230 protein-coding genes, 6 tRNA genes, 1 other RNA gene, 34 pseudogenes, 2 riboswitches and 4 other annotated features (1 of these 277 cut by a window edge) are annotated in these 230,686 nt (G+C 39.0%); of the genes and pseudogenes, 240 read left to right on the forward strand and 31 right to left on the reverse strand.

Translation table 11 applies throughout. From position 1 onward, the window contains the following. Positions 1 to 57: 57 nt before the first annotated feature. The 17 genes and pseudogenes from JCM19043_RS00005 (at position 58) to yihA (ending at position 21,573) form a co-directional block, all read left to right on the forward strand. A complete protein-coding gene (locus JCM19043_RS00005; protein ID WP_156321303.1) occupies positions 58 to 3,228 on the forward strand; it encodes a phage tail tape measure protein in 3,171 nt (1,056 codons plus the stop codon). After that, the gene (locus tag JCM19043_RS00010; RefSeq protein ID WP_062318892.1) at positions 3,218 to 4,669 is read left to right on the forward strand and encodes a distal tail protein Dit; all 1,452 of its coding nucleotides are present in this window, start codon (positions 3,218 to 3,220) and stop codon (positions 4,667 to 4,669) included. The genes JCM19043_RS00005 and JCM19043_RS00010 overlap by 11 nt, the downstream gene beginning before the upstream one ends. 16 nt (positions 4,670 to 4,685) lie before the next feature. After that, positions 4,686 to 7,997, forward strand: a complete 3,312-nt coding sequence (locus tag JCM19043_RS00015; RefSeq protein WP_062318895.1) for a phage tail spike protein — start codon at positions 4,686 to 4,688, stop codon at positions 7,995 to 7,997. A 1-nt stretch (position 7,998) separates the two neighbouring features. After that, positions 7,999 to 8,409, forward strand: coding sequence for a DUF1617 family protein (locus tag JCM19043_RS00020; RefSeq protein WP_062318896.1), 411 nt, complete (start codon positions 7,999 to 8,001; stop codon positions 8,407 to 8,409). Beyond that, complete coding sequence (locus JCM19043_RS00025) at positions 8,409 to 8,618, forward strand: hypothetical protein (protein WP_062318898.1); 210 nt, start codon at positions 8,409 to 8,411, stop codon at positions 8,616 to 8,618. Before JCM19043_RS00020 ends, JCM19043_RS00025 begins: the two co-directional genes overlap by 1 nt. A 45-nt stretch (positions 8,619 to 8,663) precedes the next feature. Further along, the gene (locus tag JCM19043_RS00030) at positions 8,664 to 8,966 is read left to right on the forward strand and encodes a hypothetical protein (protein ID WP_062318901.1); all 303 of its coding nucleotides are present in this window, start codon (positions 8,664 to 8,666) and stop codon (positions 8,964 to 8,966) included. Between the two features lie 2 nt (positions 8,967 to 8,968). Continuing rightward, a complete protein-coding gene (locus JCM19043_RS00035; protein ID WP_062318902.1) occupies positions 8,969 to 9,217 on the forward strand; it encodes a phage holin in 249 nt (82 codons plus the stop codon). Between the two features lie 70 nt (positions 9,218 to 9,287). Then, complete coding sequence (locus JCM19043_RS16685) at positions 9,288 to 10,319, forward strand: N-acetylmuramoyl-L-alanine amidase (protein WP_062318905.1); 1,032 nt, start codon at positions 9,288 to 9,290, stop codon at positions 10,317 to 10,319. Between the two features lie 166 nt (positions 10,320 to 10,485). Further along, positions 10,486 to 11,535, forward strand: a complete 1,050-nt coding sequence (locus JCM19043_RS00045; RefSeq protein WP_062318907.1) for a nucleoid-associated protein — start codon at positions 10,486 to 10,488, stop codon at positions 11,533 to 11,535. Positions 11,536 to 11,553: 18 nt separating this feature from the next. Then, positions 11,554 to 13,014 (forward strand): hypothetical protein, encoded by a 1,461-nt coding sequence (locus tag JCM19043_RS00050; protein ID WP_062318909.1) that lies wholly within the window; start codon positions 11,554 to 11,556, stop codon positions 13,012 to 13,014. A gap of 606 nt (positions 13,015 to 13,620) precedes the next feature. Beyond that, positions 13,621 to 13,854, forward strand: a complete 234-nt coding sequence (locus JCM19043_RS00055) for a hypothetical protein (RefSeq protein WP_062318911.1) — start codon at positions 13,621 to 13,623, stop codon at positions 13,852 to 13,854. 252 nt (positions 13,855 to 14,106) lie between these two features. Then, positions 14,107 to 14,343, forward strand: a complete 237-nt coding sequence (locus JCM19043_RS00060) for a DUF2164 family protein (RefSeq protein WP_062318913.1) — start codon at positions 14,107 to 14,109, stop codon at positions 14,341 to 14,343. A gap of 143 nt (positions 14,344 to 14,486) precedes the next feature. Next, positions 14,487 to 15,461 (forward strand): tetratricopeptide repeat protein, encoded by a 975-nt coding sequence (locus JCM19043_RS00065; RefSeq protein ID WP_062318916.1) that lies wholly within the window; start codon positions 14,487 to 14,489, stop codon positions 15,459 to 15,461. 175 nt (positions 15,462 to 15,636) lie between these two features. After that, positions 15,637 to 16,923 carry a trigger factor gene (tig, locus tag JCM19043_RS00070; protein WP_062318918.1) on the forward strand — a complete coding sequence of 429 codons (1,287 nt, stop codon included), beginning with the start codon at positions 15,637 to 15,639 and terminating at the stop codon, positions 16,921 to 16,923. 375 nt (positions 16,924 to 17,298) lie between these two features. Further along, positions 17,299 to 18,545 (forward strand): annotated as a pseudogene (clpX, locus tag JCM19043_RS00075) (ATP-dependent protease ATP-binding subunit ClpX). A gap of 127 nt (positions 18,546 to 18,672) precedes the next feature. Continuing rightward, positions 18,673 to 20,991 carry an endopeptidase La gene (gene lon / locus JCM19043_RS00080; RefSeq protein ID WP_062318920.1) on the forward strand — a complete coding sequence of 773 codons (2,319 nt, stop codon included), beginning with the start codon at positions 18,673 to 18,675 and terminating at the stop codon, positions 20,989 to 20,991. Then, the gene (yihA, locus tag JCM19043_RS00085) at positions 20,992 to 21,573 is read left to right on the forward strand and encodes a ribosome biogenesis GTP-binding protein YihA/YsxC (RefSeq protein ID WP_062318922.1); all 582 of its coding nucleotides are present in this window, start codon (positions 20,992 to 20,994) and stop codon (positions 21,571 to 21,573) included. A 90-nt stretch (positions 21,574 to 21,663) separates the two neighbouring features. Here yihA and JCM19043_RS00090 read toward each other — a convergent pair whose 3' ends face one another. Next, a complete protein-coding gene (locus JCM19043_RS00090; protein WP_062318924.1) occupies positions 21,664 to 22,146 on the reverse strand; it encodes a DUF5668 domain-containing protein in 483 nt (160 codons plus the stop codon). 188 nt (positions 22,147 to 22,334) lie between these two features. On the opposite strand from JCM19043_RS00090, the gene hemA reads away from it, so the two are divergent. From hemA to JCM19043_RS00105, 3 genes and pseudogenes are all read left to right on the forward strand, one after another. After that, the gene (hemA, locus tag JCM19043_RS00095; RefSeq protein WP_062318926.1) at positions 22,335 to 23,543 is read left to right on the forward strand and encodes a glutamyl-tRNA reductase; all 1,209 of its coding nucleotides are present in this window, start codon (positions 22,335 to 22,337) and stop codon (positions 23,541 to 23,543) included. Beyond that, positions 23,536 to 24,832 (forward strand): annotated as a pseudogene (hemL, locus tag JCM19043_RS00100) (glutamate-1-semialdehyde 2,1-aminomutase). The gene hemA and the pseudogene hemL overlap by 8 nt, the downstream one beginning before the upstream one ends. Positions 24,833 to 24,909: 77 nt before the next feature. Continuing rightward, a complete protein-coding gene (locus JCM19043_RS00105) occupies positions 24,910 to 25,959 on the forward strand; it encodes a hypothetical protein (RefSeq protein ID WP_062318928.1) in 1,050 nt (349 codons plus the stop codon). 17 nt (positions 25,960 to 25,976) lie between these two features. Here JCM19043_RS00105 and JCM19043_RS16205 read toward each other — a convergent pair whose 3' ends face one another. Beyond that, positions 25,977 to 26,165: a hypothetical protein gene (locus JCM19043_RS16205; protein WP_143103129.1), complete on the reverse strand. Its 189-nt coding sequence runs from the start codon at positions 26,163 to 26,165 to the stop codon at positions 25,977 to 25,979. Positions 26,166 to 26,279: 114 nt separating this feature from the next. Continuing rightward, positions 26,280 to 26,506: a binding site (T-box leader), on the forward strand. Between the two features lie 53 nt (positions 26,507 to 26,559). On the opposite strand from JCM19043_RS16205, the pseudogene JCM19043_RS00110 reads away from it, so the two are divergent. From JCM19043_RS00110 to pheA, 40 genes and pseudogenes are all read left to right on the forward strand, one after another. Then, a pseudogene (locus JCM19043_RS00110) lies at positions 26,560 to 29,200 on the forward strand (valine--tRNA ligase). A gap of 161 nt (positions 29,201 to 29,361) precedes the next feature. Beyond that, positions 29,362 to 30,639, forward strand: a complete 1,278-nt coding sequence (locus JCM19043_RS00115; protein WP_062318931.1) for a folylpolyglutamate synthase/dihydrofolate synthase family protein — start codon at positions 29,362 to 29,364, stop codon at positions 30,637 to 30,639. A gap of 194 nt (positions 30,640 to 30,833) precedes the next feature. Beyond that, entirely contained in the window at positions 30,834 to 31,286 is a 453-nt protein-coding gene (locus tag JCM19043_RS00120; protein ID WP_062318933.1) for a prepilin-type N-terminal cleavage/methylation domain-containing protein, read from the forward strand. After that, positions 31,279 to 31,734: a prepilin-type N-terminal cleavage/methylation domain-containing protein gene (locus JCM19043_RS00125; RefSeq protein ID WP_062318935.1), complete on the forward strand. Its 456-nt coding sequence runs from the start codon at positions 31,279 to 31,281 to the stop codon at positions 31,732 to 31,734. The genes JCM19043_RS00120 and JCM19043_RS00125 overlap by 8 nt, the downstream gene beginning before the upstream one ends. A 2-nt stretch (positions 31,735 to 31,736) precedes the next feature. Next, a complete protein-coding gene (locus JCM19043_RS00130) occupies positions 31,737 to 31,994 on the forward strand; it encodes a PilX N-terminal domain-containing pilus assembly protein (RefSeq protein WP_062318936.1) in 258 nt (85 codons plus the stop codon). A gap of 274 nt (positions 31,995 to 32,268) precedes the next feature. Then, the gene (locus JCM19043_RS00135; RefSeq protein WP_062318938.1) at positions 32,269 to 33,141 is read left to right on the forward strand and encodes a hypothetical protein; all 873 of its coding nucleotides are present in this window, start codon (positions 32,269 to 32,271) and stop codon (positions 33,139 to 33,141) included. A gap of 82 nt (positions 33,142 to 33,223) precedes the next feature. Beyond that, positions 33,224 to 33,487, forward strand: coding sequence for a pilus assembly PilX N-terminal domain-containing protein (locus JCM19043_RS00140; protein WP_062318940.1), 264 nt, complete (start codon positions 33,224 to 33,226; stop codon positions 33,485 to 33,487). Positions 33,488 to 33,922: 435 nt separating this feature from the next. Beyond that, entirely contained in the window at positions 33,923 to 34,051 is a 129-nt protein-coding gene (locus JCM19043_RS17945) for a hypothetical protein (protein ID WP_255349912.1), read from the forward strand. A gap of 40 nt (positions 34,052 to 34,091) precedes the next feature. Further along, positions 34,092 to 35,714 (forward strand): GspE/PulE family protein, encoded by a 1,623-nt coding sequence (locus JCM19043_RS00145; protein ID WP_062318942.1) that lies wholly within the window; start codon positions 34,092 to 34,094, stop codon positions 35,712 to 35,714. Positions 35,715 to 35,725: 11 nt separating this feature from the next. After that, positions 35,726 to 36,750, forward strand: a pseudogene (locus tag JCM19043_RS00150) (type IV pilus twitching motility protein PilT). Between the two features lie 18 nt (positions 36,751 to 36,768). Next, positions 36,769 to 37,971, forward strand: a complete 1,203-nt coding sequence (locus JCM19043_RS00155; RefSeq protein WP_062318944.1) for a type II secretion system F family protein — start codon at positions 36,769 to 36,771, stop codon at positions 37,969 to 37,971. A 109-nt stretch (positions 37,972 to 38,080) separates the two neighbouring features. Next, positions 38,081 to 38,164: riboswitch (cyclic di-GMP riboswitch) on the forward strand. A gap of 79 nt (positions 38,165 to 38,243) precedes the next feature. Then, positions 38,244 to 38,603, forward strand: a complete 360-nt coding sequence (locus JCM19043_RS00160; RefSeq protein WP_062318946.1) for a type II secretion system protein — start codon at positions 38,244 to 38,246, stop codon at positions 38,601 to 38,603. Positions 38,604 to 38,664: 61 nt separating this feature from the next. Beyond that, positions 38,665 to 39,417 (forward strand): A24 family peptidase, encoded by a 753-nt coding sequence (locus JCM19043_RS00165; RefSeq protein WP_062318948.1) that lies wholly within the window; start codon positions 38,665 to 38,667, stop codon positions 39,415 to 39,417. Between the two features lie 44 nt (positions 39,418 to 39,461). Then, positions 39,462 to 40,544: a type IV pilus biogenesis protein PilM gene (pilM, locus tag JCM19043_RS00170; RefSeq protein WP_062318950.1), complete on the forward strand. Its 1,083-nt coding sequence runs from the start codon at positions 39,462 to 39,464 to the stop codon at positions 40,542 to 40,544. A 12-nt stretch (positions 40,545 to 40,556) separates the two neighbouring features. After that, the gene (locus JCM19043_RS00175; RefSeq protein ID WP_062318953.1) at positions 40,557 to 41,099 is read left to right on the forward strand and encodes a hypothetical protein; all 543 of its coding nucleotides are present in this window, start codon (positions 40,557 to 40,559) and stop codon (positions 41,097 to 41,099) included. Continuing rightward, a complete protein-coding gene (locus JCM19043_RS00180) occupies positions 41,089 to 41,646 on the forward strand; it encodes a hypothetical protein (RefSeq protein WP_062318954.1) in 558 nt (185 codons plus the stop codon). The genes JCM19043_RS00175 and JCM19043_RS00180 overlap by 11 nt, the downstream gene beginning before the upstream one ends. Positions 41,647 to 41,870: 224 nt before the next feature. Further along, positions 41,871 to 42,440, forward strand: a complete 570-nt coding sequence (radC, locus tag JCM19043_RS00185) for a DNA repair protein RadC (RefSeq protein ID WP_231631329.1) — start codon at positions 41,871 to 41,873, stop codon at positions 42,438 to 42,440. 650 nt (positions 42,441 to 43,090) lie between these two features. Beyond that, positions 43,091 to 43,585, forward strand: a complete 495-nt coding sequence (locus tag JCM19043_RS17075; protein ID WP_231631342.1) for a group II intron reverse transcriptase/maturase — start codon at positions 43,091 to 43,093, stop codon at positions 43,583 to 43,585. Beyond that, positions 43,552 to 43,692, forward strand: a pseudogene (locus JCM19043_RS17080) (JAB domain-containing protein); the annotation flags it as partial. The gene JCM19043_RS17075 and the pseudogene JCM19043_RS17080, both read left to right, overlap by 34 nt. 165 nt (positions 43,693 to 43,857) lie before the next feature. Continuing rightward, a complete protein-coding gene (locus tag JCM19043_RS00195) occupies positions 43,858 to 44,892 on the forward strand; it encodes a rod shape-determining protein (protein WP_062318956.1) in 1,035 nt (344 codons plus the stop codon). A 20-nt stretch (positions 44,893 to 44,912) separates the two neighbouring features. Beyond that, complete coding sequence (locus JCM19043_RS18395) at positions 44,913 to 45,116, forward strand: hypothetical protein (RefSeq protein WP_369813691.1); 204 nt, start codon at positions 44,913 to 44,915, stop codon at positions 45,114 to 45,116. Further along, positions 45,113 to 45,430 carry a rod shape-determining protein MreC gene (mreC, locus tag JCM19043_RS18400; RefSeq protein WP_369813692.1) on the forward strand — a complete coding sequence of 106 codons (318 nt, stop codon included), beginning with the start codon at positions 45,113 to 45,115 and terminating at the stop codon, positions 45,428 to 45,430. Before JCM19043_RS18395 ends, mreC begins: the two co-directional genes overlap by 4 nt. Then, a complete protein-coding gene (locus JCM19043_RS18405; RefSeq protein WP_369813693.1) occupies positions 45,381 to 45,602 on the forward strand; it encodes a hypothetical protein in 222 nt (73 codons plus the stop codon). The genes mreC and JCM19043_RS18405 overlap by 50 nt, the downstream gene beginning before the upstream one ends. A 35-nt stretch (positions 45,603 to 45,637) precedes the next feature. Beyond that, the gene (locus tag JCM19043_RS18410) at positions 45,638 to 45,784 is read left to right on the forward strand and encodes a hypothetical protein (protein WP_369813709.1); all 147 of its coding nucleotides are present in this window, start codon (positions 45,638 to 45,640) and stop codon (positions 45,782 to 45,784) included. Continuing rightward, a complete protein-coding gene (gene mreD, locus JCM19043_RS00205; protein ID WP_062318958.1) occupies positions 45,784 to 46,314 on the forward strand; it encodes a rod shape-determining protein MreD in 531 nt (176 codons plus the stop codon). The genes JCM19043_RS18410 and mreD overlap by 1 nt, the downstream gene beginning before the upstream one ends. A 16-nt stretch (positions 46,315 to 46,330) precedes the next feature. Next, a complete protein-coding gene (minC, locus tag JCM19043_RS00210) occupies positions 46,331 to 46,954 on the forward strand; it encodes a septum site-determining protein MinC (RefSeq protein WP_369813694.1) in 624 nt (207 codons plus the stop codon). Positions 46,955 to 46,999: 45 nt separating this feature from the next. Next, on the forward strand, positions 47,000 to 47,800 hold the full coding sequence (gene minD, locus JCM19043_RS00215; protein WP_062318960.1) for a septum site-determining protein MinD: 801 nt from the start codon (positions 47,000 to 47,002) through the stop codon (positions 47,798 to 47,800). A 128-nt stretch (positions 47,801 to 47,928) separates the two neighbouring features. Continuing rightward, on the forward strand, positions 47,929 to 48,537 hold the full coding sequence (locus tag JCM19043_RS00220) for a M23 family metallopeptidase (protein ID WP_062318962.1): 609 nt from the start codon (positions 47,929 to 47,931) through the stop codon (positions 48,535 to 48,537). Further along, positions 48,534 to 49,130, forward strand: coding sequence for a site-2 protease family protein (locus JCM19043_RS00225; RefSeq protein WP_062318964.1), 597 nt, complete (start codon positions 48,534 to 48,536; stop codon positions 49,128 to 49,130). Before JCM19043_RS00220 ends, JCM19043_RS00225 begins: the two co-directional genes overlap by 4 nt. Before the next feature lie 43 nt (positions 49,131 to 49,173). Beyond that, positions 49,174 to 49,359: a hypothetical protein gene (locus JCM19043_RS00230; RefSeq protein ID WP_156321305.1), complete on the forward strand. Its 186-nt coding sequence runs from the start codon at positions 49,174 to 49,176 to the stop codon at positions 49,357 to 49,359. A gap of 1 nt (position 49,360) precedes the next feature. Continuing rightward, the gene (locus JCM19043_RS00235; protein WP_062318968.1) at positions 49,361 to 50,464 is read left to right on the forward strand and encodes a ribonuclease E/G; all 1,104 of its coding nucleotides are present in this window, start codon (positions 49,361 to 49,363) and stop codon (positions 50,462 to 50,464) included. 13 nt (positions 50,465 to 50,477) lie between these two features. Then, positions 50,478 to 50,783, forward strand: a complete 306-nt coding sequence (locus tag JCM19043_RS00240; protein ID WP_062318970.1) for a hypothetical protein — start codon at positions 50,478 to 50,480, stop codon at positions 50,781 to 50,783. A 43-nt stretch (positions 50,784 to 50,826) separates the two neighbouring features. After that, positions 50,827 to 50,898, forward strand: a sequence feature (ribosomal protein L21 leader region). Positions 50,899 to 50,912: 14 nt separating this feature from the next. Beyond that, complete coding sequence (rplU, locus tag JCM19043_RS00245) at positions 50,913 to 51,221, forward strand: 50S ribosomal protein L21 (RefSeq protein ID WP_062318973.1); 309 nt, start codon at positions 50,913 to 50,915, stop codon at positions 51,219 to 51,221. Positions 51,222 to 51,234: 13 nt separating this feature from the next. Continuing rightward, the gene (locus tag JCM19043_RS00250) at positions 51,235 to 51,576 is read left to right on the forward strand and encodes a ribosomal-processing cysteine protease Prp (RefSeq protein ID WP_062318974.1); all 342 of its coding nucleotides are present in this window, start codon (positions 51,235 to 51,237) and stop codon (positions 51,574 to 51,576) included. A gap of 8 nt (positions 51,577 to 51,584) precedes the next feature. After that, positions 51,585 to 51,875: a 50S ribosomal protein L27 gene (gene rpmA, locus JCM19043_RS00255; RefSeq protein ID WP_062319426.1), complete on the forward strand. Its 291-nt coding sequence runs from the start codon at positions 51,585 to 51,587 to the stop codon at positions 51,873 to 51,875. Between the two features lie 138 nt (positions 51,876 to 52,013). Then, the gene (locus JCM19043_RS00260) at positions 52,014 to 52,532 is read left to right on the forward strand and encodes a Spo0B domain-containing protein (protein WP_177220601.1); all 519 of its coding nucleotides are present in this window, start codon (positions 52,014 to 52,016) and stop codon (positions 52,530 to 52,532) included. Between the two features lie 25 nt (positions 52,533 to 52,557). After that, the gene (locus JCM19043_RS17085; protein WP_231631330.1) at positions 52,558 to 53,022 is read left to right on the forward strand and encodes a hypothetical protein; all 465 of its coding nucleotides are present in this window, start codon (positions 52,558 to 52,560) and stop codon (positions 53,020 to 53,022) included. Further along, positions 52,995 to 53,837, forward strand: a complete 843-nt coding sequence (cgtA, locus tag JCM19043_RS00265) for an Obg family GTPase CgtA (protein ID WP_231631343.1) — start codon at positions 52,995 to 52,997, stop codon at positions 53,835 to 53,837. Before JCM19043_RS17085 ends, cgtA begins: the two co-directional genes overlap by 28 nt. Before the next feature lie 25 nt (positions 53,838 to 53,862). Then, positions 53,863 to 54,313: pseudogene (locus JCM19043_RS00270) on the forward strand (ACT domain-containing protein). Positions 54,314 to 54,381: 68 nt separating this feature from the next. Next, the gene (pheA, locus tag JCM19043_RS00275; RefSeq protein WP_062318977.1) at positions 54,382 to 55,209 is read left to right on the forward strand and encodes a prephenate dehydratase; all 828 of its coding nucleotides are present in this window, start codon (positions 54,382 to 54,384) and stop codon (positions 55,207 to 55,209) included. Between the two features lie 98 nt (positions 55,210 to 55,307). Here the strand turns inward: pheA and JCM19043_RS00280 are convergent. Further along, a pseudogene (locus JCM19043_RS00280) lies at positions 55,308 to 55,849 on the reverse strand (transcription repressor NadR). Positions 55,850 to 56,038: 189 nt separating this feature from the next. On the opposite strand from JCM19043_RS00280, the gene JCM19043_RS00285 reads away from it, so the two are divergent. The 12 genes and pseudogenes from JCM19043_RS00285 (at position 56,039) to JCM19043_RS00340 (ending at position 67,185) form a co-directional block, all read left to right on the forward strand. Further along, positions 56,039 to 56,572: a LysM domain-containing protein gene (locus JCM19043_RS00285; RefSeq protein ID WP_062318979.1), complete on the forward strand. Its 534-nt coding sequence runs from the start codon at positions 56,039 to 56,041 to the stop codon at positions 56,570 to 56,572. A 108-nt stretch (positions 56,573 to 56,680) separates the two neighbouring features. Continuing rightward, positions 56,681 to 57,430, forward strand: coding sequence for an NAD(+) synthase (gene nadE / locus JCM19043_RS00290; protein ID WP_062318981.1), 750 nt, complete (start codon positions 56,681 to 56,683; stop codon positions 57,428 to 57,430). Between the two features lie 83 nt (positions 57,431 to 57,513). After that, positions 57,514 to 58,239: a YebC/PmpR family DNA-binding transcriptional regulator gene (locus JCM19043_RS00295; protein WP_062318983.1), complete on the forward strand. Its 726-nt coding sequence runs from the start codon at positions 57,514 to 57,516 to the stop codon at positions 58,237 to 58,239. Positions 58,240 to 58,476: 237 nt separating this feature from the next. Next, entirely contained in the window at positions 58,477 to 59,073 is a 597-nt protein-coding gene (gene ruvA / locus JCM19043_RS00300) for a Holliday junction branch migration protein RuvA (RefSeq protein ID WP_062318986.1), read from the forward strand. A 13-nt stretch (positions 59,074 to 59,086) separates the two neighbouring features. Further along, a complete protein-coding gene (gene ruvB / locus JCM19043_RS00305; protein WP_062318987.1) occupies positions 59,087 to 60,097 on the forward strand; it encodes a Holliday junction branch migration DNA helicase RuvB in 1,011 nt (336 codons plus the stop codon). Between the two features lie 52 nt (positions 60,098 to 60,149). Then, complete coding sequence (queA, locus tag JCM19043_RS00310; RefSeq protein WP_062318989.1) at positions 60,150 to 61,178, forward strand: tRNA preQ1(34) S-adenosylmethionine ribosyltransferase-isomerase QueA; 1,029 nt, start codon at positions 60,150 to 60,152, stop codon at positions 61,176 to 61,178. Between the two features lie 18 nt (positions 61,179 to 61,196). Further along, positions 61,197 to 62,333 (forward strand): annotated as a pseudogene (tgt, locus tag JCM19043_RS00315) (tRNA guanosine(34) transglycosylase Tgt). A 22-nt stretch (positions 62,334 to 62,355) separates the two neighbouring features. After that, on the forward strand, positions 62,356 to 62,637 hold the full coding sequence (gene yajC / locus JCM19043_RS00320; RefSeq protein ID WP_062318992.1) for a preprotein translocase subunit YajC: 282 nt from the start codon (positions 62,356 to 62,358) through the stop codon (positions 62,635 to 62,637). Positions 62,638 to 62,860: 223 nt separating this feature from the next. After that, on the forward strand, positions 62,861 to 64,399 hold the full coding sequence (locus JCM19043_RS00325; protein WP_062318994.1) for a hypothetical protein: 1,539 nt from the start codon (positions 62,861 to 62,863) through the stop codon (positions 64,397 to 64,399). A 186-nt stretch (positions 64,400 to 64,585) separates the two neighbouring features. Next, the gene (locus JCM19043_RS00330) at positions 64,586 to 65,086 is read left to right on the forward strand and encodes a sigma-70 family RNA polymerase sigma factor (protein ID WP_082394344.1); all 501 of its coding nucleotides are present in this window, start codon (positions 64,586 to 64,588) and stop codon (positions 65,084 to 65,086) included. 21 nt (positions 65,087 to 65,107) lie between these two features. Further along, positions 65,108 to 66,322, forward strand: coding sequence for an anti-sigma factor (locus JCM19043_RS00335; protein WP_062318996.1), 1,215 nt, complete (start codon positions 65,108 to 65,110; stop codon positions 66,320 to 66,322). A 215-nt stretch (positions 66,323 to 66,537) separates the two neighbouring features. Continuing rightward, a complete protein-coding gene (locus JCM19043_RS00340; RefSeq protein ID WP_062318997.1) occupies positions 66,538 to 67,185 on the forward strand; it encodes a DUF421 domain-containing protein in 648 nt (215 codons plus the stop codon). On the opposite strand, the gene JCM19043_RS00345 is transcribed toward JCM19043_RS00340, so the two are convergent. Both JCM19043_RS00345 and JCM19043_RS00350 read right to left on the reverse strand, forming a co-directional pair. Next, positions 67,157 to 67,624: a polysaccharide biosynthesis C-terminal domain-containing protein gene (locus tag JCM19043_RS00345; protein WP_082394347.1), complete on the reverse strand. Its 468-nt coding sequence runs from the start codon at positions 67,622 to 67,624 to the stop codon at positions 67,157 to 67,159. The two genes, JCM19043_RS00340 and JCM19043_RS00345, sit on opposite strands and share 29 nt — an antisense overlap. Further along, positions 67,557 to 68,696, reverse strand: a complete 1,140-nt coding sequence (locus JCM19043_RS00350; RefSeq protein WP_062319003.1) for an oligosaccharide flippase family protein — start codon at positions 68,694 to 68,696, stop codon at positions 67,557 to 67,559. Before JCM19043_RS00350 ends, JCM19043_RS00345 begins: the two co-directional genes overlap by 68 nt. 160 nt (positions 68,697 to 68,856) lie before the next feature. Here JCM19043_RS00350 and JCM19043_RS00355 point away from each other — a divergent pair, with 160 nt between their 5' ends. From JCM19043_RS00355 to phoU, 13 genes and pseudogenes are all read left to right on the forward strand, one after another. After that, entirely contained in the window at positions 68,857 to 69,126 is a 270-nt protein-coding gene (locus tag JCM19043_RS00355; protein WP_062319005.1) for a post-transcriptional regulator, read from the forward strand. Between the two features lie 61 nt (positions 69,127 to 69,187). Continuing rightward, positions 69,188 to 70,975: a protein translocase subunit SecD gene (secD, locus tag JCM19043_RS00360; protein WP_369813695.1), complete on the forward strand. Its 1,788-nt coding sequence runs from the start codon at positions 69,188 to 69,190 to the stop codon at positions 70,973 to 70,975. Between the two features lie 35 nt (positions 70,976 to 71,010). Next, positions 71,011 to 71,472, forward strand: coding sequence for a protein translocase subunit SecF (gene secF, locus JCM19043_RS18415; RefSeq protein ID WP_369813710.1), 462 nt, complete (start codon positions 71,011 to 71,013; stop codon positions 71,470 to 71,472). 74 nt (positions 71,473 to 71,546) lie between these two features. After that, the gene (locus JCM19043_RS00365; RefSeq protein ID WP_062319007.1) at positions 71,547 to 71,879 is read left to right on the forward strand and encodes a lipopolysaccharide assembly LapA domain-containing protein; all 333 of its coding nucleotides are present in this window, start codon (positions 71,547 to 71,549) and stop codon (positions 71,877 to 71,879) included. Between the two features lie 60 nt (positions 71,880 to 71,939). Then, positions 71,940 to 74,243 (forward strand): single-stranded-DNA-specific exonuclease RecJ, encoded by a 2,304-nt coding sequence (gene recJ / locus JCM19043_RS00370; protein WP_062319009.1) that lies wholly within the window; start codon positions 71,940 to 71,942, stop codon positions 74,241 to 74,243. After that, complete coding sequence (locus JCM19043_RS00375; protein WP_062319011.1) at positions 74,233 to 74,748, forward strand: adenine phosphoribosyltransferase; 516 nt, start codon at positions 74,233 to 74,235, stop codon at positions 74,746 to 74,748. Before recJ ends, JCM19043_RS00375 begins: the two co-directional genes overlap by 11 nt. 192 nt (positions 74,749 to 74,940) lie before the next feature. Further along, a pseudogene (locus tag JCM19043_RS00380) lies at positions 74,941 to 77,134 on the forward strand (bifunctional (p)ppGpp synthetase/guanosine-3',5'-bis(diphosphate) 3'-pyrophosphohydrolase). 12 nt (positions 77,135 to 77,146) lie between these two features. Next, entirely contained in the window at positions 77,147 to 77,596 is a 450-nt protein-coding gene (gene dtd / locus JCM19043_RS00385) for a D-aminoacyl-tRNA deacylase (RefSeq protein ID WP_062319013.1), read from the forward strand. A gap of 357 nt (positions 77,597 to 77,953) precedes the next feature. Next, positions 77,954 to 78,913 (forward strand): PstS family phosphate ABC transporter substrate-binding protein, encoded by a 960-nt coding sequence (locus JCM19043_RS00390; RefSeq protein ID WP_062319015.1) that lies wholly within the window; start codon positions 77,954 to 77,956, stop codon positions 78,911 to 78,913. Positions 78,914 to 79,034: 121 nt separating this feature from the next. Continuing rightward, complete coding sequence (gene pstC, locus JCM19043_RS00395) at positions 79,035 to 79,940, forward strand: phosphate ABC transporter permease subunit PstC (protein ID WP_062319429.1); 906 nt, start codon at positions 79,035 to 79,037, stop codon at positions 79,938 to 79,940. Beyond that, positions 79,940 to 80,827, forward strand: coding sequence for a phosphate ABC transporter permease PstA (gene pstA, locus JCM19043_RS00400; RefSeq protein ID WP_062319018.1), 888 nt, complete (start codon positions 79,940 to 79,942; stop codon positions 80,825 to 80,827). The genes pstC and pstA overlap by 1 nt, the downstream gene beginning before the upstream one ends. Before the next feature lie 14 nt (positions 80,828 to 80,841). After that, a pseudogene (gene pstB / locus JCM19043_RS00405) lies at positions 80,842 to 81,646 on the forward strand (phosphate ABC transporter ATP-binding protein PstB). A 19-nt stretch (positions 81,647 to 81,665) separates the two neighbouring features. Continuing rightward, on the forward strand, positions 81,666 to 82,325 hold the full coding sequence (gene phoU / locus JCM19043_RS00410; protein ID WP_062319020.1) for a phosphate signaling complex protein PhoU: 660 nt from the start codon (positions 81,666 to 81,668) through the stop codon (positions 82,323 to 82,325). 107 nt (positions 82,326 to 82,432) lie between these two features. Here phoU and JCM19043_RS00415 read toward each other — a convergent pair whose 3' ends face one another. After that, a complete protein-coding gene (locus tag JCM19043_RS00415) occupies positions 82,433 to 83,536 on the reverse strand; it encodes an N-acetylmuramoyl-L-alanine amidase (protein ID WP_062319022.1) in 1,104 nt (367 codons plus the stop codon). 227 nt (positions 83,537 to 83,763) lie between these two features. Further along, positions 83,764 to 83,985 (forward strand) — a binding site (T-box leader). A gap of 62 nt (positions 83,986 to 84,047) precedes the next feature. On the opposite strand from JCM19043_RS00415, the pseudogene hisS reads away from it, so the two are divergent. The 4 genes and pseudogenes from hisS (at position 84,048) to JCM19043_RS00435 (ending at position 88,147) form a co-directional block, all read left to right on the forward strand. Continuing rightward, positions 84,048 to 85,309: pseudogene (hisS, locus tag JCM19043_RS00420) on the forward strand (histidine--tRNA ligase). 14 nt (positions 85,310 to 85,323) lie between these two features. After that, positions 85,324 to 87,100 (forward strand): annotated as a pseudogene (aspS, locus tag JCM19043_RS00425) (aspartate--tRNA ligase). A 66-nt stretch (positions 87,101 to 87,166) separates the two neighbouring features. Continuing rightward, positions 87,167 to 87,350, forward strand: a non-coding RNA gene (gene ssrS / locus JCM19043_RS00430) — 6S RNA. 173 nt (positions 87,351 to 87,523) lie between these two features. Beyond that, positions 87,524 to 88,147: a hypothetical protein gene (locus tag JCM19043_RS00435; protein ID WP_062319024.1), complete on the forward strand. Its 624-nt coding sequence runs from the start codon at positions 87,524 to 87,526 to the stop codon at positions 88,145 to 88,147. Between the two features lie 69 nt (positions 88,148 to 88,216). On the opposite strand, the gene JCM19043_RS00440 is transcribed toward JCM19043_RS00435, so the two are convergent. Together JCM19043_RS00440 and JCM19043_RS00445 are read right to left on the reverse strand one after the other, a co-directional pair. Then, a complete protein-coding gene (locus tag JCM19043_RS00440) occupies positions 88,217 to 88,783 on the reverse strand; it encodes an RsfA family transcriptional regulator (protein WP_062319025.1) in 567 nt (188 codons plus the stop codon). An 81-nt stretch (positions 88,784 to 88,864) separates the two neighbouring features. Then, positions 88,865 to 90,142, reverse strand: a complete 1,278-nt coding sequence (locus JCM19043_RS00445; RefSeq protein ID WP_062319027.1) for a replication-associated recombination protein A — start codon at positions 90,140 to 90,142, stop codon at positions 88,865 to 88,867. A gap of 193 nt (positions 90,143 to 90,335) precedes the next feature. On the opposite strand from JCM19043_RS00445, the gene cymR reads away from it, so the two are divergent. From cymR to mtnN, 18 genes and pseudogenes are all read left to right on the forward strand, one after another. Next, positions 90,336 to 90,755 carry a cysteine metabolism transcriptional regulator CymR gene (gene cymR / locus JCM19043_RS00450; RefSeq protein ID WP_062319029.1) on the forward strand — a complete coding sequence of 140 codons (420 nt, stop codon included), beginning with the start codon at positions 90,336 to 90,338 and terminating at the stop codon, positions 90,753 to 90,755. Positions 90,756 to 90,772: 17 nt separating this feature from the next. Further along, positions 90,773 to 91,920 (forward strand): annotated as a pseudogene (locus JCM19043_RS00455) (cysteine desulfurase family protein). A 108-nt stretch (positions 91,921 to 92,028) separates the two neighbouring features. Next, on the forward strand, positions 92,029 to 93,144 hold the full coding sequence (locus JCM19043_RS00460; protein WP_062319031.1) for a hypothetical protein: 1,116 nt from the start codon (positions 92,029 to 92,031) through the stop codon (positions 93,142 to 93,144). Positions 93,145 to 93,212: 68 nt separating this feature from the next. Further along, the gene (gene mnmA, locus JCM19043_RS00465) at positions 93,213 to 94,322 is read left to right on the forward strand and encodes a tRNA 2-thiouridine(34) synthase MnmA (protein WP_062319033.1); all 1,110 of its coding nucleotides are present in this window, start codon (positions 93,213 to 93,215) and stop codon (positions 94,320 to 94,322) included. A 29-nt stretch (positions 94,323 to 94,351) separates the two neighbouring features. Then, positions 94,352 to 95,014, forward strand: coding sequence for a tetratricopeptide repeat protein (locus JCM19043_RS00470; RefSeq protein WP_062319036.1), 663 nt, complete (start codon positions 94,352 to 94,354; stop codon positions 95,012 to 95,014). Between the two features lie 398 nt (positions 95,015 to 95,412). Further along, positions 95,413 to 95,688: pseudogene (locus JCM19043_RS18420) on the forward strand (helix-hairpin-helix domain-containing protein); the annotation flags it as partial. A 353-nt stretch (positions 95,689 to 96,041) separates the two neighbouring features. Further along, positions 96,042 to 97,358: pseudogene (locus JCM19043_RS18425) on the forward strand (AAA family ATPase); the annotation flags it as partial. 80 nt (positions 97,359 to 97,438) lie between these two features. Continuing rightward, a complete protein-coding gene (locus JCM19043_RS00480; protein WP_062319038.1) occupies positions 97,439 to 97,642 on the forward strand; it encodes a hypothetical protein in 204 nt (67 codons plus the stop codon). Positions 97,643 to 97,684: 42 nt separating this feature from the next. After that, positions 97,685 to 97,892, forward strand: a binding site (T-box leader). A gap of 90 nt (positions 97,893 to 97,982) precedes the next feature. After that, positions 97,983 to 100,614 (forward strand): annotated as a pseudogene (gene alaS / locus JCM19043_RS00485) (alanine--tRNA ligase). An 88-nt stretch (positions 100,615 to 100,702) separates the two neighbouring features. Further along, entirely contained in the window at positions 100,703 to 100,969 is a 267-nt protein-coding gene (locus JCM19043_RS00490) for an IreB family regulatory phosphoprotein (protein WP_062319040.1), read from the forward strand. Between the two features lies 1 nt (position 100,970). Beyond that, positions 100,971 to 101,383: pseudogene (ruvX, locus tag JCM19043_RS00495) on the forward strand (Holliday junction resolvase RuvX). Between the two features lie 31 nt (positions 101,384 to 101,414). Next, complete coding sequence (locus JCM19043_RS00500) at positions 101,415 to 101,696, forward strand: DUF1292 domain-containing protein (protein WP_062319041.1); 282 nt, start codon at positions 101,415 to 101,417, stop codon at positions 101,694 to 101,696. Between the two features lie 209 nt (positions 101,697 to 101,905). Beyond that, positions 101,906 to 103,102, forward strand: coding sequence for an endolytic transglycosylase MltG (gene mltG, locus JCM19043_RS00505; RefSeq protein WP_231631331.1), 1,197 nt, complete (start codon positions 101,906 to 101,908; stop codon positions 103,100 to 103,102). 61 nt (positions 103,103 to 103,163) lie between these two features. After that, positions 103,164 to 103,808 (forward strand): O-methyltransferase, encoded by a 645-nt coding sequence (locus JCM19043_RS00510; protein WP_062319044.1) that lies wholly within the window; start codon positions 103,164 to 103,166, stop codon positions 103,806 to 103,808. 40 nt (positions 103,809 to 103,848) lie between these two features. Continuing rightward, on the forward strand, positions 103,849 to 104,490 hold the full coding sequence (udk, locus tag JCM19043_RS00515) for a uridine kinase (RefSeq protein WP_062319047.1): 642 nt from the start codon (positions 103,849 to 103,851) through the stop codon (positions 104,488 to 104,490). 164 nt (positions 104,491 to 104,654) lie between these two features. After that, positions 104,655 to 105,131, forward strand: a complete 477-nt coding sequence (gene greA / locus JCM19043_RS00520; protein WP_062319049.1) for a transcription elongation factor GreA — start codon at positions 104,655 to 104,657, stop codon at positions 105,129 to 105,131. 156 nt (positions 105,132 to 105,287) lie between these two features. Next, on the forward strand, positions 105,288 to 106,079 hold the full coding sequence (locus JCM19043_RS00525; protein ID WP_062319052.1) for a YrrS family protein: 792 nt from the start codon (positions 105,288 to 105,290) through the stop codon (positions 106,077 to 106,079). Between the two features lie 19 nt (positions 106,080 to 106,098). Then, entirely contained in the window at positions 106,099 to 106,791 is a 693-nt protein-coding gene (mtnN, locus tag JCM19043_RS00530) for a 5'-methylthioadenosine/S-adenosylhomocysteine nucleosidase (protein WP_062319054.1), read from the forward strand. 39 nt (positions 106,792 to 106,830) lie between these two features. Here the strand turns inward: mtnN and sigK are convergent, their stop codons facing one another. Together sigK and sda are read right to left on the reverse strand one after the other, a co-directional pair. Next, positions 106,831 to 107,544, reverse strand: a complete 714-nt coding sequence (gene sigK, locus JCM19043_RS00535) for an RNA polymerase sporulation sigma factor SigK (protein ID WP_231631332.1) — start codon at positions 107,542 to 107,544, stop codon at positions 106,831 to 106,833. A 51-nt stretch (positions 107,545 to 107,595) separates the two neighbouring features. Next, on the reverse strand, positions 107,596 to 107,748 hold the full coding sequence (sda, locus tag JCM19043_RS15875; protein ID WP_082394349.1) for a sporulation histidine kinase inhibitor Sda: 153 nt from the start codon (positions 107,746 to 107,748) through the stop codon (positions 107,596 to 107,598). A gap of 301 nt (positions 107,749 to 108,049) precedes the next feature. Here sda and JCM19043_RS00540 point away from each other — a divergent pair, with 301 nt between their 5' ends. From JCM19043_RS00540 to holA, 13 genes and pseudogenes are all read left to right on the forward strand, one after another. Further along, positions 108,050 to 108,574 (forward strand): YqeG family HAD IIIA-type phosphatase, encoded by a 525-nt coding sequence (locus JCM19043_RS00540; protein ID WP_062319058.1) that lies wholly within the window; start codon positions 108,050 to 108,052, stop codon positions 108,572 to 108,574. Beyond that, positions 108,553 to 109,662: a ribosome biogenesis GTPase YqeH gene (yqeH, locus tag JCM19043_RS00545; RefSeq protein WP_062319060.1), complete on the forward strand. Its 1,110-nt coding sequence runs from the start codon at positions 108,553 to 108,555 to the stop codon at positions 109,660 to 109,662. The genes JCM19043_RS00540 and yqeH overlap by 22 nt, the downstream gene beginning before the upstream one ends. A gap of 12 nt (positions 109,663 to 109,674) precedes the next feature. After that, on the forward strand, positions 109,675 to 110,508 hold the full coding sequence (aroE, locus tag JCM19043_RS00550) for a shikimate dehydrogenase (RefSeq protein ID WP_062319061.1): 834 nt from the start codon (positions 109,675 to 109,677) through the stop codon (positions 110,506 to 110,508). A gap of 17 nt (positions 110,509 to 110,525) precedes the next feature. After that, complete coding sequence (gene yhbY, locus JCM19043_RS00555; RefSeq protein ID WP_062319062.1) at positions 110,526 to 110,816, forward strand: ribosome assembly RNA-binding protein YhbY; 291 nt, start codon at positions 110,526 to 110,528, stop codon at positions 110,814 to 110,816. Positions 110,817 to 110,828: 12 nt separating this feature from the next. Then, entirely contained in the window at positions 110,829 to 111,392 is a 564-nt protein-coding gene (locus tag JCM19043_RS00560) for a nicotinate-nucleotide adenylyltransferase (RefSeq protein WP_062319063.1), read from the forward strand. Between the two features lie 78 nt (positions 111,393 to 111,470). Further along, positions 111,471 to 111,947, forward strand: a pseudogene (gene yqeK / locus JCM19043_RS00565) (bis(5'-nucleosyl)-tetraphosphatase (symmetrical) YqeK); the annotation flags it as partial. Positions 111,948 to 111,979: 32 nt separating this feature from the next. Continuing rightward, positions 111,980 to 112,336, forward strand: a complete 357-nt coding sequence (rsfS, locus tag JCM19043_RS00570) for a ribosome silencing factor (protein WP_062319064.1) — start codon at positions 111,980 to 111,982, stop codon at positions 112,334 to 112,336. Between the two features lie 2 nt (positions 112,337 to 112,338). Then, the gene (locus JCM19043_RS00575; protein WP_062319065.1) at positions 112,339 to 113,076 is read left to right on the forward strand and encodes a class I SAM-dependent methyltransferase; all 738 of its coding nucleotides are present in this window, start codon (positions 112,339 to 112,341) and stop codon (positions 113,074 to 113,076) included. A 171-nt stretch (positions 113,077 to 113,247) separates the two neighbouring features. Then, positions 113,248 to 113,388 carry a hypothetical protein gene (locus JCM19043_RS16210; protein ID WP_156321306.1) on the forward strand — a complete coding sequence of 47 codons (141 nt, stop codon included), beginning with the start codon at positions 113,248 to 113,250 and terminating at the stop codon, positions 113,386 to 113,388. 8 nt (positions 113,389 to 113,396) lie between these two features. Next, positions 113,397 to 113,882, forward strand: coding sequence for a helix-hairpin-helix domain-containing protein (locus JCM19043_RS00580; protein ID WP_062319066.1), 486 nt, complete (start codon positions 113,397 to 113,399; stop codon positions 113,880 to 113,882). Positions 113,883 to 113,909: 27 nt separating this feature from the next. Next, positions 113,910 to 114,370: pseudogene (locus JCM19043_RS00585) on the forward strand (ComE operon protein 2). A 123-nt stretch (positions 114,371 to 114,493) separates the two neighbouring features. Further along, positions 114,494 to 116,667, forward strand: a pseudogene (locus JCM19043_RS17090) (DNA internalization-related competence protein ComEC/Rec2). 132 nt (positions 116,668 to 116,799) lie between these two features. Beyond that, on the forward strand, positions 116,800 to 117,816 hold the full coding sequence (gene holA, locus JCM19043_RS00600; protein WP_062319071.1) for a DNA polymerase III subunit delta: 1,017 nt from the start codon (positions 116,800 to 116,802) through the stop codon (positions 117,814 to 117,816). A gap of 125 nt (positions 117,817 to 117,941) precedes the next feature. On the opposite strand, the gene rpsT is transcribed toward holA, so the two are convergent. Beyond that, the gene (gene rpsT / locus JCM19043_RS00605; RefSeq protein WP_062319073.1) at positions 117,942 to 118,208 is read right to left on the reverse strand and encodes a 30S ribosomal protein S20; all 267 of its coding nucleotides are present in this window, start codon (positions 118,206 to 118,208) and stop codon (positions 117,942 to 117,944) included. Between the two features lie 169 nt (positions 118,209 to 118,377). On the opposite strand from rpsT, the gene gpr reads away from it, so the two are divergent. The 38 genes and pseudogenes from gpr to JCM19043_RS00780 all read left to right on the forward strand — a co-directional run bounded on the left by gpr (position 118,378) and on the right by JCM19043_RS00780 (position 155,320). Further along, the gene (gpr, locus tag JCM19043_RS00610; protein WP_062319075.1) at positions 118,378 to 119,403 is read left to right on the forward strand and encodes a GPR endopeptidase; all 1,026 of its coding nucleotides are present in this window, start codon (positions 118,378 to 118,380) and stop codon (positions 119,401 to 119,403) included. Positions 119,404 to 119,457: 54 nt separating this feature from the next. Then, positions 119,458 to 120,399 (forward strand): stage II sporulation protein P, encoded by a 942-nt coding sequence (gene spoIIP, locus JCM19043_RS00615; protein WP_062319077.1) that lies wholly within the window; start codon positions 119,458 to 119,460, stop codon positions 120,397 to 120,399. Between the two features lie 50 nt (positions 120,400 to 120,449). Then, the gene (locus tag JCM19043_RS00620; protein ID WP_062319079.1) at positions 120,450 to 120,659 is read left to right on the forward strand and encodes a hypothetical protein; all 210 of its coding nucleotides are present in this window, start codon (positions 120,450 to 120,452) and stop codon (positions 120,657 to 120,659) included. Positions 120,660 to 120,745: 86 nt separating this feature from the next. Then, positions 120,746 to 122,560: a translation elongation factor 4 gene (lepA, locus tag JCM19043_RS00625; protein WP_062319081.1), complete on the forward strand. Its 1,815-nt coding sequence runs from the start codon at positions 120,746 to 120,748 to the stop codon at positions 122,558 to 122,560. A gap of 125 nt (positions 122,561 to 122,685) precedes the next feature. Next, positions 122,686 to 123,879 carry a radical SAM family heme chaperone HemW gene (hemW, locus tag JCM19043_RS00630; protein ID WP_231631333.1) on the forward strand — a complete coding sequence of 398 codons (1,194 nt, stop codon included), beginning with the start codon at positions 122,686 to 122,688 and terminating at the stop codon, positions 123,877 to 123,879. A 96-nt stretch (positions 123,880 to 123,975) separates the two neighbouring features. After that, positions 123,976 to 124,995, forward strand: a complete 1,020-nt coding sequence (gene hrcA, locus JCM19043_RS00635) for a heat-inducible transcriptional repressor HrcA (protein ID WP_062319086.1) — start codon at positions 123,976 to 123,978, stop codon at positions 124,993 to 124,995. Positions 124,996 to 125,062: 67 nt separating this feature from the next. Next, positions 125,063 to 125,650 (forward strand): nucleotide exchange factor GrpE, encoded by a 588-nt coding sequence (gene grpE, locus JCM19043_RS00640; RefSeq protein ID WP_062319088.1) that lies wholly within the window; start codon positions 125,063 to 125,065, stop codon positions 125,648 to 125,650. Positions 125,651 to 125,728: 78 nt separating this feature from the next. Next, positions 125,729 to 127,554, forward strand: a pseudogene (gene dnaK / locus JCM19043_RS00645) (molecular chaperone DnaK). A 143-nt stretch (positions 127,555 to 127,697) separates the two neighbouring features. After that, on the forward strand, positions 127,698 to 128,813 hold the full coding sequence (gene dnaJ / locus JCM19043_RS00650; RefSeq protein ID WP_062319090.1) for a molecular chaperone DnaJ: 1,116 nt from the start codon (positions 127,698 to 127,700) through the stop codon (positions 128,811 to 128,813). Positions 128,814 to 128,836: 23 nt separating this feature from the next. Then, entirely contained in the window at positions 128,837 to 129,784 is a 948-nt protein-coding gene (prmA, locus tag JCM19043_RS00655) for a 50S ribosomal protein L11 methyltransferase (RefSeq protein WP_062319093.1), read from the forward strand. A gap of 13 nt (positions 129,785 to 129,797) precedes the next feature. After that, positions 129,798 to 130,412 carry a 16S rRNA (uracil(1498)-N(3))-methyltransferase gene (locus tag JCM19043_RS00660; protein ID WP_369813697.1) on the forward strand — a complete coding sequence of 205 codons (615 nt, stop codon included), beginning with the start codon at positions 129,798 to 129,800 and terminating at the stop codon, positions 130,410 to 130,412. Between the two features lie 44 nt (positions 130,413 to 130,456). Next, positions 130,457 to 130,546 (forward strand): 16S rRNA (uracil(1498)-N(3))-methyltransferase, encoded by a 90-nt coding sequence (locus JCM19043_RS18430; protein WP_369813711.1) that lies wholly within the window; start codon positions 130,457 to 130,459, stop codon positions 130,544 to 130,546. 4 nt (positions 130,547 to 130,550) lie between these two features. Further along, positions 130,551 to 131,890, forward strand: a pseudogene (gene mtaB, locus JCM19043_RS00665) (tRNA (N(6)-L-threonylcarbamoyladenosine(37)-C(2))-methylthiotransferase MtaB). A 170-nt stretch (positions 131,891 to 132,060) separates the two neighbouring features. After that, positions 132,061 to 132,234 (forward strand): 30S ribosomal protein S21, encoded by a 174-nt coding sequence (rpsU, locus tag JCM19043_RS00670; RefSeq protein WP_062319095.1) that lies wholly within the window; start codon positions 132,061 to 132,063, stop codon positions 132,232 to 132,234. A gap of 46 nt (positions 132,235 to 132,280) precedes the next feature. Continuing rightward, positions 132,281 to 132,727, forward strand: a complete 447-nt coding sequence (locus JCM19043_RS00675; RefSeq protein ID WP_062319097.1) for a GatB/YqeY domain-containing protein — start codon at positions 132,281 to 132,283, stop codon at positions 132,725 to 132,727. 174 nt (positions 132,728 to 132,901) lie between these two features. After that, positions 132,902 to 133,240, forward strand: a complete 339-nt coding sequence (locus JCM19043_RS18435) for a hypothetical protein (protein WP_369813698.1) — start codon at positions 132,902 to 132,904, stop codon at positions 133,238 to 133,240. 10 nt (positions 133,241 to 133,250) lie between these two features. Next, positions 133,251 to 134,240 (forward strand): nodulation protein NfeD, encoded by a 990-nt coding sequence (locus JCM19043_RS00680; RefSeq protein ID WP_369813699.1) that lies wholly within the window; start codon positions 133,251 to 133,253, stop codon positions 134,238 to 134,240. Then, positions 134,233 to 135,231, forward strand: coding sequence for a flotillin-like protein FloA (gene floA / locus JCM19043_RS00685; RefSeq protein WP_062319099.1), 999 nt, complete (start codon positions 134,233 to 134,235; stop codon positions 135,229 to 135,231). Before JCM19043_RS00680 ends, floA begins: the two co-directional genes overlap by 8 nt. A gap of 35 nt (positions 135,232 to 135,266) precedes the next feature. Then, positions 135,267 to 135,773, forward strand: coding sequence for a hypothetical protein (locus JCM19043_RS00690; protein ID WP_062319101.1), 507 nt, complete (start codon positions 135,267 to 135,269; stop codon positions 135,771 to 135,773). 120 nt (positions 135,774 to 135,893) lie between these two features. Then, positions 135,894 to 136,148: a YabP/YqfC family sporulation protein gene (locus JCM19043_RS00695; RefSeq protein WP_062319103.1), complete on the forward strand. Its 255-nt coding sequence runs from the start codon at positions 135,894 to 135,896 to the stop codon at positions 136,146 to 136,148. A 7-nt stretch (positions 136,149 to 136,155) separates the two neighbouring features. Next, a complete protein-coding gene (locus JCM19043_RS00700) occupies positions 136,156 to 137,307 on the forward strand; it encodes a sporulation protein YqfD (RefSeq protein ID WP_062319105.1) in 1,152 nt (383 codons plus the stop codon). 25 nt (positions 137,308 to 137,332) lie between these two features. Next, complete coding sequence (locus JCM19043_RS00705) at positions 137,333 to 138,280, forward strand: PhoH family protein (RefSeq protein ID WP_062319106.1); 948 nt, start codon at positions 137,333 to 137,335, stop codon at positions 138,278 to 138,280. Between the two features lie 114 nt (positions 138,281 to 138,394). Continuing rightward, entirely contained in the window at positions 138,395 to 140,569 is a 2,175-nt protein-coding gene (locus tag JCM19043_RS00710) for an HD family phosphohydrolase (protein WP_062319108.1), read from the forward strand. 5 nt (positions 140,570 to 140,574) lie between these two features. Next, a complete protein-coding gene (gene ybeY / locus JCM19043_RS00715) occupies positions 140,575 to 141,045 on the forward strand; it encodes an rRNA maturation RNase YbeY (protein WP_062319110.1) in 471 nt (156 codons plus the stop codon). A gap of 66 nt (positions 141,046 to 141,111) precedes the next feature. Further along, positions 141,112 to 141,399, forward strand: coding sequence for a diacylglycerol kinase family protein (locus tag JCM19043_RS00720; RefSeq protein ID WP_231631334.1), 288 nt, complete (start codon positions 141,112 to 141,114; stop codon positions 141,397 to 141,399). A gap of 23 nt (positions 141,400 to 141,422) precedes the next feature. Then, positions 141,423 to 142,331, forward strand: a complete 909-nt coding sequence (gene era, locus JCM19043_RS00725) for a GTPase Era (protein WP_062319112.1) — start codon at positions 141,423 to 141,425, stop codon at positions 142,329 to 142,331. A gap of 29 nt (positions 142,332 to 142,360) precedes the next feature. After that, the gene (gene recO / locus JCM19043_RS00730) at positions 142,361 to 143,104 is read left to right on the forward strand and encodes a DNA repair protein RecO (protein ID WP_062319115.1); all 744 of its coding nucleotides are present in this window, start codon (positions 142,361 to 142,363) and stop codon (positions 143,102 to 143,104) included. 333 nt (positions 143,105 to 143,437) lie between these two features. Next, positions 143,438 to 144,328 carry a glycine--tRNA ligase subunit alpha gene (glyQ, locus tag JCM19043_RS00735; RefSeq protein WP_062319117.1) on the forward strand — a complete coding sequence of 297 codons (891 nt, stop codon included), beginning with the start codon at positions 143,438 to 143,440 and terminating at the stop codon, positions 144,326 to 144,328. Then, positions 144,315 to 146,402, forward strand: a complete 2,088-nt coding sequence (gene glyS, locus JCM19043_RS00740) for a glycine--tRNA ligase subunit beta (protein ID WP_062319119.1) — start codon at positions 144,315 to 144,317, stop codon at positions 146,400 to 146,402. The genes glyQ and glyS overlap by 14 nt, the downstream gene beginning before the upstream one ends. An 18-nt stretch (positions 146,403 to 146,420) precedes the next feature. Then, complete coding sequence (locus JCM19043_RS00745) at positions 146,421 to 147,227, forward strand: pyruvate, water dikinase regulatory protein (RefSeq protein WP_062319121.1); 807 nt, start codon at positions 146,421 to 146,423, stop codon at positions 147,225 to 147,227. 331 nt (positions 147,228 to 147,558) lie between these two features. Beyond that, entirely contained in the window at positions 147,559 to 148,551 is a 993-nt protein-coding gene (gene dnaG / locus JCM19043_RS18440) for a DNA primase (protein ID WP_369813700.1), read from the forward strand. Positions 148,552 to 148,673: 122 nt separating this feature from the next. Next, positions 148,674 to 149,381, forward strand: coding sequence for a hypothetical protein (locus JCM19043_RS18445; RefSeq protein WP_369813701.1), 708 nt, complete (start codon positions 148,674 to 148,676; stop codon positions 149,379 to 149,381). A 29-nt stretch (positions 149,382 to 149,410) separates the two neighbouring features. Further along, on the forward strand, positions 149,411 to 150,526 hold the full coding sequence (rpoD, locus tag JCM19043_RS00755; RefSeq protein ID WP_062319124.1) for an RNA polymerase sigma factor RpoD: 1,116 nt from the start codon (positions 149,411 to 149,413) through the stop codon (positions 150,524 to 150,526). Between the two features lie 102 nt (positions 150,527 to 150,628). Next, positions 150,629 to 151,195, forward strand: coding sequence for a hypothetical protein (locus JCM19043_RS00760; RefSeq protein WP_062319126.1), 567 nt, complete (start codon positions 150,629 to 150,631; stop codon positions 151,193 to 151,195). Positions 151,196 to 151,257: 62 nt separating this feature from the next. Next, positions 151,258 to 151,911, forward strand: a complete 654-nt coding sequence (locus JCM19043_RS00765; RefSeq protein ID WP_231631335.1) for a tRNA (adenine(22)-N(1))-methyltransferase TrmK — start codon at positions 151,258 to 151,260, stop codon at positions 151,909 to 151,911. Beyond that, the gene (locus JCM19043_RS00770; RefSeq protein ID WP_062319128.1) at positions 151,904 to 153,025 is read left to right on the forward strand and encodes a Nif3-like dinuclear metal center hexameric protein; all 1,122 of its coding nucleotides are present in this window, start codon (positions 151,904 to 151,906) and stop codon (positions 153,023 to 153,025) included. Before JCM19043_RS00765 ends, JCM19043_RS00770 begins: the two co-directional genes overlap by 8 nt. Before the next feature lie 83 nt (positions 153,026 to 153,108). Then, the gene (locus JCM19043_RS00775) at positions 153,109 to 154,422 is read left to right on the forward strand and encodes a DEAD/DEAH box helicase (protein ID WP_062319130.1); all 1,314 of its coding nucleotides are present in this window, start codon (positions 153,109 to 153,111) and stop codon (positions 154,420 to 154,422) included. 8 nt (positions 154,423 to 154,430) lie between these two features. Further along, positions 154,431 to 155,320, forward strand: a pseudogene (locus tag JCM19043_RS00780) (deoxyribonuclease IV). A gap of 90 nt (positions 155,321 to 155,410) precedes the next feature. Here JCM19043_RS00780 and JCM19043_RS00785 read toward each other — a convergent pair. Further along, positions 155,411 to 155,689: a DUF2624 family protein gene (locus JCM19043_RS00785; RefSeq protein WP_062319132.1), complete on the reverse strand. Its 279-nt coding sequence runs from the start codon at positions 155,687 to 155,689 to the stop codon at positions 155,411 to 155,413. A gap of 176 nt (positions 155,690 to 155,865) precedes the next feature. Between JCM19043_RS00785 and JCM19043_RS00790 the strand changes: the two genes are divergently transcribed. Beyond that, positions 155,866 to 156,429 carry a transglycosylase SLT domain-containing protein gene (locus JCM19043_RS00790; protein WP_062319134.1) on the forward strand — a complete coding sequence of 188 codons (564 nt, stop codon included), beginning with the start codon at positions 155,866 to 155,868 and terminating at the stop codon, positions 156,427 to 156,429. Between the two features lie 115 nt (positions 156,430 to 156,544). Here the strand turns inward: JCM19043_RS00790 and JCM19043_RS00795 are convergent, their stop codons facing one another. After that, a complete protein-coding gene (locus JCM19043_RS00795; protein ID WP_062319136.1) occupies positions 156,545 to 156,895 on the reverse strand; it encodes a hypothetical protein in 351 nt (116 codons plus the stop codon). 57 nt (positions 156,896 to 156,952) lie between these two features. Here JCM19043_RS00795 and JCM19043_RS00800 point away from each other — a divergent pair, with 57 nt between their 5' ends. The 12 genes and pseudogenes from JCM19043_RS00800 to JCM19043_RS18455 all read left to right on the forward strand — a co-directional run bounded on the left by JCM19043_RS00800 (position 156,953) and on the right by JCM19043_RS18455 (position 163,804). Continuing rightward, positions 156,953 to 157,594 carry an NfeD family protein gene (locus tag JCM19043_RS00800; protein ID WP_062319138.1) on the forward strand — a complete coding sequence of 214 codons (642 nt, stop codon included), beginning with the start codon at positions 156,953 to 156,955 and terminating at the stop codon, positions 157,592 to 157,594. 159 nt (positions 157,595 to 157,753) lie between these two features. Continuing rightward, positions 157,754 to 159,400 carry a Na/Pi cotransporter family protein gene (locus JCM19043_RS00805; protein WP_062319141.1) on the forward strand — a complete coding sequence of 549 codons (1,647 nt, stop codon included), beginning with the start codon at positions 157,754 to 157,756 and terminating at the stop codon, positions 159,398 to 159,400. 182 nt (positions 159,401 to 159,582) lie between these two features. Beyond that, positions 159,583 to 159,657: transfer RNA gene (locus JCM19043_RS00810), tRNA-Asn, on the forward strand. A gap of 4 nt (positions 159,658 to 159,661) precedes the next feature. Further along, a tRNA-Met gene (locus tag JCM19043_RS00815) sits at positions 159,662 to 159,738 on the forward strand. A 23-nt stretch (positions 159,739 to 159,761) separates the two neighbouring features. Further along, positions 159,762 to 159,837, forward strand: a tRNA-His gene (locus JCM19043_RS00820). Positions 159,838 to 159,841: 4 nt separating this feature from the next. Next, positions 159,842 to 159,918 (forward strand) — tRNA-Ile (locus JCM19043_RS00825). Between the two features lie 30 nt (positions 159,919 to 159,948). After that, a tRNA-Ser gene (locus JCM19043_RS00830) sits at positions 159,949 to 160,041 on the forward strand. 15 nt (positions 160,042 to 160,056) lie between these two features. Beyond that, a tRNA-Phe gene (locus JCM19043_RS00835) sits at positions 160,057 to 160,129 on the forward strand. A 157-nt stretch (positions 160,130 to 160,286) separates the two neighbouring features. Next, positions 160,287 to 160,793, forward strand: coding sequence for a TraR/DksA C4-type zinc finger protein (locus JCM19043_RS00840; RefSeq protein WP_062319142.1), 507 nt, complete (start codon positions 160,287 to 160,289; stop codon positions 160,791 to 160,793). 149 nt (positions 160,794 to 160,942) lie between these two features. After that, a pseudogene (locus JCM19043_RS00845) lies at positions 160,943 to 161,552 on the forward strand (superoxide dismutase). A gap of 108 nt (positions 161,553 to 161,660) precedes the next feature. Next, positions 161,661 to 162,446, forward strand: coding sequence for a hypothetical protein (locus tag JCM19043_RS18450; RefSeq protein ID WP_369813702.1), 786 nt, complete (start codon positions 161,661 to 161,663; stop codon positions 162,444 to 162,446). Then, on the forward strand, positions 162,416 to 163,804 hold the full coding sequence (locus tag JCM19043_RS18455; RefSeq protein WP_369813712.1) for a peptidoglycan D,D-transpeptidase FtsI family protein: 1,389 nt from the start codon (positions 162,416 to 162,418) through the stop codon (positions 163,802 to 163,804). Before JCM19043_RS18450 ends, JCM19043_RS18455 begins: the two co-directional genes overlap by 31 nt. Positions 163,805 to 163,853: 49 nt before the next feature. On the opposite strand, the gene JCM19043_RS00855 is transcribed toward JCM19043_RS18455, so the two are convergent. Together JCM19043_RS00855 and JCM19043_RS00860 are read right to left on the reverse strand one after the other, a co-directional pair. Continuing rightward, positions 163,854 to 164,396, reverse strand: a complete 543-nt coding sequence (locus tag JCM19043_RS00855) for a hypothetical protein (RefSeq protein ID WP_062319145.1) — start codon at positions 164,394 to 164,396, stop codon at positions 163,854 to 163,856. A gap of 18 nt (positions 164,397 to 164,414) precedes the next feature. After that, entirely contained in the window at positions 164,415 to 164,750 is a 336-nt protein-coding gene (locus JCM19043_RS00860) for a hypothetical protein (RefSeq protein WP_062319148.1), read from the reverse strand. Positions 164,751 to 164,965: 215 nt separating this feature from the next. Between JCM19043_RS00860 and rpmG the strand changes: the two genes are divergently transcribed. The 6 genes from rpmG to JCM19043_RS00890 all read left to right on the forward strand — a co-directional run bounded on the left by rpmG (position 164,966) and on the right by JCM19043_RS00890 (position 169,709). Next, on the forward strand, positions 164,966 to 165,115 hold the full coding sequence (gene rpmG / locus JCM19043_RS00865; protein ID WP_026801018.1) for a 50S ribosomal protein L33: 150 nt from the start codon (positions 164,966 to 164,968) through the stop codon (positions 165,113 to 165,115). Positions 165,116 to 165,235: 120 nt separating this feature from the next. After that, complete coding sequence (locus JCM19043_RS00870) at positions 165,236 to 165,787, forward strand: 5-formyltetrahydrofolate cyclo-ligase (protein ID WP_177220604.1); 552 nt, start codon at positions 165,236 to 165,238, stop codon at positions 165,785 to 165,787. Positions 165,788 to 165,842: 55 nt separating this feature from the next. Continuing rightward, positions 165,843 to 166,055, forward strand: a complete 213-nt coding sequence (locus tag JCM19043_RS00875; RefSeq protein ID WP_062319150.1) for a YqgQ family protein — start codon at positions 165,843 to 165,845, stop codon at positions 166,053 to 166,055. Then, positions 166,052 to 167,011 carry an ROK family glucokinase gene (locus JCM19043_RS00880; protein WP_062319152.1) on the forward strand — a complete coding sequence of 320 codons (960 nt, stop codon included), beginning with the start codon at positions 166,052 to 166,054 and terminating at the stop codon, positions 167,009 to 167,011. The genes JCM19043_RS00875 and JCM19043_RS00880 overlap by 4 nt, the downstream gene beginning before the upstream one ends. A 130-nt stretch (positions 167,012 to 167,141) precedes the next feature. After that, on the forward strand, positions 167,142 to 169,004 hold the full coding sequence (locus JCM19043_RS00885; protein WP_062319153.1) for an LTA synthase family protein: 1,863 nt from the start codon (positions 167,142 to 167,144) through the stop codon (positions 169,002 to 169,004). Between the two features lie 87 nt (positions 169,005 to 169,091). Continuing rightward, positions 169,092 to 169,709, forward strand: coding sequence for an MBL fold metallo-hydrolase (locus JCM19043_RS00890; protein WP_062319155.1), 618 nt, complete (start codon positions 169,092 to 169,094; stop codon positions 169,707 to 169,709). A gap of 118 nt (positions 169,710 to 169,827) precedes the next feature. Here the strand turns inward: JCM19043_RS00890 and JCM19043_RS00895 are convergent, their stop codons facing one another. The 8 genes from JCM19043_RS00895 to comGA are packed head-to-tail and all read right to left on the reverse strand — an operon-like array spanning position 169,828 to position 173,659. After that, positions 169,828 to 170,196: a hypothetical protein gene (locus tag JCM19043_RS00895; RefSeq protein ID WP_062319158.1), complete on the reverse strand. Its 369-nt coding sequence runs from the start codon at positions 170,194 to 170,196 to the stop codon at positions 169,828 to 169,830. Further along, on the reverse strand, positions 170,165 to 170,551 hold the full coding sequence (locus tag JCM19043_RS00900; protein WP_062319160.1) for a competence type IV pilus minor pilin ComGF: 387 nt from the start codon (positions 170,549 to 170,551) through the stop codon (positions 170,165 to 170,167). The genes JCM19043_RS00895 and JCM19043_RS00900 overlap by 32 nt, the downstream gene beginning before the upstream one ends. Then, positions 170,544 to 170,888 carry a hypothetical protein gene (locus JCM19043_RS00905; RefSeq protein WP_062319162.1) on the reverse strand — a complete coding sequence of 115 codons (345 nt, stop codon included), beginning with the start codon at positions 170,886 to 170,888 and terminating at the stop codon, positions 170,544 to 170,546. Before JCM19043_RS00905 ends, JCM19043_RS00900 begins: the two co-directional genes overlap by 8 nt. After that, positions 170,866 to 171,312 carry a competence type IV pilus minor pilin ComGD gene (gene comGD, locus JCM19043_RS00910; RefSeq protein WP_062319164.1) on the reverse strand — a complete coding sequence of 149 codons (447 nt, stop codon included), beginning with the start codon at positions 171,310 to 171,312 and terminating at the stop codon, positions 170,866 to 170,868. Before comGD ends, JCM19043_RS00905 begins: the two co-directional genes overlap by 23 nt. Continuing rightward, complete coding sequence (comGC, locus tag JCM19043_RS00915) at positions 171,305 to 171,640, reverse strand: competence type IV pilus major pilin ComGC (RefSeq protein ID WP_062319166.1); 336 nt, start codon at positions 171,638 to 171,640, stop codon at positions 171,305 to 171,307. Before comGC ends, comGD begins: the two co-directional genes overlap by 8 nt. 12 nt (positions 171,641 to 171,652) lie before the next feature. Then, complete coding sequence (locus JCM19043_RS00920; protein ID WP_062319168.1) at positions 171,653 to 172,492, reverse strand: type II secretion system F family protein; 840 nt, start codon at positions 172,490 to 172,492, stop codon at positions 171,653 to 171,655. Then, entirely contained in the window at positions 172,489 to 172,695 is a 207-nt protein-coding gene (locus tag JCM19043_RS00925; protein ID WP_062319170.1) for a hypothetical protein, read from the reverse strand. Before JCM19043_RS00925 ends, JCM19043_RS00920 begins: the two co-directional genes overlap by 4 nt. After that, positions 172,673 to 173,659 carry a competence type IV pilus ATPase ComGA gene (gene comGA / locus JCM19043_RS00930; RefSeq protein WP_062319172.1) on the reverse strand — a complete coding sequence of 329 codons (987 nt, stop codon included), beginning with the start codon at positions 173,657 to 173,659 and terminating at the stop codon, positions 172,673 to 172,675. Before comGA ends, JCM19043_RS00925 begins: the two co-directional genes overlap by 23 nt. Positions 173,660 to 173,850: 191 nt before the next feature. On the opposite strand from comGA, the gene JCM19043_RS00935 reads away from it, so the two are divergent. After that, positions 173,851 to 174,369 carry a shikimate kinase gene (locus tag JCM19043_RS00935; protein ID WP_082394355.1) on the forward strand — a complete coding sequence of 173 codons (519 nt, stop codon included), beginning with the start codon at positions 173,851 to 173,853 and terminating at the stop codon, positions 174,367 to 174,369. A gap of 16 nt (positions 174,370 to 174,385) precedes the next feature. Here the strand turns inward: JCM19043_RS00935 and JCM19043_RS00940 are convergent, their stop codons facing one another. Beyond that, entirely contained in the window at positions 174,386 to 174,793 is a 408-nt protein-coding gene (locus JCM19043_RS00940) for a rhodanese-like domain-containing protein (RefSeq protein ID WP_062319174.1), read from the reverse strand. Between the two features lie 248 nt (positions 174,794 to 175,041). On the opposite strand from JCM19043_RS00940, the gene mntR reads away from it, so the two are divergent. Beyond that, a complete protein-coding gene (gene mntR / locus JCM19043_RS00945) occupies positions 175,042 to 175,470 on the forward strand; it encodes a transcriptional regulator MntR (protein ID WP_062319176.1) in 429 nt (142 codons plus the stop codon). 70 nt (positions 175,471 to 175,540) lie between these two features. On the opposite strand, the gene JCM19043_RS00950 is transcribed toward mntR, so the two are convergent. Then, positions 175,541 to 175,927, reverse strand: a complete 387-nt coding sequence (locus JCM19043_RS00950; RefSeq protein ID WP_062319178.1) for an SA1362 family protein — start codon at positions 175,925 to 175,927, stop codon at positions 175,541 to 175,543. A 183-nt stretch (positions 175,928 to 176,110) separates the two neighbouring features. Here JCM19043_RS00950 and JCM19043_RS00955 point away from each other — a divergent pair, with 183 nt between their 5' ends. The 30 genes and pseudogenes from JCM19043_RS00955 to JCM19043_RS01095 all read left to right on the forward strand — a co-directional run bounded on the left by JCM19043_RS00955 (position 176,111) and on the right by JCM19043_RS01095 (position 202,123). Beyond that, positions 176,111 to 177,172 carry a Xaa-Pro peptidase family protein gene (locus JCM19043_RS00955; RefSeq protein WP_062319180.1) on the forward strand — a complete coding sequence of 354 codons (1,062 nt, stop codon included), beginning with the start codon at positions 176,111 to 176,113 and terminating at the stop codon, positions 177,170 to 177,172. Positions 177,173 to 177,205: 33 nt separating this feature from the next. Then, positions 177,206 to 177,763: an elongation factor P gene (gene efp / locus JCM19043_RS00960; protein ID WP_062319182.1), complete on the forward strand. Its 558-nt coding sequence runs from the start codon at positions 177,206 to 177,208 to the stop codon at positions 177,761 to 177,763. Between the two features lie 143 nt (positions 177,764 to 177,906). Beyond that, on the forward strand, positions 177,907 to 178,797 hold the full coding sequence (locus tag JCM19043_RS00965) for an ATPase, T2SS/T4P/T4SS family (RefSeq protein WP_062319184.1): 891 nt from the start codon (positions 177,907 to 177,909) through the stop codon (positions 178,795 to 178,797). After that, the gene (locus JCM19043_RS00970; protein WP_062319186.1) at positions 178,797 to 179,297 is read left to right on the forward strand and encodes a stage III sporulation protein AB; all 501 of its coding nucleotides are present in this window, start codon (positions 178,797 to 178,799) and stop codon (positions 179,295 to 179,297) included. Before JCM19043_RS00965 ends, JCM19043_RS00970 begins: the two co-directional genes overlap by 1 nt. A 51-nt stretch (positions 179,298 to 179,348) precedes the next feature. Further along, on the forward strand, positions 179,349 to 179,546 hold the full coding sequence (gene spoIIIAC / locus JCM19043_RS00975; protein WP_062319188.1) for a stage III sporulation protein AC: 198 nt from the start codon (positions 179,349 to 179,351) through the stop codon (positions 179,544 to 179,546). Between the two features lie 5 nt (positions 179,547 to 179,551). Further along, positions 179,552 to 179,938, forward strand: a complete 387-nt coding sequence (locus tag JCM19043_RS00980) for a SpoIIIAC/SpoIIIAD family protein (RefSeq protein WP_186808959.1) — start codon at positions 179,552 to 179,554, stop codon at positions 179,936 to 179,938. A gap of 11 nt (positions 179,939 to 179,949) precedes the next feature. Then, the gene (locus JCM19043_RS00985; protein WP_062319192.1) at positions 179,950 to 181,095 is read left to right on the forward strand and encodes a hypothetical protein; all 1,146 of its coding nucleotides are present in this window, start codon (positions 179,950 to 179,952) and stop codon (positions 181,093 to 181,095) included. A 25-nt stretch (positions 181,096 to 181,120) separates the two neighbouring features. After that, positions 181,121 to 181,600: a hypothetical protein gene (locus JCM19043_RS00990; RefSeq protein WP_062319194.1), complete on the forward strand. Its 480-nt coding sequence runs from the start codon at positions 181,121 to 181,123 to the stop codon at positions 181,598 to 181,600. 8 nt (positions 181,601 to 181,608) lie between these two features. Then, positions 181,609 to 182,193, forward strand: a complete 585-nt coding sequence (locus tag JCM19043_RS00995) for a hypothetical protein (RefSeq protein ID WP_143103131.1) — start codon at positions 181,609 to 181,611, stop codon at positions 182,191 to 182,193. A gap of 3 nt (positions 182,194 to 182,196) precedes the next feature. Continuing rightward, positions 182,197 to 182,757, forward strand: coding sequence for a SpoIIIAH-like family protein (locus JCM19043_RS01000; RefSeq protein ID WP_062319198.1), 561 nt, complete (start codon positions 182,197 to 182,199; stop codon positions 182,755 to 182,757). Positions 182,758 to 182,882: 125 nt separating this feature from the next. Next, positions 182,883 to 183,365: an acetyl-CoA carboxylase biotin carboxyl carrier protein gene (accB, locus tag JCM19043_RS01005; RefSeq protein ID WP_062319200.1), complete on the forward strand. Its 483-nt coding sequence runs from the start codon at positions 182,883 to 182,885 to the stop codon at positions 183,363 to 183,365. Between the two features lie 13 nt (positions 183,366 to 183,378). Further along, positions 183,379 to 184,731: an acetyl-CoA carboxylase biotin carboxylase subunit gene (gene accC, locus JCM19043_RS01010; RefSeq protein ID WP_062319202.1), complete on the forward strand. Its 1,353-nt coding sequence runs from the start codon at positions 183,379 to 183,381 to the stop codon at positions 184,729 to 184,731. Positions 184,732 to 184,782: 51 nt separating this feature from the next. Further along, a complete protein-coding gene (locus JCM19043_RS01015) occupies positions 184,783 to 185,172 on the forward strand; it encodes an Asp23/Gls24 family envelope stress response protein (RefSeq protein WP_062319204.1) in 390 nt (129 codons plus the stop codon). A gap of 159 nt (positions 185,173 to 185,331) precedes the next feature. Beyond that, positions 185,332 to 185,712 carry a transcription antitermination factor NusB gene (nusB, locus tag JCM19043_RS01020; RefSeq protein WP_062319206.1) on the forward strand — a complete coding sequence of 127 codons (381 nt, stop codon included), beginning with the start codon at positions 185,332 to 185,334 and terminating at the stop codon, positions 185,710 to 185,712. A gap of 17 nt (positions 185,713 to 185,729) precedes the next feature. Continuing rightward, the gene (gene folD / locus JCM19043_RS01025; protein ID WP_062319208.1) at positions 185,730 to 186,587 is read left to right on the forward strand and encodes a bifunctional methylenetetrahydrofolate dehydrogenase/methenyltetrahydrofolate cyclohydrolase FolD; all 858 of its coding nucleotides are present in this window, start codon (positions 185,730 to 185,732) and stop codon (positions 186,585 to 186,587) included. A gap of 9 nt (positions 186,588 to 186,596) precedes the next feature. Further along, positions 186,597 to 187,949 carry an exodeoxyribonuclease VII large subunit gene (gene xseA, locus JCM19043_RS01030; RefSeq protein ID WP_062319210.1) on the forward strand — a complete coding sequence of 451 codons (1,353 nt, stop codon included), beginning with the start codon at positions 186,597 to 186,599 and terminating at the stop codon, positions 187,947 to 187,949. 39 nt (positions 187,950 to 187,988) lie between these two features. Next, the gene (xseB, locus tag JCM19043_RS01035) at positions 187,989 to 188,219 is read left to right on the forward strand and encodes an exodeoxyribonuclease VII small subunit (RefSeq protein ID WP_062319212.1); all 231 of its coding nucleotides are present in this window, start codon (positions 187,989 to 187,991) and stop codon (positions 188,217 to 188,219) included. After that, on the forward strand, positions 188,216 to 188,590 hold the full coding sequence (locus JCM19043_RS17950) for a polyprenyl synthetase family protein (protein WP_255349913.1): 375 nt from the start codon (positions 188,216 to 188,218) through the stop codon (positions 188,588 to 188,590). The genes xseB and JCM19043_RS17950 overlap by 4 nt, the downstream gene beginning before the upstream one ends. 80 nt (positions 188,591 to 188,670) lie before the next feature. Next, positions 188,671 to 189,099: a polyprenyl synthetase family protein gene (locus JCM19043_RS17955; protein WP_255349914.1), complete on the forward strand. Its 429-nt coding sequence runs from the start codon at positions 188,671 to 188,673 to the stop codon at positions 189,097 to 189,099. A 692-nt stretch (positions 189,100 to 189,791) separates the two neighbouring features. After that, positions 189,792 to 190,374 (forward strand): annotated as a pseudogene (locus JCM19043_RS01045) (hypothetical protein). Positions 190,375 to 190,405: 31 nt separating this feature from the next. Then, entirely contained in the window at positions 190,406 to 191,227 is an 822-nt protein-coding gene (locus JCM19043_RS01050) for a TlyA family RNA methyltransferase (protein ID WP_062319215.1), read from the forward strand. Positions 191,228 to 191,246: 19 nt separating this feature from the next. Next, positions 191,247 to 191,695: pseudogene (gene ahrC / locus JCM19043_RS01055) on the forward strand (transcriptional regulator AhrC/ArgR). Positions 191,696 to 191,719: 24 nt separating this feature from the next. Further along, positions 191,720 to 193,450 carry a DNA repair protein RecN gene (gene recN / locus JCM19043_RS01060; RefSeq protein ID WP_062319217.1) on the forward strand — a complete coding sequence of 577 codons (1,731 nt, stop codon included), beginning with the start codon at positions 191,720 to 191,722 and terminating at the stop codon, positions 193,448 to 193,450. Between the two features lie 266 nt (positions 193,451 to 193,716). Further along, positions 193,717 to 194,829: a SpoIVB peptidase gene (gene spoIVB / locus JCM19043_RS01065; protein ID WP_082394356.1), complete on the forward strand. Its 1,113-nt coding sequence runs from the start codon at positions 193,717 to 193,719 to the stop codon at positions 194,827 to 194,829. Between the two features lie 150 nt (positions 194,830 to 194,979). Continuing rightward, positions 194,980 to 195,758: pseudogene (gene spo0A / locus JCM19043_RS01070) on the forward strand (sporulation transcription factor Spo0A). A gap of 109 nt (positions 195,759 to 195,867) precedes the next feature. Beyond that, positions 195,868 to 197,221 (forward strand): annotated as a pseudogene (locus tag JCM19043_RS01075) (aspartate kinase). Positions 197,222 to 197,422: 201 nt separating this feature from the next. Further along, a complete protein-coding gene (gene lpdA / locus JCM19043_RS01080) occupies positions 197,423 to 198,838 on the forward strand; it encodes a dihydrolipoyl dehydrogenase (protein ID WP_062319221.1) in 1,416 nt (471 codons plus the stop codon). Positions 198,839 to 198,860: 22 nt separating this feature from the next. Next, positions 198,861 to 199,844, forward strand: coding sequence for a thiamine pyrophosphate-dependent dehydrogenase E1 component subunit alpha (locus JCM19043_RS01085; protein ID WP_062319223.1), 984 nt, complete (start codon positions 198,861 to 198,863; stop codon positions 199,842 to 199,844). 11 nt (positions 199,845 to 199,855) lie between these two features. Next, positions 199,856 to 200,838: pseudogene (locus JCM19043_RS01090) on the forward strand (alpha-ketoacid dehydrogenase subunit beta). Positions 200,839 to 200,854: 16 nt separating this feature from the next. Beyond that, positions 200,855 to 202,123, forward strand: coding sequence for a dihydrolipoamide acetyltransferase family protein (locus JCM19043_RS01095; protein WP_062319225.1), 1,269 nt, complete (start codon positions 200,855 to 200,857; stop codon positions 202,121 to 202,123). A 41-nt stretch (positions 202,124 to 202,164) separates the two neighbouring features. Here the strand turns inward: JCM19043_RS01095 and JCM19043_RS01100 are convergent, their stop codons facing one another. After that, positions 202,165 to 202,386 carry a hypothetical protein gene (locus JCM19043_RS01100; RefSeq protein WP_062319227.1) on the reverse strand — a complete coding sequence of 74 codons (222 nt, stop codon included), beginning with the start codon at positions 202,384 to 202,386 and terminating at the stop codon, positions 202,165 to 202,167. A 328-nt stretch (positions 202,387 to 202,714) separates the two neighbouring features. Here JCM19043_RS01100 and JCM19043_RS01105 point away from each other — a divergent pair, with 328 nt between their 5' ends. Together JCM19043_RS01105 and JCM19043_RS01110 are read left to right on the forward strand one after the other, a co-directional pair. After that, positions 202,715 to 204,745 carry a methyl-accepting chemotaxis protein gene (locus JCM19043_RS01105; protein ID WP_082394357.1) on the forward strand — a complete coding sequence of 677 codons (2,031 nt, stop codon included), beginning with the start codon at positions 202,715 to 202,717 and terminating at the stop codon, positions 204,743 to 204,745. A gap of 122 nt (positions 204,746 to 204,867) precedes the next feature. Beyond that, complete coding sequence (locus JCM19043_RS01110; protein ID WP_062319231.1) at positions 204,868 to 205,821, forward strand: aromatic acid exporter family protein; 954 nt, start codon at positions 204,868 to 204,870, stop codon at positions 205,819 to 205,821. 75 nt (positions 205,822 to 205,896) lie between these two features. On the opposite strand, the gene prli42 is transcribed toward JCM19043_RS01110, so the two are convergent. Then, on the reverse strand, positions 205,897 to 206,040 hold the full coding sequence (gene prli42, locus JCM19043_RS16215) for a stressosome-associated protein Prli42 (RefSeq protein WP_089852845.1): 144 nt from the start codon (positions 206,038 to 206,040) through the stop codon (positions 205,897 to 205,899). Between the two features lie 227 nt (positions 206,041 to 206,267). Here prli42 and JCM19043_RS01115 point away from each other — a divergent pair. Continuing rightward, a pseudogene (locus JCM19043_RS01115) lies at positions 206,268 to 207,387 on the forward strand (M20/M25/M40 family metallo-hydrolase). Positions 207,388 to 207,613: 226 nt separating this feature from the next. Then, a pseudogene (locus JCM19043_RS01120) lies at positions 207,614 to 208,844 on the forward strand (DNA polymerase IV). A gap of 40 nt (positions 208,845 to 208,884) precedes the next feature. Here the strand turns inward: JCM19043_RS01120 and JCM19043_RS01125 are convergent. From JCM19043_RS01125 to JCM19043_RS01135, 4 genes and pseudogenes are all read right to left on the reverse strand, one after another. Beyond that, a complete protein-coding gene (locus tag JCM19043_RS01125; RefSeq protein ID WP_231631336.1) occupies positions 208,885 to 209,496 on the reverse strand; it encodes a hypothetical protein in 612 nt (203 codons plus the stop codon). Further along, positions 209,493 to 209,810, reverse strand: coding sequence for an MBL fold metallo-hydrolase (locus JCM19043_RS17095; RefSeq protein WP_231631337.1), 318 nt, complete (start codon positions 209,808 to 209,810; stop codon positions 209,493 to 209,495). The genes JCM19043_RS01125 and JCM19043_RS17095 overlap by 4 nt, the downstream gene beginning before the upstream one ends. Continuing rightward, positions 209,810 to 210,808: pseudogene (namA, locus tag JCM19043_RS01130) on the reverse strand (NADPH dehydrogenase NamA). The gene JCM19043_RS17095 and the pseudogene namA overlap by 1 nt, the downstream one beginning before the upstream one ends. A 98-nt stretch (positions 210,809 to 210,906) precedes the next feature. After that, entirely contained in the window at positions 210,907 to 211,626 is a 720-nt protein-coding gene (locus JCM19043_RS01135; RefSeq protein ID WP_062319233.1) for a glycerophosphodiester phosphodiesterase family protein, read from the reverse strand. Positions 211,627 to 211,711: 85 nt separating this feature from the next. Between JCM19043_RS01135 and JCM19043_RS01140 the strand changes: the two genes are divergently transcribed. The 27 genes and pseudogenes from JCM19043_RS01140 to JCM19043_RS01265 form a co-directional block, all read left to right on the forward strand. Continuing rightward, positions 211,712 to 212,494: an SDR family oxidoreductase gene (locus JCM19043_RS01140; protein WP_062319235.1), complete on the forward strand. Its 783-nt coding sequence runs from the start codon at positions 211,712 to 211,714 to the stop codon at positions 212,492 to 212,494. A 45-nt stretch (positions 212,495 to 212,539) separates the two neighbouring features. Then, a complete protein-coding gene (locus JCM19043_RS01145) occupies positions 212,540 to 212,767 on the forward strand; it encodes a YqkE family protein (protein WP_062319237.1) in 228 nt (75 codons plus the stop codon). A 45-nt stretch (positions 212,768 to 212,812) separates the two neighbouring features. Next, positions 212,813 to 213,355, forward strand: a complete 543-nt coding sequence (locus JCM19043_RS01150) for an NUDIX hydrolase (protein WP_062319239.1) — start codon at positions 212,813 to 212,815, stop codon at positions 213,353 to 213,355. Between the two features lie 94 nt (positions 213,356 to 213,449). Then, entirely contained in the window at positions 213,450 to 214,049 is a 600-nt protein-coding gene (locus JCM19043_RS01155; RefSeq protein WP_062319241.1) for a stage II sporulation protein M, read from the forward strand. Positions 214,050 to 214,157: 108 nt separating this feature from the next. After that, the gene (locus JCM19043_RS01160; RefSeq protein ID WP_062319243.1) at positions 214,158 to 214,613 is read left to right on the forward strand and encodes a Fur family transcriptional regulator; all 456 of its coding nucleotides are present in this window, start codon (positions 214,158 to 214,160) and stop codon (positions 214,611 to 214,613) included. Positions 214,614 to 214,689: 76 nt separating this feature from the next. Then, complete coding sequence (xerD, locus tag JCM19043_RS01165) at positions 214,690 to 215,574, forward strand: site-specific tyrosine recombinase XerD (RefSeq protein WP_062319245.1); 885 nt, start codon at positions 214,690 to 214,692, stop codon at positions 215,572 to 215,574. 207 nt (positions 215,575 to 215,781) lie between these two features. Next, positions 215,782 to 216,132 carry an anti-sigma F factor antagonist gene (spoIIAA, locus tag JCM19043_RS01170; protein WP_062319247.1) on the forward strand — a complete coding sequence of 117 codons (351 nt, stop codon included), beginning with the start codon at positions 215,782 to 215,784 and terminating at the stop codon, positions 216,130 to 216,132. After that, positions 216,132 to 216,566, forward strand: coding sequence for an anti-sigma F factor (spoIIAB, locus tag JCM19043_RS01175; RefSeq protein ID WP_062319249.1), 435 nt, complete (start codon positions 216,132 to 216,134; stop codon positions 216,564 to 216,566). The genes spoIIAA and spoIIAB overlap by 1 nt, the downstream gene beginning before the upstream one ends. Before the next feature lies 1 nt (position 216,567). Further along, positions 216,568 to 217,305, forward strand: coding sequence for a SigF/SigG family RNA polymerase sporulation sigma factor (locus JCM19043_RS01180; RefSeq protein ID WP_062319251.1), 738 nt, complete (start codon positions 216,568 to 216,570; stop codon positions 217,303 to 217,305). 99 nt (positions 217,306 to 217,404) lie between these two features. After that, positions 217,405 to 218,783, forward strand: a pseudogene (locus tag JCM19043_RS01185) (spore germination protein). Positions 218,784 to 218,892: 109 nt separating this feature from the next. After that, positions 218,893 to 220,188, forward strand: a complete 1,296-nt coding sequence (lysA, locus tag JCM19043_RS01190) for a diaminopimelate decarboxylase (protein ID WP_082394360.1) — start codon at positions 218,893 to 218,895, stop codon at positions 220,186 to 220,188. A 14-nt stretch (positions 220,189 to 220,202) separates the two neighbouring features. Beyond that, positions 220,203 to 220,640, forward strand: coding sequence for a peptidylprolyl isomerase (locus tag JCM19043_RS01195; protein WP_062319253.1), 438 nt, complete (start codon positions 220,203 to 220,205; stop codon positions 220,638 to 220,640). 56 nt (positions 220,641 to 220,696) lie between these two features. Then, the gene (locus JCM19043_RS01200; RefSeq protein WP_062319255.1) at positions 220,697 to 221,044 is read left to right on the forward strand and encodes a GNAT family N-acetyltransferase; all 348 of its coding nucleotides are present in this window, start codon (positions 220,697 to 220,699) and stop codon (positions 221,042 to 221,044) included. Between the two features lie 150 nt (positions 221,045 to 221,194). Beyond that, positions 221,195 to 221,641, forward strand: coding sequence for a ScpA family protein (locus JCM19043_RS18460; RefSeq protein ID WP_369813703.1), 447 nt, complete (start codon positions 221,195 to 221,197; stop codon positions 221,639 to 221,641). Positions 221,642 to 221,654: 13 nt separating this feature from the next. Further along, positions 221,655 to 221,939, forward strand: a complete 285-nt coding sequence (locus JCM19043_RS18465; protein WP_369813713.1) for a segregation/condensation protein A — start codon at positions 221,655 to 221,657, stop codon at positions 221,937 to 221,939. Further along, positions 221,932 to 222,516 (forward strand): SMC-Scp complex subunit ScpB, encoded by a 585-nt coding sequence (gene scpB, locus JCM19043_RS01210; RefSeq protein WP_062319257.1) that lies wholly within the window; start codon positions 221,932 to 221,934, stop codon positions 222,514 to 222,516. Before JCM19043_RS18465 ends, scpB begins: the two co-directional genes overlap by 8 nt. Positions 222,517 to 222,577: 61 nt before the next feature. Continuing rightward, entirely contained in the window at positions 222,578 to 223,414 is an 837-nt protein-coding gene (locus JCM19043_RS01215) for a D-alanyl-D-alanine carboxypeptidase family protein (protein ID WP_062319259.1), read from the forward strand. Next, on the forward strand, positions 223,405 to 223,974 hold the full coding sequence (locus tag JCM19043_RS01220; protein WP_062319261.1) for a hypothetical protein: 570 nt from the start codon (positions 223,405 to 223,407) through the stop codon (positions 223,972 to 223,974). The genes JCM19043_RS01215 and JCM19043_RS01220 overlap by 10 nt, the downstream gene beginning before the upstream one ends. A 114-nt stretch (positions 223,975 to 224,088) precedes the next feature. Beyond that, positions 224,089 to 224,487, forward strand: coding sequence for a hypothetical protein (locus tag JCM19043_RS01225; protein WP_062319263.1), 399 nt, complete (start codon positions 224,089 to 224,091; stop codon positions 224,485 to 224,487). Positions 224,488 to 224,644: 157 nt separating this feature from the next. Next, positions 224,645 to 225,385, forward strand: coding sequence for a pseudouridine synthase (locus JCM19043_RS01230; RefSeq protein WP_062319265.1), 741 nt, complete (start codon positions 224,645 to 224,647; stop codon positions 225,383 to 225,385). Between the two features lie 117 nt (positions 225,386 to 225,502). After that, positions 225,503 to 226,218 (forward strand): annotated as a pseudogene (locus JCM19043_RS01235) (response regulator transcription factor). Then, on the forward strand, positions 226,218 to 227,813 hold the full coding sequence (locus JCM19043_RS01240) for a cell wall metabolism sensor histidine kinase WalK (RefSeq protein WP_062319267.1): 1,596 nt from the start codon (positions 226,218 to 226,220) through the stop codon (positions 227,811 to 227,813). Before JCM19043_RS01235 ends, JCM19043_RS01240 begins: the two are co-directional and overlap by 1 nt. Beyond that, positions 227,810 to 227,977, forward strand: a riboswitch (cobalamin riboswitch). (Overlaps the previous gene by 4 nt.) A gap of 75 nt (positions 227,978 to 228,052) precedes the next feature. Beyond that, the gene (locus JCM19043_RS01245) at positions 228,053 to 228,433 is read left to right on the forward strand and encodes a DUF4430 domain-containing protein (protein ID WP_062319269.1); all 381 of its coding nucleotides are present in this window, start codon (positions 228,053 to 228,055) and stop codon (positions 228,431 to 228,433) included. After that, positions 228,433 to 228,948, forward strand: coding sequence for an ECF transporter S component (locus tag JCM19043_RS01250; protein WP_089852851.1), 516 nt, complete (start codon positions 228,433 to 228,435; stop codon positions 228,946 to 228,948). Before JCM19043_RS01245 ends, JCM19043_RS01250 begins: the two co-directional genes overlap by 1 nt. Positions 228,949 to 229,017: 69 nt before the next feature. Further along, the gene (locus JCM19043_RS01255) at positions 229,018 to 229,539 is read left to right on the forward strand and encodes a sigma-70 family RNA polymerase sigma factor (RefSeq protein WP_062319271.1); all 522 of its coding nucleotides are present in this window, start codon (positions 229,018 to 229,020) and stop codon (positions 229,537 to 229,539) included. 5 nt (positions 229,540 to 229,544) lie between these two features. Next, complete coding sequence (locus JCM19043_RS01260; protein WP_062319273.1) at positions 229,545 to 230,501, forward strand: hypothetical protein; 957 nt, start codon at positions 229,545 to 229,547, stop codon at positions 230,499 to 230,501. Then, on the forward strand, positions 230,485 to 230,686 hold the 5' portion of the coding sequence (locus JCM19043_RS01265) for a hypothetical protein (protein WP_156321307.1). 68 nt of this gene lie beyond the right edge of the window; the window shows 202 of its 270 coding nt (coding positions 1-202); its start codon is at positions 230,485 to 230,487; its stop codon lies beyond the right edge, outside the window. Before JCM19043_RS01260 ends, JCM19043_RS01265 begins: the two co-directional genes overlap by 17 nt.

The raw sequence follows: 230,686 nt of genomic DNA on the forward strand, positions 1-230,686 counted from the left end.
GGAGCGACGAGGTCCTTAAAAGGATTCGCTCAAGATTTAAAGGGTTTAAAATCCGAAATGAATTTAGCGCGGTCAAGTGGTAAAGATTATACAAACAGCCTAAAAGGATTGCGTGAGCAGTCAGATATTCTTACGAGACGATTTCAGACTCAACAAGAAAAAGTGAAAGAACTGAGACAACGTTACGAAGAATCGAAACGCATCAAAGGAGAAGATGCACAACAAACAAAGAATCTTTCTGCTGAATATAACAACGCTACTGCGCAAATGAATCGTACAGAATCTCAACTTAAAAATATTAATAAAGCAATAGACGATCAGATCAATCCTTTGAAGCGATTGGGAAATCAACTAGATTCAACAGGTGAAAGAATGCAGTCGATAGGCAGAAGTATGACGGATTTCGGAAAAAGTTATTCTATGCGAGTAACAGCCCCTATTGTTGCGGGTGGTGCTGCTGTATTTAAAGCGTCAGTAGATTTTGAATCTGCCTTTGCAGGTGTAGAAAAGACCGTTGACGGTTCAGCTAAACAAATCGAGAGTCTACGGCAAGGCATCAGAGACATGGCCAAAGACATTCCTGCTACCACAGAACAGATAGCTGCTGTCGCTGAATCGGCAGGGCAATTAGGTATTGAAACGGAAAAGGTAGAAGAATTTACCCGGACTATGATTGATTTAGGTGAAGCAACTAATTTAACGAGTGAACAAGCAGCTACTGAATTCGCTCGATTCGCTAACATCGTAGGCATGAGTCAAGATGACTTTGGTAAGTTAGGTTCCACAATCGTTGCGCTTGGTAACAACTTGGCCACAACTGAATCAGAAATTAGTAGTATGGCAATGAGATTAGCCGGTGCGGGCGCTCAAGTCGGTTTGACTGAATCGCAGATATTAGCATTCGCTGGCGCACTATCCTCTGTAGGTATTGAGGCAGAGGCTGGTGGTTCAGCGTTTAGTAAAGTCATGATTAATATGCAATTGGCAGCAGAACAAGGTGGAAAAGATTTAGAGAACTTCGCAAAAGTTGCGGGTGTTTCCGCAGAAGACTTCAAAAAGGCTTATGAGAAGGATGCGACAGGAGCAATTATTAGTTTCATTGATGGTTTATCCACAGCTGAAGAACGCGGATTATCCGCCATTGGCATTTTAGATGACATGGGTATTAAAGAAGTACGATTACGTGATACGTTACTTCGTGCTGCAGGAGCAACAGACGTATTCACAGAGGCGGTCCAGATTGGATCAGATGCGTGGGACGAAAATACAGCATTAACTGAAGAGGCTGAAAAAAGATACGGTACCACCGAATCACAACTAAAAATCATGTGGAACCGTATAAAAGATGTTGCGATTAGTTTAGGTGACGCACTGGCTCCCGCAATTATGGATGCCATTGATGCAGCAGAACCTCTGATTAAAAAGTTAGAGGATGGTGCACAAGCATTTGCTGATATGGATGAAGAACAACAACAGACTATTCTTAAATTAATTGGGTTAACGGCCGCAATCGGTCCAGCATCAATAGCATTTGGTGGATTTACAACAATGACTGGTTCAGCTCTTAGAGGCATTGGGAATTTAACAAAAGCCATTGGTAATAGAGGAGCAACAGGTAATACCTTAAATAGTAGCATTGCAGGATTGGCTGGCACAGGAGGAAGTTTACCTATTCTAGCCGGAGGATTAGCAGCCGCAGGGTTAGCATCATATGGTTTGTATAAACACTTTAGCCAAGAATTAATACCAGAGGTGGAGTTATTTGGTGAAGGTGTATCAAAAACTACAGAAGAGTCTCTGGGTAGTTTTTTAGAACTTAATTCAGAAGCTACAGTTTTACTTAATGAACTCTCCTGGACGGGTAAAACAGTATCAGAAGATATGAAAGATTCGATGGTAGAAACTTTCGGAGAAATGAAAGAACAAATTGTATCTAGTCTTCAAGAACAGAAAAGCGAAAGTCTTGAGGCCGTAAAGGAATTATTTAAAGAAACAAAGGATATAAGTGCAAAAGAGCAAGCGGAGATATTAGAAAGTGTCACAAAAAGTTATGATGAGAGAGTTAATCAAGCTGAAGAGAGTTATGCAAAAGCAATAGAGATTATGAACAAAGCTTATGAAGAAGGTAGAGGTATTACTGAGAAAGAACAAAATGAGATTAATCGCTTGTTAGAAGAAGGTCAAAATACGGCAATAGAAATTATGACTGAAAGTGAAAAAGAGCAAACGATTATTCTTGAAAGAATGAGAGAACAGGCTGATACAATAACTAAAAGACAGGCATCAGAAGTTATTTCAAACTCTTATGAACAAAAGAACGAAGTAATAAAAGAAGCTGAAGAACAATTCTATCAACAAAAACTTGCTTTTGAAAATGCACGAGATGTTACTGGTGAACTATCTAAAGAACAAGCTGACAAGCTTATTGAAGAAGCTAGAAGACAAAAAGATGAAACTATTGCCAGTGCAAAAGAAATGCATCAAGCAGTTATTGATGAAGCTATTGAGAAAAATCCAGAATTAATTAAGGAAATTAACTTAGCTACAGGCGAAATAAAAACCGCATGGGATAAATTAATTGATAGCAATCTTAAAAATTTCATGGGTTTAAGGAAAGATGCATCAAGTACATTTAAAGATATTAAGCATTCATTCACCGGAGATAGCATTACAATGAAAAAACCACTCATCAATAGGTGGTTTGAGTTACAAGAAGACGCTTCGAGGATATGGGGAAATATTAAAAGTATATTCCAACGGAAAATATCTGTTTCTGCACCAACTATAAGAGAGCCTAACTATCAGACCAAGTCATCAAATTTAGCTCGTTTTAGTTACGCAACAGGAACAGACTACCACCCTGGCGGTCAATTTTTAGCAGGTGAAGAAGGTTATGAGTTAGGTCGTCTCGGTAATCGGTGGGAGATGCTCGATTATGGTATGTACAATCGTCCGAGCGGCTATCAAGTCTTTACTCATGACGAGACTAAAAATATCTTAAAAGCTTTAAATCGTATACCTGGATATGCGACAGGCGCTAGGCCAAGTGGTGAAGCAAGTCGGATAATTGATAGTTTAAACAATACTAGTCAATTGACGGGAGAAGCTGTCATTTATACAACAGTAATCAATCAGATGGATGGAAGAGAGCTAAGTAGACACACATATAAACACGTTACTGAAATGCAGAATCGTGATAAGGAAGTGAGGGAGCGATTTGCAACATAATAAATTATTATTTAATGGCGAAACGAAAGAATGGCTATATCTACTTGAAGGACGTCAAAAGTCTCCTTTTGCTCCTATCACTAATAACTTATTACGTGTACCCGGCAAAGATGGAGCATATATTCAATCAAGTAAAACAGACGTATTATATATCAATCAACCTGTGGGATTTATAGTTGAAGATGATGTTGATGCGCTTGATAAACTAGATCAATTAAAATCTTGGTTATTGACAAACGAACCAGTCGAGTTACAATTTCCTGACGAACCAGATCGAGTTTACTACGCAAAAGTTGAAGGTGATATATCTGATTTTGCGCGTTTTGGAAACCAGCGAAGAGGAACAATCACTTTCATATGTCCTGACCCCTACGCATACGGTCCAGAAATACCTTACACCTTCCCATCTGATTATGTTTCAGTGACCAATGAAGGCACACATGAATCAAAACCAGTCTTTGAGTTAGAGGTATTAACGCCTGTCACGTTTGCAATGATACAGAATCAACACGACGAGTATATGATGATTGGCAGTCCTATTGATGTTGAAACGAAAACTTATCAAAAATATGAACGGATTTTTTATTCTGACTGTAATACTTTAACCGGATGGTCGACAGGAAATACGGGGGAAGTCGATGGGGTTATCTCTGGTCAGATGGCCGTTCGTGAAGGCACACGATTTCAGCCGTCCGATTATGGCGCGGGTACAAAGGTTTGGCATGGTCCCGCTGTAAAAACAAGCTTACCGGAAACAGTACAGGATTTTCGTATGCAAGCTTTTGTTAGTTTGTATAATGAGACTTCTGCTGATTTACTTGGAAGAGTGTATATATCTTTGCTTGATGTGAACGGAAATATGGTTGCAACAGTTGGTATGCATGACGCATCAGCTAGAACAGCCAATATGTATGGAGTTGCAAAAGCTGGTTCTCTAACTGATTTTCATTCGTTGATTTATGAGTATGGCGATAAAAGAGGCAACTGGAATGACTTTTCGGGCATTTTGAGAATACAACGTGAAGGAAATCACTGGTATGCGTACTTTGCAAAAGTGACAAATGGTCGGCATCACACGAGACGATGGGTGAACTGGACCGATTATGAAAATAAGTACAGCAACAAGGTAGCTCAAGTGGCGATTCATATTGCCAAATACGACAATTACCCCCATCCTCATACTTTGGGCGTATATTCTGTGAGTGTCGATAAAATAAATCAGCCTATTAACGCTAACGAAATTGATACACCTTTTATTGCAGGCGACATCATAACGTTTGATCACAAAGATAAAGTAATCTTAGTTAATGGAGAGGCGCGAAAAGATTTAAAACAATTTGGTGCGAGCTACTTTGGGTTAGAGCCAGGTGAGAATAAACTAACAGTTGCACCATTTGATTCATTTAATATCACGACTAAATATAGAGAGACTTTTAAGTAAGGGAGGTGAGTTATAAATGATACACATTACTCATCGTGAAACAGATGTTATTTTAGATGATATATCGGAAGATTCTTTCTGGCTAGACAAACATAAAAAGTCTTTAAAAGATACGTTAGAAACATTTGATTTTACAACATTTGCCGATAAGAAATTTTCTGAACACCTTACAAATAAAAACCGCATTGTTATAAATGATGACGATGGGGAATTGATAGAATTTATAATAACACATACTATAAAGTATCGTTCGGCAGGAGTTTTAAAATGTGAGGTCTTCACATCTGCTAGTTATTTAACACTGAAAAACGCTAAAATAATTAAACCTCATACGACAGATGTTTTAAGTGCTGAGTCTCATGCGAGGTTAGCGTTGTCAGGTACGGATGTTGAAGTTGGTGATATTGCTTTCAAGGGTGTAAAGACATTAATATTTGAGGACTACACGAATCCTTATAAGTATTTGAAAAAAATCGCAAGTGAGTTTGATTTGGAATTGCATTTTAGAGTTAAATCAGATGGTACAAAAATAATCAAGAGATACGTAGATTTAGTTGAGCGAGTCGGAATTTGGCAAGGTAGAGAAGTTGAAATCGGTAAAGATTTATCAAGTATAGAACGTAAAGAAGATTTCTCAAACGTTGTCACGTCGCTGTTTGGGTTAGGACCAATAAGAGAGGATGGCTCAAGGTTAGAAGTAACGGTTGAAAATGTTGAAGCGTTACAACGTTGGGGTAGAAATGGACAACACATCATTGAAACTTATGAAACGCAATCAACGGACATAGACATGACCGAATCAAGGTTAAGAGAGCTAACAGAAATAGAATTAAAAAAGCGAATAAATAGTGTCGTGCAATATAGAGCCGATATTATGGATTTGGAAAGTGTTATTGGTCTTGAACACGAAAAAATACGTTTTGGCGATACCATAAAAATAAAGGATACAAAATTCAAACCACCACTTTATTTAGAAGCTAGGGTACACACACAAGAACGCTCCATTAAGAAAAAAGGAGAAAAGTCAGTTGAACTAGGTGATTTTATCGAGTACTCAGAAGATCAGGTTAATGCAGCTTGGAAACAACTGCAAGCCCAAATTAAAGAAAAAATCAGTGCTGCTGAAATGCTCGAGTACACGTATAATAAACTGACGATAGATGATAAAGATGACATAGTTTTCACCGAGGGTAAAAACTTTGCTGAAGCAGTCGGTATTGATGCTAAATCACACGCTGATAATGTTTCGTTAGCTGCAGAAACTAACGCTAAAAACTACGCAGAAGATAAGTCAGCTGAAGCACTACAACAAGCGCAAGCTTACGCAGTTGCACAAACAGTGTACGATAATAAGATGTCTGAGATTGCAACTGATTTAGCGGATAAAGCGGATTTAATATATGTAGATGGCCAACTTGTTAGTAAAGCGAATAAAAACGACGTGTACACTATATCAGAGATAGACAATGCGTTATTAAATAAAGTATCTGTTACAGAGTACCAAACAGACATGGATGGTGTTGTACAGGATATTAGCGTAAACAGTACACTAATTGGTCAAAATCAAACAGCGATAGCTTTAAAAGCTAATCAAACCGATGTTGATGCTTTGAGTGGGACGGTATCAGATAATAGTGCACAATTGACTGTTCAGGCGAATCAGATTAGTAGCAAAGTGGATGCAAGTTATGTAAGTGGTGCGATTGGAGATATAGAGGTTGGTGGGAGAAATTTATTAAAAAACACTAACACGCTAATGAACATGAGAGTATCTCAAACAGGAACTACTATCGAGTATCTAGGTGAGTTTATGGGTGAACAAAATGTTATTAAGATTGCTAACCCGCAATCTTACCATGTGTTCGATCCTGCAGAAAAATATTCGCATCTACAAAAGGGTATTGACTATATATTTTCGTTAAAGGTTATGTGCGAAGGGACTAATGTAGGTAATCAAAGTTTGTATTTATCCTCTAATAGTGGAGGTTACACAGGTTTAAGCGGGAGTATCACAAATACAGAGTTCAACACTTTAACTAGAGGTGTCAAGTTTACAAGCAATTCAATAGCTCCAAGGCTACACTTTAACTTCCAAGGGTATGATGTAATCTATATATCCATGAAGATGAAACTTGAAAAAGGTAACAAAGCTACTGACTGGACACCCGCACCCGAAGATGTGCAATCAAATATTGATGTAGTTTTGAATTATGCTGAGACAGAGATTACTCAATTAGCTGACCAAATCGAATTACGTGTTGAAAAAAATGGTGTAATATCATCCATTAATCAAACAGCTGAAACAATTAAGATACAGGCTGCTAAGATTAACCTTGTTGGTGCCGTTACGGTGCTATCAGATATTACTGGTAATCTAGGCACAATCAATGCAGGAACAATAAATGGTGTGAACATTAATGGTTCAGCATTTAAACAAACTGGTACAAACGGAACTATCAGTATTGATGATAGAGGGCTTATTTTTAAAGGAACTAGTAACTCAATTGAAATGGATATAATTCAAACAAGTGGTTACCACGGGGATATCGCCTCTTTAGTTTTTAAAGACAATAGTGGCTTGCGAGCAATGGAAATCTATCAGTACTATACTGACTGTGTTATTGAGAGTGATAGAGGTCTTCTGCTTAAGGCTAGTGACCAAGGCTTATACCTTGACGGTACCGCTATGTACAATGCTTTTAACGTCCCTGGTGTTGGGATTGGCGGTGGTCTAAAAGTCGACGGTAACATTTATAGTGCTAACGGAGTTTTTGGAAATGTCCGCGGGGTCATGAGACACGATAGTGGTTACTTTACTATCTTTCCATATAATGCATCGTATGATGATGGTTCTTATGCAAGGTTTTTCTACGCAGGAAGTGGCAATTCAAGTTTCGCATCAAGAACAATACATTTCTCATCTAGCTCAGGCGGTTTAAAGTTATCGGCTGCAGGGTTTAACCAATCATCGTTGCTAGAAAAGAAAACTAATATTGTACCATTTGATAAATCAGTGCTAGATGATTATCGTCATAATTTAGATTTGTATACATTTGATTACGTCGATAATGGCATAGGATTACAAAATAATATAGGTTTTGTGATTGGCGATGGTTACAAAGCACCTAAAGAAATTATGGACGTGGAAGAAAAGTCAGCATCACTTTATAACTTTATATCCTATAACGCTAAAGCCATTAAGGAAGTCGTTAGTATTTATGACGATCATGAAATGCGTATAAATACTCTCGCGGATCGTATTAATTATTTAGAAATGGAAAACCAAGTATTAAAACAACGACTAAAACAATTAGAAGGAGTTGCTTAACATGCAAGTTAAAATTAAAAACGCACAACTAGGGCAGGCAATTGACCTGCTTTTTCATTTATCTTTAAAAGGGAAACAATCTAGACATCGTACCAAGTTTGTTAAGTTGTTGGCCGAACGATCAAAAGAAGTAGAAGAACAAAGAAAGCAATTAGCAGAAGAACATGCAAATAAAGACGATGAGGATAAACCAATCATTAAAGATGATAAATATGACATTGTTGATCAAGAATCATTTCAAACAGACATTCAAGAGTTGTACAATGAGGAAATCGTTATCGAAGGTGGAGATAATCAAGGAATGCTGAAAACAGTTAAAAAAATACTTGATGAGTGTGATAAAACATTCAGTGGCCAAGAAGCTGTTGTCTATGATTATATTTGTGAGCAGTTTGAGGGAGGTGACGAATAATGAATATCCAGATTACAAACGTCAGCATGCGTTATGTTGATGGTCAAATTGATTCTGTACAGGTACATTTCAACGGTCAAAACGATGAGCGCACAATTAATTTGAATGGCTATATACCTTTGACGTCAGCGCAATATGCAGGTAATGAGTCGTTGACTGCACTCGAAGGTATTGTTAGACAGGAAGTGGCTACGAAGATTACGAACTAAGCATCTCATAGCGAGGTGCTTTTTATTATGGATTGGAGGGATAGCATGACAATTGAGTTAGGTGTGATTATATCGATTACATCGGTAATGATAGCCGTGTTAGGTTATCAACTAAATAAACAAAAGCAAGCGACTGAATATCAAACAACAATAAAAAACGACGCGACTAGAGAAGCGGTAATAGAAACTAAACTCGACAGTATTAGTTTAGGTGTCGAAAATATACGGATTGATCTACGGGCGAACGAACGACAGTTAGGTGCTTTAAGTGAGCGAGTCACTCGCGTAGAAGAATCAAGTAAACAAGCACACAAAAGATTAGACAAAATTAAGAATGAAGGAGAATAAATATGAACATTAAAGTGAGATTAAAAAACAAAGCGTTTTGGTTGAGTATAATTCCTGCTATTTTATTAGTTGGTCAAATTGTCGGCTCTTGGTTTGGTTACGAGATTCCTGCCGACAAAATCAGCAATGAAGCAGTTAACTTTATAAATGCGGTATTTGTCGTGTTGACGTTGTTAGGTATCGTTAGTGATCCGACAACAAAAGGCATTAAGGACAGTAAGCGAGCAATGACTTACACAGAACCTAAATAAAATTAAAATCATAGATAGCATCGTCAATCTGGCGGTGTTTTTTCTATGCATTAAAAAAGGAGAGATTTAAATGGTATACGTAGCTTTAGATGATGGTCACGGTATTAATACAGCGGGTAAAAGAACGCCTTATATAGCGGAAATGAATCGTGAAATACGCGAAAACGAATTCAACAGCGCGGTTGTCGATATGTTAAAAGAGGAGTTAGACCGATGTGGAATCAAATCAATTTTAGTTGCACCTGGGGATAGAGATGTGTCACTTACGCAACGTACGAATTTAGCAAATTCTAAGAATGTGGATGCGTATATATCGGTACATTATAATGCGTTTGATGGATCATTCGGCGGTGCGAATCCGGAAGGTTTTTCAGTACATGTTTATCCCGGAGCAAAAGGTAGCCGTAAATTAGCTGAATCAATCATTAAGTATCTTAAGCAAGGTACAAAACAGAAGAATCGAGGTATTAAAGAAAACAACTTCCACGTACTCAGAGAAACGAAAATGATCGCTGTTTTAAGCGAAAATGGTTTTATGGATAATAAACGTGAAGCATTGTTAATGGTCAATGTGGATTTTCAAAAAGAAGTAGCCAGAGAACATGCGAAAGGTATCTGTGATTATTTCGGTGTTAAGTACGTTGCAGAAAAAGAACCAACTGGCGAATTAACGCGTGTACAAACTGGTGCATTTAAGAATAAATCAAATGCTATTGACTTATCACACGAACTTAAGAAAGACGGCTTTGATACGTACATCATTAAAGCGGATAATTTATACAAGGTACAAGTTGGTGCTTTTGTAAGTAAGGCTAATGCACGCAAGACTGCTGATAAACTCAAAAAAATAGATTACCCTGTTTATTTAACTAACAAGGGTGGCAATCCGATTAATGTCACACCGTCTAAACCTATACCTTTAAAAGTCGGCGATAAAGTTAAAATTAAGAAAGGCGCTAGAACGTTTGAAGGTAAATCGCTTGCTAATTTTGTCTATAACAAAACGTATGAAGTGATACAGATTAACAGTAATCGTATCGTTGTCGGAACTGGTCATACAGTGATTGCGGCTGTTCATAAAAATGATTTGATTATAAAATAGATAGAGTTAAAGCCCTTCACGATTTGTGAGGGGCTTAGTTTAATTAAGCCTTAATTAATAATCAATAAAAATACTGTAAATAGAAGTGAAAAATGAGAGAATTTAGTCCTTTTTGTAGTAATATATGATATGTTAAATATATATAAACAACAAGGAGGACTAAATAATGACTGTAGATGATAATTTACAAATCTTAAGAATGGCTATTAATGTTATTGATCTTGAGAAATCTGAAGCTAAAATCGCAAGTGGAATTTTTCCATTAAATGAAGAGAATAAAGTAATTAATCGTTTTTTTAAAGAGCACTATCGTGATACTAGATATGGGAAGTCAACAAAAAGTTGTGTCTTTATAGATAAGGACGCTTCCGTAAAGACTAAAATCAATCGTTTTTCTGAAGATATTAGTAACGATTCTTTTTTACAGTTGTCCGAGGAATTAACAAATAATTTATTTACGATAATGAAGAATTCGTCTTCTAAAAGTAGCGGTTCGTTTTTTGTTTGTCAAGTCTTAGTAGATGGACATGAGAATTGTATATTTTTAATCAAATTAGATCCTAAAGAAGGCGTGCAATTAGATTTAGAGGAAATGACATTAAAGGCACTGGAAAATATTTTACCAGACTCTAATGACCGTGTACATAAGTGTGCTATCATAAGATATAATAAAAGTACAGATCATAAAGCGGATCTTTTTGTTATGGATAAGCAACAAAGAGAAGGGGAAACGGCAAAGTTTTTCCTTGAAACATATTTGCAAGCCGCTGAAATATTAAATGACAACATAATGACCAGGCATGCGATTAAAGAAGTAAAAGATAAGATGGTAGCAATTTTGCCGGATGTTGATGCAAATAAAATTTTCCAATCTATAGACAGAGAATTTACAAATGGTTCTAGAATACAACTTGATAGATTAATCAATAACGTGTTAAGCGATCATGTTGATAATGACAAAAAAGATAGAGAATTATTTATAAAAGACAAAACGCAATCATTTGTTGAATCTTTTATAGAAAAGTTTCCTGATCATCAAACTTCTTTCACTGTGCAAAGAAAAGATTCTTTTATAATTTACAGAGGTAATAAAGATCAATTGTATTTTAGATACACTAAAGCGATACTGGATAAGGTCAAGATAGATAATGATCAAGATGGTAATACAATTATTAAAATTGATAAGGATATAGATGTTGATAGGGATTTAAAATAACTAAGGGGGTTGCTTGAAATGAGTACAAATAAATTACTAGAGGCTTATACTGAATTTCAAGCAATTGTTCAATTACTGCATTGCCCTATAATTATAGAATCATTTAAAAAAATAACTATAAAAACACATGAGGGAATTGATGTTGAACTTTTAAATGAACTAAATACTAAGTGTGAGATATTTGAGGCTTATTGTTATCCTTTTAATGAGGGTATTCAAGAAACTATCGACGATATTGAACTTGGGAGTTCAAATGTTAAAGGTATAGAGTATATTTCTATTATTTTAGAGAAGGATTTTTTTGTGAAAGACCTTGGGAATCTAGACTACTACTTCTTTGATTTGAAATCTATTTTCACTTCTTTTTATGATATTTCTAGAATAGGAGATGGCACAAAATTAAATATAGGTGCTTTTTGTATCACCAACAAAGTGTCTACTGAGACAATCAACTTTGTACCTATAAACCATAAAGTAGATATTAATAATTTACAAAAAGAAATTATTGATTCTAACATAGCAGATAATATCGAATATTATTTATCGCATAACAAATCATGTAATCACAGTTTTTATTTCAATCCCTATGCGTTCTTCAGTAAAATGAATTTAAATTCAAATTATCAATTAGAGAGTTATATAATGGTATCGTTTTATAAATTGATTATTGAGTGTTTCGCTGATAAAAGAGAAGGAAACCGTTATACAATTAGAGGCGATAAAAATATCTCAATTACTATAAGTGATGAATTTGAAACAAAAAACTACACCAAGCTCAAAGATATACTAGTTTTTCTTGTTTCTAATCAGAAGTATACAGAGAAATATATAATTGCGAAAAAAGTAATTTCCTTATATTTGTTAGACGGTGAGACTGTTTCTGAGTTTGACAATAAACTCCCAAACATAGAAAAAACTATTAAGCATTATTATACGCACTATATTGAGGAAAACATTAAAGATTTCTTTAAAACTAAAGATCAACTATTAAAAGAAGCAATGAATACTTCCAAAGTTATTTATGAGCAAACGGATAAAATCAATTCATCAATTTTAGCGTCTCTTTTATCTTTAATCCTTTTATTAGTTACTACATTATATGGATCGCTTAATAACTTAACTTTTAAATATACATTTTTAATAATCTTAGTGTTTGTTATTTTCTCCTTTGTCTATTATCTAATCCAAAAGAATGCTGCATACACCAGATACAATTTTGCTAAGGAACACTTCCTTCATTTTATTGGGGAAATTACAATATTACAGCCTGAAAAAGTTAAAGAAATAGAAGAAATTTATATTGACAAACCTTTGGCAGAACTTAAAAAAACCTTCAAACATCTTTTCTGGGCTTTGATAGCAGTAAATATTTCTATTATTTTATGGGTTGTATTATTCAGATTGATTAGCGTTAATTTTTTTGAAGGATTACCATCCTTGATAAAGCATACCCGTCTTATAATTAACCATTTAGTTTAAAAAATTACATTTATTTAAAATATTTTTAGAATTTTTAGGGCATATACTTAAATCATTTTTATGAACAAATTCTTTATGGTCTATACCTAATTTATAATTCTGCTACTTGTTAAAGCTGCTAAATGAACTTCTTATAAAGGAGATAGTCCTGAAACTATGAGTGATTTGTGTCAAAATAACTAACATCTAACTAGCAATAACGCATAGTTAAAATTCAAAGGGTTAACTCCCCTAACACCTAAGTTTAAAAGCTGATTTCTAGGGACCATCCGGGGACCATTTCTTAAAAAATCTAAAATATCAAAGAAAATCATAAGTTATTTTAAGGTAAAGAAAAGCTACAAAACCCTATTATATAGCGTTCTGTAGCTTTATAAGAAAAAGTAAAATACTAGAATTTACCGCCTTCTAAGCCGTGGGTCGGGAGTTCGAATCTCTCCTGGGATGCTAACGAAAACCTTACAGCCTCAACGGTTGTGAGGTTTTTTGTTTTTACTAGAAGCTATAGTTTCCGAATCTAGGGACTAATGGAGGACCATTATGTGTTGTTAAATAATTGTTTGTATGGATATAATAAAGTGCTTGGTAAAAGGGGAGGGGTCAAAAATGAAAGAGCTGCAATTTGAGCATTTGTCATTTTATTATCATGACGCTATGAATGTGTTAACTAACTCAGAAAATAAAACGGTTATTTTTGTAAATAAAGATTATGATGAAATTCATGGCGTTGTAGAAATAAAAGCAAACGAAACGTTTAAAATTTTTCCGAGATATAACGTTAATTTTCTAATAGATCAATATGAAATTACCGTTAGTGCCAATTATGTAGATTCAGAATAGTCATGTTGTCACCTATTTAAGAGTCTATCAAGGCTCTTTTTTATGTTATTGTATTTTTATAAGAAGGTTTAATAAACTAGAGTATATATCCGTCTAAGCCGTGGGTCGGGAGTTCGAACCTTTCATGGGATATTTTTGTGCCCAAATCGGTTGTGAGGTTTTTCGTTATGAGACTTATGCAGACTTTCATTTTTACGTTATAATGGGTGAGTAGTCTTTTTAACAATACTTAAATGTAACGAGGTGATAATTATGACTTTAAATAGAGATGAGTATGTAAAAGCGACAGATGCCATCAGAGGTTATTTAGAAACAGAATTTGACTTAGAAATCGGCAGTGTCGCGACGGATCAATTTGTGAAGTTCCTAGAAGAGCATGTGATTCATTTATATGAAGATCAAGCGATTGAAAAGGTAAGAAAGTTAGTGGAGGAAAAAGCTTGGTCAGTTGATGAAGATATACGTGCACAAAAAGGGGTGAAAAAATAAAAAGTTAAACGATGATAAAAGTCTGAAAGTCTTGTTTACTTTTTTCGATTTTAGGGTATCCTTGTAACTAGGACAAAATACATAGTTGAAATTTTTAAAAGTGATAGAAATCGACATATTAGTTAACACGAGGGGGTGAAGAGATGAAAAAAGAAGATCAAGGTTCAAATCGGCTCGTACTCTTTCCAAAAGAACAAGAGCGGCTAGAAAAAGAAGCGTTTGATTACTTTAGAGGACATCAGTATAAAAAGGCGTTACCCGTCTTTGATGAGTTAATAGCCTATGGTGTACATGATGTGGACATCATGGTCGCAAAAGTGACTTGTTTAGCTGAATTAGGTGAATTACGAGAAGCGGAATTATTTTTAGAAACAATGATTGACCAACATACGGATGATTATCTGATTTACATACATATTTATGCGACATTGTTATTTCAATTTCATAAACATAAAAAAGTGAAAGAGTTATTAGAAACAGTCCTTGTTAATGTAAAAGACGTTACGTATCGCCATCAATTTGAAAATTTATTAGAAATTAATGAACCGCTCGTTGATGAGGAGATTAGCTCAGAAATAACGGTAACAAAGCGTGAGCTAAACGATGCGATGAACAATCACAACACCCTGGCGCAGTGGCACTTAATTAATCATTTACAACAATCAGATATTACGCCTTATTTAGATATGTTTAAAACATTACTTACAGGTGATACCCATCCGGTTGTTCAATCCGTGATTATCAGTCTGATGCAGGCAAATCGCATCGATGAGGTCATATCGATACATAAATTCAATCAAGAGATGATGCTTAATCCAAAAACTTATCCGTACTTTACGGACCATCCGGTTTATAAAGACGTCCAAAAAATGTTGCGGGAAATAGAAGAAAGAAATCCATCTTTTTATCGGCTAGCGATGCAAATACTTGAACGCTTTATTTATGTGCGTTATCCTTTTGTTGAAGAGGAAGACGCAGGTGTGTTAAAAGAGGCGATTGTGACGATTGTCAATCAAGCGTTTAATGATCCTAAAAATGCTGTTTCAAAAGAAGTAGAAGATAAATTGATACAGTTAATGGAGGCAGAACAACTCTATTTTTCACTACTAGAAGAATAGAAGGTGTTAATTGTTTAAGAAATTTACAACCACTTGAACACTAAATCTTGAAACAGAAAAGGTTTATGTTATAATATAATGGTTGTAGTTTGCGTTCGGTTGTGAAACAGAGCTAACGTATCATAGATGAACGGCAAATAAAATTAATATATATGTAATAATGGAGGGAATTTTAATGACAGCTAAATGGGAAAAACAAGAAGGCAATGAAGGTCTTCTTACCGTAGAAGTATCAGCAGAACAATTTAACGAAGCGCTTGATCAAGCCTTCAAAAAAGTCGTAAAAGACGTACAATTACCAGGATTCCGTAAAGGACGTATTCCACGTGGCATGTTCGAACAACGTTTTGGTGTAGAATCACTCTACCAAGATGCTGTAGACATCGTACTTCCAGAAGCGTATTCAAACGCAGTTGATGAAGCAGGTATTGAACCAGTGGATCAACCAGAAATCGATATTACACAAATCGAAAAAGGTCAAGCACTACACTTTACAGCAAAAGTGACGGTTAAACCAGAAGTTAAACTTGGTGACTACAAAGGTTTAGAAGTTGAAGCAGTAGACGTTAACGTTACAGACGAAGACGTAGAAAAAGACTTAGATAACCAACGTCAATCACTTGCTGAGTTAGTTGTAAAAGAAGAAGGCGCGATTGAAAATGGCGACACAGTTGTGATCGACTTTGAAGGTTTCGTTAATGGCGAAGCATTTGAAGGTGGCGCGGCTGAAAACCATTCATTAGAAATCGGTTCAGGTTCATTTATTCCTGGATTTGAAGAACAATTAATCGGTAAAACAACTGGCGAAGAAACAGAAGTAGAAGTCACTTTCCCAGAAGAATACCACGCTGAAAACCTTGCAGGTCAACCAGCAACATTCAAAGTTAAAATCCATGAAGTTAAAGCGAAAGAATTACCAGAAATGGACGATGAGTTTGCTAAAGACGTGGATGATGAAGTGGAAACACTTGCTGAACTGAAAGAAAAAACAAAGAAACGTCTTGAAGAACAAAAACAAAATGAAGCTGACGCAGCGGTACGTGAATCACTTATTAACCAAGCGACTGAGAACGCAGAAATCGATATTCCAGAAGCAATGGTTGATACCGAATTAGATCGTATGGTACGTGAATTTGAACAACGCTTGCAACAACAAGGTATGACACTTGACATGTATTCTCAATTCTCAGGTCAAACAGAAGATCAATTAAAAGACCAAATGAAAGAAGATGCACAAAAACGTGTACAAACAAATCTTGCACTTGAAGCAATTGGTCAAGTAGAGAACCTTGAAGCAACAGATGAAGACGTACAAGAAGAACTTCAATCAATGGCAGATATGTACAACCTAGAAATGGATCAATTAACACAAATGCTAGGTGGTAACACAGACGCCATTAAAGAAGATCTTAAATTTAAAAAAGCGATTGATTTCTTAGTAGACAACAGCGTGACTAAGTAAGATTACTTTTATATTAGGGAGTAAAACAAGGCGATCATGTATCGCCTTGTTTTCTACCATTTTTAATGTGATACATACATACCTAAATGATGCCATGTTGACATAGAAAGATCCAACATATTTTTTTTGGTCTTTTTTAATGTCGCGCTAAAAATCAAAAGATTAGGCATTCGGTATCTTTTTAAAAGACATCGGCTATAACTTATGATAAAATACATATGCTTTTGCATCTGAAAAGCAAAATATTTGGCTATTAAAGAAGATTTGAAGCAGAATAAGGGCTATTATTTTAATTCTTTAAGATTCTTTGATATGATAATGAAAGCAAACAAAATCAATCAATATGATGGTGTTTATTATAGAGAGGTGAACTGAATGTATAAATTTAACGAAGAAAAAGGACAATTAAAATGTTCCTTTTGTGGTAAAAGTCAAGACCAAGTAAGGAAATTAGTCGCAGGACCTGGTGTGTATATTTGTGATGAATGTATTGATTTATGTGCCGAGATTGTGGAAGAAGAATTAGGAACAGATGAAGAAATGAGCTTCACTGAGGTACCAAAGCCTCAAGAAATCAATCAAATTTTAGATGATTATGTCATTGGTCAAACAAAAGCAAAACGTAATTTATCGGTTGCAGTGTATAATCACTATAAACGAATTAATGCACCAAAATCAGCGGGGGATGTAGAACTTCAAAAAAGTAATATCGCGATGATTGGACCAACGGGTAGCGGTAAAACATTACTTGCTCAAACACTAGCGCGTATTTTGAATGTGCCATTTGCGATCGCCGATGCGACGTCTTTAACGGAAGCAGGATATGTTGGAGAAGATGTTGAAAATATCTTACTTAAACTGATTCAAGCGGCGGATTATGATGTTGAAAAGGCTGAAAAAGGGATTATCTACATTGATGAGATCGACAAAGTCGCACGTAAATCAGAAAATCCATCGATTACACGTGATGTGAGTGGAGAAGGTGTGCAACAAGCCTTACTTAAAATCTTAGAAGGCACAGTTGCCAGTGTTCCGCCGCAAGGTGGACGTAAGCACCCGCATCAAGAGTTTATTCAAATCGATACGACAAATGTGTTATTCATCGTTGGTGGTGCTTTTGACGGGATTGATCAAATCATTAAAAGTCGTCTAGGTAAGCGTGTGATTGGCTTTGGTGCTGAAACCTCTATTAATGATATGGATAAAGCCCAACTCCTACAAAAAGTCTTACCTGAAGATTTACTTAAATTCGGTTTGATTCCAGAATTTATCGGTCGTTTACCAATTATCGGAGCACTTGAACCACTTGATCAAGATGCGCTCGTACAGATTTTAACGCAACCGAAGAATGCACTCGTGAAACAATATAAACGCTTATTCGAAATGGATAACGTAGAATTAGCATTTGAAGACGATGCACTTGTCGCGATTGCACATAAAGCAATGGAACGCAATACAGGGCCCGTGGTCTTCGTTCAATCCTTGAAGGGATTATGCTTGATGTGATGTATGAATTACCATCACGTGAAGATATTAAGACCTGTATCATCACAAAAGAAACAGTGGAAGATGAAGCCAATCGTCCGAAATTGTTACTAGAAGATGGTTCAGAGCTTGCGTAAAGAAAAGGATATGAAAAATGAATCCCTTGTGTCTCACAAGGGATTTTCTATTCTTTAATCACTAAATAAAAGAATGATAAAAATTAAGACAATTTAAAGTGTTGAATTTCAAGAGAAGAGGGATGGTATGGCGAAAAAACCACATATACCACTCGTACCACTGAGAGGCACCGTTGTGTTTCCAAATGTTGTCATGCATTTAGATATTGGTCGAAAAGTGTCGATTGATGCGGTTGAACAAGCAATGGCAGGAGACCGACGCGTCATTTTTGTAGCTCAACGTGATACAAGTGTGAAGTTACCAGAAACAGATGAATTATTTACGACAGGTGTCGTTGGTTATATCAAACAAATGTTGAAATTACCAAACGGCACATTTCGCGTCTTAGTCGAAGGGCTCTACCGAGCCGAAACATCTGCCGTCACGAAACATGAGACCTACTATACAACGGCTGTTGACAAGTTAATAGAAGTGAAGCCAGAGAGTGAATTGAAAGAGGATGCACTGATCCGCACTATTGCAGAGGGATTTAAACGTTATGTTGACCTGTCACCGAAGTTATCAAAAGAAACCTATCAGGATATAATGGACATTGATGACCTGTCACATATTAGTGATGTGGTGAGTTCTTATTTAAATATTAAAATTAGTCAAAAGCAATTATTGATTGATCTGATTGATTTAGAAGAGCGTGCCAAAGTACTTATTCAGATGTTATCAAATGAACAAGAATTACTGAAGCTGGAAAAGCAAATCAATCAAAAAGTGAAAAAGACGATTGAACAATCACAAAAGGAATTTTACCTTCGTGAACAGATGAAAGTGATTCAAAAAGAACTTGGCGATAAAGATGGTAAACAAAAAGATGTCAATGATTTACTAAAAAAAATTGAAGATAGTGATATGACGGACCGGATAAAACAACTCGCTAAAAGTGAGTTAGACCGGTTTGAACGGATTCCTCAAACATCAGCGGAATCTGGTATCATTAGAAATTATTTAGACTGGTTAATCCAGTTGCCATGGCAAGAGATGACCCCTGATGTTTTAGATATTCATAAAGCAGAAAAGATTCTTGACCAAGACCACTTCGGTCTAGAAAAGATTAAAGCGCGCATTTTAGAATTCATTGCCGTACAACAATTAACGCATGATTTAAGTGGACCGATTCTTTGTCTCGTTGGCCCACCAGGTGTTGGGAAAACCTCACTTGCTCAGTCTATTGCCCGGGCAATGGGACGAAGGTTTACCCGTGTCTCACTCGGAGGGGTGAAAGATGAATCAGAAATTAGAGGGCACCGCCGGACATATGTCGGGGCTATGCCTGGGCGGATGATTCAAGCGATGAAAAAAGTCGGCACAATTAATCCAGTAATTTTATTAGATGAAATTGATAAGATGGCGAATGATTTTAGAGGCGATCCCGCATCGGCGATGCTAGAAGTGCTTGACCCAGAACAAAATCACCAGTTTAGTGATCACTTTATCGAAGAACCGTATGATTTAAGTCAAGTCCTTTTCCTCGCTACGGCTAACCAACGTGATGGTATTCCGGCTCCACTCTTAGACCGAATGGAAGTGATTCAACTATCAGGTTACACAGAAATAGAAAAGCAATATATCGCTAAAAATTATCTCGTGCCAAAGCAAGTAAAAAAACACGGCTTAGATGGTAATCATCTGCAAATACGAAAAGAGGCTATTTTAGAACTTGTCCGCCGCTATACGAGAGAAGCGGGTGTCAGACAACTTGAACGTCAAATAGCGAGCTTAGTGAGAAAAGCCGCGAGACAGCATTTAGATGCTCCAGATACGCGCATCGTTATCACTAAAAACAAATTAGTCGACTTTCTCGGTCATCCACCTTACCGCTATGGTGAACGTGAAACTGAGGACTTAATTGGTACTGCGACGGGTCTTGCTTATACGGCCTTTGGCGGCGATATTTTAAGTATTGAAGTCAGTGTTGTGCCTGGAAAAGGCAAGTTACAGTTAACCGGTAAATTAGGTGACGTAATGCAGGAATCCGCTCAAGCTGCCATGAGTTACGTGCGCTCAAGACAAGAGCTATTAGGTCTTTCTCCTGACTTTTACGAGAAAAATGATTTGCACATTCATGTGCCTGAAGGTGCGACACCAAAAGACGGACCATCTGCTGGTATAACGATGGCGACTGCGCTAATATCAGCCCTTACGAAGCGCCCAATCAAAAAAGAGGTTGGGATGACCGGTGAGATTACTTTGCGAGGTCGAGTGTTACCGATTGGTGGATTAAAAGAAAAATCATTGAGTGCCCATAGAAGTGGTATTACGACGATTCTATTCCCAAAGGACAATGAAAAAGATCTTGAAGACATTCCTCAAAGTGTCAAGGATTATGTCAACTTTATTCCTGTTGAGCACATGGATGATGTTCTTAAATATGCATTAGTGGAGGTGGAGTAAATGAAAGTAACAAAGTCCGATATTACAATTAGTGCCGTTGCACCGAAGCAATACCCTGATGAAGGCTACCCTGAGATTGCCTTAGCTGGACGTTCGAATGTAGGGAAGTCATCATTTATCAATAAGATGATTAACCGTAAAGCACTCGCGAGAACGTCATCAAAGCCTGGGAAAACACAAACATTAAATTTTTATTTAATCAATGAAGTGTTTCACTTCGTAGATGTTCCTGGTTATGGGTATGCAAAAGTATCAAAGAAAGAACGTGAAGCTTGGGGTCGTATGCTGGAAACGTATTTCTCCGAGCGTGAAAATTTAAAAGCGACGATTTTAGTCGTTGACTTACGTCATGAACCGACAAAAGATGATATCTCTATGTATGAATTTCTCAAACATTATGAGTTACCTGTTATTGTTGTCGCAACTAAATTAGATAAATTAAAGAAATCACAAATTCATAAACATATTAAACGCGTCAAAGACACCCTTCAATTAGATGCTGGTGACGTTGTTGTGCCGTTTTCTAGTGAAACCGGGCAAGGAAAAGACGAAGCTTGGCGAGAGATTGAACGTTTTCTTTAATTAATAAACCACCTTTTTCGTCACAGACGAAAAAGGTGGTTCTTTCTATCACATGTAATTATTATGAGCGTATCTATTTTTTATAGACGATTACTTTCGTTTGACGAGTAAATAGATGCCGAAAATAATCAGTCCAACGGGCCAGTATACTTCTAACAGTTGCATAAATGATTCAATATAATATTGAAATGCCGTATCACTTTTAGATAATAACGTAAATAAACCAATCCCAATTAAAATAAAGCTAACTAAAAGGCCTTGTTTAGTTTGTTGGTAACGCAGTAAAAAGGCAAGACCGACAATAATAAAGTAGATACTGCGTTCATCTATCCAGTAAGGATAGAATGGTTCAAGATAAAAATGAAGGCCAAGTAGAAATAAAATACCACCAGGTAGTAATTTATCGTAATCACGATGGTTATAACCGGTAAAAAGAAAAATCCCTCCGACAATCATCAGTAACATCGGCCAAGTAGCTAAATCACTTATTATCGGTATGTAGATTTGTTGACTTAAAAAATATAGCCCTAAGCCAATCAGTAAATAGGCAGCTAAGTGGTGTTGCTTTTTCATTTATTCATTCACTCCTTTCTTTACCGCAACATGAGTTGATTTTTTGACATAAACTATGATACCGTGTAAAAGGTTAAACACTCATGAGACGTAACATTATTTTATCATTATACTACTTAGAACACTATTAATAATCTAATCTATTAAAGAAGCAGTCGCCATTTTGACCTTAGGAGGTGATACGCCACATGCTTCATGTCTTTTCTATTAATAATCAAGTCGTATCACTTAACGAACGTGAACAGTACGTTTTAAATAAAAAAGATAAAGCAAGATTGTATAAGCAACTATCAGAGCAAGCGGCGACACAAATTGTCATTTTATCGACGTGTCAGCGCTTTGAAGTCTATACAGAAATGAGAAGAGGGGTGCAAGAGAAAATCAAACAGGTGCTCATAGACTTTTTTGACTTAACACCTGTCATCTTTCACCGTCAGTTTATTGAACATTCAGGTGATCAAGCTTTAATACACTTACTCAAAGTATCAACTGGATTACTTGCGCATGTGTTAGGTGAAACGCAAGTGCTAGGCCAAGTAAAAATAGCGTATGAAGAAGCGGTTACTCATCAGACGGTAAGTAAATCATTCCATACGATTTTCCAATCCACGTTTCACTTTAGTAAACAGATGCATAAACAAACCGGTATCAACGATCATCCGGTCTCACTCAGTTATAGTGCCTATCAATTTATTGAAACAAAGGTGAGCGCGCCAAAAACAATTCTTATTCTCGGTGCGGGAAATATGGGCCAGTTGTTTATTGAGTATGCCTTACCTAGTCAGCATCGACTCATTGTTTTAAATCGAGATCAAACAAAGCTAATAGGCTTACCTGAGACAGTAACGATAGGAAAGTTATCCGATTGGCCACATTATATTGAATCAGCAGACGTTGTCGTGTCATCACTTGAGCTTGATTCACCACTGATGACAAGAACAAGTCTTCAGCTTTGTCAGGTTGAAAACTTATTGATGATTGACTTAGCCTTACCAAGAAGTATTGAACCATCGGTTCAAACGTTATCAGGGATAGAGCTGTTTGATTTAGATCAATTAGGTGAGACGATTGATGCACATTACTTTGTTCGAAAACAAAAAGCCCAAATCATCATTGATTGCATGACGCAAGAAGTTAGCCGTCTGAACAGCAAACTACATAGTCAACAATTTGACGAAGAAAGACGCACATTATTTCTTGAACGCGATCAGTTATTAACCGAGGCGATGGCAGGCATTGATCGTCAGTTGCCGGCGCTCTCAAAAAAAGAGCGTACCGTCATTCAACATCACTTAAAACAAGCAGTGACTAAAGCGACTTTACTAAAGATAGAAGATTTAAAAGGGAAACAATCGAATCATCATACTTTTAATACTAAGGAGAGAACTCATGACTGAAACAAGACATAAAGCCGATCAATTGTATCAAGAAGCGATAGAGCTCATGCCAGGGGGGTGAATTCACCGCGCGTGCCTTTCGTTCTGTCGATATGACACCCGTATTTGCCGCAGAAGGTGAGGGCGCGTATTTAACGGATGTTGATGGTAACCGCTACATTGACTATATTTTAAGCTGGGGACCGTTAATTTTAGGTCACCGTCATCCAGCTGTTGTAAAACAGCTTTCCGCTACGTTAATGAGCGGGACGAGCTTCGGCTTACCGACGGAAAAAGAAAATCAACTGGCTAAAGCTGTTATTGAACGTGTACCGTCGATGGAGATGGTCAGAATGGTCAACTCAGGAACTGAAGCGACGATGAGCGCCTTAAGACTGGCACGTGGGGTGACAAACCGTAATAAAATTTTAAAGTTTGAAGGTTGTTACCACGGTCACGGCGACTCATTATTGATTAAAGCAGGTTCAGGTGTGGCCACACTTGGTTTACCTGATTCACCAGGGGTAACAGATGCCTTAGCAAAGGATACCATCACTGTGCCATATAACGATGTAGACAGCGTGAAACTAGCATTTAAAACATACGGAGATGATCTAGCTTGTGTGATTGTTGAACCAGTCGCCGGTAACATGGGGGTCGTCCCGCCGGTTGAAGGTTTTTTAGAAACGTTACGTGAATTGACGACAGATTACGGTAGTTTACTCATTTTCGATGAAGTGATGACTGGTTTTAGAGTAGGTTACTACAGTGCTCAAGGACATTTCGGTGTGACACCTGACTTAACGTGTCTTGGCAAAGTGATTGGGGGCGGTTTACCGGTCGGTTGTTACGGCGGAAAGAAAAGATATATGTCACAGATTGCCCCAAGTGGTAACATTTATCAAGCAGGTACACTATCAGGTAATCCGCTCGCGATGACTGCTGGATTGTCGACCTTAGAAAATTTAACGGAAGCGAGCTATCAACAGTTAAATGAGCGTTTAAACCAATTAAAACAAGGCTTTTTAGTGAAGAAAGAACAGTATAATATTCCGCTCCAAGTAAATATCGCTGGGTCTATGATTGGCATTTATTTTAGTGACACACCTGTTTACAACTATGAGACAGCTAAAAATAGTCGCCATGATTTATTTAATCACTATTATCAGACGATGTTGAAAGAAGGGATTTTACTCCCGCCATCACCGTATGAAGGGGTCTTTTTATCAACGGCTCATACAAAAGCAGATATTGACCGTACCATCGAAGCCGTTGATGTGAGTTTTAAAGCGATCCAATCGCTCCTTTAAAAAAATGTCTTTAATCATCTCCTTATGCATAGACTAAACTGATGAAACCTACAGAGTCTACAAAGGGGATGATTTTTTTGTGTAAGGATGATGTGACAGCTCTGGTCATTGACCAAACGTTTCAGCTACCTCAGCCGATTGACACATTAGTTAGTGTCAATGTAGAACCAAGTCAATTAATTGAAACAAAGGAGGGGCTACGAGGCACGCTTGATTTAATGATTTACTATGAACCATGTGAAGAAAGAGAGAATGAAGCCGACATCACTCAAGACGCGTTATTAATCACAGATGTTAGAGCGTCCGAGATGAATGAAGTTTGTGCTTATTTTAGCTTTCCCATCGAATTATACGGCGTGAGTGAGGAAACGCATCTTGCTGTAAGTGAATTGGATTATGTGTTACCAACCCGGTCGACATTCACGTTAAAAGCGAATGTTCAAGTGTTCCAACCATCCGTCCGTCATGATGAACATGATATGGCGCTACCTGACGTTACACCTACCGTTCATGATGATGAGACGATCGAACTTGAGACGGTCAAAGAAGAGACAAACTTAGACACAGATAAAGAAAGAGCAATGGATGAGGATGTAAAAGTCTACACACCAAAAAAACAGCTTGATGAGTCTGGGGAAAAGCGAGAACTGGAAGAAAATGTAGTAGATCCCTCTATAGATGAACCGATTCGTCAAGGAAGTCAGGATGAAGAACAAGTAAACGATACAGTGAACGCGATCGTAGAGACCGATTTAGAAAAGGAAGAAGTCAGTCAGGCTGAGACAGCAGCACGCACTGATCAAAGTGACCCATCATGTCATGCGAGAGAGATGACACCGTTAAATGAACTTAAAGAAGAACAAGCAACTGAGGAGGAAGACAGAGTGACTGAAGAGATAATTGATAAAAGTGATCGTGTCATCTACCAGCATTATGGTTTAAAAAGTTTAGACAACCCTCATGTGAAGTTACCATGTGTCATCATAAAAGAAGATACGTCGTTGTCTGAATGGTGTCATGAACGTGGTCTTGAGATGACGCGACTAAAGAGAGTCAATACACATGTAGAAGAGACAATCCAAGCGGGTCAAGTACTCATCTTACCGGACGGTGGGTCATCTACGTAAAAATGGATCTAGTGAGACTAGATCCATTTAAAATAGAAGGAACAATATAACAAAGTGATAATTAATAATAAGACGACATCAAAACTCGTAGGCAACATAATCGTTCGGAAAAATTGATAAACGAGTAACGGCGTGAGCCAACACTCAAAAATCGTTAACATTCGTCTAAGACCTTCTGGTAATTTATAGCGGTAATGTCTGGACAAAATATTTTCACCTCCAACGTTTTCTAAAGCGGTCAATTATTTAGAATAGAGAGCTATATAAAAAGATATGTTGATTTTACTCAAGTTATTCGCTAAAATAAAGAACAGAACAATAGCGATACGATGATGAGGAAGAGTAAGGTATTGATCTTCACAGAGAGAGAGTTCTTGGCTGAAAAACTCTTATGCCGTTAATACACTGAAGGTAGCCTCGGATGTAGCTTAATTGAACAATGAGTAGGTTAAGCCGGTCACATACCGTTATCAATGCATGAAGTGTATAGCGATATGGCTATAAACAAAGGTGGTACCACGGAAATGTAACTCAATTCGTCCTTTATTATTAAGGGGTTGATTTGAGTTTTTTTATATTTTAAGGGAGGCAGAAATGATTATGGAAAACACACACAACTTACCGCCAAAGTACGATTCAACGGCTGTAGAAAAGGGCCGCTACAAGTACTGGATTGACGGGAAATTTTTGAAGCAAAAAATGATGAAACGAAACAGCCCTATACGATTGTGATTCCACCACCAAACGTGACAGGTAAATTACACATCGGTCATGCGTGGGATACGACCTTGCAAGACATTGTTACCCGAATGAAAAGAATGCAAGGCTATGATGTTTTATACTTACCAGGTATGGACCATGCCGGTATTGCAACGCAAGCAAAAGTCGAAGCAAAACTAAAAGAGACAGGCGTCAGTCGTTATGACTTAGGACGTGAAAAGTTCTTAGAAAAAGCATGGGACTGGAAAGAAGAGTATGCCTCATTTATCCGCACACAGTGGGAAAAGATGGGCCTTGGTCTTGATTATTCACGCGAACGTTTCACGTTAGATGAAGGACTATCTGAAGCAGTAAAAGAGGTCTTCATTAAATTATATGAAGAAGGCTTGATTTACCGCGGGGAATATATTATTAACTGGGACCCGCACACAAAAACAGCCCTCTCTGACATTGAAGTTATTCACGAAGATGTGATGGGGCACTTCTATCATATGACATACCCATTAAAAGACGGATCTGGTCATATTGAAATTGCGACCACACGTCCAGAAACAATGCTGGGTGATACAGCGGTCGCGGTACATCCAAAAGATGAGCGTTACCAACATTTAATCGGTAAAAAGGTTATTTTGCCGATTGTGGGTCGTGAAATCGAGATTGTTGCGGATGATTACGTTGACATGGACTTCGGTTCAGGGCAGTTAAAATCACCCCAGCACACGATCCGAATGACTTTGAAATTGGTAACCGTCATAACTTAGAACGCGTGCTTGTCATGCATGAAGATGGTACGATGAATGAACGCGCCGGCAAGTATGAAGGTATGGATCGTTTTGAGTGCCGTAAACACATCGTGAAAGACTTACAAGATGCAGGTGTCTTGTTTAAGATTGAAGAACATATGCATGCGGTCGGTCACTCTGAGCGAAGCGGGGCCGTTGTAGAGCCTTACCTTTCTACTCAGTGGTTCGTAAAAATGCAACCTCTCGCAGAACAAGCGATTAAATCACAAGCGAATGACGATGAGAAGGTGAACTTTGTACCGGAACGTTTTGAAGGTACCTTCTTACGTTGGATGGATAATATCCGTGACTGGTGTATTTCTCGTCAACTTTGGTGGGGACATCGTATTCCAGCTTGGTACCACAAAGAAACCGGTGAAGTGTATGTCGGTAAAGAAGCACCAGCTGATATCGAGAACTGGAAACAGGATGACGATGTACTAGATACATGGTTCTCATCTGCTTTATGGCCGTTTTCTACACTAAACTGGCCAGATGTTGAGGATGAAGAATTTAAGCGTTACTTCCCGACGAATGCGCTCGTGACAGGATACGATATTATCTTCTTCTGGGTTGCGCGAATGATTTTCCAATCAAAACACTTTACCGACGAGCGTCCATTTGATGACGTGCTGATTCACGGTCTTGTGCGTGATGCGGATGGTCGTAAGATGAGTAAGTCACTCGGTAACGGGGTTGATCCGATGGATGTCATTGAAAAATATGGCGCGGACTCATTACGTTACTTCTTGGCGACAGGGTCAACACCTGGTCAAGATTTACGCTTCCAGTGGGAAAAAGTTGAATCAACATGGAACTTTATTAATAAGATTTGGAATGCGTCTCGCTTTGTCCTCATGCATGCCGAAGGCATGACAGTAAAAGATATTGACTTTAGTGAGCACCGGAACGTGAGTGATGAATGGATACTTACGCGTCTGAATGAAACGATTGCGCTCGTAAATAAGCATACTGATCGTTATGACTTCGGTGAAGCAGGACGTCATCTTTATAACTTTATCTGGGATGAGTTTTGTGATTGGTATATTGAAATGGCCAAACTTCCCCTCTTTGGTGAAGATGAGAAGGCGAAACAAACAACGCGGTCTGTGTTAGTACATGTATTGGATCAAATCTTACGGATGTTGCATCCAATGATGCCATTTGTGACCGAAGAAATCTGGCAACACCTCCCACATGAAGGCGAATCGATCACAGTTGCCAAGTGGCCAGAAGTGAACGAACAAGATATTAATCACACAGCCGCAGAAGACATGAAGCGTCTCATCAGCATTATTCGTTCGGTTCGTAATATTCGTTCAGAAGTGGATACGCCAATGTCTAAACCAATCGACCTGTTAGTTCAAGTCGATAACGACGAGGTGAAAACAGCGCTTAAAACCCAATCACACTACATCGAAAAGTTCTGTCATACAGAAAACTTAACCATAGATACCAAGGTAACGGTGCCAGAAAAAGCGATGTCCGCCGTTATTACCGGTGCGGAACTGTTCTTACCACTGGAAGGTTTGATTGATATTGAGAAAGAAATGGCACGTTTAACTCAAGAATTTGAGAAGTTAAATAAAGAAGTTGAGCGGGTAGAAAAGAAGTTATCAAATCCAGGCTTTGTGAATAAAGCACCTGAGAGTGTTGTTCAGGAAGAACTGCGTAAAAAGTTAGACTATATTGAAAAGCGCGAGAAAGTAGAAGCGCGTATTAAAGAGTTAAATCAATAAAGATATGCGTAAAGAGGTATAGGCTTATAAGGGCTTATACCTCTTTTTCTCGTATTAACATAGGACTTTCTTAAGAGTTTTAAAAACAGCCTTTTCAAGTGAGGTAAAAAGGTCTACAATGTTAGTCATGACAAAGAGAGAAAACGAAGGGGGTCTGTTGTATGTTTACAACGTGTACGTCAGTTAATCAATATTTAGATCAGCGTGAGAAAGTTGGGGTCAAGCCTGGGCTTCTTCGCGTAAAACGGCTGTTAGAAGCGGTGAATTTTTATGAACAACCATTTACCGGCATTCATGTCGCTGGAACGAATGGAAAAGGGTCTACGGTCACGTATTTAGCCTCTTGTTACAGGGTATGTGAGAAACAAGTTGGGACATTCACTTCCCCCTCGTTAACGGACCGGCATGCAATGATCAAGATGAACTTAGAACCAATTGATGAGACATTTTATGTAAATTATTTTAATCAATTAAAGCCAACAATCGATCAATTAGATAAAGAAAGTGATCCACCAAGCCCATTTGAGATTATGGTTGTGATTGCCTTAAAATATTTCCAAGACTATGCTGATGTTGCGATTATTGAAGCAGGTCTCGGTGGTCGTGATGATGCGACCAATGTGTTTAAACCGATTGCGTCAGTCATCACATCGATTGGTTATGATCATATGCAGTTCTTAGGGACAACCTTACCAGAAATCGCCAAACAAAAAGCTGGAATTATTAAAGAAGACGTTCCAGTGATTATCGGTGATGTACCTGATGATATAAAACAAATTATTCGAAAAGAAGCAAATAGTAAACGCGCACCGTTTTATTTTTATGGTGAAAGTTTTAGTGTGAAAAAAGCCGAGGAGGAATGGACCTATCAATCGATGAATTTAAAACTTGCTTTTCAGTTGAAGATGAAAGGCGATCATCAAGCGCATAATGCGGCGGTAGCGATTAAGACGTTATTTGTTTTGAATCAAGACCGTGATAATGTTAGTCTTGGCCAAATTAAACGCGGGATTAAAGATGCGGCGATTAAAGGCCGTTTTGAACAAATAGCGTCACAACCCGATATTATTATTGATGGTGCTCACAATGCTGAAGCGATGCAAGTGTTTGTCGATACCATTAAAGAAACACATGATGAAGATAAAGCGATTCAGATCTTGTTTGCGGCTTTTAAAGATAAACCGGTAAAAGACATGCTTGAGATCATTCAAACGGTGACACACAATATCGTCTTAACGACATTCAATCACCCAAGAGCTGCTTCTATCGAAGAATTAATGAAACTTGGACCTAAAGGTCTTCATGTTAAGCATGCGCCAGATTGGCAAGCATTTATAGAAGAAATTAAAGCGCCAGAACAAGTGACTTATGTCGTAGGTTCATTAGATTTTATTGGTAAAGTCCGCCAAAATATTAAGTGTAAGGTCTTGCAGAAATAGTCAGCTACGCTTATACTAAAAGAGTCAAGGGAGAATTATCACAGAAAACATCATAGAAGATTAGTTGAAGAGTTAACGTGCGCGTTAACTCTTTCTTTAAAAGGAAATTGAAAATAAACACCACAATATACTAGGCTTATAAGGTTCTAAACGAACATAATATAGAAATATTAACGGGTGAGGGGGAGATGTGTGTGATAAAAAAATACCGCAATGAGAAAGGACTAACGTTAGTTGAAGTACTAGCGTCGATTGTTATATTATCGTTAATTGTCGTCACTTTCTTAACATTTTTTATTAACTCTGCCCGTACAACTGAAATATCTCAAGATAATTTGGATGCCAGTTTTTTTGCGCAACAATATATGGAAGAAGTATATAATATCGTGACGGACCATGGATCACTTGGTGATATTCAAGCGAAAATTAACGCCGATGATAATAATGTGACTTCAACAAGTCCAACAACTTATGAAATTAAAGATGCCAATGGAACTGGAACCATTGTGATTGAACCAGCCAAAGATGAAAGTGGTCTAGAGATTCATCGCTTGTTAAAAGTCTTTGTGACGTATCGTATACCTGATGGAAAAGATGCGAAGCTCGAAACGCGAATGATTTACGGGGAGGTCGATGCAGGTGCTTAAAGATGAACGCGGCATCACCTTAGTGGAACTATTAGCCGTCTTAGCTATTTTATCCATTATTCTCTTGTTAGTAGGCTCCACTCATATCTTTGGCCAACGACAATATTTTGAACAAAACGAAACCATTGATCACCAAGGTGATGTCAGACTCATTATGAGTCAATTGACTACAGACGTTCGAAAAGTCAATGCCAATGAGGGCGCTACTACAAAAAATGAAAATGGTGTTTTTACACTTGAATTGGGAACAAACAATGAGTATACATATACTCATGAACCTACAACCACAACCCTTAAACGAAACGGTGTTATTTTAAGTGAGAATATCAGTGAATTTATATGGTCATCTACAACAAATGAAGCAGCCAACAAAATTAAAATTGTAAGTGTAGTGGATGACAAAGGTAAACAAGCGAGTCTGGAGACGGTTTTATACTTAAGGAGGTAACGATGAAACGATTAATGAAGAATGAATCAGGTGTGGCATTAGTTTTTACCTTAATGGTGTTAGTCGTCCTCAGTGTGCTTGGTGCGACCATTGGTACTGTGGCAATGGCGAATGTGAATTTAACGGAAAATGAGCGTGACTACCAGGCGGCCTATTATATTGCGGAAGCTGGAGTGAATGAGACTTACTTAAAAATTGAAGAGAAGATACTTGAAATATATGAAAACACTCAAAGTGAGTCAGCATTTTTGATCAATTAAGTAGTAATCTAGCTGATTTTGATGACGTAGTTTACGATTATAGCGGTACGGGGGATCAAAAACGGCTTCCGTCGAAATTATCAATAATCGTGATAATGTAACGATTAATTCAGTAGGCAATGTAAATGAAAAAAAAAGGAACGTCAGTAATAATATTGAGGTAAATTGGTCACCTAAAGGTGGTAATTTTCCTCCTTTTCCTGTTGATGCTTCGCTCTTAGTGAAGAATAGAGCTTCAATAACAGGGGGAGCAACTATTAATGGAGACGTATATATGGATCAACCATCAGAACAATCTTTTAAAATTAATGGTGGAGCTCAAATGTCCGGTATCTCGAGCAGTCAAGGTCATATTTATGTGAATAATTCAATAAGTAATGATTTGCTGGATCTTCCAAATAATTATAAAGGTATAGTCCCTAAAGTACATCAATCTTCCGTATTTGATTATTCTGTATATGAATCACTTATAGATACCATTCCCGAAGCACCTGATTATGATACCGTACTATCAAATATTAACTTAAAAGGTAGTGATAAAAAAAGCGTTAGAATTGGTGGGAATATATTCATTAATACCGTATCTCTGCAAAGTAATACCACTTTGAATCTCGAAATTGGATCTGGCGTCAGTAATTTAATAGTGAATACTTTAGATTTAAGTAACGGTCATATTATCATACAAGGTAATGGTGTACTTAATCTTTATGTTAAGGACTCTTTTGAAATAGGTTCAAGCAGTACAATAAATTCTGATGGCTCAGTAGAGACAATGAATCTATCTTACTATGGGAGTAGTGACTTTGCCATTTCAGGTGGTCAAAAGATAAAAGGCTCTGTTTATGTGAAACAAGCATCTGTTAAATTTACAGCTGGAGGAGGTTTGCATGGTGGATATCTAGCAACAAATTCAAACTCAGTCAGTTTTTCTGGAGGTACTTTTAGTGAGATGATAATGATTGCACCTAAAGCAGATGTATCAGTCACTGGTGGTGCAGAGATTAACGGTGTTATGCTTGCAAAAACATATGACGGAGGTGGTGGGACAAGCATTCAATTCCAAAATCTATCGGTCATCACATTTCCGTTCGGTAATACAAGTGATACAGACTTGATCATTAAAAGTCCTACATCTGAGATTAAATGAAATGTTTGGCTCATCTACACAAGTCATAAATATAACTATGATTCGTTATATATGTGCATATAAACAAAAGTAGGTAGGTGCAGTGAAGGGGTTTAATGAAGAGCAAGGTGCTAGTCTATTACTTGCGCTGATGATAATTACTTTGTCTGTTTTGGGTATTACACTTGGCACAATCGCGATAAATAATGTGCGTCTAACAAGTCAGGAACAAGAGTATCAAGCGGCCTTTTATATTGCAGAAGCAGGCCATAATCAAGCGTATCTAGAATCACTGATGCTTGTTGAAACAGATAGTGAAAGGTTTAATCAACCGGCTCTTTTTTTAATCAGTTCATTGAGGATTTAGACAGTGAACTTCACGATAATATATATTCGTATTATGAAGCAATTTCTAGTGAATCGCCATTTGCGACAATTAAGATTGACCGGATTAAAGGTAGTGGCAATATAAGAGAGATTACCCTCGTGTCACAAGGACAAGTCGGGGAACGTAGACAAAGAGTAAGTGGGACAGTTACTGTAACTTAGCATGATTCAGGGATATCACCTTATATCCCTGAAAATACTGCTGGAGATACTCGGCAACTAGGTATCTGTTATAGCGGATCGACTCCGATTCAAATTGGCGGATGAAATTTGATTAATGGTTCACTCTTTAAATTACAGGCTGATATGACTTTAACGAGTGGCTTTAGTTTTTAGTGGTTAGTTGGTCTCAGGTGGTTAGTCATTAAGTGTTCAAGGTGGCACCATAAAAGGTTTTATCGCAGCGAATCAGTTAATGACATCAGGTGGCGCAAAGCTATCGGTAGAAAAGATTGATACGGGTGATTTTCCGTTTGGTGAAAGAAGTAGTGGTAGTCAAGTGGAGGTAACTAGTCAGCTCCTGTATTACATGAGTAAAGAATAGTTTAATGAGTTTCTTTTTGGGGAATTAGAGGAGGTTTATGATGGCGGTAAGATTAAAGCGTAAATTAGGTGATGTGTTAAAAGCCGAAGGATTAATTACTGAAGATGAAATTGTCGCAGCTTTAGAACAGAAGAAACCAAGACAAAAACTCGGTGATGCGCTCGTTGAACAAGGGTATATCACGGAAAAACAATTAATTGAAGTATTGGAGATTCAATTAAATATTTCGAGTGTCTCTTTATATCGTTTCCCAATCAATGAACAATTGATGGAGTTAGTACCGAAAGAATTGGCGCGTGAAAATATTCTAATCCCGATTGAACAACATGAAAATACATTAACGATTGCGATGAATGACCCACTTGATTACTACGCTATTGATGATATTGAATTATCAACCGGGTTTGAAGTGAAACCAGTTATTGCGACCAAGGAAGATATTCTCCAAGCTATTAATAAATATTATGACTTGGAAGCGGATTTTTCTATGGAAGGTGAGGGTGCGGATGCACCAGCTGTTAAATTACTAGATCAAATTTTACAAACGGGTGTCACGTTAAGAGCGAGTGATGTCCACTTAGACCCGAGTGAAGGAAAGATTGCGGTACGTTACCGGATTGACGGAATGTTAAGAAATGATCGAACGTTACCTAAGCGTATTCAAAACGCGCTCATTGCGCGGGTGAAAATCTTAGCTAATTTAAATATTACTGAAACACGTATGCCACAAGATGGTCGTATTCGATTAGTGATTGATGCTAAACCTATTGATTTACGGGTGTCTACGTTACCAACGGTCTTTGGTGAAAAAGTCGTTATTCGTATTCTAGACTTAACGAATATATTTAAGAAACTGACAGAAATTGATTTACATGCGGAGACGCTCAAACAATACCGCGATGTTATTAGTCGGCCATCAGGTCTTGTATTGCTAACGGGACCAACCGGTTCTGGTAAAACAACAACGTTATACTCATCGATTAATGAACTGAATCAAGAAGATGTGAATATCATCACGGTTGAGGACCCAGTTGAATATCAACTAGAAGGGGTTAACCAAGTTCAAGTGAATAGTGCTGTTGGCTTAACTTTTGCGGCAGGATTACGATCGATTTTACGTCAGGATCCAAATATTATCATGGTTGGTGAAATTCGTGACCGTGAAACAGCTGAAATTGCTATTCGGTCATCTCTAACGGGACACGTCGTTTTTTCAACACTGCACACAAATAGTGCTGTTGATGCCATTCCACGATTATTTGATATGGGGGTTGAACCTTACCTTGTCGTATCATCACTGACAGGCGTTATGGCTCAGCGTTTAGTTAAACGCGTCTGTAAAGACTGTAAAACCTCACGTCCTGTGACGAAGATGGAACAGGAATTATTTGAGAAGCACCATATTGACATCGATGAAGTAACAGAAGGGGCTGGTTGTGACAGTTGCCGCGGAACGGGTTATCGGGGACGAATGGCGATTCATGAGTTAATGGTTATTGATGATCAAGTGAAAAAATTGATGATGAACAATGCCAGTATGCGTGAAATTAAAGATTATGTTAAAGATAAAGGTATGCATTTCTTAGTAGATGATGGTTTACTCAAAGTTAAAGAGGGACTTACAACCATTGAAGAAGTTATGCGTGTCGCTATTGATGCATAGGAGGTTTTTCTTTGGAGGATTTAAAAGACTTATTGACACTAGCATTTAGAAAGAATGCATCAGATATTCATATCACAGTAGGCTCTGTACCGATTTTTCGGATTGATGGACGTTTGATTCCACATAAAGGAGAGGTGTTATCTCCTACAGATACGAAACGTCTCGCGCGTTCAATTGTGACGGATGATATGTGGGATAAATTCATCCGTGAAAAAGAACTTGATTTATCACATGGCATTGAAGGGTCTCGCGCTTTCGTGTCAACATGTTTTATCAGCGCAACAATATCTCGATTGCTTTTAGGGTTATTCCGACCGCTATTCCGAAAATTGATGACTTACAGTTACCAAGCGTGTTGAAGGAAATTGCAACTAAAAGGCACGGTTTAGTATTAGTCACTGGTCCAACAGGAAGTGGTAAAAGTACGACGCTTGCTTCTATGATTGATTACATGAACGAACACTTAAATAAACATATTATTACATTAGAAGATCCCATTGAGTATTTGCATAAACATAAACAATCCATTATTGACCAGCGGGAAGTCGGTTTTGATACGATGTCTTTTCAAAACGGCTTACGTGCGTGTTTAAGACAAGACCCTGATGTCATCTTAGTTGGCGAGATGCGTGACTTAGAAACGATTCAAACTGCTATTACAGCGGCTGAAACAGGTCACTTAGTGTTAGGGACGCTGCATACTCAGAGTGCGAGTTCGACGATGGACCGGATCATTGATGTGTTTCCGTCTCATCAAAAAGATCAAATTAGAATATTACTTGCGAATGTTCTTGAAGCGATTATCTCTCAGCGACTATTTCCTAAAGCGCAAGAAAGTGGTCGCATTGCCGCAACTGAGATTCTAATTAACTCACCAGCTGTAAAAAATCTTATTAGAAATGAAAAAATGCATCAAATTCCAAATACGATGCAAACATCAAAAGATCTAGGGATGCATACAATGGAGATGGATATCACAAGAAAGGTAAGGGACGGGTTAATCTCTCAACGTGATGCAGACCCATATATCAGTTAAGCATAAGGAGGTGGATAGATGGCTATCTATCGTTATCAAGCGCGAACGGTTGAAGGAAAGTTATCGTCAGGCAGGTTAGAAAGTGAGAACGAAAAAGAAGCATTACTAGAGTTAAAACAACTTGGATTAGTTGTTTTTGATATTAAACGTTTAAACCCTGTCTTACATAAAGATATCTATATTGGTAATCCCATTAAAAACAAAGACTTTGTCATTTTCTTGCGGCAATTCTCTACGCTTATTGATGCAGGTATTTCACTTGTTGATGCGACCGAAATTCTTGCTGAACAATCGAATAGTAAGGCTTTAACTGAGGCGTTAGAAGAGGTGAAAGAGCATATTGAAGAGGGTGAACCTTTATCAGACGCTTTAAGCCGTTACCCAAAGCTATTCCCAGAACTGCTTGTCAGCATGATCAGTGCCGGTGAGGTCAGTGGTCGATTAGATGATATTCTTGACAGGATGGCCACTTACTATGAAAAGCAATACCAATTAAAACAAAAAGTCATTACGGCTTTAACTTACCCAGCTGTTATCGGGGTTTTAGCGGTATTTATTACGATTTTCTTAATGGCTTTCTTAGTACCCGTTTTTTCTGATATGTTTATTTCATTTGATCAGGAATTACCGGCCTATACGCAGCTTGTCCTTAATTTAAGTGAATCCATTGGTTCAACTTGGTGGATACTTCTCTTCTTTATTTTTATTGCTGTAGTTGTCGTGCGCACATTATATAAACAAGAAAAGTTTGCTTATATCTTTGATACGGTAAAATTAAAGGTGCCGATCTTTGGTTTGTTCATTCAAAAAGCAGCGCTTGCCAGGATGACTCAAACACTTAGTTCATTATTAAATAGCTCCGTGCCAATCTTAGAAGCTGTGATGATTACTGAACGGGTAGTGGAAAATCGCGTCATTAAAAAAGTATTAAGAGAAAGCTATAAATCACTAGAAGAAGGGGAATCATTAGCTGATCCGATGAAGGGGCATTGGGTATTTCCTAAACTAATCACTCAAATGATTGCGGTTGGTGAAGCAACAGGCTCAATGGATGATATGTTAAAAAAAGTGGCGCAATTCTATGAAGAAGAATTAGAAGAAGCGGCCGACAAACTTAAAGCATTGATTGAACCGGTCATGATCATCTTCTTAGCGGTCGTCGTCGGTGCGATTGTTTTAGCTATTGTTATTCCAATGTTTAGCTTATTTGAAGGTATTTAAAGTAGTACAGATGTATCGGTAAAGTTGTCACTAAAAGATGCAAATAAAGTTCAAATAATCCAAATAAAATGGTAGACATGTTACCATTTTGTAGTATAATAGCATTAAGTAATAACTCAGATGCGTTGACGGTTTATCCTTATTTGGGCACTTGGATAAACAAGAGCAAGTAGTGCAACCGGCTGACATCATAATGGTTTATTTATGTTGTGAGTCTTTTTTTATATCATCATAAGTCATCCATTACACACATATTAAGAGGAGGAATTATTATGGTTAACAAATTCAAAACATTACTTAAGAAAGAAAAAGGTTTTACGTTAGTCGAACTCTTAGCTGTTATTGTTATTTTAGGTATTATCGTCGCGATTGCCATTCCTGCGGTAGGGAATATTATTGATAAAGCGGAAACGGATGCTGATGCAGCTGAAGTTAAATTAATTCTAGATGCAGCGAGATTAGCCGATGCTAATCAAGAATTTACATCTGGTACAACTACTATTGGGGATCTGATTCCTAATTATTTAGATTTAAGAAGCTCTGATCTTCCTAGTGGCATAGCTGAAACTGATACAATATCAAAATCCGACGAGGGTATTTATAGTATTGACGGTTACACACCGCCATCTTAAAAAATATTTTTAGTTTAGACTCCTCAAAGAGGGGTCTTTATTTCTATCTAGGAGTGTTGTTATGACATTATTCTACAGCATCACCTTCTTTATCTTTGGTCTTGTACTCGGATCATTTTATAACGTTGTCGGTTTGAGGGTACCGAAGAAAAACTTTTTATCACATGACCGCTCATACTGTCCGAAGTGTCATAAACAATTAACGGCACTCGAACTGATTCCAGTTATTTCGTTTATTATCCAACGCGGAAAGTGTCGTGGATGTGGAACGAAGATTAGTTGGATGTATCCTGTGATCGAATTACTGACAGGTATCGGTTTTATGCTGAGTTACATTGTTTATGGTCTAACACTAGACACACTGATTGCGCTTGTTGCGGTATCGCTCGCCGTTATCATCATCGTGACCGATCTTACATATTTCTTAATACCGAATCATATTCTACTGTTTTTCTTACCACTGATTGTTATGTTGCGATTATTCGAGCCACTTGATCCATGGTATTCATCACTTCTAGGCGCTTTGATAGGATTTGGCTTAATCTTTGTCGTGATTGTCTTAAGTCAAGGTGGTATGGGGGCGGGGGATATGAAGTATTTCTTTGTGCTCGGATATTTATTTGGCATTGGCGGCGTTTTACTTATCTTTTTACTATCGACATTGTATGGTACGTTAGTCAATATAGTGTTATTGTTGCTCGGTAAAGTAACACGGAAATCTAAAGTGCCTTTCGGTCCTTACATTAGTATGGCGGCCCTTACGGTCCTCTTTACTGGCGATGCTATATTAGATTGGTATTTTAGCTTTTTCTAAACTGTTTATAAAGGATGACAGCATATGGGACTTTTTAAGAAAACATGTTTTTATCGATAAATGATCGAAGTATCCGTTACCTTGTCTGCCCGAAAATGAAAACGGATGAACATATAGATTTTGGAGAAGTCTTTTTTGATCAACTGGTCATGGAAGATGGTCGTATAATTAATGAAGCACAATTAAAACGCCACTTGCGAACGTTGGTCGAACAAAAGAAGTGGCGACGAGCTGAACTCTCTTTTCTTGTCCCTGATAGTTTTGTGACGATGCGGACAGAAGAGATTCCAAACCAACTATCTAATGATGAAGCGAAACAATATATTCGCTTACAGCTTGAAGGTAGTATTCGCTTACCATTTAAAGATCCTGTGTTAGATTTTGATGTCTTAAACTTCGGGGAAGAAACAAATGAGATTCTGTTATTTGCTTATCCTAAAGAACGCTTAAAACCTTTTGAAAAACTGTTTAATGACGTTGGTTTAAACCCTGCTGTCGCAGACATTTCGTTTCTCAGCGGTTATCGGGTGTATCAATCGCTTCATGACGCCACAGATGATGAACATTTGTTGATGATCCAGTGGAATAAACTTGATTTAACTTTAACCGTCTTCCATCATAATAAACCGAAATTTAATCGGCACGTCCATAGTTCAAATGCTTATCAAGCATGGCAACTGGATGAGGCGGGAAAAGAACTTGTTTCCACGCTACCTAAAGAAGAGTTAGAAGATGAGCGGGATAATACGTTAATCACGATTGAACGATTCATGGATTTTTATCAGTATTCAGTTCTAGACGGAAGTGCCGGTGTGACTGACGTTGCTTTTTTAGGTGACCATCCCGACCTCGTTCAATTAAAGGAGACGATGGCTGATCGATTTGACATTAGTGTGAAAACTCTCAACTTACCGAGGGCGTTACCTAATGGCTATGGAGCTTTAATCGGTCTAGGTTACAAAGAATCATCATCGAAAAAGAAACAAGTCAAACCTAAAAGTGCGGTAACAAAAAATAAAAAAAGCTCACGAAAACAAAAAGAGCAACAAATAGAACCATCAGTGGAGTCAGGACTGAAGGACGATTCAACGCATTCTAATCAAAATCTTGACCATACCGAAGAATAGAGGAGGCGAAACATGGTTAATATTAACTTTTTTGAAAAGAAAAAAAAGAACATCACACTATTTTTAATCAGTGTGATCGCCTTACTCTTGTTTGGATTACTCGGGGGTTATTTTTGGTGGATGACAGAATCCATTAAAACTGACACATCACGTAATAGAGACACGATTAGTCAACAAGCCGATGAAATCAGTGAATCACAACGGGTCAACTTAATCGGTAACCAAGTCTCAACATTAGTTAATCAACGAGACACATTGATGCAGAACCAGTTTCCGTTAGATGATTTATATCATGATGTGTTAGAACAAATACCAAGTCAAGCATCAGCAACTGTCGAGCGGTTCTTTTTCACCATTACTGGCATTGTACAGCTTGAAATTATATTTGACAATGACCAACACGTCGTTGACATGCAACGTAACCTGGTGAATTTACCTTATGTGACAAGTGTGACGTTAGAAACAATTGATGTAAATGATACGGCGTATGTGACGCAGTTTACTTTGATGATTGACCGGACGCAAGTAAGTGAGGTGTTTAGCGATGATAATTAAGTGGGGGAAAAATGAAACCTTGATTGTATTAATTATAGTTGCTGTCTTTGGGTTTCTGTTTTATTATGGTTCAGGCTATTTACTTGATCCGCTACATGAAGAGCTTGAAGTAACAGAACAAACTTTAGCTGAACACCGACTTGTCTTAAGGCAAGCAGAGATGAATGAACAGACTGAAAACGCCTTAAATCAAGAAGCTGAGGCCGTTAGAAATCATTTGCCTACTGAGGAAGCCGTTGATCAAATTGTTGAAACCCTGTTTGACTTAGAAACAAGGACAGGTGTTTCTATAACGTCCATTAATCTCAGTGGGGCAGGCTTGACTGAAGATGCGGCATTTTATCCGGACGGTGTCAGTGCCATTCACTATCAAGTGACCTTAACAAGTGATAACGTGATAGGCATAGAATCTTACATGGAACAATTAGAATCGATTGATCGCCTCATTGAAATAACAGAATTAGATTTAACGAAACAAAGTGACACTCAAACGCAAGCTATATTAACGATTCGTGCTTTTTATAATGAAAGTATCCTCATTGAATAATGAAGCGTGATTGTTAGACTATTTCATTAGGGAGAAAAGATTGGCGCATATGTGTCAATCTTTTTTTGATGCCATAAAACTTATAAAATTTTAAATTTAGCGCATGTTTTGTGGGTTTTTGAATGCTTTTAATGACAATTTATCTTGGTGACTTCTTATGTTTACTTGCAGAGTAGGTAAAAATGATTAAACTAAAGACATCATAAAGAAAGGAGGTTAGTGACATGTTGAAAGAACTCCATGTCCGAATGAAAGATATCCCCAAACAAGACAGGCCGAGAGAAAGACTCATTAACAAAGGCGCGAGTCATTTATCCGACCAAGAATTGTTGGCGATTGTGATTGGTTCTGGTACACGTGAAGAAAGTGTTCATGATTTAGCGATTCGCCTCTATCAACATTTTGACGGGATTGAATGTTTAAGAGAAGCCACGCTTGAAGAACTCGTTCAAATTAAAGGCATTGGACAAGTCAAAGCCGTCAGTATTTTAGCTGCCATTGAATTGGGTAATCGCATGGGTCGATTTAAAAAAACGGATCGTTATGTCATTCGTTGCCCCGAAGACGGCGCTAATTATGTCATGGAAGATATGCGTCTCTTAAAGCAGGAACATTTTATCGTCCTATTCCTTGATACGAAGAATCAAATTATCCATCAACAAACCATCTTTATTGGGAGCCTAAATGCTTCGATCTCGCATCCACGTGAAATCTTCCGTGAAGCTATTAAGCGCTCTTGTGCCTCGATCGTTTGCTTACACAATCATCCTTCTGGCGTGCGCCTACACAGTTAGTCCATCAAGTGGTTATTCACCCTAAAATGCTTATCACTTTTAGTAACAAGAGATCTTACCGTCAATTAGAAATAATCTGCGGGACCATCGCATGATCTTTTTGTTAAGTCATATATGGTAAAAGCTATACTGCCTGAACTCTAAACTTACAGACGCGTTGGATACGTGATAGGAATAAATATGCTGTGCGCGTCAGATACAGTATATGATAAGCTTATTCCTCTGAGTTTTCCCATTGGAAAGCAATAGTTGAAAGGAGTACCTAAGTATGACGTATCTTGATTGATTAGTAAGGTAGGGATTGCCTAAGTAGCACAAGTTATAAGGTAACGGAGTCTTCGTATTATTCAACGTTTGCAGGTAATCTGTTTAGCACGGAAAAGGAAGACAGGTGTGAGAAAGTATAAGGAGAGGAAAGAGAGAATGTGAAAGATCTTAATTATCCCCCTCTTTGGATTGTGTCAACGAGTGATCGTATGATGCATGCGCATGTATTAGCTGTTCTAGAAAATTTAGGGCTAATGTTTATTGATTTTAAAGAAACGTCACACTACCACATTATTTTTACGAGTGATCGTCCGGTATCGGAAGTGATACTTGCACTCCGTAGGCATCATGTGACACTCAAGGTCAAACGATTTGAAAAAATGATGTATAAAGGCTATCACATAAAAAGAGCGGGTCAGTCACTCGCTTTAACGATTCCGATACCGCAATTAACGCATCTCGCGCATTGCTTTAAGTACGGGGTGTATAATCATCATCGTCCGGAAAGTCGACGCTTTCTTGTCTATCAATCTATCGATTATATTTATAAACGGTACAAAGACGAAATGACAGCCATTCATGACTACTACCGGTATGCCACTAATAAAATAGCTCTAGCCAAATTAGACCACTTTGCCTATCAGAGCCTGGTATGTACGATTGCGCATAAATATCGCTTGACGAAAAGATGCGCCCGGTTGAAACTGAACCAAGTGGGTTTTCAGCCATTCTCTTATCTGAATCATCCTTCTCCTGATTGCCCTCACACTGGCGAGCCGTATACTTTGAAAGGAGTACGTACGGTTCTGAGGGAGGTAGATTCGCTTCTTACTACCGACCCTACGACCCATCACCATCTCAAGAAGATATTCAAGTGACCAAACGTTTAGTTGAATGTGGAGAACTGATTGGTATATCGTTACTCGACCATATCATTATCGGTGATCATAAATTTGTGTCATTAAAAGAAAAAGGGTACGTCTAACCCCTATCTATTTTTTTCAAATTCTCGTATAATTGAATAAGCAAGTTAAAAACTAAACACCTAACACGAGGTGAGCGACTTGTGTTAGGTGTTTACTATTACTATTATGACAAACACACATATCAAAGATAAATAGAGACGTGTAAATAAGGAAGGAAGATTAACGTGGGGAAATTTAGTTTTACGCAAGATTTAGGGATTGACTTAGGGACAGCGAATACGCTCGTATACATTAAAGGTAAAGGGGTTGTCGTTAGAGAACCATCCGTTGTATCTAAAAACAATACGACAGGAGCGATAGAAGCTGTCGGTAGTGATGCACGTAACATGATTGGTCGTACACCAGGCAATATTTCAGTTATTCGTCCAATGAAGGATGGTGTGATCGCTGATTATGATACAACCGCAGCAATGATGAAGTATTATATTCGTTTGGCTCAGAAAAAACGTTCACCATTTGCGCGTAAGCCGAATGTTATGGTCTGTGTCCCATCAGGCATTACGATGGTAGAAGAGCGTGCGGTGATTGACGCGACTAAACAAGCAGGCGCAAGAGAAGCCTTTCCTGTATCTGAACCTTTTGCGGCAGCGATTGGGGCAGGCTTACCTGTATGGGAACCGACGGGTAGTATGATTGTTGATATCGGTGGTGGTACGACAGAGGTAGCGGTTATTTCACTCGGTGGTGTCGTCACAAGTCAGTCGATTCGTACCGCAGGTGACGATATGGATGAGGCGATTATTCAATATATCCGTAAGAAATACAGCTTAATGATTGGGGTGCGTTCAGCTGAAACCGTTAAGATGGAAATCGGGCAAGCGCGCGTAAGTGAAGAGGAAACATCGATTGATTTACGTGGGCGAGATTTACTTACAGGCTTACCAAAAACGATTACAGTCACCTCAACTGAAATTGCCGAAGCACTTAGCGATACGGTGGCAGCGATTGTTGAAGCCGTTAAAGTGACCTTGGAAAAAACACCACCAGAATTGTCAGCGGACATTATGGAACGTGGCATTGTCTTATCAGGTGGCGGTGCATTACTTAAAGATTTAGATGGTGTTATCTCTGATGAAACAAAAATGCCGGTCTTTATTGCGGAATCACCACTTGACTCCGTTGCGATTGGGACAGGAAAAGCTTTAGAGTATATCGAACATTTTAAATCGCATCCTAACGTTGCTAGTAGAAACAACTAACGCTTATTGGAGGTTTCATTATGTCGTTTTTTAGAAGAAAACGGCTATTCACGATTCTTATTAGCCTTATTATTCTTGTGGGACTCATTGGCTATTCTTTAAGCAATCGTGAAGAGCTTTCTTCCGTTGAAGAGTTCATCCAAGATACCGTTGTTCGTTTCAAAATGTGCTACTACGTCCTGTCTATTATGTCAGAGATGTTATTGGAAATATTGATGAAATGAAGCAGGTGTATGAAGAGAACCAACAATTGAAAGAGAATCTCTCAACGTACCAACAAAAGTTATATGAAGTACAAGAGTTAACGAAAGAAAATGAAGAATTAAAGGCGGTCTTAGATAAGACGGAAACAATGACGGACTATCGTCCGATTCAAGCGACTGTTATCGCCAGAAGTCCTGAACAATGGTTTAATCAGGTCACATTAAATAAAGGTAAGCAACACGGTGTTGAAAAAGATATGGCTGTGATTACAGCTAGCGGGATGATTGGTAAAATTCAATCATCGGCAGTTCACCTCGACTGTCTTATTACTTAATGGCTTTGACCGCTCGAATCGTATTTCTGTCAATGTTGATTTACCAGAGACGGAGACAGATGCAAAAGGGTTTATCTTAGGTTACGATGATACGCGAGAACAACTGTTACTTGAATTTACTGATAGCTATGAAGATATTCCACTTGATACAACCGTGTTTTCATCAGGTTAGGTGGCGTCTTTCCTAAAGGCTTAGAAATTGGTTCGATAGAAGAAGTAACGACAGACCAATATGGTTTAACCCAAATTGCGTATGTAAAGCCTTCAGCGGATATTGAAGAGTTGAATCACGTGATTGTGGTTGATCGCTTACTTACGTCGATTGACGAGGTTGAAGAAAGTGGGGATGAGTAATGTCACGCTTATTCCCACCTCTCATATTGTTTATGTTGATCATTTTACAAGGAATTAATTTCTTATTTATTCCGGATAGTTTTGAAGCAAGTGGCTTTATCGTCACCATCCATGGGGTCTTTGTTTTTCTTATTATGATTGGCTTATACTACGATGAAGAGACGTCGTATTATAGCTTTTTATATGCCATCCTCAGTGGCCTTGTCCTGGATATCGTCTATAGTCAGATTATTGGTGTCTATATGTTTAGTTATGCTGTTGTGATATACGTTATTCATCATTTAAGAAAAGTCTTACATGTTAACTTTTATGTCTCAAGTTTTGTCTTCTTTTTAGCGATTATTTTAGTAGATGGGATGATTTATTGGCTCTACCAACTGATTGGTATAACAGGACTCAGTATTCAAGACTACTTGGAACAACGCTTATTGATGACACTGGCAATGAATTATTTAGTTTTTCTCATTCAATTCATGTTATTTAAACGTTTACTCGCACGTTATTCGTTTGAACGTTTTGAACAAAAGTAAGGATGGAGGTGTAGACATGTCTCAAAAACCATTAGTGATGATTAAAGGTACACGAGACGGTTTAACGTTATTTTTAAGTGATGATGCGCCGTTTCATGCTGTTAAAGAACAGTTGATTGATATGTTAAATCAAGACGATTTTGACGAAGTTGATTCGCTTATTACGATTAAAGTTGAACTAGGGAACCGCCTATTACATACGGACGAGAAAGAAGAATTAAAAACATTGATTCAATCTAAACGTCGTCTTGTTGTTCAAGATATCGTCTCGCACGTCATCACAAAACAAGAAGCCTTAGCTTTAAAAGAAGCATCAGATATTCATCTGCATACCCGTCCGGTCCGGTCAGGGCAAGTCGTTGATATTGTCGGCGATGTGCTTGTGATTGGTGACGTGAATCCGGGTGGGACAGTGAAAGCGACCGGCAATGTCTTTGTCTTAGGTGCCCTACGCGGGATTGCCCATGCGGGGTATGAGGGGAATACGGATGTCGTGATTGCAGCCTCACTCATGAACCCGGTTCAATTAAGAATTGCCGAACTGTATTCACGTGCCCCGATTACGAAACGGATGGGGTGTACATGGAGTGTGCCTATATCGATGATGGTCAGATTATCATGGATCGGCTGCAACACGTGATGAAAAAGCGCCCAGTCATTAATGGGTTTGAAAGGAGTGTTTTAAATGTCTGAAGCGATTGTAATTACCTCAGGTAAAGGTGGCGTTGGTAAAACGACAACGACCGCAAACCTCGGAACAGCCTTGGCATTAATGGATAAAAAAGTATGTTTAATGGATACCGATATTGGCTTGCGCAACTTAGATGTCGTGATGGGTCTAGAAAATCGAATTATTTATGACATTATTGATGTGGCGCAAGGACGCTGTAAGTTGAAACAAGCACTTATCAAAGATAAACGGTTCGATTATTTATTCCTCCTACCTGCCGCGCAAACAAGTGATAAGCATGATTTATCACCTGAGGCTATGATTGAGATGGTTAATGAATTAAAACAAGAGTTTGATTATATTTTGATAGATTGCCCAGCAGGGATTGAACAAGGCTATAAAAATGCGGTCGCTGGAGCAGATCATGCGATTGTCGTGACGACACCAGAAAAATCAAGTGTACGTGATGCTGATCGAATTATCGGACTGTTGGAACAAGAAGAGATTACCTCGCCGAAACTTATCATTAACCGGATCAGAAATCATATGATGGAAAGTGGCGATATGATGACGATCGATGAAATTATTCAAGTGCTATCGATTGATTTACTCGGTATCGTACAAGATGACGATGAAGTCATAAAAGCTTCAAATCACGGTGAACCTGTTGCGTTAAATCCAAACATTAAGTCATCAATCAGTTATCGAAATATTGCTCGTCGCATATTAGGGGAATCAGTACCGCTACAATCATTTGATCAGGAACAAACCTTTATGACAAAAGTGAAAAAATTCTTCGGTATGCGCGAAAAATAATGAAAAAAGCATCAATCCTTTTTATTTTTAAAGGTTTGATGCTTTTGTTGTGTCATATTCTCTCTCTTAAAGACGTATCCTTTATTGTAACGCCATACATAGAGGCGGATGAAAAAGGAGAGGGTTATATGACACCAAAATCATTGTCACATATAAAAGCGCTTAATAAAGAGAAGGCAACACTTATGAAGAAAATGCATCATCCACAGGCATCTACACGTTCTCATTTACTCACGCCTCATCTTGTTAAATTAACACTATCAGCCGTGCTTTTTTGTCTGATGAGCTTTAGTCAATCAACAGATAGTCCTGCGTCATTAACAATGACTGTTAATCGCACGCTTTTACAGGATTTTCCTTTCGCTTCTGTCTATCAATGGTATGAGCAGCGCTTTGGTACCGTCATCGATGTCTTTCAACCGCTCCCACCTCACCATCAAACGTTAGCCATTACGGTCGCTGAGAAAGATCAACTAACCGAAGGTGTGACGGTTGCGGTTGGCGATAAAAATATTTATGCGGTACAATCGGGCTTGGTCATCTATGTCGGTAAAGGTGACAATGGTAAAGAAGCCGTGAGGATTCAACATGCGTCAGGAGAAAGTATGACCTATAGCGGTTTAGCTAAGACGAGTGTGTTACCTTATCAATTCATTCGAGAAAATGAACAGATTGGTGAAGTGACCCTTCAGAATAGCGCTGGGGTCGTTGACTTATTAGTGGAGCATCCAGAATGAAAATAACGAGATCTCGGCGAATGTCTATCGATATTAGTTGGCTGTTATTTGTCATCGTCGTCATTCTGACAGGTCAATTAACCAATTATCTCGTATTGTTAGTGATCATGTGCTGGCACGAATGTGGTCATTTTTTAACGGCGCTATATTTTAAATGGCCAATCAAAGAGTTACGGCTGTTTATGTTCGGATGCGTGATGGAAACAGACGCTTTTCTCATGCGCCCACTAAAAGAACAATGGCTCGTTGTACTAGCCGGTCCACTGCAGCATGTGGCTATTTTTTTTGCCTGTTTATTTTTAAAACAATCCGCTCAACCAATGACAGTGATCGATTTTGCGATGCGTGCGAATGTGACACTCGTCTGTTTTAACCTTCTACCGATTTGGCCGTTAGATGGTGGGAAAATCATCTATCTCTTATGTAATCTCCGCCTGCCTTTTAAAAAAAAGTTATCACCTCACGTTAATGCTATCTATTCTCAATATCTTCATATTAACGTGGGGCTTTATTTTTTATGGTCACTTTTCTTTCGCTTTTCTGTTGCTTGTAGGTTTTCTTTTACGCGAAATTCGGCTAGACTTAAAAGATGAACCTTATATGTGGTATCGCTTTTTGTTATTTCGACGAAAAAACATGATAAAACAGCCATTACTGGCACACATTGATTCAGATGTTCAACCCAATCAAGCCCTCAAATGCTTACGCTTAAATCAATCAACGATGTTTATCATTAAACAAACACACCAACTGATCAGTGAACAACAGATGATTGAGCGATATATGAATCCGGTGAAATATTATTTAGAAATAGGTGACTGACATGACAACGCTCTTTTTACTGACACAACTAACCGAAAAATTACATATCACAACCGAACAAGAGATCATCACAGATCTTCAGTTCATCCGACCAAATGAAGATGTGTTGGTCGGCGCCATCTTTTATGGCCGAATCACGGATATTGACCACCAGCTAAATGCAAGTTTCGTTGATATTGGACTTGAGACACCGGGTTATCTAGATCATCACGATTATAATCAGCATGATCAAGCGTCCGGTTTAACCGAAGGGCAATATATCATTGTCCAAGTGACAAAAGCACCGTTTCTATCTAAAGGTGCAAGACTCACGAGGAAAATCAATCTATCTGATCAGGCGCTCGTCTACTTACCGTATGAGGAAGGGGGCAATGTCTCACGGAAATTAGCTGATGATAAAAGGCAGGAGCTGCAAACCTTGTTTAGCGGTCAGTTAAATACAGGTGGGGTAGTCGTACGCACAAAAGCGGATGCACTGTCTGACCAAGAACTATTAATTCAATTAGAAACGTTACAAGCGCGCTTTCAGCATTACCTCGCATGCGCAAAAGCACAGAACAAACCAGGGCAGTTGTCATCAACAAGTGAGACGCACCTAAAGTACCTGGAAGGACGAGATTTATCGACAATTGACCAGGTCATTGTCGATGATGTAAAGTTGAAACGACAAATCGAATCTGTCTATAGTGACCGTGTCCAGGTCCAAGTAAAAAAGGCTGCTATTCAAGGCCTTGCTCCTAAAATTACTGCGTATATTGAACGATTATCCACACCCATCATCGATGCCGGTTTAGGTGTGGAACTCATTGTCCAACAAACAGAAGCAATGACAGTGATTGATGTCAATTCAAAAAGCTATACGTCCAATCAATCACGGGCGCGGTCCGTGGTATCTATTAATAAACAAGCGGCTAAACAAGCCGCTAAAGTCATTCAGGCTCGTAATCTTTCTGGTATGATTGTGATTGATTTCATTCGGATGCCGTCCAGAAAAGATCAACAGGCGGTCATGGATACGTTAAAAAAAGCAATAGCCGAAGACACTTTACCAGTGAAATTATATTGGTTTTCCCGGATGTTTATTCGAACTGACGAGGAAGCGTGAAACAAAAAGTGTGATGGACACGTTATTTGATCAACAACTCATGCCTTCGCCTTTAAAACGTGCGACCCTTTGTTTTGAACTTGAACGTGCCATCGCCTCACTAACAGAGGATGTTGCGGTTGTGCGTGTATCACCTGATGTGTACCAAGCGTTTCTTGAAAATATTGACCGTGAAGTTCTCTCAAAAACGACTTCAGCTGTTGTGTATTTTTTACAAGACATGACCGAACCGCGTTTTTCATTCATACGTCATGGTAGTCAGACATTAATCGATACGTTTCTTTTTGAAAACCAATCAGAAACTATTGACAAGCTTTAATGCGCCGTGGTATGATTTGTACGTTATGCAAGTTATGTAGCACCCGTTGCTACAACCGCACTGACCAGGTTTTAAGCATGTGAATGCGCCTGTGATGGCGAGTCTGAGTCTTTAAGGAGGTGCAGTAGGATGTACGCAATTATCGAAACAGGTGGTAAACAAATCAAAGTAGAAGAAGGTCAAGAAATCTACATTGAAAAGTTAGCTGCTGAAGCTGGTGAAACTGTTACATTTGACAAAGTTCTTTTTGTAAGTGGTGACGACGTAAAAGTTGGCGCGCCATTAGTAGAAGGTGCTTCTGTTGAGGCGAAAGTTGAAAAACACGGTCGTCAAAAGAAAGTAACAATTTACAAGTTTAAGCCTAAGAAAAACTATCACCGTAAGCAAGGTCACCGTCAGCCATATACAAAAGTGGTTATCGAAAAGATCAACGCTTAAGGTTGGATGAACAATGATTAAAGCAATTATTTATCGTTTGCCCGATCAAACCATAGAAGGGTTTGAATTAAGCGGGCATGCGGATAGTGGCCCTCATGGTCACGATCTAGTTTGTGCTGCAGTATCAGCCGTTACTTTCGGTATGACCAATGCAGTCATGAAACATAGTGGAATTGAACCTATGATTGACCAAGGCACAGATGGTGGTTATTTAAAGGTGATCCTACCAAGCGACGTAAATGCCGACGCTTTAAATGCGGCGCGTTTGTTGTTAGAAGGTATGGTGACAACTTTAGAAACAATCGAACATGACTATGGTCAGTATATAACTATCTTTGAAAAACAAGGAGGTTGAAACCGATGATGTTACGTTTAGACTTACAATTTTTCGCATCTAAAAAAGGTGTAGGTAGCTCAAAGAACGGTCGTGATTCAGAATCAAAACGTCTAGGCGCTAAGCGTGCTGATGGACAAATGGTTACTGGCGGATCTATTCTTTACCGTCAACGTGGTACTAAGATTTATCCTGGTACAAACGTTGGTCGTGGTGGAGATGATACTCTTTACGCTAAAACAGACGGTATCGTACGTTTCGAGCGCGTTGGCCGTAATCGCAAACGCGTAAGTGTGTATCCTGTTGCACAGGAAGCATAAGACGTTAGAATAACAAGCGTGTCTCTTTAGAGTTTTCTTAGGAGGCGCGCTTTTTTATTTGATTATTTTTTTGATTCAATGTACAGGGTGCGTGATATTTGTTATAATTTTCATACAATTATCAAAGAGGTGACAAGTGTGAAGGAATGGACATGTCAACAGTTATTGAAAAAGAAACGCCATGATCATGCGAATCAACTACAACTCTTACTCGGTTATGAACAAATGCAAAAGAAAGAAAAAGTCGCTGAAATTCTTGCGGATTGGATGCAGCAATTAGAATTAGAACGACAGATACTCAGTCTCCCACTTGAGAAAACGAGTGTTGTGTTTGCTTATTATCAAGGGGATTTTACGCTTTCGATTGATGGCTTAAGCTTTAGTAACGTGCCATCAACCGAAGCAATAGATGAACGTATAGCGATGTCTGTCAATGAGGTGTTATCTTCCCTTTTGCCGCAACGGTCACACATCCACACGTTGCATGTGCGTGTGATGGCAGTCACTGATATATGTGTCACTATTCACTATACATGGATGTTAAATAGTGAGGTAGAAGACGTTGATTTAACGCATTTAGAGACACATTTTTTTGAAATTGAAGTAACTTCGAAAGAAATCATAATGAAACAACACGTACAAGTAAATAATAACTAGAACATATTGAAAAAGAGGTGAGGTTATGTTTGTCGATCAGGTCAAAGTGTATGTCAAAGCTGGTGATGGTGGGAATGGTTTAGCGTCCTTCCGTCGCGAAAAATATGTCCCATTTGGTGGGCCATCTGGTGGTGACGGCGGTAATGGTGCCGACGTTGTCTTTGAAGTAGATGAAGGTCTCAGTACGTTAATGGATTTCCGTTATCAACGTCATTTTAAAGCCAAACGCGGGGAAAATGGTATGAGTAAAGGTCAACATGGTAAAAATGCTGCACCAATGGTACTAAAAGTACCGCCAGGTACGACAATTAAAGATGATGAGACAGGTGAAGTGTTAGCGGATTTAACTGAACATGAACAACAGGCGATTATCTGTAAAGGTGGTCGTGGTGGTCGTGGGAATATTCGTTTTGCGTCAGCAAAAATCCGGCACCTGAAATCGCGGAAAACGGGGAACCAGGTATCGAACGTGATATTGTCATTGAACTAAAAGTGATGGCAGATGTCGGTCTCGTCGGATTTCCGAGTGTCGGAAAATCAACGCTTTTATCGGTCGTCAGTGCCGCAAGACCTAAAATTGCTGATTATCACTTTACAACACTGCAACCAAATTTAGGTATGGTCGAAACAGAAGATCATCGCAGTTTTGTGATGGCTGATTTACCAGGACTTATTGAAGGGGCAAGTGAAGGCGTTGGACTCGGTCACCAATTCTTGCGTCATATTGAACGGACGCGTGTGATTGTCCATATCATCGATATGGCATCAACAGAAGGCCGAGATCCATATGACGATTTCGTGACAATTAATGAGGAGTTAAGAGCATATGATCAGACGTTACTTGAACGTCCACAAATCATTGTTGCTAACAAGATGGATATTCCTGAAGCAGAAGAACAACTAGCTTTCTTTAAAGAACAACTGACAGAAGATTATCCCATCTATCGCCTGTCAACGATTACACGTGAAGGTTTAAGAGAGCTATTATTTGCGATTGCGGATACACTTGACGAGACACCGCACCGCATTAAACCGGTTGAAGAAGCGCCAGAACATATCGTTTATAAACATCAACCTGAAGAAGTGCCATTCATTATTACTCGTGATGATGATGGAGCGTACGTCTTATCTGGTGCAAAAATCGAGAAGTTGTTTAAGATGACAGACTTAACGCGTGATGAATCGATTCAGCGCTTTTCAAGACAAATGCGTTCGATGGGTATTGATGAAGCCTTGCGAGAACGCGGGGCAAAAGATGGCGACGTTGTGCGCCTGATGAATTACGAATTTGAATTTATCGAATAAGTTGTGAGTGAGGGGGAAGCAGATGATGAAAAATGAAAAAGACACTTTTTATCTTGTGCGTGGTGATTTTTTACCAGAGGCAATGAAAAAGACGCTCCAAGTAAAAAAAAGATTTGGAGCGTGGTAAAGCGACATCGATCTACGAAGCTGTACAAAAAGTTGGGTTATCACGCAGTGCCTTTTATAAATATCGAGACGCTGTTTTCCCTTTTCAAGCGATTCAACAGACAAAAATTATTACGTTGTTTTTCCATTTAGAAGATCGTTCAGGTACGTTATCGCATTTACTTGATATGGTGGCTAAAGCGGGCGGGAATATTTTAACGATCCATCAATCGATTCCATTAAACGGTAAAGCCAATGTCACCGTGTCACTCGATATTGAAAATCTGAAAATGGATTTAGACGAGTTATTAACACGACTCAAGCAACATCAATTTATTGAGAAGGTTGACGTATTAGGTTCAGGCGCGTGAGGCGTTAGAATGGAGGTAAGGATGAGTTATTCAGTAGGCTATTTAGGCCGAGAGGCACGTTTACAAGTATGGCGGTGGATGCGTTATTTAAAGGTGAGAAACACATGCCTTATCAAACCATTCCCGATTGCTTTGATGCGGTGAAGTTTGGGCATGTAAAATACGTGGTCGTCCCGCTAGAAAATACGTTAGAAGGAACGGTGAATTTAACGCTTGACTATCTGATTGAATCAAAACAGCTAAAAATCGTCAGTGAAATTGTTGTCCCTATTAGACAACATTTCATGGTACATAAAGAAAATGCCTTGCGTTGGCAAGACACAGATGTGATCTATTCACATCCCCACGCATTGGCGCAATGCCATCAGTTTTTAACTCAAGATATGCGACAAGTGAAGAAAGAAATGTATAATTCAACAGGTGCAGCAGCTCAGTTTGTCAGTGAACATCCAGAACAATTGATTGGAGCCATTGCCAATGAAAAAGCGGCCGAAACGTATGATTTAGCGATTATTAAACGAGACATTCATGATATTGCGAATAATCATACGCGCTTTGTCGTCTTACATAAAAATGATACGGCACTCAGGTCAAACAACTTACCCGTTAAGGGGTTTAAAACAACCTTTATGATTGCCTTACCGACTGACCATGCCGGGGCACTACACCAAGTGTTATCGGCATTTGCGTGGCGCCGGATTAATTTATCTAAAATTGAATCGCGTCCAATGAAAACAGCCCTTGGTCAATATTATTTCCTTATTGATATTGAACAAAAAATGGATGATATCCTTATTCCAAATACGATTCAAGAGCTAGAAGCTATTGGTTGCCAAGTAGAAGTTTTAGGGAGTTATCCTTATTACCACGTAACAGAAGTACTTCATGACGTTTAACGACATTTTTATATACAAAGGCCCAAACGACATTGTTCGTTTGGGCCTTTGTTGTTTATCGTATTAAGGCATGGTGTTTGATCACTGGCTATGTGTCCTTACCCTTCGGAATGGAAGATAAATCCTCGTTCTTCAAGCGCATGGATACAACTGTCAATCTTTTCTTCTCTATCACTTTCTAAGGTGTGAATGTGAACCCCATCGGTTAACTCAGCTAAATAGGGTGCGTTTGTCGTTTTAATTTTTGTTAGAAATTCATTGACATCGTGACGGTCTTTTAACATCAGTGTGGCCTCTAAGTCCCCGTATACAGGATGTTCAATAACGACATTCCTCACCATCACCCCTTGGTCTACCATGAGGTACAATTCTTCCGCTGTTTCTTCTGGTGTGTGCTGACAGACGATGAGGCGCTTAAAAGTCCGGTCGTTTTGGGTATGTTTGATTAATAAATACCCTTGGCTCGTCGCATGATTTGTTCGCCAGTAGCTTTAAGTAAAGAGATATCTTGTACAATGACTTGACGACTGACGCCTGTTTTTTTAGCGAGCGCATTACCGGTAAGTGGTTCAGATGCTTGGTTAAGTACCTTTAGCAAGTAGTCGCGTCGGTCGGTGCCTGACATTTTTTGTTCTGACATAGTTTCTCATCCTTCATTCATTATCGTTGTATTAAGTTTAGTGTAGGTGTTTACAGCTGAAAATGCAACGGTTTCCCTATGTGATTTCAAATGAACAGATTAATTTCTTAAAAATTCGCTTAAAAGACCGCTTGTTTTTATAAATATAGACATAGGTGCATAGACTAACGGTAAAGGAGGCGTTAACTCATGCGTATTCATATCGTTCGTCCGAAAGAAACCTTTGTGACCATCGCCAATAAATATCAAGTAACGTTGGATGATTTAAGACAATTTAACCCTGATTTTATTCAACCCGACTGCTTAGTCGCTGGTATGAAGGTGTACATTCCTAACTTAAAAAAAGTCACCGAAGCTTTTCAAGACAGTGATCACCATCAAAGTCCAACAAACAGTAAAGAAATCAAAAAGGAAGGGAATGAAGAGGTAAACCTGAAATCGACTGAACACACCCTCTCATCTGAAAAAGAACAAGTGCTAACAGACAAGTCAGCTCTTATTTCTATGAAAGAAGATAAAAAAAAGTTAGTCATAAACAAACAATCAAACGCAAAAACAATGGAAAAAGGACAGGAGACTAAAGAAATACAGAAAGATTCTCAACCGTCTCACGCGACCAATATACAAACGCCAAAACGCAAGCACTATGAACCGTGGCCGCCAATTAAACGTACGGCTCAAAGTTGCCAATATTACTGTGGATATTGTCATCACTGTCGCTAAATGAGACCCAGTATGATGAAGAGATGAAACTCATCGTATGATTGGATTGAAACTTTCGCGTTTTTAAGGAATAATAGAACTAGACGAATAAAAGGAGCGAAAGTACTCATGGAGAAAAAAGTCAAACATTTAGTATCATGGTTAAAAGAAAAAGTGGGAGAAGCAAACGTAAAAGGATTAGTTGTTGGCGTCAGCGGAGGGATTGATTCAGCGGTTGTTGCCCATTTAATTAAACGCGCCATGCCAACCAATAGTTTAGGTGTGATGTTACCGTGTAAAAGTCATCCGGGAGACTTTGATGATGCGATGCGTGTGATTGAATCAGCTGATTTAAACGCAATCACCGTTGATTTAACTGCCACGCATAATACATTATTTAGTACAATTACTGACGTGTTAGCTGAAGAAAACATGCATCAACCAGCTAATGATCAGTTAGCTGATGCTAACTTGCGTGCGCGTTTACGTATGAGTACACTGTATACCATTGCGACGAATCACCATTATCTTGTCGTAGGGACGGATAATAAAGCAGAATGGCATACCGGTTATTTCACAAAGTACGGGGACGGGGGCGTCGATATTGCGCCGCTTGTACATTTAACAAAAGGAGAAGTAAGAGATATGGCGCGTTACTTGGGTGTGCCAACAGCCGTCATTGATAAGAAGCCAAGTGCGGGTCTTTGGGAAGGGCAAACCGATGAGAATGAAATGGGTACAACTTATGACATGATTGATCGCTATTTAAAAGGCGAACCTATTCCTGAAAAAGACCAGGCCATTATTGATCGTTTACATGCGCGATCACACCATAAACGTGACGGGATTGCTTTTCCACCGCCGTTTGAAGAAGCCTAGATAAGATTTTTTAAAATAGACCACTTTCATGTTAGAATGAAGAAGATGAGATGAACAATCACGATATGAAAGGGGTCATATAGATGGCTGGACACTCTAAGTGGAAAAATATTCAGAAACGTAAAAATGCTCAAGATCAAAAACGCGGAAAAATCTTTATGAAACTAGCAAAAGATATTTACGTGGCCGCTAAAGAGGGCGGTGCTGACCCGGAGATGAATCCGAGCTTACGATTAGCGGTTGATAAAGCGAAGGCCAACAACATGCCAAATGACAACATTGACCGTGCGATTAAGAAAGCAACGGGTAATTTAGATGGGGTGACGTATGAAGAAGGGTTTTATGAAGGATACGGGCCCGCGGGTACGGCTGTCATGGTTGAAATTTTAACCGACAATAAAAATAGAACTGCAGCTGATGTACGCCACGCCTTTTCGAAGCACGGCGGCAATCTCGGTGAGAATGGTTGCGTGAGTTTTATGTTTCATCGTAAAGGTTACTTATTAATTGACCGTGAGACAACAGAGGCGGATGAGGATACGCTCATGTTGGCGTTACTTGAAGCGGGAGCTGAAGAGATGGAAACGTCTGAGGATGTTTTTGAAATCTATACCGAACCTGAAGACTTTAAATCAGTCAAACAAGCACTAGAAGCTGAAGGTTATCAGTTCGAGGTAGCTGAAGTGACGTTTATACCGACAACAGAAAGTGCATTGTCAGAGACAGACCAACAACTATTTGATAAGCTAATCGATGCCTTAGAAGACTTAGAAGATGTTCAAGAAGTTTATCATAATGCTGCGTCATAAAGTGAGCCCAGTGAGATGAATCGATCTTACTGGGTTTTTTGCGTGAAATGATAAAAATGCGGTTTATTGATGAGAGAAAAAATAGAAAGTGGTGATATTTCTTCTTAATAGGCTATTTTACTATACGATTTGTTTAAAAAGTCGAACGATCATGACCAAAAGTTGATGAATAAATGTTATAATGGTGTATTGTATGCGCCTATTCATATGGAGAAAAAGAACGGATGGAGTGAAACCATGTTTGATTATATAAAAGGCACACTCGTTGAAATGACGGAAGTGTCAGCAATTATTGATATAAACGGCGTTGGTTATGATATTATTTGTGCCAATCCTTTTGACTTTGAACGATTGATTGGTCAGTCAGTAAAAATCTATACCCATTTTCATGTTAGAGAAGATGCACAAATACTGTATGGCTTTAAAAGTCGTGATGAAAAAACATTATTTAAGAAAATTTTAAATGTTTCAGGTATTGGACCAAAAGGTGCCTTATCGATTGTAGGACAAGGTGAGGTCGATTTATTTGTTCAAGCAATAGAAGAGGAAAATGAAAAATACCTTACCGGATTTCCTGGTGTCGGTAAAAAAACCGCACGCCAAATGATTCTTGATTTAAAAGGGAAATTGCCGTTTATGGTGTCTAAGTCAGATCAAGACAATAAGTCAACCGGTGAAGCGAATCCGCATGCGCTTGTTGAGGCAAAAGAAGCACTCAAAGCACTTGGTTATAAAGAGCGTGAAATAAAAGCCATTGAACCACAATTAAGACAAGCAAAAGAACAAACGACCGATGCGCTCATCCGTAAAGGTCTCATGTATTTGACACAGTAAAGGAGGCGGTAACGTGGAAGAGAGAGTGATTCAAGGTGAATCGTTGGTTGGAGAAGAAGAAGAGTTAAGTCTTAGACCACAAACATTGAAGCAGTATATCGGTCAAACAAAAGCAAAAGAAAACTTAGCCATTTTTATTGAAGCTGCAAAAATGCGCGAAGAACCACTCGACCATGTCTTACTTTATGGTCCCCCGGGGTTAGGTAAAACAACGTTAGCTCATATTATCGCCAATGAAATGCAGGTGGAATTTCGAACGACGTCAGGTCCTGCGATTGAAAAGGCGGGTGATTTGGCGGCTATACTATCTTCGCTTGAAGCGGGCGATGTGTTATTTATTGACGAAATTCACCGACTGCCGCGCGCAGTAGAAGAGATCCTTTATCCAGCAATGGAAGACTTTTGTTTAGATATTGTTATTGGAACAGGGTCCACTGCTCGCTCGGTCAGACTTGATTTACCGCCCTTTACCTTAGTTGGGGCTACGACACGAGCAGGACTTTTAACCGCTCCCTTACGGGATCGATTCGGCGTTTTAAGTCGGTTAGAATATTATGGGGCAGAAGCTCTAACAGAAATTATTATTCGTAGTGCCGATGTGTTTAATGTCGGCATTAATAAACAAGCGGCGATTGAAATTGCGAAACGTTCCCGTGGTACCCCAAGAATAGCCAATCGCTTACTAAAACGTGTCCGTGATATCTCACAAGTAAAAGGAGAGTCAGAGATTAGTATGTCAACGGCAAGTATCGCCTTAGATATGTTACAAGTCGATAAAATCGGGCTCGATCATATTGATCATAAATTATTACTGTCGATTTTAGATCAATTTAACGGCGGGCCTGTTGGCTTAGATACATTATCAGCGACCATTGGTGAAGAATCACAAACAATTGAAGACGTTTATGAACCTTTCTTGCTACAAAAGGGCTTTATTCAACGGACGCCACGCGGACGTATCGCAACGGAACAGACGTATCGGCATTTTAATCGATCGTATAAAAATGACACAAATCAATCATAGCAACGTGAGTCAACGCACGTTTACATGAGAATAATAATGAGAGGTGATAGAGGTGAATATAGAAGATTTTGATTTTCATTTGCCAGAAGAATTGATTGCGCAAACACCACTAAAAGATCGGTCGTCTTCTCGGCTATTAGTAATGAACCGACAGACACGGACGATAGAGCATCGTCATTTTAAAGATATACTCGACTACCTAAATAAAGGAGATGCGCTCGTCTTAAATAATACGAAAGTTCTACCGGCTCGCGTATTTGGCACAAAAGAAGAGACAGGGGCCAATATCGAAATGCTCCTCTTAACGCAACACGAAGGTGATACGTGGGAAGTCTTAGCTAAGCCGGCGAAAAAAGTGAAAGAAGGTACGATCGTTAGCTTTGGTGATGGCAGATTAACAGCCACATGCACAAAGATCTTAGATCATGGCGGACGTTTAGTGGAGTTTAGTTATGACGGTATCTTTTTGGAAGTATTGACAGAGCTAGGTGAGATGCCACTGCCGCCTTATATTAAAGAAACATTAGATGACCAAAGTCGTTATCAGACTGTCTATGCTAAAGAAGAAGGATCAGCGGCTGCGCCTACGGCGGGTCTCCATTTTACAGAGGCATTACTCGAAGAAGCAAAAGAAAAAGGTATTGAGATTTGTTTTGTAACGTTACACGTGGGCCTTGGGACGTTTCGTCCAGTCAGTGTAGATAAAATAGAAGAGCATGACATGCACAGTGAATTTTATATTTTAACAGAAGCTGAAGCTGAAAAAATCAACCGTGTGAAACAATCTGGTGGTCGAATCATTTCTGTCGGCACAACCTCAACAAGAACGCTTGAGACAATCGCGAGAGACCATGATGGGGCAATTACAGCTGCCACTGGCTGGACCAATATCTTTATTTATCCGGGCTACCCATTTAAAGCCATTGATGGTTTGATTACGAACTTCCACTTACCAAAATCAACATTAGTGATGTTAGTCAGTGCCTTTAGTGATCGTGACTTTATTATGGAAGCTTATCACGCCGCAATTAATGAACGTTACCGTTTCTTTAGTTTTGGTGACGCAATGTTTATCCAATAATTAGAAGTAGGATGATGTATGACAGCAATACGTTATGAATTAATTAAAACATGTAAACAAACAGGCGCAAGACTTGGACGCGTCCACACCCCGCACGGGTCATTTGAAACACCTGTCTTTATGCCCGTCGGAACGCTTGCGACGGTGAAAACAATGAGCCTGAGGAATTAACCGAGATCGCGCCGGGATTATTTTATCAAATACGTATCATTTATGGTTAAGACCAGGTGAAGATATCATTGAAGAAGCTGGAGGTCTCCATAAGTTTATGAACTGGGACGGATCAATTTTGACCGATTCTGGTGGCTTCCAAGTCTTTAGTTTAAGTGACTTACGCAAAATTGAAGAAGAAGGGGTCCACTTTAGAAATCATATCAGTGGTGAGAAACTCTTCTTATCCCCTGAAAAAGCGATGCAGATTCAGAACTCACTTGGGTCGGATATTATGATGGCCTTTGATGAATGTCCACCGTATCCAGCCGAGCATAAGTACATGAAAAATTCAGTAGAACGGACGAGCCGTTGGGCTGAGCGTTGTTTAGAAGCGCACAAACGTCCACAGGACCAAGGGTTATTTGGGATTGTCCAGGGTGGTGAATACGAAGATCTTCGTCGTCAAAGTGCGAAAGATTTAACATCGCTTGATTTTCCAGGTTATGCGATTGGTGGTCTATCTGTTGGTGAACCAAAAGATGTCATGAATCGTGTGTTAGAATTTACAACGCCACTCTTACCGAATGAAAAACCGCGTTACCTCATGGGGGTTGGTTCACCGGATTCATTGATTGACGGGGCCATTCGTGGGGTGGATATGTTTGATTGTGTCTTACCAACCGTATCGCTCGTAACGGTACACTCATGACCTCACAAGGGCGTCTTGTCGTAAGAAACGCGAAATATGCGCGTGACTTCTCACCAATTGACCCTAATTGTGATTGTTATACGTGTAAAAACTACACCCGCGCTTACGTGCGTCACTTAATTAAAACAGATGAAACATTCGGTTTAAGATTAACCTCTTATCATAATCTATATTTTCTGGTAAAATTGATGGAGCAGGTTCGACAAGCGATTCGAGAAGATCGTTTAGGTGACTTCCGTGAGGAGTTCTTTGAACAATATGGTTTTAACAAACCGAATGCGAAAAACTTTTAAGTAAGAGAGAGGAGGAAATAGTATGCAAGATTTATTAAATATGTTACTTGGCTTATCACCTATATTAGTGATGGTTGTGGTGTTTTACTTTTTCTTAATTCGTCCACAACAAAAACGTCAAAAACAAGTTAGTCAAATGCAACAAAATTTAGCTAAAGGTGACCAAATCATTACGATTGGTGGTCTCCACGGCACAGTTGATGCGATTGATGAAGATGTTGTTGTGATTAAGATAAACGAAAATAATCGTTTACGCTTTGATCGTTCAGCGATTCGTTCGGTTGTCCAACAAGAACAAGCATAAAGACCACATACACACGAAAAGCGCTAATGTTTGTAAAACATCAGCGTTTTTCTTTTTTTTTGCTTTAAAAGTTTTTTCATAAACAAAAGCAAGAAGTATGGTAAGGCTAAACCATAAACGTGAATGTTTTGTGAACAAAGAGAAAAACCTGTTTACTCATTCACAAATTAATCATACAATGAAACGGATTATGTAAACGTTTAAACATGAGAGGAGAAAAAACATGGAACAATTATTACAACAAGTAGAAAGCTTGCAGTTACTTAACCACTTTTTATTATCGTTGTTTATCATTATTCCGATGGTACTCATTGCCAGGACCGTGGTCGCTGGTACGAGGTACTCACCGATTTTAATTATCGTTATTTTTGGTTTGGCTATGGGCTTTGTGCTCGTATCAAGCGGCGTGGCAGAACCGGGGTTACAACAATTTCCGGTCGTTGAACTTATATCGAAAACAACCAGTATTGCCTTGATTGTGACTTTCTTTGTGGGCGGTCAAGAAATCAGAAAGATTTTCGGAAACAAAGAAGGCGCAACAAAAGATTTACTCATACATAATGAAGAAGAAGCGGTGTTAGGAACCACCCGGACACAAATGGTCTTAATTGTCCGCTCATTCTTCTTATTGATTGGGATTGAAGCATTAAGTCGAATTATTCTGGGTCTTAATTCAAGTCCACTATCGAGTTATTATCCGATTATGGCTTACTTAGGATTAGTGGGATCGATTATACTAATAGATAGTAAGGCGAAGATTTTAGAAAAACCTCTCTATATTAGAAAAGGTGTTTTAGAAATTATCGTGATTACGGGTATTCTTGTTTTAGCGTACCATTTATCGATCTTTGTTAATGACCTCGTTGCCCTACCATCGATCTTCTTTGCGATGGTACTCGCGACAGCTTTAGGGATGATTTGCTACGACTATGTCTTTGGTCCAACAATAAAAGCGTTACTCTTTGCGGGGATTCCCGTTGTACTTGCTGGGAACTTCACTGTTGGTGGTTCACGTATTATTGAAGTGTTTGATATGGAAGGCGCAGCTAGTGTCTTAGGCTATGGTTTCTTCGGCCAAGTCTTTTGGATGTTTGGCGGGATGGCCTTACTCATGTACTTTGGTAAAACGCAAGCCGTGAGAAACTTAGCACCAGGGATGGCAGGTGCCTTATCACATACAGGTTTAACGGGTGCTTGTACCGCAGGTGACTTAGGAAAGCGTGCGGCTAATCGTGCGCCGATGCTTGTGAATATTCCATTTGCGATGCACATCTTTGTCTTCTCAATTTTAGCGATGAGCTCTGACAGAGGATCATTGTTAATGATTCCAGCCATTATTATGGCTATCATCGGTTTTGGCTTACTTATTCTCGGATTAAAAAACATAAAAAAACCGGACAATGATGATAAAAAAGAAATGGCTGCCTTACTACAATTCGGCTTTGGCTGGCAGTTAATCGCGATTTTCGGCGGCTTAATCATGCTTAGCTTCAGTTCCATGAATCTTGACTTTGCGGCGATGGCAAAAGCGAGTGCGATTTCACACTTCGGTCTTTTTGCGGCTATTCAAGAGGGAATGTTTGGCGCAGAAGCCGCAGGATTAATTACGTTCACATTCTCTATGACCTTCCTTGTTCACCCATTCGTGTTCTTCATGTTTGGTAAGGCGATGGAGAATAATGAAGAGATGCCAAAATTACCGGTGTATATTTTAAGTATTGTCGGTTTTATTGGAATCGTCGGTTCGATTATCTTTTTATAAAAACACAATTAAATGTAGAGTTTACATGATTATTATGAACGACCAACAGGTAATGTTACCATGTTGGTCGTTTTTTTATCAGGCTTTCACCGTACATATGTTAGACTTTACAATTATGGTTATTTTTTAGAAAAAACGTGTAACTTTTTCTCGACTGATCCGTGGATAGAGTGAAAGGAGGTTTCGATGGAAAAGCATCTGGATTTAGAAGACATATATTTACTCTATATAAATGACTTGTACGCCTACATATTTTCTTTGTGTAAAAACAAATCACTTGCTGAGGACATTGTTCAAGAGACCTTCTACCGAGCCTGTCTATACTTAGAAACGGATAATATAGAGAAGATTAAACCGTGGTTGTTTAAAGTAGCCTATCATACGTTTATAGACGTTATAAGAAAAGACAAACGCTTAGTACAAGTCAAGGACGATGAAGTATTGAATCACCTACTTGACCAGAACCAGGTGAAAAGTGCAGAAGATGAATATATGGTAAAAGATCAACTGAATGATTGGTTTAGGGTAGTTGATCAATTAACGCTATACAAAAGAAATGTCATACTACTCAGAGAGTATTATCAATTATCTTACCAAGAAATCGCTGACATGTTAAATATATCATTAAGTAAGGTGAAGGTTACCCTTTATCGCGGACGAAAAGAGATAGAAAAAAAGCTAGACTGAATTTTCAAGGAGATGATTAGAGTGGAATGTAAGGACGTTGAAAATAAGTGGGAAGCGTATTTGAACGGCACATGTTCTGAAGAAGATGAACAATTGATGGATGAACATTTAAACAGTTGTGAGCGATGCCAACACAGACTTGAAATGGAGATGGACGAGCAAGAGAGTCAAACTATAAAAGAAAAAAGACTGATAGAGCATAAGGACAGGGTGAATGAGTTACCGGAAAAAAAACAGAAACGATTGTTGCGACGGGCTAAATGGAAAAATAGATTAACAAACGCCTTCACTCTCTTTTTCTTGTTTATCTTAATAAGTTTCATCTCTGGTTTACTAACGGCTTTATATTATGGGTTTGGTGGAGAAGACGGAAAAGCCAATCAAGCGATGCAGGTAGTTAAAACAGCTACACAAATGACTATGCCTAATGTATATCTTGGGAGTAGTGGATTACATACTAATTTATATTTTACTGCTGATATGGATTTATCTATTAAGAAACAACTGGGAAGGAAAAGAAAAACGATTGGTCAATTAGAAGGGAAAATGTTTTTAAATCAATTGACGGTTAATCGAGATTGGCATGATGGACAATATGATGTACAGTTATACTTTCTGCACCCATGGTTTGTATCGAAACAATCTGAGGAGGAACAGGGTTATTACGAGCAAACATTAAATCAAACATGGGACACGTTAGAACTACTTCCTGAAGGAACCGTGTCTGAATTGGCGATTACATTCGACGATTTATATGAATTCACAGAGGTGTATGAACTTTTAGAAGATATGGAGGTTGACATCGTTTGGTATGCGATTGATACTGGTACAGAAAAAAACGGATCTAGTGATGGTTCGCCATATTTAAGTGCTATTAGTGATATTTGGGGATTCCATGAAGATGCTGTATTTGACTTAACGAATTTTGATTTTATCACTGAAAGAGGAGATGGTGATAAGCGAGAGGAAGCATTTACAACAGGGCTCAAATTTCTTGCCGAAAATGAAAAACTAACAGAAAGGTATCTACCATTTATGAATCGAGACGTGAGTATAGATGAAAGGTATCGCTTTGTAGAAGAACATGGCGTGAATACTTATGGCGTTGTTGTCACAGGTCCTAGTAAAGAACTGCTCAAACTTCAAGAAAATGAAGCGATTATCTATGCCACAATGGGTGACGTTGATTTTTGGAATTGGTATAATAACTCTGCAGGTGGAACAATCTATAACTAATGTACCTTATCTCATCGAATCATTTATGTTAATGACATACTTTAATGAATTAATTACGTGAGTCTGACAAAGATTAAGAGCCAAACAGCGGCTCTTTTTGTTTTTAAAATACTAAAAGAAAGATATAATGATTTCTCTTTTAAAGTGTTAAGGTTATAACTTTCATTATATTCACACACACTAACGTATCATCAATGGATGTGGAGTTGATATTAATGGTATGGTTAACAATTGTGTCGTATTTAACAATGGTCACTGTCTTTCGGCTTATGGGTAAGCGAGAAGTAGGGGAATTAAGCTTGTTTGATGTTGTCATTTTTATGATGATGGCGGAATTAGGCGTGAATTTGATTGAAGATCCTGATTTAACGTTTAAAGACATTTACTTGCCGCTTGTTATTTTATTGTTTTGTCAACGCTTCAGTGCTTATCTAGCTTTGAAATTCCCCCGGGCAAGGCGTTTGTTTGACGGAGAAGCATCTTATATATATAAAGATGGTAAATTTAATCTAAAAGCGATGAGAAAAGAACGCTATAGCCTAACCGACTTTTTACAGCAACTGCACGAGAAAGAGATCAAAGGTCTGCAAGACCTTGATTATGCCTTACTTGAATCTTCAGGTAAACTATCCGCCTTTAAAAAAGACAAACAAGAATCTACCGGCGTCGTTTATGATGTTGTTCTTTATGGTGTACTTCAGAAAAACATTTTACGTCAAGCCGGTTTAACGGAAGAAGATGTGAAAAAATTCTTACGTTCAAATGGTTGTATCGGTTATCAAAATATTTTTTATTTAAGTGTGGACGGTGATAACCAATGGTTTTTAAAAAGTTTCAATGACGTTTTGACTTTCGCTGACTAAGCATTCGCCATTCACTTATTGTAAATAATTTAAAACCGAATGTTAGAAGAATAAAGATAATAAACAAGAAAGGAATACTGGATAATTCTAACCAAACGGACGCATCTATCAGTTTAAGCGCGAAGCGACAACTGGCTGTGATGGCCAGAAAGAAGATATATAACCCGATGACTTGATTTAAAAAAGGAAAAGTCAATTGATAACCGGTGGCTTTTTTAACGCTATTATAATGCAACAGAGTTGATATAATAGACAACAAAGATAAGCTGACAATGACGCCAACCATCGGATCAAGCCATCGCATAAAGTAGGTAAGGGCGGCTATTTTGACTAAGAAATTAATCATACTATTAAACATCGCCCGGTGGGTCTCATCGCTCGCCTGTAAAATGGCATGAAAAGGAAAGTGTAAATAAGTGAAAAAAGTAAAAAAAGGCAAGCCATTTAATCAATGTGATACCTTTATCTGTATCGTACATTAAAAATAATAACGTATCAGGATAGACCATCAGAATGATGGTGAAAAAAATGCCGACCATAATGGAATACCTAACGGCTTGGTGAATACGGAAGTGCGTCTGTTTCATGTTTTTTTGCTCGATGGCTTCTGTTACACTAGGAATAGTTGCTTGCGCAATCGCTTGAGTGATAAACATGGGAAAATTCACGAGTGGAAATATATAGCCTGTCAGTAAACCATAAGCTTTTGTCGCGCCAGTAATTGATAAACCATTTAAGACGAATTGTCGATGAATGATGAGCGGCTCTAAAAAATGACCGAAACTGTGAATCATGCGCATACCGGTTGTTGGTAAGGCAATAGAGAGCAGCTCCTTGGTTAAGTGCTGTGGTCGCTTAGCCTGTTGCTTTTTAGGTAACTGAACATTTACATATAGGATTAATAAATAAAACAAGCTAAAACATTCACTGATCACACTTTGCCATAATAACTTTTCTGCTAAAACTTCAACGGTATCAAAGGGATAGTCTTTTAATCCATACAGCAACAATAACAGTCTAACGATTTGTTCTAATAGCTGAGATACGCCTTGCGGTCGCATATTATGTAACCCTTGAAAAAATCCTTTTAACACACTTGAACATGTCGCCAGTGGAATCAGCCAGAGTAAGGGCACGAGCGCAAGGTAAACGCGTTGGTCAGAAAAGAGCGGTAGTAAAAAAGTATCCTTAATAATAAACAACAACACACTCGTTGTTACACTCAAGATGAGAGCGATGGTCAGACTGGTATAAAATAAACGTCGTATCGTCTGTGTATCATGTTTACTATAATATTTACTGACGCGTTGACTAATTGCAACAGGTAAGCCTAATTGAGTAAAAGTAAAGATAAAAAAGAAGGTAGGAAGAACGAGGTGATAAAGGCCGATGGCTTCTTCTCCTACAGCTCTGACCATAATTAAACGAATGAAAAATCCAAGGAACCGAACGATGAGCCCGGTAATAACGAGTGTTAAGGTACCATGAATAAAACTTTGAGGTTTGGACAACTGAAATTCCTCCCTTTCCAAATAATGATTCTTCCGCTACAATAGATATGTTACAAATCTTCATCCTAGACTAATAATGATAGAATAATCGAATAAACAATAGACTGATGACATTTTAATTGAGAGGAGGAAATCTGGTGGAGCCTAAATTAGTATCCGAATGGAACTGTCGCTCGGCACGGTTATTGATAGTAAGGTAAATGAGTTGATTTACTTAGGATATGATGAAGCGGATGCGACGACTGTATGGCAATGTCTTATGAAAAAAGTCTGGAAAAAAGATAAGAATCTGTCTTTACATCAAGTCGTTCAAGATATCTTGCATTTAAAGCCGCATTTTTTTATGAGTTATATGACACAAATGGCTTATCAGACCGATGATCTATCCGGTGCGATTCAAGATGTGTTCAAACATAACGACATGAATTAAAGTCATGTATGATGTATGTCATCACATGGAGAAACTACAGAGATGAGAGGGAACGTTACATATGATTAAGAAAAACCGTATTATCGGCTTTTTTATCGTGCTTGCCACGTTAATTGCCGTTATTTCTACAACTGTATTTAGTATTAGTGAAGATGTTAAACTCGGCCTTGATTTACAAGGTGGGGTTGAGATTTTATATGACGTCGAACCGTTAGATGAGAGTCAAGCGTTATCAGAAGATATGCTTGATGCGACGGTCGAATCGTTGCGCCAACGTGTCGATGTGTTAGGCGTCAGTGAACCGAGTTTCACTATAGAAGAGCCTAACCGTGTCCGAGTACAACTGGCAGGCATTCAGAATGAAGACGAAGCGAGAGAAATCTTACAAACGACCGCACAATTGAGTTTTAGAAACGCTAATGATGAATTAATGTTATCTGGTGCCGACTTAGTAGAAGGCGCTGCGCGTCAAGATTTTGATCCGAATACGAATCAGCCGATTGTTTCCTTAGAATTAAAAGATGGGGCAAAGTTCGGTGACATCACGAGAGAAATTTTAGAAAGTGATGTTCAAAACACGCTTGTCATTTGGCTTGATTATGCTGAAGGGGATTCCTATCAAGAAGAATTTAAAAAAGAACCATATTATATGGGTGAAGATAAATTAGAAGGTGAACCAAAGTACTTGTCAGCACCGTCAATTGATCAAGTGATTAATTCACCACAAGTCGTGATTAATGGTAACTTCACCATTGATGAAGCCCAGCAATTAGCCGATTTGTTAAATGCGGGGTCACTTCCAGTTGATTTAACGGAAGTCTACACCACATCAGTCTCGGCTCAATTTGGGGTGGATGCATTAAATGAAACGCTTTTTGCTGGGGCATTAGGTATTATCTTTATTTTCCTATTTATGCTAGGGGTTTATCGTTTCGGTGGCGTTATTTCCATCATTACATTGAGCTTATATATTTATTTAGTTATTTTAGTATTCGAACTTATGAATGGTGTCTTAACCTTGCCTGGTATTGCGGCCCTTATTCTAGGTGTTGGTATGGCAGTCGATGCGAATATCATTACATTTGAACGAATGAAAGAAGAATTACGAGAAGGAAAGTCGATGATTGCGGCCTTTGAATCAGCGAATAAGAACTCCTTATCAACGATATTGGATGCGAATATTACGACGTTAATCGCTGCAACCGTTCTATTTATTTACGGGACAAGTTCAGTTAAAGGGTTTGCGACATTGCTCATTGTCAGTATCGTCTTAAGCTTTATTACAACCGTCTTTATTTCTCGCTTCCTCATGGGATTATGGATTAAGAGCCGTGCTCTTAATAAACGCCCACACTGGATCGGGGTAAAACAGGATCAAATCAGGGAACTAAGTGATACAACAGAAGTTGAGCCAACGTTCTTTAATAAACGCATTGATTTTGTTGCGCACCGGAAAAAGTACTTTATAGCCAGTGGTGCTCTAATTTTTGTGGGACTACTATCCATGCTGTTTATCGGTCTTAATCTTAGTATTGATTTCACAAGTGGCACACGTGTGGAAGTCAATACAGTTGAAAATATATCAGAAGAAGAGGCAAGAACGCACTTTGAAACCTTTGATTATGATGTCGAGACTGTGACCTTTTCGGGTGAGAATAACGAAATAGCGGTTATTCGCTTAAGTGATCAATTAAATCAAGAACAAGTCGCCGAGGTGCGTACTTACTTTAGTGAAGTATATGAGACAGAAGCAAGTATAAGTACGGTAAGTCCTGTTGTCGGTCAACAACTGGCGAGAAATGCGATGATGGCAGTAGCGATTGCTCGATCTTTATTGTTATTTATGTAACCATCCGTTTTGAATTTAACTTTGCGATTGCGGCTATTATTGCGCTCTTACATGATGCGTTCTTTATCTTAGCCATCTTTAGTCTGACGCAAGTGGAGTTCAATGTGACTATCGTGGCGGCGATCTTAACAATTGTTGGTTATTCCATTAATGATACAATCGTTAACTTTGATAGAATTAGAGAAAATATTAAAAAGAAAAAATCCATCCGATCTTTCGATCAACTTGCTCGTATTGTGAATGATAGTTTAATTCAAACACTCGCGAGAAGTATTAATACTGTATTAACGGTTATTGTTGCGGCTATTTTCCTATGGATCTTTGGTGCGCCAGCGATTACCAACTTCTCATTTGCTCTAGTTATTGGACTCTTTGCTGGGATGTACTCATCAAACTTTATCGCCGCTCAACTGTGGTTAGTTCTACGCGGACGTAATATTAAAGAAAAACCGATTGTGTTTGTTGAGAAGAAACGCAATGACGGACCACAAGTTTAAGCGCTATGAGGTTTAGAACGTTACCAAAAGTGGTAAAAGAAAGTATCATTAAATATAGTAAATGAGGTGACGTGATGAAAGGACAGACGTATGTTATAGCGGCACTACTGTTTGCGTTAATTGTTGCAACGTTTGCAGTCATTAATGTAGACCAAGTAGAAGTGAATTATTTATTCTTTACGAGTGAATCGCCACTTATTCTAGTGATTTTAGTTTCAACACTTCTAGGTGGCTTAATTACGAGTGGGTTTGGTATTGCTCATTTAATAGGCGCGAAGAAAAAAATTCGTCGGTTAGAGTCTGAAAATCAACAATTACGGGCATCAACGGCTGTCAATGTTTCTAATGAAACGGACTCAGATGACACAACAGCTGATGTAGAAGTGATCGATTCAAAAAATAATTAATGATGATTAATTGAACCCCCTGATATTGTCTAGTATAATAGACAAGTCAGGGGTGAATTTATGTTAGAGAGTAAAATGAAATGGTCGTTTGATTCACTTGAACCTGTGAATGAAGCCCAAACGATTATGACACGCTTATTAGAAAAGCGCGGGGTCACAACAGACAAGGAACAAAAGGCCTTCTTGTCTCCTTCAATGAAGGATTTAATTGATCCCAGCCTTTTAACGGATAGTGAAAAAGTAAAGTCCCGCATTTTAAAAGCGGTTGAAACAGGCGAACCTATCATGGTATTTGGGGATTATGATGCAGATGGTGTCACATCAACGGTGGTTATGATGGAAACGTTAATCGAATTAGGAGCCATTTGTGACTGTTACATTCCTAATCGTTTTACTGAAGGCTATGGTCCGAATCCTGACGCGATGCGTCAGATTAAAGAAGACGGCTTTAGTCTCGTTATTACGGTTGATACGGGTATCGCTGCTTTTGAATCAATTGAAGTAGCTAATGCGATTGGGTTAGATGTCATTATTACTGATCACCACGAAGTCCAAGAGGTCTTACCTGATGCTTTTGCGGTGATTCATCCAAAAGTATCAGAAGATTATTCTTTTAAAGCACTTGCAGGTGTGGGGGTTGCTTTTAAACTAAGTCAATACTTACTTGGCTATTTTCCGGAGCAATTCCTTGATTTAGTGGCGATAGGTACCATCAGTGACTTAGTGCCTTTAGTAGGAGAGAACCGCGTACTTACTACACTCGGTCTTAAAAAACTGAAACAAACATCGAGAACAGGATTAGTGGCATTAAAATATGTCGCTAGTATTAAAGATGACGTGGATGAAGAAGATATTGGGTTTGGGATTGGTCCGAGACTGAATGCTGTGGGGCGTCTCGGAAGTGCTTTACCTGCTGTTGAATTGTTAATGGCGACCGATCCAGTTGAAGCTAATCAATTAGCTGAGATGATTAATAACATCAATCAAGAACGACAAGAAATTGTGAAAACCATTGCCGCGGAAGCGATTGAGCTTGTTGAAAACAATCCAGTAGAACACGAACGAGTGATTGTTGTCGCGAAAGAAGGTTGGAATGAAGGTGTCTTAGGCATTGTCGCCAGTCGTTTAGTAAGGACATATCAGCGACCGGTTCTTTGTCTTTCGATTAAGCCGGACCAGGGGATTGCGAAAGGTTCGGCTCGTAGTATTGATGCCTTTAACTTATTTGAACACGGAATGTCGGTGAGAGAGTTATTCATTAACTTCGGTGGACATAGTCAAGCGGCAGGGATGACGGTTGATTTAGATCGATTAAGTGAGCTTAGAGCCGTATTAAATACGATTGCAAAAGACACGCTCTCAGCTGAAGATTATAAAGAACATAAACAGATTGATTTAGCTGTAGATGTCAGTCAGTTGTCACTTGATTTAATAAGTAACTTAAACAAGTTAGCACCGTTTGGGATGGCTAATCCTAAGCCGCTCTTTTACGTCACGGGTATACCAAAAGATATTCGTAAAATTGGTGCTGACCAAACACATTTAAAATTTAGTTTGGAACAGAATCAATATCAAGTCAATGTGATTGGTTTTGGCTTTGGGCAGGACTATCATCATTTAAATCAAGATCAGTCAGTTGAAATCATCGGGTATTTATCGGTCAATGAATGGAACAATATTCGCTCTGTTCAGCTTATGTTAGAAGACCGCCGAATTCTTAGCCAACAAGTTTTTGATTTTCGCGGACGTAAGTTTTGGTATAAAGATGTGCTGCCTCATGCGGGTGAAAATGTCGTATTCGTGCATTTTAATCAACCAACAAAGATTGAGGATAGACAAAGTGAGCATAGTGAAACCGTGATCGCTCGCGGGACAACGATTCAAAATTTAATTGTGACAGACTTACCTGAGTCACTTGACCATTTCGTTACATTGATTAAAAAGACGTCGCCTGAAAACATATATTTATGCTACCAAGCAGATGAAGAGACGTTACAAGTATTACCGTCGCGAGATGATTTTAAATGGTTGTACGCCTTTATTATTAAGCAAGGCCAATTTTATTTGGAACGTGATAGTTTACGCGTGGCTAAACATAAGGGTTGGAAAATAAATAAAATTAAATTCATGATTCAGGTGTTTTCTGAGCTCGAATTTGTTAAAATAGCGAATGGGGTTCTTGTACCCAATCCGTCTGTTGATAAGCGGCCATTAGAAACGGCTAATAGTTATCAACGCCAACAGAACAAAATTGACATTGAATCGATTTTATATTATTCAAGTTATCAAGCGCTCGTTTCTTGGTTACTTACTGGATTAGAGTCAAGTGACTCACTAGAGGAGGAAAAAGTAAATGGATTATAAAAAACACATTGCATTAGTAGAGGATTGGCCAAAAGAAGGGGTACAGTTTAAAGATATTACTCCACTGATGGATAATGGCCCGGCTTATAAGAAAGCAGTAGATGAGATTGTGACTTATGCAAAAGAGCGAGACGTTGATATCGTCGTAGGACCAGAGGCACGTGGATTTATTGTCGGTTGTCCGGTATCATATGCCTTAGAAATTGGTTTTGCACCTGTCCGTAAAGAAGGAAAATTACCACGTGAAGTCATTAAAGTAGATTATGGTTTAGAATACGGTAAAGATGTCTTAACCATTCATAAAGATGCGATTAAGCCAGGTCAACGTGTATTAATTACCGATGACTTACTCGCAACAGGTGGAACAATTGAAGCAACGATCAAATTAGTTGAAGAACTTGGTGGAGAAGTCGTTGGGTGTGCGTTCTTAATTGAACTAGATTATTTAAATGGTCGTGATAAGTTAGAAGGATACGATGTTTTAACATTAATGCATTACGAGTAAACATGACGCGCCGTTGGGCGCGTTTTTTGCTAGGTTTTTAAAGACGTGCTTTCGAAAAAGTGATGGTTGATTATTCTTCATGTGCGCGCGTATTGATTAAACGACGTAACTTATTATAAAATAGAGGGAATCCATGTTATGATGGTAGATAATAAAGAGACATATACAGACTAAAGGATTTAGGTGATAAACATGGCAAGAGATTTAGTATTAACAATCGACGAGGTGATTGAAGAAGCCTCGCGTTATTTAGATGAAGCTGATATTGCGTTTATTCGCCGAGCATACGATTATGCCGAACAGGCCCACGAAGGGCAATTTAGACAATCGGGTGAACCTTATATTATTCACCCTGTTCAAGTCGCAAGTATCATCGTATCACTCGGTTTAGATAAAGAAACCATTGCGGCAGGTTTTTTGCATGATGTTGTAGAGGATACCTCTATTACATTAGAAGAGCTATCCGCAACTTTCGGCGAAGAGGTCGCCATGCTTGTTGATGGTGTGACAAAGCTAGGTAAAATTAAATATAAATCAAAAGAAGCGCAACAAGCGGAAAACCACCGCAAAATGTTTATCGCCATGTCTAAAGATATTCGTGTCATTATGATTAAACTTGCTGACCGCCTGCACAACATGCGCACACTAAAGCATGTACCCGCAGAAAAGCAGCGCCGTATTGCTAATGAAACGTTAGAAATATTCGCGCCCCTAGCGCATCGACTCGGGATTTCTACGATTAAGTGGGAATTAGAAGATGCAAGCTTACGTTACTTAAATCCACAACAGTATTACCGGATTGTGAATTTAATGAAACAAAAGCGCGAGGAACGTGAGCATTATTTAGATGATGTAATCGGTGAAGTCAAACGCCAATTAGATGATGTCAATATTAAAGCAGAATTTTCTGGGCGACCAAAGCACCTTTATAGCATTTACCGTAAGATGGTGATACAAAATAAACAATTCAATGAGATTTATGATTTATTAGCGGTGAGAATTATCGTCGATAGTATCAAAGATTGTTATGCCGTCCTTGGCATTATTCATACGTGTTGGAAACCGATGCCTGGTCGGTTTAAAGATTATATCGCGATGCCAAAACCTAACCTGTATCAATCGCTGCATACGACCGTCATTGGTCCGATGGGCTCGCCATTAGAAGTGCAAATCCGGACGAAGGAAATGCATGAAATTGCCGAATACGGGATTGCGGCTCACTGGCCTATAAAGAAGGTAAGACGTTAACGAAAAAGCCTAACTCCGAAGAAAAACTCGCTTGGTTTAGAGAAATTCTTGAATCACAGTCTGATACGCATGATGCCGAAGAATTTATGGAGTCATTAAAAGTGGAGTTGTTTGCTGATTTGGTTTATGTCTTTACGCCAAAAGGCGACGTCATTGAACTTCCTAAAGGTGCTGTACCGATTGACTTTGCCTATAAAATTCATACAGAAGTCGGTAATCATACGATTGGCGCGCGTGTTAATGGCAAGATGGAACCACTGGATTATCAGTTGAAAAATGGGGACATTATCGAAATGATGACCTCAAAACATTCATATGGTCCATCACGTGATTGGCTGAAGATGACGACCACATCACAAGCGAAAAATAAAATTAAACAATTCTTTAAGAAGCAACAACGTGACGAAAATGTTGTGAAAGGTCGCGAACTCGTCGACCGAGAAGTGCGTACGACAGGTTTTGATCCAAAAGAAGTGCTTTCACAAGACAACTTACAAAAAGTTGCCGATCGTTTTAACTTTATAAGTATCGATGATATGTACGCTGCTGTTGGATATCAGGGAATTAATGCCACGCAGATTTCGACGCGCTTAACAGATAAGTTCCGTAAAAAAGAGGATAAACAAGAGCTACAGGAAAGTATTGAAAAAGTCCAGCAAAAACAAAAGTCAAGACCAACGAAGTCGAAATCATCAGGTGTGAAAGTTGAAGGTGTCGATAATCTTCTTGTTAGACTGGCGAAATGTTGTAATCCTGTTCCAGGTGATGAGATTATCGGTATTGTAACGAAAGGTCGTGGCGTGTCTGTTCATAGGAAAGATTGTCCGAATGTCAGTAGCAAGAAATGAAAGATAAAGCACTGTCAGTGGAATGGGAAAATCATGATAGTATGACGAAGCAATATCACGTAGATATTGAAATCTCCGGTTATGATCGTCGTGGATTGTTAAACGATGTCTTGCATAACATTAACGAGATGGGGACAAATATTATTGCTGTTAGTGGTAAATCTGATCGAAATAAGATGGTGATCATTCACTTAACCATTCTCATTCATAACATTCAACATTTACGTAAAGTCGTAGATAAGTTAAAACAAATTAAAGATGTGTATACCGTTGAAAGAATTGTACAGTAAAGGGGTTTTAATTTGAGAGTTGTCCTACAAAGAAGTATAGAAGCAAAAGTCGTTGTCGATGGTAAAGTCACTGGTCAAATTGATTTTGGCCTAGTCCTACTTGTTGGCGTTACTCAAGACGACTCGGTCGATGATGTCGACTATTTAGTCAAAAAAATTCCGCATTTACGCATATTCGAAGATGAAGCAGGGAAGATGAATCATAGTTTAATGGATGTTGGAGGATCGATTCTGTCGATTTCACAATTTACCTTATATGGTGACACGAGAAAGGGACGTCGTCCCAACTTTATGGCGGCCGCTAAACCGACACAAGCTGAAGAACTCTACAATCAGTTTAATCAACAATTAATGGATGCAGGTGTTCACGTTGAAACAGGTGTCTTTGGTGAAATGATGGACGTGTCACTCACTAATGATGGTCCAGTTACATTAATAGTGGATACGGATGACCGAAAATAATAGGTGTTTAATGACGAAAGATGTAAGTTTCCTTATTATGAGGATGCTTACATCTTTTTTGTGTTTTCGTCCAAATTATAAAAGACGTTGGTGTATTTTTAGAAAAGTCATTGATTTTTTCGAGTGAAAAACAAGTAGGTAATTTTAAGTCAGGTGCTATTCTATAAAAAATTTAAAAAAATAAGTCATAAAAACGTTGATATATCAATGATTTAGCTAATAATCATAACAAGTTTGTTGAACTTTACAACTTCTTTACACACGATTAACGTTAGCTTCATAACCGTTCGTTATGATGTAAGTGTGGCAAAGAGATATGTCATAAAAAAAGAGATGCCAATAAGGAGGACGAAAGAAATGCTGAAAATGAAAAAGGTATGGGTACTATTTACTTTAGTTTTAATGTTAGGTGTACTTGCCGCCTGTGGTGGCGATGATACGTCAAGTGATTCAGGTACAGAAACTGAAGAACTATCTGGTAGCGTTGTTGTTGATGGTTCAGGTACGGTTTATCCTTTGATGGCACGTATTGCCGAAGAGTACATGGTAACTGAAGAAGAGAATGTATCAGTTGAAGTTGCCCGCTCTGGTACAAGTGCTGGTTTCAAAAAGTTCTTAGCAGAAGACGGTACAGACTTTAATGATGCTTCACGTCACATTAAAGAAGAAGAACAACAAATGGCTGATGACTTAGGTATTGAAGTCAAAGAATTAAAAGTTGCGCTTGATGGTCTGACTTTCGTACTTCACCCAGATAATGATTGGGCAACAGAGTTAACAGAACAACAAGTGATTGATATTTTTAAAGCAGATAGCGACATTGAAAAATGGTCAGATATTAACCCTGATTTCCCAGATGAAGATATTAACACTTATGGCCCAAATGAAAACCACGGAACGTATGAATTCTTCTATGAAACAATTTTAGAAGAACAAGATTTAAAAGCAGACGCTAACTTACAACAAGATTACTCAACGCTTGTAACATTAGTGAGTGAAGATGTGAATGCGATTGGATTCTTTGGATTTGGATACTATGTAAACAACCAAGATCAATTACAAGCGGTAAATGTAGATTTTGGTGAGGGTCCTGTTGAACCTTCACTTGACACAATCGCTGAAGACGGCGACTATGCGCCATTTACTCGTCCCGTGTTCACTTACTTAAATGTGAACATGGCAAAAGAAAAGCCACAAGTCAAAGACTATGCCGTTTACTTGATGGAAAACGTTAATACATTTGCAGGAGAAACTGGTTTTGCACCTCTTCCAGAAGAAGAAGTTCAAGCACTCGTTGATGAATTAAAAGGACTATAATTTTTAGATAACGATAGTCAGTGAAGTTGAGCCTTTGGGCTCAACTTATTGGCTTGAAAAAGGTGGGTTTACTGTGGTAGATAATAATAAAGAAAGCACATCTACTGTGCGTGTAAAAAGTATGATTGAAAAAAATCGACAAAAGCAATCTTTCCGTTCCATAGGAGAAAAAGCTGTACCGAATCTGTTGTTAGGCATCGCTATGATTTCGATACTAACAACGATTGGTATCGTATTTGTATTGATTTCAGAGACATTTGAGTTCTTTAATCGCGTGTCAATTGTCGAATTTTTTACAGGCACAGTATTACGACCGTTAAGTCAAGATCCAAAATTCGGGATTTTACCTTTGATTAACGGCACGATTATATCGTCTGTGATTGCGATGGTTGTAGCGGGACCCATCGGTATGATGACGGCAATCTATTTAAGTGAGTATGCTTCAGATAAAGCCCGTCGAGTACTAAAACCTGTATTAGAATTACTGGCAGGTATTCCAACAATTGTGTATGGTTTTTTTGCTTTTACATTTGTGACACCTTTTTTGCGCCAGTTTATTCCTGAGATGAGTGCCACCAATATTTTAGCGCCGGGTCTTGTTATGGGGGTCATGATTATTCCAATGATTGCCTCTTTATCAGAAGATGCGATGAACAGTGTGCCGAATGCGATGCGTGAAGGGGCGTTAGCGTTAGGTTCGACAAAGTTAGAGGTAACATTTAAAGTCATTATTCCAGCAGCCTTTTCAGGCATAGTAGCCGCTTTCGTTTTAGGGATTTCTCGAGCCGTTGGGGAGACCATGATCGTAGCTATTGCGAGTGGGAGTTCGAAGAACTTCACGTTTGATATCACCCAATCGATGCAGACAATGACAGCCTATGTCGTGGAAGTTGCTGGAGGGGATGCGAGTCGCGGGTCGACGATTTACTATAGTTTATACGCCGTAGCAATGACGCTCTTTGTCTTCACATTACTGATGAATATTTTAGCGCGCTACATTGCACGTCGCTTCAGGGAGGAATATTAATGGCTACACATATGACATCAGAAAGAATTCAAAAGCGCATGAAACGCCGCGTTGCGTTAAATAAAGGTTTGAGTGGCGTTTTCTTACTCGCGACCACGTTTGGTGTGTTTGTGTTAGGGGTATTATTTTATCAAATTATTACGGAGGGTATTCCTTATATTAATTTAGATTTTCTAACAGGTAAGTTATCCACCAATGCTGAACGTGCAGGTATCATGGGGGCAATTTTAGGAACGTTATGGCTCATGGCGGTTGTTATCCCGGTTACAATTATTTTAGGAGTCGGTACGGCAATATATAATGAGTTGTATGCAAAACAAGGAAAACTTCAAACGATTATTCAAACGAATATCGCTAACCTATCCGGGGTACCTTCGATTGTGTATGGTATTCTCGGGATGACTATTTTTGCGAACCTTTTAAATTTAGGTAGTGTCGTTTTAGCCGGGGGTTTAACGATGTCCTTACTCGTGTTACCGATCGTGATTGTATCGAGTCAGGAAGCATTAAGAGCCGTACCAAGTTACTTAAGTGAAGCCTCCATTGGGTTAGGGGCAACAAAGTGGCAAACAATTAAAAATATTATTCTACCAGCAGCCTTACCTGGTATTTTAACAGGCTCTATTCTCGCGCTATCGCGTGCGATTGGGGAAACGGCCCCACTCGTTGTACTTGGTATTCCTGCTTTACTCTTACCGTTTCCGGGTGGGTTATTTGACCGGTTTACCGTCTTGCCCATGCAGATTTATTACTGGACACTTGATGCGTCATTAGTCGAAGAATATCAATTCTTAGCTTCAGCGACGATTATTGTCTTATTGGTAATGCTATTTATTTTAAATGGTACAGCGATTGTAATTCGAAATAAATTCCAACGACGTTATTAAAAGGGGACTTAATCATGAAATTTGTGACAGATATTAAAAATACACGGCAAGAAGAAAAGAAACAACCGACAAAGGTGTATGATACGAAAGATTTAAATTTATGGTATGGCAACACACATGCCCTAAAAAACGTAAACTTCCCGATTTATGAAAAAGAAGTCACTGCCATTATAGGACCCTCTGGTTGTGGTAAGTCGACGTTCTTAAAGACACTTAATCGGATGGTTGAACTTGTACTATGTGCACACGTCGGGAACGATTGAGTATCGTGGGGAAAACATTCTTGATCCAAACTTTATGGTGGAAGATTTACGAACAAAAGTAGGCATGGTATTTCAAAAACCCAATCCATTTCCAAAATCCATTTATGATAATATAGCCTATGGACCTCGTATCCACGGGATTAAAGATCGTAAAATTTTAGATGACATTGTTGAATCGAGTTTACGCGGGGCAGCGATTTGGAATGAAGTGAAAGACCGCTTGAAGGAAAATGCCTACGGCATGTCTGGTGGGCAACAACAACGTCTATGTATTGCGCGAGCCTTAGCGATTGAACCAGATGTGATCTTAATGGATGAGCCAACCTCGGCGCTTGACCCTAAATCAACCTTAAAAGTCGAAGAACTAATTCAAGAATTGAAAAAAGATTTCTCCATTGTTATCGTGACACATAACATGCAGCAAGCGGCCCGTATTTCTGACCGTACCGCCTTTATGCTAAATGGTGAATTAATTGAATATGATTATACAGATGATATTTTCCAACATCCAAAAGATGAGCGTACGGAAGACTATATTACAGGACGTTTTGGTTAATTAAGAGGAGGCTATATTCATGGTACGTAGACGACAATTTGAAGATGAGTTACTGCAAGTGAAACGACGCGTCATCGCGTTATTAGAAGCAAGTAAGGAACAGTTAAATCGATCAGTTAAAGCCTTATATGAATCAGATGTCACAGAAGCAAAACAAGTGATTGAAGATGATAAATCATTAGATGAGTTAGACTTAGACATTAATAATATGGCGATATTAATGATTGCGAAACAACAACCTGTCGCAACGGATTTACGCCGATTGATTGTCGCCATTCGTTTAGCGACAGATATTGAGCGTATGGCCGATAACGCTAAAAATATTGCGCGTTCAACGATTCACTTAGGTAACGAACATCAATTAACGATTGATCCGCGTCTTTATCAAATGACAAAAATCGCAAATACCATGATTGATCTTGCGATTGAAGCATATGATGAAGAAGATATTTTAAAAGCCAAGCAATTATCAGAAAAAGATGATGAAATTGATGCACTGTTTGGTCAAGTGTTAAAAGATATGTTATCAAATAAAGCGACAGAAAAAGATGAAATTCAACTCATCATGCAAGTCGCTTTCAGTACCCGATACATTGAGCGTTTTGGCGATCATTTAACGAATGTCGCGGAAAATATTATGTACCTCGTTAAAGGTGAAATTTACGACTTGAATAAATAAAGATAGATAAAGACCCAATCGCTACAGTCGTCATTAACGACACGTGATTGGGTCTTTCTTTTTCAAATAAATGATAGGACCATTATTATAAGTGAATAATTCAAGTGTTAGGGTCTAGTCTCAAAGTAGTCAGTAACCCCATCGGTAATGCCTTTAGCTAATTTTTCATGATAGCTTGCTTGTTTAATCATTTGTTCTTCTGCGTTATTAGATAAGAAACCAAGTTCTAATAATAAGCTAGGTCGACGATTGTTTCTAAGGACGCTGTAATTACCTGAGGCAACCCCGCGGTCGTTTGCGGACGTTTCCTCAAGCAGTGAGTGATGGACTGTTTCAGCGAGTGTTTCAAAACCAGGCTCGCGATAATAGGTATTAATCCCATTCGCTGATGGATAAGCGGGCTCACTGTTATAGTGGAGACTTAAAAACATATCGGACTTTAAGTAGTTACTGAGTGTCGCTCGTGAGGTCAAACTGTAGTAATAATCATCATCTCTAGTAAAGACGACGTTAGCACCTTGTCTTTTTAAGTAACGTTCTAGCACACGTCCCGTTTGCATCGCAAATTGACTTTCATATTCATCATTTAAACTAATAGCCCCAACATCGATACCGCCATGTCCAGGATCAATGACAATGGTTTTGTTGAGTAAAGGTGATTGACCAACAGGCTTTGTTAAAGTTAAATCAAGTACCTGTTTTTTTATATAACCTGTTGCATTATCTATCGCTACTTGGTACCAATCGCCTTGTTCATCCGTAATGGTGACAGGATCATTTTTATTTAGTCTATGGGTAATCTCACTTGTAAGAGACGCGTCTTGTCTTACATGGACCAATGGAATTGATATTCGTGTCTCATAAGGGTATGTTTGAGTCGGTGTGTCAGTGGGTGTCTCATTCGCTATTTCCTCATCTGACGCATCAATAGCCGGCTCACTTGAGATAGTGACATAATCTTCGTGTACCCAACCTGTAGTATTGTTATAAGTAATTTGTAACCAAGGTGATTCAATTGCTTCGATTGTGAACTGATCACCGGTATTCACGTGTCCAATCGGTTCATACGATGTCCCAGGACCGCCTCTTACGAGTAAATCATCCGTATCAATCATCGCCGTTTGAGCGAAGATCGTGAGGGGATGAATGAATAAGGCAAGAAGTCCCATGCCTATTAATATGTAAAGTCTTTTTTTAAAGTAGTCAATCATATTTCGGTTGCTTCTAAAAAGCAACAGTTCACTCCCTTCAGTATTTGTTTTTCAATCTCTATCATACGTGTAAAGCTTAGGTGAGTCAAAAGATTTTAAGCAACATCAAGAAGATTGTGCGTGACAAAACGTAAAGCGTATGTAAAGATTAAAAAAGGTAAAAAAACTTACTTGACATTCCTATGCTTTATCAGTAATATTATAAACAATTCAAACAATTTGATCGAATATCACCGATGATGAGAACAGTAGTTAAAAAGTGCGAATCAAGAGAGGGAGTTGCCTCGGCTGAAACAATTCCTATTTTGCGTTTTAATGAAGGACATCTCTGAGGTACTATATTGAAATGATAGTAAATATAGTCGCGAGCAGGCGTTATTGTGATAAGTGGAATACACGATTTTTGTATTCAACTAGGGTGGCAACACGGGTAATCGCTCGTCCCTTTCATAGGGAGGCGTTTTTTTTATGTCCAAATTGTAAAAATATACTAATTTAAGGGGAGATTTACATGATTCGTTTACCACGGGGAACGCAAGATATCTTGCCAGGAGAATCAGAGAAATGGCAATATGTCGAAGCAACATTTATTGATATATGTCGCCGGTTTAATTACCAAGAGATTCGGACACCTATTTTTGAACATACGGAACTATTCCAACGCGGAGTAGGAGATACGACCGATATCGTCCAAAAAGAGATGTATACATTTGAAGATCGTGGGAATAGAAGTTTAACGCTTCGTCCAGAAGGTACCGCATCTGTCGTGCGTGCTTTTGTTCAAAATAAACTCTATGGTTTAGCTAACCAACCGCAAAAACTTTTTTATAACGGACCAATGTTTCGTTATGAACGTCCGCAACAAGGACGGATGCGTCAATTTGTTCAACTCGGTGTTGAAGCGCTCGGGAGTAAAGATCCGGCGATTGATGCAGAAGTGATTACACTGGCGATGACTTTCTATCAATCGTTAGGGCTTCATTCATTAAAGCTCGTGATTAATTCATTAGGTGATAAAGAAAGTCGTGAGAATCATCGTCAAGCTTTAGTCAATCACTTTAGCCCTTACCGTGAGGAGTTATGTTCTGATTGTCAAACACGTCTTGATCAAAATCCACTCCGCGTACTTGATTGTAAAAAAGATCGCGATCACAAAGCAATGAAAGAGGCACCGAAAATCTTAGATTATTTGACTGACGAGGCACGTGAATATTTTGACCAAGTCAAACAATATTTAGATGCTTCAGGTATTCGTTATGAAGTGGATAGTAACTTAGTTCGTGGGTTAGATTATTATAACCACACGGCATTTGAGATTATGAGTGCGGCAGAAGGTTTTGGCGCGATCACAACCTTATCAGGTGGGGGACGTTATAACGGTTTAGTCGAAGACTTAGACGGTCCAGAAACACCCGGTATTGGATTTGCTTTAAGTGTTGAGCGTCTCCTTATGGCACTTGAGAATGAAGGGATCACTTTACCCGTTAACGAAGGACTCGATGTTTATGTCGTTAGTTAGGTGAATCCTCAAAAGTACCGGCTTATGCCTTGACGCAAAGATTACGAAAGAGTGGTCTATCGGTTGATAAAGATTATTTAGATCGAAAAATGAAAGCTCAGTTTAAAGATGCCGACCGTAACCAAGCAAAGTTTGTCGTCGTACTCGGTGAAGAAGAAGTCAAACAACAACAAGCGACAGTAAAAGACATGGCAACAGGCGAACAAGAAATGGTCGCTTTTGATACGTTAGTCGATTATATTCAATCAAAATGATAGGGGGATAAAACATGACAGAGAAAAGACAACTTGCGGGAGAGCTAAGGCTTTCGGATGCTGGAAAACACGTGGTATTAAAGGTGGGTGCAAAAGCGCCGTGATTTAGGTGGCTTAATCTTTATTGATTTACGTGATCGCAGTGGGATTGTTCAAGCAGTATTTACACCGGCTAAAAGTGAAGCAGCCCTTCAGATTGCAGAATCTGTCCGCAGTGAGTATGTGATTGAAGTACAAGGTGAAGTCGTTAAGCGTGATGATGCCACAATCAATGAAAAGATGGTCACAGGTGAGATTGAAGTGTTAGTAGAAGCGGTAACGGTTTTAAATGAAGCAAAGAATCCACCATTTACGGTATTAGATGGTGAGGATGTATCAGAAGATGTTCGCTTAAAATACCGTTACCTCGATTTACGTCGTGAGTCGATGCAACAAACGTTTAAGTTACGTCACCATGCCTCACAAGTCATGCGTTCTTTCTTAAATGACGAAGGTTATTTAGAAATGGAAACACCGATGTTAACGAAAAGCACACCAGAAGGTGCCAGAGATTATCTTGTCCCATCACGTATTCATGAAGGTCACTTCTATGCGTTACCACAATCGCCACAGTTATTTAAACAGTTAATTATGGTCGCTGGTTTTGAACGTTACTTCCAATTTGCGCGTTGTTTCCGTGATGAAGATTTACGAGCAGACCGTCAACCTGAATTTACACAAATTGATATTGAAACAAGTTTTATGTCTGAAGAAGAGATTATGGCGATGACAGAGCGCATGATGGCGCGTGTCATGAAAGAAGTAAAGGGTGTAGATTTATCATTACCACTGCCACGCCTAACGTATGATGACGCGATGAGTCGTTTTGGTTCAGATAAACCCGACACACGTTTTGGTTTAGAACTTGTTGACTTATCAGAAACAGTGAAAGAGGCCGGATTTAAAGTGTTTAAAGATGCGGTCGCTGGTGGCGGTAAGGTAAGTGCGATTAATGTCAGTGGCTTTGCGGACAAATTCTCACGTAAAGACATTGATAAACTTACCGACTATGTTAAAATTTACGGCGCAAAAGGTTTAGCTTGGCTCAAAGTAACAGCTGATGGTTTAACAGGTCCAATCGCAAAATTCTTTGAAGCAGAAGAACAACAAGCGATTCAAACAGCCCTTGAAGCAAAGGATAATGATTTATTATTATTCGTTGCTGATAAAACATCTGTCGTGTATGATAGCCTAGGCGCATTACGTCAAAAAATTGCTAAAGACCTTGATCTCATTGATGAATCTGTCTTTAACTTCTTGTGGGTAACAGATTGGCCATTACTTGAATACGATGCCGACCTCGGACGCTATTTTGCGGCACACCACCCGTTTACACTGCCACAAAAACAAGATATTGATAAACTTTCATCAGCACCAGAACAAGTGAAAGCTTCAGCTTATGACCTAGTGTTAAATGGTTTTGAGTTAGGTGGGGGATCGCTGCGTATTTATAAGAAAGACTTACAAGAGAAAATGTTTGAAGTATTAGGTTTCACAAAAGAAGAAGCGAACGAACAATTTGCCTTCCTCATGCAAGCACTGGAATACGGTGCCCCACCACATGGAGGGATTGCACTTGGTTTTGACCGATTAGTCATGTTACTGGCAGGTAAAACGAATCTGCGTGATACGATTTTATTCCCTAAAACAGCATCGGCATCGGATCCATTAACAAACGCACCAGGTACAGTAAGTGAGGCGCAATTAGACGAATTACATCTGCAACTTCAAGCGAAAAATTCGGAAGAATAATAGACTGTAACCCCTTACAAATTGGGTTGATTATCACACTGAACTGTGCTAAGATAATCTTACAAGTTAATCCTGATGTGTTCGTTGAAAATCCAAATGTTTTGACCGAACATTTTAAAGTCGGGAGCCCAATGTTTTCTTGAGGATTACATGCCCCACTCGATTGAGACTTAAGAGTCAAGAGACAGGGCACCCACCTGCCTAGAGCGGGTTCAAAACTTTCTATTGAGACGGCACGATCGGGATTATCTTTATACATGATGATTAAAAGCTCACCCTCTGGGTGGCTTTTTTATGTTAAATCTTATAAAGCCACTGATCGCTATCGATATTTCCTTAACTTAAGAAAAAAAGATACTTCAAAGATAGCGTTTTCTCTCTTAATCAAACATGTTACAGTTAATGGGTAGGGAGGAATTCAATATGAAAAAAAGACAGTTACATTGGTGGATAGTTGTTGGTGTTAGTGTACTAATGATTGGCTTGATTATCATTTATGTATGGTTTGATTATCATTCAGAGAGCGACTTAAACCTAGTAGAAGAAAAAGAAACAAATGACACGTTACGTCACCGAATAACGCAACTAGAAGGAGAAATCAGTCGATTAGATCAAGAAGTTTTTAATGCCAAAAATCAAAATGAAAGATTACAACAAGAAATTGACATCTACCTTGATCTTGATCAATATGCCAAAGAATATATACACGCTCTAATTGATCAAGACATGGATGTGTTAGAAGAACTGACCTCGCCATCCTTGATGGTTTATAGTGATCGGATTGAAAAAACAGAAAATGGATCAATTGTGCCAGTGTATTTTGGCTTCTTGCGTCAAGATATCGAAGAGGTGGCATCGATTCAGATAGATCTGATTAACTTTGGTTACGCTAATCAGGGAGAATTTTTTCTTCAGTATGAATTAGTGGATCAATCCGGTGTCGCGTCACATGAGATGCACTTCTACTTTGACAAAGGACAAACACGTTGGCAAGTGAGGGATCTGGAACTAACAGAAATAGTTAGCAACAAAAAAGTATATGAGTGAAAGTGTATGAATAGTTTTATTATAAACGTTTTGTAAAAAAGACACGTCACCTGTTAGGGTAACGTGTCTTTATTTTGCGATGGATTGTAGATTGCCGTTTTTGTCCATGGTAAAGGTTTGTTGATCCGTTGGGTCAAGAACAACCATTTTTCTCGCTCGTTCCATAATAGAAATAAACGTGTGATAGTCTTCTTCAACCGATGTGAGTTTTGTTTCAAGTTGATGCACGGTTTGTTCTAATTTCTTGTTATCGGACTTTAATTGTTCGATTACTTTGTCTTGCTCAGCGATAAGGTTTTGTTGCTTATCTGTATAGTGCCCTAGCCGTTCTAATAGTGTATGAATCTCTTTTGGTGCGTCTTTTGTCATTTTTGTTTTGACCATTGTTTTGTGTTGTCGTTGACTACGTAAGGTTGCGTGTCTGACTGTTTTGGCCTCACTAATCTCTTTTTGATACCGACTTCGTAGTTCTTTGTTCCAGCGGAAACCGCAAGCAGCCGGTGTTCGGTGCACTTCTTTTGCTACTAAATCAAACGCTTGTAACTGAGTTTCACCTGATTCAATATGCTTGAGCACCGTGTCCTTTAACAACAAGTCTTCTTCGTGGCTCCATGCGTCTTGGCGTAACTTTGTCATATGAACATTCCTTTCTTATATCCTTGTTTTTACTAGTGTATGTTGTAAGACTTGTAGATATAAGTAGTGTGTTCATGATCACTAGTTTTTATTCAACGCTTTAATTTGTTCATGCATTTGTTTTAACGCACGTTCGAATTTTCCGGTTTCAATCGGTTGGTAATACTGCTTATGTTTAATTTTATCTGGTAAGTATTGTTGTTTCACGCGCGCACCAGGATAGTCATGCGGATATTTATAGCCAATGCCATGACCCATATGTTTAGCTCCTTGGTAGTGGCTATCTTTTAAATGATCAGGAACTTCTCCTGTATCCATTGACCGAATATCTTTTAAGGCGTGATCCAGTGCTTTATAAGCCGCATTGGATTTTGGTGATAGGGCAAGTTCTACCGTAATTGACGCAAGTGGAATGCGTGCTTCCGGAAAACCGACCCGCTCAGCTGCTTCAATCGCATGAAGCGTTCGTGGTCCTGCTTGCGGATTGCCAAGGCCGATATCTTCATAAGCAATCACGGTTAAGCGCCGGGCGATACTATCTAAGTCACCTGCTTCAATTAAACGCGCCAAGTAATGCAGAGCTGCATCGACATCACTGCCGCGGATCGATTTTTGCAGGGCAGATAGGACATCATAATGATGGTCACCATCTTTGTCATGGGTGAAGCTTTTTTTCTGCATGCACTGTTCGGCGACATTTAAATCAATAACGATGATGCCTTCACTGTTCTTAGCGGTAGAATAAGCCGCGAGCTCTAACCCGTTTAAAGCGGCACGCAAATCACCCCTTGAACTGTCCGCAAAATGAAGAAGGGCGTCATCGGTTACTTGAAGCGGCATCTCGCCAAGGCCTTTTTTCCGGTCATGAATGGCCCGGTTCAAGGCATCTAATACATCCGTCTTCGTAAGGGCTTGTAGTTCAAATAGGTGTACTCTGCTTCTAATCGCCGGATTGATGGCGTGGTAAGGGTTACTTGTCGTACAGCCAATTAATGTGATGAGGTTACTTTCAACATGCGGCAGTAAATAATCTTGTTTGGCTTTATCTAATCGGTGCACCTCATCCATAATCACCACGAGGTTACCGTGCATTTTTGCCTCTTCAATCGCAATTTCAATATCTTTCTTTTTATCAATCACCGCATTTAATACTTTGTAGCGTAATCCGAGTGTCGCTGAGAGCGCCATTGCCATCGATGTTTTACCGGTACCTGGTGGACCGTATAGAATCATCGAACTTAAACGATTGGCATCAACCATACGGCGGATCATGTTTCCTTCCCCAATCAAGTGTTGTTGTCCGATTATATCTGTCATGTGTTCAGGTCTTAAGCGATAGGCGAGAGGTTGTGTGGCCATGTAAAAACTCCTTTAATACAAAATTTTCTGCTTCATTTCGAATGACTTGACGTCGTATGACGGTTTCATATAAAATATACTACATTTGTAGGAATTAATATAGTGAACTGTTTAATGAGTTCGAAGACATGGCAAGTCGAAGCGTCTTCATGATATAATGACAACAGAAACAAACGACTAGGAGTGTTAATCGATGAAGATTTCAACGAAAGGACGTTACGGGTTAACCGTGATGATTGTCCTAAGTAAACATTACGGAGAAGGCCCGGTGTCTTTAAAAAAGATTGCAGAAGAACATGACTTAAGTGAGCATTACTTAGAACAGTTAGTCCCGCCCTTACGCAATGCTGGACTTGTAAAAAGCGTGAGAGGCGCCTATGGTGGTTATAAACTCGCAAAACCGGCTCATGAGATTACGGCTGGTGATGTGATTCGTATATTAGAAGGACCGATTACCCCAGTTGAAGGAATCGAAGACGAAAGTCCAGAAAAACAACACCTATGGATTCAGATTCGTGATGCGGTTAAAAATGTCTTAGATACAACAACACTCGATGATTTAGCTACTTATAAAGAAACAGGAGAAAATGAACCGTATATGTTCTATATTTAAGAGAGAGGATGAAGAAGATGGAGGCTTTATATTTTGACCATGCGGCGACTACCCCGCTTCATCCGGATGTCGCATCAACAATGTCCAACGCTTTAACTGAAGCCTTTGGTAATCCGTCAAGTATTCATCAATTGGGGCGGCTGTCAAGAAAAATAGTAGATGAAGCAAGAACGGTCATTGCCAAGTCACTCGGGGCAAATGATAAAGACATTATTTTCACAAGTGGTGGAACAGAAGCGGATAACTTAGCGATCATCGGTACAGCGTTAAAACATCAAGACAAAGGGAAACATATTATTACCTCAGCCATTGAACACCATGCGGTGTTAGATAGTTGTCACTACTTAGAAACGCTTGGATTTACTGTGACCTATTTACCGGTAGATGAAACCGGTGTTGTGGGGGTAGAGGCTGTAAAAGAGGCGCTGACAGACGAAACGATTCTTGTCTCTGTCATGATGGTGAATAACGAGGTCGGAACGATTCAACCGATCAAAGCGATGGGTGAGCTGTTAGAAGACCATCAAGCGTTATTTCATACCGATGCGGTCCAAGCATACGGTATTATGCCACTTGATGTGGAGGCGTTACACGTTGATTTATTAACCGTTACCGCTCATAAAATTAACGGACCAAAAGGGATAGGGCACTTTATAAACGCCGAGAGGTTAAATTGCAGCCGCTCTTTTTTGGGGGCGATCAGGAACGAAAGCGTCGTCCAGGAACCGAGAACTTACCCGGTATCGCCGGGTTTAAACAGGCGGTTGAACTATTTTTAGGTGAAGAATTAAACCGTCAGGCACGTTTCAAACAGTTAAAAGCACTATTTGAACAAGAGCTAACAACCATCGATAACATTGTCATCAATGGTGATGAGAAAAAGGTTAGTCCACTGATTTGTAATGTGAGTTTCTTAGGTACGCGCATTGAGCAAGTGTTAATGAATTTAGATTTAGACGGGGTGTTTGTTTCATCGGGTAGCGCATGTACGGCGGGGGCGATGACGTCCTCACATGTCTTAAAGGCGATGTACGGTGAACAAGATGAACGTACGTTGAGTGCGATCCGATTTAGTTTTGGTCTTCATCATACAGAACAGGCGATGATTGAGGTTACAAAGCGTGTCAAACAAACAATTGAACGGTTAAGAAAGCTATCTGAATAAAAAGCGTGAATATGATGATTTTGGTTTTTATTCATTTATTTGTAGGTTTTTGGTAAAAGTGCATAATTGTAGAAGTTGATTCGGGTTAGTAAATTAAATGGAGGGTGTATGAAAAAGATATGCCGATTTATAATTATTATATTTTTAGCAATTATTCTGTTAGATAGCATACAACATCATATTATGGACAACTCGACAATTGAAAAAATTACTAATTATTTCGAAGGAAAAGCTGATAGTCAATATGAGGGTCAAGTAAACGATATTATTAGTGAAATGAAATATAATAAGAAATTAGTAGGTTCTACAGATGGATATATTTATACTAATATTAACGATACTCAGAAAATAGAGCGGGAAATAAGTCGTTCTGTAACTCAAATGGATAAAATGTTATCCGACATATCTCTTGGAGGAGATGAGCATTCATTTGAACTAATTTTGTACGCCTCTATGGAGGAATTTAAAACAAAAACAAAAGAAATAATACCGTCAAATCATAAAGGGTTAGCTGTATACGATGGATTAGTTATTCATATATCTGTGGAAAATATAGAAGATGTATTTTCTCATGAATATGTCCACTTTAAAACACATTCATTTTGTAAAGAAAACAATTTGAATTTTGATAATTATCCTGTATGGTTTATCGAAGGAATTGCAAAGTTAAGTGAAGACTATTTTGGTGTAGAGACGTCACCAATATTTTTAGGGAAAGTTAATAAGTTCAAAAAAATGAATAATAAAATGAAATATGATACGTCTTATTTACAAAGTCACATCGCACTACTTAAAGTCATTGAAATAAGTGAGGACGATTCTGTTAGAAATATAATGTTAGAGACACAAGAAAAAGAATTCTATAAAGCGTTTAAGGATGAAGTTGGAATATCAATAGAGGGTATAGAGGAAATATTAACGATGCAAAGCAAGACAAATCCAATTGAAAGCGGAAAAAATCCAAATGTTAGATTAAAAGAACTAGAGGCATATACAAATTCTTACCCTGGGGATAGTAAAGCCTTACAGCTATTAGGTTATTATTATTGGAAAACAGAAGATTTTCATCGCTCTGAAGAAACCTACAATAAATCTCTGGAGATAGATCCAAATAACATTATTACCATGAATCAATTAGCAATGATGTATGAAGATACATCAAGGAATGAGAAAGCTGCTAAGATAAGAGAAAAAATTCAACAATTAAAGACGATTTCCAATTAATGTAAATGTTTTAGTGCTTTTTTCTGGGTATTTAATATTAACTAAATATGATAAAGGAGCAGATAATTATGAGTAATAATAAACATACCCGCGTTGTTGTCGGTATGAGTGGTGGCGTGGATTCTTCCGTGACGGCTTTACTATTGAAACAACAAGGCTATGATGTGATCGGTATTTTCATGAAAAACTGGGATGATACCGATGACGATGGCTTTTGTACGGCGACAGAAGATTATGAAGATGTGATACGTGTCTGTAATCAACTGGATATTCCGTATTTTGCGGTTAACTTTGAACAACAATATTGGGATAAAGTGTTTACCTACTTTTTAGATGAATATAAAAAAGGTCGCACACCAAATCCTGATGTGATGTGTAATAAAGAAATTAAGTTTAAAGCCTTTTTAGACCACGCGCTTTCGCTTGGAGCCGATTATGTAGCGACGGGTCACTATGCGCAACTGAGACGAGAGAATAGTAAAATCGAATTGTTGCGTGGGGTGGATGATAATAAAGATCAAACCTATTTCTTAAATCAACTGTCACATGACGTGTTAGAAAAAGTGATGTTCCCACTCGGTCATTTACCCAAAAAAGACGTGAGACAAATGGCGTTAGAACATGACTTAGCGACCGCAAAGAAAAAAGACAGTACCGGTATTTGTTTTATCGGTGAACGTGATTTCAAAACGTTTTTAAGTGAGTATTTACCCGCTCAACCTGGTCGGATCAAAACGATGGACGGTGTAGATAAAGGTGAACATGATGGTTTGATGTACTATACGATTGGTCAACGCCAAGGACTCGGTATTGGTGGTCCAGGTGGCCCTTGGTTTGTTGTTGGGAAGAACTTAAATGACAATATTCTCTATGTTGAAGCGGGTGAACATAATCCGTACTTATCATCAGATGCTTTACTTGCCTCTGAGGTGAACTTTGTCAATCCGATTGAGGAAACAACATTTAAAGCAACCGCGAAATTTAGATACCGTCAAAAAGATTCTGGTGTCACGGTGACGCAATTACCAGATGGCAACCTTCATGTCGTGTTTGACCAAGAAGAAAAGGCCGTTACACCGGGTCAAGCGGTCGTCTTTTATCAAGATGAAGTGTGTTTAGGTGGGGCGACGATTGATGAGGTCTATAAAGACGGCAAGCGCCTCGATTATTTAGGTTAATAATAAAGAATATAAGAAAGGAGTCCGATATGACTTATATTGAACAAGGCATTAAATACATGCAAGATGAGAACTATGAAATGGCTGTGAAAGCTTTCAACGATGCGATTGAAGCGGAACCTGATAATCCAGTCGGATACATTAACTTTGGCCATGTGTTAGCGCATCTTAATGAAGACGTGCGCGCAAAAGATTTTTATGAAAAAGCACTTGAGCTTGATCCAAAAGCCGCAACGGCATATTACGGACTTGGCAATCTCTTGTTTGAAAAAGCGCAATATAAACAAGCGATTCGCCAATATACAGAAGCGATTGATTTAGGTTTAACTGAAGCGGATGTTTATTTTATGATTGGTTTCTCACACCTAAAAAGAGATGATTTTAAGCTAGCCCTTCCATTTCTTATGCATGCAAGTGAGCTCAGTCCAAATGATCGTGATATTGCGATGCAGTATGGGCTCGCTTTAGCAGAGCTTTCTCAATTAGACGAAGCGTATCGTGTATTTGATGGGGTTTATAAGAGTCACCCGACGCATGCAGATGCGCTTTATAACCGCGCCCTCTGTGATTTATTTTTAGAGCGAACAGATGAAGCTATCAAAGATTTAAACTGTGTCCTTGACTTAGACCCGGAACATACGCTTGCGCAAGGCACCTTGATGCAGATTGAACAAATATTAGATCAACAGTAAGAAAGTGGGCGGTGGACGTGTCAGAAGAAACGAAGTATATTCGTGGAGAATTGATTTATACGATTTATACCAATCAAGCCGAACACTTTTCCATTGCTAAAATAAAAGTGTTAAAGACGAACGAAGCATTTGATGAGGATGAACTCGTTGTAAAAGGCTACTTTGGTGAAATCTTTCCTGGTGAAGCCTATGTCTTTTACGGGGAGTTTGTCCATCATAAAAAATTTGGTGAGCAGTATCATGTCGATCACTACGAGCGGTATGTGCCAAAGACAGAGGAAGGGCTCGTCAGTTATTTGTCGAGTGATCTCTTTCCTAAAATCGGAAAAAAAACAGCGAGTCGGATTGTGGAAGCGCTTGGTGAAGGGGCGATTAATAAAATCATTCGCGCGCCCGATGTGTTAAAAGATATTAAAGGTTTAAATGATGAACGCCGGACGATTTTAGTCGAGCGATTAAAGACATATCAAGGGTTTGACACGGTTGTCGTTGCCTTGCAAAAGGTCGGGATTGGTTTAAAGCTGGCGCAAAAGATTTATCAACATTATCAAGATGAAGCCATTAACATTCTAGAAGAAAATCCGTATCAATACGTATTTGATATCGAAGGTTTTGGCTTTCACCGGGCGGATTTAATTGCGACTGATCGTGGCATTAGCTTAAATCACCCGTCAAGAATCAGAGCCGGAATTCTTTATGTCCTGAATGAATCATTAAATGACGGGCATGTTTTTTTACCAAAAGATTTAATAAGAGAGAAGGTCAATCGCTTACTGGAAGCGCGTCGGTATGATATCACCGACGAGATGTTGATGAAAGAATTAGTTGAAATGGCAGAAGAAGAGTATTTAGTTGAAGAACAAGACCGGATTTACCTACCCGTCAGTTATTATGCTGAAGCAGGACTAACGACACAACTCAAGCGCATCAGTGAGCTGGAAGTAGAAGAGACGATTGTTGAAGCGGATTTATTAAAGGTCGTCGGTGAAGTAGAAGAAGAGGAACACTTGACCTACGGCAAAGTTCAATACGAAGCGATTAAACAAGCACTCATGACGAAAGTGATGATTTTAACCGGTGGACCTGGTACAGGGAAAACAACGGTCATTAAAGGGATTTTAAAAGCGTATAGCGAACTGAATGATGTGAGTATGAAGTTACAAGATTATGCGAAGCGCAGTGAATTTCCGTATATACTCACCGCCCCTACCGGTAGGGCCGCAAAAAGAATCACCGAATCGACCGGCTTACCTGCCTATACGATTCACCGTTTACTCGGTTGGGATGGCATCAACACTTTGAAAAAACGCAAGACAATCCATTAGAGGGTAAAATGATCATCATTGATGAATTCTCGATGGTCGATATCTTTCTAGCCAATCAATTATTTAAAGCGATCCCATCTTCGATGCAAGTGTTACTGGTTGGAGATGAGGACCAGTTACCGTCTGTAGGACCTGGACAGGTGTTAAGTGATTTATTACATAGTCATCAAGTGACACAAATTAAACTTGATGAAGTATACCGGCAAAAAGAAGGATCGAAAATTATTACATTGGCGCATCAAATTAAACATGATGAATTAACGGCAGCGGATTTAACTAAAGCGAGTGATTTCAACTTTATCCCGTGTCAGCGTCACCAGTTGTTGCACTCCATTGAAACGATTGTGATTCGGGCGATTGAGCGGGGATTTGATATTCAAGATATTCAAATTTTAGCGCCGATGTATAAGACGGATGTCGGCATTAATGAAATAAATGCTCGCATCCAGTCGGTTGTGAATCCTAAGCGTAAAGGTGCGCGTGAACTGCATACGAAAGATACCGTGTTTCGAACCGGTGATAAAGTGATTCAGCTCGTTAATCAACCGGAAGACAATGTGTTTAACGGGGATATTGGTAAAATAACCGCCATATTTAGAGAAAATGAAAATATTGACGGGGAAGACCAAGTAATTGTCACCTTTGAAGAGGATGATGTCACCTATACCCGGCAGGATTTATTAAATATTACCCATGCGTATTGTATTTCGATCCATAAGTCACAAGGGAGTGAATTTCCGATTGTCGTCATGCCTGTTGACCGTGCTTACCGGCGAATGCTTAGGAAAAACTTATTGTATACGGCAATGACACGAGCAAAACAGTCGTTGATTATTTGCGGGGACCAAGCAGCCTTTTTAGAGGGCGTCACCACGATTGACACGAATGAACGTTATACAACACTTATCGAACGTTTAACGGGTGTTTTTACCGATAAAGACTACCGTGAACGTTTAGAAGAAGATTTAGAAGAACAAGCTTTAGGCGATGAAGACGTCTCACCGTTTGATTTTATGTAAGATTAGGATAAAAAAGCAGAACGCATGTATAAACGTCCCCTTGATTTGGCTACACTGAATCAAAAAAAGAGGTGACGTGTATGCGGTGTTTTTACTGCCAGCACTTAAGTTTAGGTGAAATTTCCACTAAACATTATTATTGTATGGAATGCTGTTTAGAGTTTAAAGTTGTGGAAGACCGATGGTATGGCTATATGATAGATGAGGAAGGTGACCTTCACCTAGAGGTTTCATCAGACATGACATTTTCACCAGCTGGAACAACTCATCAGACTATCGATTGACAGCGGCAAAAAGATTCTCTATAATATCGGGTGAAACGATAGAAAAAAACGTCGAGAAACAGGAGTACATATCAGCCCATTTAAAGAGACGCTTACCCTTAGGCTGTAAGGTGAGCGAAATGAAGAGGTATGGAAGCTCGTTTTGAGTGTAAATTAACCATTTACCGGTTGAATGCCGTTATCATTCACTAAAGGTGATAGCGTTAGCTATAATCAGGGTGGTACCGCGAAGATAACTCTCGTCCCTGCAAGATATTGCAGGGATGGGAGTTTTTATATTGCCTATCGTTAGCAATAAATGGCTGTATATAAGTAATGATTAATAAAGGAGCGAACACAGATGAAAGCATTAACCTCAAGTGAAGTAAGACAAATGTTTTTAGATTTCTTTGAATCAAAAGGCCACCGGATTGAACCGAGTGCCTCACTTATCCCACAAGAAGATCCAACGTTACTATGGATTAATTCCGGTGTAGCAACGTTAAAAAAATATTTTGATGGACGCGTCATGCCTGCTAATCCGCGTCTAGCGAACGCGCAAAAATCGATTCGAACAAACGATATTGAAAACGTTGCTACACGCCGCGTCACCATACGTTCTTTGAAATGTTAGGTAACTTTTCGATTGGTGATTATTTCAAAGAAGAAGCGATTGAGTATGCATGGGAATTTCTAACGAGTGATAAATGGATTGGTTTTGACCCAGAAAAATTTCAGTCACCGTGCATCCAGAAGATGATGAAGCGTTCCGCTACTGGAAGGATACCATTAAACTACCAGAAGAGCGGATTATTCGTTTAGAAGAAAATTTCTGGGATATCGGTGAAGGTCCAAGTGGACCTAACACGGAAATTTTTTATGACCGTGGGGAAGCTTATGGCAATGATTTAAATGATCCTGAACTTTACCCTGGCGGGGAAAATGATCGTTATTTAGAAATTTGGAATTTAGTGTTTTCTCAATACAACCATAATCCTGATGACACGTATACACCACTACCGAAGAAAAATATTGATACGGGGATGGGACTTGAACGAATGATTTGTGTCATCCAAGGGACGGAAACAAATTTCGAAACCGATTTATTCTTACCGATTATTAAAGAAGTAGAAAAGTTAACCACCGTTAATTATGGTGACAACAAAGAAACGGATACAGCCTTTAAAGTGATTAGTGATCATATTCGTACGGTTAGTTTTGCGGTCGGTGACGGTGCCTTACCTTCTAATGAAGGTCGTGGGTATGTGTTAAGACGGTTATTGAGACGCGCAGTTCGTTTTAGTAAGCAACTTGGCATCGATAAAGTTTTTATGGCGTCACTCGTTCCTACAGTGGCTTCTATTATGGAAGCCTTTTATCCAGAAGTAAAACAAAAACAAGACTTTATTATGAATGTGATTCAAACGGAAGAAGAACGCTTCCATGAAACATTACATGACGGCTTAGTTATTCTGTCTGACATTATTGACCAACAAACGAAGAGCAATGAAACGGTTGTGCCAGGTGAGTATGTCTTTAAGTTGTATGATACGTACGGTTTCCCGAAAGAATTAACGGAAGAATATGCGCATGAACAAGGTTTTACAATTGATGAAGCAGGCTTTTTAGTAGAGATGGAAAAACAAAAAGCACGCGCACGTAATGCGCGTCAAAAAGTGGATTCCATGCAAGTCCAAGACAGTGTCTTTAGTGAACTAACAAAAGACAGTACGTTTGTCGGTTATACAACCCACGAAATCACCACGACGGTTGTGGCGATGATTGAAAATCAAACCTTTGTCGATCAAGTCACCGGAGAGGAAGCGTTTGTGATTTTAGCTGAAACACCGTTTTATGCAGAAAGTGGCGGTCAACAGTCAGACTTAGGCGTGATTTATAATGATCACTTTAAAGCGACGGTTAAAGAAGTGAAAAAAGCACCGAAAGGGCAACACCTTCACCTGATCGAAATCACTGAAGGTGAGCTTCAATTAGATGAGACTGTAACGGCACAAATTGACCGTGAACGTCGATTATTGATTGAGAAAAATCATACCGCCACACACCTATTACATCAAGCATTAAAAGATGTCTTAGGTACGCACGTGAATCAAGCAGGGTCACTTGTTAGTGCTGATCGGTTGCGTTTTGACTTCTCGCATTTTAGTTCGGTATCATCTGAAGAGCTTCAAGCAATTGAAACAAAAGTGAATGAACAAGTCTGGGCCTCACTTCCGGTTGAGATTACCAACCGTTCAATTGAGGAAGCGAAACAAATGGGGGCAATGGCGCTCTTTGGTGAAAAATATGGTGACGTTGTACGAGTTGTTAAAGTCGGTGACTATAGCCTAGAGCTATGTGGAGGTTGCCATGTCACGAATACCGCAGAAATCGGACTATTTAAACTTGTGGCTGAATCTGGTATTGGTGCTGGTACACGCCGAATTGAAGCGGTGACGGCAAAAGGTGCTTATCAGTTTGTTAATAAACAAGAAGTGGCTTTAAAACAAGCAGGTGAAAAGTTAAAAGCACAGCCATTAAACGTGCCAGAAAAACTTGATCAACTGTTTCTAGATATGAAACAACTACAAAAAGAGAACGATGCCTACCAACAAAAATTATCGAGCTATGAAGCGAAGAATATTTTAGACAAAGTTGAACAAATTAATGACGTTGATTGTTTGATTGCACAAGTGAATGTCTCAGATATGAATCAACTCCGCTCAATGGTCGATGATTTAAAACAAAAACTACCGTCAGGTATTATTCTCTTAGCGGCCGTCAATGATGGAAAAGTACAATTTGCGAGTGGGGTTTCAAAAGATCTTGTTGAGAAAGGTTACCATGCAGGTAAGTTAATTAAACAAGCAGCGACCGTTTGCGGTGGCGGCGGTGGCGGTCGTCCAGATATGGCGCAAGCAGGTGGGAAAGAGCCTGAAAAAGTACAAGAGGCGTTACAAGAAGTAAAAACAATGATTTCTTCACTCGGATAACTTGTTAAATAGACCACATTAACGGTATAATGGTCGTAAGTAAGATTTACGTCATTTAGAAAACTTCAGTTAAGGACGAGGTGTTAGTATGGAGAATATGGATCAGACGATGAAATTTAATTTCTCAGAGGAGCCAGTTGAAACAAATGTCAAAGACGTCTTGTTAACTGTCTATCACGCATTAGAGGAAAAAGGTTATCACCCGATTAATCAAATTGTTGGTTATTTACTTTCAGGTGACCCGGCCTACATTCCGCGATATAAGGATGCGCGAAACCTTATTCGTCGCCTCGACCGTGATGAACTCATTGAAGTGTTAGTCAAAGATTTTATCGATCAACATAAAGAGGTATAATATGAAAAAAATGGGCTTAGATGTCGGCTCGAAAACAATCGGTGTTGCGGTAAGTGACATGTTTGGGTGGACAGCGCAAGGAATTAAGACGATTCGGTGGGATGAAGAAGACATAACATCAGCCGATGAAGAGTTAAAGCAAATAATTCAAGAACATGAGATTTCTGAAGTTGTGATTGGTTTGCCTAAACATATGAACAATGATATTGGGGACCGTGGTGAAAAGGCACTTCACTATCAAAAACATATAGAAGAGACGTTTCAACTGCCAACGGTGATGTGGATGAACGCTTATCAACAATGGCAGCCGAACGCGTGTTATTAGAAGCTGATGTCAGTCGCAAGAAGCGGAAAAAGGTCATTGATAAAATGGCGGCCGTGATGATTTTACAAGGTTACCTTGACTCAAAGTAACAATCAATGAATATAAAGGAGGTCAAAGAATATGGCTTTAATTGAAGAAGAACGCATTATCATTCCTGGAGAAAACGGTGAAGAAAATCTTTACGAGGTGATTTTCACTTTTGACATCGAGGAAAACAATCAATCATACGTCGCGGTTGTGCCAGTCGAGCAATCAGAGGATGAAGAACAAGAAGTCTTTGTCTTCCGTTATGAAGAAAAAGACAATCAAGATGATTTAATGTTATTCTCAATCGAATCAGATGAAGAATGGGATATTGTCGAAGAAACATTTAATACACTTGTAGACCAGATGGATCTATAATTAAAAACAAAGGTCAAAACATACAAAGTCGATTCGCTGACTTTGTATGTTTTTCGCTTTTGTTAGAAAAATGTAACATCACCCAATATCTTTGCGTCTTTAGTCATGAATACGTTAGAACAAACAACAGGCGCTAAAAGTAAATAAGAGAAAGCTGTGGAAAAATGCGTCGGGTTTTAGTATAATGTATCAGATGAGGAGGGACGCAGGTGACTGAAGATAACCAAAATAATTCAAAAGAAATAAACGAAGATAATCAAGATAATAATAGCGTCAAGCATACGTTTGAACAAACGAAGCAGAAAATGCATCATAACTTTTTAAATCGAGCAAAAGAAGCGAGTATAACGAGAAGAATCGTCGTTGTATCGATAGTTGTATTCATTATTCTGTTTGGTTTTGGTGGAAAGTTTGCCTATGATTATATTATGGACGGACTAAGTCCGGTTGATGAGTCAAGTATGGAGGAAGTACAAGTAACGATTCCTTTAGGTTCGTCATCATCGGCGATCGCGGAGATCTTAGAAGATAATGGTGTCATTAATAATGCGTTAATGTATCGTATTTACATTAAAGTTAATAACGTAACGGATTTTCAAGCAGGTGATTATACACTGTCACCAAGTATGACACTAGCTGAGGTTTCAAATGAATTGCAGTCTGGTCGTATCGTTGAAGAAGCGAAATTTTTTGTCACGATTCCAGAAGGTCGCACGATTGAAGAAATAGCGACGTTGCTTAGTAATAACGTGAATATTGATGAAGAGGCATTTTTAGATTTGATGACAGATGAGGCCTACATTCAATCATTGATTGAAAAGTATCCAAGTATTTTGTCGGAGACGATTTTAGATGATGATATTCGTTACCCGCTTGAAGGTTATTTATTTGCGGCAACGTATCCAATGTATGAAGATGAGCCGTCAATGGAAACGATTATTGAACAAATGCTTGATAAAACGGAAGATGTGTTACTCAATTACTTTGCGGAAATTGACGGATTAGAACAATTCTCTATCCATGAAATCTTTACCTTTAGCTCACTCGTAGAACGTGAAGCAAGAAATGAAGAAGAACGTCAAATGATTGCGGGTGTCTTTTATAACCGTTTAGAAGAAGGTATGAGACTTGAAACAGACCCGACCGTGCTTTATGCGCTAGGGGAACATAAAGATCGTGTGTTATTCTCTGATTTAGAAATTGATTCACCTTATAACACCTATCGTGTGTACGGACTTCCCGTTGGACCCATCTCAAACTTTGGTGAGAGTTCATTGGAAGCAGTGATTAATCCAAGCGACACAAATTATTTATACTTTGTCGCGGCGGATGGTGAGATTTATTACTCTGAAACGTTTGAAGAGCACCGCAGAAAAGCAAATGAATATTTAGATCGTGATATTTAAACAGCGAATCAGGGAAATGTGTTCCCTGATTTTCTCTGTGTATAAAGGAAGGTGATCACATATGGATGCACATGTTTTTGACTATATTAAACGATTAACCATACCATCGGTCTATCCGTTTAACGTCATGGAGCGTGAAGCTAAAGCGCAACATATTCCGATTATGGAACCTGATGGGATAGCTTTTTTAAAACAATTAATTCGCCTTCATCGACCGACGCGTATTTTAGAAATTGGTGCGGCAATTGGTTACTCAGCGCTACAGATGGCAAGTGTTCATGCCAATATTCGCGTCGTTACCGTAGAACGAGACGACGAACGCTTTAAAACAGCCGTAGAAAATATACACCAATATGACCAACATCAACAAGTAGAGATTTTGCATGGTGATGCGTTTGATTTAGCGGATCAGTTAAATAGTAAAGGACCGTACGATCTCGTGTTTATTGATGCGGCTAAGGGCCAATACCAACGTTTCTTTGAAACATTTACAACGAACCTGACGGACCAAGCGATGATTATTACAGATAACGTCTTATTCAAAGGGTATGTCTCAGATGCAAGTGTTGCGAGTAAACGCTTAGCTAAACTGTCTCAAAAAATTGATCGATATAATCAGTGGCTCACCCAACTTGAAGGGTTTACGACGGTTATTGTTCCTGTCGGGGACGGTGTGGCCATAACAACGCGACACATAAATGAATGAAAAAATGCGAGAAAAAATATCAATAAAGGGGTCTGGAAGTATGGAGAATGAACGTAGTAAACCGATTGTTATTGGGGTATCTGGAGGATCAGGTTCAGGTAAGACGTCGGTCACTCGGTCGATTTGTGACCGCTTCGAAGATAAGTCTGTCTTAGTCATTGAACAAGATTTTTATTATAAAGATCAATCACATTTACCATTTGAAGAACGCTTAAAAACAAACTATGATCATCCGTTTGCTTTTGATAACGATTTATTAGTAGAGCACTTACATCAGTTGCTTCATCATGAGGAAGTTAACAAACCTATTTATGATTTTAAACGTCATACACGTTCAAATGATACGATGCTTGTAGAGCCTAAAGACGTTATTATTTTAGAAGGTATTCTTGTGCTAGAGGATGAACGGTTAAGAGACTTAATGGATATTAAAGTTTTTGTTGATACTGATGCAGATTTACGTATTATTCGCCGGTTACTACGTGATATTAATGAACGTGGACGTACGATTGATTCGGTTATTGAACAGTACTTGTCGGTTGTAAGACCGATGCATTTACAGTTTACCGAACCGACCAAACGCTATGCAGATTTGATTATTCCAGAAGGTGGTGAAAACCATGTCGCAATTGATATTATGGCGACAAAGATTGAAACCATTTTGTCAAAACAACACAAATAATGCTGGGCGCTTTCAAAATTTATGAAAGAAATGTAAAAACCTATTGAAATATCAACGAGAATCCGTTAGTATGATTTTTAATAGTCTTTTGTTCATAATTGATAAAAGGCTAGCATAACGTTATAGAGACAAATATGTGAATGGTATTAAAAGGAGAGTTAGTCATGGCTACAGAAAAAAGTTATTATATGACCGAAGAAGGAAAAGAAAAGTTACAACGAGAATTAGAACACTTAAAAACCGTTCGACGTCCAGAAGTTGTTGAACGTATTAAAATTGCCCGTGATTTTGGGGACTTATCTGAGAACTCAGAGTATGATGCAGCAAAAGACGATCAAGCCTTTGTTGAGTCGCGTATTACCCAAGTAGAAACGATGATTCGTAACGCTGTTATCATTGAAAACGATGACAGTGACCAATCGACGGTTCAAATGGGACGGACGGTTACCTTTATCGAATTACCAGATGGTGACGAGGAAGAATATACCATTGTTGGTAGTGCAGAAGCTGATCCGTTTGAAGGTAAGATTTCAAATGATTCACCTATCGCCAAAAGTTTACTTGGCCGTGAAGTCGGTCAAGAAGTTAATGTGCCAACACCTGGTGGCGACATGCGTGTTCGTATCACTGAAGTAAAATAATAGAAAAGTAAGTGGCTTTCTCTTTCTTAAGTAAACAGTCATCAGATGCTGATTATGAAAGGTTTAGAAAGTCACTTTTTCTTTTGTTTTATAGCGCATACCTAAGAACTATTGTATACTAAGAGAATAGAATAATGATGAGGGAGGCTACATACGGTGGAAGATGATATTGTATTCAGCAGAACGAGACGTCTCAATAAGAAGCGTAAAAATAAGCGTTGGCTTGTTATTTTAATAGGCATTCTCGTTGTCTTTTTATTATCGGTCATTAGTGCGCCGATTATCTCACAAATCATGTTTAGTGAGGATGAAGCTACTGAGGAAACGACGGATAATCCTGTAGATGACCATACGGATGAAGAAGATCTTAATGACTTAGCGGAAGATGAACCAGTCGAAGATAACACCAATGACGAGACGGCAGCGGATGAGGTCACTGGTGAGGATGAAACTGATACAGAAGACCGAGACGCATCAGATAGCGAGACAACGGATGCACCTAAAAATCCAGATGATTATGACTTAACTTTTGTTGAGTCAACAGAAGACAATGTGCTTTCAAGTTATCAAGCGGATTGGGATGCGGTACCAACAACGCAAGCCGAACCTCATACCATCAGTTTTGAACAAGAGACAAAAGACTGGGAAGAAATGTTACAAGCGGCCACACTGGCGACAGGGATAGAGTCTGAGGCGATGCAGTACTTGTGGGTGAGTGGTAATGGCCCGAATAAAGTGTCGGCTACCTTTACGGACCGTGCCACACAGGAACATTTTCGCGTGTTGATTGAATGGGTAGAAAGTGAAGGCTATACACCGACACGTGTTGATTTACTAATAGAACATGATCAAATGTCACGCTTTTCTAGCCAGCCCGAGTCACAGAACGATGAGCAAGCAAATGATGCGTCTGAATCAAGTGATTCAGCTGAGAACAATTTAGAATGATAGTTAGGAGAACGAATGAATGATAGGAATTATTGGTGCTATGGATGAAGAAGTACGTTTATTAAAAGAACATATGACAATAACGGAGGAAGTTCAAGTGGCTAACTGTGATTTCACTGTCGGTAAGTTAATGGACGTTCCGATTGTTTTGTTGAAATCAGGTATTGGGAAAGTCAATGCTGCACTAGCGACGACGATTTTATTAGAGCGTTTTGATATTAAGGCTGTCATCAATACTGGTTCTGCCGGTGGATTAGATACAACATTATCGGTCGGAGATATCGTTATTGGTCGAGAAGTCGTTCATCATGATGTTGATGTTCGGGCCTTTGATTATGACTATGGTCAAGTACCGGGTATGCCAAAGCGTTACCTTGCTGATCATCTGCTTATTGATGCGGTTGAACAAGCCATTGAAGAAAGAAACGAGGTGCATTCAAAACAAGGTCTGATTGCGACAGGGGATAGCTTTATGCAACATGCCGATCAGGTAAATGGCGTATTAGAGCATTTACCTGACACAATGGCTGTTGAAATGGAAGCCGCGGCAATAGCTCAAGTTTGTTATCAATATGAAGTGCCGTGTGTTGTTATTCGCTCATTATCAGATATTGCTGGAAAAGCATCCAATGTTTCGTTTGATCAATATCTTGACCAAGCAGCAAAACATGCGGCTGAATTGATTATGCGCGTCGTTACCAAAATAGCTTAGTAAACATGCCGTGTGAAAGCAGGTGCTTTTACATGGCATTTAATCTGTTTGTTTAGCTTCAATGTCTTGTTGATAGGCTTTGAATAACTTGAATAACGCGCGTTTTTCGATACGTGACACATAACTTCTGGAGATGTTTAACGTTTTTGCGATGTTTTTCTGAGTTTGTTCAGTATGGTTACCTAAACCAAAGCGAAGCATCAGTACTTTTTTCTCACGGTCATCAAGTAGCGGGAAGTATTTTTTAATTTTTACGAGGTCATTATTTTGCTGGAGCTGTTCATCTAGATCAACTGTAGGAGAAGTTAATACGTCGAGTAACGCTATCGCATGACCATCTTTATCATGCCCAATCGGTTCTTCTAACGACGTTTCTTTCGATCGTTTCTTTTGTTGTCTGAAGTGCATTAAAATTTCATTTTCAATACAGCGGGCAGCGTAAGTCGCAAGTTTTGTTCCTTTATTGGGGTGGAATGTATCAATGGCTTTTATTAAACCGATAATCCCAATTGAAATAAGGTCATCCTGATTGGTCTGTTTTTTTTCGTATTTTTTTACAAGATGGGCGACTAAACGTAGATTATGTTCAATGAGTTTATCACGTGCTTGGTCATCACCTGCGAGTAATTGATCAATAAACATCGCTTCCTCGTCTTTTGTTAACGGTTGAGGGAACGTTTGATGTTTGACGTAAGTGACAAATAAGAAGCTATTGTTCAAAAGGAAGTGAAGAAGAAAAAACCAAGTTGACAATGCAATCACCACCATTTTCGTTATAATATAACGTATGACAAAAAGGTGGAATTATGCAGAAGGTTTTTCTTCTGGAAGAATCAGTCGACGCTTTTTAATTTCCTGATGTAGTAAGAGGATAAACCGTCTGTCTAAAGAGAGTTCTGATGCTTTTTTTAGTGTGTTTAACAGTTGTTCATTTGATAATCGATGCATGTGTTTCATGCCTTTCTATATAGGATACTCATACTCTATCAAATCGGCTTTATTTTGACAAGAAACGTAAAAATGTTGAAAACTTGTAGATAAGTTGTGGGTAAATACGTCGAATGCCGAAAAAAGATGAAGATAAGAGCGTTTATGAGTGGGTAAACTGTTGATAAAGTTATCCACAATGAAAAAAAGAAAGAGATTTGTCGAACGGTTTTTGTCATGTTATGATAAAATAATGTCAGTTTAAATAAAATGCGGATAAATGATTGAGGATATAAAATAAATAAGTCAATGAAAATATTGAGGTGAGACTGTGTTAAGAAAATTTTTACCCGATCAACATGTAGCAGATATTTTTGAAATTACGCCTGAAACGTTAAAAGAAAAAAATATTAAAGGGATCATTACGGATTTAGATAATACACTCGTTGCTTGGAACGAACCAAATGCAACGGTAGCGATTAAAGAATGGTTTAATCAAATGGCGAGTAACGGTATCAAAGTGAGTGTCGTTTCCAATAATGATAGAAAAAGAGTCAAGCATTTTACAACCCCATTGAATCGACCGTATATTCATCGGGCAAATAAACCGTTAAAAGGGGCTTTTCGTAAGTCATTAAAAGAAATGCAGTTAAAAAAGGAAGAAGTTGTCGTTGTTGGTGATCAAATTATGACCGATATTTTCGGTGGTAATCGCGCAGGTTTTCACACGATTTTGGTCGTCCCTATTCTTCAAACAGATGATAAAGCGACCAAGTTTAACCGCAAGATTGAACGGTTTATTTTAAATAAATTAGAGAAAAGGGGTTGGATTGAATGGCAAGGGAAGAAAAATTAACCTGTCAAGGTTGTGGTGTAGCGATCCAAACAGAAAATAAGGACAAACCAGGTTTTGTCCCATCGTCCGCGTTAGAAAATGAGGAAATCATTTGTCAGCGGTGCTTTAGATTAAAGCACTATAACGACGTGCAAGATGTTGGTTACTCAGATGGTGACTTTTTAAAGATGATCAGTCAGATTGCTGATACGAAGAGTTTAGTCGTCAAGATTGTGGATGTGTTTGATTTTAATGGGAGCTTCATTAAAAGTTTACACCGACTCACCGGTAACAACCCGATTATTCTTGTTGGCAATAAAATTGATTTATTGCCAAAATCAACGAATTTAAATCGGTTAAAGCAATGGATGAAGAAATCAGCTAAGGATTATGGTTTAACCGTCCAAGATGTCTTTTTAGTTTCATCAAAAACGGGTAAAGGTTTCGATGAGGTTAAAGCGAATATGAATGCTTATAGACAAGGGAAAGATGTCTATGTGGTAGGTTGTACAAATGTTGGTAAGTCAACGTTTATTAACTACTTAATTAACGAGTCTACCGGTACAAAAGAGGCGATTACGACGTCTTATTTCCCAGGGACCACGTTAGGTTTTATTGATATTCCGTTAGACCATAACGCCAGTCTTTATGACACACCAGGTGTAATTAACCGTCAACAATTGACACACTATTTATCGAAACAAGATATTAAGACGATTACGCCAACAAAAGAAATTAAGCCACGTGTGTATCAAATCAATGATAAGCAAACATTATTTGTGGGCGGATTAATTCGGATTGACTTTATCAAAGGAGAACGCCAACCATTTGTGTTATACTTTGCTAATGCTCTTGATATCCACCGGACGAAGTTAGAAAAAGCCGATCAACTGTATGTCGACCACCTCGGGGGTATGTTACAACCGCCAAGTGAAAGTTCCAAAGCTGAATATCCACCACTACAAGAGCGGACCTTTAAAGTGTCTGGTGAAAAAACAGACATTGTCCTTCCAGGTTTAGGATGGATTACCCTCTCCGGTGAGCCAGCGACCATTGCTGTTTCTTCACCAAGTGATGTCCCAGTCAGTGTCCGTTCAGCTATTATTTAAGTGGGTGATATGATGCGACTTTTTTTAATTGGCTATCCGCTCGGTCACTCTATGTCTCCGTTTATACACGGTTTGTTTCTCAATCAAATAGAGAGAAAAGGAACGTATGAATTGAAGGAATTATCACCAGATCATTTTGATGAACACATCACAATCTTAAAGCAATCGAATTTTGATGGTTTTAATATTACGATTCCTTATAAGGTCGATATTCTTCCATTTTTAGATGCGATTGACCCACAAGCAAAAGCCATCGGTGCTGTTAATACCGTAGTGATTCAAGACGGTCATTGGACAGGTTATAATACCGATGGTCAAGGCTATGTGCAATCATTAAAGTATCACTACCCTCATCTTTTTCATGCATCGAGCCGCTTATTAATTTTAGGTGCAGGTGGGGCAAGTCGTGGGATTGTGCATGCATTAAATGATCAATGCTGTGCGTCGATTACCATTAGTAATCGAACAGTAGAAAAAGCTGCGGCGATTATTGAGTCTTTACCAAAGAAAAAAACGTATCACGCCATCAGCTTTAGTGAAGCTGAAGCGACACTCGACCAATTTGATGCGATTATTAACACAACGTCATTAGGAATGGAGCCCCATGTGAAGACGCAAGCGATCCATTTAGACCGGATAAAACAAGGAGCCGTTGTAAGTGATATTGTGTACAAACCGTTTAATACCGCCTTACTAACCGAAGCAAAATTAAAAGGTGCCCATATCCATCATGGTCATGAAATGCTTGTCTACCAGGCGGCTTTAGCCTTTAAGTTATGGACAGGACATGATGTGGATGTACGCCCGGTAATTCAGGCGTTTGAAGAGAAATTAAAACAATCATAATGAAAAGAGGAAATCCGATGTTAACAGGGAAACAAAAACGATTTTTACGTTCACAAGCGCATCATTTACGTCCGATTTTTCAAGTAGGAAAAGACGGCGTTAATGAGAATATGATTACAACAATCAACGAAGCGCTAGAAAAACGAGAATTAATAAAAGTAGCCGTCTTACAAAATTGCTTAGAAGAGACGGATGATGTAGCAGTAGCATTAGTTGAAGGTACTGAGAGTGAACTTGTCCAAGTCATTGGTCATACAATTGTGCTATATAAACCTTCAGTAGAAAATAAAACGATTCAATTACCTTAAGGGATTGATACGATGAAGAAAATTGGTTTACTCGGTGGTACGTTTGACCCACCTCATATTGGCCACATGATCATTGCTGATGATTGTTTTCATGCGTTAGAGCTAGATGAGGTATGGTTTATCCCATCACAAATTCCACCGCATAAAAATAAAGCGAATGTCTCAAGTGACAAACGATTAGACATGGTAACCCGTGCCACCTGTCATCACCCGCACTTTAAAGTGAAGGATTTTGAACTCACTAGACAAGGGCGATCATATACGATTGATACGATGACGATGATTAATGCGGCCTATCCCGATTGTATCTTTTATTTTATTATTGGTGCTGATATGGTAGAATATTTGCCGCACTGGCAGGCAATTGATGAACTTGTAGAAGTCGTTCAGTTTGTCGGTATAAAAAGACCAGGATACACGCTAGAGACACCGTATCCAGTCAAGTTTGTTGATAGTCTTGAAATGGACGTTTCTTCGTCTATTATTAGGGAAAGAATGAAGACAAATCGACCGTGTAAATATTTGATGCTACCAGCTGTGTATCAGTATATAAAGGAGCACAAGTTATATGAATAAACAACAGGCGCTTAGCTCGTAAAACCACATTTAACAGAGACCCGCTATCTTCATACAGAGCGTGTCGTTGAAACGGCTCTTGCGTTGGCCGCACGGTTTCATGTTGATCCAGAAAAAGCGATGCTTGCGAGTGCTTTTCATGATTATTGTAAATATCGGTCGTTAGATGAAATGAGACAACTGATTGAAGACAGCGACCAGTTACCACTACATTTATTAGATTTTCACCATGAATTGTGGCACGGGCCGGTGGCGTCTATTTTAGTAGAGACTGAATTAGGTATTAAAGATAGGGCGATACAATCAGCGATTTATTGGCATACAACCGGTCATGCCAACATGACAGATTTAGAAAAAATCGTCTATTTAGCTGACTATATTGAACCAGGTCGGGTCATTCCTGGGATTGAACACGTCAGACGGGTAGCTAATTATGACTTAGACCAAGCGGTATTTTTAGCTTGTAAAAATTCCATCGGTTTTCTCGTCAGCAAGTCACGTAAGGTTTACCCAGAAACATTAAATTTATATAATGACTTAGTCGGTACGATATAAGAATGAATGAAATTATATTAGGAGGGGTTTTATTGGATAGTCGAACTTTATTAGAACTAGCAGCAACAGCAGCTGATGATAAACGCGCGGAAGATATTATTGGATTGGATATGAGAGAATTAACATCGGTCGCTGATTATTATCTCATTTGTGATGGGTCAAATGAACGTCAAGTTCAAGCTATTGCGCGTGAAATAAAAGATCAAGCCGAAAAAAGTGGCATCAACGTTAAACGACTCGAAGGTTTTGATAAGGCACGTTGGATTCTCGTTGATTTAGGCGATGTTGTCTGTCATGTATTTCATCAGGAAGAACGTAATTACTACAATTTAGAGCGCCTTTGGGGAGATGCACCTGTCCTTATGTTAGCATCCAATCATGAGGCGTAACGATGTCTTACCAACATTTAGCTGCGCTTTATGACGAATTAATGCAAGATGCCCCGTATGACGAATGGGTATCGTTTACGGAAAAAATGCTTGAAACACCAGTCACAGCGATTTTAGATGTCGGTTGTGGCACGGGCCAAATTACCCGTCGGTTAAGTCAAAAAGGTTACCAGATGACGGGTGTTGATTTATCTGAGGAGATGCTGATTGAAGCGGCTAATGATCCAAGTGTTGAAACGAGTCACATTCAGTGGATAAAACAAGACATGAGGGAATTGGCAGGGTTTAATGATCAAGCGCTGATTGTGAGCTATTGTGATGTCTTAAACTATATCACGGAAAAAGAGGATGTCTTAAAAGCGTTTCGAGCGATTCATCAAAGTCTCGCCAGAGATGGGCAATTTATGTTTGATGTCCATAGCTTAGCACATGTTCAGTCGATGAGTGATCACATCTATTCAGAAGTCCAAGATGATTACAGTTACATTTGGTTTTGTGACCGTGGTCAGGCTGAGGGTGAGATGTTTCATGACATGACATTCTTTATTAAAGAAGGCCATTGTTATCAGCGTTATGATGAAAGTCATCATCAAAGAACATACAGTATGGCGACTTATACCGATTTGTTAAAACAAGCGGGATTTAATGACGTTCGCGTGTATAAAGATTTTGAGACAGATCCCATCACATTGGCTGATGAACATCACAGTGAACGACTCTTTTTTATTGCGAAAAAATAATGGGCAGGCTGTAGACACTCATTTTTGACAGAAAGGCGAGTGAAATTTAATTTCATTCGCCTTTCTGTTTTTATATTCGCATTTACGAGATCTATCCCCCTCTTTTGACGAACAATGAAATATGTTATAAGTAAAGAGATCATATCGAAAGGTTGTTGAAAAGGGAGAGAGATGGGACGTATAAATGACTATAAATGGGTAATCGCCCTTGTGATCTTACTATTATTTGGTACAATCCTTATTTTGACTAAAAAAGAACAGGCGCTAATCGAAACCCCGCTCGAGACAGAAGAGACAAGTGAGGACTCATAGAACACATGATGGCGGATGCTGAAACAGAGGCAACGGAAAATAGTGTAGCGTCTAAACAAGCTGGAAGCTTTATGTATGTTGACGTTAAAGGTGAAGTGTATCAACCGGGTGTCTATCGTGTAACGGAGGGGATGCGCATTCTTGATGTTATTGAAGATGCGGGTGGCTTTTCGAATGATGCTGATGTTAATCAAGTGAATTTAGCGATGAAAGTATACGATGAAATGGTCATTTATGTGCCGCATGAAAATGAGGTGGAAGAAGGAGAGAAGTTGGACCTCTACCCGGGTCAGAATCATGATAAAATAAGAATCAATGAGGCGACAATAGATGAGCTGATTTCTTTACCGGGCATTGGGGAGAAAAAGGCAGAAGCGATTCTTCAATACATCGAGTCCAATGGACCGTTTCAATCACCGGATGACCTAACAGAAGTTGAGGGAATAGGTGAGAAGACAGTGGCTAATTTTTCGGATCACATTCAAGTGCCTTAAGGCACAAATAAGAAAGGAAGGGATTATATGGAGAGAATTTCTTGGCACCAATATTTTATGGCGCAGACGCACTTGATTGCGCTGAGAAGTACCTGTGAGCGATTGACGGTTGGAGCGACGATTGTTAGAGATAAACGAATAATTGCCGGTGGTATAATGGCAGTGTGTCTGGTAGTGCTCATTGCATTGATGATGGTTGTTATGTCATTGATAACCATTGTGTGAGAACCGTACATGCGGAAATGAATGCTGTTTTACAATGTGCTAAATTTGGCGTACCGACAGATGGATCAGAAATATATGTCACACATTTCCCGTGTTTGCAGTGTACGAAATCCATTATTCAGGCAGGGATTAAAAAGGTATACTATGCGAAAGATTATAAAAATCATCCGTATGCGATAGAATTATTTGGTGAAGCTGGAGTTGAGACGGAGAAAATCCCGCTTGACGACGAAGCTCTTCAACTGGTACATACACTTGAGTAGTCAGAGACACCTCATCGACCTAGGTGAGGTGTCAACATGACTCACCGATTATATTTACTTGTGCCAATGAGTCTCATAACCGTCGGTTTAACAAGCATGTCTGTTTCCTTTCTTTTGGCAACGATGATCGTTACTTCCTCTTTAGTCTTTCTTCTTTTTTTTCGATACCTCTCGCTATTAGAAGTACTCGTCTTCCTCGGTGTTTTTGTCGTCATTTTCTTTCGATTTACAGATGCATTCGAACCCTCACTTGTCGTATATCAACAAGATCTTAAAGAGACCATCATCGGTGAAGTGACGCAAGTGAAACACCAAGAAATTGCGTACCAGCGGTTTTTAGTCACACCAGAAAGTCAGTCGTCAAATATTCTTGTCACCCATTTTGATTCAATCGATTTTGACCTTGTCCCTGGACAACGTTTGCGCCTGCAGTTAACGTTTGAATCACCTGAACAGCCACAAAATCCCGGAATGTTTGACTATGATCGTTATTTACTCACAGAAAATGTGACCGCAAAAGCCGTAGCGCAAAAGATTGATTATGAAGGAGAAGCATTTTTTACACCAGTTTTTGCGTATCGACTCACATTTCTTGATTGGTTGCAAAAGCAACTAAGTGAAACGTCTTTCGGTCTAGTTAGTGCACTCGTGTTAGGAGAAAGAAGTCTACTCGATGACTCGTTTAAAGAGCTATTCACTCGGTGGCATTTGACGCATCTCTTAGCCATTTCTGGCCTGCATGTCGGTTTGATGGTGCATATCCTCTCGTTATTTTTATCCCGAATCGGTCGTTTAAGTAAAGAAACGATGCGACTTGTGTTAATGCTTGTGTTTATTTGTTTTCCCTTTATCGCTGGAGGCACACCATCGGTGTTTCGAGCAAGTCTGGTAGGCTTATTAGGCTATTTAGCGCTCGTCATTCGAACGAAAGTGTCAACGCTTGATGCCCTCTCATTTGTCTTTCTGTTACTTATGATCATAAACCACATTGGCTTTATCAATTAGGGTTTCAGTATTCTTTTCTTGTTACGTTTAGCCTCGTGTTATCTCGACCGATCTTATTGCGTATTCATAAACCACTCCTTTCCTTGACTTTCATTACTTTTCTTAGTTTTTTTATCACGTTACCGCTTCAATTAAGTAAGTTTTACAGTGTGAATCTGTTTAGCTTATTCATAAACCCCTTAGTTAATCTACTGTTTTCATTCCTCATTATTCCGCTTTGTTTTGGTATGGTTATTATCGCGTTGTTTATACCAGTTTTGTTGCCTGTTGTTGATGGGATATTAGCCATGACATTTAACGGCTTATTTTTTGTTTTAACAGAGATAGATCGGTTGTTTTATTTACCATTTGTGACCGGTAAACCGCATATGTTTCACTTAATACTATATGTCATTATACTGTTTCTCTTATTAAGGGCCGTTGATCAAACAGATTACAAGAAGGCAGGTCGTTATGGGTGGGTGATTGTGCTCACTGTTAGCATGATTAAAGCGATGCCTTACCTTAATCCTTATGGCCAAGTGACACAATTAAGTATTGGACAAGCGAATGCGCTCGTGATTGAGTTACCACACCGACAAGGCGTCTATTTGTATGACATTGGTGCGACAACGGGAAACGATTATGTTGAAGTGACTGACGAAGCCTACACCCGTGTGGTTAAACCATTTTTACACTACCGCGGGATTCACCGTATTAACGGCGTGTTTTTATCTCATAGCCATCAAGATCACATCGGGAGTTTACCGTTTCTTATTGAGGATTTCCGAGTAGACCGTATTTATATTAATGCTTTTTTTGATCAAGCGAGTGTCCTGCCAGGGATTGATTATACGATACTTGAGGCTAATCAGCGCTACCAGATGAATCACCATGATTTTGATGTAGTCTTACCAACTCACCTGCAAGATGATCCAAATGATGAGTCAATGGTTATTCACACCACCTTTGGTCCGCTATCATTTTTATTAACGGGTGATATTTCGGCCCAACAAGAACAGGTCTTTATAAAACGCTACCCAAATAAACAAGTGGATGTATTAATGGTGGCACACCACGGGAGCCAAACCTCAACAGATGAGCGTCTATTAAAGCAATTTACGCCGTTGTATGCCGTTATTTCAGCGGGTCTAGACAATAGTTTTAAACATCCCCATCCCGCTGTTATTGAGCGTCTGAACGATTATAATGTGGCCGTGTTTCGAACGGATATTGACGGGGCAGTTATCTACCGGTTCCATAAACGTAAGGGGACGTATACGTGGGACAAAACAACCACCGTAAAAAAATAATCGTGAGGAACCACCGTTTCTACCTTGTCAAAGTGATGAAATAACTTTAAACTAAATGAGGGAGAACAAAACATCCAGGCATGTGTAACCATACCGGAGAGGGGGAAGCTCTAAAAAGAGCGACACTTAGATATGCATTATTTAGAAGCGAAGAAACAAATAAAAAAAATAGCGAAACAACCTGTGATCGTTATTTATGGCGATGAACAGTTTTTAATTGAATCACTTATACAATCGATCGTGGACGTGATCTTAACTGAAGCAGAAAAAGAGGAGCAACTCATTACTTATGACATGGAAGAACAACCACTTGCCGATGCCATCCTTGAAGCAGAAACCTTTCCGTTTTTTGGTGGGAATAAAATCGTGGTGTGTGAGGGGAGTTATTTCTTAACGGGTAAAAAGGTAAGAACACCTGTAGAGCATGATCTTGATCGGTTCATCGATTATTTGGAACAGCCAGTTGATTTTTCAACGTTGATCATTGTCGTGCCATATGAAAAATTAGATGAACGGAAAAAAGTCGTCAAAGCATTAAAAAAGCAAGGTGATCTGCTTGAATGTAAAACAATCATTGAACGCGATCTCAGCCAATGGTTTAGTTACTTTAAACAGCAGTATCAGATTGATTTTTCAAAAAGAATCGAAGACTTACTTATTCAAGAAGTGGGGACCTCACTTCAATTATTAGAAAAAGAAATTGAAAAGTTGAGTTTATTTCAAGGGACTGGTGCGATTATTGATGAAGATGCGAAAGCACTGATCTCTCACTCGGCAAAAGCATCAAGTTTTACGCTCGTTGATGCGGTGATGAACCGTGACCTTTCTTTAGCGATAAACACCTATAAAGATCTCGTCCGTCTAAATGAAGAAGAGATTGGTTTATTAGCTTTACTATCTTCGCAAATTCGAACGATTTATCAAGTAAAAACGTTACTGACAAAAGGATATAGTCAAAAACAAATTGCCCAGCAGATTAAAGTACACCCTTATGTCGTTAAGATGTCAGAAACACGCGCGAAGCGGTTTAATCTTAATCAACTATATCAAGCCCTTGATTTGTGTGCTGAAACGGATTACACGATTAAGCAAGGAAAAATGGATAAACGTTTAGCTTTTGAAATGTTGCTCTATCAGCTCGTCATATAACATCTAGAAACATCAATCTGTGGTCAGGGTTTAAACAGGCGTATCACTAAATGAAAAAAATGACCAAACAAAAAACGATCCTTTTCGAATGAGGATCGTTTTTTTATGTTGGTCATTGAAGTTGTTTATGCACCTAATTGGTTTACTTTTCTCACTAAACGTGATTTTTGACGTGAACCATTGTTTTTATGCACAATGCCTTTTTGAACCGCTTTATCAATTTTTTTAATTGCAACGTTAAGAGCTACTTTCGCATCCTCAACATTGTTTTCATTTACTAATTTTTCAACGCGCTTAATCATTGAACGCATTTCAGTTTTAACTGGTGCATTAAGTAAACGAGCATCCTCATTTACGCGGATACGTTTTTTAGCTGATTTAATATTTGCCATGTTTATTTCACCTCCACCTATAAACATCCATATAAATAATCATGGAACAGATGCTATTGTACCAAAGGTTCTTAAAGTTTTCAATATAAATATGTTGAATTTGACAACTTTGTTTTAAAAAAGTCGTGAAGTGGACAAGCTAGAAAAAAATATAAAGGAAGTGTAGCAAGTGAAGTCCTCTGAAAACCAACCATTATTTACGAGTGATTTAATTTTAGAATTGGATGAAGTATTAAATGTATCTAACCTTGATGAGACTGAGACAGGCATATCAGTAAAGGAAACGATACATGCAGATATAAACGTATCTGAAGTGATGATTTCAGATATAGGTGAAGAAAGGACGGGGAAGAAAGCGGGTAAATATATGTCGTTTCATTTGCCTCAACCGCTCAATGATCGGCAAGGTGTGATTGAAACAGTCGCTCAGGCAATGAATCAGTTAATTGGCTCCCCTGAGCGATACCCAACCATCCTCGTTGTTGGTTTAGGTAATCAAAATGTCACGCCTGATGCGCTTGGTCCGCTAGTCGTTGGACATTTAGATATGACCGCACATTTACCTGAAAAATCTCGTCCGTTCGTTAGTGGGTTTGTTCCAGGCGTGATGGGCGTCACAGGGATGGAAACGGAAAAACTAGTCAAAGGTGTAGTGGAACAAACCAATCCATCGCTCGTGATTCTTATCGATGCCTTAAAGGCGCGCCATATCGAACGATTGAATCGGACAATTCAATTGACAGATACCGGTATTCAACCCGGTTCTGGTGTCGGTCAACGCCGTACATCGATTGATCGAGATTATTTAGGTGTCCCTGTCATCAGTATAGGTATTCCAACGGTGGTTGATGCCGTGACAATTACGTATGACGCGATGATGTTGTTGTCACAGTACTTTAATCGCGCCCAATCAGCAGTGGATGCACCAAGGCAGCGATTATTTTCTGGCAGTTTACATGTGGGGGACCTCGGCGATACGGAAGCTCTACCAAAAGAGCAAGCGAAAAAGTATTTTGGATTATTTGGCTCACTGTCTCACGAGGACCAACGTCAATTAATGACGGAAGTACTAACTGAAGAAGGTAGAAATTTGATCGTCACACAAAAATCAATCGATGAAGACATCGATTACCTGAATCGATTGTTAGCTGAAGGGATTACTGAATATGTGAGACAGGCATCATCACAGTTCTAAGATTAAGGCGTTAAGCATAGATTAAGCAAGGCGTAATAAGGAAAGGGGATGTCTATGCTTAAACGCCAAAGTGAACGGTCATATTATCTTTTGCAACTCGTGTTTATTAGCTTATTTATCACCGGTTTATTCATTATCAGTTCCTTTATATCATTGGAGACGTTGATGTTTGATCAGCTACCGTTGATGAATCCAGATACATTATTCGCTAAGTCTACTCATACGGCGATAGAAGAAACACCGCTCATTACTTCCCTAATAAAGCCGATGGGGCCTGTAAATGACTATTTGGTGGCACATTATCAAGTAGAAGACATCCCGGAAGATCATGCGCGTACGGTAGTGCAAAAAGTCAAAACAACATCAACACAAAAGCGTGCGAGTATATTTCTTTATACGACGCATAATCGCGAATCATTTCTACCCGAGTTAGGTCATAGTCAACCTAACCTGGCCTTTAGTGACACGTCCAATATTCAGTCACTATTACCGTTTTTTGAAGAGGCATTAGAAAACGATGGTTTTCAGCTCTATACGGATACAACAGATATTCAATCGGTGTTAAAAGCGGAGAACTTAACTTATCAAAAGTCATATGACGTATCTAGACGCTCGCTAGAACAAATCCTCAAACAAGTACCTGATTTAGCTTTTAGTTTTGATTTGCACCGGGACAGTAATCGAAGAGCGGTTACGACAACTGAGATCGACGGTACCTCACATGCGAAATTTTTGTTTGTTATCGGTAAAGATCATCAGGATTATCATAAAAACGAAGCGTTTGCCAATCAATTATCTGATGCGTTAAATAGCCACTATCCTGGTTTAAGTCGAGGAGTAAAATTACTAGGTGGCAGTGGTAGAAACGGGATATATAATCAAGATGTATCACCAACAAGTATATTAATAGAAGTCGGTGGTGTTGATAACTCCTTAGCAGAATGTCGGGCGTCCTTAGAAAAACTTGCGAAGACGTTAAATGGTTTACTTGACTAGTCTCGCCGTGTTGACTAAATAATCATCATAAAAGAGAGGGAGAAAAAAGTATGAAGAAACTCGTCATTTTTATTGCGGTCATGCTTGTACTATATTTAATTGAACAAGAATTAACGCTTACAACAACGGCAGCTGTCACACAAGGACCCGACGTCTATAATCATCACTCGCATCTTTTTTATGAGATCAGTCAATGGATTGAGTGGCGTGTGATTTATGTTTTTGATGTCATTATTCGTGTTGTGGGCAGTTGGTTTTAAGTAACTGTCAAAAATAATTGAATGATTGGTGATTCACTGCTATAATCAACACTGTATTGTTGTCGAAAAAATAGGAGTGAAGTAATGTGAATAAAGGAAGAGACCAGAAAAGGGTACGTAATTTTTCAATTATTGCCCATATTGACCACGGGAAGTCGACGCTTGCTGACCGTATTTTAGAACAAACAAAAGCCCTCACCCAACGTGAGATGAAAGAACAAATGTTAGATGCGATGGACTTAGAACGTGAACGTGGAATTACGATTAAATTAAATGCGGTACAATTAAAATATGATCATACAGACGGGGAAGAGTATATCTTCCACCTTATTGATACCCCGGGACACGTCGATTTCACCTATGAAGTGTCACGTAGTTTAGCTGCATGTGAAGGGGCTATTCTTGTCGTCGATGCCGCGCAAGGTATTGAAGCTCAGACACTGGCGAATGTCTACTTGGCGTTAGATAATGATTTGGAGATTATTCCTGTCATTAATAAAATTGACTTACCGAGCGCAGACCCTGAGCGAGTGAAGCAAGAAATTACGGATGTGATCGGTATTGACGGTGAAGAAGCGTTGTTAGTTAGTGCGAAATCAGGTATTGGGATTGAATCAATTCTTGAAGCCGTCGTTGATCGAATCCCAGCACCTGACGGTAATGTGGATGAGCCGCTTAAGGCGATGATTTTTGATTCCCTTTACGATCCTTACCGCGGGGTTGTCGCGTATGTCCGTATTAAAGAAGGTTCGGTTAAAGTAGGCGATAAGATTAAGATGATGGCCACAGGTAAAGAATTTGAAGTAAATGAATTAGGTGTCTTTACCCCGAAACCTGTCAAGTTAGATAAATTAGAAGTCGGTGATGTTGGTTACTTAACGGCCGCCATTAAAAATGTCGGTGATTCACGTGTAGGTGATACGATTACGTTAAGCAATAACCCGGCCAGTGAACCACTACCAGGTTATCGTAAATTAAACCCTATGGTCTTTTGTGGGTTGTATCCGGTTGATGCTAGTAAATATAATGATTTGAGAGAGGCGCTTGAACGTTTGGAACTTAATGACTCCTCACTTCAATATGAAGCAGAAACATCTCAAGCGTTAGGATTTGGTTTCCGTTGTGGATTCCTCGGCTTACTACACATGGAGATTATTCAAGAACGAATTGAGCGTGAATTTAATATTGATTTAATTACGACGGCACCGAGTGTTATTTATCAAGTTGAAAAAACCGATGGTGACGTGATCTCGATTGATAACCCGTCCTTCATGCCAGACGCTCAAGCAATTGAAAAGGTCATGGAACCTTACGTCAAAGCAACCGTCATGGTACCTAACGATTATGTTGGTCCGGTAATGGAATTGTGCCAGAATAAACGCGGCGACTTTATTGACATGCAGTATTTAGATGAAAATCGAGTCAATGTCGTCTATGAGATTCCGCTCGCAGAGATTGTGTATGACTTCTTTGATAAATTGAAATCACAAACGAAAGGCTATGCCTCATTTGATTACGAACTCGTAGGATATAAAGCATCTAAACTTGTTAAGATGGATATCTTGCTCAATGGCGATACGATTGATGCGTTATCGTTTATCGTGCACCGTGATTTTTCATTTGAACGTGGGAAACAAATTGTTGAAAAGCTCAAGAGTTTGATTCCACGTCAACAGTTTGAAGTGCCTATCCAAGCAGCTGTTGGCAATAAAATTGTCGCTCGTTCAACGATTAAAGCGATGCGTAAAAATGTGTTATCAAAATGTTACGGTGGGGATATCTCACGTAAACGGAAGTTATTAGAGAAGCAAAAAGAAGGTAAGAAGCGGATGAAGATGGTCGGATCCGTTGAAGTACCACAAGAAGCGTTTATGGCTGTGTTACAGATGGATGATGAATAATGATAAACCTCACTAGCTTGTGTTAGTGAGGTTTTGTTTGACTTCAACTGAGAACTTTTTTAAGATGAATAGGGAATGTGACTAGGATAAAGAGCGCATGCCTTAAATACAAATAATAAACTCCTATGAGTTTATTGGTAGAAAGAAGTGAAACAATGATTACGTCCACATATATCCATATTCCTTTTTGCGAAAAGATTTGTCATTACTGTGACTTTACTAAGTTCTTTTACGAAGAACAGATGGCTGATGACTATCTTGATGCGCTTGAACAGGAAATAGCTTACTATATTCATACAAACCATCAACCGATGCGAACCATTTATGTCGGAGGAGGAACACCTACGGCGTTAAATGAGCGTCAGTTAGAGCGTTTACTTCAGATGATTCAACGCTTTTTTAATGTCGAAGATTGTTTGGAATACACCTTTGAGGCTAATCCAGGTGATCTAAATGAAGCCAAAATAAAACTATTGAAAGCTTACGGGGTTAATCGTATTTCAATGGGTGTGCAAGTATTTGATAATGATCTATTAGAAGAGCTTGGCCGCCTGCATCGAATCAATGATGTTGATGATAATATTAACGCATTAATAAAACATGGCTTAACGAACATTAGTATTGATTTAATGTACGGACTGCCTAATCAGACGTTAGCAGGATTTGAACAAACATTGGACCGGGCCTTAAGTTATGACTTGCCCCATTATTCTTCGTATTCATTACAAATTGAACCTAAAACCGTGTTTTATCAGCGCTACATGAAAGGGAAACTGCATAAAGCGCCAGAAGAATTAGAAGCCAACATGTTTGAAATGTTGCTTCGGAAAATGACGGAAAACGGGAAAATCCAATATGAAGTCAGCAACTTCGGAGAACCCGGTTTTGAATCTCAACACAATTTAACCTATTGGGATAACCAATATTATTACGGTTTTGGCGCTGGAGCATCCGGCTACTTACCTCACGAACGTTACATTAATAACCGTCCTTTCCCTGCTTACGTAAAAGCAGCGACAGAACGCGGAGCAGCCGTATTAAATCGAGAAGCCATTACGATTAGAGAAGAAATAGAAGAGCAAATGTTTTTAGGTTTAAGAAAACGTTCAGGTGTCGAACGAGAGGTTTTTTATAAGCGCTTTGGTTTTCAATATGATGCCTTATACAAGCAAGCCATTAACGAATTAGTTGAAAAAACATGGCTAGAAGATGATGGAGAAACCATCCGGATGACCGATCATGGCCAACTGTTTGGTAACAGTGTGTTTCAAGCTTTCTTATTGCCCGATGCCTTAGACATAAATAAATATCTCAAATAAATTCAGGCATCTGGATTGACAACTGGGAACGAATTTGATAATTTATTATTAGCATTAGCACTCGAAAGAGTTGAGTGCTAACAGGGGTGAATCATTATGTTATCGACAAGACAACTCTTAATTTTGCAGGTAATCATTGATGAGTTTATTCAAACAGCTCAACCGATTGGTTCACGTGCCATCTCAAAAAAGGATGAAATAACATTTAGTCCGGCAACCATTCGAAATGAAATGGCTGATTTAGAAGACTTAGGTTTTTTAGAAAAGACCCATTCATCTTCCGGGCGTATCCCTTCAGAAAAAGGGTACCGTTATTATGTGGATCATTTACTCATGCCGATTGATTTGTCACCACGGGATGAACAAACGATTTCGGGTGTCTTTAATCAGGGCATGGTTGAATTTGAACAAGTCATTCAAAATTCAGTGAATGTTTTAAGTGAGTTGACGAATTACACATCCATTATTTTAGGTCCTGAAGTGTATGCGACGACATTAAAACAGATTCAAATCATCCATTTATCAAAAACGACCGCAGTGGCCATACTTGTGACCAATACAGGTCATGTGGAGCACCGATCTTTTTCGATTCCAAAAGAAATTAATCCGCTGGATTTAGAAAAGCTTGTCAATATTTTAAATGAGCGGTTAGTCGGTGTGCCCATTATTCAATTGCCTAAGCGACTACAAATCGAGCTTACATCAATTATTGATCATTACGTCAAAGATGTGGCGACGGCGTTTAAGTATTTAAAAGGGGCTTTATTAGACCAACAGCCCAATAATCTTTACGTCGGCGGTATAACGAATATGTTACTGCAGCCAGAGTTTAGTGATGTCGCAAAAATTCACTCGCTCTATTCGGTTATTGAACAAGAAGAAACGATGGCGAACATTTTACGTTCACAAGACCAAGGGATTCATATTTCTATCGGTCAAGAAAATAAAATGACGGAAATGCAAGATTGCAGTTTAATTACCGCCACCTATACGCTTAAAGGTCAACAAATCGGGACGATCGCGTTATTAGGTCCGAAACGGATGGAGTATTCGCGCGTGATCTCATTACTTGATCGCTTGTCCAATGATATGACAAAGACTTTTAAAAATTGGTAACACAAGTAAACGTAGGCTCTTTTTTAAGAGTAAGCTATAAGAACAGTAGTTAAGGGAGGTTTCCTGAATGGAAGAAAATAAATCAACGCAAGTTGATGAAGAAACTGTTGACGTTTCTGAAGAGGAAGTAGAAATCGTTGACGATCAAACAACAGAAGAAACAATGACTGAGGAAAAAGAAGAGCCAGCAGAAGCTGTGGTAAGTCAAGAGGCGTTTCAATCGTTAGAAAAAGATTATGAGGCGTTAAAAGAAAAAATGCTGCGTTTAAGCGCGGAGTACGATAACTTTAGAAAACGTACGCAACGAGAAAAAGCCGCAGACTTAAAATACAAAGCACAAGACTTGGCAACAGATCTCGTACCTGTTGTTGATAATTTTGACCGCGCGCTTCAAACCAAGCCGGATGAAAAATCAGTTGATTCATTCTATGATGGTATGCAGATGATTTATCGTCAATTGATGCAGGCATTAAATCAAGCAGGGGTTGAAGAAATTGACACAGAAGGTGAAACATTCGATCCGAATTTCCACCAAGCGGTGATGCAAGTGGAAGATGACCAGTATGACTCACAGGCGATTGTTGAGACCTTACAAAAAGGGTATCGCTTAAAAGACCGTGTCTTAAGACCCGCTATGGTGAAAGTAAATCAATAAATAATCAACGATCTAATGATCAGATTCATAGTAAATAACGTTTAAACAAACATGACATTTTGAGGAGGACAATGAATTATGAGTAAAATTATTGGTATTGACTTAGGTACAACAAATTCATGTGTAGCAGTAATGGAAGGTGGGGAAGCAAAAGTTATCCCTAACCCAGAAGGTGCCCGTACAACAGCTTCTGTTGTGTCATTTAAAAATGGCGAGCGACAAGTAGGGGAAGTAGCGAAGCGTCAAGCCATCACAAACCCTAACACGATTCAATCAATCAAACGTCATATGGGGACGGATTATAAAGTAGAAGTAGATGGTAAATCATTTACGCCACAAGAAATTTCAGCAGCGATTCTTCAATATATTAAATCATATGCCGAAGACTACCTTGGTGAAACAGTAGAAAAAGCGGTTATTACAGTACCAGCATACTTTAACGATGCAGAGCGTCAAGCAACAAAAGATGCAGGTAAAATTGCGGGTCTTGAAGTAGAACGTATTATTAATGAACCAACCGCGGCAGCACTTGCTTACGGTATTGACAAAGGTGACCAAGACCAAACAGTCTTAGTCTATGACCTTGGTGGTGGTACGTTTGACGTCTCTATCCTAGATATCGGAGACGGTACATTTGAAGTTATCGCAACAGCCGGTGATAATCGTCTTGGTGGTGATGACTTTGACCAAGTCATCATCGACTATATGGTACAAGAATTCAAGAAAGAAAATGGCATTGATTTATCTAAAGATAAAATGGCGTTACAACGTCTAAAAGATGCAGCTGAAAAGGCGAAGAAAGACCTTTCTGGTGTTGGTCAAACACAAATTTCTCTTCCGTTCATCACAGCGGGCGAAGCAGGACCATTGCATATGGAAATGAACTTAACGCGTGCGAAGTTTGAAGAATTATCTAGTGAATTAGTTGAGCGTACAATGGGACCTACGCGTCAAGCTTTACGCGATGCTGGTTTAAGTAACTCTGAAATTGATAAAGTCATCTTAGTGGGTGGTTCAACGCGTATTCCAGCTGTACAAGAAGCCATCAAAAAAGAAACGGGTCAAGAACCTTCTAAAGGTGTAAACCAGATGAAGTAGTCGCTCTAGGTGCCGCTATTCAAGGTGGGGTATTGCAAGGTGATGTGAAAGACGTTGTCTTACTTGATGTAACACCTCTATCACTTGGTATTGAAACGATGGGTGGCGTGACAACGAAATTAATCGAACGTAACACCACGATTCCGACAAGTCACTCACAAGTATTCTCAACCGCAGCGGATAGTCAAACGGCTGTAGACATCCATGTCTTACAAGGTGAGCGTGAAATGGCCGCGGACAATAAAACGCTTGGTCGCTTCCAATTAACAGATATTCCACCAGCACCACGCGGGGTACCACAAATCGAAGTATCATTTGATATTGATGCTAACGGTATCGTTAACGTACGTGCGAAAGACTTAGGCACAAACAAAGAACAGTCAATCACAATCCAATCATCTTCAGGTCTTTCTGAAGAAGAAGTAGAAAAAATGGTGAAAGACGCTGAAGAAAACGCCGAAGCTGATAAAAAACGTCGCGAAGAAATTGATTTACGCAATGCGGCTGATCAACTTGTCTTCCAAACAGATAAGACATTAAAAGACTTAGCTGAAAACATTTCTGAAGACGAAAAACAAAAAGCAGAAGCAGCGAAAGACGCTCTAAAACAAGCATTAGAAGCAGACAACTTAGATGATATCAAAGCGAAAAAAGAAGCCCTTGAACAAGAAGTCCAAGCGCTATCGACTAAGCTTTATGAACAAGCACAACAACAAGCGCAACAAGCACAAGGCCAAGAACAAGCAGGAAATGACGACGATGTTGTCGATGCAGAATATGAAGAGGTTGACGACGAAGAGAAGTAATCTCTTTCTTTTGAAAAGTCAAAGTCAAGTCTACTTGGCTTTGACTCTTTTCATGTTAAAGATCTAAACAATATTGTACTTCTTATTTTGTGCATGTTATGATTACATTTATGTGAAACAAGAAGTGACGGGAGTGAAAATCTATGAGTAAACGTGATTATTATGAAGTACTAGGACTTGAAAAAGGTGCTTCAAAAGAAGAAATTAAAAAAGCCTATCGTAAACTCGCTCGGAAATATCATCCGGACGTAAACAAAGATACGGATGCTCCAGATAAATTTAAAGAAGCAAAAGAAGCGTATGAAGTATTAAGCAACGATCAAAAACGGGCACAATATGACCAGTTTGGTCACGCAGGTCCACAGCAACAAGGATTTGGTGGTGGCGGCTTCGGCGGCGAAGATTTTGGCGATATTTTCGATATGTTTTTCGGTGGCGGCAGACGTCGTGATCCAAATGCCCCGCGTCAAGGTAATGACTTACAATATACAATGGTCTTAGGTTTCGAAGAGGCGATTTTTGGTAAGGAAACAGACATTTCGATACCAAAAGAAGAAGACTGCGAGACGTGTCACGGTAGTGGGGCAAAACCTGGAACAAAACCAGAAACATGCCAACACTGTAACGGAACGGGTCAACTCAATGTTGAACAAAACACCCCATTTGGTCGTGTCGTTAATAAACGGGTCTGTCACCACTGTAATGGAACCGGACAAGAGATTAAAGAAAAATGTCCAACGTGTCACGGACAAGGTCGTGTGAAAAAACAGAAGAAAATTCATATTAAGATTCCAGCAGGTATCGATGATGGTCAACAAATTCGTGTGCCTGGCAAAGGTGAAGCGGGTGTGAATGGTGGACCAAGTGGCGATCTCTATGTTGTTGTGCAAGTAAAACGTCACGAATTTTACCAACGCGAAGGCGATCATATTTTCTGTGAAATGCCGATCACCTATACCCAAGCAGCGTTAGGCGATGAAATTGAAGTACCGACTGTCCACGGAAAAGTTAAACTAAAAGTACCATCAGGTACGCAAACGGGCAAGACGTTTAGGTTAAAAGGCAAAGGCGCACCCAATGTACGTGGCTATGGTCATGGTGATCAACATGTTAAGATTCGTGTCATTACCCCAACTAACTTAACAGAACGTCAAAAAGAGCTCCTTAGAGAATTTAATGAATTAAGCGGAAATGAGCCGATGGATGAAAATGAAGGGTCCTTTTTCGATCGAGTAAAACGTGCCTTTAAGGGTGAGTAAATAAAGAAGAGAGAGTGATTGTCATGAACTGGTCCGAACTCTGTATTCATACGACCAATGAAGCGATTGAACCGATATCGAATATTTTGCATGAAGCAGGAGCAAGTGGTGTTGTTATTGAAGATAAGGCAGACTTTTTAAAAATACGAGAAAATGTCTTCGGCGAAATCTATGATTTAGACCCAGAGGATTATCCAGAAGAAGGCGTCATTCTTAAGGCGTACTTGCCAGTGAATAGTTTTCTAGGTGAGACGGTGGACCAAATCAAACAAGCGATTAATCAATTGATGGCCTATGATATTGATTTAGGTTTAAATAAAGTGTCTGTAAGTGAAGTTAATGAAGAACAATGGGCGACCGCTTGGAAGAAGTATTATAAACCGGTTAAAATATCAAATCATATTACGATTACACCGACATGGGAAGAGTATACACCGGTTAGTGCAGATGAGTTAATCATTGAACTAGACCCAGGTATGGCGTTTGGAACGGGGACACACCCGACAACAGTATTAAGTATCCAAGCGATTGAAAATTATCTATCAGATCATGACACAGTCATTGATGTTGGTACTGGTTCGGGTGTCTTAAGTATCGCCGCGGCAAAACTAGGTGCCAGTCATATCGATGCGTATGATTTAGATGAAGTCGCTGTTCATTCAGCACGCATTAATACAAAGTTAAACCACGTTCATGACCAAGTGACGATCAAACAAAACAATTTACTCGAAGGTGTCGATAAAACAGTCGATATCGTGGTGGCGAATATATTAGCTGAAATTATTCTCTTGTTTGAAAATGATGCTTTCAAAGCTCTTAAACCGGGAGGATATTTCATCACGTCTGGCATCATTATGCAGAAAAAAGATCATGTCAAACAGGCATTAATAGATGCAGGTTTTGACATTGTTGAAGTAAACCAGATGGAAGATTGGATTTCCATTGTGGCTAGAAAGCCAGAAAACGAGTAAAGGGTGAGGCGTGATGCAATATTATTTTGTTGATAAAAATCAGTGGCAAGGTGATCAAGTCACCATTACAGGCGATGATTATCATCATATTGTCAATGTGATGCGAAAAAAAGTAGACGATCATGTTATCTGTAGTCATCCTGAAGGCAAACAAGCGATCTGTCAAATTACAGCGGTAGATGATGATATTACCCTGCGAATCATCGATTACTTAGATGCCACGACAGAATTACCGATTGATGTCACCATTGTACAAGGACTACCCAAAGGCGATAAATTGGACTGGATCGTGCAAAAAGCTACCGAGCTTGGCGCACGATCTTTTGTGCCGTTTAACGCTGTACGTTCCATTGTAAAATGGGATAAGAAAAAAGAAGGAAAGAAACTGGACCGACTGAGAAAGATTGTAAAGGAAGCAAGTGAACAATCGCATCGACAAATCTTACCCGAGATCCACTCTGTTCAGACACTGGCTAATGTTGTAGAATTAAGTCAAGGGTATGACCACTTATTTATGGCCTATGAAGAAACCACGCGAGAACTTGCCTCAGCAAAACTCTCTCATCGTTTTAAGCGGATTCAACCAGGTGATCGCGTCCTGATTGTCATTGGACAGAAGGTGGCCTAGATGAAAAAGAAGTCCGTGCCTTCTATGAAGCCAATTTTCAAGCAATTCGTTTAGGGCCAAGAATATTGCGGACAGAAACCGCCCCTTTATACTTATTATCAGCATTATCTTATTATTTTGAAGAAACGGAGTGAGAAGATGACGACAGTTGCCTTTCATACGTTAGGTTGTAAAGTAAATCAATATGAAACAGAAGGAATATGGCAGTCATTTAAAGATCAAGGATATGAACGCGTTGATTTTGAATCCATCGCAGATATTTATGTGATTAACACGTGTACTGTGACGAATACAGGCGATAAGAAGTCACGTCAGGTCATTCGTCGTGCGATTCGAAAGAATCCAGAAGCGGTGGTCTGCGTAACAGGTTGCTACGCCCAGGTATCACCGGGTGAAGTTATGGAGATTCCTGGTGTCGACGTCGTTGTTGGTACCCAAGACCGCGCGAAGATGATTGACTATATTGAACAACACATTGAGACGCGCGAACCAGTAAATGGTGTCTCAAACATCATGAAAAATCGGGTCTTTGAAGAAATGGACGTACCAGATTTTTCTGACCGAACTCGAGCAAATCTTAAAATTCAAGAAGGATGTAACAATTTCTGTACATTTTGTATTATTCCGTGGTCACGTGGCTTATTGCGCTCGCGAGAACCAGAAAATGTGATCCAACAAGCGCAACAATTAGTCGATGCAGGCTATAAAGAGATTGTTTTAACAGGTATTCATACCGCAGGCTATGGTGAAGACTTTACCGCATATGACTTTGCTGATTTATTATCTGATTTAGAGACCAAAGTCGATGGCTTAAAGCGGATTCGTATTTCATCGATTGAAGCGAGCCAAATTACAGAAAAAGTGATGCAAGTGATTGACCGCTCAGAGAAAATTGTCCGTCATTTACATGTCCCACTTCAAGCAGGGTCTGACACCGTTTTAGAACGGATGCGACGGAAATATTCAACAGAATTTTACAAATCACAAATTGATCGACTTAAACAAGCTTTACCAGGTTTAGCGGTCACGTCTGACGTCATTGTTGGTTTCCCAGGGGAAACGGACGCAGAATTTATGGAGACGTATCGCTTTATCCAAGAGATTGCTTCTCTGAGCTTCATGTGTTTCCGTACTCGAAACGAACAGGTACACCGGCTGCTAAGATGGCTGACCAAGTGAATGATGAGACGAAAAATGATCGGGTACATAAACTAATGGCCCTATCAGAACAACAAGCAAAAGTCTATGCGAGTCATTATGAAGGAGACGTTGTTGAAGTGATTCCTGAAGAAGTTGAGGAAGTTAACGGAGAAACATTATTGACGGGTTACTCTGATAATTATATGCGTCTTCAATTTGCGGGTGATGCGTCAATGATTGGAGAGATTGTCCGGGTAAAACTGACAAAAGCCGGTTATCCAATCAATCAAGGTGAATGTGTGCGCGTCATGTCAGAACCGCGATTAACTGAAGTATAATCACGCTTTCATCTTGATGTTTCTCGTTTTTTTGTCAAAGTTCTTGTTTGTTTGAAAACAAAACATTGACCTAAAAATATCTATATATTATAATGTCATAGAGACATTTTTCGCCTATGGCTAAAATGTCCTATTAAAATGTTGGATGCTTCGGAGGGAGGGAAATTAGCATGTCAAATACAACTCGCGTTCGTAAAAACGAGTCTCTTGAAGATGCTCTTCGTCGCTTTAAACGCAGTGTATCAAAATCAGGTACAATGTCTGAATATCGTAAGCGTGAATTTTATGAAAAACCTAGCGTAAGACGTAAGAAGAAATCTGAGGCGGCTAGAAAGCGTAAGTAATAAACGATAAGAAGTGTGTTTTCTTATAAAGAGGGTGTAGATTGTAATGTCATTGTTAGATACTTTAAACCAAGATATGAAACAAGCGATGCGTAATAAGGAAAAGCAAAAGCTGAGTACGATTCGCATGGTAAAAGCTTCCCTTCAAAATGAAGCGATTAAACTTGGTAACGAGTCATTATCAGAAGAAGCAGAACTCACTGTTTTAGCTCGCGAGCTAAAACAACGTAAGGATTCCCTCCGTGAATTTAAAGAAGCTGGACGCGAAGACCTTGTTGAAAATCTTGATCGAGAGATTGAATTTTTACAAGTGTATATGCCAAAGCAGCTATCAGATGAAGAACTTGAAGCAATTGTTGTTGAAACCATCGCACAAGTTCAAGCAACGTCTAAGCAAGAGATGGGTAAAGTGATGGGTGCGCTTATGCCGAAGGTTAAAGGCAAAGCGGATGGTACACAAGTGAATAAACTCGTGCAAAAACATTTATCATAAATATTTCGAAATCTCAAAGTGAAGAAAGACCTTATTCTATCGAATAGGGTCTTTTTTACTTTTCGTAGAAGATCGGATAGATTTTACGTTATTTTTTGATATTTACATGATATACTGATACCATAGTATGGTAAGGTTCTTCAATATTGACATTAAAAAGAAGGAGGTGGTGAAGTGAAGAAAAATTACTTGGCAATACTGTTGGTGATCATCAGTTTCTTACCGCTCATGCATCTTATTCAACCACAATCTATTCACGCAGATGGTGAAACCGTCTATGTGATACCGATTGAGAATGAAGTAGAGAAAGGCTTAGGCGCCTTTTTAAATCGCGCTATTGGTGAGGCGACAGAACAAGAAGCCGAACATATTATTTTTGAAGTGAATACCCTGGTGGCCTTGTTGAAGCGGCCAATGATATTGGTGAACTACTGCAATCCGTTGAGATTGATACGACGACTTACATACGTTCACGTGCGCTCTCAGCGGCTCATACATTGCGTTATTTTCTGATAACATTTATATGTCGCCACAAGCAACGATTGGCGCAAGTGGTATTATCAATAATGATGGGACTGCCGCTGATCAAAAAGCACAATCATATTGGCGTGAGGCGATGGGAAGTGCAGCAGAAGCTAACGGAAGAGAGCGCATTTATGCTGAAGCAATGGCAGATGCCTCCATCGACTTACCTGAATACAATGCTCCGGAAGGGACGTATTTGACCCTTGGCCCAACAAAAGCGTTAGAAGTAGGATATTCGAACGGTACGGTTAATTCACGTGCCGATGTACTAACAGCACTTGGGTTAGAGAATGCCGAGATTGTGGAAGTTGAACAACAACCGGCAGAAACATTGGCAAGATTTCTAACCAACTCTGTTGTTGTATCCATTTTGTTGTCACTTGCAGGTATTGGTCTTGTTGTTGAGTTGTATTCACCAGGTTTTGGTGTTGCTGGTTCGATTGGCCTTATAAGTTTAGTGTTATTCTTCTATGGGCACTTAATCGCAGGACTAGCCGGTTATGAAGTCTTTGTGTTACTTATTATTGGGGCCGCGCTCATTGTGATTGAATTCTTTGTCCCTGGAGGTATACTCGGTGGCTTAGGAACAATGAGTATTATCGTGAGTCTGTTTATGGCAACGGACAATATTTTTGCTTTAAGTCTGAGTCTACTGATCGCCATTACATTGACGATTTTAGTCGCGGTGTATTTATACAAACGCATTGGCTTACAGAAAGGGTTGTTACGCCATATTATTCTTGCTGACCGTGAGACAGTTGATAAAGGCTACGTCTCATCTGTCAGTCGCGAACAGTTAGTAGGGCTAAAGGGACGTGCGCTTACACCACTGAGACCTTCAGGCACTGGTTTATTTGAAGGCGAACGTTTGGATATCGTTTCTGTTGGAAACTTTATCAGACAAAATGATCCGATTGAAATCATCTCAGTCAATGGATCACGTATTGTTGTACAAAGGATCGAAGAGGAGGAAATGAATTATGAATGAATTTAATAGTGTGGCAGATTTTTTCCCAATTATTGCGATAGGGATTATCATTATTGCCCTGGTTGTGTTATTAACGTTTGTACCAGTGGCGCTATGGATTAGTGCTTTAGCTGCTGGAGTAAAGGTAAGTATTTTCACACTGGTTGGTATGCGCTTACGTCGCGTTGTACCAAACCGTGTCATCAATCCATTAATTAAGGCTCATAAGGCCGGTGTTGATGTTAATACAAATCAATTAGAATCCCACTATCTAGCTGGTGGTAATGTTGACCGGGTCGTTAACGCGCTTATTGCCGCGCAACGAGCCAATATTGAACTAAGCTTTGAACGTGCCGCTGCAATCGATTTAGCGGGCCGTGACGTCTTACAAGCGGTTCAAATGAGTGTTAACCCTAAAGTCATCGAAACGCCTTTTATCGCTGGTATTGCGATGGACGGGATTGAAGTAAAAGCAAAAGCACGTATTACCGTACGTGCCAATATCGACCGCCTTGTTGGTGGTGCGGGTGAAGAAACGGTTATTGCCCGTGTTGGTGAGGGTGTTGTTAGTACGATTGGTAGTTCAAAGTCCCATAAACAAGTACTTGAAAACCCAGACTCTATCTCGCATAATGTCTTAAATCGTGGGTTAGATGCTGGAACGGCATTTGAAATTCTCTCGATTGATATTGCTGATGTTGATATCGGTAAAAATATTGGGGCGATCCTTCAAACGGACCAAGCAGAAGCAGATAAAAATATTGCTCAGGCGAAAGCAGAAGAACGTCGTGCGATGGCTGTTGCCGAAGAACAAGAAATGGTGGCTCGAGTTCAAGAAATGCGCGCGAAAGTGGTTGAAGCAGAAGCAGATGTTCCACGTGCACTAGCAGAAGCTCTTCGTAGCGGTCATATGGGTGTCATGGATTACATGAATTACCGTAATATTGGTGCGGATACAGAGATGAGAGATTCAATCGGTAAAATGTCAGAAGAAGATACAGATGAAGAGTAAAATCTCTAAGACAAATTCGAAGCGGATGTGATCAAATGGATGATATTATTATTCCATTAATCAGCTTTTTACTCATTATTGGATCAAGCGTATTAAAATCTAAATCCGATGATAGTAAACAAGCAGAAAAGAAAACACCAAAACAAATGACACCAAAGTCTCAACCGTCTCAATCGACGATGCAACGAATGAAGCCGTCACCTCAGGTTGAGACATCTGGTGACTATTCACCATATACTGAAGTCAAAAGCGAACCGGAACTGTCTACAAATCAAACGATGGAAACACAACTTCGTGACTTACGTGATAAGTTAGCGGTTGATTCAAAAAAAGAATCGGATCGAAAAGTTAAAACGTCAAGACAACAAATGAAGAAAACAACCAATCGTTTAACTATGCTTGAACCTAAGCAAAAGGTGAGCAGTCCAATCGCTTTAAAAAGTCAGTTAACAAAAAGCGGATTGAAGCGCAGTGTGATTATGGCGGAAGTGTTATCAGCGCCACGTGCAAAAAAACCTTACCAGTCAAAAAGATATTTATGAGTTTTGGCCCTTAACGTTTTGAACGTTAAGGGCTTTTTTACGTCTTAGTCATATAAAAGTATATCTTACCATCGTGGGCATAGACTAATAACAGAGACTAAACAGAAATTAGGTGTTTTTATGAAACCATCGATGTCTAAATTAACCGAGATGACACAATTAATAAATCAGGTCAATATCAATCTTGTTGGCGATCATTTGATGGTCATTAGTCGTTATGAACAACTACTTATGTTGAGTCAGAGTCAAATAAAAGTTCAATTACAACATAAGTATGTAACGATACACGGGGAGGATTTAGTCGTTAATATATTAACCGTTGAAAGGTTGGAAGTCACCGGTACTATAGAAGCCATTCGTTTTGAAGGGAGATAATCGTCTGATGTGGCGAAGTTTAATTAAAGTAAACGTACACGGGAAACCAGAGGATACTTGTTTTTATATAGACGCAATACGTCAAAGAAATATTGATTTACATACGGTTGAATGTCTGGATGAAGCTGTGACTTTTTATGTTAGGAAACAGGATATAAGAAAATTAAGAAGGGTTAAACGTCATCATGTAAAAGTCTATTTCTTAACCCGACCAACCATTAACCACATCAAAAAACAGTTTGTCTTACATAGGTTTACGGTGATCCTTAGCTTGTTTGGTCTCGTTTGCTATTTATATTTAACGCAAATACTACTCATTGTAAGGATTGACGTAGACAATCCATATGATGAAATAGCGATGAGAGAAACGCTTGAGTTATTGAATGTGACACCGTTACATCGTCTCGATGATTTACCTGATTACGACAGCATTCGCTTAGCTTTAAAAGAACATTTCCCGACATACCGTTACTTTGATATTGCAAGAAAAGGGGGCGTTATGACTATTACGGGGGAAGGTGACATCATCGCTGATGTCGAAACAAGTAACCGTTATGCTTACTATGCCCCCAAAAAAGGGCTAATAACCTCTTTAATCACTTATCAAGGAAGAAAATGCGTGGAGGTCAATCAAGTGGTTGAACAAGGGGATTTACTCATTACCGGGGAGTTAAACGAGAAGATTACTGAAGAAGATCAACCAGATGATGTCTATGAGTCTAAACGTGTGCCAATTCGAGCGGAGCTTACTTTAAATACATGGTTTAAAGTCACTGCTTCTTATAATATGGAATCACTGTTTGATACGATGAACAATCAAACCAAGCACTATTATCGACTACGTTTGAATGATTGGACGATACCGCTCACCTTTCAGCGGAAAACAACAACCTCTAAAGCAATCATTGAACAGTTTAGTTTACCCTGGCTAGCGTTGAGTGTTGAAAAAATATTAGAGACGACACCGTATTCTATGAAGGATGAGTTAGACCAAGACGCGCTTTACCAATTAGCGCAACAACAATTAAGGCAGCGGATTTTATATGAACCGCATGTGGAAGAGGTCTATGATGAAAAAGTTTTGCATCAATCGATAGGGAATGGTAAAGTAAACGTAACCGTCTTTTTTTCAGTATTAGAGACTTATAAAATTGAATGATTATTTCACTTAAGGGAGTTTATTTATGACACAATTGATTGATTTAGTATTCAAAGACCACGATGAAGTGCAGGCCTTATTTGGCACGGAAGATCGCCATCTTCATCTTATCGAAGATAAATTATCGGTCACGATTATCACACGCGGTGAAGAAGTTAGAGTTGAAGGCAACGCCGACGCCGCCGCACTTGTAGATGCAGTATTGAAAGCTTTGATTGATGTAATCAGACGAGGTAATAGCATAACGGAACGCGATGTGATTTATGTTGTGGACCTTGCAAAGAAAGGCCGTATAGATCAATTTCATCAATTATTCGAAGAAGAAATTATGCGCACACATCTTGGACAGCCGATTCGGGTAAAAACGATTGGCCAACGTGGTTATGTGAATCAAATGAAAAAACAAGAGGTTGTTTTTGGCATCGGGCCAGCTGGAACAGGTAAAACATTTTTAGCCGTTGTCATGGCTGTAAAAGCCTTGAAAAAAGGTGAGATTAAACGGATTATTCTTACGAGACCAGCCGTTGAAGCAGGTGAGAGTTTAGGTTTTCTACCAGGTGACTTAAAAGAGAAAGTTGATCCATATTTACGTCCGTTATATGATAGTTTACATGCGATTTTAGGACAAGAACACACAACGCGTCTCATTGAACGTGGCACCATTGAAATTGCGCCGCTTGCTTATATGCGTGGACGTACGCTTGATGATGCCTATGTCATTCTTGATGAAGCACAAAATACAACGCCTAATCAAATGAAAATGTTTCTGACCCGACTTGGTTTTGGTTCGAAAATGATTGTCACAGGTGATATTACGCAAGTCGATCTACCAAGAGGGACAGAGTCAGGTTTACGTTCAGTAGAGACGAGATTAAAAAACGTCTCAGGTATCGGATTTGTTTATTTAAAACAACAAGATGTCGTTAGACACCCTGTTGTTCAACGAATCATTGAGGCATACGAAGAAGAATAGTCTAAGAGACCGTCATTTCATCGTGAGGGTCTTTTTCTCTGCTAATTTACCAACCAAAAAAAGTCGATGTGTGGTAAAATGTAGTTAATGTCACAAGCTAAAGGAGTTTTGTGCGTGAAAATTTGGTTAGAACGATTGGTCAAGTCGTATCAACATATCATCATTTGGGTCACCCTCGCTTTCATCGCGGTGGGCTTGTTTCTATTACTTGTCTCAAATGTTTTTACAGAAACGTACGAAATAGAACGATTTAGTCAAGCGAAAGAAACCATCCGCTCACCGATCACCATTGAGGATACAAAAGAAACCGAACGGTTACAACGTGAAGCCGTGCAAGCGGTTGGTGATCGATACGAGGTGCTACACAGCATTACATCGGAGCAATTGGCTTTAATTGAAGATGTTTTTGAAGCGATTGACGTCGTAAATGAACCTATAACGATAGAAGACGAAAGAGCAGATGACGCTAATAATGAGGAAACAGACACGAGTGATAATCAAGAAACAACTGAAACAGTAGAAGTTGAGCGAACCTTACCTGAGAAACTACAGCTATTAAAAGAAATGCTAGGAGAAGATGTTTATCAAGCGTTACCTGAATCCGAATGGCAAACATTAATGAACATGTCAGCGGCGCAAAAAAATAGTAGTTATACTCTGCTTGTCAGTACGTTAAATGAAGCTTTTAATGAGGGGATTACGCGTGATGAGTTAGCTGCTAAGCGAGAGGGACTTGATGACCGGTTAAAATACGCTATGTTACCGGAAGAAATCATTATGACCTTAAGTACACTCGGTCAGGAAATATTAGTAGAAAATTCGTTTTTCTCGATTGAAAAAACGATGGAAGCCGAACAACAAGCACTAAATAATGTGGAGCCTCAGATGATTAGAGCAGGAGAAGTTATTGTCAGAGAAGGCCAAACAATCTCTAATGATATATATGAGACGCTCTCGTTAGTGGGCTTACTAGACCAAGGACGTAATTTTTATCCGCTTATTGGGCTCGCCTTTTTTGTCGCGTTACTAGTGAGTGTTTTAGGTTATGGCTTTTACTTTGATATTGATTTAACGAAAGATGGCGGAAAGCATGCGTTAGCTTTACTCATTTTAACGTTAGTGCCATTAATCATGATGAAATTTATGAGTTTAATCGAGGTCGAGGCGACCTCGCTCTATTTACTTATGCCAATTGCCTCTGTCAGCATGCTTATTCGTTTGTTGTTTAAAGAAAAGCTGGCGATTTTATATGCGCTGTTTTTCAGTTTATCCGCAACCGTTCTGTTTAATCAATCGATTCCAGGGGCACTGAACTTACAGGCAGGTGTGTATTTGTTATTTTCACAACTCGCGACGATTTTTGTATTGCGAAAAGTGACGGAAAGGTTTACGATTTTAAAAGTTGTACTGGCTAACAGTTTGGTGAATAGTGTTGTTATTTTGAGCTTTTTGTTTATTGCTTATGAAAGCTACTCTTGGACGTTTATCATGTTACAAGTTGGCTTTGGCATTATTCAAGCAATGGTCTCAGGTATTGTTGTGGTCGGTACTTTACCGTTCTTTGAATCCATTTTAAGCATTTTATCCGATACTAAACTCATTCGTTTAGCTAATCCAAACCATCCGTTATTGAAAAAAATCTTAACGGAAGCACCGGGGACATATCATCATAGCTTAATGGTCGCTAATTTAAGTGAAGCGGCGTGTGAAGCGATTGGTGCGAATGGTTTATTTGCTCGCGTGGCAAGCTACTTTCATGACATCGGTAAAACAGCGCACCCGCATTATTTTATTGAAAATCAGATGGGGATTCAGAATCCGCATGATTTCTTAACTCCGATTCAAAGTGCCACGATTATTCTATCGCATACACTTGACGGTGCTAGGATTTTAAAAGCGAATAAATTCCCGCAAGAAATTATTGACGTGGCTAAGCAGCACCACGGAACAACACTCGTTAAGTATTTTTACTATCAAGCAAAAGAAACGTTACCAGATGTGGAAGAAAGTAAATTCCGCTATCCTGGCCCGAAGCCGCAAACGAAAGAAAATGCTGTCATCTCGATTTGTGATTCAGTCGAGGCGGCGGTGCGTTCGATGAAAGAACCGACGAAAGAAAAAATCGATCACTTAATTCAATCGATTATCAATGACCGCATGCAAGATGGTCAATTTGATGACTGTCACTTAACTTTTTTAGACCTTAGAAAAATCAGTTACACATTATCTGAGACGTTAAACGGTATTTATCATTCTCGAATTGAATATCCAGACGAAAAGAAAGGATGACTCCTATGTTAATAGACTATCTAGACGATACAAACGTGGTATTAGGCGAACACATGCAGCTCGTTGATGAATTGCTTCACTATGCAGCGCAAGAAGAAAAAGTATCCGACCTAGCCGAATTATCAGTCACATTTGTTGATGATGCTCGGATTCAAGAACTCAATCGTGATTTCCGGGATAAAGATCAACCGACCGATGTGATTTCATTTGCATTACTTGAGGAAACAGACGATGGTTATCCTGTCGAACCGTTACCCGGCATGCCAGTAGTACTTGGTGATATCATTATTTCCATTGATCGGACAAAAGAACAAGCAGAGCTTTACGAACATAGCTTTGAGCGAGAACTTGGCTTTTTAGCTTTACATGGTTTTTTACATTTACTTGGTTATGATCATATAGAACCCGAAGATGAACAAGTGATGAATAATAGACAAGAGGAGCTTCTCAATGGCTTCGGATTATCAAGAAATTAAACAAAAAACAATCGGGCTAAAATATGCATTAACGGCTTAGTTTTTGCATTTAAAAATGAAATCAATATGCGGGTACATGTCTTACTAACAGTAATCGTTATTATATTAGGTTTTGTTTTTCAAGTGAGTTTTACCGAATGGGTGCTGTTATTTTTGACTTTCGGATTAGTTCTATCTTCGGAAGTATTTAATACAGCCGTTGAAATGTTATTGGATTATTTAGCGCCTGAGTGGCATCCAAAAGTAGGCATCATCAAAGATTTAACAGCGGGTGGCGTTTTAGTAGCGAGCAGTATTGCGCTCGTAATCGGTTCTATTATTTTTATCCCTAAATTGCTCGCTGTATTTTTCTAACAACAACAGATGGAGGAACATATATGACAAATCAAGCATTTAAATCAGGTTTTATCACGATCATTGGGCGACCAAACGTTGGAAAATCAACTTTTCTAAATCGCGTTATTGGACAAAAAATTGCGATTATGAGTGATAAAGCCCAAACGACAAGAAATACCATTCAAGGTGTCCTCACGACAGACGACGCTCAACTCGTGTTCATTGACACACCGGGTATTCACAAACCAAAGCACCGGTTAGGTGACTTTATGGTCAAGCTTGCTGAAAATACCTTAAACGAAGTCGATGCGGTGATGTTTATGATTAATGCAGAAGAAGGGTTCGGTCGAGGGGACCAGTATATTATTGACCGCTTAGCCTCTGTGAAAAAGCCCGTTTACTTAATCATTAATAAAATTGATCGCATTCACCCGGATAATCTGTTTACTTTGATTACGGAATACAAAGATAAATATGATTTCAAAGAAATTATCCCGATTTCTGCCTTAGAAGGCAATAATGTGGATCACTTATTAGAAGTCTTAACAGACCAACTGCCAGAGGGACCGCAATATTATCCGAAAGATCAAGTGACTGATCACCCGGAACGCTTTATTATTAGTGAGTTGATTCGCGAAAAAGTCCTGCATCATACCCGTGAAGAAGTACCACATTCCATTGCAGTTGTTGTTGAGAAAATCGAGAAAAATCCTGATGAAAAAGTCCTTGTTCAAGCAACGATTATTGTCGAACGTTCGACTCAAAAAGGAATCGTCATCGGAAAACAAGGGACGATGCTAAAAAAAATTGGTCATCAAGCACGCCGTGATATCGAGCGTTTACTCGGTAACAAAGTGTATTTAGAACTATGGGTGAAGGTGAAGAAAGACTGGCGTAATCAAGAACGTTACTTAAGTGAATTCGGATTTGATCCAGAAAATTATCGTTAAGGTAAATTTAAGGGTAGAGGACGGTTTTCATGTTTGAAAAAACAGAAGCAATTGTTATTCGTACATTTGATTACAAAGAAACACATAAAATTGTCACCTTGTTGACGAAGCGATTCGGTAAAATAGCGGTCATTGCTCAAGGAGCGAAAAAACCGAAAAGTAGAAATGGTGCCATTTCTCAAATGTTTATTCAAGGTGATTTTTTATTAAGAGTAGGCAAAGGTCTTGGTACGCTCCAACAAGGTGATGTGATTCATTCATTTCGCAAAGTGAGAGAAGACCTATTCAAAACAGCCTATGCGAGTTACATGGCAGAACTTACCTATCGTGTTGTAGATGAAGGTACGCCTTTACCCTTTATCTATGACCAATTGCTTAAGACGCTTACAGCAATTGAACAAGATAAAGACCCAGAAGTCGTAACGATGATGTATGAGATGAAACTTTACCCGCTCTTAGGAATTAAACCTATGTTAGATCATTGTCAGTCGTGCGGGACAACCGACAACTTAACTCACTTTTCGATTGGTGATGGTGGTGCGCTGTGTCAGTCGTGTGGCAAGCGAGATACGTATAGTTTGGCGTTAAATCCACAAGTGATTAAACTGATGCGACTCTTTTTAGAAGTGGACGTGAACCGAGTTGAGAATATTTCGGTTAAACCTGAAAATAAACAGCTATTAAATTATGTGTTAAAAGAGTACTTCGAACATCATTCAGGTGTCTTCTTAAAATCACGTCGGTTTTTAGATCAGTTGGATGCGTTAAAGTAGCACTTGACAAAAGCGCGTTGTTTCATTAAGATTTTAACTAGAATATGATTACTAGCGATGAAAGAGAAGAGTAAAATAAGGGAACGATTGACTAGCGAATTTGGGATAGTGAAAGCCAAATAATTGTCCTTATTTGAAGGCGCTCGTGAGCTATTGTTTTAAAAAAAGTGACTAAAGCTTGCTTTAGTAAATAGGGTGGAACCGCGGAAATCCCGTCCCTATGTTTCGATCATTGATTGAAGCATAGGGACGGGATTTTTAATGTGGTAGTTAAATAAGCGTACGACAATAACCATGTAAGAAATGAAGGGTTTAAAAAAGGAGGACAATGGTATGCATATTCAAGATATGATTTTAACATTACAAAAGCATTGGTCAGATGAAGGCTGTATTTTAATGCAAGCCTATGACACAGAAAAAGGGGCCGGGACGATGTCACCGATGACTTTACTAAGAAGTTTAGGTCCAGAGCCTTGGAATGTGGCGTATGTAGAACCGTCACGTCGACCAGCCGATGGTCGTTACGGTGATAACCCGAATCGATTGTATCAACACCATCAATTCCAGGTGATTATGAAGCCATCACCAGATAATATTCAAGAGTTATACTTAGATTCACTGAAAAAATTAGGTATTAATCCATTAGAACATGATATTCGTTTTGTCGAAGATAACTGGGAAAATCCAACGCTTGGTGCGGCAGGACTTGGCTGGGAAGTATGGTTAGACGGGATGGAAATTACACAATTTACGTATTTCCAACAAATTGGTGGTCTGGAAGCCAAACCTGTCGCGGTTGAGATTACTTATGGAATGGAACGTTTAGCTTCATATATCCAAGATAAAGAAAATGTGTTTGATTTAACGTGGACGGAAGGTGTCACGGTGCGTGATATTTTCTATCAACCAGAATTTGAACATTCAACTTATACATTTGAAGCGTCAGATACAGACTTGTTGTTTAAATTGTTTAATCAATATGAACAAGAAGCTAAGCGGGCGATGGAACAATCGCTTGTCTTCCCAGCATATGATTATGTTTTAAAATGTTCACATACCTTCAACTTACTTGATGCGCGTGGGGTCATTTCAGTCACTGAGCGAACAGGTTATATCGGACGCGTACGTAACTTAGCGCGAGAAATCGCGAAATTATATGTAGAAAAACGTGAAGCTTTAGGTTTCCCAATGTTAAAAGAGGAGGGCTCTCATGACAACAAGTAATGTCTTATTCGAAATTGGTTTAGAAGAAATGCCGGCCCGTTTCTTGACGGACACAGAAAAGCAATTATCTGAAAAAACAGCGGCTTGGTTAGACGAGTCACGGTTAGCTTATGAAAAAATGGACACATTTATTACCCCGAGACGTTTTGCGGTCCTTATTCATAACCTTGAATCAAAACAGCCTGATCTCCATGAAGAAGTAAGAGGTCCGAAATTACAAATTGCAAAAGACCAAGCAGGCGACTGGTCAAAAGCCGCGATAGGTTTTTGTAAAGGTCAAGGCAAAACGGTTGAGGATATCGTTGTGAAAACAGTCGATGGCCATGAGTATATTTTTGTTGAAAAATATACTGAAGGACAACTTGCAACCGCCATCTTACCAGATTTTAAAGACGTTGTTTTATCGCTTAACTTCCCTAAAAATATGCGATGGGGCGATCGTTCTTTACGGTTTATTCGCCCTATCAAATGGATACTTGCCTTAAATGATACCGACGTCATTCCGTTTGAGATTGAAGAGGTTGTGTCAAGTAATGACACGCGTGGCCACCGCTTCCTCGGTCACACTATCACAATAAGTGACGCTTTATCTTACCAAGCGGCCTTAAAAGATGAGTATGTCATCGCAAGTACAACTGAAAGACAGGCGATGATTGTTGAACAAATCAAAGCGCTTGAAACTGCACAAGATTTTGTTGTGCCAATAGATGAGGACTTGTTAGAAGAAGTCACGCACCTCGTGGAATATCCAACCGTGTTCTACGGAGAGTTTAGTAAAGACTTCCTAGACGTCCCTGAAGAGGCCTTGATTACATCAATGAAAGAGCACCAACGTTACTTCCCGGTTAGACAAACAGATCACACGTTATTACCGTACTTTATAGCGGTGCGAAACGGTAACGATGATCATATCGATACCGTGAAACGCGGAAATGAAAAAGTATTGAATGCGCGTCTTAAAGATGCCGTGTTCTTCTATGAAGAAGATCAAAAACAATCGATTGAAGCGAATAATGACAAGCTAACACGGATGGTCTTCCAAGAAAAACTCGGTACCTTACATGACAAAGTCGAACGTGTAACAGCCATCAGTCAAAGTGTGGCGATTGCGCTACAATTTGACCAAGCAGTCGTAAAAGATGTTCACCGTGCGGCTCACATTAGTAAGTTTGACTTAGTCACCCAAATGGTCAATGAGTTTACCAACTTACAAGGTGTCATGGGCGAAAAGTATGCACGCCTTAAAGGAGAAAGTGAAGCTGTCAGTGTTGCTTTAAACGAGCAATATATGCCGCGACATGCACATGACGCTTTACCGGTATCAACCGTCGGTCAAATTTTAAGTGTGGCTGATAAGATGGATACGATCGTGGGTTGTATTGCCGTTGGCTTAATGCCAACAGGCTCACAAGACCCTTATGCCTTGCGTCGACAAGCGATGGGGGTGGTTCAAATTTTAGAACGCTTTGGTTGGTCTCTATCATTTGAAGATTTACTCGACCTCATCGTGAGTCACTATGAAACAACAGCGATTGCCGTGAATGATTATGACGTGGTGAAACATAATGTGACGGACTTCTTCCGTGCTCGTGTAAGCTATATTGCTAAAGAACGCGGTGTGGAACGTGATATCATAGAAGCTGTCACAAGTTTAGGGCTGGGTCAGTTACATCAACTCTTCATTAAAGCTAATCTACTAGAAGATAGCCGTAAAGATGAAGCGTTTAAAGAAACGGAAGAAGCGCTCGTACGCTCATTAAATTTAGCAAAGAAAGCAACAACAACTGAGGTTGAGGCACATCTATTTGATAATGAATCAGAAACAGCTTTATATCAGACACTCCTTGAAGTGCGAGCCTCATTTGAAGCTCGGATCAAAGAAGAAGCTTACAAAGAGGCGTTAGAAGAACTTGAGGCACTGACACCGGCAATCAATCGTTTCTTTGACGAGACGATGGTGATGGTTGATAATGACAAAGTAAAAAACAATCGCCTTGCCTTGCTTAACCAAGTTAAACAACTCGTCGACCAGCTAGGTGATTTCACACAGATTGAATGGAAACAACAATTTTAAAAAGCTTGAGGTGGTAACATGGTTAAACCTGTGATTTATTTAGTATCAGATTCACTCGGTGAAACAGCTGAAAAAGTTATCAAATCAGCGCTGTTGCAATTTGGTGATCATCATGAATATGAATTAGTCAGAGAACCATACGTTGATGGAACAGAGAAAATCAATCATGTGCTCATGACTGTCGCAAGAGATAGGGCGATTGTTGGTTACACATTAGTTGACCCGGACTTGCGTGAATATATCAGTGAACGTTCCCAAGAACTTGATATTGAAGCCATCGATATTCTAGGGCCAATGCTTGATGCGATGGAGCGGATGTTTAGGAAAAAGCCGCGAGTAAAACCTGGTCTCAGTCATCAATTAGACGAAGCGTATTTTAAGCGAATTGAAGCGATTGAATTTGCGGTCAAGTATGACGATGGGCGAGACCCGAGAGGGATTGAAAAAGCAGATATTGTCCTGATAGGTATTTCAAGAACGTCAAAAACGCCTTTAAGTCAATATTTAGCACTGAAAAGTTTTAAAGTGGCGAATGTCCCTATCGTACCTGAAGTCGACCCGCCGAAACAACTGTTTGACGTGGACCCAAGTAAATGTATTGGACTTAAAATTAATTCAGAGAAATTAAATGATATAAGAAAAGAACGCTTAAAAGCCCTCGGTTTAAAACCGAATGCGAACTACGCAACAACGACGCGTATCGAACAAGAACTCGAGTATTTTGAGCGTCTCGTTGAAAGGATTCAGTGTCCTGTGATTGATGTTTCGTATAAAGCAGTCGAAGAAACAGCTAATATTATTTTACAGTTACAGATGTTGAGGTAACATAGTAGCAACCTTTTTGTTGATGGTGAACATTGGCAAAAAGGTTTTTGCTATTTAGCAATATATGTTTTGATGTTTTCGTTTATTTATACTATAATTAATATTTGCGTAAAAAACTTGTCTATTTTTGATTTTTTTTGTTTTGAAGGCAGGATTTTTTAACTTATATAAAGAATAAGTCATAAAAGAAATGTATTTGATAATGGAATACAGCTGAAAGACGTTTAATGCGTGAGTATTTAAGGTAAAGTAATACTATCATGAGGTGGGATTATTTTTTTCTTCTAGATGTCGAATCTTGAAGGAATTTTTGATTTCATCTAGAAATTAAGTGTTGGTGATATCAATGGCAGGTCAAATTCCTGAACAATTAATTGAAGAGGTACGAAAAGCGAATGACATTGTGGATGTTGTTGGTGAACATGTGTCTCTTAAAAAGAAAGGTCGAAATTATTTTGGTCTTTGTCCTTTTCATGGTGAAAACACTCCGTCATTTTCTGTGACGCAAGAAAAACAAATTTTTCATTGTTTTGGTTGTGGAAAAGGTGGAAATGTCTTTAATTTCTTAATGGAACTCGAGGGATTCAGTTTTTATCAGGCAGTTGAATACTTGGCCAATAAAAGTGGGATGGCGTTACCTGAGTCTGTCTCAAGTCAACACACCCAACAAAACAATCGAATGGACCAAGAAAGTTTAAATGCTTATGAATTTCTGACGATGTTTTATCATCATTCATTAGTACACGCCAACGGCGCAGAAGAAGCTAAGCAATACTTGACGGCGCGTGGATTAACAGAAGAGACAATGAAAAAATTTAATGTCGGTTTTGCTCCATATAAGAGCGATGTCACAACAACGTTACTTGAGAAGAAATCCTTTCATCTCAATCATTTAGCCCACACGGGTGTGCTTTCACAAACAGAAGACGGTAAGGTCTTAGATCGTTTTAGAGGACGCGTTGTCTTTCCGATTAGAAACCATTTAGGAAAAACCGTTGGTTTTGGCGGACGCACGATAAGTAATGAAGAACCGAAGTATTTAAATAGTCCAGAATCGAAGCTGTTTCAAAAAGGGCGCTTATTATATAATTTTGATCAAGCCCGTAGTGAGATGAAAAAGTTAAATCAAGCCATTTTATTTGAAGGTTATATGGATGTCATTACAGCTGATCAGTATGGTATTACTCACGGTGTGGCATCATTAGGTACCGCACTCACCGATCACCAAGCGCAATTACTGAAACGTTATGTTGATGAAGTCATTGTTTGTTATGATGGTGATCATGCTGGAATTGAAGCGGCTTTTAAAGCGGCTGACGCTTAAAAAAAGCGGGACTTGAATCGCGTATTGCGTCGATACCTGATGGCGATGATCCCGATGATTATTTAAAGGCCTATGGAAAAGAAGCTTTTGAGCGTAAAATACTCGAACAAAGCGCCACATATATGAGTTTTGTTTTAACGTATTTAAAACGTCAGTATGATACGTCCATTGAAGCGAGTCGCATGCAGTATATTGATGAAGCCATTCGATACATTGCGACACTCGCTAAGCCTATTGAAAGAGATCATTACGCCAGAGAACTAGCGAATGAATATAATCTTTCTGTCGATACTATCATGGGAGAAGTGGCGTTAAATAGGCAACAAATTGCGCCAGAACAGAAACCACGGATTCAAAAGCAGACGGCAAGAAAAAAACAACAACGGTTATATCCCGCTTATTATAATGCTGAGAGAAAACTCATCAGTTATATGTTGTACGATGCAACGATTGCCGAACGTATGAAGCACCGTTTAGGTGCCTCGTTTAATGTTGATGTTCATAAGGTGATTGTGACACATCTTTACGCTTATTATGAGGCTGGTCACCCGGCAGATGTTAGTCAATTCGTTGAACGGATTGAGGACTCAGAAATGAAAAATTTGATCATTGAACTGGCAATGCAGTCACTCTCACCTGAGGTGACAGAAGAGGAAATCAATGATTATGTTTATATGATTCAAAGTGAACAAGGAGATAAAGCACTCATCAAGGAGCTGTTTTATCAACAAAAACAAGCAGAGATTGACAAGGACTATACGAAGGCCGCTCAAGTCGGTATGGAAATTGTTAAGCTTAAAAAACGTTTAAAAGAGCCATTACGTGAGTAGGATAAAGTTAGTTGGAGGGGGATGCTGTTATGGCAGATAAGAAGTCGAAACAAAATGAACCAGAAATTACATTGGACCAAGCCAAGGAGTTAATCACACAAATCGGGAAGAAAACAGGGGTCATTGCTTACGATGATGTTGCTGAGAGGTTAGCAATGTTCGAACTGGATTCAGACCAGATGGATGAATTCTATGAACAACTTCAAGACCAAGGGATTGATGTGATTGCTGATTCAGATAAAGACCCAGATGAAAAAGATATTAAAAAAGAAGAAGAGGAATTCGATCTGAATGATTTAAGTGTGCCGATTGGGATTAAAATCAATGATCCTGTTCGTATGTACTTAAAAGAAATAGGTCGTGTTAACCTACTTTCAGCTCAGGAAGAGGTTAGTCTTGCTGAACGCATTGAACAAGGTGATGAGGAAGCAAAACAACGTTTAGCTGAAGCCAACTTAAGACTAGTGGTGAGTATTGCGAAGCGTTATGTCGGTCGTGGGATGTTATTCTTAGACTTGATTCAAGAAGGTAATATGGGTCTTATTAAAGCGGTGGAAAAATTCGATCACCGTAAAGGGTTTAAGTTTAGTACGTACGCCACGTGGTGGATTCGTCAAGCCATCACACGTGCGATTGCTGACCAGGCTCGTACGATTCGTATCCCCGTGCACATGGTTGAAACAATCAATAAGCTCATTCGCATTCAGCGCCAACTCCTACAAGATTTTGGTCGTGAACCCACACCTGAAGAAATTGGCGAAGAAATGGATTTAACACCTGAAAAGGTAAGAGAAATCTTAAAGATTGCCCAGGAACCTGTATCGTTAGAAACCCCAATTGGTGAAGAAGATGACTCTCACTTAGGTGATTTTATTGAAGACCAAGAAGCAACATCACCTTCTGATCATGCGGCTTATGAATTATTAAAGGAACAGTTAGAAGATGTGTTAGATACGCTTACTGATCGTGAAGAAAATGTCTTGCGTTTACGCTTTGGTTTAGATGATGGTCGCACACGTACGCTTGAGGAAGTGGGGAAAGTTTTTGGTGTTACCCGAGAACGGATTAGACAGATTGAAGCAAAAGCTTTACGCAAATTACGTCACCCGTCACGTAGTAAGCGTCTGAAAGATTTCTTAGAATAAGTCGTGATTGGTATAGTCAATCCAGTCTCAATTGAGATTCAATTGATACTCGATTGACTTTTTTACATAAAAATAATCTAGTGGCGTCAATGAGGTGATTGAATGGACCAACAACGAAAAGCAACGATTATACATGAAATAAAATACTGGAAAGATAATCATTTATTGCCCTCGCATTATTGTGACTTTTTATTGGCACTGTATACAGAGGGAACAGGAGCAACGGACGATGCACTCGATGACTTATTACCAAAGGATGCATCATCAGGAGATAGTGCGCTGTCAATGTTAATACCACATTTATTTAGTTTATTGATGATTTCTATCGTGCCACTTGTGTTAAGTGTGCTGTTGTTGATGGACTTTTCTATCGCCATTGAAATAACAATCATACTTGGTGGCATCATCGTTGTCTCAATATTTTATATGTTAAGTCAACATGTAAAAGTATTCAAAGTGAACTATAGTCGTGCATTGTATTTTATTAGTCTTGTTTTAGCAGGGTTATATGTCAGTGGATTATTGACCAATCCTTTTCTTTATCGGAGTATCATGCTTGTTTTCATGATCGTTGTTGGCGTCAGTTTGGGGTTAGTTAAAAAAGATCGCTGGCTACTTCTCATCAGTGGTCTCATGTTTGTTTTAGGTGTGATTGGGTTAGTTATATAGGTGAGGATGTGAAAAGATGGAGACAATGAAGTTATCAAATCGGTTAAAGCAAGCGAGTCAATATGTCAGTACAGGCGCTTTTTTTTGCGGATATTGGCAGTGATCACGCCTATTTACCGATTTACGTCTGTCAAAAAGACGCATCAGCAAAAGGAATTGCTGGAGAGTTGAATCAAGGGCCGTTTGAGGCGGCGGTGTCACACGTGAAAGGGTATCAATTATCCGATCGCATTGATGTTAGAAAAGGTGATGGTTTGACGGTGATAAATGAAGAACCTATAGATACCGTAGTCATTTGCGGGATGGGCGGCGGTTTAATCCGCTCTATTTTGTCAGAGGGTTTACAATACTTATCACATGTTGAGCGGTTAATTTTACAACCGAACGTCGACAGTCATTATTTACGTGAATGGTTAGTGATAAATGATTTTCAGATCGTTGCTGAAGATATTCTAAAAGAAGATGGCCACATTTATGAGATCATTGTAGCGGATAAAGCTTCCGAGGCTGTTTCGTTATCACCAAAAGATGTCTTTTTCGGGCCATTTTTACGACGAGAGTCATCAGACGTTTTTAAAGAGAAATGGCAACGCGAGTATGATAATGTCGTTCGTGTCATCAATAATATGTCTCTAGCAAAACAAATCAATGAAGAGAAGTTAGCACTTTTTAATGAGAGAAAACAGTGGATCAGCGAGGTGTTAAGCGATGAATAAGGCTGTATACATCAAAGACTTTTTACAAGCGTTTGAAGCTGTTGTGCCCGAACGGTTAGCGTATGATTGGGATGCGGTTGGTTTACAAATTGGAGATATCAATACCCCGCTTACAGGTGTTTTAACGACGTTAGATGTAACAGAGAGTGTCATCGATGAAGCCATTGAACAAGGTGTGAATCTTATCATTAGCCATCACCCTATCATGTTTAAACCGATGAAAAAAATCGATTTCTCGACGATGAAAGGACGCATCATCAAGAAATGTCTATTGAACGATCTAACGATTTTCTCGGCTCACACGAATTACGATCGTGTTAATGGCGGGATGAATGACCGTTTAGCTGATCGGTTAGGGTTGATTAATAGAGAGGTGCTCGTTGAAGAAGATAGCTCGACACTTATTAAACTACAAGTGTTTGTACCAAATACGCATAAGCAAATGGTTGATCAAGCTTTGATAAATATGGGTATTGGCACGATGGGAGACTATGAAGCTTGCGTGTATGAAATGACAGGTACAGGGCGTTTTCAACCAACAGAGAAAGCTAACCCCTTTATTGGCACGAGTGGGGCACGTGAAGCAGTAGAAGAAATAAAACTTGAGTATGTGATTACGCGAGAACAAGTATCCGTTGCATTAGCGACGATTCATAGCACGCATCCTTATGAGACACCTGCTTTTGATCTTATTCCACTACTTAATACAGGTAAAGTATTCGGTCTTGGTCGTGTAGGTGATTTAACGGAGTCCTTACCTTTTGACCAATTTGTTGAACGTGTCAAATCAATCTTTGGTTTACAAGGCGTGAGAGTGGCCGGGTCAAAAGATCAAGTGATTAAGCGGGTGGCTATCTTAGGGGGAAGTGGTGAAAAGTTTGTGATGGATGCGCTGAAGAAAAAAGCAGATGTCTATATCACGGGTGATATGACCTTCCATCCAACGCAAGATGCGGAAGCTCTTGGTTTAAATATTATTGATGCCGGGCATTATTTAGAAAGTGTGATGAAAGAGGACTTTAAACAGATAAGTCAGTCTATTTTCACAAAAAAAGAATGGGATTATCCGATTGTGGCCTCAAAAGGCCATACGAACCCATTTCGGTATAAATAGAAGGTTGTACAATAGGCATAGATGCGAATCTAGGTTATACTAAACGTATAGTTTGGACGTTGTTTTAAAAAAAGGAGACCATTATGGAAAAACATTTATTTAAAGAGTATGCATTAAACAGTTGGATTCACGAGGTTGTAGATGGCCTAGGATTTAAAGAACCAACACCGATTCAGCAAAAAGTTATACCAGCCATGTTGCGCGGAGAAAGTGTTATTGGCCAATCGCATACAGGTTCAGGAAAAACCCATGCGTTTTTATTTCCTTTATTCAATCAAATAGAGGTAGATAAGCGGGAAGTACAATTTGTTGTGACCTCACCAACTCGTGAGTTAGCAACTCAAATTCATGAAGAAGTCAAGCGCATCATCGCATTATCACCACATAAAGAGGTGATTCAATCAAAATTGTTTATCGGTGGAACGGATAAAAAGCGTTCGATTGAAAAATTAAAAGAACAACCGCATATTATTGTGGCGACGCCAGGTCGCTTGCTTGATTTAATTAATGAAGGCGCGATTGATTTGTATTCAGCAAAGAGCTTTGTCGTTGATGAAGCGGATTTAATGTTAGATCTCGGCTTAATTAATGAAATTGATCAAATGTTAACCAAAGCGAATCAAAAGATTCAGTTGGCGGTATTTTCTGCGACGATACCAGAACGCCTTCATCCGTTCTTAAAGAAATATTTACAAAATCCGACGCACGTGCACATTAAAGATCACTTTGCGCCTGAAAAAATTGAACATCAATTAATTCCACTAAGACACCGGGAATTAGCGAGTGTGATTCATGATATCACGAAAGTGATTAACCCTTATTTAGCTATCATTTTTACAAACAATAAAGATGAGGCGAATAAATTACACAAAGGTCTTTTAGATAAAGGCATTAATGTAGGTATCATCCATGGTGGCTTGCCATCACGGGAAAGAAAACGCGTGTTAAAGGATATTCAAGCATTAAAATATCAATACATCGTAGCGACCGATTTAGCTGCACGTGGGATTGATATTAAAGGTGTGAGCCATGTCATTAATGCTCAACTTCCTAAGGAAGAAGAATTTTATATTCACCGTATTGGTCGAACGGCTCGTGCCGGTATGGAAGGGACAGCTATCAATATTTATCATGAGGACGATGTGCCATTACTGCAAAAACTAACGTCACGTAAAATTGACTTCACGACCTATGACATTATCAAAGGTGAATGGCGTGAAATTAAACCATGGGATGAGCGTCAGCGCCGGAAGAAAGACGGGCATGACACTGATCGTGAAGCTTGGTTAAAGGTGAGAAAACCTGATAAAGTCAAACCAGGTTACAAAAAGAAAATGAAACGTCAACAACAACGGATTAAACAACAATTAAATCGCAGTAAAAATAAACGAGGGTGAGTAGAATGTTGAAATTAGGATCACATGTTTCGATGAGTGGGAAAAAGATGTTGCTTGGTTCAAGTGAAGAAGCGGCAAGTTATAACGCAACCGCGATGATGATTTATACAGGTGCACCGCAAAATACGAGACGAAAAGCGATTGAGGAACTAAATATCGAAAAGGGTCTTCAGCATATGAAAGATCACGGCATCGAGGATTTAGTCGTCCATGCGCCTTATATCATAAATTTAGGTAACACAACGAAACCAGAAACATTTGAGCTTGGTGTCAACTTTATGAAAAGTGAAGTAGATCGCACCGAAGCTTTAACCGCCAAACAAATTGTGCTCCATCCTGGTGCCCACGTAGGGCTGGTAGTGAAACAGGTGTTAAACGGATTATTGAAGGGTTAAACGAAGCGCTAACGAAAGGTCAAGACGTTCAGATAGCGTTGGAGACGATGGCAGGAAAAGGGTCAGAAGTCGGTCGCACGTTTGAAGAGATTGCTCAAATCATTGATGGTGTGACGCTAAGTGATCGTTTATCGGTCTGTTTTGATACGTGTCATGTGCATGATGCGGGATATGATATTGTGAACGATTTTGATGGTGTGCTCAATGAATTTGATAAAATTGTTGGTGTTGATCGCATTAAGGTCGTGCACGTCAACGATAGCAAAAATCCAGTCGGTGCCCATAAAGATCGTCATGAAAATATTGGCTTTGGCCACATTGGCTTTGAGGCGTTAAACTACATTGTTCATCATGAGGCATTTAAAGACATTCCAAAGATTCTTGAAACGCCTTATGTAGGGGAAGATAAAAAGGATAAAAAACCACCATACAAATTTGAAATTGAGATGCTGAAAAAGCAAGCATTTGATAATGATTTAAAAAATAAAATTTTAAATCAATAAAAATGAAGCTTTAAATCTTATGTTGAAAAGTATCATCTATCAAACCGCAAACGACCGTCACAATGGTCGTTTGCGGTTTTTTTTTTGCGTTTAATCAAACAATTCAATGAGATGATAAGACTCAATCAGGTCGATAAGCGATTGATGTATATAGGTGACTTCGTGTGCCGGTAAAATAGTACGTAAATAGCTAAACAAATAAACAAGGTTATCCTGTTTAAATGGATCTAGTGGCCGGATGAAAGCTAAAATATCTTTAGCGTGCTTGGCTGTTTCTGGTAAGTTGTGCATCAAAGCGAAATGTTTTATCTCGTCTGTGGATAACTCGTGAAAACGCTTTAATATCAATGGTTTAAGTATTTTTGACACGGAAAAAAACCTCCTAAAAATATCTTTTTATTAACTTAAATATGAAATTAAATGAATTAAATGTTAGATAAATACTATAAATGGGTAATATAAACCTTAAAGGTTGCAAAGGATTTTTAAATAGTGTAGTATAACGACTTGTATTGTCAAACAGACATACAGAAAGGAAGAAATTTATGACAAAACGCTACGTCGTTTTAGTAAGTGCTCTTATTTTTGTTATTTTATTATCTAGCATAAACTTACTAAATATTAACGAGCAAACAGTGCAAGCTGAAGAAAAAACATTTATAGCATCTGATAAATCACAAAGACGAATCGATGAAGAAACTTCAGCTTATGAAAAGGACACGTCCGATGTTCAATCGGTTGTGTGGCAAACAATTGAAAAGGATGCCGAAACAATGATGAATGATAGCGAAGGTCGCTTTAAAAAGAGTTGGGCTGTCTACATGATTAAAGAGGCAAGAAAATATGAGATTGATCCATTCATCGTGTATGAATTATTAAAAGTAGAGACAGGTCATACATTCGCACCTGATACGGTGGGACCAGAAACAATTTATGGTCATGCCTACGGTATGGCGCAATTTATGGAAAATACAGCGCCGTGGATTGCTGAAATGGCAGGTGTGGCATATGAAAAATCGATGTTATTTGACCCCTACTATTCAATGAAATTATCTGTCGTCTATCTTGATTATCTTTATGAGAAATATGGCCGCTGGATGAAGCTTTAACGGCTTATCATCGTGGGATGACAGGTATGGAAAATTATAAAAAAAGCGAATGGCACAGCAAAAAGTCAATATGCTACAGTGATCCAATCAAAAGCAAATCAGCATCATGCGATTGTTATGAAGTGAAATATAATGATATTAAGTCGGGAGCATGTGCTTCCGGCTTTTTAAATTGTGGAAAATAATAATAGCACTGAAGCGGGATACGGGTAAGGTTTTCTAAGTTGTTGATATCTTGAAACACTTCAATTCCTTTTATCGTTATCTGTGAGGCTGTTCCGTTTAATTCATATAGAGTGACTAAGATATCTGAAACATCATGAACATATTTAATTTTTACTTGATATGAAGCAGATGGAGGGGGATAATAGGAAGTGGAAGGGTCATTCATTTTTGGTAAGTTTTCATCTATGATTAATAAACATATAATGATACTACTCAAGATGATGATAGACTTTCTTTTCATTATTTAAAGACCTCACAAAAAGATTTTTTTATATAATATGAAGAAAGAAGGGGTTATATGCCAATTTTATCGACTTATCCTATCCTCAGCTTAATTGTAGTTTTATTTGCGACAATGTTTGTTTTTGGAGAAGTCTTAGTAAAAGCAAAAGGCTTACTTGCTGTTTTAGGATTAGGATTGATCACGTTCTATTTCTCTGTTTTCTTAGATCCAAGCATGGTGTTAATTGTTGGTTTAGTTTATGGTTTAGGACTTATTTTGATCTTTATTGATGGTGAATTAATTAACGATGGGTTGTTAGGTAGTATCGGTGTGCTACTTATGATTGGTTCACTCGCTTTTGCCTCACCTAATGTATCCACTGGTTTATATGCCTTTCTTGGATTGATTTTCGGAGCGGGATTAAGCATTGTCTGGTTGAAAATATTACCACGCCGAGCCCTTTGGTCTAAAGTTATTTTAGCTGATCGCCTTGATAGTGTATCAGGATATAATTCTGTTAATCCAAGCTTTCAATCATTCGTTAATCAAACAGTTGAAACTACGACGGACTTACGCCCTGTTGGTCGGATACTTATAGATGATCAAGAGTATAGCGCTATATCAAACGGTCAATATATCGCAAAAGGTGAACAAGTAAAGATAATCTCCGTAGATGGCACGCGAATATTAGTTGAAAAAATCCACGAACACGCCTAATTTCGGCGTGTTTTTTTATAGATGAAGCGTATGTTAGAAGTTTGTAAAGTTAATGTAAAGTTTCGTCGAATTATCTTTACATTTCATTTATAAATCGTGATAATGGATAAGGATTGTTTTAACACGTATATAATTTTTGAAATGAAGGGATTGGATTCCGTGGAAGTTAATGTGCAACAAATGTTATTTGAATTTTTTGGAGGGTTAGGTATTTTCCTTCTCGGTATTAAGTATATGGGAGAAGGGCTCCAGAATTCAGCTGGGGACCGACTAAAAGATATTTTAGACAAATTTACTAGTAATCCACTGATGGGTGTGTTAGCGGGGATTGTGGTGACGATTTTAATTCAATCAAGCTCAGGCACGACCGTCCTTGCGATTGGTTTAGTTAATGCAGGCTTTATGACATTCAGACAGTCCATTGGGGTTATTATGGGTGCGAATGTTGGTACGACAGTGACCTCCTTTATTATCGGTATTGATATTGGCGCTTATGCGTTACCGATCATTTCAGTAGGTGCCCTTCTTATGTTCTTTGCGAAAAATAATAAATTACAAAATTATGGGCATGCGATCTTTGGTTTCGGTGCGCTGTTCTATGGTTTGGAATTGATGGGTGACGGTCTTAAACCGCTACGCTACTTACAAGCGTTCCAAGACTTAACGATTCAAATGTCAGATGTGCCAATCTTAGGTGTTGTTATCGGGACGGTATTTACGTTTATCGTTCAAAGTTCAAGTGCGACGATTGGTATTTTACAGAATCTTGTTCAAGACGGGATGATTGAACTAGATGCTGCTCTACCAGTATTATTTGGTAACAACATCGGAACAACCATTACTGCTGTTATTGCGTCGATTGGAGCATCGATTGCCGCGCGTCGTGCCGCCTTAACACACGTTATTTTTAATGTGTTAGGGGCTGTTATTGTGATGCTTGTCTTATCACCTTATCAAGCAATAGTGGAATATTTGACGACAACATTAGATTTAAACGCCAGAATGTCGATTGCTTTTGCGCACGGTATTTTTAATGTCGCTGCTGTTCTTGTTTTCTTCCCGCTTATTGGTGTGCTAGCTAACTTAGTTACAAAAATTATTCCTGGTGAAGATTCAGTGATTGAATTTAAACCAACACACTTAGATCCGATCTTTATTCATCAAGCGCCATCAGTTGCTTTAGAGCAAGCGAAAGAAGAAATTATTAAGATGGGTGAATATGCGTATAAAGGCTTAGAGGAAAGCGCAAATTTCTTAAATAATCATGAACAAAAACATGCAGATAACGCCTTGCAAATTGAGAATGCTTTAAATAAGCTAGATTCTCAAATAACAGATTATTTGATTGACTTAGCCTCTGCCCCGCTTTCTGATGCGGATAGTGAGAAGCATACGGCACTCATTGATTCTGTTCGAGATATTGAACGTATTGGTGACCACTTTGAAAATATTATTGAGTTAATTGAATATAAAATTAAAAATAAAATTGTTATTACGGATGATGCTCGCGGAGATTTGAACGAAATGTTTGATAAAACTAAAAATATTGTGAAAGAAGCGATTGAAGCGATATCTGATATGAACCGTGAAAAAGCACTAGATGTAGTTAAATTAGAAAATCAAATTGACCGCTTGGAGAAAAAATTCCGTAAAAAACATATCATTCGTCTTAATGAAGGGTCATGTTCAGGACCATCAGGAATTGTTTATGTAGATATTTTAAGTAACTTAGAGCGTATTGGTGATCACGCATTAAATATCGCTGAAGACGTATTAGGTGAAAAAATACCTGAGACCGTGCATTAAAAACGATGGGATGATTTAAATAGTTGTGAGAACAGAGAGGGGTCAAGCTCTGTTCTCACCTACTATTTTTGGTCAACTAAAGAAATTTAAGATATTTTTTCCTAAATGTATTGACGACTATTTTAAAACATGATATATTATTAAACGTCGCTGAGTTACAAAAACTCAAACGACAACATTATTCCACAGTAGCTCAGTGGTAGAGCAATCGGCTGTTAACCGATCGGTCGTAAGTTCGAATCTTACCTGTGGAGCCATTATGGCGGCGTAGCTCAGCTGGCTAGAGCGTACGGTTCATACCCGTGAGGTCGTGGGTTCGACTCCCTCCGCCGCTACCATTTAAAAATTATATAGCGTTATGGCGGTCGTGGTGAAGTGGTTAACACATCGGATTGTGGTTCCGACATTCGTGGGTTCGATCCCCACCGGTCGCCCCATAAAGGACCCTTAGCTCAGTTGGTTAGAGCTATCGGCTCATAACCGATCGGTCGCAGGTTCGAATCCTGCAGGGTCCACCATCAGACGCTAAGTAATTAACATTATATTTCGGAGGAATACCCAAGTCCGGCTGAAGGGATCGGTCTTGAAAACCGACAGGGGCTTCACGGCTCGCGGGGGTTCGAATCCCTCTTCCTCCGCCATTATATCCCTTTTACGGCTCGGTAGCTCAGTTGGTAGAGCAACGGATTGAAGCTCCGTGTGTCGGCGGTTCGACTCCGTCCCGAGCCACTCGTTAAAACACCTAAGTACTCTGTACTTAGGTGTTTTTCTATGCATGTATATAGAATGTAAGATGATTAGAATTTCAAATATGTTTAAAACATATGACTTGTGGAAAATATAAGAGAAGGCGAAAATAGTTATGGCATAGAGAGGAGAGAGTTCTTTGAATAGTGAACAATTACAAACGATTAAACAAACGTTATTAGAAGAACAAGATACATTAATCGAACAAATTAAAAAGCATAAAGCAGAGGTATTTGATGATGGGGAATTGTCGCACTATGATAATCATCCGGGAGATGAAGGTTCTGCTTTATATGATGAAACATTAAGGCGCACTTTAACTGAACAAGAAATTCGACATTTAGGTGATATTAGACATGCACTTGAACGGATGAATGAAGGTGTTTATCATCTCTGTGAAGTTTGCGGGAAAGAGATTAATCCGGATCGTTTAGAAGCGCTTCCGACAACCTCAACGTGTATTGATCATGCTGAGCATGGATTAGACAGAAAGTTGTACCATGAGTCCAAAGAAGGTCTTGTGATTGATGATGTTGGTGCGCTTGAACAATTACAAGCGTTTGGCTCGTCTGATCAGATAGGTGATCAAGACGGTGATAATGAGGATCCGATTGAAAAAATAAGTAGTCACACAAAACATGTTTAACAATCTTCCGTGAAGTGAATATAGTATGATGAACAGGTAAGAATCAAAATGTTTGCTTCATTTATACAAATTTGATAAAGTATGAGTATAGTAAAAGTGAACATTTTGTGAATCATTAGAATCACTAAAATCTAAGGAGGAAATTTATTATGGCGAAATTTGAATTACCAGAACTACCTTATGCGTACGATGCACTCGAACCACACATTGACAAGGAAACAATGAACATTCACCACACGAAACACCACAACGGTTATGTGACGAAGTTGAATGCAGCATTAGAAGGTCACAGTGCGTTTGATGACTTAACTGTGGAAGAAATTTTAGCAGACTTAAATAAAGTACCTGAGGATATTCGAACGGCTGTAAGAAATAACGGTGGCGGTCATGCCAATCACAGTCTATTCTGGACTGTTCTTGGTAAAGACGGCGCAAAAGAACCTGTTGGTGACTTAAAACAAGCGATTGATGGAACCTTCGGTAGCTTTGATGCTTTAAAGAAACATTTGCGAATACAGCGGCTACTCGTTTCGGTTCAGGTTGGGCATGGCTTGTTGTTTCTGATGGTAAGTTAGAAGTTTTAAGCACACCAAACCAAGATTCACCTATTAGTGATGGCAAAACACCTATTCTAGGTATTGACGTATGGGAACATGCTTATTACCTCAATTACCAAACCGTCGACCAGATTATATTGATGCTTTCTGGAACGTGGTTAACTGGGATAAAGTAGAGGAATATTATCAAGCAGCTAAATAATAAATGAATGACACAAAGAATCATGCCTTAGGGTGTGATTCTTTTTTGTCTGTTAGTCTAATTAATGCTATAATACGTAGGAAGTATGTATAGAAAAAGGTGATCAAGATGGCTAAGAAAAAGAAAAAACGAGCACAAACAGCCATGCGTTTAAATATAATGTTTTTATTTGTGTTTCTCTTATTTTCACTGCTTATTTTGCAGTTAGGTGTTGTACAAATATTAAATGGAGAAGAAGCGCGCGAACGGCTGAATGAAACAGAAAATGCTAAAACATCGATTGCGGTGCCGCGAGGCTTAATGTATGATGCTGACGGTGAATTAGTTGTCGATAATGAACCGGTGCGTTCCATCACGTATACACCGCCTAAAAATGGTGATTCACATCTCGCAAAGATTAGTATTGCTGAAAAACTAGCAACGATGGTAATGATGGCAGAAGATGAAGAAGGATTAAATGAGATTGTAAATGAACGAGATAAAAAAGAGTTTTGGTATGTGTCTAATGAAAAAAATCGCGAACAAATTGAAGAGCGCTTAACGGAAGAGGACAATGAATTAGAAGCAGGAGATTTGTATCAAAGGCAGCTTGATCTTATTACGCCTGAAGATTACAACAGTCTTGACTGGTCCGATCCGTATCAACTAAATGTCGTGGCTATAAAAAAAGAACTCGATCAAGCGATAGAATTGTCACCGCACGTGATTAAAAATGAAGAGGTAACGGAGGAGGAATACGCTCAAGTATCGGAACACCTCAATTTACTTCCAGGTATTGATGCGAAAATCGATTGGAACAGAGTCTATCCATTTGACGATACCTTCCGCACATTTATCGGTAATATTACCGATGCTGATCAGGGATTCCGCGAGATAATCAAGACTATTATTTAAACTTAGGTTATAGTTGGAATGATCGTGTTGGAGAGAGTGGCCTAGAACAGCAATATGAGGATGTGTTGCGAGGTCAAAAAGAAGTCATTCAATATACGATTAATAACGATGGAGAAATTGTCGGTACCAGCACTGTACAAGCAGGAAAAGCTGGGAATGATTTAGTTCTTACCATCGATATGGATTTTCAACAAGCTTTGGATGAGATTGTAAAAGACGAATTAGAAAAGTATATTGCCCAAGACCCTTATCGGAATCGTCACATGGAAGATGCCTTAGTAGCCGTTCTTGACCCACAGACAGGGGCAGTACTAGGTATGACCGCAGCTCATTACAATCGTGATGAGAATACTTTTGAAAATCAACCTCACCGTGTCGTATATGATGCCCATATTCCAGGCTCATCAGTGAAAGGGGCAACAGTGCTAACAGGTTATGAAACGGGTGTCATTGATATTGGAACAGTACTGAATGATCGTCCAATTAAAATAGCGGGGACCCCGATTAAAAAATCATGGCGTAATTTTGGATTGATCAATGACTTGAAAGCTCTAGAACAATCGTCAAACGTCTATATGTTTGAAATTGCGATGCGTATTGCGACTGCGGTATACAATTATAATGAACCACTCCGGTCATTTGACCAATCAAGTTTTCAAACCATGCGGAATCACTTCCAACAATTTGGCTTAGGATCAAAGACGGGAATTGATTTACCGTTTGAAGCGACTGGTTATGTGGGTTCTAATATCATTGATGGTGGTTTATTACTTGACTATGCGATTGGGCAGTATGATACGTATACGACTTTACAGATGGCACAGTATGTGTCAACGATTGCTAATGATGGTTACCGTTTAGCGCCATACATTGTTAAAGAAGAACACTCAGCAAATGGCGACAAAACCACGTTAGGACCAGTGGTCACGAGTACTACGCCAAATGTGTTAAACCGTATTGATATGGATGAGCGTTATATTGACCGCGTGCAACAAGGGTTTAGACTAGCGGCTACACAAGGGACTGGACGAGGACACTGGGCGAATAACCCTTATGACGTGGCGATCAAAACTGGAACAGCGCAAAATTATTTTTACGTTGACGGGGAAGAACAGCGGACGAACAACCTCACTTTAGTAGGTTATGCCCCATATGATGAACCAGAAGTTGCCTTCGCCATTATTATACCTAAAACAGGTGTAGGAAATGATCAAAACGGTATTCACCATAATATTGGGAATCGTTTAATCGAGGCTTATTTTGATATTAAAGAAGAAAAAGCCGAAGAACAGCAATCAAACACTAACCCATCAAATAATGAAGAAGTAAATGAAGATTCTCTGGATGAAGAAGAATAAAATAAATAAAAAAGCTTAAGTGAAGAAGAATATTTCTCCACTTAAGCTTTTACTCTTTATTTGCAATAACATCAACGACTTCATCTAATGTCATGTCACGATCGAGTTCAAATGAGCCCACTTGAATGTTCGTTGCATAACCGTTGTCTGATAAATAATTGATGAATTGTTCACGTGATTCGATTAGGTTGGCAATGATTAAGTAGTTCGAGACTTCGGTAACCGTCATACCTGGTTCAATCGTAAGGATAAACGATGACGTATCAACAGAAGATTCTTGATTATCCTTTGACGGTTCTTCTGGTGTAGGCTCATTTTCAGGTACTGATGATGGCTCGCTCTCGTCTATGTCTGACGTGTTATTTTGATTTTTTTCATCCGCCGTTTGTTCAGCTAATTGTTCGTCAATAAACCGTGTTAACTCATCATCTGTGTAAATATGAAAGCCGTTATCTTCTAAAGATTGAATCATGTCAGTATCACTTGGACGTGCTGTGGATGTATCTGTTTCGTTAAAAAAGAAGATATATATACTAAAAATTGTCGTTGTTGCGAGCATTCCTAAACTAAAAGCACGAAGCGTGTGTTTCATATTAATCTCCTAACTCATTTATCTTATTGTTTGAATAACCTGCTCAATATCGTATTCGCTAATGTTTGTTAGGTGGCTTATCTCTGATAGCGAATGACCGCTACGATACAACGATTCGATGCGTTGTGTCACGGTAGATTTACTTTGAGGTTTAAAATCTGTATGGACTGTTGTTGGTAATAGCTCTTCTTCAAGAATTTTTAGCTTTTGATTTGTTTGATAACTTTCCTGCATCTGATTAAGGGAAAGTTGTTCAATCTGATCCTCTATTTTTTTAAAGCGATCGCTCATAAAGAAAGAGAGTGCAAATAAAACAACACTTATAATGACTAAACCGATGATTAATTCCAGCAAATAAATTGCCTCCTTTCACTCCCCTTATTTATAGCATAATTTACTTCATGTCGTAAAGGTAAATCGAAACGGTGCGATACATGTGCAAAAACAACGGATAAAATAAAAGAAATAATAAACAAGTGCTTGATTATTTCTTTATATCTTGTTAAAATGAATGGGTCTGAAAATGATATTTTATGAAAATGATAGTTGAAAAGTTTGGAGGGATAATCATGCGTGTAAACATCACACTAGCGTGTACTGAAACTGGTGATCGTAACTACATTACGACAAAAAATAAACGTACAAACCCTGAGCGTATTGAGCTTAAGAAGTATAGCCCACGTCTTAAAAAACATACGCTTCACCGTGAAACAAAATAATGTTTGCTAAAACTCTTATCTTTTTACTTTAGATAAGAGTTTTTTCTATAATGAAAGAAGATAGCTTACCGCAGGTATAATATGTACAGTATACACGATTAGTAAATGGGGGCTCTAATGATGGAAGAAAAATCTCACATGCGTAAACAGACAATACAACGCCTCTTAGCTTTTTCGAAAACCCGAAGAAAACAAATAGAAACGACCCTTTATAATCAGTTCATTGAAACAGATCTATATAAAAACAGTAAGACTATAGGCTTGACCGTTAGCCATGCGCATGAATGGGAAACAAGACTAATTATCAAACAGGCGCTATCAGATGGAAAACAAGTCTGTGTCCCGCTCTGTTTAACCGATACAAAGACGTTAGCCTTTTATCAATTATCATCTATTGAACAGTTATCGGTCGGACATTTTAATTTATTAGAGCCTGATCCCACGGTCATGCATAAAGTTAGCAAAGACCACATAGATGTATTAATTGTCCCAGGCGTCGTTTTTGATACGGATCATTATCGCATTGGTCATGGTGGCGGGTACTACGATCGATTCTTAGAAACATTCTCGGGACAAACGCTGTCCATTCTTCATGAAACTCAACTTATTGATCATATTCCAATCGAATCGCATGACCAACCTGTTGGAACATTGATCATCGCAAGAAATTAATGTAATTTAATTTTCTATTTACTTAATAATTTGTTATAATAGATGGGGTGACGTTTTGAAAACATATTACGATGTACAAAAGTTTTTACGTCGATTTGGTATAGTCACATACATAGGTAATCGTGAAGCAGAAATAGAATTAAGCCTCATTGAATTAAAGGCGCTTAAACACGAGGGGATTATCGCCGATGATGACTATTATCAATGTTTAGGTGTACTCAGTTATGAAAAAGAATTAGAATTGGCCAAAAGGAGCGGGAAACAATGACAAAATATTTGTTAGGTGTAGATATTGGTGGAACGACGATTAAACTTGGTATAATTTCAGAATCAGGAGAGATTCTTGAAAAGTGGGAAATTACCACACAAACAGGTGATCAATCTGATCGTATTCCTCACGATATTTGGACATCGCTAACGGAACATTTAGCTACTAATCATATAGACAAAAATCAATGTTTAGGTATTGGTGTTGGAGCGCCTGGATTTGTGGTAGCAGATACCGGAGATATTGCTCAAGCAGTTAATTTAGGATGGGTTGACTTCCCGTTAGGCGACATATTACATGATTTGTCGGGGTTGCCTGTATACATTGAAAATGATGCGAACATTGCAGCTTTAGGTGAGAACTGGTTAGGTTCTGGTGGATTAGCTGAGAACTTAGTTATGATCACTCTTGGCACTGGTGTTGGTGGTGGAATCATTGTGAGCGGAAAGATTGTTAGCGGATCAAACGGCATGGCGGGTGAAATTGGTCATATGACAATGGATGTTCATGGTGTAAGATGTAATTGTGGTCGTAACGGATGTCTTGAAACGATTGCTTCAGCAACAGGTATTGGCCGGATTGCCCAGGAGCAAGTTGAACAACATCCCGAGACAATCCTTACGCCATTATATAAGAAAAAAGGTCGTCTAACAGCCAAAGATGTGTTTGATGCGGTCAAAGAAAATGATCAGGTGGCACAAGATGTTGTCCATCGAATAATGGATACGTTAGGATTAGCGATTTCTAATATTACGACGATTGTCAATCCATCAAAAATTGTCATTGGTGGCGGTGTATCTAAAGCAGGAGAGGCATTACTTCAACCGTTAGAATTGGCGTTTAAGCGTTATGCTCTGCCACGCATTGTAGAGGGTAGTACGTTCGAAATTGCTAAATTAGGTAATGACGCTGGCATTATTGGCGGTGCTTACCTCGTTAAACAACATCAATCATAATGTAACCTTTTTAGGTAGGACAACGTCTAACGAAGTAGAGAACGATTTTACGGTTTGTTTACAAGTCTGTCATAATCGTTTAGTAGAGAAAAATATCGGGTAGTTAGACGTTAAGGAGGACAAGGTAACTATGTTTAAAAAACAACAAATAAATCAATTGTTCGTGATTGCCAGCTTGTTATTTGGTTTAAAGACGTACGTGATTTATCGCTTCTTATTTAATATAAATTTAGAAAATAGCATGCAAGAGATGATTCTTTTCATCAATCCATTCGTGACAGCCTTCTTTGTTTTTGCTTTATCCGTTTGGTTAAAGTCAAAAAACCAAGTCAAGTATATTAAAGTGGTGGCTGTATTAGGGTCCGTCATTTTATATTTGAATCTTATTTTTTATCGTAACTTCGGTGATTTCTTAACGATTCCGATTTTATTCCAAGGGAGTAACGCAAAAGATTTAGGTTCAAGTGTGTTAAACCTAATCGAGTGGTATGACGTCTTGTTATTTACCGATATTGCAGCTATTTTTTATCTCGCTAAACCAAAAGTAGGTGCTGTGCATGTTATTGAAAAGATGCGTCCGAAACGAAAAAAATTAATTTTAAGTTTATCAATCGTATTTTTATTAGGAAACTATGTACTAGCGGAGATTGAGCGTCCACAATTATTACAGCGTGGATTTGACCGGGAGTACTTAGTTAAAAATATTGGGTTATTTAACTTTCACTTGTACGATATTGTGCAACAATCAAAGTCTAAAGCTCAACGTGTATTAGCAGATGGTAACGAATTATCAGAAATTCTTACCTATATCGATGAAGAGACGACGGACACATCGGAAACGGATATGTACGGGATCGCGAAAGATAAAAATGTTATCTTTGTTTGGTTAGAGTCATTGCAAACATTTGTTATTAATAATGAATTGCATGGCGAAGAAATTACGCCATTTTTAAATGATTTGATTGATGACAGTTATTATTTTGAAAACTTCTATCATCAAACTGCGCAAGGTAAAACATCTGATTCAGAATTTATTGCGGAAACATCACTCTATCCACTACCAAGTGGGGCGGTTTATTTTACGCACAGTGAAAATACGTATCAATCCCTTCCTGATATGTTAGGAGAGTCAGGTTATAACACGTCTGTCTTTCATGCTAATAGCGGCAGTTTCTGGAATAGAAATGTCATGTATGAAAATTTAGGTGTTGATCATTTCTATGATGTTGCAGCGTATGATGTGACAGATACGAACCAAGTTGGTTGGGGATTAAAAGATAAAGACTTCTTTAAACAATCCATGAAGTATTTAACAAGTTTAGAAGAACCTTATTATACCCGGATGATTACTTTAACAAATCATCACCCATTTACGCTTGGCGAAGAAGATGCCACACTTGCACCATTTGACTCAAATTCTAAAACATTAAATTATTACTTCCAAACCGTGCGGTATTTGGATGAATCGCTTGAATTATTCTTTGAAGAATTAAAGGCGTCAGGTGAATATGAGGACTCAGTTATTGTACTCATGGGTGACCATTATGGTATTAGTGATTTCCATGATCGCTCAACAGCAAGTTATCTAGGAAAAGATGAGATTACGCCATTTGATCATATTCAGTTACAGCGCGTGCCGCTTTATATTCATATTCCTGGTGAAGAAGGCAAGGTCATTTCTGACATTGCTGGTCAGGTAGATATTAAGCCAACACTCCTTCATCTACTCGGGATCGAAGGAAGCAATGACATTAGTTTTGGTACGAATCTTTTTGGAGAAAACAGAAAAGATTTTATTGCCTTACGTGATGGTAGCTTTATAGCAGATGATGTCATCTACACGAAAGATACGTTCTATGATCGTTCGACAGGTGAGATAATGGAAACGACCGATGACCTGCTTGAACTAAAAGAACGTGCACAACATGAATTAACGTATTCAGATCAATTAATTTATGGTGATTTATTGCGTTTCCACGATTTAAATAAATAACCTATCGAAAACCATCTGATAGACGAGTTGTCTCAGATGGTTTTCTTGTGCTATTCTTGATAAAACAACAGAAGTAGAGGTGAAATGATGGAGGTCAAGAAATATACGTTAGGTCAATTAGGAACCAACGGTTATTTACTAATGAATGATGAAGATCTAGTAATTATTGATCCAGCTGGTGAACCGAATCGATTAATAAAAGAGATTGAGTCAATAAATATTAAACCAAAAGCTATTCTTTTAACTCATGCACATTTTGACCATATTGGCGCACTTGACGCTTTGCGAGATGAGTATGGCGTGCCTGTCTACTTACATGCCAATGAACATGAATGGTTAGAGAATCCGGCATTAAATGGTTCGAAGTATTTCCCAGTAAAAGAAGTGATCTGTCAACCGACAGATCACACCTTAAATGCGGGGCCGATGTCGATCGGTGATATGCATTTTACTATTATTGAAACACCTGGTCATTCTCCAGGGGGTGTGGCATTTGTTTTTAACGAAGAGCGTTTAATTATCTCCGGTGATAGTCTCTTTCATCGGGGGATTGGTCGCACGGACTTACCGCTAGGGGATTATGATACGCTTATTCACACGATTAAAGAACAACTTTTTCATTTGCCAGACGATTATGTGGTATATCCAGGTCATGGACCTGCAACCACCATTGGTGATGAAAAGAAATTAAATCCATTTGTATAATGAAAAGCACGCCATACAGTTACCTGTATGGCGTGCTTTTATCGATGGATCGAATAGTAATGATCACGATCTCTTGCCTTCATGTATACGGGATGACATGATCAATCAGTTAACCAGATCATTGCCTCTGGTAGCGCATAATAGTAACGCATACTGAACGTATCTGTCGTTTGGCTGTCAATGTATAGTAGAGCTTGATTATTGATTTTAGATAAAGAATAACGCGTTGTTCCTGTAGGAAAGGTGAACTGGCAAATTTGGCGGGGGGTACCTCTGTTTGATTGACTTGATTTAAAACAAGTTGATAGGTCATTTGATGAAGACTGTGATGGTTTAACTGGACACGTTCAAGTTCAGTGAATTGTTTTTCAGTTAAATAAACGGTTGTTAACGACGTTAATGATAATAACAACCCAATCACTACAAACAAAGCTAGAATAGTCACTGAACCTTGATCATCTCGAAGTGAAGGGCACGATAGTGTCATAGAATAATGCCTCCTCAGTGGTTTTAATGATAATATCTATCTCCTCATCTTCAGTTACAGTAAAATCTTTGACGTCTCGCAACAGTATTTCGTGTCCTTGTCCATTCACTTGCCGCCTAATGAAGTTTTGATAATGTGTAATAGATACGAGGTCACCATTAAGTGTCGTCAAGTATAAGGTATTATTTATAATATAAGTGTCGCTACTCGTTTGTATTTCTTTTTCAAGCGTGCCCATGAATTGATATACTTGAAACGTTTGATAGCTAGAGGGAGGTTTCATGTAAGGAATAATCATCATAAGTAACATCATAAAAAGCATCGTTAGTTGAATGGTTAATAATAATTCAATCATCGTAAACCCTTTGTTGTTTCGGTACATAATAGATAGTCATCACTTCCTTTTTATTACTTCGGTTTAAGTAGTGACCAGTAACTTTTACATAGTTGTCAATAGATTCGCGTTCGATCACGATCACATAGGAAGCCAGTGTAACAACCTCATCATATTCTTCAACTAATATATAGTCATAAAACTGATGATAGAGCGACAGGCGTTCTCTTTCTATTGATTGTTGATAGGCAATTTTCTGTTGAAGTGGCAGGTGGATAAAGATGATCATCGTCAACAGAGTTAAGACAAACAAAGCTTCTAACAACAGAAAACCTTTAGTGTTCTTTAGAAGTGACATAACATCTTCCTTTACCGAAAGGAAATACAATCGTATAAACATAATAATTGGTTTCTACCCTTATTGTTCCAGGCTCAAGAAATTGACCGTTTTTATTGAAGGCTAACTTATTTTTGGTTGATGCGAAAATGATACGCCAATCATCATCATAGGTTTTAGTAAATAGCGGCGGTTGCTTTGAATCAATGATGAGTGAATACCGATGATTAGATGAATCAAATTGAAGGTAAGGGCGATTATCCGAAAGACTGCTTCGTTTTTGGAGATACAAGAGATCCACCTCAAATTGTGTGTACCAACGGTTGAATGCCTGTTTGTCTTGTGATTTTTCGATAGGTTTAAAACCAAAAGAGAGTAAAAGTTGTATTACACTAAGGACAATAAGGACCTCAATAAGTGTAAAGCCACCTTGCGTTTTATTCACTTACAAGAGCCACTTTTTTATTCGAAGTATCAGTAAAGTCAATAGGCTTCGACGCACTGCCAATCAATTCGGCATCAATATAGTCATGTGAAACTAAATCATCTAAAGTTGACGGAAACTGTCCTTCATCTAAATAAAAGGCTTGAATTTGTGTGTTCACAAATCCGACTATAGCGTCATCAGACTTTCGGGTAATACTCTCTTGATGGTCAGCTAGTTTTGGTGTAATTAGGATGAGTAGTACAGCAATGATACTCATAACGATCAACATTTCAATGAGGGTGAATCCGTTGTTGTTTCTTAAATGTTTGTTTAAGTTTTTCAGCATGTTATTTTCCTCCTAAAGAGTATTCATCATCTCAACCATTGGCATCAGTAGCGACAAGTAAATGAGTACGATACTTAAGGCAATAATGGTAAAAATAATGGGTTGAATCAAATGGATGGATTTTTCAATAGTGTTAGTGACATCTTCTATCGTCTCCGTCATATAAATATCTAGTGATGAACGGATCAAAGTTTGAGCTTCATAGTTTTGAAAGATATAGCTAAGTCTTTCGCTAAAGAATGGTTGAATGGCTAGACATTGATATAAGGTTTCGCCGTCATTTAGGTTGGCTAATAATTCGATCATCGTTTGATTAAGAATGGAAGACCGCTCTTGATTATGAATCAGCGTGAACGCTTCCTTCATTGAATACTGGGCATCGAGTAAATTCTTTAAATGATGGGCAAAGAAAAAACTCGTGTGGAGGCGAGTAAGACGAAAAGCAATAGGCAGGCGTAATAGTATGGTCATTAACTGATCGGGGGTGACTTTTTTGTAGATGAGGAAAGTCAAGATTATGAAAAGAATGAGCAAGACGATAACAATCTGAACGATGTGAAATAGTAAAGAGACACTAAAGATGGCCGTTTCAATCAGATCAGGCGTTTGGTGTGCGGTTTGAAATAACTGAAGAAAATTTGGATAAATATACATTTGAATAAAGTACAGCATGATAAGGAAGCCGAAAATAAGCACAAGTGGGTATCGAATGGTTTTAAGAAAGTGTTGTTTCAGTCTGTGTTGTTTGTCAATAAAAGTGATGGCCTGTATGATCCCGTCAGAAAGGTGGCCTCGCAACAGTCCGTAATGTACATGTGTAATAAACTGTGGGTGAAACTGAATCTGTCTCAAAATATGATCAAGTGTGTCCCCATTACTGATCTTGCTAAGATGGTTTCTGCGACATGATGGAAAGTTTTATTGAATTTCAACACGTGTAAGGCTTCTTTCATCGAGTAATTGGCTTCAAGTAATGTGGCCAAGCGCTTCATAAAAGATAATTGTTGCATTAAGGATAATGAGAGAATAGATTTACGTCTCTGAAATAAAGCCATAAGCATATGCCTTCCTTTTTAAGTCGGTAAAAGTTGGTTCTCTAAATGTATCGAGTGTGAAGTCATGGCAATAGGTTGTGAGATTATCGCCAGTTAAAAATTCAATGATAGCTGCACGATCATGGACGGGATGATGAAGGTTTAACAGTTGAGTGGCGCAAATCGCCAATAAGTTTTGTGTTAAATCAATCGGTTTAATACCCATCTCTATTAATCTGTGAATCGTTCCTTTGGCATCTTTGGCATGCAGGGTAGAAAAAACTAGATGACCAGTGTAAGCAGCATGAAATACGAAATCGGCTGTTTTCGCATCCCTAATCTCTCCGACCATTAAAATGTCAGGGTCATGTCGCAGTGCGGCTTTTAATCCTGTATGATAGGTCATGCCACTTTTTTCATTAATTTGGACTTGAACAAAATGATTTAAATCTTTTTCAATCGGGTCTTCTAATGTGATGGTTTGGAACGATTGTTCTTTAAGAAGTGTGTCAATCAGGCTATACAGTAACGTCGTTTTTCCTGAGCCAGTCGGTCCAGTAAGTAAAATGATACCGGATGTTTTTTTAATTAGGGAAGTTAATTTATTGACTTGGTTATTAAATAGTAGCAGTTGCTTTAGTGGTTTTATTTCATTATGAGGAAGGAGACGAATCGCAAGAGATTCTTCTCGTTTAGCGGGTAATGTTGATAAACGTAAATCGATTTTCACTGTATTGACAAGCATAGTAACAACGCCATCTTGGGGCAACCTTTTTTCGCCAATATCCATTTGAGCTTGAAACTTTAAATAATTCAACAGCTGTAAGTAATGGTCCTTTGATATTGATTTGTACAAGTGTCTCTCGCCATGGACGCGTAAATAGACGGCAGTGTCATGTTCTCTAGGTACAAAGTGGATATCTGACACGTTTTCTTTCACAGCGAACATAATCAATGCATTTAAAAATCGATCGGAACTATACATCTTTTCACCTCCAGTGACTTTAGATAATGTTGATTGTAATGGAAATGATGTAAAACAACAAGTCAGTGACTAACAGGTTAATTCAAAAAAAGGGTTGTAATTGATGATAAATTTCAGTGAGGTAGAATTTTTTTCGTAAAACTTGTATAATAATTCAGACAACTTATTGTTTTTGAAAGGTGTGAAAATACATGACAGCCATCTATTTAGTAGGATTTATGGGAAGTGGCAAATCAACAGTCGGTCAATATTTAGCTGAGCTGACAGATTTACCTTTGATTGATTTAGACCAAGTGATTGAACAAGAGGCGGATATGTCGATTAAAACGATGTTTAAGGAATATGGTGAGACTTATTTTAGACAATTAGAGCATGATTGCTTAATGCGAACACTAGGACAAGAGGGTATTATATCTACAGGTGGCGGTATTATTGAACGTGCGGATAACCGTGAATGGCTAAAAAAACAACAGGTCATCTTTTTAAAAGCGTCGTGGTCAGACATTGTTGAACGCTTAAAACATGACAACGATCGCCCACTTTGGCAACAAGGTTTAGCGGATAAAGAAAAGTTATTTTACCGTAGACAACCGCTTTATGAGGAAGTAAGTCAACGTATCATTGATACGCATGGCAGCTCACCAGAACGTGTCGCTAAAATAATTGTAGAAAAAACTACTAATAAAACAAGCAGCTCATCATTTAAATGATGAGCTGCTTGTTTTATTATTTTGATGATTTTTTAATTTTGCCTTTCCAGTCTTTATAGCCACCTTTTAAATCATATAACTGTGTGTAGCCATTTTTATAAAGTAACCATGCCGCTCGTTGTGAGCGTGAGCCTGATTGACAGTAAAGATAGATAGGCATGTCTTTACGTAATTCTTTCATGCGTTGTTTTAACTGAGTAACAGGGACGTTTCTTGCGCCCCAAATATGACCGCCATCAAACTCTTTTTGTTCACGCACATCAATTAATTGTGCTTTTCTGTAACCTTCTCTAAACGCTTCCTCAGATAATGTCGTAAGAATTTTTTTGGTTTTGAAATAGCGATACAACGTGTAAGCAATATAAGCTACAGCAAGGGTGAGAAGTACTATCCAGTCCCAAGCAATCGCAAGTGTTAAGTTCATAATTAAAATCCCCTTTTTTTCAGTCTGCGTCTATTATACGCCTTTTTAGATAAAAAGTGAACCGTTTTCTTTTGCATGGAAAGAGAACAAGCGTGTGACGCTTCTGTTTGGAAATATTTCATTTGATGTGGATTTAGACGCTTTCTCATGATTGTTTTACAAACAATGCTTTACTTATGCTAAAATAAAGTGGTAAGCTTAAAAGTACTGTCAACGTTATAGCATTGTTGAGAAAGTGAGGGATGATAATGCCAACACCAAGTATGGAAGACTATATTGAACAAATATATTTATTAATTGAATCTAAAGGCTATGCGCGAGTATCTGACATCGCGGAAGCTTTATCTGTTCATCCTTCCTCTGTGACTAAAATGGTAAAAAAGCTAGATAAAGATGGGTATTTAAACTATGAGAAATATCGTGGCTTGATTCTAACAGCAAAAGGAAAGAAGGTAGGTAAACGCTTAGTCTACCGTCATGAACTGTTGGAACAGTTTTTAGGCATCATTGGTGTCGATAAAGAGAATATCTATGATGATGTTGAGGGGATTGAACATCATCTTAGCTGGAACTCTATCGACCGTATCGGAGATCTCGTACAATATTTTGAAGGGGATAAAAAAAGAGAAGAAGCCCTGAAAGAACTAAGAGACAAACAATCAGATGAAGTAAATTAAAAAACGATCTAAATAATTGGAAGGAAGACAAGCCAATTATTTGGATCGTTTTTGTTATAGCATCAATCGGTTATAAAGTCATTTTTTTATGCGTATCTTTTTTACCGTCAATGACTCGTAAATGAGACGCACGCTTATGTTTGCTCGTTTTTGATTTGGTTGTTACACGCTGTTTTTGTTTCCTTTGTTGCTTTTGAGCTCGCTGATAATGTGTTGGTTGATTGTGTGGATACTTCTTTTTTGATTGTTTGACGGCTTTGCGATATTTTTTTATATCATTCGGTTGGCGATGTCTGAGTACAAAAAAGTATACCAAACCATAAATAACCGCAATCATTAGAATAGAGCTCAGAATATTTCTAATGAGGCTCGTCATATCAAACAATAACGTCGTAACTAAACCTAGGGCGGCAAAAGCAAAAAGAATATACGTCCAAATCGGTAATCGTCGCCTCATGTCATTCACTCCTTCTTTGAAGTTCTTATAGTTTCATTTTCCCAATAAGTTAGTTTTTTAATCCTATAAATGTTATATTCCTAAAATATTTTGATTTACTGAACAGAAATGGGCGATGCTATAAAAAAATAATCGGTTATGGTACACTATATAAGGAAATCAACAGAAAGGGAAGTGACAAACATGCAAAAAATGACTAAACTACGCAATGAATTAAAAGAACAGAATTTAGATGGATTGATTATCACAAATCCATATAACCGTCGGTACATAAGTGGGTTTACAGGAACGGCAGGCATTGTGTTAATTACGCAAGACGAACAGATTTTTTTAACGGACTTTAGATATATGGAACAAGCAGCAAAACAAGCTGTTGGATACACAATTATTGAACACAAACAATCGATTATTAAAAAGTTAGCGGAAGTAATCGATGAACTAGACTTATCAACCGTAGGATTTGAAGAAGATGATTTGACTTATCAAACATACAAAGCCTATGCCAAGGAAATTAATGCGGAACTCACTGCGACATCAGGAATTATCGCTAACATTCGTATGATTAAGACAGAGGCTGAGTTACAAGTGATGGAAGAAGCAGCAGCCATTTCAGATAAAGCATATGACCATATCTTATCTTTTGTTAAACCAGGGATGACAGAAATTGAGGTGTCAAATGAATTAGAATTCTTCATGCGTCAACAAGGGGCGACCTCATCTAGTTTTGATATTATTGTCGCCTCAGGTGTTCGTTCAGCGTTACCACACGGGGTAGCCACGGATAAAAAAATAGCTTCAGGTGAATTGGTGACGTTAGATTTTGGCGCCCTTTATAAAGGATATTGTTCTGACATGACGCGTACTTTTGCCGTTGGAGAGATCAGTGATGAATTAAGAAAGATTTACGATACGGTACTGGAAGCGCATATGCGCGGCATTCAAGGGACTAAAGCAGGTATGACGGGTAAAGAGGCAGATGCGCTCACGCGAGATTATATTAAAGCAGAAGGATACGGTGATTACTTCGGTCACGGTACCGGTCATGGTTTAGGTATGGAAGTACATGAAGGTCCCCGGTTATCGCCAATGGGTGAGGTTATGCTTAAAGAAAATATGGTTGTGACAGTTGAACCAGGCATTTACGTCCCTGATGTAGGGGGGGGCCGCATTGAAGATGATATCGTTATTACGAAAGACGGCAATAGAAGCTTGAATAAAGCACCAAAACAGCTTATTATAGTATAGTTAGAAGTAATCGATACGCTTAGGAGGATTTTAATGATATCAGTAAATGATTTTAAAACAGGTTTAACCATTGAGGTAGACAATGACATTTGGCAAGTAATTGAATTCCAACATGTCAAACCAGGTAAAGGGGCGGCATTTGTACGCTCTAAATTGCGTAGTCTACGCAGTGGGAATATTCAAGAAAAAACGTTCCGTGCGGGTGAAAAAGTCGAAAAAGCCCACATTGATAACCGTAAAATGCAATATTTATATGCCTCAGGTGAAATGCATACATTTATGGATATGGAATCGTATGAACAATTAGAACTTAATCAAAAACAAATAGAATATGAACTTAAATTCTTAAAAGAAAATATGGAAGTCAACGTGATTTCTTACGGTGGTGAGATTTTAGGTGTCACGCTCCCAAACAGCGTTGAGCTTGAGGTGGCAGAAACAGAACCAGGAATTAAAGGCGACACCGCAAGCGGTGGCTCAAAACCAGCGGTAATGGAAACAGGTTTAACGGTACAAGTGCCTTTCTTTGTTAATCAAGGCGATCGTTTGATAGTGAATACATCAGACGGTAAGTATGTTTCACGCGCGTAAGTAATAAAGCATGAAGCTAAACAGTCATTGAATGTCTTTAGACAGACGATGGCTGTTTTTTTGTATGTCCTTTACCTTCGTCCACTCATATTGTAAACAACATCGACATACATATAATTAACGTGCTTGTAAGGAGGTAAAACATGGTGCCAATCGAGGTTTTATCGTTATTCACACACGAGGTAAAGACAATGCTGATGGATGGTGAAAAAACTAGAGGACCGATTGAAGAAATACGTGTGCGTGTATTCGAACCAGTGGAATGTATTGATCGCCTAGGATTTTATCCACTCGATTACGTGATGAACGAAGAGCGTTTTCGGATAATTCTCGATCAGTTATTTCAATCTTCTCGATACCGTTTTACTCGTGAGTTGCGAGAGGGCTTTATTACTTTATCAGGTGGGCATAGAGTAGGCCTCTGTGGTGAAGTCGTTATGAATGGTGATGGGATTGATCATATTGAGACAATCACCTCGTTAAATATTCGTATTCAACACAATAAACACGTCCCGTTTCGCTTATCGCATCGGCAACTTTTTCAAGAGAATCGCTACGTTAATACCTTGATTATAGGTCCACCTAATAGCGGAAAAACGAGTCTGTTGCGTTTTCTTATTCAGTCGATAAATGATGATCATCTTCCTTACTCAAAAAAGATTGGCGTGATTGATGAACGAAAAGAAATCCTTCCTGCGATGTCCTATCGACCATCGACTACTCTACGTGTTGACGCATTCAGTGGCTGCCCTAAACATTTAGCGTTACCACTTATTATTCGAGCCATGTCTCCTGAGTTAATCGTTATCGATGAAATTGCGACCCACCAAGATGTCGAAGCTTTATTAGATGGTATGAAAGCAGGGGTTTCACTTATCTGTACAGTTCACGGCACTAGTTATGACGATGTTTGTTCACGCTTATTTTTTCACCAAATAATCAAGCATCACTTATTTGATTATTGTGTGACGCTAGATCCTGCGCGTAGAGGTATAGTGAGTATAAAATCCATAGTGAAGCGAGCGATCATCTAATGCCTAGCTGGCTCTTAATTATGGTGTTTTTTTGTATCAGTGCTCTCGGTTTTGTCAAAGCTGAGAAACTCAAACGTCGTCAAACGTCTTTAAAAGCTTGTCACTTATTTTTTCAATCATTAAGGCGTGAAATAGATTATCACCACTATTATATTGACCAGCATATCAGTCAATATGTTAAAGGAAAATCCGGTCTGTTTTATGCCTTTTTAATCGAAGTGAGTCAGGGGAGCGGTTCATTTCAATCGCGCTTTAAAGTGGCGTTAGACATGTATCATGCCCGTTTAGCGTTATCAAAAACAGATGTCTTTATGCTGGAAGAGTTCGGTGATATCGTCGGTTCTACGAGTATGACAGAACAATTGCGCCATCTTGATTTTTTAGTTCAGTATGTCGAGATTGAGCTTGAAGCATTGAAAGGAAGAATCGATCAAGATGTTCATCTGTATATCATTTCTTCAATGTTGATGGGAGGGCTTATTATAATTTTATTATTGTAAGGCATGTTTTTCGCTTAACTGCGTATGTTGAGATAGGAGGGGAGGCCAGTAATGGGAGACACAACGATTATTTTTCAAATAGCGGGGATTGGTATTATAGTTGCGATGATTCATACTATTTTGAAACAACTCGGGAAAGAAGAGTATGCACAATTTATTACCTTAGTAGGGTTTATCATTGTTCTCATGATGGTCATCAATCAATTGTTACAACTTTTTAATCGCATTCAACAAGTGTTTCTATTTTAGAGATGATGGATTGGCTTCGTCTGATATTATTTATTATCATCATCCACATGTTTCGTACTTTGTTAAAAGAACAAGCCCCGTTGTTTAGTTTTTTATTAGGCATCATGGCTGTGATTTTTATTTATCTCTACATCATTGACCCACTCGCCGAACTGTTCGGGCTATTTGAAACGTTCATCTCTATGACAAGTATACAGTCACATTATGTCGGGATTATTTTTAAAATGATTGGGGTGAGTTACCTTATTGATTTTTTTCATTTGTTGTTAAAAGATGCTGGGGCAGAAGCTTTAGGCATGCTTGTCGATACCATCGGTAAAATCATGCTACTCATTATGGCTATTCCTGTAATCGAAGATATGTTTACCTTTATTTTAACGCTGCTAGACTAAGGGTGAAAATAATGCTCGCTACAAACTATCGCGTCTTTGTGACTGGTTTGATATGTGGGTTGATAGCTTTGGTTGGGCTATTTCCCTCTTCGGTCATCGCAACAGAAAATCAAACCAATCCAACGTCTTATGATACATTAATTAACGAATTGGATGATGATCTGGCACTAAAAAATGACGCGTCATTTCATTTGCATGCGTATTTAACCGGAACGTCCACCTTTTCACTAAAAGACTATGTTATGTCGTTAGTGCCACTGTTTTTTAGTGAAGTTAAAAATACGGTGACTATTCTTTATCGTATCATGATTTACCTTATTCTAAGTATGTTCGTCAGTGATTTTTTTTATAGTCATCTATCTACGATGGCTCAGTCCGTCATATCTTTTACCCTCAAATTATTGTTGATTAAAGAATGTTTAACGATCTTTCATCTGATTGAAAATGTGTTATCAACAACCGTTGAAACGATGTATGGATTTATTATCGTACTATTATCTTCCGTTAGTGGGTTATCGCTGATTCTCCAACCTTTATCCATGATGCAATCATTAAAGCCACTTCAATTATTATTATTACCACTATCGTTTCAAATATTTAAGCAAATCATTATGCCATTGATCCACTTTCAATGTCTCATGGCATTACTCGGTGAATTATTTGAACTCTTGCCACTCCAGCCATTAGCCAAAAAGATGGGAGATTGGCTCCATTTTGGTCTGTCTTTATTACTCAAAATTTATTTTTCATTTTTAATGCTCAGCAGTAGCTTTCGTTTTTTTCAAACCCGTCTATCACTGATGCAAGAAAAACATTTATTTAGCCAATTATATACGTTAACCGGTCATTGGTTTCAAGAAACGGCAGAAATGAGCTTTTTAACGCTCGGTGTTCTTCGCGATGCACTGGGGGTTTATGGCGTGATTGCGCTCGCACTCGTCGTGATGACCCCTCTCATCAAGATGACCGCTGTCTATATCGTTTTAACGGTGTTTGAAGCAATGATACAAACGTTAAGTCAATCAACGTTGGTCGCACATGTGACTGTGTTAAATCGTACGATTCTTATATCGATACGCGCCCTAGTTGTGTTCGGTTTTTTATTTATTGGAAATATTCTTGTTGTGATTATCTTTGCGCAATTTTTCCAACAATAATGAGGTATTTAAGAGAGGTTGAGATGTGTTTGGACAACTATTAAGAGACATTTTACTTATCGCTTTTGTTTTATCCTTGTTTCGCTTACTCGTTGCTGATAAGAAAAATAAACAACTCATTGAACGGGTGATCTATCTTATCTTTTTATTATCCGTTGTGTATATGATAAGTGATGGTTCTGTTTGGCAACGGGATCGTTTTATTTACGAAGAGATGGAGGTGAACGAGTGGGAAAATAAATATCTCGAACTAGGCGAAAGTATCTTAGTGGCTGATACGGAACAAACCGTCAGTCAAGCGATCCATGACATGTGTGCACAAATGGAAGGTGTTGATTTTGTTACAGTGGCCGTGCATAACCCAAAGAATCTCGAGGCACTTGACCTAGATATTGTTTTAAAGGTAGAAACAGGAAATGAACAAGCAGTCATGACGATGATAGAACGAGGTTTAATCGACGGTTTTGCTATAGACAAAGAGGCGCTAAACTTTATATTTAAGTAGGTGGTTAGATGCATCAATCAGCGCTGAAAAAATTCATCCAACGACTATTCTCACAATCGCCCGATGACCGGATGAAAATGATTGTTTGTTGTTTATGTGTGTTGTTCGGGCTAATTTTTCTATATCGGGGAGATAGGATGGATGAGGGAGAGGAAAGTGAAACGGGACAAATGGAAGGGGTGTCTCATCAACCTTTTTCTGAGTTAGAAACTTATTATGAGGAAAAAGTAAAGCTAGCGTTAGAATCAACAGATGGCCTTACCGTCAGTCACGTATTGATAAATTTTAAATCGACAGCTGAGACCGCCTATTTGACAGATGAACAGATAGATTATAATGAGCAAAGTCAAGCTTCTGGGGAAACAATAGATGAACAGGTATCACACAAAACATCAGCCACCATTGTTATGGAAGAGACTGATCGTGACCGAACACCTGTCGCGTATCAGACGAATAAACCGGCTGTTCAAGGTGTGTTAATTGTTGTTGATGGCGTCGCTGGGATCCAGGTAAAAAAACAGTGTGTGGAACTTGTATCAAAATATTTAGCGATAAGTCCCCACCGGGTAGCGGTTCAATTTAAGGGAGGATAAAAAATGAAAAAACAAACAGTATGGTTATTGACGCTTTTTAGCTTAATGGTTGTTTTAAGTGTATACTATTTAAATCAATCAGGTGACGCCTCTTTCTTAACTTTAAGTCCTCATCAAAGCGAGGTACCAACGACTCAGACGCCAGATGCTAGTACAGGAGAAGTAGACCAAGAGTCAAGTGGTGAGTTAACGCCGAGCGCGATGGAAGACGATTTATTCTCCTTTGTTCGACTCGAGATGAGTGCGAAACGTGGTGAGCGATTAGAACAACTAGAAACCGTCATTGCGGGAGAAAATGTGTCATCTGAAGAAAAATGGCAAGCTTTTGAAGAGATTGACCGGATTAATCAATTAGAAACAGGAGAAATCATTTTAGAAGAAACTTTAAAGAGTCGCTATAGTTTCGAAGATGTGCTCGTGCGTACATTAGACGAAGCGGTCGTTGTTTCAATTAAATCAGCGTCACTGACAAAGGCGGACGCAAATAACGTGATGCGAGACCTATATGATGAATTAGGGCCTGTCCGGGTGGAAGTGAAGCATTATCCCGTCGAGTCCTCATGAAAATTTCAATCGTTTCTTGAACTTTTTATGAACATCGACTAAAATATTAAGAGTAAGGATTAGTACCTGTTATTAAAAATGAGTGTTCATTTACTAACACATTTAAATTGAGGAGTGTCATAACCATGTTTACTATAGCAGAATTAAAGGAATTGATTGAAGCTCTAGACCAATCAACATTAACAGAATTAGCATTGGAGCAAGATAATCAGAAATTAAAACTTAAGAAAGAGATTCACACGTCAGTGGCTGATCAATCAGTTTCACACCAGCCGTTAGTCACAACGGTGAGAGAAGAAGCTAAAGCCATGCCCGCTGAAAAACCATCAGCTGAACAAGCACCAGCTGAAGCAGAGACGAAAACTTATGATTATACGATTAAATCACCAATGGTCGGAACGTTTTACTTAACGTCATCGCCTGATAGTGACCCTTTTGTTGCTGTGGGTGATACCGTGAAAGATCATACCACTGTCTGTATCATTGAAGCGATGAAACTATTTAATGAAATCGAAGCAGAGGTTGACGGTGAACTGGTTGAAATTCTGGCGAAAAATGGAGAGCTTGTTGAATACAATCAACCTCTATTTGGTATTAAGACAAAATAGGGGGTGATGACACATGATTAAAAAATTATTAATAGCTAACCGCGGAGAGATTGCGGTAAGAATTATTCGAGCATGTAAAGAAATGGGGATTGAGACGGTCGCTGTTTTTTCAGAAGCCGACCGTGAATCACTCCATGTCCAATTAGCGGATGAAGCCTATTGTATTGGCCCAGCCAGTAGTTCTGAGAGTTATTTAAACTTCACCGCCATTATGAGTGTCGCTAATTTAACTGAAGTGGATGCGATTCATCCCGGTTATGGTTTTTTAGCTGAAAACGCTGATTTCGCTGAGATTTGCGAGAAATGTAACATTACCTTTGTTGGACCAAGTGTCTATGCTATTCAACAAATGGGGACAAAAGATGTGGCGCGTGAAACGATGAAACTGGCAGGTGTGCCGGTAGTGCCAGGCTCTGAAGGTATTATTCGATCAGAAGAAGAAGCGGTGACAGTAGCGGAATCTATCGGTTTTCCTGTCATTATTAAAGCAACAGCGGGTGGTGGTGGAAAAGGGATACGAATCGTAAGAGAACCTGAGGCCCTTTTAAAAGCTATTCGCGTGACCGAACAAGAGGCCGAGAAAGCATTTGGAAATCCTGGCGTCTATATTGAAAAATTTATTGAAGATTTTTCGCATGTCGAGATACAAGTACTAGCCGATAACTTTGGTAATGTGATACACTTAGGGGAGAGAGATTGTTCTATTCAACGTCGTATGCAAAAACTAATCGAAGAGACACCTTCTCCTGCCATTAACGAAACGATTCGAGAACAAATGGGACAAGCAGCCGTTAACGCAGCTAAAGCCGTCGATTACACTGGAGCCGGCACGGTAGAGTTTATTTTTGATAAAGCGAAACAAAACTTTTATTTTATGGAGATGAATACCCGTATCCAAGTGGAGCACCCGGTGACTGAAATGGTGACAGATGTTGATCTCATAAAAGAACAAATTCGTGTCGCGAGTGGTGAACAGTTATCACTGAGTCAAGAAGATGTGGTGTTTAACGGCTGGGCGATTGAATGTCGGATTAATGCAGAAGACCCGAACCGATCCTTTATGCCGACGCCGGGACAAATTCAGTCATACTTAGCACCTGGTGGATTTGGCGTGAGAGTGGATTCATTTGTTTATCCGGGCTATAAAATCCCACCGTACTATGATTCAATGGTAGCAAAATTAATTGTTCATGGTAAAACACGGACTGAAGCGATTGATCGAATGAAGCGTGCACTTGATGAATACTTTATCGAAGGTATAAAAACAACCCTACCTTTCCATCAACGTATGATGACGCACCCCGTGTTTCTTTCAGGAGACTTTAACACGAAATTTTTAGAGAACTATCCAATTATGGAAGAGTAGCAACGACTGAGCTAAAGAACAACTCGATAAACATTAAAGGGGTCGATCCAAATGAGTGAACAAACATTAAGAGTAAGCGAAGATCTAAAATTAGGTAAAGTTGAAATCGCGCCTGATGTCATCGAAGTCATCGCTGGTATTGCTACAAGTGAAATTAAAGGTGTTTATTCAACACGTGGAAACTTTGCTGTGGGTGTTGCTGAGAAATTCGGTCTTAAATCACATAGTAAAGGAATAAAGGTAGAACTCACTGAAGAAGGCGTCATGATTGATGTCTTTGTTGTATTTGATTTCGGTGTGACGATACCTGTCGTCGCTCAAAAAGTACAAGCGAATATTCGTGAGACGCTTAAAAATATGACAGCGTTAGAGATTCAAGAAATCAACGTCCATGTTGTCGGTGTTCAGATGGATAAAGAAGACGAACAGTCAAAAGAATAGTAAAAAAGAGCATGTAGCTTTTGCATGCTCTTTTTTTAAGTATGTGTGGTTGTGAATAATTACGGTTTTATTATGAATTCTCTTTATCAACATAGCTAAACTGTGATAAGATAAACACTTAGTAGAGTAGAATTTGTATTGGAACGAGGAGAATAATAAATGAAACGACGATTAGCAAGAGAAAAGGCATTCCAAGTGTTGTTTTCAATAGACAACGAAGACTTTGATGTTGAAGAAGCAATTATGTTAAGTATGGAAGACGAAGAAGTAGATGATTTTTTATCAACACTGATTCATGGTGTTGTTGAAAATAAAGAGACCATTGACAATAAAATTGATGAGAATTTAGAAAAGTGGTCGTTTAAACGTTTAGCAGCGGTTGAAAAAACGTTGTTGAGACTGGCGACTTATGAAATTGATTCAGCGCTTCAAACACCGATTGGTGTGGCCATTAACGAAGCGGTTGAACTTGCTAAAATCTATGGGGATGAGAAATCGGGCAAGTTTGTCAATGGTGTGCTTTCTAAACTATATAAATAGATAAAGGGGATGACGGTTTGGCAGCAGAAGTTATTTATGGAGATCAATTAGCGCTCTCTTTACGCGAAGAGATGAAAGAAGAAGTGACACTGTTAAAGGAACAGGGGATTATTCCTAAACTCGTTGTTGTATTAATTGGTGACGATCCAGCATCAAAGTCTTACGTATCGGGTAAACAAAAAGCCGCGGATTTTATCGGTATTGACTCAGAGCTTATTACTTTAGACGACACAACAAGTGAACAAGCGTTACTCGAATTAATTGAACAACTAAATAATGATTCACGTGTGAATGGGATTTTGGTTCAACTACCATTGCCTGATCAAATCAACGAACAGGCCATTATTGAAGCGATTGATCCTGAAAAGGATGTCGATGGTTTTCACCCGATTAGTATCGGACGGATGTTAACGCAACAAGAGACATTTTTACCGTGTACACCTTATGGCATTTTAACGATGTTACAATCGAAAAATATCGAGATTGCCGGTAAGCATGCGGTGATTATTGGCCGAAGTAATATTGTTGGTAAACCAGTGGGACAATTATTGCTCAATGAACATGCGACGGTGTCTTATTGTCATTCGCGCACCAAAAATTTAAAAGAAATCACCCAGCAAGGTGATATTTTAATTGTAGCGGTCGGTCGTGAAGAAATGATTGATGCGTCTTATATTAAACCAGAAGCCGTTGTTATTGATGTCGGTGTCAATCGTACGAAAGAAGGTAAGTTAACAGGTGATGTTGATTTTGAATCAGCAAAAACTGTTGCTTCATATATTACACCCGTACCAAAAGGTGTTGGACCGATGACGATTACGATGCTCATGAAAAATACTATTAAGGCAGCTAAAAACCACAATACAAAGAAGTAAGGTGTTTATATGACGAACAAAATATTAACGGTGACAGCACTCACCCGTTATATTAAACATAAATTCGAAACCGATCAGCACTTAAAATCTTTTTGGTTAAAAGGTGAAATCTCTAATTTTAAACACCATAATCGTGGTCATATGTACTTAACGATCAAAGACCAAGGCGCACAAATTCAAGCCGTCATGTTCCAAGGCTATAACAGACAACTAACGTTCACACCTGAAAATGGTATGGACGTTATTGTGCGAGGAGAAGTAAGTGTCTATGAAGTCCAAGGAAAATATCAACTGTATATCCAAGAGATGCAACCGGATGGTGTTGGGGCATTACACTTGGCTTTTGAACAACTAAAGGAAAAATTAGAGCGTGAAGGATTATTTGATCCAGCGCATAAAAAAATGATTCCACCGTATCCTGAGCACATCGCGGTGTTAACCGCAAGAACGGGCGCCGCTGTAAGAGACATTCTATCGACTTTAAAGGCACGTTATCCGATTGCTAAGGTTACGGTATATCAAACACTTGTCCAAGGAGCGAATGCGAAAGAAGATATCGTGAAACGCCTGAAGGAAGTGAATGATCATCATCAGGCCGATGTCATTATTTTAGGTCGTGGTGGTGGCTCTATTGAAGATTTATGGCCATTTAATGAAGAAGATGTCGCACGAGCCGTGTTTTCGTCAGAGATTCCGGTAATTTCAGGTGTTGGGCACGAAACCGATTTTACGATGACCGATTTTGTCAGTGATTACCGCGCACCAACACCAACAGGCGCAGCGGTAAAAGCGGTGCCGGAGCTTACGCAGATAAAGCAGAACGTGAATGACGCATATTCACGTCTTCAAAGACAAATAGATGAGCAGTTGTTGTCGAAAAAAGAGCAGGTAGCGCGTTTAAAAGCAAGTTATGCTTTTAAGTATCCGAAAAAATTGATCTTTGAAAAAGACCAACAGTTAGATCAACTATTAGAGCGGCTCTCTCGTGCAACGAAACATGTACTCGCAGCGAATCAAACAACACATGACCACCTTGCACACCGGTTAGGAAAAATATCACTTCGTGATAAAGTAACACGCCATCACCAAGACGTCACGCGGTTAAATCAAGCACTTGATAAATCAATTCTCCATCACGTAGAAAAAAACAAACACCGTTTCTTTCGAGTAATGGAAGCGCTGGAATTAATTAGTCCGTTAAAAACGATGCAGCGAGGCTATAGTTTAATTTACAAAGGAAATGCTTCATTGGTTAAATCGTCTCAAGACGTGCAAGTTGGTGAAACAGTAAACATAAAACTGGCAGAAGGTAAGATTGAGGCAGTGGTTCAAAAAATAGATAACCAATCGGATAATAATTGAAGTAAATGTTGATGAAAATGAGTTGAAAGAGGTTAAAACATGACACAAGAACGTAAATTTGATGAAGTGTTAAAAGAATTAGAAACGATTGTGACAAAACTTGAAGCAGCAGATGTGCCACTTGAAGAAGCCCTTGATTACTATCAAAAAGGGATTGCGTTATCGAAGTGGTGTGATGAACGATTAAAATCAGTTGAGGAACAAGTCGTTGAATTAATCGATGAAAATGATCAATCACAACCGTTCCCGTCTGATGGAGAAAACACATGACGATCACGCCTAATCACAAAGTAAGGGAATATAAGGACATAATCGATCAGCAATTATCAACATTATTTGATGATGTCACGATGAACACACGTATCAAAGCAGCCATGAGTTATTCACTGACCGTTGGTGGTAAGCGAGTACGTCCGGTGTTAATGATGTTAACAGCAGACGCCTTTGGTGCAGATGTTGAAAAAGTACGACCAGTTGCGTTAGCATTAGAATGTGTGCATACGTATTCATTGATTCATGACGACCTTCCCGCAATGGATAATGACGATTATCGTCGCGGAAAATTAACCAACCATAAACAATTTGATGAAGCCACCGCAATTTTAGCAGGAGATGCTTTACTAACGTATAGTTTCAGCTGATAAGTGACGCTACACAGCTGTCAGCCGAAGAAAAAGTTTATGCATTAAAACGGTTAAGTGAAGTCAGTGGACCATTAGGTATGGTCGGTGGTCAGATGTATGATCTAAGTTATGAACAAACAGATATTTCACTGGACCAGTTAGAAGAAGTGCATGATTTAAAAACGGGACAGTTGCTCATCTATGCGTTAGAAATGGGGGCGTTTTTAAGTCATCAACCGATGGAAGTCATAGAAGCGATGAAAAAAGCAGCGACAGCAATCGGACTCACTTTTCAAATTCAAGATGACATTTTAGATATTATTGGTGATGAAACAGCACTCGGCAAAAAAGTAGGCAGTGACGTTTTAAACGATAAAAGTACGTATCCAAAGTTACTAGGCTTAGACGGGGCGATTAAAGAAAAACAAAAGTTTGTAGACGAAACAAAAAAACAACTCGATTTTGCCGGTGTATTACAAACGCCATTGGCTCAGTTTATTATTTCGCTTAGTGAACGCACCGTATAAAATAATAAACGTCAAACAATGGTCAAACATTATTTTTTTTGATATACTTAAGATAATGGGAATGGTGCAGTATTCTAGTCGATTCTCCGTTTCTGAAGGCAGGGCTAAAAATCTGCCAAAGGGCACATCGATGAAGTTTCTTGTGTCGGCTTGAGGCGCCCAGCTTGGGTCGGTGCTGGAAGTTAAGGTTGTAGGGCGATCCACAATGGCATGTGGGCGTTGACCCTACTTCCGCGGAGGCCCATCTCTGTCGTGCCTTTTTAGCTAAAAGCATGGCGGAATGGGGTATGAACCTGTTAAGTGGATCAATTGGGATGCCAACTGACAGCGTAGCCTGCCTTGAGTGATTACCGAGGGGATTACAGCAAATCGTTAACTATTATTTAGGTGGCCACTAAATAAGGTTGGCCGTCTGTATGAAATTGGTGTTGCAAAAGAGGCTAGGAAACGGTTAAGAGTTGTTGAGGAAAACTCCTAGACTGTTCATAAGACATTTATTAGGGATTATAGTGCGCGCTAAGTGGCAATCCAGTCTAGCAAGCGGTGACGTTGTTAAGGTGCAATTAAAGGGGAACCGCCAAGATGGCAACATCTGGTTTGTACTTGGGAAAACCTACTGGACCTAAGCCGCAGTTTTTACTTAATAAATGACCATTCCATTACATAATTTTTATGAGTGAGGTAGGATTTACATGGCGAAGTCATCATCGCAACTTAAAAAATCGTTAAAATTTAGTATAAGTATTGCCGTTATCACCTTTGTGTTAGCGGCAATTTTTTCAGTTTATTTCATCATCTGTTTTAGGTGGTGTAGGGTGGGTTATTGGCATTTTCATTGTCTTTTCGATTGTGTTACTTGGGGTGTTATTTGATACACTCGGGGTTGCGTCGACAGCTGCGATTGAAACGCCCTTTCATGCGATGGCCGCAGAAAAGGTGTATGGAGCAAAAGAAGCGGTATTAATCGTGAGGAATGCGGACCGTTTTGCAAGTTTTTGTAATGACGTTGTCGGTGATATTTCCGGTGTCATTAGTGGAACGGCATCAGCGATTGTTGTGTTACAATTAGCTCGGCTCTTTGGGTATGGTGAAGGTAGTCTGATCCAAATCACGATCAATGTTTTTATGACCAGTGTCGTTGCTGCTTTAACGGTCGGAGGAAAAGCCATTGGTAAATCAGTTGCCATTACCTTTGCGACGAACATTATTTTAGTGGCAGGGAAAGTATTGGCCTTTATGGACCATCGCTTTAAGATAAAATTAATTAAGAAATAAGTGTGAGAGATCATAGAAAAGGAACGATGTTATGAAAGCTAAGAAAGTACGTTTAGATGTGTTACTCGTAGAAAGAGGACTATGTGAAACGAGAGAAAAGGCTAAACGAACGGTAATGGCTGGCTTGGTTTACTCGGAGACAGAACGTTTAGACAAACCGGGAGTCAAAGTAAGTGAAGATATTCCACTTGCTGTAAAAGGTCAAGTGATGCCATATGTTGGACGTGGAGGATTAAAGTTAGAGAAAGCGTTAACTTACTTTGATATTGATTTAACGAATCGGATCATGCTTGATATCGGGTCATCGACGGGTGGTTTTACCGATTGTGCCTTAATGAATGGGGCAAAATTAAGTTATGCTTTAGATGTCGGCTATAATCAACTCGCGTGGAAGTTACGAAATGATCCTCGTGTTGTTGTCATGGAACGAACGAATTTCCGTCATGCGACACCGGATTTATTCAAAGAAGGCTTACCAGATTTTGCGACAATTGATGTGTCATTTATTTCGTTAAAATTGATTATCCCGCCGCTTAAAGATATTTTATTAATGCAAGGTGAAGCTGTCGTCTTAATAAAACCGCAATTTGAAGCAGGTAAACATCAAGTGGGTAAAAAAGGCATTGTTAGAGACGCTTCGGTTCATCAGGATGTGTTAGAAAGAACGCTTCTTTTTATGATGGCTGAAGGTTTTACTGTTTGCGACCTTACTTTCTCACCTATTACAGGTGGCGATGGTAATATTGAATTTTTAGCGCATATTAAAAGGACAGCAACAAATGAAACAACCCTTGAGGTACATGAGTTGATTGAACAGACAGTAAAAGCTGCTCATCAATCCCTTACACATTAGTGAGAAAGGTCGGAGAGCCATGAATAAAGGACAACGTCATATTAAAATTAGAGAATACATTACAAATCATGAGATTGAAACACAAGATGAACTGGTTGATGCTTTGCGAGAAGAAGGTTATCCGGTAACCCAAGCAACGATTTCGCGTGACATTAAAGAATTGCACTTAGTTAAAGTGCCAACATCAGAAGGACATTATAAATATAGCTTACCAGCGGATCAACGCTTTAATCCTTTAGAAAAGTTAAAACGCCTTATGCGTGATGCATTTGTAAGGATAGATAAAGCGACGCATTTTCTCGTAATAAAAACATTGCCAGGTAATGCGAATGCGCTTGGTGCGCTAATAGATAACCTCGATTGGCCGGAAGTACTAGGTCGATTTGTGGCGATGATACGATTCTCGTTATTTGCCGGGATGTTGACGTGACGGATGAAATAGAACAACGTTTTTTAGCGATGTTGTAAACATGGAGTTGGGAGTGATTCAGATTGCTGAGGGAATTATCGATTAAAGATTTTGCGATTATTGATCAATTACAGATCCCATTTAAAGAAGGATTAACGGTCTTAACAGGAGAAACCGGTGCAGGTAAATCCATTATTATTGATGCGATTCAATTATTAGCCGGTGGCAGAGGCTCGGTTGAATTTGTCAGACATGGCGCAAAAAAAGCTTCGTTAGAAGGGTTATTTACGATTGACAATCTAAAGCACCCCGTCTATAAAATTGCTGAAAGCTATGGCGTTGAAATTGATGAAGAGATGATCATTCTTCACCGAACGATTTCACATTCAGGTAAAAGTATTTGTCGCGTGAATGGATCACTTGTCACACTAGCGATTTTAAAAGAATTTGGCCGGGTTTTAATTGATATTCATACGCAACACGAAACTCAATCGTTGATGAATCAAGAGCTGCATATTGACTTACTAGATTTGTTTGACCAAGAAGGTATTGGTCAAGCGTTATTGGAATATCAAGATATGTACCGTCAGTGGAAGATAATAAAAGATCGCTTAATGCACTTACAGACGAATGAACAACAGATCATTCAGCGGTTAGATTTATTAACCTTCCAATTAAATGAACTGCAACAAGCTGAACTTGTGCCTGATGAAGACGTTGAGTTAAATGAAGAGCGAGAAAAACTGAGTCATGCTGAAAAAATATATGCGGGTGTGACAGAAGCTTATAAAGCGCTGTCAACTGAGCAACGAGCGAATGATTGGCTGGCGATGGCGCAGACATCACTATTAGATGCAAGTGAATTTGATACTGGCTTAGCAGAGGTTAAAAACACCTACATGGAAGCTTTTTATATGATTGAAGATGTGACCTACCAATTACGTGATTACTTAGATCAATTTGAATTCAATCCTGAGCGGTTAAATTTTATTGAGGCACGTTTAAATGAGTTGCACCGTCTCATGCGCAAATACGGGACAAGCGTGAATGACATGTTAGAGTATCAAGCGAAAATTAGCGATGAGATTGATCAACTAGAAGACCGTGACGGTTCGCTTACCCGACTGAAAAAAGAAGTCGAAGATAAAGTGCGTGATGCGGCACTTGAAGCAGAACATTTACATGATTTACGTATAAAAGCAAAAGAAGCAATAGAAATAGCGATCAGACAAGAATTAGCTGACCTTTATCTTGAAAAAGCCGATTTTCAAGTAGAAATCACGAAAAAACAAGACTTAAGTCAATTAAGAGAGGACTACATTGATCAAGTAAAAATAGCGCCAAATGGCAATGATCATGTTCAGTTTTTACTGTCAACAAATCCTGGTGAACCGATAAAACCGTTAAATAAAGTCGCCTCTGGTGGCGAATTATCTCGAATTATGTTAGCATTAAAGAAAATTTTCGCAAAACATCAAGGTATGACTAGTGTGATTTTTGATGAAGTGGATACAGGTGTAAGCGGACGTGTCGCTCAGGCCATTGCCGAAAAAATCGGCTCGATTGCTGACGGTTCACAAGTGCTCTGTATTACGCACTTACCTCAAGTCGCCGCAATGGCAGATACACACATATTAATTGAAAAACAACAAACAGATCATCACACGTATACAACAGTAACTGAATTAGCTCTCGAGCAACGAACCGATGAATTGGCTCGGATGATGACAGGGAAAGAAATTACTGATACGTCACGCGCGCATGCGCTATCACTTATCGATTATGCCACTGATTATAAGAAACAACGCGACTAAGCCTTATCACTCTAGTGGTAAGGTTTTTTTTTTTAATGAAGGATGATGCACGAAAAAGCAGTATCCATCATGCCTGTAACGTTATTGTCTTCGACATATCTACGCTATTCTCATCTCTCTTAGTAATTCCTGCTAGCTTTACTTAACATTACAATGAGTACAACACGTCATTTTGACGTAAGCTAGTCGTATCAAATTGAAAGGAGAGGATGACATGATCAAACGTTTTAAATTTAGCACTCTTTGTTTTTTTAACGGTGCTAACCATGGTGTTTCCAATGGCTTTAACGATTCATGCGGAAAGTCTGCCACGGTCCCAATTAAGTCAAAAAAATGAAAAGGAGGCAGGAACATTTACGGTTGTTGATGTGACTTTAGCTCAAAATGATGTACCGGCATTAACAACCAAGGTGAGACAAATAAGCCAACAACTTATTCCTTCAGGACAATCGATTGGCATGCAAATTGAAGGCAGTGGGGTAGTTATTGTTGGATTTGAAGAATTATCCTACAATAACGAAAAAGTCTCACCAGCAAAAGACGCTGGTTGTGAAGTTGGTGATATTATTGTATCCATCAACGGAACAGATATACGAAAAATGTCTGATGTCACGACATCTTTAAAAGCGTTACCTGAAGAAAAAGACTTAACAATGGAATTATTAAGAAAAGGAGAAAAAATCGCGATTCATTTAACACCCATCCAAGATGATCAAGATGTATCACGACTGGGTCTGTTAATCCAAGACCAGTTATCAGGTGTTGGTACACTGACGTATATTGATCCTGAAACAAAGAGTTATGGTGGTTTAGGTCATAATATTTATCCGTTAGATCAACAAACAGAGAATGTGGAGGAAGGTTTGATTTTTTACTCATTTGTTGATCGGATAAATAAAAGTGCCAAAAATGAACCAGGAGAAAAAGAAGCGCATTTTTTGGCTGAAAAAGGTGTATTAGGTGCCATTCGTCAACACTCAGTGTTTGGTATATTTGGTGAATTAACCGAAGTCAATGGTGCCATTCTCGGGTTAGATCCCATACCTGTCGCTAAACCGAGTGAGGTTGAAGTTGGACCAGCTGAATTTCTCACGGTTATTTCAGGTGAGAAAATCGAACGCTTTACGTGTGAAGTGATTGATGTGTCCGAACAAACGACACCAGCGATTAAAAGTTTTATTATTAAGTTGACCGATGAACGCCTGATTGAAAAAACAGGCGGAATTGTGCAAGGGATGAGTGGTAGTCCGATTATTCAAAATGGAAAGCTGATTGGTGCAGTGACGCATGTGTTTGTCAACGATCCACTAAAAGGATATGGCGTCCATTTAGAATGGATGTTAAGTGTCCAACAACAACATCAAGAAGAAGCAGCATAATAGAAATAGACAAGCCACATGGCTTGTCTATTTTTGTCGAATAGTTACTTCTTTTAGCAAGTTTTAGGAAGTTTATTAAAAGATGCAGGAATTTCATTCGCGATGTCGAAATTAACATGTGGTTTACATCGTAAAAAGGAGGAAAAAGTGATGAAACAAACAGAAGTGGTGTTTATTGATGATAATCTGGCTTTAACAGAGATGCTTGAAGAATATTTCTCTGAAAGACAAGGTTATGATGTGTTAGGCGTTGCCAATAATGGTGAAGAAGGTGTCCAGCTAGTCAAAGACATGGAACCAGATGTCGTGTTATTAGATATTATTATGCCACAAATGGACGGTATTAGTGTGCTGGAAGCGATTCAATCGATGCGCTTGAAGAAGAAGCCACAGGTCATTATGTTGACGGCATTTGGTCAAGAAGATGTGATGAAGCGAGCGAGTGAATTAGGCGCGAGTTATTTTATCCTTAAGCCGTTTGACTTTGAGCAGTTAGAGCATAAAATTCAAGCGGTTCAAGGTTTTAATGAAATGAAACGCAATACAAGCAAATTACCAGACCATAACCGTAAAACATTTGATTTAGAAGCAAGTATTACCAATATTATTCATGAAGTCGGTGTTCCAGCTCATATTAAAGGTTATATGTATTTACGTGAAGCCATTACGATGATTTTTCATGATATCGAATTACTAGCTCCATTACGAAAATTTTGTATCCGGATATCGCCAAAAAATTTAATACAACACCTTCGCGAGTGGAACGTGCGATTAGACACGCGATTGAAGTGGCTTGGGCAAGGGGGAATATCGATTCAATCACAGATTTATTCGGTTATACCGTTCATGCGAATAAGGCGAAACCGACCAATTCTGAATTTATTGCGATGGTCGCGGATCATTTGCGTTTAAAATATAAAGCTAGTTAGTCGGGTGCTACATAAAAAAATTCAAATAATCTGAATTTTACTATAACAATTTCTGCGCATATATGATAATATTTATACTATTATAAAGATTATTGGAGATGTTAAAGAGATGAAAGTAGCAAAATTCGGGGGAAGTTCAGTCGCAAATGCTGAGCAATTAAAAAAAAGTAGCCAATATTATTCAAGCAGATGACGATCGACGTATCATTGTCGTCTCTGCGCCGGGAAAAAGAAATAGTGATGATATGAAAGTCACTGATTTACTCATTGAACTAGGGGAGGCGTATCGTCTCGGTCAATCACATGAGGCGCCACTTCAAAATGTATTAGATCGTTTTGATGCCATTTTAGAAGAACTACAGCTATCGAAAGTTGTGTTAGCGGATATTCAGTCGCAAGTAGAAAAAATCTTTAACGATGGTAATGATCTTGCTTCAAAACTCGATGCCATTAAAGCCATTGGAGAAGACTCGCTTGCTAAAATATTAAGCGAATACTTACAATCATTAGGTATTCACGCTCGTTATGTTAATCCAAAAGAAGCGGGTCTCATTTTAAGTGATCAACCTGGTAGTGCTCAAATCCTAGATGAGAGCTTTGAGCTGATTCATCGGTTACGAGACAGTGAAGACATTGCTGTCATTCCAGGCTTTTTCGGATATACTAAAGAAGGGAAATTAGTCACTTTCTCTCGCGGAGGCAGTGATATAACCGGTTCGATTGTCGCAGCGGGTGTGAAAGCTGATTTATATGAGAATTTCACCGATGTTGACTCTGTTTATTGTGTGAACCCCCAGATTGTCAATAATCCAAAAGAAATTACGTCGTTGACGTATAAAGAAATGCGTGAATTATCCTATGCAGGCTTTTCAGTCTTCCATGCCGAAGCACTCATTCCAGCTTTTAAAGAAAAGATTCCTGTCTGTATCAAAAATACGAATAACCCAACTGCCAAAGGCACAATGATTGTTAGTGAGAAAAAAGATGTGAATCAAGCCGTTGTTGGTATTGCGAGTGACGCAGGGTTTGTGAGTCTATATGTAAGTAAGTATTTAATGAACCGCGAAATTGGTTTTGGCCGACGGTTACTTAATATCTTAGAAGATGAAGGCATTTCATTTGAACATACGCCTTCAGGAATTGATGATTTATCCGTTATTATTCGAGCGAATCAACTGACAGAAGAAAAAGAAGCGATTGTCATTAACCGAATCAATAAAGAACTAAAACCCGATACAGTTTATATTGACCGCGGTCTTGCGCTTATTATGATTGTTGGTGAGGGCATGCATAGCTTTGTAGGAACCGCCGCAAAAGCGACAAAAGCTTTTGAAGAAGCCCATGTTAATTTAGAGATGATCAATCAAGGATCTTCAGAGGTATCGATGATGTTTGGTATTAAAGAAGAGGGTGTGAATCGCGCGGTTCAATCACTCTACAAAGTATTTTTTGAAAACAATTAAATGTAAGCTGATGTGAAAGACATCCGTCTGTCCTAATAGGAATAGACGGATGTTTTTTTGCCGTTAATAGCTTGAAAAGTGATTGTTATATAACCAGGTACTAATATCTAATTATAATTACATCTTGAAAATTATATAATAAAGCGCTATGATGAAACATGTATGAGGTGCTATAAATCTTATATTAAAAGGAGTCTTTTTATGTCAAAAAATTATGACCTAGTCATACTGGGTGGTGGTATGGGTGGCTATATATCTGCGATTCATGCCCGACAATTAGGTAAAACTGTCGCCTTAGTAGAGAAAGAAAAGTTAGGTGGGACCTGCCTTCATAAAGGGTGTATCCCAACAAAAGCACTACTAAAGAGCGCAGAAGTATTTCAAACAGTAAAAAAATGTGGGCGTTTTGGTGTGAAGGTAAAAGAACTTGCTTTAAATTACGTTGAAGCATTCGAACGCAAAAATAACGTCGTTGATAAATTGTATCAGGGGGTACAACAGTTGATGAAAAAACATCGAGTAGATGTGTATAAAGGCGTGGCCAGGTTGCTCGGTCCGTCGATTTTTTCTCCAATGGCTGGTGCCGTCTCAGTAGAAATGGAAGACGCGAATGAAACATTAATAGGGAAGAATGTTTTAATTGCGACAGGCGCACGGCCGAGAGAAGTGAGTCAATTACCCATTGATCATCAACACATCTTAACGTCCGATGATTTACTTGACCTTGATGACTTACCGACATCGCTTACGATTGTGGGTGGGGGTGTGATTGGTGTGGAGTGGGCATCGATGATGCTTGACTTTGATGTACCGGTTACGCTGATTGAACGAGAAGGAGCACTGTTACCTGGGTTTGATCACGATATTCAACAAGAAGTGTTAAATCAATTAAAACAACGCGGCTTAACCGTGCATCTAAATGCTAATGTGACCGACACGAAAGTACAGGAAGACACATGTGTTTTGACAGGCATGAAAGACGATGAAACATTTACCGTATCATCAAGTCATGTACTTGTCAGTGTCGGACGGGTGGCTAATACCGACCAACTCGGTCTTAGTAATACGAATATTACGACCGACAAGGTGGGTTTTATCGAGGTGAATGAACATTTTCAAACAAAAGAGTCACATATTTATGCTGTTGGGGATTGTATCGGTGGCAAACAACTCGCACATGTGGCCAGTGCCGAAGGAAAGCTCGCGGTTAAGCATATGTTTGATGAAAAAGTTGATTTAACCCCACTTCACTATATTCCTAGCTGTGTCTATGCTTCACCAGAAGTAGCCACCGTCGGTTTAACTGAAGAAGAAGCGAAAAATCAGTTTGCGGATGTGAAAACAGTAAAGTTTCCATTCCAAGCAATAGGAAAAGCGATTATTTCAGATGAGACAAATGGGTTTGTAAAGCTAGTGATTGATCAACAAACACGCGATTGTCTTGGTGTTTCTATTATTGGCGAAAAGGCAACAGAACTCATTTCTGAAGCGGGAATGGCACTCGTATTAAATGCATCCATTGATGAATTAGGGGAGACGGTACACCCGCATCCTTCATTATCTGAAGCAATCGCAGAAGCTAGTCTTTTAGCAATGGATCAACCGGTGCATATTTAGCATGTTGAAGGAGGATGACACGATGTCAGAAAAAAATCAAATATTAACAGATCGACAGCTATTAGATATGTTTTATTATATGTTATTAGCAAGACGCAGTGATGAGCGGATGTGGTTACTGAACCGTTCAGGGAAAATTCCCTTTGTCGTCTCATGTCAAGGACAAGAAGCGATGCAAGTTGCGAGTAGTTTTGCCTTAGCAAAAGGTGTTGACTATACCGCCCCATATTACCGCGATGTAGGTGTTGTGTTGACGATGGGCATGACCGTTAAAGAGTTATTTTTACAAGCTTTCGCAAAAGCAGAAGATCCTAATTCGGGTGGTAGACAAATGCCAGGGCACTTTGGTCACCGAAAATTGAATATGCTGTCAGGATCATCTCCAGTGACAACACAGGTACCCCATGCTGTCGGTATGGCCCTTGCATTAAAGATGAAACAACAACCGGCTGTCAGCTTTGTGACACTTGGAGAAGGCTCTAGTAACCAAGGTGATTTTCATGAAGGTTTAAACTTTGCGAGTGTCCATGATTTGCCTGTCATCGTTATGGTTGAGAATAATCAATATGCCATCTCTTGTGGGATTGAGCAACAAGTGAATTGCGCAAAAATTTCTGACCGCGCCCTCGGTTATGGTATTCACGGTGAGACGGTTGATGGGAATGATCCAGTTGCTGTTTATACAGCCGTAAAAGCAGCAAGAGAAAGAGCGTTAAACGGAGAAGGACCATCATTGATTGAGGCAGTCGGTTACCGTTTAACACCACACTCAAGTGATGATAATGATTTAACATACCGTACGAAAGAAGAAGTTAACGCTGCAAAGGAAAAAGATGGTTTGATTATCTTTAGACAACAATTAAAAAAACAAGGGATTTTAACCGATGAACTCGAATCAGGTTACGAATCAAAAATTAAAGCTTTAATAGATGAGGCAACAACCTACGCAGATGAGGCACCGTATGCCGATGAACAGACATTATTTGATGGTGTGTATCACCAATAGGAGGGTTCAATATGACAGTGATGTCTTATATAGAAGCGATCAATCGTGCAATGAAGGAAGAAATGCGTCGAGACGATGATGTATTTCTACTAGGAGAGGACGTCGGTAAACGTGGTGGCGTCTTTCGAGCAAGTGAAGGATTATATGAAGAATTTGGAGAAGCTAGGGTCATCGATACACCTCTAGCTGAATCGGCGATTGTAGGTGTGGGAATTGGTGCAAGTATGTACGGCATGAAACCTATTGCTGAAATCCAATTCGTTGATTTTATTTTACCAGCCGTCAATCAAATCATTTCAGAGGCTGCTAAAATGCGCTACCGTTCAAATAATGATTGGAGTTGTCCGATCACTATTCGGGCCCCATACGGTGGCGGCGTTCACGGGGCGTTGTATCATTCGCAGTCACTTGAAGCTCTATTTGCTTCACAACCGGGCTTGAAAATCGTCATGCCATCTTCACCAAAGGATGCCTTAGGTTTATTAAAAGCCGCTATTAGAGATCCTGATCCAGTGCTGTATTTTGAACATAAAAAGGCATATCGCTTACTAAAAGAAGATATTCCAGATGAAGAAGTCTTGATCGAAATTGGCAAGGCCAATACCGTTAGAGAAGGTGATGACTTAACCGTTATTACGTATGGCTTATGTGTTGAGTTTAGTAAAAAAGCAGCCGAAAAGCTAGCAACACAAGGCTACGAGGTCGACTGGTAGATTTACGTACGGTCTATCCATTAGATGAACAAGCCATTATTGAGGCGGCCAAAAAAACAGGTAAAGTCTTACTGATCACGGAAGATAATAAAGAAGGCAGTATCATTAGTGAGGTTTCAGCGATTATTGCGGAACATTGTTTGTTTGACCTCGATGCGCCTATTTTTAGATTAGCGGCACCGAATGTACCAGCCATGCCTTATGCGCCCCCACTAGAAAAAGCGTTTATGGTCAGTGAGGACAAAGTGTATGAAAAAATGTTAGAAGTCGCCCAGTACTAGTAGAGGAGGGAAAACCATGACGTTAAAAACAATGAATATGCCGCAGCTCGGCGAAAGCGTAACTGAAGGAACGGTGAGTCAATGGCTTGTCTCCGTCGGCGATGAAGTCGATCTGTATCAACCGCTTGTCGATGTAATGACTGATAAGGTTAATGCTGAAGTGCCTTCAAGTTTTAAAGGCATTATTAAAGAGTGCCTTGTTACAGAGGGGGAAACGGTCGCTGTTGGAACACCTCTTTGTCATATTGAGGTAGAAGAAGTAGAATCACCTAAAAGCGAAGCAACAGAAGCAAAAGCGACAGAGCAAAAACCGTCTGTCGCTCAGGAAAATCAATCGATGAAGAAACGTTATTCACCGAAAGTCTTAAGTTTAGCGAGTGAACACGGTGTTGATCTAAATGCTATCACGGGGACAGGGATAAATGGTCGGATCACAAGAAAAGATGTTGAAGTCTTTGTAGAAAAACAAACATCACAAACGACCAATGAGAAACAAACTGACATTTATTTATCTCAACCGACACAAACACCAGCGACACAGGATAACTTTACTAATAATAAACAATCACCGCGTCCTGAATTTAAAGGGGATCGTGAAATTCCAGTGACGGGTATCAGAAAATCAATTGCTGAGAACATGGTCCGGGCAACGTCAGAAATTCCACATGCCTGGATGATGATCGAAGTCGATGTGACAAATTTAGTGAACTATCGTAATGCTGAAAAAGCGAAGTTTAAAGAACAAGAAGGCTATAACTTATCGTATTTCTCTTTCTTTTTAAATGCTGTCGCAAAAGCACTAAAGAAGTTCCCTGAACTGAATAGTTCTTGGCAAGGCGATACGATTGTCCAACACAAAGATATTAATTTATCGATTGCGGTCGGAAATGAAACAGAATTATATGTCCCAGTCATTAAGAATGTCGATGAGAAAAGTATCAAAGGCATCGCAAAAGATGTCCATGTGCTCGCCCATAAAGCGAAACACGGACAATTAACAAAAGAAGACATGACCGGTGGAACATTCACCGTAAACAATACCGGCACATTCGGTTCGGTGCAGTCCATGGGTGTCATCAATTATCCGCAAGCCGCCATTCTCCAAGTCGAGTCGATTGTGAAGCGTCCGGTGATTATTAATGATATGTTCGCTGCTCGTGATATGGTGAATTTATGTCTCTCACTTGACCACCGCGTGTTAGATGGCGTGATCTGTGGCAGGTTTATGTCACATGTCAAAGAAATACTTGAGAATATCTCGGGAGATACGACGCCGATTTATTAATATGTACGCATGCATATAATATAGTTAAACAAGAAAAAGAGTCAGTGGTTTTGACTCTTTTTCTTGTTATTTTCAATTTTAAGGGTCTTATTTATAATCACACTCGCAACAACCAAGCCAATGAAAAAAACAGCTAAACCAGTAAATACGACACCATAAACTATGTCACGAGCGTTAAACTGATTATAAGCATGAAATGCCATTGTGGTCGCACTTATGGTTAAAGACACTATGATTAATGGGCGGGTTTTCACATTTTTCAAAACAGTTTCCCCTTTCTTTAACTTTCAAAAAACTATGAGGTGGTATATGTCGCATGCGCTTAGTTAGTCTCAGTATAGCACATATGAAAATGACTGGAATAAAAGGACATGATAGCATGAGTCATCTTACTAAGTCATGATTTTTTAAATTCTGAGGAATGAAGCAAATACAGGCTTAAAGTCTTTGGTTTAAAAACATGTGTCAATAGCAAATGAAAGACGTGTAGATGCTAGATGTATTTATATTAAAAAAATGTATAAAAAGTATTTAATGTTTGTGACAATTCATGTATAATTGTGTAATGTTTCACATGAAAGGGGTGGGTGTATGTCGAAAAAAATAAAGAAGACATCGTCAAAAAGAAAGATAGATCAAATAACCCAACAGAAAAACAGAAGGGGGATTAGACAACGACTGACAGTGGCGTTTAGTATCGTTTCGCTACTGGCTATCTTTGTGATAGGTGGACTGGTTTACTGGTTAGCATCTGAAGCTTTAACAGATGAAGTAAGCGAAAAAGTTGCAACGACATCCGACATACATATGGAAAAGTTAGACCGTTTTATGTATGAACGTACATACGATTTAAATGTATTGCAACAACGCTTAATATCAAGCCCAGACGGAAATAATAGCTTGATTAAAGCACTTCGCGAAGAAGTTTATTTCGAGCGCCTCACGGTGTTCGATGCTAGCGGGAATGTGATAGAAGATACTTCACAAGCATCGACTAATCTACTGCCTGCGATAGAGTTAGCGTCGTCTTCTGAGGTGACTGTCTCAGACGCCTTATATGATGACGCTTTAGGTGAACAAGTGATATATATCTATTATCCGATGGATAATAACGGTGTCTTACGCGGAGCCTTCCCGATTCGTTACATTTGGGATGAAGTCAATCAGATTGCCAGTGACACTGTGACGGTTGAGTTAGTCAATCAAGCAGGTGAACAATTGGCCGACACAACAACGAGTGCCTCGGTTGAAGGTGAAACGAAAACAGCCTCACTTGATCCGGATTCTCTGTTATATAGACGGATCAATAGCCTTGAAAAAGGGGAAGTGGGTAGTGTACACGCCGATTCAAGCACCGGGATTGATAGTTTGATTGGCTATAGTAAAAGTAGCGGTTATCAAAACTATCAAGGCAATGATTGGGTACTGATTGTGACAGAACCGACCAGTTTAGCCTTAGCGCCAGTCGCGGAATTACGCCAAATTATTCTGATTGTCGCAGGCGTCACTTTGCTGGTTGTTATTTTAACGGCGCTGATGTTAGCACATTCAATAGCCAAGCCGATCATTTCACTCGCCAAAACAGCTGAAGCAATCGCAAAAGGTGAATTGGATCAAGCGGTTGATGTAAAAGCTACAGGTGAAGTGGGGACTCTTGCGGCTAGTATTTCAACGATGGTTGAGAACTTACGTGATTTTGTTAAAACAACGACAAAAGAAGCGGATGCTTTAGATGGTGAATCAAAACAATTATCATTAGAAAGTCGTGCCTTAACGGAAGGAACGACCCAGCTCAATGATGTCATGACCTCGATTGCTGAAGGAGCAGAAGAACAAGCTCAAATAACGGCGGATATCTCACTCTTTACAGATACGTTAACAAAAGAAACCGAAGCAATGCTTATGCAATCAGATCAACTGAAACGTTTCTCTGAAAAAGTGAAGCAATCGTCGGTTAATGGATTATCGCAAATGGATCATTCATTTAAGCAAATGAAAAATATTAACCAAGACGTTGAAACGGCCAATAGTCGGATGCAGTCACTTGAAGCGAAAACAAAAGCCGTTGTCGATTTAACCTCTGTCATTAATGACATCACCGAACAAACGAATCTTCTCGCTTTAAATGCAGCGATTGAGTCAGCACGAGCCGGTGAAGCGGGTAAAGGCTTTGCGGTAGTTGCGAATGAAATTCGCAAATTAGCCGATCAAGTCTCAAAAGCGGCGGTCGATATTGAGACGGTTATTCTTGAGATGAATAATGAATCACGTCTTGTCAATGAAGCGCTAAAAGAAACCGTCAAAGAAACAGGTCAAGGTATGGCGGAGTTAACAAAATCAAAAACGAACTTTACAACCATTCATGACCAAGTAACAGAACTAAATGATGTCATTGAACAGATGAAATCACAATTACAACAAGTGGATGCCAGTAGTCTGTCGATTCATACTAGTGTGAAAAAAGTGGCGAATATTAGTGAAGAAAGTTCGGCAAGCATTGAAGAAACAACCGCAACAATTGAAGAACAAAAGCGAGCGGTCGATGAGTTAGATGAACAGGCCCATACACTGGAACGTTTATCACTCAGACTAAAAGAACAGCTCTATCGTTTTAAAATATAATGGGGACGGTCCAGGCATCAATTGCTTGGGCCGTATTGACATGAAAAGGATGTAAGATTAGGATATAATAAGAGCATAAGAACATGATAAATGTTCTTGAGATAAGAGAAAGAGGTGATGGGATGCAAATAGGCTATCGTACGCTAAAAACGGCCATTGCGGCACCAGCAGCGGTATTTATTGCTGAGATGTTGCAATTAGATAATTACGGTTCGGCCGGGATTATAGCCGTTCTTTGTATACAACCGACACGGAAACAATCGTTTTTAACGGCTTGGCACCGGATTGCTGCGGGGTTATTATCCATGGTCTATGCTTATGTCATTTTTGAGTGGATCGGTTATTCACCACTGACCATCGGGCTATTACTGTTACTGTTTATCCCAGTCACAAATAAATTACATATTACACCGGGGATTGTGACCAGTCTCGTCATATTGTTTCATTTTTATGCCGCAAGGCGCGTGGACGTAGATATTGTGATCAATGAGTCACTCATTATGTTTATTGGGATTGGTGTGGCGCTCTTGTTAAATCTTTATATGCCGAACTTAGATAACAAGTTTATCGAGCTCCGTAAAGATGTCGAAGCGAATTATCAAACCTTTTTCCGCAGTATTGCCTCCTATTTAAGAGGCGAAAGTACGATGATTAATACAACTGTACTCGAGAGCACGAAGAAAATTTTGCGAGAGGCAGACGATTTAGTCCAGCGAGATATGGAGAACAGTTTTTCAAAAAGTACGAGTTACCGGCGTCGTTACTTTTCGATGCGTGACATTCAACTCCACTCATTGGAGCGCATGTTAAAAGTGATGCGTCCACAAATGGTGTCTGTGAAACAAGCCAAATTGATTGCTGATTTATTCGATGATTTAGCTGATGCGATTTACCCGGAAAATCCGGTTGAATATCATATCAGCTATGTCGATGACTTATTGGAACGTTTCGAAAAGCAAGATTTACCGAAAACGCGCGAAGAGTTTGAAATCCGTGCAGATTTATTTCAGTTACTCAATGAAATTGATCACTATCTTGCCATCAAAAATCAAACCGTAAAAGATGTGATTGATTGAAGTACGTGATTGACATATAGATTATAAAAAAACGTCAGGTCCCGTAATGGGTCCTGACGTTTGTCGATGGTGACATTATAAAATATAGGTTAAACCAGATGCCATTAGTGAACCGACCATCGCAAGAATCATGACGTAAACAATGATTTTTTGACGACGCTCACGTTTTGATGGCTTTCTTGTTTGTTCTTGTGGTGCTTTTTTTGTGTGCTTTGCCATTAGTAAACCTCCAAGCATGATGTAAGTTTTGAAATCATTGAATATTATTAGATTATCTCTACTCAAACAGTCTTTCAAAATAATTTCTATTTTTATTTTAGCGCGAATCCAAATAAGATACAAGTAAAACTTCTCAGAAGCCTTCATCCGCTGCCATCATTGACAAACGCTTGATTAATGGAGTAACGTAGAAGGAGAAAAATATGAAACTGAAGGGAATGGACAAAATGATTAATGAAGCACGGTTAGTCGATGAATTTTTAACACTCGTTCAAATTGATTCAGAAACAGGACATGAAGGAACGATTCAAACACGATTAAAAGCCTTATTTGAGTCACTTGGTGTTGAAGTAAAAGAAGATCAAGCGAAAGAAGCGACGGGATTTGGAGCCAATAACTTGATTTGTACGTTGAAAGGTAATGTAGATGCCCCGACCATTTACTTTACCTCACATATGGATACGGTGGTACCTGGTAAATGTGTGAAGCCCCTCATTGATGGTGACGTGATTAAATCCGATGGGTCAACCATTCTTGGCGCCGATGATAAAACAGCCTTGCGGCCATCTTTGAAGCAATCCGAGTCTTAAAAGAACAAAATATAGCTCATGGTGATATTCAGTTTGTTATAACTGTCGGTGAGGAATCGGGTCTTGTTGGTGCCAAAGCTTTAAATAAAGAGATGATTCATGCCGAATTCGGTTATGCGCTTGATAGTGATGGACCTGTTGGGGATGTCATCGTGGCAGCGCCAACACAAGTGAAAGTGTTTGCGAAGCTCCACGGAAAAACAGCCCATGCTGGTGTCGCACCGGAAAAAGGCGTTTCCGCGATTACGATGGCATCCAAAGCGATTAGTCGGATGCCCCTCGGCCGGATCGATGAAGAAACAACGGCGAATATTGGCCGTTTCTCGGGTGGGGATAAGACGAACATTGTTTGTGATTATGTCGAAGTGTTAGCAGAAGCGCGTTCACTCGACCAGGATAAGGTTGAACAACAAGTGAAAAAAATGGTGGAGGCGTTCGAGGCAGTCGCGGCTGAAATGGGTGGTCGGCTGAAGTGGAAACAGAATTTATGTATCCAGGCTTTAAACGAAATGAATCAGATGACGTTGTTCAAATCGCCAAAACAGCCATTGAACAAATCAATCGTACGTTTGTCGTTAAAACGAGCGGCGGCGGAAGTGATGCTAATATTATTTCTGGTTTTGGGATTCCAACGGTCAACTTGGCGGTAGGTTATCGTGATATTCATACAACGAATGAAGCCATGCCGATTCAAGAACTTGTTAAAATTACTGAACTCGTTGTTGAAATCATTAAAACAGTCACACAGAAAGCTTAATGTTCCTAACCACACTCACGTAAACGGGTGTGGTTTTTCAATGTTTAGATCAATGAAGATCCAACACGTGCATAATTATTTGTTGTGTCCGCCATCACAAACACATGTATTCCCTTTTACTTTCAGGTTGTGATACGATAGAGCTAGAACGGTTGTTCTTAAGAGAGGAGAGTCAGATAAGGTGAGTTATTATCCCAAAAAAGGACGCGTTATTTTTCATGTGGATATGAATAGTTTTTATGCCTCAGTTGAAATGGCGTATAATCCTTCGCTAAAAGGAAAACCGCTTGCCATTGCTGGAAATCCTGAGGAACGCCGCGGTATTATCGTCACAAGTAGCTATGAAGCAAGAGCCAAAGGTGTCAAGACAACGATGCCACTATTTCAAGCGAAAAAGCTTTGTCCGGAATTGATTGTCTTAAAACCTAACTTCGAACGTTACCGCGAAGCATCAAAAGCCATGTTTAAGGTAATGGCAGAGATTACTGACAAAGTTGAACCCGTTTCGATTGATGAAGTACTTAGACATTAGTGAGTGTGAGACGCAAGGCAGTCCACTTGAAATCGCTGAAAAATTACAACAACGTCTTTTAAATGAACTAGATTTACCATGCAGTATCGGGATTGCCCCGAATAAGTTTTTAGCTAAGATGGCCTCAGATATGAAAAAGCCACTCGGTATTACGGTGTTACGAAAAAGAGAACTAGCGCAAGTGTTATGGCCACTAGATATTGGTGAGATGCACGGGGTTGGGGCTAAAACAAAAGAAAAGCTTAATCAGATAAATATTTATACAATTGGCGACTTAGCTGTGGCTGATGATGTCATTTTAAGGCGTGTGCTTGGCATTAACGGAGTAAGGTTGATCAAGCGCGCTAACGGAGAGGATCATCGAGCGGTCGATCCTGATAGTGTGTTTGATTTTAAGAGTGTGGGCCATTCAGAAACATTAAGGCACGACACCATCGATGAGACGATACTGTTATCATTGATTCGGAAACTATCCAATAAAGTATCGATCCGTCTTAAAAGAAAAGCTTACATCGGTGAAACGGTCCAGCTGATGATTCGTTATTATGATCGTAAAACGATTACGCGAAGTGTCACGGTCCATCGACCGATTGAACAAGCAGGGGATATCTATGGCCTTGCGACCCAGTTATTTGAGATGCATTGGAATGGTGAGGCGATTCGTCTACTTGGTGTGACTGTTCAAGGACTGATTGAGAAAAAACACTACTACGAACAACTCGATTTGTTTCACTATAAAGATCATTTAAAACATGAACAACTCGAATCAACGATTCAAGCACTAACAAATAAGTATGGATACAACCCGTTTGATCGCTCTTTGAAGAAAAAGAAACAAACTGATTCGCTGATTGATTCAGAGTCAAATCAACCGACAACAAGTTTTCAAAAAGATTTTTTAGATGATTATCGACAAGACAACTAGCCACTTTCCTTAATATAAGGAGGTGGCTAGTTGTCTTTCATTACGATCGCTTCGGGACAGTGTAAGTCATAAAATCATAAGCGAAAGCGGTCTGTTGAAAAATTATTTGTGCATCTTCTAAGAGCGTGTTCAGTTGATGCGGATCATAACGCTGGGATAGGTGATTAATAATGAGCTGGTCAACATTTCCTAATTGAGCAAGTTCACATGCTTCATCAATCGTACTATGCGAATGACTTCTCGCAAGTTCCACGAGTGCTTGTTCATAAGTCCCTTCATGAATCAGTAATTGACTCCCTTTAATAAAATCAACTAAAGCGTCAACAGGGCCGGTATCACCGAGAATGCTTATGACGCGGCCTTTTTTATCAGGACCGATAACATCACGGCGCATAATCACGCGCCCGTCAGGTAAGGTTGTTTCTGGTTGGTCTTTGATTTGTTGATAGAGGGGTGAAGGTTTGAGACCAAGTGCTTGTAACTTTTGAACGTTTAGTTCTCCTAATTGATTGTGCTCACACACTTTAAAGCCGAAAGAAACAAGACCATGGTTTAACTGTTTGACGTGAACATCACATGTCTTTAGCTGGAACACACCACCGTCGACTAAATCATGATAATGAATCACATAAGGTACATGCGTGCCACTCACACGAAATGCCGTGTCAATAAAGGTCTGTATACCTTAGGTGCGTAAATATCGACAGGTGACGTACCATCTAAAAAGGCACGACTTGACAATAGCCCCGGTAATCCATAAATATGATCGCCATGTAAGTGCGTGATGAAAATTTTGCTAATCTTACGGGGCTTGATCGATGTTTTTAATATTTGATGTTGGGTAGCTTCCCCGCAATCAAATAACCAAATACCCTCCCCTTTATTCGTTAAATCAAGAGCTAAACTAGACACATTACGGTTATTAGACGGAAGACCAGAACCTGTGCCTAAAAAAGTAACGTGCATTAGTTCCACCCTCGCTTATATGGTGTAGGTGCTTCCAGTTCAACGTTTAATGCCTCACTAGCCACTTTTGGCCAGTACGGATGACGTAAGAGCTCGCGTCCAATAAAAATCAAATCCGCTCGTTGATTGTTTAAAATCTCTTCGGCATGTGCCGCTTCCGTAATCAAGCCGACGGCGCCAGTAGCAATGTCTGCCCCGCGTTTAATCATCTCGGCGTGAGCGATTGATAGCTGGGAAGACATTGATAGGCACATTCACGACACCACCGGTGGAGACATCGATTAAATCAACGCCTTGAGCTTTCATTTCTTGGCTGAAGTAGATGAAATCTTCAGCCGTATTGCCTGCTTCATGGTATTCATCTGCAGAAATTCTAACAAACAATGGACCATGAAAGACAGCTTTAACGGCGTCAATGACTTTTTTTACTACCTGATAACGATGTTCTCTTGTGCCACCGTAAGCATCGCTGCGTTTATTCGTAAGCGGTGATAGAAATTGGTTTAATAAATAACCGTGAGCCGCGTGAATCTCAATAATATCAAACCCTGCTTTTCTCGCACGAATCGCGGCGACTTTGAATTGGTCAATCATTTGATCAATCATGTGCGGCGTCATAGCTGTCACAGTACCTCTTCACTAAAAGGCGCAATGGGTATGTCATTTGTCTGGGCTTTTATACCGGCATGTCCAAGTTGAATCGCCGCATGAGCCTCGTGGGCGTGAATCCGGTCTGTTAAGGTTTTCAACCCCTCAATATGATCATCTGACCATATACCTAAGTCACTAGGTCGAATCCGTCCGCGTGGTTCGATGGCTGTTGCTTCGACCATCACAAGACCTGTGCCTCCAATAGCGCGTGATTCATAATGTGTCACATGAAACGGGGTCACGATTCCGTCTTCTTTTTCCACAGCGAACATACACATGGGTGACATCACGATGCGGTTTTTCAATGTTATATTTTTAATTGTAAAAGGTTCAAATAATTTTGCCATAGAAATCACTCCTAAATTTTTAAAATGTTAAAATAAGGCTTTTAGAAGCCACCACGTCAAAATACGTTAGAGTTTAAAAGGTCGATAATTGACCTAACTTAAACATCTGGTGATGTTCTTAATGCTGGGTCGTCAGTAATAATCCCGTCAACACCTGCCCGTAAGTAGTCATCAAATAAGACCGCATCATTGACGGTATAAAGATGCAAGTAAAGACCAAGTGAATGGACGCGTTTTAAGTAGTCCGTTGTAAAAGCTTTATAATGTAAATGCACACCGTCAATATAGCCACAGTGTTTTTTCAATAAACGTTCACTCAGTTGTTTTTTCGTCAAATAACCTGTCGTAAGTGCTGGATTTAACGTTTTTACTTGTTTTAAATACGCTGGATTGAAACTGGACAAAGTTAATTTTTCCGTTTTCTTAACGTGTTTTAACTGTCTCAGCGTTTCACTAACAAGTCCACGGTCGTTATAGCGATGGCTTTTTAATTCAATATTTAAAAACAGGTTGGTTGTTTCCCACCAATCAAGCAATTGGGGTAGGGACAGAATTTTATCTTCATGAAAAGCCTGATCAAACCATTCACCGTTAGATAACGCTAATAATGTCTTTAATGTGTAATCCTTAATTTTACCATGCGCAGGTGTCGTGCGATCGACCGTCGCATCATGCATAACGATAACGGCGTGATCCTTTGTTAATTGAACATCTGTCTCAATCCCGTCAGCTTCTAAAACTAACGCGTGTTTAAAGCTTGACAGCGTGTTTTCAGGCGCATACTTACTTGCCCCTCGATGTGCATAAATAAGCGTCACCAACATCACCTCAATTTTTGTTTGCAGTCTCTTTTAAATCGTAGCATAATAAGAGGAGAGAAAACAGTAAAAAGGTGGGGCTTTTATGAAAAAAGATACGATTGTCATTACTGGCGCAACCAAGGGGCTAGGTCGGGCGTTAAGTTATCAATTAGCAAGAGAAAACCGTACGTTAGTTCTAATTAGCAGAAGTGAAGATAAACTAACGGCATTGGCACATGACTTACAATCAAAAGGAGCCACCGTCTTTATTTACCCAATGGATTTAACTGAAACGTCAAAGCTAGGGTCACTTGTTGAAGAAGTTTTGACCGATGTTTCTTCGGTGGATGTCATCATTAATAATGCGGGCTTTGGATTATTTGAATATGCTACAGGCACGCCCAGAGAAACGACTTCACAAATGTTTCACTTAAATGTGCTCTCTATGATGGAACTTAATCGTTTACTTATACCTGAGTTTATCAGACGCAACACGAAGACACACATTATTAATATCGGCTCTTTGGCAGGTAAATTAGCGACGCCTAAAGCGACGAGTTATGCGGCGACAAAACATGCGGTGATTGGTTATTCTAATGCTTTGCGACTGGAATTAAACGATACAAATGTTGCGGTGACAACCGTTAATCTCGGTCCCGTCAAGACGTCATTCTTTAAAACAGCAGACCAATCCGGTCAGTATGAACAAGCGGTTGAAAAAATCATGTTAACACCTGAGAAGGTGGCAGTAAAAATTGATCGCTTACTCTATACGAATAAACGCGAACTAAATTTACCGTTATGGATGAGTTTTGGCAGTAAACTACATGCTTTGTTTCCGCGAACGTTAGAATTTTTTATGCAAGGTGCTTTTAACAAAAAATAATGAAAACACGAAAAAGTAACCAACTTAATTAAGGAGTTTTGAAAAATGAGTAAACGTGAACTGAAAAAGATGACAAAAGATGCCGAAGAACGTTTAGGTAAAAAAGAAGTTGATTTACTACAGCGAATGAAATCAAAATTATTGAAAGACGAAGAAGAAGCATTAGGGCGCCAAAAGAAAGCCAAACGAAAAGCTGCGCTCGAACGCGAAAAAAATAAAACGTTCGAGGAATTGTTAAGCGAGAGTGAGATGGACTGGCATCAGTATAAGTAATCCGGTACAGTAAAAATGAGCTTAACCATACTTAGGAGGGAAGACATGAGTAAATTTGAAGAAAAGACAATACTATCACAAGAGATTTTTAACGGTAAAATAATCAAAGTCAGTGTGGATGATGTGTTATTACCTAATGGAGAAACCTCGATTCGTGAGCTTGTAAAACATCAAGGTGCTGTTGCAATTATTGCTGTGACGAAGGATCAACGGGTAGTGATGGTTGAACAATACCGTAAGCCGCTCGAAAAAAACTTAGTAGAAGTGCCCGCCGGTAAGCTTGAACCGGGTGAGGCTCCTGAAGTGACTGCGGTGAGAGAATTAGAAGAAGAAACGGGGTTTACCACAAACCAATTGGAGTATGTCACGTCGTTTTATACAACGCCAGGCTTTTGTGATGAGCGTATTTATTTATACTATACGGATAAATTAATCCCATTAATAGAAGAAAAAGCCCTTGATGAAGATGAATTTTTAGATTGTGAGACTTATACGATGGAAGAGCTTGATCAACTTGTAAAAGATGAGCGCATTCATGATTTAAAAACGATGTATGCTCTGCAGTATTTGAAATTACGCGGCTTTTAATTATTATGTGAAATTGTTGATCACCTGATATTTAACATCATTCTGTCGTTTCCTTCATAGAATAGAAAAGAATAACTATATGGAGGGACGACTTTTGAATCAATCAACTATTTTTCACTACATCATCCAACATAAACATCAACTCATTGGTTTGTTTGTTCTGTTTCTTATAGGTGTCGTATTAGGCAGTTATACGTTGGTCCATTCTTTTTCTGAGACGTTCACCTTGTCTGTCCCGAGTTTTACCGTCAGTGAATGGTCATTAACTGAATACGGGACGTTGTTGATAGACAATATGTGGCTATACGTCGTCATATATATTGCTGGACTATCCTTCATTGGTGTCCCCATCATTTATTTTATATACGTATTGTTAGGCGTACGGGTCGGCTATACGATTGCGATATGTTTGTCTACTTTTGAGTTTAAAGGGATAGGACTAGCGATGAGCGCATTGGTGGTCGATCACCTTGTTTTCTTGCCGTTAAGTTTAATATTTGGCATTCAAGCGTTACATATACATAAACTGTTTTTTAGTAAACAGTCATCTCATACGTCAATGCAGCTCCCTCGTACATTGAGTCTCTACCACCGACGGATGGTTTTGTGGGTTGTCGTGATTATGGTTTTATCTGGTATCGAATACAGTTATTTTATGTATGTCTTCCCAAAACTTTTGGCTGTTTTCACTTAACGCTCATGATAAGAATGTGTTATTGATAATCATTTACACTTGATAATAATTTTAATTGACAGACGACATATCGCTGACTATAATTGAGAATGTAGGGAGGTTTCCGTGATGGAACATCGTATTGAACGTATTAAAAAACAATTACATGCTGAAAGCTATAAGTTAACCCCTCAACGGGAAGCGACCGTACGTGTACTACTTGAAAGAGAAGAAGACCACTTAAGTGCTGAGGATATTTATTTACTCGTGAAAGAAAAAGCACCTGAAATAGGTCTAGCAACGGTTTACCGAACCCTTGAATTATTATCAGAACTTAAAATTGTGGATAAAATTAATTTTGGTGATGGTGTCTCACGTTATGACTTACGTAAAGAAGGGGCAGCGCATTTTCACCATCATTTAGTCTGTATGGAATGTGGCACAGTGGAAGAAATCGTTGAAGATTTACTTGAAGATGTTGAGAAAAAAGTTGAAGATCAATGGCAATTTCAAGTGAAAGACCATCGATTAACGTTTCACGGAATTTGTCGCCATTGCCAACAAAAAAATAAGGAATCCAATTAAATCACAGGTGACCTGTGATTTTTTGTTTCATTTTTACTTTTTCGTATTTTTATGTATCAATGAAAAGAGGGATTAAATGATAAATGAACGTCAAGATTTTATTCAGTATATTAAAATTGAACGTGGCTTAAGTGACAATACGATTGAGTCTTATCAGCGCGACTTAATCCAATATGAGGTCTTTTTAACATCGCAACAGATTAAGCAGTGGGAAGACGTGAGTCGTGAGGTTTTGTTGATGTATTTGTATGACATCAAAGATGCTGGAAAAAGCGAAGCGACAATCCAACGGGTTCTATCAACCTTACGGTTGTTTCACCAATTTTTAAAACGAGAAAATCGCGTGTCACATGATGCGAGTTTACATATTGATACGCCAAAAAAAAGACAAACATTACCTGAAGTCCTCTCTGTTAGTGAAGTTGAACAGTTATTAGATATAGACGTGACAACACCGCTTGAATCACGCACGAAAGCGATGCTTGAACTCATGTATGCGACTGGTTTACGTGTGTCTGAATGTATCGGACTAAGTCTTAATGATTTACATTTAGATATTGGCTTTATCAGGCTCATTGGAAAAGGGAATAAAGAGAGGATTATCCCGTTAGGTGAAGTAGCAACAGAAGCGGTTAGTGAGTATATTGCCCATGCTCGATTAGTACTCATAAAAAATAAACAGCATCACACGTTATTTGTCAATCACCATGGCAATCCTCTCTCTCGTCAAGGATTTTTTAAACTTATTAAGCAGCGCGCAAAAGATGTTGGGATAAAAAAAGATATCTCGCCTCATAAATTGCGACACTCGTTTGCCACGCACTTGTTAGAAAATGGGGCGGATTTAAGAGCAGTGCAGGAAATGTTAGGGCATAGTGATATCTCAACGACACAAATATATACACATGTCACAAAAAAACGACTCCAAACGATTTATCAGACCTATCATCCAAGAGCTTAGCGCTAAACACAGGGAAACCTGTGTTTTTTTCTTTCATCCTTTTTTATTATTTTTTTCTGTTTTCAAACGAAAGCTCTGATGTCGATTCTCTTCTAGTTTTAGCGATAGCTGACTAGTTTTCTGGTGTGGCAGGTAAACCGTCTTTCCTCGCCGAAATCTGTTGATGAAAGTGAAATTAACGTAATCTATTCAGAGAGGAAGACGATGATGGGATTAATGAAAGAATTCGAAGTACACGATGATTGTTTAATTGTCAGATTAACAGGAGATTTAGATCATCACGAGACAGATCAGTTTAGAGAAGAATGGATGTATTATTTAACGAACTATCCGATTAACCACGTTATTTTATCACTTGCAGGTGTTGACTTTATTGATAGTTCGGGTTTGGGTGTGATTTTAGGCCGTTATAAAGTACTAAAAAGTTATGGAGGGAGTTTAGTGATTTGTGGTATTACCCGACAAGTTAAACGCCTATTTGATTTATCCGGGTTATTTAAAATTATCACGTTCACTGAGGACGAATATGATGCGCGTGAATGGCTGGGGGTTTCCTAATGAAAAATGAAGTAGTTGTTCAGTTCCCGAGTTTAAGTGAGTATGAAAGCTTAGCGCGTGTGATTGTCTCTAGCTTTATGTTGCCATATGACCCGACCTTTGATGAGCTATCTGATGTGAAGACGGTCGTCTCAGAAGCGGTCACCAATGCGATTATCCACGGCTATGAATATCAACCGGGCATTGTTGAATTAAGGCTAGCTATTGTCGCTGGTATATTAACGATTGTGATTAAAGATAACGGTCAAGGCATTGACAATATTGAACAAGTCAAAGAACCATTATTCACAACAAAACCAGAGTGTGAACGTTCTGGCATGGGCTTTACTATTATGGAGCAATTTATGGACCGTTGTCATATTGAGTCGACACCTGGTAAAGGCACTGTCGTGACGCTTGAAAAAATGTTAGTGTCCGTTGCGATGGGTGTATAAGATGGCGGCAGATTTACTAAAAGATGATGAATTGAAACGATTAATTATTCAAGCGCAACTACACGATGCGAACGCCAAATCCATTCTTGTCGAAAAAAACGAACGGCTTGTTTGGTCGATTGTTAATCGTTATAAACATCGGGGTTACGAGTCGGAAGATTTATTTCAAATGGGTTCCATCGGCTTAATTAAGGCGATAGATAAATTCGACTTGTCTTACGATGTGAAGTTTTCAACATATGCGGTCCCGATGATTATCGGGGAAATCCAGCGATTTTTACGTGATGATGGTGTGATTAAAGTCAGTCGAACGTTAAAAGAAATCGCCGTAAAAGTCCATCATCAACGTGAACGTATCATGAAGTCGACAGGTAAAGTGCCAAGTATTCATGAGTTAGCGGTTCAATTAGACTTAACAACGGAACAAATCATTGAAGCAGAAGAAGCGGTAAGACGTCCACAATCGATTTATGAATCGATTTATGAAAGTGACGGACAAGCGATTCTTTGTTTAGATCAGCTCGCCAGTGACGCACCCGATGTCGTTGAGCGTTTGTTAGTAACAGATAGCCTCAACCGTTTAGCAAGACGCGAAAAAATCATCATGTACTTACGTTATTTTAAAGACTGTACCCAAATGGAAGTAGCCGAACGTTTAGGTATCTCGCAAGTACAAGTGTCACGCTTAGAAAAGAAAAGCCTCCAATTACTTAAAAACTATTTATCTCAAGAAGTATAGCCCGATTCTTTTTGACTAAACTGTCAAAAAGGAGGGAAATAGATGGATGAGAAAGTAGTAGGGCGTTGCGATCTAATCAAAAAGAAAATGACCCGTGAAATGGGGCTAGGACAATCGTTCGACTTAGGCATCAGACGGTTTCATTTGCAGGGGGTTGAAGTCGACTTATATTTTGTCAATGGTTTAGCTGATACAGAACAAATTATTCGTTTGCTTGGAAATATGCAGTATCAACAAGAAACTCGAGGACTTAATGTCTTTACGGTTTTATTTGACCGTTTAACGCACCAACAAGTGCGGGAAGAGAAAGATTTTACGGTCGCCATGACCGATGTCTTGTCCGGTTTGATTTGTTTAGTTGTTGACTGTGACACCCGCTTTTTATTGATTGATGTCAGACAGTACCCTGGGAGAAACTCAGAAGAACCCGATACAGAACGTGTCGTAAGAGGCTCACGTGATGGCTTTACCGAAAATATTATAGAAAATACGGCGCTTATTAGAAGGCGGGTACGCGACCCTCATTTGCGTCATGAAATCATTAAAGTTGGTAAGCGATCACAAACGGATATTTGTCTATCCTATATTGAAGGATTATGTGACCAAGACCTCGTCGACTTAGTCAAAAAAGAACTGGATATGATTCAGATTGATGCGTTGCCGATGGCTGATAAAACACTAGAAACCTATTTAGTTAAACAAGGTATAATCCTTTTCCGTTAGTCAGGTATTCAGAACGACCGGATGTGTGTGCCGCCCACTTGTTTGAGGGACATCTACTCGTGATTGTAGATACGTCACCAAGTGTGATGATTGCGCCAACAACGTATTTTCATCATTTACAACACGCGGAAGAATATCGACAATCCCCATTTATCGGGACATTTATTCGTTGGATCCGTTTTGTCGGGGTGTTTTTATCGTTGTTTTTAGTCCCGATTTGGTATTTATTTAGCGAATACCCTGAACTGACACCTGACATACTTAGTTTTGTTGGACCGAAAGAAGAGGCCACGCTCAGTTTGTTTATCCAGCTGTTTCTAGCAGATATGGGGATAGAATTCCTACGTATGGCAGCCATTCATACGCCGACACCCTTAACAACAGCGATGGGCTCATTGCGGCCGTTTAATTGGTCAGATTGCTATCGATGTTGGTTTATTCGTACCAGAAGTCATTCTCTATATTTCGATCGCTTCGATTGGTTCTTATCTGACACCAAGTTATGAGTTAAGTATTGCGAATAAGGTGGTGCGACTCATGCTTTTAAGTGTGACTGCCTATTTGGATTATGGGGGTTTATCGGTGGTGTCACGTTCTTATTCTTATTCCTGGTGACGACAAAAACGTTTCACGTGCCTTACTTATGGCCGGTTATACCGTTTGATTGGCCGATGTTTAAACAACTTGTGTTTAGAACAAGTAAGTCCAGTCAAGAAGCTCGACTGAAGCCAGTAAAGAAACGTAAGAAAACATAACACCTGTCGCTTTTGATTGATTAGTCGCCCTAGATATGATAAATTAATGCTATTCTAAGAAAGTTTGACGAGAACGTCGTCAACTGTTTCGACTAGAGGAGGCAGATGGGTGAGTGAGTTAGTAGAGGTGAACGAAAAAGGACATATGGTGTTTGCAGGACGTGACGTGGTTGAACTCGCACAAACGTTTCAAACGCCTTTATTTGTTTATAATGTTGAGAAAATTCGGAAGAATGCTAAAGCTTTTGTTGACGGTTTTAAGTCATTAGGCGTAAAAGCACAAGTCGCTTATGCGAGTAAGGCCTTTAGTTCAGTAGCCATGTTACAAGTGGCAAAGCAAGAAGGGTTAAGTTTAGATGTCGTATCACAAGGTGAGCTTTATACCGCGATGAAAGCTGGTTTTCCTATGGAAAAGGTTCATCTTCACGGTAACAACAAAAGTCGCGAGGAATTAAAGATGGCTTTGGAGCAACGCATTGGTTGTATTGTTATTGATAACTTTCACGATATTGCGCTATTAAAAGAATTGCTTGTTGACTATGATGGAACAATGGATGTGTTACTAAGGGTGACGCCTGGTATTGAGGCTCATACTCACGATTATATCTTGACAGGGAATGAAGATTCAAAATTTGGGTTTGATTTAAAAAATCAAGCGAAACAAGCGTACGATCAAATTAAACAAATCGATCGATTACATTTAAAAGGGTTGCATTGCCATATTGGGTCACAAATATTTGAAACAGATGGATTTATTATGGCGGTTAAACGCTTATATGAAGTCTTAGTCGCGTGGCATGTACAAGATGGTTTTGAAGCAACGGTTCTTAATTTAGGTGGGGGTTTCGGTATTCGTTATACGGATGAAGATGAGCCATTACCACTTGATGACTATGTCAGTGCACTTGTTGACGAAGTAACGAAGGAAGCTCATGCGCATGGGTTATCCCTACCAGAAATTTGGATTGAACCTGGTCGTGCGATCGTAGGTGATACTGCGATTACATTATATGAAGTCGGTTCTAAAAAAGAAATTCCTAATGTAAGAAATTATGTCGCTGTTGACGGGGGTATGACGGATAATATCAGACCAGCTCTCTATCAAGCTAAATATGACGCAATTATTGCTAACAAAGCCCATGCACCTAAAACGTATCCATGTTCAATCGCAGGTAAATGCTGTGAATCTGGTGATATGTTGATTTATGATACTTTATTGCCAGAAGTAACACCAGGTGATATACTAGCAGTATTTAGTACAGGTGCGTACGGATACTCGATGGCTAGTCATTATAATCGCTTTACCAAGCCAGCGGTTGTTTTTGTTGAAGACGGTGAAGCTAAGTTGGTAGTGAAACGAGAAACGTATGCAGATGTGACACAAAATGATTTATCATATGAATAATGGAGGAAATGTACATGGCTAAACAAGCAACAATTACGTTTGAAAATGGTGAAAAAATCATCATCGATTTATTTGAAGAGGCAGCGCCAAAGACAGTTGAAAACTTTGAAACGCTTGCTAATAAAGGGTTTTATGACGGCGTTGTTTTCCACCGCGTCATTCCGGGATTTGTCGCGCAAGGTGGCGACCCAACAGGAACTGGCATGGGTGGTCCTGGTTACACAATTAAATGTGAAACAGCAGGTAACCCACATAAACACGTCGCTGGTTCATTATCAATGGCACATGCTGGGAAAGATACAGGGGGTAGCCAGTTCTTCTTAGTACATGAACCACAACCACATTTAGACGGGGTACACACAGTCTTTGGTCAAGTCAAAGAAGGCATGGATGTTGTTTTACGCATTAAACAAGGAGACGTTATGGAGAAAGTTGTCGTAGCGGAAGTTTAATTGAATGAATCGTCCACTCAGACGTTAAAGACCTTTAGGTCTAGTAAGGAGTTATTATGTTAATACGGTTTAAAAAAACAATGGAAAAAATCGCTATGGGATTATTATCGTTTACGCCTGAAGAGAAGGATGTTAAAAAACTTCAAGAAACGATTAAAAACTATAGTGAGAATCAGGATGAGGTACTCTTTCTTTGGAAAGAAGCTGAAGATATGATTGGGGCCATTGGTGTACATGTTGACGATGATCAAAAACAAATCATGATCCAACATGTGAGTGTAAACCCTTCGCATCGCGATAATGGCATTGGCCAACAAATGGTACAAGCTTTGTGTCAGCGCTATGAGTCGTATGAAGTTGTTGGTAACGAACTAACAGATGACTTTTTAAGTAAATGTAAATAGACGTGTAAAATACCACAGAATTGACTGTGGTATTTTACTGTTTACCTTTATATGTAACGCATCAATCAATGTAAAAATGACATACATAAAAAATAAAAGACATAGCGGTAAGTAAGAGTGAAGACTAACATGGATAGAAGGTGAGGTGACATGATGAGGCACGTGTATAAAGTGGAAACAGATTTATTCGAAGGACCACTGGATTTGTTGCTGCATCTCATCAACAAACTAGAGATTGACGTCTATGAGTTACCGGTAAGTGAAGTGACCCGGCAATATATGACGTATATTCATACGATGCAAGAGTTAGAATTAAATATTGCCAGCGAATACTTAGTGATGGCGGCAACATTACTTCAAATTAAAAGTGCGATGTTATTACCTAACCCGACACTCGAAGATGAAGGTGATTATGACGAAGGGGAAGACCCAAAAGAAGCGTTAATTGAACGGTTAATGGAATACCGTAAATATAAAGAAGTGGCAAGTGATTTAGAAGAACGTCAAACAGAGCATAAAGAAAGTTATACGCGACCGCCGCTAAAGGTTGAGGTAAAAGAGCAAGATACGGTTATCGAACAAAAAGTCCATCTATGATATGTTGAAGGCGATGCAAAAAGTCTTTGACCGCAAAAAGTGGACGCGACCTATGACGCGAACGATTGAGAAGATGGATGTCCCGATTAGAAAAAGAATGGAACAAGTGCTTGATGTCGTTGACCAGGCACCGAATGGTGTACCCTTTGATGATTTATTTCCTTACCCATCTAAAAGTCACATGGTTGTTACCTTTATGGCTATGCTTGAATTAATGAAAGAAAAGGAAATTTATTGTGTGCAACACACAACGTTTGATGAACTATTACTATTTCGATGGAGGCAAGCTGATGAATGAGCAACAATTAACCGGTATTATAGAAAGTTTACTGTTTGTCTCAGGGTCTGATGGCTTAAGTGTGAGGCAAGTCAAAACAATTCTAGAAATAGACGAAGACAAAGCGGTGAGTATGTTAAAGAAACTTCAAACAGCGTACCAAGATGAAAGTCGAGGGATTCAGTTAATCGAAGCAGAAAACGCCTATTATTTAACGACTAAAAAAGACCATGCGGACTACTTACAGTCGCTTGTGGCGAGTAACAAACATAACAAATTATCACAAGCAAGTCTTGAGACTTTGGCTATTATCGCTTACAATCAACCGATTACTCGATTAGAAATTGAAGAAGTTCGGGGAGTTAAAAGCGACCGGCCGGTTCAGACGTTATTGTCTCGAGGGCTTATTGAAGAAGCGGGAAAAAAAGAAACGATTGGTCGTCCGCACTTATATAAAACGACGCTCGATTTTTTGACGTATTTCGGCTTGAAATCGATTGAAGAATTACCCGCTTTGACGGATCAGTTAGATGATTTAGATTTTAGTGATGAGTTAGATTTATTTTTTACTGACCCAGGCAGTGATTCTAACGAATAGGTTATGATGCCCTCTTTATTGACATATGTTTAATTAAGTAGTCAAAAAGAGGTGAAGCTGATTGGAAAAAATACGGCAACGTGGTCTAGTATTACTCATACTGAGCATCATTATTTATACGGCGAGTATGACACCGGTTCAGGCTTTTTCATTTGAGAAAGCGGTCGTGTTGAATGGTTTAACGGGTGATGTGCTGTATGAAAAGCAAGCGTATGAAGCGAGTCGCGTGGCGAGTTTAACTAAGATCATGACCGCTGTGGTTGCTTTAGAATATGGACAATTATCTGATACAACCACGGTTAGTCAAGCGGCTAGTGAGATGACAGGGTCTAGTGTCTATTTAAAAGTAGGTCAACATGTCACGTTGGAAGAATTACTCTATGCGCTCATGTTGCGCAGTGGAAATGATGCGAGTATGGCGATTGCTGAAATGATTGGTGGAAGTGAAGCAGGTTTTGTTTTCTTAATGAATCAGAAAGCACGCATGTTAGGGTTACACCAATCTACTTTTAAAAACCCTCACGGTTTAGATGAAGAAAATCACGTCTCAAGTGCTTATGACTTAGCGGTTTTAACGCGTCATGCCCTCACGTTTCCTGATTTCATTAATATTACGAGTGAAAGAGTCTATCAATCGAAGGTGAGTACGTATCCGTGGTTGCATAAGCACAAACTGGTCAAGTACCAATATGCGCAAACCATTCTCGGTAAAACCGGTTATACAACACTAGCTGGTCGTACGTTAATGACCGTGTTTCGTAAAGATCAACACCCTGTAATTGTTGTCACGTTAAATGCACCGAATGATTGGGCAGACCATCAATCATTGATGAGACAAGTAACGATCCCTAAAGAACCAGACGTTTTCCCGTACTTAGGTGTCAGCCTATGTCCATGATTTGGCTTGTCTTTATTTTGTTAGGAATCAGTTCGCTTTTATTCACACAACAGACCGATGTATTAACGATGCTTATGATTGAGAGCGCAAAAGATACCGCGATGCTTAGTGCGCATTTACTTGTGTTGATGATGTTTTGGTTAGGTTTTATGAAGATTGCCGAAGCCGGCGATCTTATACAATTATTGACTCGACTCATGAAGCGTCCTCTTATGTGGCTATTTTCATCGGTGGATCAAAACAGTCAAGCTTTTAGCTATATCGCCAGCAATATTTGTTTTAATATGCTCGGATTAGGTAATGCGGCAACGCCATTTGGCCTAAAAGCTATGCAGTTACTAAAAGGGAATAATCAAGCAATGACGACGCTTGTTATTTTAAATACCTCCGGTTTAGCGCTCTATCCTACAAACTTAATTGCGTTGCGGCTCGCCTTTGACTCACGTGAAGCGAGTGTGATTATTTTACCAGTGTTAATCACAAGTTTTATTACGACCGTTAGTGCTATTATTTTATTGCGCGTGACTTTTAACGCGCGCCATAAGTGGGTGAAGCAATGACGATCGCTCGTTATATTTTACCTGTCTAGTTTTCATCATTGTTTGTCGGGCCATCTATAAAAACTGCCTGCGATTGACTTATTTGTTGAAGGGATAAATGAGGCCATCACCTTAATGAAACAACTATTTCCGCGCTTATTAGCGCTTATTTTTTCGGTCAAATTATTGCTTTACTCTGACGTGTTTGGTTGGATAAAAACCGGGCTTAATACCATTACTCACGAACAAATCTCAGGTGAGTTATGGCCATTATTATTAATCAAGCCTCTATCTGGTTCAGCTTCGCTTGCGATTACAGAAGATATTTTTTCGCGTTTCGGGCCAGATTCTTCTCTTGGTTTAATCGCATCAGTCATGCAAGGAGCCACCGATACAACGCTATACATTGTGACGGTGTATTTCGGTGCAGTCGGGATTAAACATGTGAAAACAGCATTAAAGGTTGGACTAATGGCTGACTTTATTGGTATAATGACGGCGGTATTTATAGCAAAATGGTTTTTCTCCTTATGAAACAGTTGTGAATCAGTCAATAATTTGAGAGAATAGAACATAATAAGATTTGACGGTTTCATTGATGACTCGGTGCTATTTGATACAAGTTAGATGAAACTCAGTACGTCCGAATGATAAATATTAAAAAAATGCATGTAAGATGAAGGGTGAAAACATGGAACAACATAAAGAACGGTTACAGAAGGTGATTGCACACAGTGGCGTCACATCAAGAAGAAAAGCAGAAGCAATGATTGAAGAAGGTCGTGTTAAAGTCAATGGTGAAACGGTGACGACGTTAGGTGTGAAAGTGACACCAAGTGATCGTGTAGAAGTTGACGGTGTCCAGTTAACAAAAGAAACACGCGTGTATTATTTACTTTATAAGCCGCGCGGGGTTATTTCAGCCGTCACCGATGATAAAGGAAGAAAAGTAGTGACGGATTTATTGCCATTTGTTGAACAACGGGTCTATCCGGTCGGTCGCTTAGATTATGATACATCTGGTTTATTATTGCTGACAAACGACGGGGAATTGGCCCAGTTAATGATGCACCCAAGTTATGAGATGGATAAAGTATACGTCGCGAAGATAAAAGGGGTACCAACGAAATCTGAATTACAACAATTTAAGCGCGGTATTAAATCAGAAGGTGATGTATTAAAAGCCGTGAGTGCAAATATTATCTCAATCAACAAAGAAAAACAACAATCCATCATTGAAGTGACGTTACACGAAGGTAAAAACAGACAAGTCAGACGTATGTTTGAAGCGTTAAATTATCAAGTGATGAAGTTAAAACGTGAACGTTATGGCTTCCTTGACTTACGCGGGATGACCTCTGGTGACTATAGAGAACTGTCGCCACACGAAGTAAAACAACTGCGTGCGCATGCACTTGACCAACATAAATAAACATCGGCCTGATTAATATACAGGCCTAAGTTTAACTTATTTAGATACTTTTATATTCATAAAGAAAAAAAAGGATAATAAAAGAGGGATTGGGAGACGTAAGAAAGGGGTAGTGAGATGGACACACAACAAACCATACTCGTCATTGAAGATGAAGACCGCATTCGCAAATTAATCACGATGTATTTGGGTCGGGAAGGGTTTGCGACAGCAGAAGCAGCTAATGGAAAAGATGGTTTAACATTGGCTTTAGAAAATGATTATGCTTTGATCATTCTTGATCTTATGTTACCTGAAATGGATGGCATTGAGATGTGTAAGGCACTCAGAAAAGAAAAGTCTACACCTGTCATTATGTTAACGGCAAAAGGTGAAGAAAATCATCGTATTGAGGGATTTGAAGCAGGGCAGATGATTATGTTGTTAAGCCATTTAGCCCAAGAGAAGTAGTGCTAAGAGTCAAAGCGATGCTTAGACGCTCACCAGATGTTGATGTGGCGATGACAGAGACGACGACAAAAAACATTCTTGAATTTGAACATATGCGAATAGACCATGATGCCCATAAAGTGACGGTAAAAGGACAAGAGTTAACGCTCACGCCTAAAGAATACGAATTATTGTACTTTTTAGCGAGTCATGAGGAACGTGTTTATGACCGAGAACACCTGCTAAAAGAAGTGTGGAAATATGAGTTTTTTGGTGATCTACGTACAGTTGATACCCATGTTAAACGCTTAAGAGAAAAATTAAGCAAGATATCAAAAGAAGCGTCACAAATGATTGTAACGGTTTGGGGTGTCGGGTATAAATTCGAAGTGGATGATCACTAATGATTAAGCGAGGGCTGTCAAGAACAGCTTTGATAGGGCTTACCGCTATGTTGATGGTGTTGATCGCGGTAGCTGTATGGTTTAAACCTATTGTCACGCCACTGGTGACTAAACGCCATCTAAATGAATTAGCAGCATTTGCTCAATCAGAAGTTGCTGTAGACACATCGCTGCTTCTTCCGCATGATGTCACCGTTATCAATCCGTCATCAACGATGTTTGAACAGCTGAATTTTTCAACAGCGACAACGCTAGATTATGCTGATGAGACGTGGCTATACGTTGAATCAGATCGACTGCTGGCGATGAAACAAAGTACGGTCATTACTCAGGAGGTAGGGGTTTTACGTCACACCTTGTTAATGGTTTTGACATTTTTTTACCTTGTCGTGATAATCATTCACTGGTACAATGTTGTACGGATTAAAAAATCACTCCAACCGTTTCGCAAGCAAGCTTTAGCCTATGCTAATTACGACTTCTCTCAGCGAGTCAATAGTCGTGCACCGATAACTGATGAGTTTGCTTTAAGTTTTAACCGGATGGCGAGACAACTTGATCAACATTTAGCTCAATTAGCACAACGCAATCAGATTTTTGATTATGTTCTTAATGCGATGAGTGACGGTGTATTAGCGATAAACGTCGATAAAACCACGCTCGTATCAAATAAACAAGCCGAGCGTATGGTGAGGTTATTTAATGATGACTCGGCCCAACAACATCACGAAATCCCAGCGGAATGGGTTGACATGATTGAGAAAGTGATCGATAAGTCTTCTGTGATGACAAAAGAAGTTCTCGTTCACGGGCGCCATTATTTTTTGCTGTTTTCACCTTTGATGAAAATAGATCAGGTCGTAGGAGTTGTTATTATTTCGCGTGATATAACGGAAGAAGTTCAACTTAATGAGCTTCGTGAGTTATTTGTAGCGAATGTTTCACATGAGTTAAGAACGCCCATTTCTTTATTACAAGGCTATAGTGAAGCGATTGTTGATGGCATTACTGAAACGAAAGAAGACCAACAAGCGTTAGCGCAAGTTATTTTAGATGAGTCAGAACGAATGGGGCGTTTAGTGAATGATTTGTTGGATTTAGCTAAAATTAAATCAGGTCATATTGAGTTGAATAAAGACATGTATCCCGTTAAAGATTTTGTGGATCGCTTAATAGGGAAATTCTCACATAAGGCTGCTAATAAAGCGGTACACATCTTTAGCGAAATCGATCCATCGGTTGAAGCGTTAAACTTTGATTATGATCGAATGGAACAAGTGTTTACAAACTTGATAGACAACGCTTTACGGTATACCGAAAACGGGTCGATTACACTCGGTGTAAACAAGGTGGCAGAAGAGGTGAGTTTTGCCGTGTCAGATACTGGAGTCGGTATGGAAGCTGATAACTTACCGTTTGTATTTGAACGCTTTTATAAAGCCGACCGCTCACGCACACGCAATAAAACAGGGACCGGGCTAGGTCTTGCGATTGCTAAAGAAATTGTAGAAGCACATGGTGGGTCAATCAGTGTCAAAAGTACGATTGGAAAAGGAACAACATTTACGATTACTTTGCCGATTGTTACGGAATAAAAAATTCATAAATGGGTGTATAACAGGGAAATTGGTGAAAGTCCAATACTGTCCTCGCAACTGTAAGTAGTATCGAACGGAACATAACCACTGCGATAAACGCGGGAAGGGTTCTTAGTAGCAAGCTATAAGTCAGTAGACCTACCCTTTATTTAATTATAGACAATGCTTCGAGGATTGAGCGTTTAACCTAGAAGAACTCTAGGCGTTTAATCCTCCAAAAAATGGAGGAATTATAGATGAAAAAATGGTTGTTTAGTTTCTTAGTTGTATTAGTCATGTTGACAGGTTGTGCCAATGATGGAGAAGGGGCTTCTTCAGAAGTGACCGATCCCATTGATGTCGACATCATTATTAGTCTTGACAATGATGCAGAACGTTTAGTAGATGAGACACTCACAGTCAATGATGGTGCGAACTTACTTGAAGTGTTAACGGACGAGTATGACATCGAAAAAACGGCTGATGGTTTTATTCAATCCATCGAGGGTCATGCGCAAACGTCTTCGGCATTTTGGTTGTTTGATGTGAACGGTGCACCAAGTGAAGTCGGTGCAGGTGACGTCGAACTTAGTGACGGTGATGACATTCATTTTGATTTACATGAGTACGAAGGCTAATGAACATGTCGACGTATCGACTAACGCTCATCGCTGTTTTAGCAGCGATGGCGACCGTTGGTCGTTTCTTTTTGCAACATATACCTAATGTCCAACCTGTCACGGCTATTATTATCTTATCGGCTTTCTTTCTTGGTCCTTTTTCAGGTTTTTTACTCGCTTTTTTAACAACATATTTAACTAACCTTGCGCTTGGCATGGGGATTTGGACACTATGGCAGATTCTTGCCTGGTCTCTCATCGGTGTCATCGCAGGCTTACTCGGTAAAATAATTAAACGACGTGTCCTCGTCTATTTAACCGTCCTCGCTTTTTTTAGTGGCTTTTTATTCGGCTTCTTTTTTGCCGTCATTAACTATATTGTCTCAGGTAAGTTTCTCGGTTATTACTTATTGGGGCTACCTTTTGATTTTTACCATGCATTAAGTAATGTGTTATTTATTATCTTACTTTATCGACCATTCTCACAGCTCTTTGCCCGTGAATTTGATCGAGTTAATCAACGAAAAAAATAAACTTACATAGCATATGTAACGTTTTTAATAATATAACGACTAATTTAGGGAAACAGGGGGTCTCACTATATGAAGACCACATTTGATTATTTATATGACACATATCATAACGATGTGTATCAATACATCTTTTATTTAGTGAAGAATCATCAAGTAGCTGAAGACCTCATTCAAGAGACATTTATTAAAGTGTTAAAAGCACATAAACAGTTTCGTGGGGAGAGTAGTGAAAAGACATGGTTATTCTCGATTGCGAGACATACAGTTATGGATCATTTTAGAAAACAACAACGCGAAAAAAATAAATGGTTCGGTTTGTTTAATAAAGGGGATGATTGGCAACAAATTGAAGCGAATGACCCGCTTCCTGAAGAGTTGCTGATTCTCAGTGAAGAGCATAAAAGGCTCTATCAACAATTGGATTTATTGACACTCGATCAAAAAAACGTCATCATTTTACGTTACATTCAATCGATGTCTATTCATGATACGGCGCGTATTTTAGAATGGACAGAAAGTAAGGTGAAGACAACGCAGCACCGTGCCATTAAAAAATTACAACAATTACTGATGAATACTGAAGAGAGGTGAGGGATTTGACGACAAGAGATGACGAACGCAGAATCATAAATCAGTTAAGTGATTTTCCTCACGTACGTTCAAAACAATCGAAACAAGTGTTATATCAAAAAGTGAGTAGTAGTTTGACGCCCGAGCAACAAAGAAAATCAAAGAAGTGGATGGTCACTTTTCCAGCACTTGCGACCGTTTTTGTCTTGGCCCTTGTCTTTTTTGTATTAAAAGATCATTTGCTTCCTTCTCAAACAGAACAAGCTGTTAATGATTTAGCGCTAGAAACGGCACAAGAAGGACGTATAACCGACACAGCCAGTGAAGATGCGCCTGAAAGCCAACTACTTCGAGACGACATGATGTTGTTTAACTCAACGACGTATCAAACAAGTGACTTCTCAAATGTTCTTGGGCACCACGTAATTTTGCCAAGTGATACTGTAAACGAACAATCGAAAATTCCGGTTGTGGCGATGGATGCTTCTGTTATGTATCCTGTGCCATTAACTATTATTGACCAACAAGCTGAACCGCTCACATTTTATAACGAACAATTATCATCGTTTGATTTTAATCAACTCGGTTTAACGGCAGAAACATTTAATTTCGGGACATTCTCGCAAGAGAATCAGGCCATAACTTTATCAATCGATGCCGAAGCATCTGACATTGGAAGTTCTACTCAAGCTACGGTCTTTGAACAAACGTTACGCTACATGTTCCAAGATACTTATGAAACGGTATTCATTGAAAATACCGGTGGACAGCCCATTGAGTTAGGACCCTTTGGAGAAATTAACCGGATTGATTTTAAGGATGTAGAGAAATTGAGTTATAAATATGTGTACACGTCCTCTGGCCATAAATTTATGATACCAATTGAAGCAACATTAAATGGTGAAACATTTATTACCATAGATGAAGCACTCGTTGATATGCAAGAACCTATACCGGAATTCAATATTGAACCTGCCATCTGAAGGGGTGACGTATACCCTTGATTTGTCAAATGATGGAGAAATACGCTTGACTTTTGATGAACATAAGTTATTTGGTGACAATCCTGAAACAATCGATATGATTGAAGCGATTCTTATGACAGCCAAAAGTTTTGATTTTGGTCATGTCTCTATCTCGATTAAAGGTTTAGATAGTCATCAAGTAG

Source organism: Halolactibacillus sp. JCM 19043, assembly GCF_001310395.1.
Taxonomy (GTDB): domain Bacteria; phylum Bacillota; class Bacilli; order Bacillales; family Amphibacillaceae; genus Halolactibacillus; species Halolactibacillus miurensis.

Excerpts from the sequence above, each read along its gene's own strand:
- JCM19043_RS00005 (WP_156321303.1), top strand. The coding sequence starts at position 58 with ATGAATTTAGCGCGGTCAAGTGGTAAAGATTATACAAACAGCCTAAAA.
- JCM19043_RS00015 (WP_062318895.1), top strand. The coding sequence starts at position 4,686 with ATGATACACATTACTCATCGTGAAACAGATGTTATTTTAGATGATATA.
- JCM19043_RS00020 (WP_062318896.1), top strand. The coding sequence starts at position 7,999 with ATGCAAGTTAAAATTAAAAACGCACAACTAGGGCAGGCAATTGACCTG.
- JCM19043_RS00025 (WP_062318898.1), top strand. The coding sequence starts at position 8,409 with ATGAATATCCAGATTACAAACGTCAGCATGCGTTATGTTGATGGTCAA.
- JCM19043_RS00030 (WP_062318901.1), top strand. The coding sequence starts at position 8,664 with ATGACAATTGAGTTAGGTGTGATTATATCGATTACATCGGTAATGATA.
- JCM19043_RS00035 (WP_062318902.1), top strand. The coding sequence starts at position 8,969 with ATGAACATTAAAGTGAGATTAAAAAACAAAGCGTTTTGGTTGAGTATA.
- JCM19043_RS16685 (WP_062318905.1), top strand. The coding sequence starts at position 9,288 with ATGGTATACGTAGCTTTAGATGATGGTCACGGTATTAATACAGCGGGT.
- JCM19043_RS00045 (WP_062318907.1), top strand. The coding sequence starts at position 10,486 with ATGACTGTAGATGATAATTTACAAATCTTAAGAATGGCTATTAATGTT.
- JCM19043_RS00050 (WP_062318909.1), top strand. The coding sequence starts at position 11,554 with ATGAGTACAAATAAATTACTAGAGGCTTATACTGAATTTCAAGCAATT.
- JCM19043_RS00055 (WP_062318911.1), top strand. The coding sequence starts at position 13,621 with ATGAAAGAGCTGCAATTTGAGCATTTGTCATTTTATTATCATGACGCT.
- JCM19043_RS00060 (WP_062318913.1), top strand. The coding sequence starts at position 14,107 with ATGACTTTAAATAGAGATGAGTATGTAAAAGCGACAGATGCCATCAGA.
- JCM19043_RS00065 (WP_062318916.1), top strand. The coding sequence starts at position 14,487 with ATGAAAAAAGAAGATCAAGGTTCAAATCGGCTCGTACTCTTTCCAAAA.
- tig (WP_062318918.1), top strand. The coding sequence starts at position 15,637 with ATGACAGCTAAATGGGAAAAACAAGAAGGCAATGAAGGTCTTCTTACC.
- lon (WP_062318920.1), top strand. The coding sequence starts at position 18,673 with ATGGCGAAAAAACCACATATACCACTCGTACCACTGAGAGGCACCGTT.
- yihA (WP_062318922.1), top strand. The coding sequence starts at position 20,992 with ATGAAAGTAACAAAGTCCGATATTACAATTAGTGCCGTTGCACCGAAG.
- JCM19043_RS00090 (WP_062318924.1), bottom strand. The coding sequence starts at position 22,146 with ATGAAAAAGCAACACCACTTAGCTGCCTATTTACTGATTGGCTTAGGG.
- hemA (WP_062318926.1), top strand. The coding sequence starts at position 22,335 with ATGCTTCATGTCTTTTCTATTAATAATCAAGTCGTATCACTTAACGAA.
- JCM19043_RS00115 (WP_062318931.1), top strand. The coding sequence starts at position 29,362 with ATGTTTACAACGTGTACGTCAGTTAATCAATATTTAGATCAGCGTGAG.
- JCM19043_RS00130 (WP_062318936.1), top strand. The coding sequence starts at position 31,737 with ATGAAACGATTAATGAAGAATGAATCAGGTGTGGCATTAGTTTTTACC.
- JCM19043_RS00135 (WP_062318938.1), top strand. The coding sequence starts at position 32,269 with ATGGATCAACCATCAGAACAATCTTTTAAAATTAATGGTGGAGCTCAA.
- JCM19043_RS17945 (WP_255349912.1), top strand. The coding sequence starts at position 33,923 with ATGACATCAGGTGGCGCAAAGCTATCGGTAGAAAAGATTGATACGGGT.
- JCM19043_RS00145 (WP_062318942.1), top strand. The coding sequence starts at position 34,092 with ATGGCGGTAAGATTAAAGCGTAAATTAGGTGATGTGTTAAAAGCCGAA.
- JCM19043_RS00155 (WP_062318944.1), top strand. The coding sequence starts at position 36,769 with ATGGCTATCTATCGTTATCAAGCGCGAACGGTTGAAGGAAAGTTATCG.
- JCM19043_RS00160 (WP_062318946.1), top strand. The coding sequence starts at position 38,244 with ATGGTTAACAAATTCAAAACATTACTTAAGAAAGAAAAAGGTTTTACG.
- JCM19043_RS00165 (WP_062318948.1), top strand. The coding sequence starts at position 38,665 with ATGACATTATTCTACAGCATCACCTTCTTTATCTTTGGTCTTGTACTC.
- pilM (WP_062318950.1), top strand. The coding sequence starts at position 39,462 with ATGTTTTTATCGATAAATGATCGAAGTATCCGTTACCTTGTCTGCCCG.
- JCM19043_RS00175 (WP_062318953.1), top strand. The coding sequence starts at position 40,557 with ATGGTTAATATTAACTTTTTTGAAAAGAAAAAAAAGAACATCACACTA.
- JCM19043_RS00180 (WP_062318954.1), top strand. The coding sequence starts at position 41,089 with ATGATAATTAAGTGGGGGAAAAATGAAACCTTGATTGTATTAATTATA.
- radC (WP_231631329.1), top strand. The coding sequence starts at position 41,871 with ATGTTGAAAGAACTCCATGTCCGAATGAAAGATATCCCCAAACAAGAC.
- JCM19043_RS17075 (WP_231631342.1), top strand. The coding sequence starts at position 43,091 with ATGTATAAAGGCTATCACATAAAAAGAGCGGGTCAGTCACTCGCTTTA.
- JCM19043_RS18395 (WP_369813691.1), top strand. The coding sequence starts at position 44,913 with ATGTCGTTTTTTAGAAGAAAACGGCTATTCACGATTCTTATTAGCCTT.
- mreC (WP_369813692.1), top strand. The coding sequence starts at position 45,113 with ATGAAGCAGGTGTATGAAGAGAACCAACAATTGAAAGAGAATCTCTCA.
- mreD (WP_062318958.1), top strand. The coding sequence starts at position 45,784 with ATGTCACGCTTATTCCCACCTCTCATATTGTTTATGTTGATCATTTTA.
- minC (WP_369813694.1), top strand. The coding sequence starts at position 46,331 with ATGTCTCAAAAACCATTAGTGATGATTAAAGGTACACGAGACGGTTTA.
- minD (WP_062318960.1), top strand. The coding sequence starts at position 47,000 with ATGTCTGAAGCGATTGTAATTACCTCAGGTAAAGGTGGCGTTGGTAAA.
- JCM19043_RS00220 (WP_062318962.1), top strand. The coding sequence starts at position 47,929 with ATGACACCAAAATCATTGTCACATATAAAAGCGCTTAATAAAGAGAAG.
- JCM19043_RS00225 (WP_062318964.1), top strand. The coding sequence starts at position 48,534 with ATGAAAATAACGAGATCTCGGCGAATGTCTATCGATATTAGTTGGCTG.
- JCM19043_RS00230 (WP_156321305.1), top strand. The coding sequence starts at position 49,174 with ATGATAAAACAGCCATTACTGGCACACATTGATTCAGATGTTCAACCC.
- JCM19043_RS00235 (WP_062318968.1), top strand. The coding sequence starts at position 49,361 with ATGACAACGCTCTTTTTACTGACACAACTAACCGAAAAATTACATATC.
- JCM19043_RS00240 (WP_062318970.1), top strand. The coding sequence starts at position 50,478 with ATGGACACGTTATTTGATCAACAACTCATGCCTTCGCCTTTAAAACGT.
- rplU (WP_062318973.1), top strand. The coding sequence starts at position 50,913 with ATGTACGCAATTATCGAAACAGGTGGTAAACAAATCAAAGTAGAAGAA.
- JCM19043_RS00250 (WP_062318974.1), top strand. The coding sequence starts at position 51,235 with ATGATTAAAGCAATTATTTATCGTTTGCCCGATCAAACCATAGAAGGG.
- rpmA (WP_062319426.1), top strand. The coding sequence starts at position 51,585 with ATGTTACGTTTAGACTTACAATTTTTCGCATCTAAAAAAGGTGTAGGT.
- JCM19043_RS17085 (WP_231631330.1), top strand. The coding sequence starts at position 52,558 with ATGTTTGTCGATCAGGTCAAAGTGTATGTCAAAGCTGGTGATGGTGGG.
- pheA (WP_062318977.1), top strand. The coding sequence starts at position 54,382 with ATGGCGGTGGATGCGTTATTTAAAGGTGAGAAACACATGCCTTATCAA.
- JCM19043_RS00285 (WP_062318979.1), top strand. The coding sequence starts at position 56,039 with ATGCGTATTCATATCGTTCGTCCGAAAGAAACCTTTGTGACCATCGCC.
- nadE (WP_062318981.1), top strand. The coding sequence starts at position 56,681 with ATGGAGAAAAAAGTCAAACATTTAGTATCATGGTTAAAAGAAAAAGTG.
- JCM19043_RS00295 (WP_062318983.1), top strand. The coding sequence starts at position 57,514 with ATGGCTGGACACTCTAAGTGGAAAAATATTCAGAAACGTAAAAATGCT.
- ruvA (WP_062318986.1), top strand. The coding sequence starts at position 58,477 with ATGTTTGATTATATAAAAGGCACACTCGTTGAAATGACGGAAGTGTCA.
- yajC (WP_062318992.1), top strand. The coding sequence starts at position 62,356 with ATGCAAGATTTATTAAATATGTTACTTGGCTTATCACCTATATTAGTG.
- JCM19043_RS00325 (WP_062318994.1), top strand. The coding sequence starts at position 62,861 with ATGGAACAATTATTACAACAAGTAGAAAGCTTGCAGTTACTTAACCAC.
- JCM19043_RS00330 (WP_082394344.1), top strand. The coding sequence starts at position 64,586 with ATGGAAAAGCATCTGGATTTAGAAGACATATATTTACTCTATATAAAT.
- JCM19043_RS00340 (WP_062318997.1), top strand. The coding sequence starts at position 66,538 with ATGGTATGGTTAACAATTGTGTCGTATTTAACAATGGTCACTGTCTTT.
- JCM19043_RS00355 (WP_062319005.1), top strand. The coding sequence starts at position 68,857 with ATGGAACTGTCGCTCGGCACGGTTATTGATAGTAAGGTAAATGAGTTG.
- secD (WP_369813695.1), top strand. The coding sequence starts at position 69,188 with ATGATTAAGAAAAACCGTATTATCGGCTTTTTTATCGTGCTTGCCACG.
- JCM19043_RS00365 (WP_062319007.1), top strand. The coding sequence starts at position 71,547 with ATGAAAGGACAGACGTATGTTATAGCGGCACTACTGTTTGCGTTAATT.
- recJ (WP_062319009.1), top strand. The coding sequence starts at position 71,940 with ATGTTAGAGAGTAAAATGAAATGGTCGTTTGATTCACTTGAACCTGTG.
- JCM19043_RS00375 (WP_062319011.1), top strand. The coding sequence starts at position 74,233 with ATGGATTATAAAAAACACATTGCATTAGTAGAGGATTGGCCAAAAGAA.
- JCM19043_RS00390 (WP_062319015.1), top strand. The coding sequence starts at position 77,954 with ATGCTGAAAATGAAAAAGGTATGGGTACTATTTACTTTAGTTTTAATG.
- pstC (WP_062319429.1), top strand. The coding sequence starts at position 79,035 with ATGATTGAAAAAAATCGACAAAAGCAATCTTTCCGTTCCATAGGAGAA.
- pstA (WP_062319018.1), top strand. The coding sequence starts at position 79,940 with ATGGCTACACATATGACATCAGAAAGAATTCAAAAGCGCATGAAACGC.
- phoU (WP_062319020.1), top strand. The coding sequence starts at position 81,666 with ATGGTACGTAGACGACAATTTGAAGATGAGTTACTGCAAGTGAAACGA.
- JCM19043_RS00415 (WP_062319022.1), bottom strand. The coding sequence starts at position 83,536 with ATGATTGACTACTTTAAAAAAAGACTTTACATATTAATAGGCATGGGA.
- JCM19043_RS00435 (WP_062319024.1), top strand. The coding sequence starts at position 87,524 with ATGAAAAAAAGACAGTTACATTGGTGGATAGTTGTTGGTGTTAGTGTA.
- JCM19043_RS00440 (WP_062319025.1), bottom strand. The coding sequence starts at position 88,783 with ATGACAAAGTTACGCCAAGACGCATGGAGCCACGAAGAAGACTTGTTG.
- JCM19043_RS00445 (WP_062319027.1), bottom strand. The coding sequence starts at position 90,142 with ATGGCCACACAACCTCTCGCCTATCGCTTAAGACCTGAACACATGACA.
- cymR (WP_062319029.1), top strand. The coding sequence starts at position 90,336 with ATGAAGATTTCAACGAAAGGACGTTACGGGTTAACCGTGATGATTGTC.
- JCM19043_RS00460 (WP_062319031.1), top strand. The coding sequence starts at position 92,029 with ATGAAAAAGATATGCCGATTTATAATTATTATATTTTTAGCAATTATT.
- mnmA (WP_062319033.1), top strand. The coding sequence starts at position 93,213 with ATGAGTAATAATAAACATACCCGCGTTGTTGTCGGTATGAGTGGTGGC.
- JCM19043_RS00470 (WP_062319036.1), top strand. The coding sequence starts at position 94,352 with ATGACTTATATTGAACAAGGCATTAAATACATGCAAGATGAGAACTAT.
- JCM19043_RS00480 (WP_062319038.1), top strand. The coding sequence starts at position 97,439 with ATGCGGTGTTTTTACTGCCAGCACTTAAGTTTAGGTGAAATTTCCACT.
- JCM19043_RS00490 (WP_062319040.1), top strand. The coding sequence starts at position 100,703 with ATGGAGAATATGGATCAGACGATGAAATTTAATTTCTCAGAGGAGCCA.
- JCM19043_RS00500 (WP_062319041.1), top strand. The coding sequence starts at position 101,415 with ATGGCTTTAATTGAAGAAGAACGCATTATCATTCCTGGAGAAAACGGT.
- JCM19043_RS00510 (WP_062319044.1), top strand. The coding sequence starts at position 103,164 with ATGGATGCACATGTTTTTGACTATATTAAACGATTAACCATACCATCG.
- udk (WP_062319047.1), top strand. The coding sequence starts at position 103,849 with ATGGAGAATGAACGTAGTAAACCGATTGTTATTGGGGTATCTGGAGGA.
- greA (WP_062319049.1), top strand. The coding sequence starts at position 104,655 with ATGGCTACAGAAAAAAGTTATTATATGACCGAAGAAGGAAAAGAAAAG.
- mtnN (WP_062319054.1), top strand. The coding sequence starts at position 106,099 with ATGATAGGAATTATTGGTGCTATGGATGAAGAAGTACGTTTATTAAAA.
- sda (WP_082394349.1), bottom strand. The coding sequence starts at position 107,748 with ATGAAACACATGCATCGATTATCAAATGAACAACTGTTAAACACACTA.
- yqeH (WP_062319060.1), top strand. The coding sequence starts at position 108,553 with ATGGCAAGGGAAGAAAAATTAACCTGTCAAGGTTGTGGTGTAGCGATC.
- aroE (WP_062319061.1), top strand. The coding sequence starts at position 109,675 with ATGCGACTTTTTTTAATTGGCTATCCGCTCGGTCACTCTATGTCTCCG.
- yhbY (WP_062319062.1), top strand. The coding sequence starts at position 110,526 with ATGTTAACAGGGAAACAAAAACGATTTTTACGTTCACAAGCGCATCAT.
- JCM19043_RS00560 (WP_062319063.1), top strand. The coding sequence starts at position 110,829 with ATGAAGAAAATTGGTTTACTCGGTGGTACGTTTGACCCACCTCATATT.
- JCM19043_RS00575 (WP_062319065.1), top strand. The coding sequence starts at position 112,339 with ATGTCTTACCAACATTTAGCTGCGCTTTATGACGAATTAATGCAAGAT.
- JCM19043_RS16210 (WP_156321306.1), top strand. The coding sequence starts at position 113,248 with ATGGGACGTATAAATGACTATAAATGGGTAATCGCCCTTGTGATCTTA.
- JCM19043_RS00580 (WP_062319066.1), top strand. The coding sequence starts at position 113,397 with ATGGCGGATGCTGAAACAGAGGCAACGGAAAATAGTGTAGCGTCTAAA.
- holA (WP_062319071.1), top strand. The coding sequence starts at position 116,800 with ATGCATTATTTAGAAGCGAAGAAACAAATAAAAAAAATAGCGAAACAA.
- rpsT (WP_062319073.1), bottom strand. The coding sequence starts at position 118,208 with ATGGCAAATATTAAATCAGCTAAAAAACGTATCCGCGTAAATGAGGAT.
- spoIIP (WP_062319077.1), top strand. The coding sequence starts at position 119,458 with ATGCTTAAACGCCAAAGTGAACGGTCATATTATCTTTTGCAACTCGTG.
- JCM19043_RS00620 (WP_062319079.1), top strand. The coding sequence starts at position 120,450 with ATGAAGAAACTCGTCATTTTTATTGCGGTCATGCTTGTACTATATTTA.
- hemW (WP_231631333.1), top strand. The coding sequence starts at position 122,686 with ATGAGTTTATTGGTAGAAAGAAGTGAAACAATGATTACGTCCACATAT.
- hrcA (WP_062319086.1), top strand. The coding sequence starts at position 123,976 with ATGTTATCGACAAGACAACTCTTAATTTTGCAGGTAATCATTGATGAG.
- grpE (WP_062319088.1), top strand. The coding sequence starts at position 125,063 with ATGGAAGAAAATAAATCAACGCAAGTTGATGAAGAAACTGTTGACGTT.
- dnaJ (WP_062319090.1), top strand. The coding sequence starts at position 127,698 with ATGAGTAAACGTGATTATTATGAAGTACTAGGACTTGAAAAAGGTGCT.
- prmA (WP_062319093.1), top strand. The coding sequence starts at position 128,837 with ATGAACTGGTCCGAACTCTGTATTCATACGACCAATGAAGCGATTGAA.
- JCM19043_RS00660 (WP_369813697.1), top strand. The coding sequence starts at position 129,798 with ATGCAATATTATTTTGTTGATAAAAATCAGTGGCAAGGTGATCAAGTC.
- rpsU (WP_062319095.1), top strand. The coding sequence starts at position 132,061 with ATGTCAAATACAACTCGCGTTCGTAAAAACGAGTCTCTTGAAGATGCT.
- JCM19043_RS00675 (WP_062319097.1), top strand. The coding sequence starts at position 132,281 with ATGTCATTGTTAGATACTTTAAACCAAGATATGAAACAAGCGATGCGT.
- JCM19043_RS00680 (WP_369813699.1), top strand. The coding sequence starts at position 133,251 with ATGTCGCCACAAGCAACGATTGGCGCAAGTGGTATTATCAATAATGAT.
- floA (WP_062319099.1), top strand. The coding sequence starts at position 134,233 with ATGAATGAATTTAATAGTGTGGCAGATTTTTTCCCAATTATTGCGATA.
- JCM19043_RS00690 (WP_062319101.1), top strand. The coding sequence starts at position 135,267 with ATGGATGATATTATTATTCCATTAATCAGCTTTTTACTCATTATTGGA.
- JCM19043_RS00695 (WP_062319103.1), top strand. The coding sequence starts at position 135,894 with ATGAAACCATCGATGTCTAAATTAACCGAGATGACACAATTAATAAAT.
- JCM19043_RS00700 (WP_062319105.1), top strand. The coding sequence starts at position 136,156 with ATGTGGCGAAGTTTAATTAAAGTAAACGTACACGGGAAACCAGAGGAT.
- JCM19043_RS00705 (WP_062319106.1), top strand. The coding sequence starts at position 137,333 with ATGACACAATTGATTGATTTAGTATTCAAAGACCACGATGAAGTGCAG.
- ybeY (WP_062319110.1), top strand. The coding sequence starts at position 140,575 with ATGTTAATAGACTATCTAGACGATACAAACGTGGTATTAGGCGAACAC.
- JCM19043_RS00720 (WP_231631334.1), top strand. The coding sequence starts at position 141,112 with ATGCGGGTACATGTCTTACTAACAGTAATCGTTATTATATTAGGTTTT.
- era (WP_062319112.1), top strand. The coding sequence starts at position 141,423 with ATGACAAATCAAGCATTTAAATCAGGTTTTATCACGATCATTGGGCGA.
- recO (WP_062319115.1), top strand. The coding sequence starts at position 142,361 with ATGTTTGAAAAAACAGAAGCAATTGTTATTCGTACATTTGATTACAAA.
- glyQ (WP_062319117.1), top strand. The coding sequence starts at position 143,438 with ATGCATATTCAAGATATGATTTTAACATTACAAAAGCATTGGTCAGAT.
- glyS (WP_062319119.1), top strand. The coding sequence starts at position 144,315 with ATGACAACAAGTAATGTCTTATTCGAAATTGGTTTAGAAGAAATGCCG.
- JCM19043_RS00745 (WP_062319121.1), top strand. The coding sequence starts at position 146,421 with ATGGTTAAACCTGTGATTTATTTAGTATCAGATTCACTCGGTGAAACA.
- JCM19043_RS18445 (WP_369813701.1), top strand. The coding sequence starts at position 148,674 with ATGAGTTTTGTTTTAACGTATTTAAAACGTCAGTATGATACGTCCATT.
- rpoD (WP_062319124.1), top strand. The coding sequence starts at position 149,411 with ATGGCAGATAAGAAGTCGAAACAAAATGAACCAGAAATTACATTGGAC.
- JCM19043_RS00760 (WP_062319126.1), top strand. The coding sequence starts at position 150,629 with ATGGACCAACAACGAAAAGCAACGATTATACATGAAATAAAATACTGG.
- JCM19043_RS00765 (WP_231631335.1), top strand. The coding sequence starts at position 151,258 with ATGTCAGTACAGGCGCTTTTTTTTGCGGATATTGGCAGTGATCACGCC.
- JCM19043_RS00770 (WP_062319128.1), top strand. The coding sequence starts at position 151,904 with ATGAATAAGGCTGTATACATCAAAGACTTTTTACAAGCGTTTGAAGCT.
- JCM19043_RS00775 (WP_062319130.1), top strand. The coding sequence starts at position 153,109 with ATGGAAAAACATTTATTTAAAGAGTATGCATTAAACAGTTGGATTCAC.
- JCM19043_RS00790 (WP_062319134.1), top strand. The coding sequence starts at position 155,866 with ATGACAAAACGCTACGTCGTTTTAGTAAGTGCTCTTATTTTTGTTATT.
- JCM19043_RS00795 (WP_062319136.1), bottom strand. The coding sequence starts at position 156,895 with ATGAAAAGAAAGTCTATCATCATCTTGAGTAGTATCATTATATGTTTA.
- JCM19043_RS00800 (WP_062319138.1), top strand. The coding sequence starts at position 156,953 with ATGCCAATTTTATCGACTTATCCTATCCTCAGCTTAATTGTAGTTTTA.
- JCM19043_RS18450 (WP_369813702.1), top strand. The coding sequence starts at position 161,661 with ATGGCTAAGAAAAAGAAAAAACGAGCACAAACAGCCATGCGTTTAAAT.
- JCM19043_RS00855 (WP_062319145.1), bottom strand. The coding sequence starts at position 164,396 with ATGAAACACACGCTTCGTGCTTTTAGTTTAGGAATGCTCGCAACAACG.
- rpmG (WP_026801018.1), top strand. The coding sequence starts at position 164,966 with ATGCGTGTAAACATCACACTAGCGTGTACTGAAACTGGTGATCGTAAC.
- JCM19043_RS00870 (WP_177220604.1), top strand. The coding sequence starts at position 165,236 with ATGGAAGAAAAATCTCACATGCGTAAACAGACAATACAACGCCTCTTA.
- JCM19043_RS00880 (WP_062319152.1), top strand. The coding sequence starts at position 166,052 with ATGACAAAATATTTGTTAGGTGTAGATATTGGTGGAACGACGATTAAA.
- JCM19043_RS00885 (WP_062319153.1), top strand. The coding sequence starts at position 167,142 with ATGTTTAAAAAACAACAAATAAATCAATTGTTCGTGATTGCCAGCTTG.
- JCM19043_RS00890 (WP_062319155.1), top strand. The coding sequence starts at position 169,092 with ATGGAGGTCAAGAAATATACGTTAGGTCAATTAGGAACCAACGGTTAT.
- JCM19043_RS00895 (WP_062319158.1), bottom strand. The coding sequence starts at position 170,196 with ATGACACTATCGTGCCCTTCACTTCGAGATGATCAAGGTTCAGTGACT.
- JCM19043_RS00900 (WP_062319160.1), bottom strand. The coding sequence starts at position 170,551 with ATGATTGAATTATTATTAACCATTCAACTAACGATGCTTTTTATGATG.
- JCM19043_RS00905 (WP_062319162.1), bottom strand. The coding sequence starts at position 170,888 with ATGTCACTTCTAAAGAACACTAAAGGTTTTCTGTTGTTAGAAGCTTTG.
- comGC (WP_062319166.1), bottom strand. The coding sequence starts at position 171,640 with ATGCTGAAAAACTTAAACAAACATTTAAGAAACAACAACGGATTCACC.
- JCM19043_RS00925 (WP_062319170.1), bottom strand. The coding sequence starts at position 172,695 with ATGGCTTTATTTCAGAGACGTAAATCTATTCTCTCATTATCCTTAATG.
- comGA (WP_062319172.1), bottom strand. The coding sequence starts at position 173,659 with ATGTATAGTTCCGATCGATTTTTAAATGCATTGATTATGTTCGCTGTG.
- JCM19043_RS00935 (WP_082394355.1), top strand. The coding sequence starts at position 173,851 with ATGACAGCCATCTATTTAGTAGGATTTATGGGAAGTGGCAAATCAACA.
- JCM19043_RS00940 (WP_062319174.1), bottom strand. The coding sequence starts at position 174,793 with ATGAACTTAACACTTGCGATTGCTTGGGACTGGATAGTACTTCTCACC.
- mntR (WP_062319176.1), top strand. The coding sequence starts at position 175,042 with ATGCCAACACCAAGTATGGAAGACTATATTGAACAAATATATTTATTA.
- JCM19043_RS00950 (WP_062319178.1), bottom strand. The coding sequence starts at position 175,927 with ATGAGGCGACGATTACCGATTTGGACGTATATTCTTTTTGCTTTTGCC.
- JCM19043_RS00955 (WP_062319180.1), top strand. The coding sequence starts at position 176,111 with ATGCAAAAAATGACTAAACTACGCAATGAATTAAAAGAACAGAATTTA.
- efp (WP_062319182.1), top strand. The coding sequence starts at position 177,206 with ATGATATCAGTAAATGATTTTAAAACAGGTTTAACCATTGAGGTAGAC.
- JCM19043_RS00965 (WP_062319184.1), top strand. The coding sequence starts at position 177,907 with ATGGTGCCAATCGAGGTTTTATCGTTATTCACACACGAGGTAAAGACA.
- JCM19043_RS00970 (WP_062319186.1), top strand. The coding sequence starts at position 178,797 with ATGCCTAGCTGGCTCTTAATTATGGTGTTTTTTTGTATCAGTGCTCTC.
- spoIIIAC (WP_062319188.1), top strand. The coding sequence starts at position 179,349 with ATGGGAGACACAACGATTATTTTTCAAATAGCGGGGATTGGTATTATA.
- JCM19043_RS00980 (WP_186808959.1), top strand. The coding sequence starts at position 179,552 with ATGGATTGGCTTCGTCTGATATTATTTATTATCATCATCCACATGTTT.
- JCM19043_RS00985 (WP_062319192.1), top strand. The coding sequence starts at position 179,950 with ATGCTCGCTACAAACTATCGCGTCTTTGTGACTGGTTTGATATGTGGG.
- JCM19043_RS00995 (WP_143103131.1), top strand. The coding sequence starts at position 181,609 with ATGCATCAATCAGCGCTGAAAAAATTCATCCAACGACTATTCTCACAA.
- JCM19043_RS01000 (WP_062319198.1), top strand. The coding sequence starts at position 182,197 with ATGAAAAAACAAACAGTATGGTTATTGACGCTTTTTAGCTTAATGGTT.
- accB (WP_062319200.1), top strand. The coding sequence starts at position 182,883 with ATGTTTACTATAGCAGAATTAAAGGAATTGATTGAAGCTCTAGACCAA.
- accC (WP_062319202.1), top strand. The coding sequence starts at position 183,379 with ATGATTAAAAAATTATTAATAGCTAACCGCGGAGAGATTGCGGTAAGA.
- JCM19043_RS01015 (WP_062319204.1), top strand. The coding sequence starts at position 184,783 with ATGAGTGAACAAACATTAAGAGTAAGCGAAGATCTAAAATTAGGTAAA.
- nusB (WP_062319206.1), top strand. The coding sequence starts at position 185,332 with ATGAAACGACGATTAGCAAGAGAAAAGGCATTCCAAGTGTTGTTTTCA.
- xseA (WP_062319210.1), top strand. The coding sequence starts at position 186,597 with ATGACGAACAAAATATTAACGGTGACAGCACTCACCCGTTATATTAAA.
- xseB (WP_062319212.1), top strand. The coding sequence starts at position 187,989 with ATGACACAAGAACGTAAATTTGATGAAGTGTTAAAAGAATTAGAAACG.
- JCM19043_RS17950 (WP_255349913.1), top strand. The coding sequence starts at position 188,216 with ATGACGATCACGCCTAATCACAAAGTAAGGGAATATAAGGACATAATC.
- JCM19043_RS17955 (WP_255349914.1), top strand. The coding sequence starts at position 188,671 with ATGGTCGGTGGTCAGATGTATGATCTAAGTTATGAACAAACAGATATT.
- JCM19043_RS01050 (WP_062319215.1), top strand. The coding sequence starts at position 190,406 with ATGAAAGCTAAGAAAGTACGTTTAGATGTGTTACTCGTAGAAAGAGGA.
- spoIVB (WP_082394356.1), top strand. The coding sequence starts at position 193,717 with ATGGTGTTTCCAATGGCTTTAACGATTCATGCGGAAAGTCTGCCACGG.
- lpdA (WP_062319221.1), top strand. The coding sequence starts at position 197,423 with ATGTCAAAAAATTATGACCTAGTCATACTGGGTGGTGGTATGGGTGGC.
- JCM19043_RS01085 (WP_062319223.1), top strand. The coding sequence starts at position 198,861 with ATGTCAGAAAAAAATCAAATATTAACAGATCGACAGCTATTAGATATG.
- JCM19043_RS01095 (WP_062319225.1), top strand. The coding sequence starts at position 200,855 with ATGACGTTAAAAACAATGAATATGCCGCAGCTCGGCGAAAGCGTAACT.
- JCM19043_RS01105 (WP_082394357.1), top strand. The coding sequence starts at position 202,715 with ATGTCGAAAAAAATAAAGAAGACATCGTCAAAAAGAAAGATAGATCAA.
- JCM19043_RS01110 (WP_062319231.1), top strand. The coding sequence starts at position 204,868 with ATGCAAATAGGCTATCGTACGCTAAAAACGGCCATTGCGGCACCAGCA.
- prli42 (WP_089852845.1), bottom strand. The coding sequence starts at position 206,040 with ATGGCAAAGCACACAAAAAAAGCACCACAAGAACAAACAAGAAAGCCA.
- JCM19043_RS17095 (WP_231631337.1), bottom strand. The coding sequence starts at position 209,810 with ATGCACGTTACTTTTTTAGGCACAGGTTCTGGTCTTCCGTCTAATAAC.
- JCM19043_RS01140 (WP_062319235.1), top strand. The coding sequence starts at position 211,712 with ATGAAAAAAGATACGATTGTCATTACTGGCGCAACCAAGGGGCTAGGT.
- JCM19043_RS01145 (WP_062319237.1), top strand. The coding sequence starts at position 212,540 with ATGAGTAAACGTGAACTGAAAAAGATGACAAAAGATGCCGAAGAACGT.
- JCM19043_RS01150 (WP_062319239.1), top strand. The coding sequence starts at position 212,813 with ATGAGTAAATTTGAAGAAAAGACAATACTATCACAAGAGATTTTTAAC.
- JCM19043_RS01160 (WP_062319243.1), top strand. The coding sequence starts at position 214,158 with ATGGAACATCGTATTGAACGTATTAAAAAACAATTACATGCTGAAAGC.
- xerD (WP_062319245.1), top strand. The coding sequence starts at position 214,690 with ATGATAAATGAACGTCAAGATTTTATTCAGTATATTAAAATTGAACGT.
- spoIIAA (WP_062319247.1), top strand. The coding sequence starts at position 215,782 with ATGGGATTAATGAAAGAATTCGAAGTACACGATGATTGTTTAATTGTC.
- spoIIAB (WP_062319249.1), top strand. The coding sequence starts at position 216,132 with ATGAAAAATGAAGTAGTTGTTCAGTTCCCGAGTTTAAGTGAGTATGAA.
- JCM19043_RS01180 (WP_062319251.1), top strand. The coding sequence starts at position 216,568 with ATGGCGGCAGATTTACTAAAAGATGATGAATTGAAACGATTAATTATT.
- JCM19043_RS01195 (WP_062319253.1), top strand. The coding sequence starts at position 220,203 with ATGGCTAAACAAGCAACAATTACGTTTGAAAATGGTGAAAAAATCATC.
- JCM19043_RS01200 (WP_062319255.1), top strand. The coding sequence starts at position 220,697 with ATGTTAATACGGTTTAAAAAAACAATGGAAAAAATCGCTATGGGATTA.
- JCM19043_RS18460 (WP_369813703.1), top strand. The coding sequence starts at position 221,195 with ATGATGAGGCACGTGTATAAAGTGGAAACAGATTTATTCGAAGGACCA.
- JCM19043_RS18465 (WP_369813713.1), top strand. The coding sequence starts at position 221,655 with ATGCAAAAAGTCTTTGACCGCAAAAAGTGGACGCGACCTATGACGCGA.
- scpB (WP_062319257.1), top strand. The coding sequence starts at position 221,932 with ATGAATGAGCAACAATTAACCGGTATTATAGAAAGTTTACTGTTTGTC.
- JCM19043_RS01220 (WP_062319261.1), top strand. The coding sequence starts at position 223,405 with ATGTCCATGATTTGGCTTGTCTTTATTTTGTTAGGAATCAGTTCGCTT.
- JCM19043_RS01225 (WP_062319263.1), top strand. The coding sequence starts at position 224,089 with ATGAAACAACTATTTCCGCGCTTATTAGCGCTTATTTTTTCGGTCAAA.
- JCM19043_RS01230 (WP_062319265.1), top strand. The coding sequence starts at position 224,645 with ATGGAACAACATAAAGAACGGTTACAGAAGGTGATTGCACACAGTGGC.
- JCM19043_RS01240 (WP_062319267.1), top strand. The coding sequence starts at position 226,218 with ATGATTAAGCGAGGGCTGTCAAGAACAGCTTTGATAGGGCTTACCGCT.
- JCM19043_RS01245 (WP_062319269.1), top strand. The coding sequence starts at position 228,053 with ATGAAAAAATGGTTGTTTAGTTTCTTAGTTGTATTAGTCATGTTGACA.
- JCM19043_RS01250 (WP_089852851.1), top strand. The coding sequence starts at position 228,433 with ATGAACATGTCGACGTATCGACTAACGCTCATCGCTGTTTTAGCAGCG.
- JCM19043_RS01255 (WP_062319271.1), top strand. The coding sequence starts at position 229,018 with ATGAAGACCACATTTGATTATTTATATGACACATATCATAACGATGTG.